This window comes from Leeuwenhoekiella aestuarii, assembly GCF_004104055.1.
In the GTDB taxonomy this organism is placed as follows: Bacteria; Bacteroidota; Bacteroidia; order Flavobacteriales; family Flavobacteriaceae; genus Leeuwenhoekiella; species Leeuwenhoekiella aestuarii.
Window position 1 is genome coordinate 1 of the sequence record NZ_QOVJ01000004.1, and the last position, 230,686, is coordinate 230,686.

Below are 230,686 nucleotides of genomic sequence, written 5' to 3' on the forward strand. Positions count from 1 at the left end.
ATTATAGCTAACGCGTTTTAGAAGCAAACTACTTCGGGACAAGCCCGCGAAATATTAAACTGAACGTGACAAGTCTCGAGTATCGAGTAAAATAAATTGAATTGGAAAAGGCATCCCAAGTGGATGCTTTTTTTTTATGATCTAAACTTTTAAGAGAAAATCACGCTACACGCTAAAGTCTTGTTAAACAATAATCGAGGTGTAACTCTTTTTAATTTTCTTTCGTAACTCATTAGTAATACTAACAAACTAAAAAAATCATGAGTATACTAAATAGAATATTAGGAAATGCAAGTGAAGTATCTATTGAGGAGTTAACTTCTAAATACGAGCGGCTTTTAACTGAAAGAGAGCATATAGAATTGGGATTTAAACTCTTTAGAGATGTATTTATTTTTACTTCAAAAAGATTAATACTTATAGACAAGCAAGGAGTCACTGGAAGTAAAACAGAATATAAATCACTTCCTTATAAAAGTATATCTAGATTTTCTTTGGAAAGCGCAGGTACGTTTGATCTGGATTCTGAATTAAAAATCTGGATTTCTAGTGAAAATACACCTAGCGTCAATAAAAAGTTTACAAAGGAGATTGATATATATGCCGTGCAGCGTTACTTAGCAGGTAAAGTGCTTTAACGAATACTTGAGCTTGTATAATACTTAAACGGTTTAGCTCAAAAATTAACACTAAAACCTTGTAAATCAATATTTTTAAAACATTTCTTTAACATTTAAATTGAAATCTAATTGTACTTTTAAAATTCTAAACGATTTAATTCGCCAAAATAAGGACTATGAAAGCCGCTCTAAAAATCTCAGACCATAATTTTAAAGGCACACAAGAAGTTATTTTAATGTGTCTCAATAGGATTATGGAAGTACGCGTTCTTGAAATTAATCTCCAGAAAAATATTATCGCTGTAGATTATACAAAGCCTAGTGTTTATGAGCGAATTAAAAACGAATTGAAATGTTTAGGGCTATTAGTCGGTGAATATATTCCCTTAAAGTAAGAATTTAGAAAATCTTTTAAAAACCTGCGTATGCAGGTTTTTTTATGTTCTATATTGATCAAATTAAAGTTCTTAAGATGTTTATATACCATCATTTATTGATAATATATTACATATTTCTAAAATTAAACTCCTTCAATTTATATATAATACAGTTTTAGAGCCATATATTGATAACTCTTAAAAAAATACTTTCTGTAAATCTTTCAAAAAGTGTTCTAGAAATGTATCTTTCGAGTTCAACAAACCAAACATCATTTTAGACATGCTTAATCTTGTACGTACCGATTCTAAGAATGCCGATTTCTTAAAAATGATAAAAGAATTAGATCAGACCCTTAAAGTAACTGATGGTGAAGATCATGCATTCTATAATCAATTCAATTCCTTAGACCGAATTAAAAATGTGATCGTTGCTTACGATAGCGGTATACCTGTAGCTTGCGGATCTTTTCGAGAATACGGTCCTAAAAGCGTAGAAATAAAAAGGATGTATACTAAACCTTTATATAGAAAACGCGGTTATGCAAGTGCTATTCTTGAAGCTCTAGAAAATTGGGCTTGTGAAATAGGTTATAATAAATGTATACTTGAAACGGGGATATTTCAGCCTCCTGCTATTGCATTATACAAGAAACGTGATTATGATATTATTCCTAATTACGGGCAGTATAGCGGTATAGGTGGTAGTATGTGCTTCTTAAAGTATTTGGGTTCAATCTAACTTCTAAATCACTCGTGCGATATCAACCTCAACCGCAAGTTTGCTTTTTCCGCTACCATACACCACACCTTTTAAAGGAGGTACATCATAATAATCTCTTCCCCACCCCACAACCAAGTGTTGATCTCCGGGGATTTGATTATTAGTTGGGTCAAAATCAACCCAGCCAAAACCCGGTATAAAAATAGAAAACCATGCGTGTGAGGCATCTGCTCCTACAAGTTTTTCTTGTCCCGGAGGCGGTAAGGTTTCAATATATCCGCTTATATATCGTGCGGGTAAACCTATAGATCTTATACAAGCTATAGCAATCTGTGCAAAATCTTGACAAACCCCTTTGCGTTCTTCCATCACCTCATCTATGGGTGTTGAAACACTGGTGAAACCAGAGACAAAATCAAAGTCTGTATAAATACGTTGCATCAATTCTTCTGCTGCTTCAAAAACCGATCGATTGGGTTTAAAACTCTGTCTGGCATACATTTCAACTGCAGCACTGGCCTTTTTTATAAAGATCGATTCGAGTACAAATTGTCTGGCTTCAAGAATATCTAAATCCGTTTTCAATAGAGAATTTTTTGCCTGCTCCAGCGTAATTTTCACGCATTTATCAGACCTGAAATCTGTTTTAAACTGCTCATATTCCCGACGTAATTTGCTCTTTGTAGTAACCTTCAATTGACGGTGTTCTTTCTGAATAGAAAAACGCGTAATATAATTTCCGAAAAAATCTATACGTTCAGAAATTTCATCAGCTTCTGGTGAGATTACCATTTTATACTCGAGCAACTCCTGCCCTAGTGATCTTCTTGGCTTAAGTACTGCTATATTATGGCAATAACTTACCGGAGCATCATAATCGTATTTTGTGGTATGGGTTACAGAATAGAGCATTATAAGGGGAAGTTTTGATCTACTAACTGACTTTGCTTATAAGTATGGTTGAAATAGGTATTAGATATTGATTGAGAAGTTTCAAAAAGCAAATCACTTAGTTTTTCTAATAACATATCAAGATCTTCCCGTATGAGACTGTTTTCACCACCCACTACTGCCAGCTCTTCTGAGTTAGCAAGCCTTAGGCTAGAAAACGCTTCAAATACGTTCTTCTCGTATTGCATAAACGTATCAGATTTTTTAGAATGTGGTAATCTTGCAATGTCTTTTTGCAAACGACCTAATAAAAAGGTAAGCGATCTCGGGTATTTTAGGTCCATTAAAAGTAGACTGATCACAGGCTCTACTCGTATAAAAGAACGGTAACTGTATCTGTAAATATTTAGACTTTCGTGGCTGCTCAACAGGGATTCTAAAATCTCGTATTCGGTTTGACCAGATTGTTTTATAACCAGTAAAGAACGGCATTTTGTAATTGTGAGCATACTTTGTTCCAACTGAAGACCAATAAAGTAAAGTAATAATCCCTGCTCTACCATAATGCTTTCCTCAATAAGACCCATAAATGCGATCAGTCTTGTAATCAATTGATTGAGGGTTTTGATCATCTTATTTACCGTAACATCTTTTTCATTCTCAAGACTGCGCCACAATTTTTGAATATTCTCAAAAACACGCCACATGTCACTGCTCCATAAGTTTCTTATGGAATAATATGAATTGCTAAACATCATCATTGTATTAGCAAGACTTCCCTGTTTATTTTTATCAAGAACAACTGCGATAATTTCCTTCAACGGATTATCAATCGCAAAATTCCCGGCCTTGTCCTTATCCATAAAACCAGGATAAGTACCCGTCATTTGCGTTACCGCTTTATACAGAATATTCATTTTTACAGAACACGCCTGCTGATTAGCTACTGTGTCAGGAGCGTTCATTTGCTTGAGCACCATTCTCAAAAAACGTGCATTGACCAATGTACGGCCCACGTATCTTCCTGCCCAATACAGATTCTCGGCTGTTAAACTCGGAAGGTCATCAAGACCACTCACAGAAACTGCAGTTCTGCGGTTCCAACTATAGTTTTGACGTTCTTCATTTTTAGAATCACCTATGATCCAAAAATCTTTACTCGTACCTCCACGCTGATTAGAAACCCGTAGTTTTCCACGTTCTGGAGCGACACGAACTAAACCTCCCGGCATCACATTATAACCATTTTTACCAGCCATTGTAAATGTGCGGGCAACCATATTGCGGGGTTCAAAAGTGCCTTTGCTGTAGTTAGGAGTTGTAGAAAAACTAATGCGCTCCTGAGCCACAAAGTGATAAGGTTTTTTAATTATTTCTTTCTTAAGATCTTCTAGTTCTTTTTCAGACATCAGAGATCCGAAATGAATGTGCTCTCTATTAGTACGGTCTATGGGTTTTACAACCAAATTAGACAAGTTTTCAAGTACATATTTCTTCTCCTTTTCCTGGCCACACCACCAAGATGCAATCTGTGGAAGCTGTAATTCTTCATTTAAAAAGAATTTACAAATAGCAGGCATAAAAGGAATCAAGCCAGGATTTTCTAAAACTCCACTTCCTATAGGATTTACCACCGCTACATTTTGCCTTCTTACTACATCCAATAATCCGGCTACCCCTAAATGCGAATCTTCACGCAATTCAAGCGGATCTGTAAACACATCATCTACACGACGCAACACCACGTGCACCCGTTTAAGTCCTTTAAGCGATTTCATAAATAAGAAACCATCTCGCACTACCAGATCATTACCTTGAACTAAGGGATATCCTAGAAATGATGCCAAATAAGCGTGTTCAAAATAAGTCTCGTTATGTGAACCTGGTGTAAGAATTACAATGTTGGGATTTTCTATTTTCTCAGGAGATACTTCTAAAAGAAACTCATTAAACTCTTTAAAGAATTCTGAAAGGCGCTTGATATTCATATCGGCAAAAACATCTGCCAGAACACGGTTTGCTGTAGCTCTATTTTCTAAGGCATACCCCATTCCAGAAGGCGCCTGAGAACGATCATTTACCACCCACATTCTGCCATCACTACCCCGCGCAAGATCTGCTGCATAAAGCAATAAATGCTTATCTATTTTATAGTTGATTTTATCACACTGTCTCAAAAAACCTCTGTGACCATATATCACTTCATGCGGTACAATACCTTCTTTGATGAGTCTTCGCTCTCCATAAATATCTTTAAGAACTAAATCTAAGAGATGTGCGCGTTGTTTAAGTCCTTTTTCTATTTGTCGCCATTCTTCAGACTGCAAAATAAAAGGAACAACATTGAGGTTCCAAGGTCTATTTAGACCATTAGGATCGTTGTATACATTATACGTTACTCCGTTTTCCTCCAGCAGCCAGTTGATATCATTCTGCCGCTGGGTTAAACCGTCAATGCCTATGCGCTTAAAGTTCTCTAAAAGTTCTTGCCAATCTTCTTTAACGCTAAGATCTGGAGTAAACATCTCATCGTAGGTATAGTCTGTAAAATACTTAGTAAACCAAGCATTAGTAGCCACCGTCATATTCAGGGTTGTAAGTAATTATTTCTTCCGTAAATCTAATAAATGTGGAAATTCTGGATTTACCGGAATCTCTTTAAAATTAAATGTTTTTTCTGAAGTTGTGGATTTTAAAGTACGTCCTACCAATTTACTATCTGGTTCCTTTTCTGTATAGACCAGATTACCTTGAGTATGCCCCATATCCCAGAAGCGATTAATTCTTCTAGACTCTGCTTCCAGACTATTAATAGGATGCGTCTCGTATGAGCGCCCTCCCGGATGCGATACAAAATAGGTACAACCTCCTATAGAACGTTGATTCCATAAATCTACAATATCAAAAACCAACGGTGTATCTACCGGAATCGTAGGATGCAGCGCAGACCAAGGTTGCCAGGCTTTGTAACGTACTCCTGCAACATACTCTCCTTTTACACCCGTATTACTCAATTGTACTTTGACACCGTTACACGTGAGAACATATCGCTCATCATTAAAGTTAGAAACTTTAATTTGCACCCGCTCTAATGAAGAATCCACGTAGCGGGAAGTTCCGCCACCAGTCATTTCTTCACCCAGCACATTCCACGGTTCAATAGCAGCGCGCAATTCTACATTCATATCTTTGATAGTTACCATTCCATAAAGTGGAAAACGGAACTCAAAGAACGGATCAAACCAATCTACTTTGAATGGATATCCCGCTGCATTGAGTTGACCCACAATATCTTTGATATCTTCCCGCACATAATGCTCCATTAAAAATTTGTCATGCAATTGTGTTCCCCATCGGGTTAACTTATGCTTATACGGCTCATTCCAAAACCAGGAAACCAACGTACGCACCAGTAACATTTGCATCAAACTCATTTGAGCATGTGGCGGCATATCAAAGGCTCTCAGTTCTAAAATACCCAATCTTCCAGAAGAAGAATCGGGACTGTATAATTTATCGATACAAAATTCTGCACGGTGGGTATTTCCGGTTATATCGGTTAATAAATGTCTAAACAAACGATCGGTTAACCAAAACGGCACATCTTCGTCTTCCGGTATTTGATTGAAAGCGATTTCCAGCTCGTATAGATTTTCTTGTCTTCCTTCATCTATACGCGGTGCCTGACTCGTGGAACCTATGAATCCGCCGGAAAATAAATAGGAAAGTCCCGGATGATGCTGCCAGAAGGTTAATAAACTGCGCAATAAATCTGGTCTGCGTAGTAGCGGACTATCAGCCGGACTAATACCTCCTAAAGTCACGTGATTCCCTCCACCGGTGCCGGTATGTTTGCCATCAAGCATAAACTTTTCGGTACCTAAACGACTCTTTTTTGCTTCTTCATAAAGTGTTAATGTATTTTTAGTAAGCTCATCCCAATTTTTAGCAGGGTGCACATTTACCTCAATAACACCTGGATCTGGTGTTACTTTCAATACTTCTAAGCGATTGTCTCTTGGAGGCTCATAGCCTTCTATAAGTACAGGTGTATTCAATTGTTTTGCAGTAGCTTCTATAGATGCAATTAGATCTATAAATGTTTCAGCATCGTCTAAAGGCGGTAAAAACAGGTAGAGCTTTTTATCGCGAACCTCAGCACAAATTGCTGTACGTGCAAACGGGTTTTTCTCTTTTTTATCGGCATTATAATCAACCTTTCCGTTTTTTGTTTTCGCTTTCGCTGAAGCTTTACGTTTTTCCAAAGCTTCCCCATGAGGACCAAAAGGCTTGCGCTTATCAAAAAGATCTGGGTCTGCTATAGGTTGTGTTGCCACTTCAGGATCTTCTATTAACGAATTGAGCGGTAACCGAAGCCCAACTGGTGAATTCCCCGGAATTAAAAACAAATTGTTTTGTCTAAATTTCCACGGATTGGTAACCCATTTCCCTTGAATGTTTGCTAAAGGTAAAACGTGCCCTATCTTTTTATCAAGTCCTTGTTTTAATATTTTATTCAAGCGGTTACGTACCGAAGTAACCGTATCATCTCCTTTCATAGGATCTACATCTACCGGTAATCTACCCTCTTCCCACATAAAATAGAACACATCTTCATAGGCGGGCATAATATACTCCAGACGAATCCCTAGATTAATTGCTAATTCTTGTAAAAACTTCTTAGAAATACCTTCTTTTAAGTCATACTCTTTATTAAAAGAAGCCATAAGGCTTTCCTCCTTCCAAAGTGGCAAACCATCTTTACGCCAATGGATACCTATAGACCAACGCGGAATAGGTTCGCCGGGATACCATTTCCCCTGAGCATGATGAAACATTCCCCCGCTGGCAAATTTGTGCAATAGTCGTATTGACAAATCTTCAGAAAGTTTACGCTTTTCTGGTCCGTCTGCAGCGGTATTCCACTGTTCAGACTCCATATCATCAATAGATACAAATGTGGGCTCCCCTCCCATGGTGAGACGCACATCACCAGCTTGCAATTCTTTTTCTACTTCAAAACCCAGATCATAAATTTCTTTCCACTGCGTTTCTGTATAAGGTTTTGTCACTCGCGGAGATTCAAAAATACGCGTCACCGAATTGTCAAATTCAAACTCCGTTTCTGCAGGATCAGAAAAACCGGTTACGGGTGCTGCACTTTCAAACGAAGGCGTACACGCTAACGGAATATGCCCTTCTCCGGCTAAAAGACCAGAAGTAGAATCTAACCCAATCCATCCTGCTCCGGGAATATAGACTTCTGCCCAAGCATGCAAATCTGTAAAATCTTCTTCTGGACCAGAAGGGCCATCCAGGGATTTTTCATCAGACTTTAATTGCACTAAATAACCCGAAACAAAACGTGCTGCCAAACCCAAATGCCGAAGAGACTGTACCAGTAACCAAGCAAAATCCCGACAAGAACCTAATTTTTTATCTAGGGTTTCTTCACAGGTTTGAACCCCCGGCTCTAACCGAACAGTATAATCTAAATATTCATTTATATGACGATTGATACCTATTAAAAAATAAATAGTAAGCTGCTCAGAAACATCTATGGTTTTTAGAAACTCTTTAAGCAACGGACCGTCATCTGTAATTTCCAGATACGGTAATAATTCCTTTTTTAAAGATTCTTTGTATTTAAATGGAAAATCTTCAACCGCTTCCTCAACAAAAAAATCAAACGGATTTATTGTTTTTAAATCGGCTAATATTTCAACATCTATAGATAGTTCGTCTGTCTTTTCAGGAAAAACCACACGAGCCAGATAGTTACCAAAAGGATCCTGTTGCCAGTTAAAAAAATGATTTTCAGGTGTTATCTTTAAGGAGTAAGCTTCAATAGGAGTTCTACTGTGTGGTGCAGGACGCAATCTGAAAATATGTGGAGAAAGCGAAATACGTTTGTCATATTTATATTTCGTTTTATGGGAGATCGCAACTTTTAAAGCCATAAAGAACTGATTTTGAATAATTTTAGCACAAAAGCACTAATGGGTTAACTATATACTAAGATAGCATACCGTAAAGAAAATCAAGCACTAAGCATCAAAAACTCCTATTAAATCTTAAATTTTTAGAAAATCGATAATTTAAAGGAGTTTGAACCTGATTTCATTAATCAAAACATCATATTTATCCTAAAAGATAGGTTGTTGACTTTTAAAATAGAGACAATTGAAAAACTACAGTTTACTTAAAAAGTCTAAAAAATGAGTATGCATTTCTGCAGTGTAATCATAATGCGTTACAATACGCAGTTTACCTTTTCCTAAAGCACTAATATGAATATCAGCATCTTTTAGCTTGGTTATAAATTGAGACTCATCAACATCTGCACGAAGTTTAAAAATCAAAATATTAGTCTCAACTGGTTCTACGTGCGCGACATCGTTAATTTGATTTAGAGCGACTGAAAGTTCCTGAGCGCGTTTGTGATCTTCTTCCATATGTTGCCAGTGATACTCTAAAGCATAAATTCCTGCAGCTGCAGCAAAACCTACCTGACGCATACCACCACCCAGCACTTTACGTACGCGCATAGCTTTATCCATAAACTCCTTTTTACCCACAAGTACAGAACCCATAGGTGCCCCCAAGCCTTTTGATAAACACACCGAAATGGTATCAAAAGCAGCACCATAATCTTTAGGAGACTCATCGGTAACAACAAGCGCGTTCCATAAACGCGCACCATCTAAATGAAGTCCTAAGCCGTGGTCATCACACACTTTTCTAATTTTAAGAATTTCTCTAAAATCGTAACAAGCTCCACCGCCTTTGTTTGTAGTATTCTCCAGACAAACTAAAGAAGTTAAGGGGCTGTGATAAAAATCTGGCGGATTGATCTGTTCTTCAACCTGATCTGCCGTAATCATACCCCGGTGCCCATCAATTAATTTACAAGAAACACCACTGTTAAACGAGACACCACCGCCTTCATAATTGTAAACATGTGCAAATTTATCTGCGATTAATTGTTCACCAGGTTGTGTGTGAATCTTAATTGCAGCTTGATTGGTCATACTTCCTGTAGGAAAATACAAGGCCGAATCCATCCCAAAAAGGTCTGCTATATGTTTTTCCAGTTTATTGACACTGGGATCTTCTTTATATACATCATCACCCACTTCTGCGGTCATCATTGCATCTAACATTCCCGGGGTTGGTTTTGTAACAGTGTCGCTACGTAAATCAATCTTCATTATTGTATTCTATTAATTGGTTGTCAATTATCTCAAATGTTCTCCGCCATCTACCGGAATTACAGCTCCATTTATCCAGCTCGCTTCAGGCTTGCTCAATAAATAAACCACGTTAGCCACATCTTGTGGAGTCGTTAGTCGCCCTTGGGGGTTGCGTGCTAAAGCTTGTTCTATTAAAACGGCACTACCCGGTATGAGTTGTAAACTCTCGGTATCTGTTACTCCTGCTTGTATACAATTTGCAGTTATCTTTAAGGGAGCTAGCTCAAATGCCAGACTTCTTACAATGGCTTCAAGCGCGGCTTTTGCTGCAGAAACTGCTGCATAATTGGGTAAAGGTTTTGTACTCCCCTCACTGGTAAATGTGAGAATTCTCCCGTTTTCCTTAAATAGTTTTGCTTTCGCGAAAGCGCTTGCCCAGTCGTACAAACTTACCGCCATAGCTTCGGCAGTTAGTAAAAAGTCTTTACCGGTCAAAGTTGCTTCTTCTGCTTTTTCTGAATAAATAGGTTTTAGATTTCCCTTTGCAATACTGTGTAAAAGCACTAAAATTTCAGCATTATTATCTTTAAAAAACTGAATCATTTCTGCAACCGTATTTGCACTCATCGCATCTTTATTAAATGCTGCTACCTCAACACCACCGCTTCTTAGTGATTCGCAAATTGATTCAAATTCTTTGAGTTTGCTTCGGCGCGTGCGGTGAATGATGCAGATATTCAAGCCTTTTTTCGCTAACTTTTGAGCAGATGCAAAGCCTAAACCACTGCTTCCGCCCAGTATAAGTGCCCAGGAATTAGAACCGGATTTTGTATTGAATTCAAAGTTATTTACCATTTTAACAATATACGTTGTGCCGAAAAACCAGGACCAAAACTAAGCATCAATCCGTAATCTTCTGCAGGGATTTTTCGATTTAAAAATCGTTCCAAAACATACAACACCGTAACGCTGCTCATATTGCCATAAAGTCTCAAAACTTCTTTAGTATCATCGATGTTTTTTCCGCGTTTGCCAAAAAGCTCTTCAACGGTCTGAACGATTTTTTTTCCACCGGGATGAAATACCAGATTATTAACATCTGCTATTGTTATACCATTTCGTTCTAAAAATGGGTCAATAATGTCTGGAAAGTTTGAAGCGATCGTCTCTGGAACACTGGGATCCAAAATCATTTTTAGCCCGGTATTCGTCAACCTAAAGCCCATCATGTCTTCAGCATCAAAAAAGTGGTACATCCCGGTATCAACTATTTGCGGACCTTGATCTTCTTCCTTAGAAGAGAGCAAAACACAAGCCCCACCATCACCAAAAATCGCTGCGCTCACCACATTTGCCATAGAGTAATCATTAAGCTGAAATGTCGCTGTAGGACTTTCAACCGCTATGACCGCTGCCCGCTTGCCAGGATTGGCTTTTAAAAAATCATTAGCATATAAAATACCACTGATGCCCGCTGCACAACCCATTTCAGTAACGGGAAGTCGTGTAATATCTTGTCTTAAATGTAATTTATTAATGAGATAAGCATCAAGAGAAGGAATCATAATCCCGGTACAACTCACCGTGATTATATAATCTAAACTTTGCGCATCCCAACCGGTTTTCTTTAAAGCATCGCTAAGAGCTTGCTCCCCCAGTTTGATAACTTCGCGACTGTAAATATCATTTTTATCCTCAAAAGAAGTTGCTGTAAAAACCTCTTCAGGAGCCATAATACTATAGCGCTTATCTACTGCTGCATTGGTAAATATCTTTTTAACCTTACGCACAAATCGGTCTTCTTGATCTGCAAGCCAAACGTCTAATAGTGGTAAAATATCTGGGGTTTCCCGGTGATATTGTGGTATTGCTTTAGCTACTCCTGCTATCTTTACTGCTGTTTTTCTAGAATCCATAAATATCGGAAAGCCCAGCGCCATTTTAGTTTATAAGACTCTAGCGGAAGCTTTTGGGTAAAAGTTAATAATTCGTTTTTTGTAAATGCTCTTTTGATAGAAATTAAACCATCATGCCGTGCAATATGCGTTTTCATAAACACCACACTAAAGGCTTTAAATAAAACGTAAGCGACACGACTGCGTTGTAAATCATTGATAACGACACCCAGTTTTGAAATAGATAAAAACTGCATTAAAAAAGTTTGAATCTCTACATCTGTAAAATGGTGCATGGTAAGCGTAGAAGTAATAATATCACAACTAAAGGTGTCTTTATTCAATTGTAAAATATTTTTTTGAAAATATTCTATTTCAGAATAATTTGCTGATTTAGATTTTGCTAAAGCGATACTTTTTGCGTTTAGATCCAATCCTAAAAGCTGAAAATCAAATTTATTTTTCCGGGCAAAATCTGCTATTTTACGCAGCATCGCGCCATCACCACACCCCAGATCAACTATGCTGTATCTTTTCTGCGGAAACTTATTTGTAAAATGTTTGATACCATCTATGGTAATTTGCTGACCTCCCAAAAAACGATTTACCAAGGTTACGTCTTTTAGTGCTGCCTGCAAGCGATCTTCACTTAACTTAGGATCGTCCATCAACTCAGGAATAAGACTTCTTGTTCTCAAAAGCTAACTGATTTTCCATGAGTTGAAGCTATTAATTTATCCATCATAATTGGGAACGTTTGTAACGCTTTTAAGGAATAATTTGTTGCTGTTTTATTTTGTAAGATACGTTGCAAAACACGCCCGGTTCTGAGTCTGGCGGTAAATTCTGCATTCCATTTTTTAGAGTAGTTAGTTTCTAGTTGACTTCGCTTTAGATTGCTTTGCTGGTATTCTATAATACATTCTGAAAGTATTTTAGCTCCCACAACCGCCATCGCCATCCCGTTACCACAAAGCGGATGTATGAGCCCGGCGCTATCTCCGCACATTAAAACGTGATTTTCTACAAGCTGTTTTTGCTGAAAAGAAACCTGACTAATGCTTAAGGGTTTTTTAAAAAGTGGTGTAGCTTCTGAAAAAAATGCATCTAAATATGGATTTTGCCTCAACACCTGATTCTGAAAATTATTGAGATTTCCCCATTTTTTAAAGGCATCCAGATGCGTGAGGTAACAAACATTCACTCTATTATCTTCAACCTGGGAGATCCCACAGTAACCACCTTCAAAATTATGAAGCTGTACAGTTTGAGAATCTACTTTAGCCTTGTAATGCATCTTCACACCTAACCACGGACTTTTCTGTTTTATGAATTTCCGGGAAATCGAAATATCAAGGTTAGAGCGTTTACCAAAAGAACCTATGACCAGATCTGCTTTATACTGAGAGTTATCCTGTGTTTTTATGATAAAATTTTCATCAAAAACAACAGATTCTACAGTTTTAAAAATGAATTTACAACCAGCTTCCTGAGCTACTTCAGCCATTTTTGAATCTAAGCTATATCTACTGATCCCAAAACCTCCAAGCGGCAAGGCTGTTTTAATATCTTTCCCTTCAGATGTCGTAAAATGTAGCTCCGAAATTTCAACCGCTCCCCAATCAAACGGATCTACGCCCAGTTTTTGCCAGTAGGGAATTATCTCATTAGAGAGATATTCCCCACAAACCTTATGTTTAGGATACGCTTCTTTCTCAAAAACCTGAACATTATATTCGGCTTTTTTGAGGTGTACGGCCGCAGTGAGCCCTGCTAGACCACCACCTAGTATTGCAATATTTAAGTTCTTTTTCAAAGCTGTTTGAAGATACTAAATAAAGACCACAAAAAAACTCCTTACAATTGATATTGTAAGGAGTTTTCCATCTCAATTAATCTTCCTAAAAAAGGAAAAAAATTTATTGACCTTCGCCAGCCTCTTGCTTAGCTTCGTTCACCATCTCTTGATTAGGAACAATTGCTAAAGTTACACGACGATTTTTAGAACGTCCTTCTGCAGTTTCATTAGTATATTTTGGTTGTTCTTCACCGTACCACTGTGTGGTGAATCTACCAGCTGAAACACCATGACTAGATAAATAATTTGTCACAGCCTGAGCTCTATTTTTAGAAAGCGTCATGTTATATTCTGCAGAACCAGTACTGTCTGTATGGCCTACAACCAATACATTAGTCTTAGGGTATTCTGCCATTACTTTTGCTAGACCATCCAACGTTTGTTGAGATGCTGCATTTATATCATATTTATTTGTAGCAAAATAAACACCACTATTCTCATCAAAGTTTACGACGATACCATCATCAACACGTTCTACTTCAGCACCCGGAATTTCTTCTTCAATACGTTGTGCCTGCTTATCCATTTTCTTACCGATAACATTACCGGCTGCACCACCTACGACACCACCTATAACAGCTCCTAATTCACCACCATCACCTTTTTTACCTACATTATTACCAATCACGGCTCCTAAGATTGCACCACCTGCAGCACCTATTACAGTACCTTTTTGTTGATTATTAGCATTTTTAGTCGCTTCGCAACCGGTAAGCATTGTAATAGCCACAGCTAATACAGAAACATTTTTAAGTATAGTTTTCATAATTGTTTTTTTATTTGATTTAAAATTAAAATATGCTTTCAAATTAAGCCCTTAGACTCAAATAGAAAGCATATTCTAGTTTAATTTATTCTGAAATTTTAGAGAAATTCATCACAATTGTAAAGGGTTTTCCGTCAACCTGAACAGTTTGAGTAAATGTCAACTCATTATCAGATAAATAATTGATATTTAAACGGAAACCTGCATTGTTCATAGTAGATTTCATCTTCTCATCTGTTGGTTTCAAAAGAATATCGTAAGATGTTGCACCCTCTTGATCAGGAATACTCCACACAAAATAACGCTTTCCTAATGTACAGCTACCATCGGTGATCTCATAATTACCAAAGTTGTTATTTGGTATAAATCTCCAGGTACTACCCACAAGACATTCTGAAGATGCATCTCCAAAAAGAGTTACATCATAAACACCAGGAGCATTATTATAATTGATATTGTCTAAATTCCAGTATCCCTTAAGAGTTTTTCTAGATTCTTTAACCACTTTACTGGTACCGCAAGAAACTAAAAACACACTTAATAAAAGTACGCTTAGTATACGCTTCATAATTGATTTTGATTAAGTTATTATCTAAATAATCTTGAAAGAAGGCTGATTAAAAATAATACTATAAAGATGAAGAAAAGAATTTTTGCAATACTCTCTGCACCTGATGCAATTCCACCAAATCCAAAGATTGCTGCGATAATTGCAATAACGATAAATATAACAGTCCACTTTAACATAATTCTAAATTTTATTGGTTAGTAATGCTTCAAAACTACTCAGAATGTAGAATTGATTTTTTAGAATTAATAGTGTTTAACTCGTCGCTGTTAAATACAGTTAACGAAAAACCTTACCAAAGCCGTTTTCAATAAAATTTTAACATTAATAAGCCATCAGCTTAGCTAGTATCTCTTCTAATTTATTCTTAGCTAAATAATTTATTTCAAGGTTCTGAGCAAAGGGAATGGGTGTATCTAAACTAGAGAGTCTTTTTACTGGAGCATCTAAATATTCAAAGCATTCCTCTGCGATATATGCTGAAATATCTGCCATAACATTACCAAAATTTGAATCTTCAGTTAGCAACAAAACCTTTCCTGTTTTGATTACGGAAGCTTTTATACACTCGTAGTCTAAAGGACATAAGGTGCGTAAATCTAAAAGGTCAATATCCCAATCTGGATTATATTTTAAAAGATCTAGACACCAATGTACCGGTGCGCCATAAGTAATAACTGAAGCTTTACTTCCACTCTTTAATAGTGCAGCTTTACCTAATGGCATTGTATAATAGGAATCTGGAACTTCTTCATAAATGGTTCTATACAACGCTTTATGTTCAAAGAACAAAACAGGATTAGGATCCTCAATGGATGCAGCTAATAATCCTTTTGCATCTGAAGGAAAAGCAGGATAAACTACTTTTAATCCAGAAGTATGCGTAAACCAAGCTTCATTTGTCTGACTGTGAAAGGGTCCTGCTCCTACTCCGGCTCCACACGGCATTCTGATCACAACATCAGCTTTTTGCCCCCAGCGGTAATGCGATTTAGCAAGGTAGTTTACAATAGGATTAAAACCGCTACTTACGAAATCTGCAAATTGCATTTCTACAATAGCTTTATATCCATTAATTGAAAGTCCCATCGCAGCCTCAATTATTGCAGACTCACAAATGGGTGTATTGCGAATGCGATCTTTACCATATTTATCTATAAAACCCTGAGTAATTTTAAACACCCCGCCATATTCAGCAACGTCTTGTCCCATCAAAATTAGATTTTGATGACGTTCAAAACTCAAATCCAGCGCGCTTGAAATAGCATCTATAAAGCGAATACTTGTTTTTGAAGTATTTTCAATATGTGTAGATTCTAAATCAAAAGGAGCAAAAACATCATCAAGTTCGCATTTTAAATTTCCAACTATTTCAGGCTCTTCAGAAGTGATTTTATAAGCCTGATCAATTTCAGCATTTATATTTTGAATCATTGTATTTTGAGTCTCTTCATTCAAAACTCCTTCCTCAAATAAATAAGTTTTATAATTCTCTACAGGATCTAATGCGGACCAGTGGTTCATTAAATCTTCAGGCACATATTTAGTTCCGCTGGCTTCTTCGTGCCCTCTCATTCTGAAAGTTTTAAACTCAACCAAAACCGGACGAGGGTTCTCGCGCATAGAAGCTGCCAAGCTTTTTATTTCTGAAAAAACCTCTAGAATATTATTACCGTTAATCATGTGACTTACTATACCATAACCAACTCCGCGATCTGCTAAATTCTGACAGCGATATTGTTCTGAAGTAGGTGTCGAAAGTCCGTAGCCATTATTCTCAATGCAAAACAAAACAGGCAAATCCCAAACCGAAGCTACGTTTAAAGCTTCGTGAAAATCTCCTTCGCTCGTACCACCTTCCCCTGTAAAAACAGCAGTTACCTTCTTTTCTGAGCGCAACTTATGAGCCAGTGCAATTCCATCTGCAACACCTAATTGAGGCCCCAGATGTGAAATCATACCTACAATCTTATAATCTTGTGTTCCAAAATGAAAACTGCGATCTCTACCCTTAGTAAAGCCATTAGCTTTACCTTGCCACTGACTAAACAATCTAGCTAGCGGAACTTCCCTTGAAGTAAAAACCCCAAGATTACGATGCATTGGCAAAATATATTCATCCTTCTTTAAAGCCTCAGTTACTCCAACCGCTATGGCTTCTTGACCTATACCGCTAAACCATTTCGAGATTTTTCCTTGACGCAGCAAAATGAGCATTTTCTCTTCAATTAACCTTGGCTTTAAAAGCGACTCGTAAAGGCTTAAAAGCTGCTTGCTATCTAAATCTCTACGGTTAAAATTGAGTCTTGAAATGATATAAGAATGGTTTGACATAACTTAAATTAGATAGACTAAATTTAATTAAATTGATCTACCTGATTATGAAGTATTCCATTTTCCGTATTATTTTAAGTACTCTTTAAAATAAGAAGCGGGTTAAATTTGATATATTTGATTACTTGTATAAAATTGAACCCTTAATTGTTATGAATACAATTCCCTGTGTAAATCTTTCAGATTTTTTAAGTGAAGACCCGGCACAAAAGCAAAAGTTTGTTGATGAAATAGGCAAAGCCTACGAAGAAATAGGTTTTGTATCGCTAAAAAATCATTTTCTGGATGATGCTCTAGTTGACAATTTATATACAGAAGTAAAAGCTTTTTTTGACCTTACTGAAGATGTTAAACAAGGTTATGAGATAGAAGGCCTGGGCGGTCAGCGCGGTTATATTTCATTTGGAAAAGAACACGCAAAAGGAAAAAAAGAAGGGGACTTAAAAGAGTTTTGGCATTTTGGCCAAGAACCTGATGCTAATGCAAACTTAATTGAAGAGTATCCTGAAAATGTTCAGGTTAAAGAGCTGAAGGATTTCAACTCAACAGGTATGGAAGCTTATAAAATGCTCGAAAAGACCGGTATTTATGTTTTAAGAGCCTTGTCTTTATATTTAGGCCTTGACGAATTTTACTTTGACAAATGGGCCAGAAACGGGAATAGTATTCTACGTCCTATTCATTACCCGCCAATTACTGAAGAGCCTAAAGGCGCAGTGCGTGCGGGTGCTCACGGCGACATCAATCTGATTACGCTTCTTATGGGTGCTTCAGCCGGAGGCTTACAAGTTTTACGTAACGACGGTGAGTGGATTGATGCTATACCCAATGAAGACGAACTCGTAATAAACGTTGGCGATATGTTAGAGCGCCACACCAATAATAAACTAAGATCAACCATTCATCGTGTTGTGAATCCTCCTAAAGAACAGTGGGATACTCCTCGATATTCTATTCCTTTCTTTATGCATCCGCGCAGCGAGATGCCTCTCAATTGTCTGGAAGAATGTGTTGATGCTGATCATCCAAAAGCCTATCCTGATATTACTGCAGGAGATTTTTTACACCAACGACTTGTTGAAATAGGCTTGATCAAAAAATAATATAATGGACTTACAAGACCAGTTAAAGAACCTTTTTCCAGACCATGAACCTGAGCCTTCAGACAATACAGAAGATCCTAACGATCTTGGTATTTGGATGCAAGAAGATCCTCTTATCTGTAAGTATGAAAAACGCAAAGGAAAACCAATCACAATTATTGAAGGGTATACTGGCGCAGATTCAGACTTTAAAATTCTGTCTAAAGAACTCAAAAAAATGTTGGGCGTAGGAGGAAGTTTTAAAAAAGAAAAAATAATTATTCAAGGAGATTACCGAGATAAAATAATGTCTTTTTTAAAAGATAAAGGCTTTAAAGTAAAGCGGGTAGGAGGATAACTAAAACTCAAAATTATGGGGAGTAATATGTTGCACATTACAAATGGTGATAGCCTTACCAAGCGATTAGATTCTTTAGAACTAGATGGTGACCTTGTCATTTGGCGCGAAATGCTTTGTGAGGGTCCCACGCTAAAAGAGGTGGGTTCTCAAGCATTTATAGATGCACGTAAAACGTTCTTGAAAGACACTTATAATATTCCCGCAGCTGATTATGAAAACAAATTTGTTTCTGAGCTTAAGAAGCTTTCAGAGATAAATATGTATGACGAAGTTATACTTTGGTTTGAATTTGACTTATTTTGTCATATCAATATGCTTGCTGCAATAAGCTACCTGATACAGCACAAAAACACAATGCCTATTTATATTGTTTGCAGCGGCTGGGTAAAAGGTGAAGCGCAGTTAAAAGGCCTTTCTGAACTTACAGATGAGCAACTTTTAACGCATTATGAGAAGAAAATTCAGCTTGCACCAGAAGATCTCAAAATTGCGCATCACATCTGGCAATTGTATTGTGATGAAAAACCGATTGAACTTAAAGCCGAAATCAAAAACAGTTCAAATTTTAAATATCTTTCGAGCTGTATCCGTGCACATATTGAGCGTTTTCCCAATAAAGACACCGGCCTTAACAGCCTGGAAACAAATATTTTAAAGCTTATTGATTTATATGACATAAACTCTGTTAAACAATTGTGTGGTTATGCTTTGAACTATCAGGGTTATTATGGGTACGGTGATTTACAATTTAACCGTATGATCAAAGCGCTTAAACCATTTTTTAGGATGAAAGATGGCCAACTTATTCTCAATACAAAAGGCAAAAATGTGCTTGATGGTTCTGAAAACTACTATGACACGTTAAAAGATAATTCTTCTTACGGCGGCACGCATAAATATTCTTTTTTATACAACCCTGCGAGTCATGAACTTATTAAACACAGCTAAATGACGCTGGCACCCTCTGAACTTATTCTTAATGAAGATGGAAGCATTTACCACCTCCATCTATTGCCAGAACATATTGCTGAAACTATCATTACAGTAGGTGATCCTGACCGGGTTGAGACCGTGACAAAACATTTTGACACTATTGAATTTTCAACTCAAAAAAGAGAATTTAAAACACAAACCGGTTCCTATAAAGGGAAACGTCTTAGCGTAATTTCTACCGGAATCGGCACCGATAATATCGACATCGTTCTCAACGAATTAGATGCTTTGGTTAACATTGATTTTGAAACCCGAAGCATAAAAAAAGATTTGAAAACGCTCAATATAATCAGGTTGGGCACAAGCGGTTCTATTCAGCAAGATATTCCTGTTGACTCTGTCTTAATCAGTAAAAAAGCACTGGGCTTTGACGCATTGCTCCATTTCTACGAAAATGAATCACATAGAGATCGTGCTTTTGAAAACGCGTTTGTAAAGCATGCAAACTGGAGTTTAGAAAAGAGTAAACCCTACTGTATTTTAGCTAATCAGGACTTGTTTAATCATTTTAAGGAAGACAATATTTATTCTGGAATAACTGCTACTAATATAGGTTTTTACGGTCCGCAGGGTAGAAAATTACGCCTCAATACTCAAGATCCGCAAATGAATAAAAGACTGGAAAGCTTTTCATATTCGGGTGAATCTATAACAAATCTCGAGATGGAAACTTCAGGGATTTATGGTTTGAGCCTACTCTTAGGGCATCGTGCACTTTCTATTAATGCTATTCTTGCAAATCGTACAAAAGAAACCTTCAGTAGCCAACCTTCAAAAATTGTTGAAGACATGATTGTGTGGGCGCTAGATCGCATTGCCTTACTCTAATCTTCTTTTAACAAAAGCTTAATTCAGACCGTTAAAGCCTTTCGTATTTTTGGAAAAACCTAAACTATCTATGGAAACAGACTCGGCTGAGAATTTAAAACACAGGGATTTAAACTGGCTTAGCTTTAACGCCCGTGTTTTACAAGAAGCGCAAGATAAAGAGCACAATCCTCTTTATGAGCGTATGAAGTTTTTAGCCATATATTCTTCTAATTTAGATGAGTATTTTCGTGTTCGCGTAAGTCAGCTCAGACAGATGAAACGGGTAGAAAAAAGCATCCGTAAAAAGTTAGCACTTAGACCTAATAAAACTGTCAAAGAGATTCTTGCTATTGTAAAAGAACAGCAAGAAGAGTTCGGTAGAATTTACAATGAAGAGATTATACCAGAACTGGCTGAAAATAATATTGTTTTAGTTCCCTCTGAAAAATATACCAACATTCAGGCGCAATTGGCTAATATTTGGTTTATCGCTCATATTAAAAATGATCTTGAAACAATAATTATTGATCCTTCCAAAGACAAAGAAATTTTCCTTGAAAATCAGGTGCTGTATTTCTGTGTCACATTCACAAATTCTAAGAAATTAGGTTTTGTAAAAATACCTACAGATACTAACGAACGCTTTGTGGATCTTGGTAAAGTAAAGGAAACGCATAATATCACTTTTCTAGACGATATTATTCGGTATGAAATCAATAATATTTTCAATTCTGAAACCATAGAAGGAGTTTATGAGATCAAACTATCTCGTGATGCTGAGTTATATATTGATGATGAGCTAGATGGAATTCTCGCAGAACGTATATACAAATCTTTAGAACAACGCCAGGAAGGGCAACCTACCCGTCTGCTTTACGATGCTTCTATGCCAAAACCTGCTGCAAAGCGTTTGCGAAAATTACTGAATCTGGGAAAAATAGATATGATGCCCGGAGGAAGATATCATAATTTTAATGACTTTTTTAAATTTCCTGATCCTACTGAAAATGCAGCATTGCATTATGATAAAAAGCCTTTTATCAAACATCGGGAACTTGAAAAATCAACAAACTTTTTTAAAACTATTCAGAAGAAAGATCAGTTGGTGCACTTTCCTTTTATGTCTTTCAATTATGTTGAGCAATTTGTTGAGCAAGCAGCAGATGACGCTGCAGTAACTCACATAAAAATTTCTTTATACCGCGTCGCAGATGAGTCTGTTTTGACTACATCACTTTTAAAAGCGATAGAAAATGGAAAGCAAGTCACCATTTTCATTGAAGCTAAAGCTCGTTTTGACGAAGAAAATAATATCAGCTGGGGTCGAAAATTTGAAAAGAAAGGTGCGTGTGTTATTTACAGTTATCCTCGTATAAAAGTGCACTCAAAAATTTTGATGGTCATACGTGAAGAAGAAGAAAAATCACGACGCTACGCTTATATAGGCACAGGAAATTTTAATGGCGAAACCTCTAAAATATATTGCGATCACGGATTATTTACCGCTCATAAAAAGATCACAAAAGAACTTGAACGTGTATTTAAAGTTTTAGAAGGTGAACTCATTATACCGCGAAATAAACATTTATTGATCTCCCCATTCACAACCAGAAGAACTTTTGAGAAACTCATTCATAATGAAATCGAAGCTGCTCAAGCTGGTAAAAAAGCGCAGATCATTGCCAAAATGAACAGTCTTGAAGATCCAGACATGATTCAGTTGTTGTACAAAGCCAGTCAGGCAGGTGTTAAAATTCGTATGATTGTTCGTGGTTTTACAAGTTTAATTCCCGGTGTAAAAGGTCTCAGTGAGAATATTTATATGACTTCAATAGTAGATAGGTATCTCGAGCATGGTCGTATCTATTTATTTTATAATAATGGTGATGAGCAAATGTATATGGGCTCTGCAGACTGGATGACTCGTAATTTAGATCGGCGTATTGAGGTACTTACACCTATTTATGATCAAGATCTATTTTCTGAATTAGAGGATATTTTAGAAATACAATTATCAGACAATACCAAAGCACGCATACTAGATGAGGCTGAAACCAATGCATATATCTCAAGAGAACAAAATGAAAAAGCTATTCGCTCACAGTATGCTATTTATGACTATTTAAAATCTAAAAATTAACGTATGACCACATTAAGAATAGGCGGAGTGCCAGAACATTTTAATCTACCTATACATTTGTGTATGGAAGAAGGTCTTTTTGCTGAAGCTGATATTCACGTAGAATGGGTAGACTTTCCCGGTGGTACAGGTGCTATGAATGCTGCCTTACGTAACGATGAAATTGATCTTGCAGTAATCTTAACGGAGGGGATCATTAAAGATATCGACAACGGTAACCCCTCTAGTATAGTACAAAACTACGTTTCAAGTCCGTTAATTTGGGGAGTTCACGTTGCTCAAAAAAGTGATTTTAAAACTATTGAAGATTTAGAAAACACAAGACCTGCTATTAGCCGCTATGGCTCAGGAAGTCACACAATGGCTTATATACAAGCTGAACAATTAGGTTGGGATACTTCTACTATAGAATGTATCGTAGTAAATAATATAAATACCGCAGTTGAAGCACTCACGGCTGGAGAAGCAGATTATTTTATGTGGGAACATTTTACAACCAAGCCGTTAGTCGATAAAAAAATCTTTAAACGTGTAAGTGATTTCCCCACACCGTGGTCAAGTTTTGTTATCGCAGCAACCGACAAATACAAGGCGAATAACGCTACAACTATTAATAAATTTCTCGAAGTATTAAATAGAAAAACAAAAGACTTTAAGCTTCTTAAAGGCATTGAACACTTACTTTCTGAGAGATATGACCAAAAGTTAGAAGACATTAAAAAGTGGTTATCATTAACTACCTGGTCACAAGAACAATTACCTCAGGAAGAAATTAATCTGGTCAAAAAATACCTTTCTAAACTCAAATCTATCGATAAAGAGTAATATGCTAATTTTTCTTTAACTCACATTTAATGAAAGTTTTACAATTAATTTAGCACTAATTGCAAAAAAAAAGTTCAATTTTACACCCGAATTAATTAAGCAATCAAATTTATTGAACAATGGTTACATTTTTTAGTATTTTGGGCGTCTTGTTACTCATTAATTTTTTGTTATTTAAATTTAGTGTTGCAGGTGGACCCGTGATTGAGAAATCACAAAAGCATGTAACCCCTAAACAATCAACCTTGACTCGACAAATGGCTTTTAATAAAGCTTCTTAAGTCGACCTCAAATCAAACCTAACAAAAAGCGATTCTACCCCTAAAGTAGAATCGCTTTTTATTACCATTCAATTTTTACATTGCCTGAGTTTTCTAAATAGCTATTTGCTGTACTAAAATGCCTATTTCCAAACCAGTACCCTCTATTTGCACTTAAAGGAGAAGGATGCCCACTGGTTAAAATGAGATGCTTAGAAGCATCTATTTTTTTTATTTTCTTCTTAGCATAACCACCCCAAAGCATAAAGACAACTCCTTCTCGCTTTTCAGAAATCAACTCTATAACACGATCTGTAAAAGTCTCCCAACCTTTGCCTTGATGTGAACCCGCTTGATGTGCTCTTACAGTCAAAGTTGCATTAAGCAATAAAACACCTTGCTTTGACCAATGCTCTAAGTTACCAGAATCTGGATCAGGCTTCTTTAGGTCTGCTTCTATTTCTTTAAAAATATTAATCAAAGAAGGTGGCACAGCCATTCCTTCAGGTACCGAAAAGCATAAACCGTGAGCCTGCCCTGAGCCGTGATATGGGTCCTGTCCTAAGATCACCACTTTTACATCATTAAAAGAGCAAAGATCAAAGGCTTTGAAAATATCTTTTCCTTTGGGGTAACAGGTAAAAGTAGCATACTCTTTCTTTACAAATTCTATTAGTGATTTGAAGTAAGGTTTCTCAAATTCTTCGGCTAATACAGCTTTCCAGCTGGGGTCTATGTCAACGTTCATGAATGTCTTAAATTTGCTTTCCTGTTCAAAAATGGAAAACTATTATAGAGATCAAAATAGTATTTTGTATACTATTATTTTAATTTCTCATCTAAAATTTTACAAATCAATTTTAAACTAAAGAACCTTAGTTTCAGCCTTAAAATAGGCAACCTAATATGATAAAAATTCATCCAAAAACATTATCAGATCTAGAATTTCATACCGTTTGTGCACAGCTTAGTGAATTGTGCATTACAGATATGGGAAAGGTAAAAGCTTTAAAATTGGCTCCTAAGCGCAGTTATAAAAAAACGCTTTTTGCTCTCGACCAAACTCAGGAATATATCAATTCTGATACCCACGAGACACCTATACCTAATCACGGCTTCGATGCACTTGATCATGAACTCAAAATGTTAGGGATTGAAGACACGGTTCTTGAAGTGGGAAGTTTTAGAAAAATAGGTAGTCTGTCTGAAACGGTTAATAGCCATTTACGCTATTTCAGAAAATTTCAGGAAGTGTATCCGGTACTTTATCAAACAGTAAGAGAAACTGAGTATACTACTATTCTTACTGATGAGATTAATACTATTGTTGATAAATACGGTGAGATAAAAGATGATGCTTCTCCCCTTTTACTACAAACGCGAAGAGCTATCAATCAGGTTAAGGGAAAGATCAACAGCAGTTTTGCATCTGCCTTATCAAACTATTCTTCTTATGGCTATTTAGACGAAATCAGAGAGTCTATTGTAGATAATGTGCGTGTTCTTGCTGTTTCGGCCATGCACCGCCGCAAGGTAAAAGGTTCAATTTTAGGAAATTCAAAAACCGGAAGTATTGTTTACATTCAGCCGGAAGCTACACAGTCTCATCAACGCGAGCTCAATAATCTTCAATACGATGAACAGGAAGAAATAAAGCGTATTTTAAAAGCTTTGACTGATTTTGTGCGTCCTTTTACTCCTCTGCTTAAAGATTATCAAAAACTTTTGAGCACCATAGATGTTATTTCGGCGAAAGCCAAATATGCAAAAAAATTAAATGCTGTCTTACCAAAAATAACTCAGGATCGAGAGTTAGAAATCAAGGAAGCCTATCACCCGCTGCTGTTGCTCAACAACAGAAAACGCGGTGAAAAAACTTTTCCGCAAGACATCACGCTAGATGAACAAAATAGAATCATCGTGATTAGTGGCCCCAATGCAGGAGGTAAGAGTATTACCCTAAAAACGGTAGGTTTATTACAGGTAATGCTTCAAAGTGGTCTTCTTATTCCCGTTCATGAATATTCGAGATTTTGTTTTTTCGAAAAAATACTCACGGACATCGGAGACAATCAAAGCATTGAAAATCATCTAAGCACCTACAGCTACCGCCTGAAGAATATGAATTATTTTCTGCGGAAATGCGACGATAAAACACTGTTCTTGATTGATGAATTTGGCACAGGTAGTGATCCTGAATTGGGAGGAGCTCTTGCCGAAACTTTTCTTGAAGTCTTTTACGAGCGTAACAGTTATGGTATCATCACTACACATTACGCCAATCTAAAAATGATGGCCAATGAGACCGAAGCAATAACCAATGCCAATATGCTTTTTGACTCCCGAACACTTGAGCCGCTATATAAACTTTATGTAGGTGAAGCTGGAAGCTCGTTTACCTTTGAGGTTGCTCAGAAAAATGGTATTCCTTATTCGCTTATCAACCGTTCTAAGAAAAAAGTAGAACGCGGTAAAATTCGATTTGACAAGAGTATTGCTGATCTTCAAAAAGAACGTAGTAAATTAGCTAAAACAACTACTTCGCTAAAATCTAAAGAGCAAGAAGCACTTAAGCAAAAACAAGAGCTTAATAAAACCAATGCACGCATTCAAGAAAAGTTAGAAAGCTACCAGGAACTCTACGACAGCAATCAGCGTTTAATTTATCTGGGGCAAAAACTAGATGATCTGAGTGATAAGTTTTTTACGAATAAGAATAAAAAACTACTACTTGACGAATTATACAAAGTGGTACAAATTGAAAATTCTAAACGTGCAAAACTCAATGCCAAACAGAAACGTGCACAAAAAGCTAAAGAAAGAAAAGTAAAGCAAGAGGCCGAAAAGAAAGTTGAAGTCATTAGAGAAAAGAAGAAAGTAGAAAAGCAGAAAGAAATTCAAATTGAAAAAGAAAAACCTAAAGTAACTCTAAAAATTGGTGACCGCGTGCGCTTACCAGATGGCAGAGCGGTGGGAACCATCGATAAAATTGAAAAAGGAAAAGCTACTGTTGATTATGGAATGTTTACCACTAATGTGGATGTAGATACTTTAGAACTCGTACAGCGCAAAAAATAATGGAAACCAAAATCATTCTTTTTGACGGAGTCTGTAACTTATGTAATGGTGCTATAAATTTTATCATCAAACACGATCCATCAGCGCAATTTAAATTTGCCTCGTTGCAAGGAGAAACTGGTCAGCGTTTGCTTAAAAATCACCAAATCAATTCCGCAGAAACAGACTCTATTGTTCTTATTGACGGTGATAGGGTTTCGGTTAAATCTTCAGCAGCCCTGCGCATTGCGAAGTATTTAAACAAGGGCTATCCGTTGCTTTTTGGGTTTATGATTGTCCCGAAATTCATTAGAAATGCAGTTTATGATTACATAGCTCGTAACCGATACCAATGGTTTGGCAAAAAAGAAAGCTGTATGATTCCCACTCCAGAGCTTAAGTCCAGATTTTTAGATTAATAACCTACCTCGGAGTATTGACCTCATTGGCGGCGTCAATAAATTACTATCATTCGCAAAAAAGCAGCTTTAAACTAATCTTTTCGTTTATTTTTAAGGAAAATAACTACTTATGCGAATTCTAGTTCTTCTTCTATTCTGCCTGTTTCTAAGCAATCCAAATTCGATAGCTTCAGAAAAACCTCTTCCTCAAAATTCAAAGATTGAAAAGGTAACGATCTATCTTCAAGGGGCTACCATCGAGCGTTCTTCATCTGTAACTGTCAAATCAGGAGTTAACGAATTGATTTTTGACAATCTTTCGCCTGATATTTTAGAGAATAGTATTCAGCTACGAGGGCTTGATGATGCCAGTATTCTTTCCCTAGCATTTGACCTGAATTACTTAGATAAAAAGACGGTTTCTGCGGAATATGAAAAACTCAAATCAGATTTAGACCAACTGCTCTACGAAAAAAATTCAATACAAAATACCATTGAAGGCTATGAGCGTGAGCTCAAACTACTTACTGAAAATCAACGCATAAACAGTGATAATACAGACCTTTCTTTAGAAAAAGTAAAGCAAATAAGTGCCTATTACCGTCAGCGCAGTACCGAAATTCAAAACATCATTTACAAACAAAAGCGGGAGATTCAAGAATTAGATCGCAAAATCAACGATTACCGGCAGCAAATGAATAATCTTGATGATTCCCGAAAAGAAATGCGCGGCGAAATCACTGTAAAACTTCAGAGCGACCGTGCTACAAGCCTCAACCTGGAGCTCTCTTATATCATTCAAAATGCAGGATGGTTTCCGCTTTACGATATTCGTGCAGAAAATACTTCTAGTCCTATTGAACTCAACTACAAAGCAAATGTGTATCAACAAAGCGGTATAGACTGGGACAATGTGAAGTTGGTTCTCTCTACCGGAGACCCCAACACCAATAATTTTAAGCCAGACTTACAACCTAAATATCTCAATTTTGTAACTGGTTATTACAGAAAAACCAGTGCTGTAAACCGAACAAATTACAAATACAATCCTACTATTAGAAGTGTTTCCGGTATTGTAACAGATGACTCTGGCGCACCATTACCCGGTGCGAATATTACACAAGCCGGCTCCTCAAATGGCACAACGACAGATTTTGATGGTAAATACCGACTTTCGATAAATAGCAATAGTGGTAGTGCGTTACACTATTCTTATGTAGGTTTTAATACAGAATCTATACCGATCCACGGTTCTATGATGAATGTTCAACTAGAGCAAAACAACGAATCACTAGACGAAGTTGTAGTGGTAGGTTATGGGACACAAGATAAAAGATCTGTAGTGGGTGCTTTAGCAGGAAAAGTTGCTGGAATTACTATTAATTCAGAATCTTACAACGAGAATGTTGAAGCCAAAGAAGAAAGTCTTACCAATACCCGTTTTGAGATTAAAAAACGCTATACGATTGTTTCAAATGCAGACATCACTACCATTGAGATAGACAAGTTTGACTTACCCGCAAGCTACCAGCATTATGCTGCACCGGAGCTTAACGAAAATGTATTTCTCACCGCTACGGTTACAGACTGGGAGCGTTATGATTTACTACAAGGCGAAGCCAATATTTATTTTGAAGGAAGTTATGCTGGTAAGACGGCTATTAGTCCGTTGGCAACTACAGACAGCTTAGAAATTTCTTTAGGCATAGACCCTAACATTATTGTAAAACGCGAAAAGAAGGACAATTTTAAAAGCAAATCGTTCTTAGGTGGAACTCGTGTAGTGGCTAAAGCTTATGAAATTTCAATTCGAAATACTAAAAGCTCAGCGGTTAATTTGGTTTTAGAAGATCGTATTCCGGTTTCACAGAATAAGGATATTAAGGTTTCTGATCAGGAAACAGCAGATGCTGCCTATGATGAAAAAACCGGTATCCTAAAATGGAAACTAGAACTGGCTCCAAAAGCTTCGGTTACTAAAAATTTCTCGTACGAAGTGCGTTATCCTAAAGGTCAAAATATTAATCTATAATTCATTTTTTGAAACCAAAACTTATTCTTTTTGATGTCAACGAAACCCTGCTCAACTTAAAACCATTAGCAAGGCGTATAAATATTTTATTGAGTAATGAACAAGCCTTTGAGATTTGGTTCAGCAAGTTGCTTCATTATTCTTTAGTTGAAACCGTAAGTGGCAATCACGAAGATTTTAGCAACATTGCTAAAGCTACTTTTGAAATGACAGCTGCTAAATTCAAAAAAGTAATTCCTGAAGATGAAATCATTGCTGTTCTGGCTCTCATCAGCAAACTACCTCAACATCCAGATAGCACAGGAGCATTAAAAAGATTGAAAAACAAAGGTTTTCAATTAGTTGCCTTAACTAATGGAAATCTTGATGTTGCTAAAGAGCAATTGGCTTTTGCTGAATTGGATCATTTTTTTGATCGAATTTTTAGCGTAAATGAAGCGAGTGCTTTTAAACCAAGTTCAAAACCTTACGAATTTGTTTTAAATGAAATGAAAACTCAGGCTGCAGAAAGTTTACTCGTCGCGGCTCACGGCTGGGACATTACCGGCGCACAACGAGCCGGACTACAAACCGCATTCATCGCCCGTGAAGGAAAATTCAAATATCCACTTGCAGAAAAACCCACTTACGATTGTAGAGATTTAAATGTGTTAGTTGAACGTTTGACCTGAGTTGATTTCATCAATGGTTTCATTTTCAATTGACCATGTAAAATCTGTATATTTATTTCCAGCTCCGGTTAACTGCATTGATTTACCTAAAGCTGTTGAAGGATCTTGATCAATTGGTAATAGTGTAGCAGTCATACCTGAGGCAGGTCCTTCAGTAGCAGTGACACTACCCTCATAACTCAAGAATTGAATTACATTACCGGTGGGGTCTACTAATGCAATTGCTTCATTGCTATTTTGTAAGCCGGGGAAATCTATGTTCTTAACTCCTAAACCCGCATTTATCTCTACGATTACTCCCGAAATTGATTCGCTAGAAATAATAGTTCCACCAGAACCGTTGTAATGAACAAGGCTATATGCGCTTAAATCAACACCCGCCGAACCAGCGATCTCAACACGTTCATCTACGTCACCAGCTACATTATCATAGTGAATTTCATTGATCCAAATATCAATATCGTTGTCTACCACAGTTAAATTGAAAACAGAATTCACCCCAATTGTAGGTGCGCCAGAGCCTCCGTTGGTATTAGTAATTGTGAACTGTATTTGTTCGTTGCCTTCAGTGATTGCGTCATCCGTAAGGTTAAATACACGTGTAGCATTATAAATAAATGTATTTGCCGGTATCATAATAATCTGAGCAGTACTTTCGTCTAAATCATCATAAGATGATGCTGCAACGGTTACCGTCAATCCATTAGTAGCTGATGGATTCGTGATATTAAACTCCAAATCAATACTTCCAATACTTTCGCTTTGCGAATTTTCAGTAAGGGTGTAGGCTACTTCTGTAGGTTGTATTGAATTTTGTAGCAGATATATATTTTCCCAAAAAACACCATTCCAGACCTGAAGTCCAAAGATGGTTGCGTCAGGATCATTAACAAAAACCATCAGGCCCGTGTCATCTACCGTGGCTCCAATTAAATCTCGCTGAGCTACCGTCACACGAGGAGGCATTAGTCCTTTAAAGTTTCCGTCTGATGACTCGCTGCTAATCTCTAGCATAGAAGCAGCACTTGGATTTGTAGTTCCTATACCCACCTGAGCAGATACGTGAAAAATTCCGATAAAAAAGAAAAGTAAAAATTGCTTCATACTTACACATTTAAGTTTATAAATGGTAAGTCAAGTAATTGTGTAGGGCCAACTATAATAGATTGGGTCTTTCGAAATTAATAATTATTTCGAAAAAACAAAACACTAAACCCTAATAATCAACTATTTGAATTATTTTTCATCGATATCGAATGCAGCATCGGGCTCTTTATTGGGATTGTAATTGAATAATCCTTCCCCTTTTGCAATAACTGAAGACACCGTTGCATCACCTGTTACATTTACAACTGTGCGACACATATCTAAAATACGATCTACCGGAAAAATAATACCTATCCAGGCGGGGTTCAAACCTACCGATTCTAAAACAATAATCAACATTACGAGACCAGCGCTAGGTACAGCAGCAGAGCCAATGGATGCTAAAGTAGCAGTTAAGACAATAGTCAATTGCTGCCCTATAGTAAGATCTATCATATGCAATTGAGCCAAGAAAACCACGGCTACGGCTTGATACAGACACGTACCATCCATATTAACAGTAGCACCTATGGGCAGCACAAAACTGGTTACCTTTTTATCAACGCCCAGGTTATCCTCTACACATTCCATTGTAACTGGAAGTGTAGCCGCACTACTTGAAGTAGAAAACGCTAAAGTTTGTGCAGGCCCCATCGCCTTAAAGAACCCGAAATAAGATACTTTACGTACAAAAATTTTAAAAATAAGTGGATAAATACCGAATATCATTAGCCCCAAACCACCAACAACTGTAAGAGAATACCAACTTAAGCCTTTAAATATTTCTACAACTTTACCAATATCATTACCCGCCATTTGACTCACAACACCAGCTAAAAGTGCAAAAACAAAAAATGGTGCAGCCTGCATGGTGAGGTCAACCATCTTTAGAAAAACTTCCATTATTCCATCTACAGCACGCGTAACAGGAGCTGACTTTTTAGGGTCTATAAATAACATACTTATCCCGAAAAATAACCCAAAGAATATCACTTGCAGCATTAAGCCGTTATCTGCTAAAGAACTGAAAAAATTATCCGGTACAATATCTACTAAAGGTTGAAGCGGACCTGCCTCTTTAGCTGCATCAGCAGTTTCCATTTTATCATTTACGGAAGCATCTTTGAGTTCGCTTCTCGATAAATCTGAAATCTCTCGGGCACGATCCATAAACTTAGGATCCTGAAGGTAGTTCACTCCATCTTTAATCACATAACCTTCATCTGCCGCCCAAATCTCATAACTGATACGATTATCTATTCGACTTTGCTCATCTACAAGCTTACCGGGACCTATTAAGTTTACTAGAAGTAAACCTACCCCGACCGCTAAAACTGTAGTAACCAGATAAGCTAAAAGCGTTTTACCACCCATTCTCCCCAGACTTGCAGGGTCTCCTAAATTTGCCACGCCACTTATAATAGAAAACAACACTAGCGGAACTGCAATAAGTTTTAAGAGATTGATGAAAATCTTACCAAATGGAGCAATCCAGTCTATCGTAAACTGACTCCATCCTAACTGACTGGAAATTAAAGCCCAAATTATACCTAAAACCAGACCTATAATTATTTTCCAGTGCAATGCTATTTTCTTCATAAAAAGGGTTTTCTTTTTGATTATCGAGATTTTGATGTTTAATAATTGCTAAGTAAGCAAAAATGTACATTTTAATACCATTACGGTTTACTCGAAGATTTTCTATGACGTGAAAGATAAACAAATTCCTTATTTAGATTAAGCTTAAGACGGCTTTTGATACAGAATTGTTAGTAAAACGTAAAATTTGTAGAAAAATAACTAAGTTCTAAAGTAAGCCAACTCGAGGTATAAACCCTTTGTCGGTGCCAATAAAAAAAGCTTCCGGATTTCTCCGGAAGCTTTTAAAATCAATCTAATATCTTAATTATATTTTAGAACCTTTGTTTATTAAAAGAAAATCTGCAAGAACTAAAGCAGCCATTGCTTCAACAATAGGAACCGCTCTGGGAACCACACAAGGATCGTGACGCCCTTTACCTTGCATTTCAGTTTCATTACCGTCTCTATCTATTGTAGGTTGATTTTGCATTATGGTAGCAACCGGTTTAAAAGCTACACGGAAATAAATATCCATTCCATTACTGATACCTCCTTGTATACCACCGCTCAAATTAGTCTTCGTGCTACCGTCTTTATTGAAAAGATCGTTATGCTCACTTCCTAACATAGAAGCTCCGTGGAAACCGCTTCCGTATTCAAAACCTTTTACAGCGTTAATAGATAGCATTGCTTTTCCTAACTCTGCATGTAGTTTATCAAAAACGGGTTCACCTAAACCTACCGGTACATTTTGTATGACACACATCACGGTACCACCAATAGTATCTCCTGCTTTACGAATCTCTTTAATCTTATCGATCATTTTTTCGGCGAAAGCTTCATCCGGGCAGCGCACGATGTTCGATTCAATTTTATCAAAATCAAGTTCCTGATAGGGTGTGGTCATACGTATATCCCCTACTTGATCTACAAACGCATTGATTTTCACATCTCTTAAAACCTGCTTTGCTATTGCTCCTGCGGCCACACGGCTCGCTGTTTCTCTAGCAGAAGAACGACCACCGCCACGGTAATCACGCATACCATATTTTTGATCATAAGTATAATCTGCGTGCGATGGGCGATAGGTATCTTTGATATGACTGTAATCGTGAGACTTCTGATTGGTATTCACAATATTGAAGCCAATAGGAGTTCCTGTAGTTTTCCCTTCAAAAATCCCGGAAAAGAAATTTACAGAATCTGGTTCTTTACGTTGGGTAACAATTTTAGACTGGCCGGGTTTGCGACGTTCCATATCGCGGTAAACCAAATCCAAATCGATAGCAACACCCGCAGGGCATCCATCTATAATTCCACCTATAGCTTCACCGTGAGATTCGCCAAAAGTGGTTAGCGTAAATAATTTTCCAAAAGTATTACCTGCCATAACAAAAGTTTGAGCGGCGAAATTAAAATGTTTTAGGCTAAAAGCCTTGTCATTACGCAGCTAATTCATTGTAAAAAAAGCCGAAATACCTAAATAATTTAATAATGAGGTAAAACTAGGATAACAGACATGGTTGTAATTTGTTAAAAATCATATTCTTTGAAACGAAAAGTAGAACTTGTTATCCTTTCTGATGTGCATTTAGGTACATACGGCGCTCACGCAAAAGAACTGGTTAATTACCTGCAAAGCATCAAACCTAAAACTCTGGTGCTCAACGGTGATATTATAGACATCTGGCAGTTTAGAAAACGGTATTTCCCAAAATCACATCTTCAGGTTATTAAAAAACTCATCTCACTCGCCGCTAAAGGGACTAAGGTGTATTACATCACCGGTAATCATGACGAAAAACTGCGTAAGTTCAGTCCGGTTGAACTGGGGAATATTTCTGTGATTGATAAACTGGTATTAAATCTAGACGGAAAAAAAGCATGGATTTTTCACGGAGATGTTTTTGATGCTTCTATCCAACATACTAAATGGATTGCCAAGTTAGGCGGCTGGGGTTACGACTTTCTCATTGTACTTAACAGTCTTATAAACTGGTGTTTGGTAAGCTTAGGAAGACCAAAATATTCACTCTCTAAAAAGATCAAAAACAGCGTAAAAAAAGCAGTGAGGTTTGTCTCCAATTTTGAAGAAACTGCTGCTGAACTCGCAATCGAAAACAAGTTTGACTATGTGATTTGTGGCCACATTCATCAACCGCAAATGCGAAAAGTAGAAAATGGAAACGGGAGTTGCTTATACCTCAACAGCGGAGACTGGATTGAAAACTTAACCGCTCTTGAATACCACAACAAAATCTGGTCTCTAATGGAATATGAAAAGCAAAATCTACCTATTTCAAAAGATGACGAATCTGTAAACACAGAAATAGATCCAGTAGCCCTAATGGCTTCGATTAAGATGTTTAACTAAAAAATCCCAAATCTAAAGGACTTGGGATTCAGGAGTATGATTTAAAAATTAAATTATTCTTTAAATAAAATTGTTTCAGTAACGCAGTTTTCTAGAGGCCCACAAGGCTTATATTTTAAAGTAAGTTTAGACCTGTTCTCTGTGAGACTATAGCCCATAGTATTAGAATAAAAAACATCTAACTCTTCAAGCTCAGAACTATCTTCAACATAGTAATCAGAATCGCTTGGTAGTACAAATTCCTTTTCTGTAATAATAATTATACTATCCTGTTTAAAAGAATAACTCCCTTCCCTTTTATAACCATAACCTATAAGGGCATTTGATTCTTGATTTTTATAAGTTGTTACAGCTTCAAAACCCCCACTCAAACTAAAGGTATATGTTACTTTCCAGGTTTCATTTTCCACCTCAGTTTCAGAGGTCATAGACCAGTCGCCTTGTAAATCAGAATTTTCTAACTGTATAACGGTATCATCATCATTAGCACAAGAACTAACAAATAAAAGAATCGCTGCAATAAATAATAGTTTTTTCATTTTTTCGGATTAAGTGTCCTTTTAGAAGATACAATTGCCTAAAAATGGTTGCGTACAAATAAGCAAAATCTAATCTAATATCTTCAGCTTCGCAAAACGCAACAATAACTTCTTGATTCCACCGGTTTGAAAGTGTATTTCTGCTTTTTGATCCTGCCCTACTCCTTCTATACCCAACACTTCGCCATGACCAAAACGACTGTGCTCAACGCGCATACCTTTAGAAAGATTTCCGTTGAGATCATCTGTTTGTGGCTGTGAATTACTTTGAGGACGTAGCTTACGCAGTTTCCGTAATTGGTCTTCGGTAGGTTTCCCCACAGTTGGAGCGCTTCCGCTTACTGGTTTTTTGAGACGTAGTTTACTTTTATCCGGTTCTCCAAAAATATCGGTATCAATCATCGGCTTGTAGCGATAATTATCCATTGGTGTCTGGATGTCCAGATATTGCTCATCTATTTCTTCAATAAAACGACTGGGCTCTGCATCAATGAGTTTTCCCCAGCGGTAACGCGATTCGGTATAGGTAAGATATGCTTGTTTTTCGGCACGGGTAAGAGCTACATAAAACAGGCGGCGCTCTTCTTCCAGTTCGCTACGGGTATTCATACTCATTCCACTCGGGAACAAATCCTCTTCAAGTCCCACGATATAAACATACGGGAACTCCAACCCTTTAGCCAAGTGAATCGTCATGAGTGAAACCCGATCAACATCATCAATGTCTTTATCCATATCAGTCGCTAACGCAACATCTTCTAAAAATTCTGATAAGCTACCGGTAGCGTCTGCTATTTCCTTTTGACCTTCAACAAAGTCACGCATACCGTTGAGTAATTCTTCAATATTTTCAATACGTGCAATTCCTTCCGGCGTACCATCTTTTTTCAATTCCTGAAGTAATCCTGTTTTGCGTGCTACCGTTTCAGCAACGGTAAAGGCATCGGCGTTTTCGCTTAAAATTTTAAAACTGTGAATCATATTCACAAAATTGTAAAGCTTATTTTTTGTGCTCGAATTGATTTTAATATCTAAATGCTGAATATTTTCCATCACTTCAAAAATGGAGCGATCGTATTGCTTTGCAGCGATGACGAGACGGTCTAAAGTTGTAGCCCCAATACCTCTTGCAGGATAATTAATCACACGCTTTAAAGCTTCCTCATCATTGGGATTAACCAAAATACGCAGATAAGCCAAAACATCTTTAATCTCTTTCCGCTGATAGAATGAAAGTCCACCAAAGATCCTATACGGGATTTCCCGTTTTCTAAGTGCATCTTCCATGGCACGGGATTGCGCATTTGTTCGATATAAAATAGCAAAATCACTGTGTTGTAACTGGTTATTCATCTTTGTTTCAAAGATGTTACTCGCAACATAGCGCCCTTCTTCCCCATCGGTAAGCGAGCGATGCACAATGATTTTAGGTCCGTCGTCATTAGCCGTCCAGACCACTTTATCCAGTTTGGTTTTATTGTGCTCAATAACCGAGTTTGCGGCCTCTACGATGTTTTTGGTTGAGCGGTAATTTTGCTCCAGACGATACACTTTTACATCATCATAATCCCGCTGATAATTCAAAATATTATTAATATTCGCCCCGCGGAATGCATAAATACTCTGGGAGTCATCCCCTACCACACAAATGTTTTGATACCGATCTGCAAGTGCTTTTACAATCAGGTATTGCGAATGGTTGGTATCCTGATACTCATCAACAAGAATGTATTGAAAACGTTTTTGGTATTTAGCGAGCACTTCAGGAAAACGCGCCAGCAATTCATTAGTACGCAACAATAAATCATCAAAATCCATTGCTCCCGCTTTAAAACAGCGGTCTACATATTCCTTATAAATCTCACCAATACGAGGCTTTTTTGCCATAGCATCAGCTTCCATCAATTCCGGATTTTGAAAATAAGCTTTGACGGTGATCAAACTGTTCTTAAAGGAAGAGATACGGCTATGAACCTGCTTATACTTATAAATATCTTTATCAAGCCCCATCTCTTTGATTATTGCGGAAATAAGTCGCTGAGAATCCTGAGAATCATAAATCGTGAAATTGGGTGGAAAGCCCAGGTGGTGTCCTTCAATACGTAAGATCTTAGCAAAAACCGAGTGAAAAGTTCCCATCCACAGGTTTTTTGCTTCACTATTACCCACAATGCTACCAATACGCGTTTTCATCTCGCGTGCTGCTTTGTTAGTAAATGTGAGTGATAAAATATTAAACGCGTCTACTCCCTGTTGCATCAGGTAAGCAATACGCATGGTTAGTACTCTGGTTTTCCCAGAGCCTGCACCGGCAATCACCATCATTGCTCCGTCCTTTTGCAAAACCGGCGCACGCTGTGCTTCATTTAATCCTTCTAAAAGTGCCTCCAAAACAATTGATTTTTTTACTGAAACTAAACTTGATGAGCTAAAATAGCACCTCTATTTAGTAAGAGGGCGAAAATTAAGGAAACTTAATTTTTTATTAGAACACTATGGTATTTAGTTATCAAGAAATTTATACTATAGTAAACTACCTCGGCAAGTCTGCGAAGTACTTATTACAAACAAATTTTCAATTTCACGGCAAGCCTTGGGGTATTAAACCCTTTGGGGGTGCTTATGCATTTCAATTAAAAAATTAAGACACTCACACGCAACCTTTTATACAAAAAGCATCTACATTATAAATCAATCAAAAAACGAACAGCCTTATGAAAAAATTCTACACTTTTCTCATTCCCTTATTTTTTGCGCTCTTTTTATCCTGTAGCGAAGACGGCTCGCTAACCGAAGGAGAAGGATTAATAGATGGTGCTTTTTCATCTGAATCTGATGGTTCTGGTGATACAGGAGGGTCAGGTAATGGAGGTTCTGACAATGCCGGAATCATCACCGCAGGAGAATGGAATGATTTATCAAACTGGAATTTCTGGCAAAATTTACTCAATCAGGAAGTTGCAGATAAACTTACTACAAACTGGGAGTTCAATACTGCAAACCGCTATTCTTTTGAATTAAAAGATGAAAATAGCTTACCTGTGGTAGATGCTATTTTGACGATAAAAAAAGGCGCACAAGTAATATGGTCTGCAAAAACAGATAATTTAGGGACTGCAGAACTTTGGATTGATCTCAAGAGCAAAAACCAGAAAACTATAGATATCTCTGACTATAGTTTTTATCTGGGTAATCAAAAATTAAGCGGTGTAAAACCTTTTTCTGAAGGAATAAACACAATTAAACTAAACAGTTCTGCACCAGTATACAGCAATGTTGACCTCGCTTTTATCGTTGATGCGACAGGCTCTATGGGTGATGAGATGAATTTTCTAAAGGATGATCTTAAACAAGTTATTCAGAAGGTTAAAGTCGCAAATACTAATCTTCAGATTTCTACAGGAACTGTTTTCTATAGAGATATTGATGACGAATATCTGGTTAAAAAATCTGATTTTACCTTAAATCTAGAGAACACCCTTACTTATATTAATGCACAGTCCGCAGATGGCGGCGGAGATTTCCCCGAGGCTGTACATACTGCTCTTAAGACCGGTATAGATGAATTACAATGGGCTACAACTGCAAAAACACGCATTGCATTTTTGTTGTTAGATGCTCCACCCCACGAAGAAGCGCAAATAATTGACGACCTGCATACATCAATTAAAAAAGCGGCTCAAAATGGAATTAAGATCATTCCCATAGTTGCCAGCGGAATTAATAAAGAAACTGAATTTTTAATGCGAAACTTCAGCATAGCAACAAACGGAACTTATGTTTTCATAACTAATGATAGCGGTGTAGGTAATGATCACCTCGAGCCTACCGTAGGTGACTATGACGTTGAAATCCTTCAAGAATTAATGATACGTCTCATCACAAAATATACGAGCTGATATCTCTCATAATACTTTTTTGAAAAAGAAGAATAAAAAAGCGTGTCTCAAGATAACTAGAGGCACGCTTTTGTTTTGTCTAATTTTCACTAAAATTGATTCTGAATATCAATTTTACAGCGTTACAAATCAAAATGCAGATACTCATAAATCTCCACCTTCCGGTTTTAGCTTCTCTAGCTTTTCTATATCTTTAGTTTTCTGATATTATTTTTATGAACTTAAAACGTTTGGGTATTAGCTTGTTTTTCATTTTCGCATTCGCGGAAATAGGTATTGCACAAGAACAAATAACTGGCCCCCTAATTGAAGGTTTCGGAAATACTTACACAGTTCCTGCGCCTGATCTTCCTGTAAATACAACTGAAGATTATAAAGTAGTTTTTGACATCGCTAAAGCCCCGGAAGATCCTGCTTCTTTAAATCTATATTTTAATACTATAGCTCGTTTTCTCAATATGCACGTTGCTACAGGAGTTGATAAAAATCGATTAAAGCCTGTACTAGTCGTACACGGCAGTGCAGCTTTTGGTTTACTGAAAAATAAATATTATAAGGAGAAATTTGGTGTTGACAATCCTAATCTAGCCTTACTAAACAAACTTCATTCTTTAGATATCCCCGTGATTCTTTGTGGGCAAACCGCCGGTTCTCGTGATATTTCAAAAGATAAGCGTTGGGAACATACAACACTTGCTTTATCTGCAATGACCGCATTAATACATTATCAGAATCTAGATTACGCATTAATTTCCTTTTAAATAAACATATGAAAAAACTACACACACTAGCATTTTTAACCCTTGGTACTGCTGCTTTTGCGCAAACTCCAGATCCAGAAATCACTGCTGCTGCAGAAGCTTTAGAAGATCAGGTGATCGAATGGCGTCATGAAATTCATGAACATCCGGAATTGAGTAACCGCGAATTTGAAACGGCTGCTAAAATCGCAAAACATCTTAAGTCATTAGGTATAGAAGTAGAAACTGAAGTTGCGAAGACTGGCGTTGTAGGTATTCTTAAAGGAAATCATCCCGGTAAAGTTGTAGCCCTACGTGCAGATATAGACGCACTCCCGGTGACTGAGCGTAATAATTTACCGTTTAAAAGTGAAGTTACCGCAACCTTTATGGGCGAAGAGACCGGGGTAATGCATGCTTGCGGTCACGACACACATGTTGCTATTCTTATGGGTACAGCTCAGATTCTAGCGGAAAATAAAGACAAAATTCACGGTACCGTAAAATTTGTTTTTCAGCCAGCTGAAGAAGGACCCCCACCGGGTGAAGAAGGTGGTGCGGCTTTGATGATTAAAGAAGGGGTCCTAAAAAATCCGGATGTAGATGCTATTTTTGGACTGCACATAAACAGTGCAACTCCGGTAGGAACCATCGCTTATAAACCGGGCGGCACAATGGCTGCCGTAGAACGATTTGTTGTAAATATTAAAGGAAAACAAACCCACGGATCTCAACCTTGGGGTGGTGTTGACCCCATATACATCGCCTCTAAAATTATTGACGGATTTCAATCTATTATCAGTAGAGAATCTAACTTATTAGTAGAGCCTGCCGTAATTACCGTTGGTAAAATTTCTGGTGGAGTTCGATTCAATATCATTCCTGAAACTGCAGAATTAATAGGTACTGTGCGTACCTTAGATCCTGATATGCGTGAATTGATCATACGTCGTATGACTGAAATGAGTGAAGGTCTCGCTAAAGCCTATGGCGGAAGCGCTACAATAGAATTTCAGAGTAACACAGCTATTACTTATAACGACCTTGCACTTACTGAGCAAATGCTACCTACTCTTAAAAGTGTCGCAGGCGAAGATCATGTAAAACTGGTTAAAGCAACTACCGGCGGGGAAGATTTTAGTTATTTTCAGGAAGAAGTTCCCGGTTTTTATTTCTTTTTAGGAGGAATGACTCCAGGAAATACGCAAGCTTATCCACACCATACACCTGATTTTCAAATTGACGATGACGGATTATTATTGGGTGTAAAAACAATGAGTCAATTAACACTTGATTACTTAAACGCTAAGTAGATCATATTCATGCTCAAGAGCATTTAAATCTCGATCATTGAGAAATCTATTCTTTTCTAGAAAAGCGAATGTAATTACACATTCGCTTTTTTATGTGTCAAATTTTTCCTCTTAAGTATTTAGAAAGGGTTAATAATTCTTAAATTCTCAACTTAGAGCCTTTCAAAAACATAGGAAACACTAAGTTTGAAGATTGAATTTTTTAAATCCCGTTATGAACGAATTTCTAACATTTTTAGGCAACATACCCTGGTGGTGCTGGCTTTTAACTGTGCTTGTAATCATTGGTATTCGCGATGTATTTTTCAATAAAAAACACATCATCACGCATAACTTTCCTGTGGTGGGACATATTCGCTATATGTTAGAAAGTATTGGCCCAGAATTACGTCAATATATCGTTGCAAATAACCGTGAAGAACTTCCGTTTAATCGAATTGAGCGTGGCTGGATTTATGCTTCCGCTAAAAATCAGAATAACTATGAAGGTTTTGGTACCGATCAAAATATCTATGAAGCCAATTACATCTTTATAAATAATGCGATGATGGGATTTAAAGTTCCTGCAGAACATCCCAATGCTAAAAACCCCTATTTTCTCCCGTGTGCAAAAGTGATGGGAGCCTACAATAAACGCCGTAAACCGTATAGACCGGCTTCTGCAATTAACGTATCTGCTATGAGTTTTGGTTCGCTTTCTGCACGTGCTATCGAATCGCTCAATAAAGGTTGCAAATTGGCCCACGCGTACCATAACTGTGGCGAGGGTGGTTTGTCCCCTTATCATAAACAAGGTGCAGATGTGATCTTTCAAGTAGGTACCGGATATTTTGGGGTACGAGATGAGAACGGAAATTTTTCGATGAAAAAAATGATTGCTTTAGTCGAAGCAAACCCGGAAATCAAAGCGATCGAAGTTAAGTTATCACAAGGAGCAAAACCGGGTAAAGGTGGCGTGCTTCCTGCTTCAAAAATAACAAAGGAAATTTCTGAAATACGTCACGTACCTATGGGTAAAGATGTGATTTCTCCTGCGACCCACACGGCTTTTGATGGCGTAGAAGGACTATTGGAATTTGTAGAACAAATTGCTGAAGCTACCGGACTTCCCGTAGGTATTAAAGCCGCAATAGGAAAACTACAAGATTGGGAAAAACTAGCCCAATTGATGGTTAAAACCAATAAAGGACCAGATTTTATTCAGGTTGACGGTGGTGAAGGTGGTACTGGAGCGGCTCCTCCTAGCTTTGCTGATCACGTATCTTTACCTTGGGTTTATGCGTTTAGTGATTTATATAAAATCTTTAAAAAACACCACCTCACAGAACGTATTGTTTTTATAGGCAGTGGTAAGTTAGGCTTACCGGCAAAAGGCGCGATGGCTTTTGCGATGGGAGCTGACGTAATCAACGTAGCTCGTGAAGCGATGCTTTCTATAGGTTGTATTCAGGCCAAAGCATGTCACAATAACACCTGCCCAAGTGGCGTTGCTACTCAGAACAAATGGTTGCAAGCCGGTATTGATGTTGAAGATAAAGCGGTGCGTACCAATTTTTACTTTAAAAACTTTAGAAAAGAATTACTCGAGATCACACACGCCTGTGGTTATGAGCATCCGTGCCAGTTAACTACAGAAGATGTTGATCTAACTCTAGGCGATAAAAACTTAAGTCAGACTTTAGCGGCTTGTTTCAGTTACCATAAAGTAGATGTCCCTTTTGAAGGCATGTCATCTTTACTGAACTGTGAACATTTGGGTGGAGAATACGATAAAGAAACCGTTAAGCGTGAAAACAGTAAAATAAAACAATTTGAAGACGCTGTAAGATACTAATTTATGAATATGGATGATATTTTAGATATTTTGATTTCTGTAGGACCAGCAATAGTTGTTGCCCTACTCGCCTATTATTTCTTTGATTCCTTTATGAAGAGTGAAGAAAACAGAAGACGTTTCTTACTTCATAAACAAAATCAAAAAGACACGTTGCCTTTACGATTACAAGCTTATGAACGTCTTACACTTTTTTTAGAGCGTATAAGTCCCAACCAACTTCTAATTCGAGTAAAGCCATCATCTGATGATAAAAAATCTTATGCAGATTTATTAATTGCAACCATAGAGCAAGAGTTTGAACACAACCTCACCCAACAGATTTATATTTCTAATGAGTGCTGGAGTGTGATCAAGTCATCAAAAAACACCCTAATTCAGCAACTAAGAAAAGGAGTTGCAAACACAGAGTTGAATTCGGCTCATGGCCTTAGAGCGTATATTTTAACAAATTTTGATGAGTCTCATAATCCTACTTTACTTGGTTTAGATTATCTTAAGACTGAGGTTCAGGAATTATTTGATTAAAACCAAGCGTATGCGTAATATTTTACTTTTTATAGTCGGTATATTTCTAATCATATCTTGTGATGAAGAAAAGCCTATGAGCTCTATTGATCCTATAAACTGGGAAAAAAGACGCGCAGAAATACCTGTAAATGACTCGCTGCAACTAGCTAAAACCTACTTGGGTATTTATTCTGAAATCTATAGTACTTCTGAGCATCTTACTCACGACCTGACCGTTACTGTAAGTCTTAGAAATACCAGCGAAACCGATCCTATTTTACTTACTAAAGGAGCGTATTATGATACCAGCGGAAAACCAATACGCACCTATTTTGATTTCCCAATAACGCTAAAACCCCTTGAGACTGTAGAAATAATTATTGAAGAAGGAGACAAAACCGGTGGTACAGGAGGAAATTTCATTTTTGACTGGTTAGATGATTCTGAAGTTACAGACCCTATTTTTGAAGGGATTATGATTTCTACGCGTGGCACACAAGGTTTGTCATTCACTTCTATAGGTAAGCGCATTAAATAAGCTATTATAAATCTCGTTTAACCCCTAAGGTATGAATCTCACTATTGAGAACATCGTCCTCGTTGGCTCTGTTTTACTTTTAATAAGTATTGTAGTAGGTAAAACCTCTTACAAATTTGGTGTTCCTACCCTATTGTTATTCTTAGGTATTGGGATGCTTGCCGGATCTGATGGTATTGGCGGAATTAAATTTGACGATCCACAAATCGCCCAATTTATTGGAATTGTTTCGCTTAACTTTATTCTATTTTCGGGAGGTTTAGATACCAACTGGTCATCGGTAAAACCTATTCTTAGAGAAGGGCTTGCACTTTCTACTATGGGCGTTTTGCTTACGGCCGTCACCCTAGGGGGCTTCGTTTATTATGTGACTGATTTTACGATTTATGAAAGTCTTTTACTGGGCTCTATCGTTTCTTCAACAGATGCGGCTGCGGTTTTTTCTATTCTTCGTTCTAAAAGTCTCGCTTTAAAAACCAACCTAAGACCCACGCTAGAGCTAGAAAGCGGTAGTAATGACCCGATGGCTTATGTACTTACTATTGCCTTTCTAACACTTGTGATCAATCAGGATAAAGGTTTAGCTTCTGTAATCCCGATGTTACTAACTCAAATGATTGTAGGCGGTGTTGCAGGTTTCGTTTTTGGAAAATTGAGTAAACTCACCATTAATAAAATTCAACTAGGCTTTGAAGGACTCTACCCGGTTCTCGTTATTGCGTTGATGTTTATCACCTTTTCAGCCACAGAATTTATAGGAGGAAATGGGTTTTTAGCCATTTACATTTGTGCCGTTTATCTGGGGAATCAAGACTTAATTCACAAACAGACTATCCTCAAAATGTTTGACGGTCTTGCCTGGTTGATGCAGATTGTTTTGTTCTTAACCCTTGGTTTACTGGTCTTCCCGACTCAGGTTGTTCCGTTTATAGGCATTGGTCTTTTGATCTCTTTATTTCTGATTTTTATAGCCAGACCCGTTGGGGTTTTTATAAGTCTAGCCTTTTTTAAGATGAAAATGCGACGTCGCTTTTATATCTCGTGGGTGGGTTTAAGAGGTGCTGTGCCTATTGTATTTGCTACTTATCCATTACTCGCTGGTATTGAAAAAGCACATATAATTTTTAATATTGTGTTCTTTATTTCGCTTACTTCAGTTTTAATTCAAGGTACAACACTTTCTGTAGTTGCAAAATGGCTAAAAGTAGGCTTACCGGAAGCAGCTAAACCCAAAGATATGGCCGGTATGATTTCTGAAATACCCAAAACAGCTATGAAAGAAATTGTGATCACACCGCATTGCAACGCTATTGATAAGAAAATCGTTGAATTGGGTTTTCCTAAAAATGCCATCATTGCAATGATCAAGAGAAACGAAAAGTTTCTTACACCAAAAGGTTCTACTGTAATTCATGACGGCGATACACTAGTTGTACTTTCTGAAGATGAAGAAGGACTGGATGATGTTGTGCGCTGTCTCAATACCTAAATGGAATTCACAAAATCTCTTTATTTAAGTTGAAGTGACGCAACCAAATCAAACATATAGCATCTTTTGAAAAAATCTATTATGAAAATTAAAACCCTATTTTTAATATTTTCGGCTTTTATTGCATTCAGCTGTGATTCTATTTCAAAAACTACTACAGAGGAATCTGAAGAATGCATTAAAATTGAGACTGCATATGTTTCTGAAGTTACGGGAGAGCTAGAAATTGAAGCTGGCAGTACGCTTGACTTGACGGTTTCTTTTCCAGTTATGAGCGGCTGTGGTCGATTCAACGAATTTAAAGAAAGTGTGTCAGGCAAGACCATTACCATCGAAGTTGAAGCTATTTACGAAGGATGTATCTGCACAATGGATATTCCAATCCGCACTACCACGTATGCTTTTAAACCTTCAGAAAAAGGAGATTACACCTTGAAGTTTAAAAGTTCTGACAGCGATTATATCGAAAAAACAATCACGGTTAATTAAACCTGAATTATTCAGTCTCTGAAATTTCACGGAGTTTATTATCCTGTGCGTGTTTTGCTTTAGCTGCGGCGTAATCCCAACCTTGCTGCCACCAGTTTGACATTAATTTTTTATTGAATATCAGACTGTTCTCAGTAAGTTTAGAGGGTGTATAGTAAAGGTTTAATGGCACGTCTTTATTTATTGCTGCAAGTTTTCCCACAATCACATCATGATATTCTACCTGATCCATCAGAAAGCCAAATAGGTTTACCATCAAAGAAAACGGGTTTTTACCCAGGACTTTGTTGTACTCCATATTTTCTGACTCCAAAATAATAGCGTCAACTTCTGTTGCACCGCGGCGTATTGCTTCCCGAATAGGAACAATACACCCAAAACCGCCGTCTGCATACTCAAAACCATTCTTTTTTACCAGACTCATAAACGGCACATAATTACAACTGATCCATACCCACTCACAAAAATCATCGTAGTCCCAATTCTTGATCGATTTATACTCTACGGTATTTTTGGTGAGGTTAGATACTGTCACAACCACATCTGCAGTCTGATGCTTTATAGTTTCAAACTCTGATTTAGATAGGTTTTTCCTGATATTCTTGAGCAGATTTTTACTTTCACCAAACGTACGTTTACGTCTGATGAATTGCCAAACCGTGTTCCAATAATTGATAGATACATACTCCCGGTTTCCTTTCTTTTTTATATTGAAAGGATTCACGTTAAAAATGGTATTCTGGTTTACTTGCGTATAAACTTCGTATGCCCGTTGTATATTATTATTTGCTAATTGAGATATCAAAAGACTTCCGGTAGAAGTACCTAAAAAAAGGTCATATTTATGTCCTTGTTCTTGCATAAGGTGTTGCGCTACACCACCGGCATAAGCTCCTTTACTTCCTCCTCCCGAAATTACTAATGCCCGCATCAGCTCAATTTTTCTGCTAAAAAGATTTTCTGTTTTTCGTCTTTGATATTGAGTTTTTCCAGCTCCTTACGATAATTTTCATTCTTGAGCACTTCATCTAAAATCTGCTTACATGTTTGTGCAAATCGCCAATTGTGATGAAAACACGCTTCTACTAAATTCTCTAAACTCTTGGGCTCAAAAAGTTGAAGCTGGTACAATTTTGTAAACGCCTGCTCGCGGGTCTCAAAAGAATATCTATTACCTGTAAAACGTGTCAAACGAAAAAACTGATCGCGTATATAAGCTTCTTCATAATCAAGTGTAGAAATAGCAAGGGCCAGCCAAGCAATCTCTACATTATGATTAGCAAAGCCCTGAACACCTTTCATCTTATCTAAATAGTTATGACGATCTCCCGGAAAAGAAGACCATAAATTCATTAATGCCAGTTCGCGAGTGATGTAAGAATCATCATTAAGCATACGCTCATAATTGGTTTTCATTGAAGCCGGCACTTTGCGCACTGTTTGTGCAATCGCCTGTCTTACCCAAGGATTATTAGTATAAAAAGCACGCTCATAAATACGCCCGGCAGCTTCCGGAGAAACATCTGCCAACTGGTAGATCGCCTCAGGGCCCGAGTATTTATCTGGTAATGCTAAAAGCTCAAATAATTTTTGTGACTTCTGCCCAAAAGTAAGCTTACGCAAACCAACCGTTCTTTTGTATCGCTGAATCACCGGGTATTCTTCAAGCGTTGCTATAGCTTCTTCATATCTAAATTCTGGACTGTTCAACCAGTTTTCTTCAAAATCTAATAAATCCTGACCGCTGGCTGCACGAGCCTCAATTAAAAAATCTTCAGTCTCTACATTGCTGAATTTATGTTTTTCTAAATAGTTTTTAACTGCTGTTCTAAACGCATCATCACCTATTTCTAATCGTAACATATGCAAAGCCCAGGCTCCTTTTTGATAAAAAGTAAGCGAGCTCGCTTTAGGATCGAGCAATGCCTCACCATTACCTTTATCTGTAAGTTCTTTAAGCTGCATAGCAGATTGAAAAAGCTTCCACGCATAGATTTCTTTACCCATTACATCAGCCTCGGCTAATAACGCATAATACGTTGCAAAACCTTCTTGCAGCCAGTGATGCGTTCCTGAAGTTTCGGTAACATAATCACCAAACCACTGATGTGCTAGTTCGTGGGCATTTACATTAACATAATTACGATCTGTAAAACCACTACGGTCAACCATATATTGATCGCTAAAAACAGTTGCCGTTGTATTTTCCATACCGGCATATAAGAAGTCTTTTACCGGAACCTGCTTATAATTAGGCCAAGGATAAGCAACTCCTATCTCTTCCTCTAAAAAGTCAAACATATCATCACTATAGCGATAGGTTGTCATCACTTTAAGCGAATCTTCTGGATAATAATACAAATCAATAGGCACTCCAGATTCTGATCTGCGCTTTTGTTTGCGATAATCGCCCAAAATAACCGCTACCAGATAACTAGACATTGGTTCTGACATCTCAAAATGCCAGATGAATTTCTCGTCGCTTTCTTCTTTTTCTTTTAAAACTCCGTTTGCGATAACTTCCTGACCTGGATAAGCAATTACCGAAAGATCAAACTCGATCTTATCATTCATATCATCTATACTAGGCAACCAATTTGAAGTGTATTTACCCTGTCCTTGTGTCCATATTTGCTGAAAACCACCATTATTTACAAAGTAAAGTGCTTTGTTAGGCTTTGCGGTATACTTCAGTTTGAGGTTATAAGTATTACCTGCCTCAAAACTCTGAGTAAAAATAATTCTACCTTCATCAGTATGTGTGCTTATCAATTTACCGTCAAGTAGCGATTCATATTTAGTAATATTTTTTGCGTCGAGATACACAAAATCAGCATCGCTTTTCATCGTGAATTTAACCTCCATATTTCCGGTGACAGTGCCCTCGACAAAATTAAAATCAAGTAATGCATATATGCGTTCAAAGTCTACCGTTTCGGTCTGTTGGGCGTATGTTGTGCTTATCAAAAATGCAGCGATAAGCGAAAAAATCAATCTCATAAAATCAAACTAATGAATAGGCTGCCAAATTAAGGATTTGATTTTAAAACCGCTTGTTTTAAACGTAGAGAAAACAAGAATAAAATAATCGGGTTTTATATCTTCGTTTTTTGATGCTATAATTCTTACTAAATAATGCTAAAACGAGAACCCTTTTTTCTTATTTTTCTTGTGATCGTTACGGCTATCATACAATTTTTAGTATTCGGGATAGCTGGTTTTCAAATCGATAATGATATAGATATTAATATACATGACACCTACTTTATACTATCTGGTTTATATATGTTGCTAGGTATTTTCACGCTACTTCTTTTCTTGGGTTATGGAATTAAATTACTGATCTTTAAAAATTCAGGAGTAATCCCAGGCATACTTTTTATACTATCGTGTATTCTAATCCTTCTATTTTTGTCAGAATTGAATCCTGTTTTTAATTCGCAAAATTTAAATATTCAACCCCTCGGAAGCAATTCTGCCTTATTTGGAAACGATACTTTTATTAAAGTATTAAACAGTATGAGGTTGTTTATCCTGATCCTTTTACTGGTTGTTAGCCTTACCACTGGTAAAAAAATAGTAAAGATTATAAAACAATGAGCGGCAGTAAACTTCAAACTCCAATAGATTACTTGAAAGGCGTAGGACCTAACCGGGCAAATCTGCTGCGTTCAGAATTGGGTATCCATACCTATCAAGACTTACTAAATTTATTTCCCAACCGCTATATTGATAAAACTCAATATTACCAGGTAAGTCAGTTACAACCTACCAGTGCAGATGTGCAAATCATTGGTAAAGTCACACATCTTAAAACTGTTGGGGAAGGTCGCTCAAAAAGATTAGTCGCTACTTTTATAGATCAAACCGGTTCTATGGAACTGGTGTGGTTTAGAGGCTTAAAATGGATTCGAGAAGGGTTAAAAATCAATGTGCCTTATGTTGTTTTTGGAAAAGTGCAACGCTTTGGCAGCACCTACTCTATCGCGCATCCCGATATGGAATTGCTTGAGGAACATGAGAAAAGTATACGTGTTGCTATGCAACCGGTTTATCCTTCTACAGAAAAACTCAGTAACAAAGGCATCACAAACCGGGTGATGAATGCATTGATGCAGACACTGTTTCAAGAGGTTCATAAGAGTATTGAAGAGTCACTTTCGCAAGACATACTAACCGCTTTAAAATTAATACCGAAACGAGAAGCCTACCTCAACATTCATTTTCCGCAAAAACAACAAAAGTTAGGACTGGCGCAGTTTCGGTTAAAATTTGAAGAACTCTTTTACATTCAGTTGCAGTTACTTGTTAAAAACAAACTGCATAAGCAAAAAATCAAGGGGTATCCATTTGAAAATATAGGCGATAACTTCACTACTTTTTACAGTAAACACCTGCCTTTTAAATTAACCGGAGCTCAAAAACGCGTACTCAAAGAGATACGTAATGATCTTGGAAAACCGGCTCAGATGAACCGACTATTACAAGGGGATGTAGGCAGTGGCAAAACGATTGTCGCACTGATGACGATGCTTATTGCTCTGGATAATGGGTTTCAGGCTTGTTTGATGGCTCCTACTGAGATTCTAGCTATTCAGCATTTTCAAGGAATTAGTGATTTGTGCGAGCAGTTGGATATCAAGATCGCATTACTTACCGGATCTTCTAAAACCAAAGAACGCCGTATCATTCACGAAAGTCTTGAAGACGGTTCATTGCATATTTTAATAGGCACGCATGCCCTGCTTGAGGATAAAGTTAGATTTAAAAATCTGGGCTTGGCAGTGATTGACGAGCAACACCGCTTTGGAGTTGCACAGCGCAGCAAACTCTGGCATAAAAACGAGCTGCCGCCTCATATCTTGATCATGACCGCGACACCTATTCCACGTACTTTGGCGATGAGTGTTTATGGAGATCTGGATGTTTCGGTGATAGATGAGCTGCCACCGGGTAGAAAAGCAATCAAGACCGTGCATCGTTTTGACAATAACAGACTGAAAGTTTTTGGTTTTATCAGAGATGAAATCAAAAAAGGGAGACAGATCTATGTGGTTTATCCATTGATTCAGGAAAGTGAAGCTCTGGACTATAAAGACCTGATGGATGGTTATGAAAGCATCGCCAGAGAATTCCCAATGCCAGACTATCAAATTTCTATTGTTCACGGGCAAATGAAACCTGCTGATAAAGATTTTGAAATGAATCGCTTTGTTAACGGAGAAACCCAGATTATGGTTGCGACTACGGTAATTGAAGTTGGTGTTAATGTACCCAATGCTTCGGTGATGATTATTGAAAGTGCAGAACGTTTTGGGCTTTCTCAATTGCATCAGTTACGCGGTCGTGTAGGTCGCGGTGCAGATCAGAGTTATTGTATTTTGATGACGGGACATAAATTATCTGAAGATTCAAAAACGCGTTTACAAACTATGACCAGCACAAATGACGGTTTTGAGATTGCGGAAGTAGACCTTAAATTGCGTGGTCCCGGTGATTTGATGGGAACTCAACAAAGTGGTGTACTCAATCTTAAAATTGCTGATATCGTTAAGGATAATGAGATTATGAAAATCGCCAGAAACTATGCTTCTGCCCTCCTCAAAGAGGATCCACAACTTGCAAAGCCAGATAATCTTCCTATTAGAAAAACGTATGCAGCGGTGATGAAGTTTAAAAATATATGGAATTACATCAGTTAATAAACCTTATAATTTCAGGATTATAACCTGATTATTAAAGCTTCTCTTTTTGTTCTAAAAAAGTATTCTTTCTGCAATTGATTAAACCCGACTTATTGAGTAAAAAAGCACGGTAAATGTTATATTTGCCCTTTCAAAAATAAAGGAATGCAAATAAGCTACAACTGGTTAAAGCAGTTTATAAATATTGATTGGGATGCCGAAAAAACCGGCAATTTATTGACAGATCTAGGTCTTGAAGTTGAAGGTATAGAAAACTTTCAAAGCGTAAAAGGCGGTCTTAAAGGTATTTTGGTAGGTCACGTGCTTACTTGTGTAAAACATCCTAACGCAGACCGTCTTAAACTCACTACAGTTGATCTTGGTGATGGCGAACCTGTACAGATTGTTTGTGGTGCACCTAACGTAGATGCTGGTCAAAAAGTTCCTGTTGCAACTGTAGGCACAACACTTTACGATGATAAAGGAGAAGCCTGGAAAATAAAAAAAGGCAAGATACGTGGCGAGGTGAGTAACGGTATGATTTGCGCTGAAGATGAGTTAGGTCTTGGCGAAAGTCATGACGGAATTATGATTCTGAAAGATGACCTCAAGCCCGGAACTCCGCTAGCTGAAGTTTTTGAAGTTGAAGATGATATCATTTTTGAAATAGGTTTAACACCTAATCGCGCCGATGCGATGAGTCATATGGGAACAGCTCGTGATCTACGCGCCGGTCTTATACAATCTGGTGTTACTCCAGAGTTTATAACCCCTTCTACAAGTTCGTTTAGAATAGATAACCGCACTCAAAAAATTAGCGTAGAAGTACTCAACAATGAGCGTGCTCCAAGATACTGCGGTATAACACTTAGTGGTCTTACTATCAAAGAATCTCCGGCTTGGATCCAAAATAGATTAAAAGCTATTGGGATTACACCAAAGAATAATGTTGTCGATATCACAAATTATGTTCTACATGAACTGGGGCAGCCTCTACACGCATTTGATCTGGCTAAAATTGCCGGAAAACAAGTGAATGTCAAAACTGTTGCTGCAGGTACCAAGTTCACAACTCTAGATGGTATTGAACGAGAATTGCACGAAGAAGACCTTATGATTTGTGATGCTGAAAAACCAATGTGTATCGCAGGGGTTTTTGGTGGGGAAAATAGCGGCGTGACCGAAGGTACAACCTCTATATTTTTAGAAAGCGCATTTTTTGACCCCGTTAGTGTTAGAAAAACAGCCAAGCGTCACGGTTTAAACACAGATGCTTCTTTTAGATTTGAGCGTGGTATAGATCCTAATTTAACAGAATACGCACTTATTAGAGCGGTTCTGCTCATACAGGAATGTGCAGGTGGTGAGGTCACGAGTGATGTAGTTGATATTTATCCTAAAAAGATTGAAGACCATCAAGTATTTTTAAGCTTTGATCGTGCCGAAAAACTTATTGGTGAAGCTATTCCTAAAGAAACTATTAAGTCTATACTTTCTTCTTTAGACATTAAAATAAATAACATTACCGAGTCTGGAATTGGAATGACCATACCGGCTTACCGTAATGACGTAACTCGCGAAGTAGATGTTGTAGAAGAAATTTTACGCGTTTATGGGTACAATAAAATTCAATTTAAATCAAAGCTGAATGCTTCAGTATCAGAAAGCAGTCGCTTTGCTGATCATAAAGTACAGCAAATCACCGGAAGCCTTTTAGCTTCTTTGGGGTTCAATGAAATATTGAATAACTCACTGACTAATCCGACCTATGCATCCCTCAATGATGCGTTCAAAGAAGATTATAACGTTAAAATACTTAATCCGTTGAGTACAGATCTTTCGGTAATGCGACAGTCTTTACTTTTTTCAGGATTAGAAGTAGTTGCTTTTAACAGCAACCGTCGTCAGCCTGATCTTAAACTTTTTGAATTCGGAAAAAGCTACCACAACTTTCCAGGGGGTCGTGAAGAACACAAGCATTTAACGCTTTTAATGAGCGGTAAGCAAAATTCAGAAAACTGGTTTCAAGCACAGCAGAATACTAGTTTTTTCAATTTAAAAGGAAGTGTTGAAGCTGTTTTAAGCCGTTTAGGCATTAACAATTGGACCGTAAAACCAGTAAAAGATGCTCAATTTTCTGAAGGATTGACCTATACCACTCAGAAAAAACCTTTAGTAAATTTTGGACTCGTACCTAAGACGATTCGCAGTCATTTTGATCTAGACCAAGAAGTTTTATTTGCAGACTTTAACTGGGATGCAATTTTAGATCTTGTAAAGCAAAATAAAATAAGCTTTACTCCTATTCCTAAAAATCCTGCGGTTCGTCGTGATTTTGCTTTACTTCTGGATAAAGAAATAAGTTTTGATCAGATCTATCAGGAAGCGTATAACGTAGAGAAAAAACTTCTTAAAGATGTTGCTCTTTTTGATGTTTACGAAGGTAAAAACCTGCCGGAAGACAAAAAAAGTTACGCGGTGAGTTTCACGCTTCAGGACGAAAACAAGACGCTTACAGACAAAGAAATAGACAAAATAATGAATAAGCTGCAAAAACAATTTGAGCAGCAACTTAACGCGGTTTTGCGCTAATACTTTAGCATTTACAGTATTGTGCGTTCGTGATCAATTGGTTAACTTTAAGAATCTAAAAAAGAAAGATGCTTTTAAAAAGAACCAATATTCACGATAAATTACTTCGTGAGCAACATCGTGCAACTAGTGAGGCCGGTGTTTTAAACTGGGTAAATCAATTCATTAAAAAAACACCATCTAGCAATCAACGTATTTTAGAAAATCTCTCTAAAAACACTGAAGCAGATGTTACTGATTTTAATTTTGATCTGTTAGATAGTGAGCGTATTTTTCACGAACGCAGTATCAAAAAAATCTGCGTGAATTATAGATTACGATTTTTAGATACCCGCTTCTTTAAAGGAACATTTCCTCAGGAAGCTTTGAATGAAATTAAAAATCTTGAGAAAGAGCATCAAACTCCTTTAAATGGATTTAAAATAATGGCACCCTCTAAAATGTTTGTTTTGAATAAGACTGATGATCCGCTATTATTTGCTCCTATGGGTAATGATTATTATTATTTAATTCACAAATGGGGAAACGATTTACACCCTTTACGTAAATTAACGATGTGGCCTTTTAAAAGCTTTGAAAACATCCTTGTAGCTATATTACTCTCCAGCCTAATTGCTACAGTACTAATTCCTGATGGTTTGTTTGCCCCAGAGCAATCATTTAGTCAGGATGTAATGGTTTTCTTTTTTATGTTTAAATCTATTGCAGCAATCGTACTATTCTATGGTTTTGCACTAGGTAAAAATTTTAACACCGCTATCTGGAAGTGTCAATATGATAAAGCACAATGATTAAAGATTCTAGTTATGAGCGCGTTTATACAGGCTCTGAAATAAACGTAAATTACCTTAAAAATAAATTAGATGAAGCCGGAATAGGCAGCGTCATTCGTAACGATCAAGACAGCGCATTAAGAGCTGGCTTTGGTCCTGCAAGTGATTACGGAAGTCAGGCTTTACTTTCCGTTAAAAAAGAAGATTTAGTACGTGCTAAATACATTACTGAAAAAACATTCTCAGAATCCAATCTTACTGAAGCCGAACTCGAACAGCAAGCTAAAGATAGTCGTTTAGAAGAACAGGCTACTGAATTAAAAGGTTCTCGACCGCTTATCTCAAAAAAAGAAAAGCCAAAACGTTCCTTTTTTAATATTGCTCTAAATGCGGGTTTGTTGATTTATTCTTTATGGAGACTCTACCCCTTGCTTGAAGGACAAGAACTTCCCACCTATCGAATTCTTTTGAGTAGTTTTATCGCCGTGTTTTGTACCGTAACGCTAGTGAGACATTTCACAAAAACCAGGTAGCCAGACGCAACTAATTACAAGAGGCTTCATCTACGTTGTAGTTATAAACTAATATAAATTACAACTGATGAAATTTTCACATTTTTTACTTTTAAGCTTATCCGGGTTAATCATCTCCTGTTCAGACACTGATGACTACAAAGAACCTATTTACTATGATTTTGAGGTTTCAGATTTAATAACTTTTCCTGAAGCGCAAGAGACGTATTCACTCAATGACACGCTGTACATTGACTTAACAGTACCTACAACTCTTGTAAGTGATCAGGAAGAAGACATAAGTCTGACTGCATTAGTGCCTAGTGCTCAATTTGCAGAAACCTATTTTTTCAGATATAAGGGAGCTGATACCGAGCAAAAAGCACCTTTAGCATTTACTTTAGAAGATATATTTATTGTTGAGAAAAATGGTACTGGCCGTCTTGTATCTGATTCTAAAGGCTTAGCTGTTACTGCGCTTAAAGATGGAAATGCATATACTGCTCGCTTAGGAATTAAATTGACCGAAGCTGGAAGTTTTTACTTAGCTCCTCACAGTCAATCTGTAGATAATGCATTCTACGTTGTATTACAAGACAGACAAACAACAGATTTCGTAGAGTTAAAAACCACTATTGAGGGGCAAGATCCTGCAAACCGTTTTTCCTATACTGTTGAAGCTGAATAATCACTATTTGTACGCAAAAAAGGTCCGCGATTTACTAATCGCGGACCTTTTTTATTTAAGATAATTAAGACGTAAATGTTAAGCTTCTACAGCATACATTTGCTCGCGTTGTTCTTTTATTTTAGGATCATTCATATAATCGTCAAAAGTTAGGTAACGATCAATTGATCCACCTGGAGTTAATTCTACAATGCGGTTACCCACTGTTTGTGCAAACTCATGATCACTTGTTGTAAGGAGAATGGTTCCCTTAAAGTTCTTTAGACTATTATTTATAGCGGTAATAGACTCCAAATCCAAGTGGTTAGTAGGTTCATCAAACATCAAAACATTTGCACGCTGCATCATCATTCTACTCAACATACAACGCACTTTTTCACCCCCGGATAATACATTAGACGTTTTTAAAGCTTCCTCTCCAGAAAAGATCATCTTTCCTAAGAAACCACGTAAATATACTTCTTCACGTTCTTGTTCAGTTTTTGCGTATTGTCGCAACCAGTCAACTAAAGTTAATTCGTTTTCAAAATATTCCTGATTATCAACGGGTAAATACGATTGATTTGTAGTCACACCCCACTCATATTTTCCTTCTAAAGCTTTTTGCTTTCCATTTATGATCTCATAAAAAGCACTGGTTGCTCTACTGTCTTTAGAATAAATAACAACCTTATCTCCTTTAGCCAGATTCAAATTGACATTTTTAAACAGGATCTCCCCATCTATGGAAGAAGCTAATTTTTCGATATTTAAAATCTGATCCCCTGCTTCACGCTCCCGCTCAAAAATAATTGCGGGATATCTTCTACTTGAAGGTTTTATCTCATTAACATTAAGTTTATCAATCATCTTTTTACGAGAAGTAGCTTGTTTACTCTTAGCTACGTTAGCACTAAAACGACGAATGAACTCTTCTAATTCTTTTTTCTTGTCTTCTGCTTTTTTATTCTGCTGAGCACGTTGACGTGCAGCTAATTGAGAAGACTCATACCAGAAAGTATAGTTACCACTAAAGTGAGAAATCTTACCAAAATCTATATCTGAAATATGCGTACAAACCGCATCTAAGAAGTGACGGTCGTGAGATACTACAATAACACAATTATCGTAATTCGCTAAAAAATTCTCAAGCCAGTTTATCGTCTCATAATCCAGGTCGTTAGTTGGCTCATCCATTATCAAAACATCTGGATTACCAAAAAGTGCCTGAGCTAATAAAACACGAACTTTTTGTTTGCTATCAAGATCTTTTACCAAACTGTAATGTAAATCTTCCGGTATACCTAAACTAGACAATAAAGCTGCTGCATCGCTGTCTGCGTTCCAACCATTCATCTCTTCAAATTCTACCTGCAACTCACCAATACGATCTGCATTCTCATCAGAATAATCTGCGTATAATGCATCTATTTCGGTTTTAATTTTAAACAGAGGTTTGTTTCCTATCAAAACTGTTTCTAGAACCGTATGATCATCATAAGCATAGTGATCTTGTTCTAGAACAGACATACGCTTACCAGGTTCAAGATGAACGTGACCACTTGTAGGATCTTCTTTTCCTGATATTATTTTTAAAAATGTAGATTTTCCTGCACCATTTGCTCCAATAATTCCATAGCAGTTTCCTTGAGTAAAGGAAACATTTACTTCATCAAATAAGACGCGTTTTCCAAACTGTACAGATAAATTTGATACTGATAACATAAGCTTAAGCCCTGATTTTATAATGATTTGCAAAAGTACAGCTAATAAGCTAAAAGAAGAAATATTAACTTTTATATTCTATGTTTTAACTCACAATTAACAGCAGAATTAGCATCTCACAATTACATTTGATGATTTAACCAATATTCGTTTTATTGCAATATTTCTATCTCTACATTTTATGAGCTCTAAGCTAATTTTAGCCACCTGTATTTCCCTACTCGTTCTAATAGGTTGCTCAAAAGAAACGCAAAAAACAGAATCAGGGACTTACATAGGTGGTCAAATAATCAATCCTACTTCTAACTTTTTACTTCTTAAAAAGGATGATAAGCTTATTGACAGCATCAAATTAGACCAAAATAACAGCTTTCTATATAAATTTTCAGATCCCAAACAGGGGCTTTATCAGGTTTTTCATAACGAAGGTCAAGTTATATATGTAGAGCCTAATGACAGTTTACTTTTTAGAGTAAACACATTTGAGTTTGATGAAACGCTGACTTTTTCAGGTTATGGAGCGGTAAACAACAATCTGATAATAGATCTCTACCTTCAGAATGAAGAGGAAAATGATTTAATGCTTCAGCAGGAGATTTACCAACAAGATCCGGAAACATTTACCAGAAGTATTTCAAAAATGAAAGAAGATCGGGAAGCGATTGTTTCTCGCTTTCTTCAAAAATATACTGTAAGTGCTTACTTTGAAAAAATAATTCACGCTATTGTTGATTATGATTTTTATGCGCGACAAGAAGTCTACCCAATGTCTCATTTTGGCGTAGATCGCATTGAATTCTTAGAGAGTTTTCCTAAATCTTTTTATAGCTATAGAGACCATGCAGATTTTAATGATGCAAGCTTATTAGACCTTTACAGTTATCAACGCTTCTTGATCAATTATTTTAATCAGGCAGCTTTTAAAGATTACTACAAGGAAGAACCCTACGACCCATTATCGTTTACGCACAACCTCCACAAACTAAGAATCATAGACTCTAAGATCTCTAATGACTCTGTAGAAAGCTTCTTACTCACCCGAACTATAAAAGATTATTTAGCAAACAGTAACGATAAAAAAGGAGGCCAAACACTATACGATATGTATATGGACCGTATCGCTTCTAAAAAAGACAAGAGACTTATTCAAAAGCTATACGACGCTAATAAAAAGATTGAAACCGGAAAGCATATTCCTAATGAGAGAATCATAAGCTCTGATAGTGACACGCTGAGTATTGAAGAAATCATAAAAAAACCCACTTTTGTATTCTTTTGGTCTTCTGCCCGTAAATCTCATGCGCTTCGAGCTCAAGAGCTAGCCAAAACGCTCATTCAGAAATATCCTGAGTATACCTATATAGCTATTAATGTAAATGATGATTTCGATAAATGGCAGCGAACAATTAATCGCTATCAATTTGATCTATCTAAGCAATATTTCTTTGAAGATAGTTTTGATGAACTTTCTCACGATCTGGCTTTAAACTCACTTCTTAAGACCTTTATTTTAGATCGCAATGGTATTATCATTAATGCCCACGCAAATATCTTTAGTAGTAATTTTGAAAACGAATTACTTCAGGGATTGAATAAATAAACCACCTAGGGCTATTAAAACCTTTGGCAGTGCCAATAAATCTTAGTCTGATAAATTCAAAATAAACATATACAGCAGCATTTTTCTAACAAGATTAACCACATATAATCTTATTAAAATGTCAAATAATTATAGCTTCAACCCCAAGTTACAAAGCATAAAAAAACCCGCTCTAAAGCGGGTTTTTATTTATATAAGTAGCTATTAGCTATTTCCCTTATTGTAATCTGCTAAGAATTTTTCTAAACCGATATCTGTTAGTGGGTGTTTTAATAAACCTTCAATAGAGCTTAATGGTCCTGTCATAACATCAGAACCTAACTTAGCACAGTCAATTACGTGCATTGTGTGACGTATAGAAGCAGCTAAAATTTCAGTTTCAAAAGCGTAGTTATCATATACTAAACGAATGTCAGCTATAAGCTGTAAACCATCTGTAGAGATATCATCAAGACGACCTAAGAATGGAGAAACATAACTAGCACCTGCCTTAGCAGCTAATAATGCCTGGCCTACAGAAAATACCAAAGTACAGTTTGTACGGATACCTTTATCGCTAAAATATTTTAACGCTTTAACACCGTCTTTAATCATAGGTATTTTAACAACAATTTGGTCGTGAAGTGCAGCAAGCTCTTCACCCTCTTTAACCATCCCGTCAAAGTCTGTAGAAATAACCTCTGCACTTACATCACCATCTACAAGATTGCAGATGTCAACATAATGTTTAAGTATATTTTCTCTTCCGCTGATGCCTTCTTTAGCCATCAAAGATGGGTTTGTAGTTACACCGTCAAGAACTCCTAGTTCCTGAGCTTCTTTAATCTGGTCTAGATTTGCTGTATCAATAAAAAATTTCATGTGAAGAATTTAGATTATCAAAATATTGAATCTCAAAATTAAGCAATATAATCGTTAATATTTAAGAAGATAGCATTTAAAACAACTTAAGTGTTGTATTTACACTAAAATCACTCAAATACTATAATTTATAATGATTTAGTAACAAACGTTCATACATTTTGCCTGGAAGAACGCCTTTTAAAAAAACGGAGATTTTCTGCATAAAAGCACCTACTTTATAATGCACTTCAGGCTCTTTAGTATTGATGATTGCATAAACAGCTTCTCCCATTTTTTGAGGATCTTCACCGTGATCTACATGCTCATCCATCAAAGACAGAGACTTTCCATAATTTTTAGCATACGGTGAGTCTTCTAATAAAGGAGCGTGATAGCGACCCGAAGCAATATTTGTTGCAAAATCACCGGGCGCTACATTAGTCAGTTTTATATTGAACTCTTTCAATTCCATTCGCAAAGCTTCGGTAGTCAAACTTAGCGCTCCTTTTGTGGCAGAATAGGCACTGCGATACGGCAAGCCCATATAACCGGCAATAGAAGTTACATTAATGACGAGTCCGTTCTTTTGCTTTCGCATCATAGGAAGAACAGCTTTGATCACCCGTAACGGTCCAAAATAATTAGTCTCAAAAATTGATTTGAGTTCTTCTTCGGGAATCTCTTCTAAAGGGCCGGTAATTCCTTTACCGGCATTATTAATAAGAATATCGATGCGACCTTCAGCTTTAAGAATCTGATCAACTGCAGCAGAAACGGTTTCCTCTTTAGTAACATCAAGGGCTAAAAATTGAACGCCATTATCTGAACTAACTTTAGGGCTTCGGCTGGTTCCATAAACCGTAAATCCTTTTGTAACTAAAAACTCTGCTATTGATTTTCCTATTCCTGAAGAGGCTCCTGTGATCAAGACTACTTGAGACATACATTAAATTTAGAGCGGGGAAAATACGTAAATATAAGGCATAAAAAAAGGCAAGCTACCTACATCACACCGCTACGACCATCTACCCTTGCTGCGTTCCCGCCCTGGGGGAATTCGACAGGAGCTGGTTGTGTAGGACTTGCCGGGTGCAAATATACAGCAATCAAACAGCAAACCAAACGTTTTTTAAACTGAATTTATTGATTTAACTTGACAACAAAATTATTATACATATGCGCAGTTATAACCTTCTCGCTATCTTAACCTTAAGTCTTGCGATTCTCTCCTGTGGCAACGGAAAAGATTTGAGTAAAAGTTTTACTTTAACACTAAACAAGCCAGAATCAACTCTAAAAAACGGAGATCAAGTGGTTATAAACCTCAAACCAAAGGGTGATGTTACCATAGATTCGGTTGTTTATTCTTTTGATGATAACGTTTTAGATCGCAAAAAAGATTTGAGCAGCATTGATGCGATTCTCAATGTTACTCAGTTAGGTGAAAAAATGCTGGAAGCTGAAGTTTATGCAGATGGTAAACAAGCTACTCTCTCCTCTAAGCTTACGTTTGTGGCTTCAGAAGCACCGGTTTTATACACTTATGAAATTGTAAATACTTACCCACACAGCAAAACTTCTTACACCCAAGGTCTGGAATTTCACGGTGACACCTTATATGAAAGTGTAGGTGAATACGGGAAATCTGGCTTGCTGAAAACTGACTTAAAAACTGGAAAAATCCTAAAGCGCATTGATCTTGCCAAGAATTTTTTCGCCGAAGGCTTAACAATAATAGATTCCAGATTGATTCAATTGACATGGAGAGAGAATCAAGGTTTTGTTTACGACTTAGACACTTTTGAAAAAACCGATACCTTCAATTATGGAAAAAGTAAAGAAGGCTGGGGTCTTTGCAACGATGGCAATACCATTTACAAATCTGATGGTACTGAGAAAATATGGCTTCTAGATGCTGAAACCTATGCTGAAAAAGCATTCATTCAAGTGGTAGATTCTAAAAAATTACGATCTAAATACAACGAGTTAGAATGGGTCAATGGTAAAATTTATGCTAACAGCTATCAGTTTGACAGCATTTCGATCATAAATCCAGAAACGGGTGCAATTGAAGGTGTTGTTGATTTGAGATCGCTCAAGAAAAAAATTAATTCTATAGAAGATGCCGGTAATGAAGTTCTTAATGGGATCGCTTACAACCCCAAAACAGACCAGCTTTACGTCACAGGCAAACATTGGGACAAATTGTTTGAGATTCGTCTGATCAAGAAATAATCTGTTGAAAAATCTACTAAAAACCGGACTTCTATTCCTTGCTATCATTACTGCTACGCTTTTTATGAGTGCGTGCCGTGAAGATTTTGAACCTACGCGCAGTAAAGGGAACCTGAGTTTTTCTAAAGACACGGTTTTTTTAGATACGGTATTTTCAAATATTGGCAGCAGCACTTATCATTTAAAGGTTTACAACAATTCAACTAATCTTATCTCGATACCTTATGTCGGTTTATCGAAAGGCGAAAACTCTCAATATAGGCTTAATGTTGACGGCATGGCCGGAACGATTTTTGAAAACATAGAAATTTTACCCAAAGACAGTATTTATATTTTTATTGAAACTACTGTAGATGCAGCTATTCAAACCCAAAACAGCTTTGTATACACCGATCAAATTCAGTTTGATTCTGGTACCAATCTACAAACCGTAGAACTGGTTACGCTTATTCAGGATGCGATTTTTTTATATCCCGAGAAAAATGCCGCAGGTATTAAAGAAACCTTAGAAATTGGTCTTAACGAAACAGGAGTTCCCATAACAGTTGAAGGTTTTTTACTAGAGGATGATCAATTGAATTTCACCAACCAAAAGCCCTATGTTATTTACGGCTACGCCGGAATACCTTCTGGTAAAACGTTGCAAATAGATGCCGGTACGCGTATTCATTTTCATGAAAACAGCGGACTCATTTTTGCAAATGGATCACGTTTAGAAGCAAACGGTGCTTTGAGTGAGGATCAAGAAGTTTTAGAAAACGAGATCATTCTTGAAGGTGACCGCTTAGAGCCAGCATACACCGAAGTTCCCGGTCAGTGGGGAACAATTTGGTTTACCCCCGGTAGCACAGCCTCTATGAATTATGTTACTATAAAGAACAACAACATAGGTATTCTCGCTGATGGAAATACCGGTGATGTGAATCCAGATTTTTACATAAAAAATACACAGATCTACAATACATCAAGTATGGGATTATATGCCTTAACCGCATCAATTCTTGGAGAGAATTTAGTTATTGGCAATTCAGGAATCTCCAATTTATGGCTGCGTTTAGGAGGTAATTATGAGTTTACTCACAGTACATTTGCTAATTATTGGTCTCAAAGTTTCAGAAATACGCCGGCTGTACGGCTAGATAATTTTCTAGAAACCGACTCAGAATTGTTTACTTCGGCATTAGAGCAAGCAACATTTACTAACTGTATCATTTACGGCAATCAATCGCAGGAGATCAGCTTAGAAGCTTTGGCTACCACTGATTTTAATTTCAGTTTTTCACATTCCTTAATCAAATTTGATGATCCTTTTGATGAGTTTGCCGATGATGCCAATTACGACTTCAATAATGAAAATATTTATTTAAATATGCTATTCAGCGAGAATCCTGATTTTAGAAATTCAGCTATAAATTACTACAGAATTGGTGATGATTCTGCAGCAAAAAATCTAGGAGATCCCAGCACAGCACTTAAAATTCCTTTAGATATTTTAGGAGAATCCAGATTAAATCGGGCAGACTCAGGTGCCTATCAAGCAACACTTTTTGAAGATTAGACTATGAACATAAAATTATCTAAGACACTTTTTCTACTTCTACTCTTCTTACTTAATATAGATACTACACGTGGTCAAGCTCCAATATTAGAAGCTGATGCAGATCAAATTTATTGTCCGTTATCAAGTATTACTATAGCTCCTGATTTTGATCTTCAAAATCCTGGCGGCTCTCCAATTGATGCCCTTTATATTCAGATTTCTTCAGGTTACGAAAGAGGAAGCGACTTTTTAGAGATTCCTAACCTACCTAATATTTCACAATCATTTAACCCGGGCAATGCAAAGCTCACTCTTACATTTTCTACTACAATAACCACTGCAGAAATAATTGCTGCGGTCAGAGCAGTTACTTTTAGAAGCTCACGAGCAAACATAAGCGGCAAGAGAGCGTTCTCTATAACTATAGGTCAGGCTAATTATTTACCCTCAACAGACCACTATTATGAGTATGTCCCTGATAATTTAATAACCTGGGAAGCTGCTAAAACTGCAGCTGAGAATAGGGTTTATTATGGTTTACAAGGATATTTAGCAACATTAACATCTTTTGAAGAGGCTGTTTTATGCGGAGAACAAACTCAAGGTGCCGGATGGATCGGTGGTACAGATGAAGCTCAGGAAGGAGTTTGGGAATGGGTTACCGGCCCCGAAGGTCTTGCAGGAGGTGTTGAGTTTTGGCGTGGTGGTCCTAACGGAAGCACCACAACGTTTGCCTATTGGAATAGCGGTGAACCTAATAATGTAAATGGCGGCGAAGACTATGCTCATATTACCGCTCCGGGTATTGGTATTCCCGGCTCCTGGAATGATCTCAGAACAACCGGAGAGACTAACCTAGACTTTCAGCCTAAAGGTTATCTTGTAGAATACGGTGGGATGCCCGGTGATCCATCACTAAAAATTGCTACCTCAACTAGTATCAGCATACCCACTACTACTGTGACAGGAGATACGCGCTGTGGCGCGGGAACTGTAAACTTAAGTGCTAGCACAACAGATGGGATCTTGAATTGGTATGATGCTTCATCTGGTGGAAATCTGGTTCATACAGGAACTAATTACAATCCAATAATTAATACAACTCAAAATTTTTATGTAGCTGGCGAAGCTTTAGGTTGTAATACCGGTAGTCGTAAAACTGTTACTGCAACAATACTTGATGTTGTAGATGCAGCCGATACAATCACCATTAAAAATTGTGATGAAGACGGAACTCCAGACGGTTTTACAGACTTCAATCTTAATAACAGCATACCATTTATTACTAGTGATACCGATATTAATGTTACGTTTTATCAAACCCGATTTGACGCAGATACAAATTCTGGGAATACTATAATAACTCCAGAATCCTATAACAATCAAAACGGCAGCACAATCTATTCATATACCGAAAATGCAAATGGTTGCTTTAAAGTTTCAATTCTAAATCTTGAAGTTTCAACGACTTCGTTTCCATCTGGATATAGTTATAATTTAACTGAATGTGATACAGATGGCACTGTTGATGGTTTTCAAAATTTTGACCTTTCTGAAGCTACCTCCGATATGTTGAGTCAATTCCCGTCAGGAAATAATTTAGAAGTTTCTTATTTTAGAAATGAACAAGATGCACTGCTTGCTACTAACGAGATTCTTCCTCAAAACTCTTATACAAACGAAACTGTAAATGCTCAGACATTATATGTTCGTGTTGACGATGCAACATCGGGTTCATGCTTTGGAGTAGGGCCACATTTGCAACTACTAGTTGAACCCATCCCAGTATTTGATATTCTAAACGAAGGAAAATTCTGCAGTAATGCGAGTTCTTTTACGTTAGAGACCACTAACGCGAGAGACGCTTATACTTATAACTGGACCGATGCTTCGGGTACGAGCATAGGAAATACAGCTTCTGTAGTGGTGAATTCTCCCGGGGTCTATACGGTTACTGCAACTACGGCTTACGGTTGTAAGTCAGCGCCTAAAATGATTGAAGTTATAGCCTCTGAAGCTGCTACAGTAGACATGAATACTATTGAAGTAATGACTGAAAATGAGAGCAATACAATTCGCGTTATTGATTTGAGTAAATTGGGCATAGGTGATTATGAGTTTGCTTTAGATGATGCACTTGGTCCCTATCAAGATGAGGCTGTCTTTAGAAATGTAGCAATTGGTTTTAGAACGCTCTATGTAAGGGACAAAAACGGGTGTGGCCTGAGCAGTATTGAGATTCCGGTATTAGGGTTTCCAAAGTATTTTACACCTAACAATGATGGCTATCATGATGAATGGGGAGCTGCAGGCTTGAGTAATACTAATTTTACCGCAATCACTGTATATATCTACAACCGCTACGGAAAATTATTAAAATCATTAATAGATTTTGACCAAAATTGGGATGGTACTGTACGAGACAAAACCTTGCCTTCTGACGAATATTGGTATACCGTTTTACTAACCGATACGTCGGGAGAGCAGAAAGAATACAAAGGCCATTTTAGTCTAAAACGATAATAATATATGGCCTTTTTATTTACCTACGGATCGCTTCAGAATATCAAAATTCAAAAAGAATTATTTGGCCGAAAACTTGAGGGTAAAAAAGACATTCTAAAAAAGTACAGATTAGGAACTATCAAAATACCTGAAAATCATCCGCAAGCAAAAACATATTTTATAGCTATATATACCGGTGATAAATACGATCAAATAGCGGGAAGTGTTTACGAACTACAAGACTTCGAATTAGCTCTTGCAGACGAATATGAAGGAAGCTCCTATGAGCGAAAAATTATCACTTTAGCCTCAAACACAAAGGCGAATATTTATTGTGAAATCCAAAAAAACAACATTGATTAAAATGTTAATAATTTCTTAAAATATTTTCAATTTATACAAGTGATATTTTAATATCTATAATTAAATCTCGTTTAATTTCATTCAAAACACTGCATATTCAGATCTTTAAGGAATTCCTCATCAATTTCATCTGAGAAAACTCGCAATACGTCTAACATAAAATAGTTTTATAGATAAAGTTCTCTTTTTTCAGGATAAAGAACACGCTAAAAAGACTAGTAAAAACGAGTTCAATATTTTAGCTGAAAATCTGAATTATTGATGAGAATAACTTTAATACTTATTTTGGTTTTAATCACCCAGTTTACCAGTGCTCAAAAATTGAGCCATTTAAACGGTGATATTACTATTTCGCTTGAAGATGAAACTATAGACGCTACTTATAAAATCACAAATCTTCCTATAGACACACAAACGCTATCTTTCAGGCTTAATGAATACATAAAGGTTGATGCTATCTATCTTAACGGAGATCGAATTGCCTCAAGTAAAGTTCCACAAAATTGTGACGATTGTTTGATATATACCGTGCTTGTAGGGTGTGAAATAGAAATCAATCCGCAATCGGAACTTAAAATTGTAACAAGAGGTAAATTCAAAAAATTTGAAGATCCTAAAGATGCTAAACGATATAAAGGTCAGCTTGTATATTCAAACGGTGTTTTAAGAGCGGGAAATACAGATAAATGGTACCCTGAAATTGTAAATAAGTCTAGTAATATTTCAGATTATATGAACCCATTTATTTATACTTATTCGATTACTGCTAATTGTGATACGTGTGATAAAATTTATATAGGAAAAGGCAAACCCCAACCCAGTGGATCTGTTTTTACAAATAATGAAGTAGCGGGAGATCTGGTTCTTTTGGCAGGTGATTTAAATTATCAGACAGGTAAATATGCTAATTATATAAATGTACCCGAAAAAGATATCCCGCAACTGGAAGCTAAATTTGCTAAAACTCGCGGATTTTTAGAAGAATTGACACAGGTTTCTGATGATGATAAAGTCGTATATGCTCAAATAAGTTCTCCAGTTTATGGTAATGAGAGCACCTATAATACTATCATCAATACAGCTCAAAATGTTGATTCTGATAAAATTGACTATGCTATTAAAGAGAGTGACGCATACTATTACTTAGCAAGTAACTTTAAGCCTGAAAATCAATTAGATAAAATGCTTTTACAATCACTAGCTAAATATGTAAAACTTAAATATCTTAAAAAATACAACCCTAATCAGTACAATTCACTCAACAGCTATCTTACTAAAAATGCTGTTACAACCACGCCTACCACAGATCAAACTCGTCTACAAGCACTTCTCATAACACCTCAGCAATTTGTGGATCTCGAAAATGCAATTGGTGAAGTTGAAATGTCTCGCTTCATCAGTAATATGTTTCAAAATCTAAAAGTAGGTAAACGCAGTCTACAAGCTTTTACCGATAGTATGAACCAAATAACAGAGAGAACAGATTATATCAACCAATTTGAAAAAGAGCTCGTTAATCAGTTTGAAATGAGATCTATCATACCTGTTAGTGAAGAAGTTATTACAGAATATTAATATTTAGAATATCTTCAATAATATCTAAATTGTGGCGCTATTTATAACATAATAGCGCCTTTTTGTATTTTTGATTCCGCTGCACTCTTGTAAATCACTTCTATCCTATTATATTCGTTCTTTAATCTCAAAATTCTTCATATTGATTTCTCAAAAGACTAAAATACCGGTAAAAGCACTCATCTTTGATATGGATGGGACGATGATTGATAATATGATGATTCACCACCGTGCTTGGCAAAAAAAGCTGAAAGAATTAGGTCTTGATATGACGCTTGAAGAAGTGAAACGGGACATACACGGAGTGAACAACGAAATCATTCGCCGCTTATTTGGTGATCGTTATACCGATGAGGAAGTGGCTCAGATCGCTTGGGATAAAGAAGCTGCCTATCGCGAGATCTATGCTGACCAAATAAAATTGCTTCCGGGTTTGCAGGAGTTTCTTGATAATGCTAAAAAACTAGGTATCCCAATGGGTATTGGTACTGCCGCGCCTAAGGAGAATGCAGAGTTCGCTATAGAAGCCTTGAAGCTTCAGCCATTTTTTAAAACAGTTGTACATTCAGATATGGTAGCGCGTGGTAAACCTGACCCGCAAGTATTTGAAATGGTAGCAGACGATCTAGCTATCAAACTTGAAGAATGTTTGGTTTTTGAAGACAGTCCTACCGGAGCACAGGCTGCTGCTAACGGAAAATCAAAATCAATTGTGCTTACCACTACACACACTCAGAACGAATTTTCAGCAATAAACGGAATTCAAAACTTCATGGCAGATTACAACAATATCAATTTGTACAAAGCAGAAGATGAGAGCTTTTATCTTCGGTTTTAAAATTTCAGCAAAAAGGTTTTTCAAATTATTATAATGTCTTTATCTGAGTCATAATCAAATTGGTGGATGATGATACTTCTTAAATTTTCAGCAAGCATTTATGCGTTTTAATTTCGATTATCAAGTAAAAGTGTATTTTTAGGGCAATAAAATAATAACCCTCTATGAAAAAAATAATGTGGATGACCGGAGTACTTGCAAGTATTCTTCTTGTAAAGTGCGGTCCTAAAATGAATGAATCTTCTAACCGTTCTGGTAAAAGTGTAGATCTAACAAATGTTGATCCAATGCCTTTTGCTGAAAGTATTACAGCAGACGAGTTAAAAGAAATGCTTTATGTGTATGCTTCTGACGAATTTGAAGGTCGTAATACTGGTGAACCAGGACAGAAAAAAGCTGCAGAATATCTTAAAGATTTTTACGTAAGTCAAGAAATACCATCTGCAATAGACAGCACCTATTTTCAGACAGTACCAGAAAGCTTTTTTAGAGCAGGAAGCGGTATAAAAGCATCTGAAAATGTTGTTGCTTATATTAAGGGTAGTACTAAGCCTGAAGAATACATTGTTATTTCAGCACATTTAGATCACGTAGGTGTTCGTGATGATGGTGAAGTATTTAATGGTGCAGATGATGATGGTTCTGGTACGGTAGGTGTATTAGAGATCGCTGAAGCATTTAACAAAGCTGTAGAAGCTGGTTACAGACCCCAACGTTCTATCGTTTTCTTACATGTAACAGGTGAAGAGAAAGGCTTATACGGCTCTAGCTATTATGCTGAGAATCCTATTTTCCCTATCGCAAATACAGTAGCCGACTTAAATATTGACATGATTGGTCGTGTTGATGATGCACACGCAGATAATGAAAATTACATCTATTTAATAGGTTCTGACAAATTGAGTACGGAGTTAGACAGCATTTCTACTGCTGTTAATAACAAGTATATGAACATTGATCTGGATTATACTTATAATGATGAGAACGATCCTAATCGTTTTTATTACCGTTCTGACCATTACAACTTTGCTAAGCAAGGTGTGCCTATCATCTTTTACTTTAATGGTACTCACGCAGATTACCATAAAGTTTCTGATACTCCAGATAAAATCAACTATCCTATGCTTGCAAAACGTGCACAACTTGTGTTTTTAACTGCCTGGGAATTAGCGAACCGCGAAGACCGAATTGTAGTTGATAAAACTCCGTAATACTTGGTAAAATGATTATCTCGATTATTGAGTAAAAATTTTAAAAGAGCCTCTTCTATTTGGAGGCTCTTTTTTTATTTAAAACCTAATTTTATCACAACAACCATTTCCTATTAACGAATTATGAAATACTGGATTGATAAAATCTTACATTTTAAAAGCGAAAGCGTTACGCTTATTCCTTTAAAAGCAGAGCATAAAGACGGACTTCTAAAAGCAGCTTCAGACGGTAAACTCTGGGAATTGTGGTATACTTCTGTTCCTGATGCAAATTAAATAGATACTTATATTGCTACTGCTTTAGACCAAAAAGAAAAGGGGCTAGAATATCCGTTCACCATAATAGATACACAAACTGAAGCGATTATAGGTTGTACCCGTTTCTACAATTTACAACCGCAGCACAGACGGCTGGAAATAGGATATACCTGGTATGCTAAAAGTTATCAACGCTCTGCTGCAAATACACAATGTAAGTATTTGCTATTACAATACGCATTTGAAGAATTGAACTGCATCGCTGTACAAATCGTCACCAACTGGTTTAATATAAAATCTCGAGAAGCCATTGCGCGTCTTGGTGCAAAACAGGATGGTATTCTGCGCAATCATCGTCTTAATGCAGACGGAAGCTATCGCGATACTGTTGTTTTTTCTATTACAGACCATGAGTGGATTGGTGTAAAGAAAACTTTAGATTATAAATTAAATCTCTATAAAAACTTGTGATATGCAACAGTATATTGCGCTCTTGCGCGGAATAAATGTAGGTGGACACCGAAAAGTACCAATGGCAGCACTACGTCAAGTAATGAGTGATCTAAACTTTGAAGAGGTGAAAACCTACATACAAAGCGGGAACATCATTTTTCTATCTGATGAGAAACATACCAAAATGCAAATAGCTAAAATTATTAGTAAAGCCATTGTAGAAGAATTTGGATTTGAGGTTCCTGTAGTTGTTAAAACTGCTGATGCTATAAAAAAGGCTGTTGAAGCAAATCCGTTTAGTGCTGAACCTATTGAAACCTTACATCTTACTTTTTTAAGTGAAATACCAAAACATGAAGACGTTGCAGCTTTAAACCAAAACAGCTTTGCCCCTGATCAGTTTATAATCCAAGAGGCTTACGCATACCTGCATATCCCGGGAAAATATCATAAAACTAAAATCTCCAATGCTTTCTTTGAGAAAAAACTAAACCTTAGCGCCACCACCCGCAACTGGAAGACCGTTTTGAAGTTGATTGAATTAATAACGTAATTTTTTATTCTTAGAGTCCAACTTTTAAATACGTAAAATATGAAGTATGAATTTGGAAATGCCGGATATCCGTATTTATTTAGATCTAGTACGCATCCGCCATTATGGGATCTTAAGCGCTTCCCATAAACGGGAAAGCCTTGCCCATCTGCTTTAGACCCTGGGTCAGGTACAGCTCCAAGAAAAAACACCCCTGCAACACCGAATATGCCCAAGGTGTAAAAAAGGAACACTCATCACCCTTGAAACCTTTACCGCACGGGGGCCACCGGCATACTGGATTACTAAACTTAAAACACAGCAGAAGGCTAACTAATTTAAAAATGTCCCTTGAAGGGGAAGTGAAACCCTATGTCTTAAACCAAGCAAAAGCGGACAGAGTACCCCCAAAAACAGGATGTTCAACAAAATAGAAGAAATAATAAGTATACTTTCAAGAAAAACAAGACCTCAAAAGCAACCAACGGTTCCAATGCTCATCTAAAATAACCCATCCCAAGACAGACAAATCCCTATAGAAGGATGACCGAATCCCGATACCTATCGGGACGTTCAGTCAACACGTCGTTCATGCTGGGTTCCCGTTCTGCAACGGGACAGGCTGTACCGACCACACGAACGCTAGTTATTGGGCATAGTTTTTTATTTCCAATTTGGATAATCAATTATATGAATCAATTCCTCAATTACGATTCGTAAATCATCTTTGGTTTTATCCAAATCAGGTTTTCGAGCGATATATCTTCTATTATGAGCAGATAAATCTCCGTTCTTTTTTATTTTAGGTAATGCCTGTTTTGTGTTTCTGCCCAAATTCCATTTAGGTTCTTTAATTAATTCAGTTATTAAATCACTTAAATAAAAGAAACTGCCATCTGGTTTCTTAATTAAGTTTTCTATACTGTGTCTTTCAAAACACTCAATTATCAAAACTTCCAATAGTTTTCTTGTAAGTACAGAGCATCCATCATAAAGTTCCAAATCATACGATTGGATGGTTTGTTCAGCTAATTTTGTAATGTAACCTCGTGTCCCATTAAAAATCTCAAAAGGAAGATATTTTGAATCTCTTACTTTTGGTTTTGGGATTTTTCCAAACCCTGAATCAAGAGTTATTTTAAAAACTCGTTCTAAAAAATACCCATTAGATTTCTTAATATATTTTTTTGATTTCCCTTTAGAGTTATTAGCTAAATAAGATGATACATTAGAATATGGTTGTAAATGTAAAATGTCAAAACATTCTATAATATCATTTTTAGAGAAGCCATCAAGTTTTTTTTCTATTAGAAGGAAGTAAGCAAAAAAGTCAATTTTTTTACTTGCAGGTAAATTGTCAAAATCTTTTATGGTTAGTACATAATTCTCTAAACCTTTCATCAAATTATTTCTGTTTATTAATGTCTAATCTTAACCTATTTTGTCCTTGAGTTGAAAGTTTAATGTCATTAAGGTTATCAAAGTCAATTAAATTATTTCTGCTTTTGGTATTAACTACAACCTGATAAAAACTTGCTGGTATTCTGTATTTTAATACAAAGAATGCCGTGTAAATATGATTTATAGTTACTTTTTCTATTTTTAAAATTTCGAGTAAATAATTGATGATTACTATAATTTTATCTGAATTCGATTTCACTTCGTAGTTTTGGACGTAATCGGTAAGAGATATTGCATTTGTAGGTCTTAAATTCAAATCTTTTAAAACTTCAAATTTACTTGTAGTCGATTTACTTTTTTTGCTTTTAGTTTCACTCGAAGAGTTTGATTTTCCTTTAGGTTTAGTTTGTTTTAATGGTGTTGAATGACTACGATTTATTATTTCATTTGCTTGATGCTTTCCGTCATCTGTTAATATATAATCGTCATCATTTAGTGCACTAAAGTAGCCCTTGCCAAAAAGAGATTTTACATTGTTAGAAATATTTGCCTTTCTGCTTGGTGTATTTCTTTTAGTGCTTTCATACATTGACAAAATATCTTTAGTAGTAAAAGTTTTACTTCCGTGATTTGTCGCATAAAATGCATAAACCATTATCCATTCAGATTCAGATGAAGGAAGTTGTTTCATTATCACATCCTTTAATGAAGGAATATCTTGGTTTGCATCCTCAAAATCAATTGTCTCTGTAGGTTGTAATTGTTTAAAATTATTTGTTTGTTGGCTTTCATCTGAATTCATCAATATGTTCTGCTCTGACAAGTCTACTCCCATAACAATATTACCAAGTCCATTTTCTTTAATGTCCTTGAATTCAGATTGTACAGTATCCTTATCGCCCTCAAGTTCGATTTCGAAACTTTTATATTTTAACTTGATTCTTAAGTTTCCCATATGATTATCTATTTTTTTTCAAATTATGCCCAACTTGTTATATCAACACTAAATATATACATATCCCTTTAAATTTTACGGGACATCAACACTTTAAAGTTGCATTTCTAAAAATAGAACTTTGTCTTAGAAGTTATTTACATAATCCTGTAATCCCCTGATTTAAAATAAAAAAAAGGGATAAATCCCCGTAAAACACTCCTTTTATTCGATTCTATTTCCAGTTTCCTTCGGGGTTTGTTCGAGAAACACCCTCTTTTACCGAAGCCCTCTCGAAGGATACCCGAACAAGACTCGAAGCAAACCCCTCTAAAAATCGATTTGCTATGCGAGAGTAGGCTATAGTATGTAAAAGTATGCTGGAGTATGCGAGACCGTGCAATTGCCTGCAAGTACATGCCATTTAAAACGGCTTATCCTATTGGGAGCTTTAGGAATTGTGTTTCTTGAAAAGGCAGCCTTGCATCCGTAACTAGTTGATGAGCCTCAACCTTATACCTCCCATAGCGTTAGCATACCGTTACCCTGCCTTTGCTATGCAGTATCCCCGGGTGAAACGTGGGTGAACCTCGGGTGAACTACGGGTGAACCTTGGGTGAATGGAGCTTTGGGAAGTTTAAAATGGAATAATGGCAGCACGGAGTACTCGCTGCAGGTAGTATCGCAAGCTGCTCTTTAGAGAGCTAACTTAGAAAAAAAGAACCTTCCCCTATCCTAGACTGTGCGTTTAAGATAAACGCGTCTTAGCCTAGCGTTGCTAATATAAGGCATTTTTAAGGCCTTGTCAAGAGGTATAGCCTATACGAATCATTAGACTTTGCTGAGCAGCGTTTACTAAATTAGTGTGTTCATATTTTTCACAAAACACTATAAACGAAAAAATCCTTGCATTTCTGCAAGGATTTTTACTTTCGGGTGGAAGATCGGTCTCGAACCGACGACCTCCTGAACCACAATCAGGCGCTCTAACCAACTGAGCTACAACCACCATTTTAAAACATATTTCGCTAGCGAATTATGCGGGTGCAAATGTAATGCAAATCCATATTATGAGCAATACATTCTTTCAAAAAATTTATATCAAATCAAAAATAGAATCTACAGCCGGATAGCGCTCTACGGTAAAGCCTTCTGCATAATCGGTTCCTATTAATCTACCCAGATCCTGAGCGCGATATTTTACACTATCCTGAAAGTTTTTGCTAGATATTGGCGTATTACTATCAGGGTTATTAGGATCGTAAAACTGAGAACCGTAAGCCAGTACAGCTTGCATCTTCACATCCATAAAACCACTTATATCAACCACTACATCGGGTTGCAGGTTTTTCCATTGAATGTAATGATACACATGTTTTGGTCTCCAGGCTTCCTGCACTTCTCCATCAAGGCTTGTCTCTATCTTTTTTAAACCGCTTAGAAAACAAGCATCACTTGCTAATTTACTTCCTTTACCGTGATCTATATGTCTATCATCTATAGCGTTACACAAAACTATTTCTGGTCTGTATTTGCGAATGATCTCAATAATTCTCAGTTGAGATTCTTTATCGTTTACAAAAAAACCATCTGCTAAAGCAATATTCTCTCGTACGCTTAAACCAAGTATTTTAGCAGCTGCAGCAGCCTCTTGATCCCGTATTTCTGCAGAACCACGGGTTCCTAATTCACCACGGGTTAGATCTAAAATTCCGATTTTTTTTCCATTACTAGCTTCTTTTGCTAGTACTCCGCTACAAGAAAGTTCTACGTCGTCCGGATGTGCACCTATCGCAAGTATATCTAATTTCAAAAGTTTATTTTTAATTCAATTGTATAAGTCGGTCTTTAAACTGATTACTAACCTTTCTTAAGCCGTAATTTAATCATAGGCTAAAATTCAAACTATCTTTAACCACTTTTTCCAGCGCTTGTTCCAAATCTGCAATAAGATCTGCCTTATCTTCTATACCTACAGAAAACCGCAATAAACCATCTGAAATTCCTTGATGCGCTCGCTCTTCAGCACTTAACAAAGCATGTGAAGTTTGGGTAGGTGATAATATAGTAGACTCTACTCCTGCTAAACTCATAGAAGGTTTGATCAGTTTTAGTTCTTTTAAAAAGGCCGCAGCATCCAATTCGTCAGCGAGTTCAAAAGAAAGCATTCCTCCAAAACCACTCATTTGTGACTTGGCCAAGGCATAATCAGGGTGGGTTTTCAATCCGGGATAATAAACCGCTTTAATATGCCCATTTTGCTCCAGCCACTTGGCTAGTTTTTTAGCATTTTTATTTTGTTGCTTTACCCGTAGAACTAAAGTCTTTAAACTGCGCTCCAACATCCAAACGGTAAAGTCACTTAAGCTTCCTCCCAAATTTTTAGCTTTATGCCAAATCTGTTCCATATGTGCAGCTGATGCGGCAACAGCTCCGGCAAGAATATCACTATGGCCTCCCATATATTTGGTCGCGCTGTGAATGATTATATCTATACCAAATTCAGCTGGATTCTGATTCACTGGAGAAGCAAACGTATTGTCTATCATACTCACAATTCCTTTTGATTGAGCCAGCTCAGCTACCATTCTCATATCGGTAACAGTCATTAGCGGATTAGAGGGTGTTTCTATATAAACCACTTTAGTGTTGGTTTGTATTGCCTTTTCAAAATCAGCTTTCTGCAATCCATCGGTAAATGTATATTCGATTCCCATTTTAGAAAATTCTTCTTCAACGAGATTAAATGTTCCGCCGTACAAAGTCTTCTGTAAAACAATATGATCCCCAGCGTTTAAAAAAGCAAGCAATGCAGTACTTACAGCTGCCATTCCACTTCCAAAAACCATCCCGGCTTCTGTACCTTCTAACGCTGCTATTTTTTTGCCTAACATTTCTTGATTAGGAGTATTAAAATATCGCGGATAACGCTTTACATCAACATCTTCGTAAGCATAAGACGTTGACATATAAATAGGTGAAATCGCTCCTTTAAACTGCTTGTCTTCTACTTCTCCTACGTGAGTACAAATAGTATTCAAACCTGGTTTTTGCTTGGTCATAATTTTATTTTATCAAATCGCCTCATAGTAAGCCCACAAGGAAATTATTTGAATTGAATTTAAAAATCGGTTCCTCAAAATATCAATTATCGAGTAAAACCCGAATTTACAAAAACACCATTTAAAATGACGTTAAGACTCTTCTAATTGAAAAGGATATTTAGGCTTACATCTCTGTTTTCTGTTATAACTTTACTCGCTCTAAATTTTTATATGAATCTTACTTTTGATACCTACAAGCCTCAATACGCAGCGGCTTTTAAACTACTCAATCTGCACTGGCTGCAGCGTTTTTTTACCGTAGAACCTCATGATAATGATGTTTTAAGTGATCCTGAAACTCATATTATAAAACCCGGAGGAGAAATCTTAATAGCGCTTCTTGATAATAAAGTCGTGGGTGTAGTGGCGCTGATGCCTGATGAGAATGAGGAATACGAACTCACAAAAATGGCCGTTGACGTCGAGTTGAGAGGTCAAAAAATAGGACAACAACTTTTAGCACATTCGCTGGATTTTGCGCGTAACAAAGGGCTAAAAACCCTCATTTTATACTCAAGTCGTAAATTAGAAAATGCCATTCACCTCTATCGTAAATATGGCTTTATAGAAGAACCGCTGCAACAACCCAATCCTTACCGGCGAGCCGATATAAAAATGCGGATTCAACTTTAATGTTTTACAATTTCTTTAATAGCCTAACCAGCTTATTATTAGTTTATTTGCTGTTAAAACTACTGCGAAATGAAAAAAATTATACTTACTGCGTTTACGGCCTTGGCAATTTTTAGCTGTAAAAATGAAAATAAATCTACAGATGAGTCTGCTTCAGAAACTGAAGAAATGGCAATGACCGAAGATTCAAAAGCTGTAGAAACTGAGTTTAATATCACTCCTATTGAGCACGCCACTGCTGTGTTCGATTTTGGCGATAGCGTTTTTTATATAGACCCTGTGGGTGGCGCTGAAGCATTTGAAGGGCAACCAAAACCAGATGTGATTTTGGTTACAGATATACATGGAGATCACCTTAATCCCGCTACGTTAGAAGCAGTAGCTACTCCAGAATCTGCAATTTTTGCACCTCAAGCGGTTTATGATCAGTTAGAAGGCGCTATTCGTTCTCAGGTAACTGTCATTAATAATGACGAAACAAAGAGTTGGGATGGTTATTCTTTAACCGCAATCCCTATGTACAACTTGCGTGAAGAAGCTAAACAGTTTCATACAAAAGGTCGGGGCAACGGTTACGTTATAGAAAAAGACGGAATGCGCGTTTATTTCTCAGGTGATACAGAAGATATCCCAGAGATGCGCAATCTTAAAGATATTGATAAAGCATTTGTTTGTATGAATCTACCCTATACCATGACTGTAGAAAGTGCAGCAGACGGCGTTATTGCTTTTAAACCTAAAGAAGTTTATCCATATCATTTTAGAGGTCAGGACGGGCTAAGTGATGTAGAGGAATTTAAAGGAATTATAGACTCTGCAAACGTAGGCACAGAGGTGATGATTTTAGACTGGTATCCTAACGGCGCTGAATAAAAATACAAAAAACAAATCTAGTCCCGATACAATGTGTCGGGATTTTTCTTTTAGAAATAAAAGCTTCAATACTGCAGAATACGTTAATTTTAATCTTCGCTGACGCGGAAGAATAACCTTATAAAATTCAATTATGAAATCTGTTTTTTTTGGCCTGATTTTGATGCTTTTATGCGCTTGTAAAAATTCTGAAACAAAAACCGAAAACACAATGGAAACTCAGGAAGAACTCAAAAGCGAAGTGCCGTTTTATATCGGTACATATACTGATGGTGATAGTAAAGGAATTTACAAATTGAGTCTATTAGAAGATGGAAGTTTTACAAAACCGGCACTTGTCGCAGAAGCTTCTAATCCTTCTTTTCTAAGTTTCAATTCTAAGAAAGATATTCTTCTCGCTGTAAATGAAAATGACCCGGGGACTATTGAATCTTTTAGAGTTGAAGGTGATACCTTACTGCAAGTTAGTAAATCGCAAACCGGTGGTGCACACCCCTGCTTTGTTACTATAAACGATAAGGGTTATGTTTTGGTTGCTAATTATTCTGGTGGGAATTTAGGGCTTCTTAAATTGGATACTAAAGACGGTGGCCTATCTGAACTTCTCGATGTAGAACAGCACGAAGGTAAAGGAACTACAGATCGTCAGGAAGGTCCTCACGCGCATTCTGCTTGGTTTATTCCAGATGGTAGCGGCGTTATTTCAGCTGATCTGGGTACCAATCAATTGTGGTTTTCACAGATAAATACAAAAACCGATAAATTAGAACCGTCTGAAACACAAAAACTAGATTTCCCTGAAGGCGCAGGTCCGCGTCATTTGGTTTTTCATCCTAATAATGGTTTCATTTATGTTTTAAATGAACTTGACAATACCATTGCACAAATAGCAAAAAGCGGTGAAAACTATTCGGTTACAAGTATCACTTCTATTTTACCAGAAGGTTTTGAGGACTATAGCAAAGCGGCAGATATACACATTTCTAAAGACGGCAAATTTATATATGCATCAAACAGAGGCCACAATAGTATTGCTATTCTTGAAGTTGCAAAAGATGGAAGTTTAAGTCTGCTAGCTAACGAACCGACAAAAGGAAAAGATCCTCGTAATTTTCAGTTAACGCCAGATGAGAACTTTGTGATTGTTGCTAATCAAAATAGTGATAATCTGGTATCGTATAAGCGTAATTCAGAAACCGGCTTAATGACTTATGTTTCTGAAATAAGTGCTTCAGCACCGGTTTGTATTTTGTTTGAATAGTAGAATTTATTATATTTTGAATGCATCAAAATATAATATTATGAAACGCTTTGCAGTCATTTTTTTAAGCACGCTCGCATTTATAATCTGTTATATCGCTATTTGGTATCTAATGTTATGGGGCTTCCCAAACTTTGAAGGAAGTCTAAAAGCTGCTGTTTGTGCCGGAGTAACTGTCATTTTAACTCCTAAAGTATCACATATTTCATCACAGTCAGGTAAACAAACAGTCATATCCTGGATGCTATTCGGTAAAAGCTGGGTGGTTTAGAGATTTTGTAAGCATACAATCTTATAGTTAGCAACTGCTTTTTTAATACTTAGCTACAAAAGCTTAATAATAACTAAATACATTCTAATATCAATCACGCAACCATTCATCTTGTTTAGCATCTAAACATTACCAGTAGGAAGGTTCTTCGAAAAGTCTTTCTAACAGTCAATTGTTTATATGGAAAAACTATTCAGCCTTTTTATTGTTCTAACTCTTCTTACAAGTTGTAGTAAAGAAGACAGTATTCAAATAGACTTGTCAAAATTTGATGCTATCACTGAACCTTTCCCTTATAAAAATATTCATACAGAGATTGCATACGATTATTATGAACTTTTATATGCGACTGAAGGAAGTGTAGAAGAACGTATTGTTTCAGAAGGTAATCTTTGTGCTGGCTCTACAAAACCTGATATGTGTATTGAAACATATAATTCTCTTGAAACGATGTTTGGTTTTGCAGGAGGTTGTTTGCCTTCTTATTGCTTTCTATACATCAAACTTCAAGAAGGTGATACAAATTCTATTTTGAACACTCCAGAACAACTCCTATCATTTTTAGAAACTATAGACACTCATTCTGAAGCGATACTCTGGGCCAATGCAAACGGCTATAAACATAGCTCCACGACTAAAGAGATCGGCGCTATCAAGGAAGTAGGCGATCATTTTGAACTTTTAGTTTCTGAACTTGTAAGTGGCTGCTTGCCTGTTCAAACAGACCAAGTTCATTTACGTATTGATTCAGATGGTAAAATTACTGAACTAGAAAGAGCTGTATATACTTATGATAAAAAAAGTTGCATTTAGCAATTACTTAACCTGCTTCCCTCCTAACCAGGTTTGATTCACTTTTAGATTAGGAATTGAATCCTCATCAACGGTCATAATATCCTGATCCACAATAATAAAGTCGGCGAATTTACCAACTTCTATGCTTCCTTTTTCAGCTTCTTCAAAGTTAGAATATGCTGCCCATATAGTCATTCCGCGCAGTGTTTCTTCACGAGAAAGTGCATCTTTCATTTGAAAACCCTTTTCGGGATATTGCATCAAATCCTTTCGGGCTACGGAAGCATAGAACGTATAAAAGGGACTCACTTGTTCCACCGGAAAGTCGGTACCTAAAGCGATGATTCCTGCTTCATCTAATAATTTTTTATAAGCATAGGCGCCTTTCATACGGCGCTCTCCCAGACGTTCTTTTGCCCAATACATATCACTGGTAGCGTGCGTAGGCTGTACCGATGGTAAAATATTATCATCAAAATAATCAAAGTCTTCCGGAGAAATCACTTGTGCATGCTCAACTTTCCAGCGGCGATCTGATTGACCTTTTAAAGCTTTTTCATAAGCTTTAAGCACAACAGTATTAGCAGAATCTCCAATTGCGTGAGTATTCATCTGCAAATCGGTTTTGGCAAGTTTTTGGGCTAAACTATAGATGCTATCTACAGGTGTAACCATCGCTCCAAAATGCTTGTGACGATCTGTATAGGGTGCGCGTAAAGCCGCACCACGAGAGCCCAATGCTCCGTCACCGTAAACCTTAACCGAACGTACGTTAAGCTTATCGGTTTTTAAAATTCCATTTTTTATAAAATAAGCTACATCTGCTGTGTTATTGCTAATCATTGCATAAACGCGCATCTCAAGCGCATCTGCATTTTGTAAACTGTCGATAAGCATAATTGTGCTTCGGTCTAACCCGGCATCGTTAACCGTTGTTAAACCATATTCAAAGCAATATTCTTGAGCATCTTGTAAGGCTTGCACCGCCTGTTTACGGGTCATTTGAGGTATGATCTCATTTACCAGATCCATTGCGTTATCAATAAGAACACCCGTAATCTGATTGTTTTCTTTTATAACCTCACCGCCTTCAGTAATTGTAGTGTTGTCTATTTTAGCCAGATCCAAGGCTTTTTGATTTACTAGAAGCGCGTGCCCATCAATGCGTTGTAAAACCACCGGAATATCTGGGAATAAGGAATCTAGTTTTTGCTTGTTAGGAAATTCTTTAACCACCCAATCGTTTTGGTCCCAACCACGACCATAAATAAATTCAGAAGGGTTATCAGTTTGAAAATCTATTACCCGTTGTATTACCTCATCGTAACTTTGAGCACCCACTAAATTAACATTTTGAAGCGATTGCCCGAATCTAAAAAAGTGACAATGCGCGTCAATCAAACCCGGTAAAACTGTCTTTCCTTTAAGATCGTGAATTTGCCCAGATTTATAATTTGCCTGAATAGAATCGGCGAGACCCACTCCTATAAACTTTCCATCTTTAATCGCAAAAGCTTCAGCTCTAGCAAATTCTTCATCTACAGTGTAAACCTTTCCATTTATAAAAATGGCATCAACGGAAATTTTATCTGATGTCTTATTTTGGCAGCTACCTAATATTAAAAAGCTTAAAATGAGAAAAAGTGCATTACGCATAAGAAAATAGTTTTAGCGAATGTACAAATTAAGTCACAACAGCATTAAACAAAAAAACTCCCGAAAGTCGGGAGTTTTTCTATTTATAATTTCAGAAAAAATTACCAGTCAAAACGATAAGTCGCTCCTGCCATTCCCTGAATGCCTTGTACCGGATAATTAACCCACCGCTGATAATTATTATCTAATGCATTGTTCACACGTGCAAAAAAGCTCAGTTGATCATTTAAGCGATAACCGGCGTGTGCATTTGCATCAAAATAACTTTCTACAGTAACAGGTTGTGGATTGCTGGGTATTGAAGTGGTAAATACATCAACCTGATCATTGCGCTCCCCAACATAAAATAGGGTCACACCGGCAAACCAATGCTCGTCAATCTGATAATCTGCAAAAAATGAAGCTTTAAAATCGGGTAAATTCCACGCCTGATCTTCTATACTGGTATCATAAGAAAACACTTCTCCATTTACGCGCATTTTCAGATTGCTATTCACATCAAAATTCAATTCACCAAAAACCGAAAGCGTTTTTACATTATCATTAATTACCGCAAAAGAATTTCCGTATTGATAATTCTCTGCTCCGGTAATAGTGGTTTCACTTGCAGAACGGTAGTTATTTCGGTACAACAAGCGATTATCCTGAGCCAAATAACTTGCTCGTAAGTTGTAACTCATCGCACTACTCAGCTTCCCTTTTATACCCGCATATAAATCATATTTCTGATCAGTTGGAGAAAGGGAATCTATAGTCGGAGATATAAACGGATTCTCTGTAGCTAGCTCTTGGTAGCTGTTTTGCATTAGACCACCTTCTAGCCCACCATAAGCAATAAAATACTCATCGACTACATTGTAAGAAGCGCGTACACTTGGGTAGATATTAATATCTGTTCTGTCTGCATCAGGATTTAAATCTGTCGCAACAGTTACCCCTAAATCTAAAGTCAAATCATCTTTTAAAACTTGTAAACTAGGGTTTGCACTCACTATTAAATGCGTGTATTCTATTGCTTCAGAGTTTCTGTAATTGCGATCAAAGCTTCCGTTTAGATAATCTAATTTTAAGTCTAAGCTTATTTTCTGGTCTGTAATAGGAATCATAAATTCTGGAGCAACAACAGCCCTTATTTCACTAGATTCATACGAGTCTCCAAAATAGCCTACACGAGCTGTAGCACTTTCAAAAAAACCTTCATTAAACTCGATTCCACCACTCAAACCGGCCTGAAAATAACTATGAACAGGGTCAATAGCTTCTGTCAAGGTAGGTGATGCTGCAACAGCATCATTTATGCCATACCAGTTGAATAATCGGTGTCCCAGATCAAGATCGGTGTGCCAGTTGTAATCGCGGTTGCGAGAAGAGTAATTTAAATTAAGATCCGTATCATAAAATTGATTGTCTAAAACTACATCTTCAATCTCTCCTTGTGATGAATTGTGATTTAAATAAACTCCAAAATTTGAATCACGATCTATCTCAAAATTGCTGTAAAATTCAGCTAAAGCTGTAGTATATGTACCAAAGCCTAAGCGCACATAATTATCATATAACTTCACTCGCTTTGCCTTTTCTACCTGAGCAGCCTTTCCTTTAGCAGGTGTAAACGTTGAAGCTACAGGAACCGAAAATATCCCATAGGTTACTTTTTTCTTAGCGGTATTCACCGAATCATTAAGACTAGGCGTCGCTTTTACTTTAAATGCATCCCCTATTTCTGGCGTGTAGGGTTTTACAACATTTACGACTTCGGTACCCAGGTTATCTTTATCCTGAGCCTGCGCAACTCCTATCGCACTCAAGATCAAAGTTGTTGTGAAAATTGATTTTATATTCTTAATCATAATTGATTTTCTAATTAGGTGTTTCAAAAACTGAAAGCGGTCTGGTGAATTTTAGTTTTCTTCTAACGATGAATTCGTTTTAGATTCAGCTGCTTTAATTCGTTCTAATTCTTTTTGAGCCTCTGCTACAACTTCAGGATAATCACTAAAGTTCGAAATCACGTTATCTAAAATATAAGTTGCCTGATACGCATCTTTCAGTTCATAAAAGTTCTTTGCCATTAACACAAGACCTTTTGCGCCATATTCTTTATAACCACTATAGTCTTTAGCTAGTTTTTGTACCGAAACATTAGAGTCTTTATAGTCCGCATTTTTGTTCTTAAAATAAGCATCGTAATACAAGGCTTCAGCTGCCAATGCGCCGGTTGCTATTTTTGAAACTTCAGCATAAGCACTTGCGGCTCTGCTCTCATTACCGGTTTGCATTGCACTACGCGCAATGATAACCTGAGCATCGCTCTTTACTTTATTATCTATTTTAGAATTGCTCAAAACCTGCTCTGCGTAACTAACCGCATTGTCATACTGCTTGAGTTCGTAATACGATTTCATCAGGTTACTTTGCGCAAAAATGAGGTTCTGCGCACTATCTGCTTCATTTTCCAGACGTTTCAATACAGGCACTGCGTCAGCATAATTACGCTCACTAAGGTACACCTGACCTAAACGAGCTAAAGCTTGTTCTGTAAATTCACTGCGTTGCTTTTCAATCACATATTTATAATGTGGTATGGTCTTCGGAAATTCATTTTTACCAAAGTATAGTTGACCTAAATAGAAGTGTGCTTCCATTGCGCGTTGCCCATTAGGATACTCGCGCAGGTATTTCTCAAAATTCTGAATCGCTTCAGGATTATTGCTACCTACCAATTGTTTTTCTGCTGAAGAGAATGCAGCATCATCAAGTTCTGCGTCTTCTACCGAAATATAATCGAGACTGTTTGCCCAGCGACCGTATTCTTCAACCTGACCCTTATCTATATAAATCAGTTTTGCTGAAGCTACTGCTTGAACACCTTCTGGAGTCCCCGGATAGTCCTGAGCAACACGTTTAAAAAGGTTTAAGGCCTGATCGCTTCGATTTGTATTGTCATAAATAAGTGCTTTTTTCAGCTGTGCTTTAGCGGCAAATTTACTTTTAGGAATTTCCCTAACTAAACGATCGTAAGCTTGAATTCCGCGTTCGTTGTCACCTGTTGCAACATACGTATTTCCCAACTCGTATAAAGCGTCATCCCGATAACTAGACTGCGGAAACTGATTGGCAAAATTGCTCAAGCCTTCTATCTTTTGAGCGTTGCGATCTACAAAACCATAGCTTATAGATTTCTGAAAAGTTGCATAATCCTTATTTCCGCCGGGCATAGCGATGGCTTCGTTATATGCTTCCATCGCCGGCCAATATTCACTATCAATAAAGTGACTATCACCCAGACGCATATACGCATCCATTTTTCTAACATCATCTGCAGCAGATGATTTTGTATACTGGCTGAAATATTTTGCAGCCTGATTGTAGTTTTTCTTCTTAAAATAAGCATAACCTAAGTTATATGCTAGATTATCATATTCTGCTAACGAACGCGCCGCACTGTTCTGCTCAAACTGCTTAAACGTAAGTAGCGCATCGTCAATACGATTTATGGTATACTCACTTTCAGCTTTCCAGTAAAGTGCACGAGCGGTAAATTCGGGTGTAAGGGGTTCACTCAATGATTTTTCAAAATTGATTATTGCCTCCTGAAAATCCCCGTCGTTGTATAATTCGATCCCGCGGTAAAAAGCTACTTTTTGATAAGCTACTTTATCATCAAAATTTCGGTTATTTTCAATAAGATCCATCGCCCCTTCATAATTCTTAGAAGTTATATAAGAGTCTATGAGTAAATTTTGAAGTTGTTGACGCTCTGGCGCATCAGGATATTGGTCTAAATAGTTGCTTATAGCCACCGGTGCAGGCTCGTATGCATTACCGATCTCGTAGCTCAGCTTTGCATAATTGAGCCCACTGTCTTCTTTAATTTTCGGCTCAAAATCCATTTGATAGGCATTACGAAAAGCATTTAGAGCCTCTTGCTTTTTATCTGTTTTGAGATAGGCATCGGCTAAGTGATAATATGCATTTTGCGCAACGCTGTTTTTTCCGTCTATAATTTTATTGAATTCACCTATAGCATTGGCATAGTCGCCCTGCTTGTAGTACGCATAACCCAATTGATAATAATCGGTATTCGTCCATTTTCCACGTTTTCCACGGTATTCTTTTAAATACGGAAGTGCTTCATCAAACTGACCAAGGTTAAAATAACTTTCACCTATTATCTTGTTTAATTCAGATTGATCCAGTCTGTTTGCGGTGGGTAACTGCTCTTTAGCAAGCCTTATAGCTTCTTGAAAATCACCTTTCTTAAAATTGAGATCTGCCTTAAAATAACTCAGATCTTCACGAGTTCCTTCTTCGGCTTCTACTTCTTCAAAAAGCTGACTCGCTTCTTCATAATCATCATTTTCATAGGCCATAAAGCCTTCGTAATACTTAGCCTGAGCCCCATACTTCTCTGAATTACGCACCCGGCTAAAATATACTTTTGCCTCTTGCGGACTGTTAGTCTTTAAGTGAACATACCCCATATTGAAGTTGTAACGCTCGAGTTCGCTCCAGTTTAAGCGAGATAAATCTACTTGCTCGTACCAACGTTTAGCTACAGAATACTTTCCGTTCTCGTAATAATAATCTGCAACATCCTTGTAAGCAGAGTTGCGCTTAGTACTCGTAGGATATTCTTCTACAAATTTTTGCATCGCGGCATCTGCGCCACTCTGATTGAGACGTACCGCAGCGTTAGCGATATAGTACGCACAATCACCTTCAATTGTGGGGTCTGTAGTTTTTTCTTTTATTTCTGAAAAAACAGTCTGGGCAGCCAGATACTGCTTGCTGTTATACAGCGTAAGTGCCTTGTTATACTGGGCAAGTTCGTTTGTAAAAGCTGCAGATTGCTGTGCGGTAACAACCGGCAATGTGAGCAGCATAAGTAGTGCCAAAGCGGCATATTTCTTAATCATAAATATCGTGTTAAGTTGCAAAAGCAGTACTTTTTAAAACCTCAAATTCTAAAAGCAACTACTGTTAATAACGTTACAAAACTAGGATAATTATATCTAGATAGACCTTCTTATAAATAAGTTCTTGATGCTTATTTTAAACGAGTTTTCAACAGCTTAGAGAAGTACTTCAAATGAAATACTTATTGTATTTTTGACGTTAGATAAACCTATCAACTCTTAGTCGTTTTCTATGTCTACACCGGTATTGCAACTTCAAAATGCTTCTATTTTTCAACGCGAAAGCCTTATTCTTTCTGATGTAAGCCTCAGCATCAACAAAGGTGAGTTTGTTTACCTCATCGGTAAAACCGGAAGTGGGAAAAGTAGTTTTATGAAAACGCTATACGGGGATTTACCGCTACAACAAGGACAAGGAACCATTGTAGATTTTGATCTCACAACACTTAAAGAGAAACAAATTCCTTTTTTAAGACGGAAACTGGGCGTGGTTTTTCAGGATTTTAAATTATTGAATGACCGTACGGTAAAAGAGAACCTCAAGTTTGTTCTTAAAGCTACCGGCTGGAAGAACCAAAGCGAAATGGATTCTAAAATTGACGAAGTGCTCGATAAAGTAGGAATGAAAACCAAAGGGTTTAAATACCCTTACCAACTCTCAGGTGGTGAGCAGCAACGTGTTGCAATTGCCCGAGCTCTGTTGAATGACCCGGAATTGATTCTTGCCGATGAACCAACCGGAAACCTTGATCCGCAGACTTCGGTTGAAGTTATGGGCGTCTTGCAAGAAATCAACAAGAACGGAAACACCATACTTATGGCTACGCACGATTATGCGTTGTTACTTAAATACCCTTCAAAAACTCTTAAATGCGACGGAAATAAGATTTTTGAAGTCGTACAAAAGACGATTTAAGTATCTTCGGGGATATGCTTTCTATCCTCATACCTGTTTATAACACTTCGGTAATCGAACTGGTTTCTCGAATTCTCGAGATGATCAAACGTTTAGATATTGATTATGAAATCAGAATAGCTGATGATGCTTCGACTGACAAAAATTTAAAAGCCGAAAATCAAAAACTGACTAAACATAAAAATTGCTTTTACCATACATTCACTAAAAATAAAGGCCGTACAGCTACTCGACAGTTTTTAGCAGAACAAGCGCACTATAAGCATTTATTGTTTTTTGACGCTGATGTGATGCCATTACGCGAAAACTTTCTGCAAATTATACTTGAATATTTGGGTAAGGCTTCAGTTGTTTTTGGAGGAGTGACTTATCCCGAAAAACCGAGTGATAACACCAAACTTCTACGCTATTACTACGGAAAAAGCAGAGAATCAAAACCTGCTACAAAACGCAATAAAAAACCCTACTTATCCTTGATCAGTCAGCATTTATTGATTGAAAAATCGGTTTTTCTAGCTTGCAATCCTGCTGAAGAAAAAGCCTATGGACTAGACATTTACTTTTCCTACTTACTCCAAAAACAAAAAGTTTCGGTTTTACACATTGATAATCCTACGCTTCATTTGGGCCTGGAAACTAATGCGCAATACCTGGTAAAAACACACGAAGGATTGCAAACTATGGTCAATCTTGAAAAAGCCAAAAAACTTCCTGAGGATTACCGGCCGCTGCAGCGTGTTGGTTCAGCCTTAAAAAAAACAGGCATTCATAAACAGCTTTTAAAGCTTATTAAAAAACGGGAATCACAACTAATTAAAAATCTTTGTGGTACTAAACCCAATTTGAGATTATTTGACCTATACCGTCTTGATTACTACTTAAAACTCAAGCAAAATGCCCAAGATTAGTGTCGTAATCCCGATATATAATAAAGCTGTCTATTTGCAACAAACTATTCAATCTGTATTGGCGCAGCGTTTTACAGATTTTGAATTGATCCTCATCAATGACGGTTCTACAGATCACAGCCTGGCTATTTTAAAACGCTTTTCAGATGCTCGTATTCGCATCATCGATCAGGAGAATCAAGGTTTATCTCAAACAAGAAATACCGGTGTTTTGGCTTCTCAAGCTGATCTTATCGCCTTGCTAGATGCAGATGATCTCTGGCTCCCTGATCATTTAGACGTTTTAATAAAACTTAGAAACTCTTTCCCTGAAGCTGATTTATTTGGCACTGGTTATGAAGAGTTTTATAGTACTGCTAAGCTTTTAAAACCCAGACTCAATCTCAAAATAAAAGAAGCTCATCTTGTCACTGATTATTTTGATGCCAGTTTGTATCAACCCTTAATAATCCCTAGCGGTATGGCTTTTACTAAATTAAGTTTCTTAGCTATAGAAGGCTTCAATAATATCATTACGTATTCTGAAGATGTTGATTTTTTGATACAGGCTAATCTCAATTTCCGCTTGGCTTATGATCCTAAGATCACTTGCCGTTATCGCTCAGATGTACCTAATCAAATAAGCAGTCAAAAAAAGAGTGAACTTCAGGCTCCTGCATTTGGTGCAATTCTTAGGGCTAATTCCGAAAATCAATCTTTACAGAAGTATATTCAGTTTAAACGGTATTTCTTGTGCATTTTTTACAAAACTGAAGGGCGGTTGGATTTGTATTATAAACTTAAAAAGAAACTAGATTCTTCGGTGCTCAATAAAAAACAGCGTTTTCTATTGAATGCTCCAAGACCAGTATTGATTGTAATTAGAAAAGCAAAGTTATTTTTATTACGAAGAGGCTTTCGGTTTACAGCATTTTAGAAGCTAAAAAATCATCTAGATTTCTTATGTAGTCTGGTTCCTTAAAGACGTCGCTTGCCAAAACCAGGCAAATCCCACCACTGGAAAAATTATCGAGTTCGCGCCAATATCCATTGGGAATCAACAAGCCTTCATCAGGTCTATTAAGCGTGTAAATTTGAGTTTCAAAACCCGTATTGATCAGCACATCAAAACTACCGGAAAGCGCAATTAAAAATTCGCTTTGTTCTTTATGTGCGTGCCCACCTCGAGACGCACCACTGGGTACGTCGTATAAATAATAAACTCGCTTAAATGTAAAGGGTAGAATATCATTTTCTAATACCGAAAGATTACCTCTGCGGTCTTCAATTTTAGGAAGTTTTATACGCCTAATACGATTCATAAACTTGGTTTAAATAGTGCTGCCAGCAGATTGAGATCTTAGCAGCTTCAAATTTACAAATACTTGAGCGGCATGAAGCCTTAAATTGCTTTCTTAAACCTTCGTTAAAAGCCAATCTATTCATCGCCTGGGTCAGGGCTTTAAAGTCATTATCAGGGACTAAGATTCCATTTGTGCCGTCTAAAACTTCTGCTGGTCCAGTGGGACAATCTGTTGCTACTACTGGTGTCTGGCAGGCTAAACTTTCTAAAATAACCCGAGGAAACCCTTCAAACTTGCTGCACAGTACGGTATAAAGTGCATTAGCAACATACGGCTCGGGATCTTGTAAAAAACCTTCAAAAATAACGTGCTTTTCTAGTTTGAGTTCTTTAGCCAAAACCTTAAGTGCATTTTTAGTTGCTCCGGTTCCCAGAATACGCAAGTCAATATTTGCTTGTGGTAATTCGCTTTTTGCATAAGCCTGAATCAATTTATCAAACTGTTTAACTCCCTGAATTAAACGTCCGGAAGCCAAAATATACCTACGTTCAATATGAGGTGGTATCGCATAATTCTCCTTATATTTCTTAAGATCAATAGCATTTGGAATTACTGTAACATTTTTGAATTTAAAACGATCTTCAATACTCGTTTTAATGCCTTCCGTCAAAACACAAATCGGTTTTGTTTCAAATAGTTTCTTGGTAAACCTTGACGATTTAGGGAAATAATAATCCAGATTGGAGCTGCGCACCATATAAACTGGTTTCACTTTTTGGTATAAAAATTTTTGGACTATCAATTCTTTTATAACACTCCTTCGCATTCTAAAATCCAGTACAACATCAATCTCTTGAACCTTTAAATACGTTTTAAAAATCTGCAAGCGTCTCATTTTATTGAGTAAATCGTTACGTTTGTTTTTATACAAACCCAGGTTTAGCAAATGAGCATTAAAGAAGTATCCTATTGTATTCGTTATTGTGACTAGATGTACGTTGAACCCTTTATCTGAAAGCATTTCTGTGAGTAAGGCAGCCGATCGCTCTGCTCCACCACCAGCTAGTGACTCAACTAGAATACAGATATTTTGAGGTTTTGATTTCAGAGATTATGTATCTTATCACGCTAAATGTAACGCAATTTATGAGAATTCTACTAGTAGGAGAATACAGCAATTTGCACAACAGCTTAAAATCTGGCTTACTAGAGGTCGGTCATCAGGTAACGCTTATAAGTACTGGCGATGCGTTTAAAAAGTTACCTGCTGATATTCTATTTAGTGCAAAACGTATTGAAAACAATAGTATAATGCGCTTTTTGCAAAAAGCTATATTTAAAGTTTTTCGATTTGATATTGCGTTTTTAGAAATTGGGTATCGTTGTTTAGACTGGCTTGTAGACCAGAAAAAATATGATGTGATTCAACTGATCAATGAATATCCTTTTAAAACCCCCTATTTTTTAGAGAAAAAAATCATAAAGCGTCTGAGAAACCTGACCCACAGATTGGTTGTATTGGCTTGTGGTGACGATTATATTTATCTCAAAAATATTGATAAACTACCATACCATCCTATTCTTCAACATCCAGATATTGACTTTCCGTTTAGTAAAAAATACCTGACTATAAGGCACAAAAAATATCATGATTTTGTGTTTCAACAAAAAGATTTGATCATCAGTTCTGATCTGGATTATCATCCAATTTATAAAGGAGTTAAAGACTATTACGGACTTATACCCAATCCCGTTAACCTCAGTAATTTTCAGTTAAAACCACAAAAAGAGAGTTCAAAAATTATAATATTTCACGGCGTAAACCGTACCAATTATCACAAAAAAGGAAATGATTTTTTTGACGCTGCGCTAGCTATCATTCAACAGAAATATCAGGATCAAATTGAGGTCATTTCTGTTACAACTATTCCGTATGCTGAATATATACAAACATATAAAAAGGCTGATATCATTCTTGATCAGACCTATGCATTGGATCAAGGCTATAATGCATTAGAAGCTATGGCGCAGGGAAAAGTGGTTTTAACTGGTGCCGGAAAATTATTTTGTAAAACCTATAATTTAGAACCAAATAGTATTGCTATTCATACCATTCCTGATGCTGAAAGAATCGCAGCAGATCTTGAAGAACTTATCTTAAACCCAAACCGTATTCGGGAAATTGGTCTGGCTGCACGGCTTTTTATCAAAAAGCATCACAATTATAAAATAATATCTAAGAAGTATGTGGAAGCCTGGAATTCGATCACAGCCAAAGCTGACGAATCTTCCGCTTCAGTGGACGCTCAAAATAGTGATACGAAACCACACAAACCAATAGAATCAATATAAAACTCAAACTATTGAATTGCCAATCTGACAAAGCAATATCAAAGTGATTTATAAAGCGTCTTGCATATCGTAAAATAAGCTGGTGCCAGAGATAAAAACCAAAACTGAGTTCGCCTAAAAATAAAGCTACTCTATTAGACAAGAGTCTGGAAACAGCGCCTTTTTGTTGTGCTAAAACTCCAATAAAGAGCGTTATCGGTAACCAGTAATAAACAGAATACCGAACCACTTTCGGAAAGAATTCTGCAGCGCTGTAAAAAAAGATAAGTAAAGCGATTGTTGCAAATTCATAATAGGTGAAAATCGGTTTATATACCTGAAAAGAGTCTTTTCGCAGCAATTTATAAAGCAGTATTCCTAAGCCAAAATCAAAAATTCTTAAAAACGGATTGATGTAAAAAAACCAATGTTGTAAAGCCTCCGGAATGACAACCATTAGGAGTAAAACCACTATACCTGAAGCAATAAAAAACTGAATTAAAAATGCTTTAGAAAATTTCAAAGCGTATCGCAACAAAAATGGAAATAATAAGTAAAAGAAAAACAAGTCTGAGATACTCCACGCCACGCTGTTAAACGAGAAATAGTAAAAGGTATCAGGAATAAAACTTTGCAGCATTAAAACAGTTGCAAAAAAGCCTGAACACCATTGCAATGTGTTTTCAACAACTAGTTCTAAAGTTAAAGGTATTGCTGCCAGCAAAGTCAAGAAATATAAAGGATACAACCTGCTCAACCGCAACTTTAAAAACTGACCTAAACTGATTTTATTAGCGCTTATTCTTTCAGCATAAACATAGGAGAGAATAAAACCACTGAGCGCATAAAAAAAGGCGTGACCAAGGGCATCTTCCAAAAACTTTATATGGTGCAAAAACACCAAAAAAGCAAAAACAAAACGTAAGGAAGCCAGTGATTTTATCACGTTTTTACAAGTAAACTACCTCGGGACAAGCCAACTAGGTATTTGTTAGAAAAAAAATAAATTTCGAAGTAAACCTCAGGATACTATACCCTTTGGAGATGCCAATAAAGACTTTCGGAATATAACTAATAGCATTAGAAAATAAACAACATAACTTACCAAATGCCCCATAGAAGCTCCTACGAAACCAAATTCTGAAACCAAATATGTGCTGCTAAAATAGATAATACTTAAGGAAATGATTTGTGTAATTATAAATGCCCAGAACATGTTTTTAGCAATAAACTGATATGCAATTACCAAACTGGCTACTCTAAAAAAATCACCTGCCAATTGCCAGGAAAATAAGGTATTCATTTGTAAAAAATCAATGTTATAAACCAGTTTGATGATCCAAATTTTAAGAACATAAACAAGGATTAACCCAAGCCCAAAAAGTGGTAAAATGGTTTTATAAAAATTAAAAACCTCTGTTTTAAACTCTTTTTTAGTCTGCATAGTTGAGAGTTTAGGCAATACATAAAGTGTCAATAAAGTTGTGGTAAACATCAAATAGTAGTCAGAAAGACGAAGCATCGCATCCCAATATCCCGCTTTTTCGAGTCCATCGACCGCGATGATGTGTTGCCTGATACTGATGTAAACCCACGGAGAAACGATTGCTGAAAATAAGGTCATCCCCCCATACGAAGCTAGTTTCTTTAAAATAGAATATTTGATAGGTAATGCTAGGACTGTGATTAAATACCCACGATTTTTATACAAGGCAACAGCTATTGCCAGGAATGCGATCGCAGCGCTCAATACCAAACTCAGCAACGCGCCAAAAACTTGCATTTTAATAATTAAAAATGCAGCTGACAGAACTCCTAAAACGTTTGTCGCAATATTGATAAAGATAACTTTCTTATAATCCCCTAAACCACTTAAAACATTAATAATTAATGCATTTAAAGTAAAAACGGGTAAAGCTAGTGCCACAAAACGAAGTATTCCGGTAAAATTAAATGCACTACTAAAAACCAAATTATTAAGCTCTGGAGCCGCAATAAAAAGTATTAAGCTTAGCACTACAGAAGCTAAAAAACCAATTTTTAAAGAAGTCGCAACAAGGCTATTTAGCTTTATTTTTTGTTGCTTATATTCGGCGGAATATTTTACTACACCATTGTTTATTCCCAATTGGCCAACACTTTGAACAGAGTTCAAAAAATTACGCAAATCTCCCAGAATTGCCATTCCGGAGGCGCCTAAATAAATTGCGATCAACTTAGAGGTTATTAAACCACAGGCAATGCGAACTGAAATACGAAGCGTATTTACAGCGCTCACTTTTAATAAGATATTCTGCTGTATGAGCTTTCGCAGAAACTTAAACATGATACTGGTTTAAAACTCTGATAATGCGAACTATTTCTGATTCAGAGAGCGCAGGATTAAGCGGAATACTCACACAGGTATTGGCAATCTGCTCGGTAACCGGGAAGCTTAAATGTGCATAGGAATTTAAAGCTTGTTGTTGATACGGCGGAACTGGATAATGTATTGAATACCCAATTGCATTTGAATTCAAATGGGTTAAGAAAGAAGCTCGATCTTCTACAAGAATAACAAAAAGATAAAATACGTGATTGGCTGCATCATCCCAATAAGGAAGCTTGACCAACGGATTTTTGATTTGACTTAAAAAGCGTTTTGCAATATCTTGTCGTATTTGATTTTCGTTGGTGAGATTCTTCAGCTTTTCGTTTAAAAACAGAGCCTGCAAAGAATCTAATCGTGAATTAAATCCTGCATAATCATTAGTATGAGCGGTTCTTCTTCCGTAGTTTCGCAGGCTCTTTACTATTGCCGCCAAGTTAGAATCTGAAGTTATAACCGCTCCCCCATCACCTAATGCCCCAAGATTTTTAGTGGGATAAAAACTGAATGCTGCCGCATCACCAAAACTCCCGGATTTTTTGCTTTTTAATGCTGCACCATGTGCCTGACTCGCATCTTCTATGAATAATAAATTGTGTTCTTTAGCATAAGCTGAAACTTCATCTACCGGTCCCAGCAGCCCATATAAATGGGTGATTACAATTGCTTTTATAGAAGTTTCTGATTTTTGCAATTGGTATAAATCTATATTGAAAGTAGCGTCTTCAATATCTATAAAAACAGGCTTTAATCCAGCGTTTAGAACAGCCAATACCGTCGCGATATAAGAATTTGCAGCCAACAAAACCGAATCTCCATTTTTCAGTTTTCCATTTATTTTATAAGCTTCAAAGATGAGACGTAATGCATCAAACCCGTTACCCGTTCCAACGCAATAACTTGTACCACAAAATCTTGCAAACTGACTCTCAAACGATTCAACTGCATCGCCAAGAATATAATTTCCATTATCTAGAAAATCTAAAAATTTAGCTTTTAAAGATTTTTCATAAGGTGCGTTGAGCTTTTTGATATCTAAAAACGGAATCATAAAAAAACATCTTTTAGATAATGTGCATTGTTCGTTTTTATACTAAAAGTTCGCTGAACACGTGTACGTGCTCCAAAGGTCTCTTTCCAGAATTGAAGGCCGTTATTGAGTTTTAAGCCGGCTTGCTTATTAGAAGTTCCGAAATCAAAATACCACTTGTCTGTATATTTTTCTTCAATCAAATATTGAAATAGGAGATCTAATGCTCCTAGTTTGCGTCCTTGCGGACTGGCAGAAATATACTGCACATGTGCAACTGTTTGAGTTTCAAAAATAGTCGCTCCCGCTAATAAATTTTCTAATTCGTCAAGCACATTGAACTGCTTAATGTTGTATTTAAATCGCTTTGCTAAAAGTGTAATTTCTTCTAAAGAATGGGTAGGTTTTGCTTTATGTCGTTCGTGTAGATTAGGTTCTAAAACCTGTTTCCAGAATGGTTCAAAATCTATTGTTTGTTCTATTTGCAACCCTGCTTTTTGAGCTTGATTAGCTGCGCTTTTTCTGGATGAATTGAACGGAATTCTATTGCGATACTCAATTACCGCAGCGGTTTCAACTTTAATAAGTTTAGCTTTAGTTAAAAATAAAAGATAATCGAGTTCGTCTCCCGGTAACTCCTGATAAAACTGAGGTAAGACTTTAATTTCTAGGTTTTTTATTTCGTTTTGTGAAAGAAAACTCAAAACGGCTTCAAAAATTTCTAGAACTTTCTTTAATCGTATTTCAGCTTCTAAAATCAAGCCCCCATAGGTTAATCCCTGATGTGAATATACTGTGTCTCCTACCCTATTTGCAGGTAAAACAGCAACTACTCTTTCACCTTTAAAAACAAACAGGCTATAATCTTTAAAACGAGCTTTATGGTACTCCATAAAATCCCTTTTAAAGAGAAAAGAAGTATTCTTAGAACCTTTATAGCTTCCATTAAGTGATGCTACAAAACGATCCCATTTGGATTTATAATCAGGTGTATAGGTTTTTACTGTTAATTTAGACAAAGAATATATTTTAATGTGAAAGTAATAAAATAAGCATTTAAAAAATGCCTATTGTAAAATCACATTTTGCAATCCTTTAAAAGGAAAAGCATCATATAAAGTTTAACCTCTAAGTTTTTACGTAAAGTCTTAAATGCTTTACTTATCTGAGCTTCTACTGTTTTTACAGATATATTAAGATATTGCGCTATTTCTTTATTAGTAAGACCGTCTTTTCTGCTCAATAAAAATACTTCCTTGCACTTGGGCGAAAGCTTTTCTATCTCATTAAATATCTCTGACATAATTTTTTCTAAAGCTTCATCATCGCTGTCTTTTGCAATTCTCTCTAAGCTTTCGTGATACTTTTTTTCAAGCTTTATAATAGCGCTCTCTTTCTTATAGTGATTTATAAATTCGTTATAAGCACTTTTAAATAAATAACTTTTTAACGAGGTGTTTATAGCTAAACGTTCTCGTTTTTCCCATATTTTCATAAATACATTTTGCAGAATGTCTTTTGCTGAAGCTTTGTCATTGGTCAAGGAAAAAACATAGCCCATAAGTGAAGGACTGTATTTTTCAATTAAAAATGCGTGTGCATTTTTATCACCTTGTTTTAAGGCAAGCACCCAAGAATTGTTCATTTGTTCAGACATTATAAATAAAACGTTTTACCAAGCTGGAATTAAGCTTATCTATTTTGATAAAAACTAAATATATGAAAAAAATATTATGAAAATATTAGGGTTTTCTAAATGAGGATTGTCTTAGCTATATAACTCAACAAAAAATGAGCAGAAATAGCATTGAAAATTCATTAATCAGATACTTAACTGGGCAAGCTTCCGAAAACGATGTAGAATCATTATCTGAATGGATAAAAGATGATGAAAACCAAAAGATGTTTCATGATTATGTAAAGATTCATTTTGAAATTTCAACAGTACTTCAGAATGAAGAAATTGCTCCTTTAAAAGACAGATTGATGTCTAAGATTTCTGAAAACAAGAAAAAGAATTCAAAAAAAATCACTACAAAACGTATTCTAAGCTATGCTGCCTTAGTCATTGTTTTCATAACAGGGGGATATTTTTCTGCTACACAACTTTTACTCCCCTTAATAAATAATACAGAGCAAAATATTCAAGAAAAATTTGTCATTCTTGAAACAGAAGAGGGTGATCTGATAAAACTACAACCTACAAAGGAAAAGGTAATTACTAATGCTCAAGGCAATTCTATAGGTAATCAAAAAGGAGAAAAACTGATTTATCTCAACGACGCTCACGTAGCAGACCCCTCATATGTAACCATACGTATTCCTTATGGGAAAAAATTTAATATCGTTTTGGCAGATGGCACAAGTATTTATCTCAATTCAGGCAGTACATTAAGATATCCAACATTTTTTAAAAAGGATATTCCCAGATCTGTAACGCTAACAGGTGAAGCCTTTTTTGAAGTTGCTGAAGACAAGACTCACCCCTTTATCGTTGAGTCTGACGCTATCAAAATTAAAGTTTTAGGGACCAAATTTAATGTCAATAACTACGCTGAAAACCAAAATATACATACCGTTCTGGTAGAAGGTTCGGTTAGTCTTCTCAATCCTAAAAATTCTGATGAAATATTATTAAAACCCAACCAAAAAGCTGATTGGAATAGAAAAGATAATACAATCAATGTTGAAGACGTAGATTCTTACAGATACACCGCTTGGATGGACGGGAAATTAATCTTTAGAAATGCAAAATTTAATAAAATAAGCCGTGCGCTTGAAAGAAAATATAATGTCAAAATAGAAATAGAAAACAAAGAGCTTGAAAAAGAAATCTTTGATGCCTCTTTTGATATTGAAAGCATTAGAGAAGTTTTAGAATCTTTTAAAAGAAGTTATTCTTTTGAATATAAAATCGATAAAAATCACATTACAATCTATTAAATCAACTTTAAACTAATTAAAAATGAAACAACAACTAAGAGGCCCAACTTACCTGAATCAAAAAAACCAGAAAATGCTCTAACATTTCCCGGTTTTAAACTCTGATTTAAAACAAATTTTAAACCATTATTAACTACACGCAAATTATGAAAAAACACTCACAAAGATGGAGTGCGAATCATTCTATTTATCTATTAAACTTAAAAATGAGCATTACTGCTGTACTTATAACCTTAATTTCAGTTTTTCAGGTTCAGGCTAATTCTTATTCACAAAATAAATTATCATTAGATCTGGAGCAGGTCTCTGTGATTGAAATTATTAGTGCTATTGAAGCGAAATCAAACTATAAGTTTCTCTTTAATAGAAAAGATGTAAACCTTGAGCAAAAAGTCACTGTTATTGTAAATGATCAACCTATTGATGAGGTTCTTAAAAAGGTATTTAAGAATTCTAGTATTGATTACGAAATTCTGAATAATCAAATTATACTAAAAAAGGCTGTATCTAAGAATTCGCAATCGAAAAAACAAAATCAGTATGAAATTTCCGGAGTAATACTTGATCCTTCCGGCCAACCATTACCTGGGGCAAACATAGTAGAAAAAGGCACCAAGAATGGTGCTACATCTGATTTTGACGGAAGTTTTACGCTTACTGTAGGTAATCCAAATGCTACTCTGGTAATAACCTATATTGGATTTACAACTCAAGAAATTCCACTTGAAGGCCAAACAAGTGTTTCTGTAAAACTCGAAGAAAATGCTGCCAGTCTTGATGAATTGGTTGTTGTTGGCTACGGAAAGCAAAAGAAATATTCAGTGATCAGCTCGGTTGCAACTATTGAGCCCGAAGAATTGCAAACCAGTTCTTCACGTTCTCTTAGTAATAATCTTGCAGGAAGATTGGCTGGTGTGATCGCAGTACAGCGTTCTGGAGAAACAGGATATGATAACTCCCAGTTCTGGATTAGAGGAATTTCTTCTTTCGCCGGTAATTCTACACCTCTTGTATTAGTAGATGGTATAGAACGCTCTCTTAATAATATAGACCCTGCAGAAATAGCTACATTTTCTATACTCAAAGATGCAGCCGCAAGTGCTGTATATGGAGTGCGCGGTGCAAATGGTGTAATATTAATAACCACAAAACGAGGAAAAATCGCTAAGCCGAGTTTCAATGCGCGTTACGAGCATAGTCTTACACAGCCTACACAATTACCAGAGTTTATAGGTGCTGCAGAGTATCTTGAAGTATTTAATGCTATCGCAAGAGAAGAAGGCAATACAGAGCCCTTTTCACAAGATCGAATTGATAATATACGCTCTGGTATTGATCCTGATTTATTTCCTGATGTCAACTGGCTTGATGAGATCACGAAAGACTACGGATCAAGCGATAGGCTTAATCTAACCGTCACAGGGGGAACAGATCTTTTAAGATACGCTTTTGTAGCTTCTTATTATGGTGAAGATGGTATTATTGAAAATGATCCAAGACAAGAATGGGATTCTTCTCCACATTTAGATCGTTATAACATGCGTTCAAATCTTGATTTGAATATGACTCCAACTACCTTGTTTCGGGTGAGTATAGGTGGTTTTCTTCAGGATCTGAGAAGAGCTCCTCAAAACGTAAATGAGTTATTAAACCTTGCATTTGAAACGCCACCTTATCAGCATCCCACGCAATACTCTTCTGGAGAAATACCTGTTCAGCCAGAGAGAGCAAATCCTTGGGCTCTGGCTACTCAAACCGGTTATGAGCGTCAAAGTGCTAGTAAATTAGAATCGTTATTTTCTGTAGAGCAAGATCTAGACTTTGTAATTCAGGGATTATCTACAACATTTAAGTTTTCTTTTGACCGGTATAATGCAAATAGTGTTAGACGTGCAAAACAACTTGAATATTATAATCCGGCAACCGGGAGAAACGAAGACGGTTCCTTAGATTTAATTGTTTACAGGTTTGGCCAGGATTTCTTAGGGTACGAAACAGGTTCAGAATGGGGTAATAAAGCAGTTTATCTTGAGGGTAGAGTTGAGTACTCTAACAATTTTAAGGGAGACCATCAGGTAGATGGTTTGTTTTTGTATAATCAGCGTAATTATGATGACGGATCAAGACTGCCTTATCGAAATCAAGGTTTTGCAGGACGGGCTGCGTATTCCTACAAACGTAGGTATATAGCCGAATTTAACTTTGGCTATAACGGTTCAGAGAATTTCGCTAAAGGTAAGCGTTATGGATTCTTCCCTTCTGCAGCAGTGGGTTGGGTTATTTCTGAAGAAGATTTCTTAAAAGATAATAAAGCAATATCTAATCTCAAACTTAGAGCATCTTATGGTCTTGCAGGTAACGATCAAATAGACGGGCGTAGGTTTGCATATATAACAACTATAGGTGATACAAATGGCTATAGATGGGGAGTTAATAATGATTACCAAAGAGCAGGTCGCTGGGAAGGAGATTATGGGGTACCTAATTTAACTTGGGAAACGGTAGCAAAGGCTAATCTTGGTGTCAACCTAGGTTTGTGGAATAGTATTAATATTACAGCGGATGTGTTTAATGAAGTGCGTAGCGATATTTTTATGCAAAGGCGCACGGTGCCTGGATCCTCTGGCTTTGTAAACAATCCGTGGTCAAACTATGGTAAAGTAAAAAATCAGGGTTTTGAAGTTTCTTTAGATGTGAATAAGAGATTTAACGATGATTTTTCAATAAGAGGATGGGGTAATTTCAGTTATGCACATAATGAAATACTGGAACAGGATGAACCAGCAGCTATCATAGGCACCAACCGCTCCTCTACAGGGGAATCTGTGGGGCAGATATTTGGACTTTTAGATGATGGGCTGTTTACTAACGAGGACTTTGCAGATATTGATAACGGTATATTGAATGATGAGGTACCCGAGCATACTTTTGGAAATGTAAGACCTGGTGATATTAAGTATAAGGATCTTGATGGAGATGGAAGAATTACAGAATTAGATAGAACCGCTATAGGAGGTAGTTATACTCCAGAGATTGTTTACGGTTTTGGTTTTAACATGCAGTATAAAAGTTTTGATCTAGGTGCTTTCTTTCAAGGAAATGCGAATACGTATCGAATTATAGGAGGAAATTACTTCAGCCCTGGTTCAGGTCAAGGAGGACTAGGTAACATCTATACGAATTATACAGATCGCTGGACGGTAGATAACCCACAACAAGATGTATTTTGGCCACGTCTATCTAGTTCACCAAATGCCAATAATGATAAAGCGTCTACCTGGTGGCTTAGAGATATGAGTATGCTTCGCCTTAAAAATGTAGAATTTGGATATACTTTCCCAAAGAGATTAACAGAAAAAATAAGCAGTAATAATGCTCGTCTTTATGTTAGAGGTAACAATGTACTTACACTTTCTTCTTTTAAACTTTGGGATCCTGAAATTGATACTGGTACAGGGTTTACTTACCCTCCTATGCAATCTATTGCCTTAGGCCTAGATATTATCTTTTAATAAAAAAATATAGATTATGAAAATTGTAAAATACATAACTGTCACACTCTTAGCTCTGACATTTACGTCTTGCTCTGATTATCTGGACCAAAAACCAGAAGATATACTTACACTTGAAAAAGTCTTTAACGATAAAACCAGAACTGAAGATTGGTTAGCTGGTATTTATTCGAACATTCCAGATCCCTATTGGGGCATGATAAGAAATATCGGCTACGATGCGTTTGGAGACGATATGGCTCCTTCTACTGGTTGGGAGCAATTTGGTTGGGATGTAATTGCTAAACAAAGAGGAGACTGGAACCCCACCTCAAACTGGAACAGTGATTATTGGGATGTATTGCCCAAAAGAATCAGATCTGCTTATATATTTATAGAAAATATTAAGGCATTACCAGCTCAGAAAGTTTCAGAAGAAGAAGTGCAGATTATGAAAAATGAAGCACGCTTTCTTATAGCCTATTATTATTTTCTATTAATTCAAGCTTATGGGCCTGTTCCCTTTAATGAGGGTATACGTACAGCTGATGAAGACTTACTAAATGAAAGAAGACCGTATGATGAATTGGTTTCTTGGATTGATAATGAGTTAAAAGAAGTATCTCAAGAACTGCCTGCAACATATAGTGATGCGTCTAAGTTTGGTCGTGCCACATCAATAATGGCTTTAGCAGTAAGAGCACGTATGCTATTATTTGCCGCGAGCCCTCTTGTAAATGGCAACTCTGAATATTCTGGTTTTACAAACAGCCTGGGAGAACCACTTTTTAATACTTCTTATAGTCCAGAAAAATGGGTTAGAGCAAGTAGTGCGTGTAAAGAACTAATTGATGCAGCACATCAGGCAGGTCACGATCTGTATTATGAATACAATGATGACGGCTCTATAGATCCTTTTCTTTCCTATCAAAATATGATGTTTAGAAAAACTACAGATGGCAATACTGAAATACTTTTTGCGCGTCCTGATGTAAATCACTGGGAGTATGATAAACATGCACAGCCCAGAGGTACTGCTGGTAACGGAGGTCTAGGAGTAACACAATCTTTGGTAGATGCATTTTTTATGGAGAATGGATTACCTATTGACGACCCTAATTCGGGGTATGTTGAAAAAGGTTTTTCTGATGAAGCAGAATTTAGAAACACCAAATGGATTGAAGTTCAGGGAAATCAAGATGGAAAAGCGGGACAGGTTACGCTGCCAGATACTTATAATATGTATACCCATCGTGAACCTCGATTCTATATTTCTGTTTTATATAACAGAGCGTGGTATCGAAGAGAGAATCGCACTACGCGTTTTATGAAAGATGAATGGGATGGAGGGCCCACGCACGATGCACCACAAAATGGATATCTTGTACGTAAAAAAGTACATCCAGATCACGATCCAAGAAACGGAACAAATCCATATAGACCGGGTATTCTTTACAGACTAGGAGAAGCTTATTTAAATTATGCCGAAGCACTTAACGAAAGTGACCCAGGCAATCCTGATATTTTAAAATATGTTAACCTTATAAGAGAACGAGCTGGTATTCCTGACTTGCAAAGTGGTATGAACCAAAGTGAAATGCGCGAAGCCATACACAGAGAAAGACGTGTGGAGCTCAACTGTGAAATGGGATTAAGGTACCACGATATCAGACGTTGGAAAATAGGAGAAGAAACACTGGATAGAAAATTTTATGGGATGAATTTCTTTGCTTCTCAATATTGTGATGATGAAAGCAACCCCGATTGCTTTTTTATAAGAAAATCATATCAGGAACGTCAATTCTCTAAAAAAAATTATTGGATTCCTATTCACCAGACAGAAATAGATATCAATCCAGATTTGGTACAAAATCCGTTCTGGTAAAACTTTGTGAGGTTTTATGCCCCCTAACTAATTGTAAGGTGTGGGGGGTATAATTCTCATAAGAGAAAATAATAAACACAAAGAATTTAAATCAATAACGCTCAATTCTATTCTACTAAAATTTTATAAACCCCGGTCTGACTATCTAATTCAAAATCAGTATTACGGATTTCTATCTCATTATATTTTGTAAATGAGCAGCAATCATCGGTTGTTCTTTCTGCATTTAAATATAAATTAAATACTGTATCCTCACCTATTTTGATCTCAAGGTTTACAATTTCGGTTTCCCAGCCTACTTCCTGAATTTGGATTACATTTAATTGATTTTCAGAAATAAATTGAAATGCTCTTTCTGTATTATCAATGGTATTTATGACCGAAATATCTTCGGGATTATACATATCTGTTGTAAAAAGATTTCCTCCAGTTTCTGCATCAACAAGTTCAAATACAAAACTTTGAGGTGGTGTAAAACATTCGCCACAGTCGTCGCTATTACAAGATTGAAGAAGTGAAACAAATAGAATTAAGACTGTGTAGATTTTTTTCATTTTGATGTTTAACTAATAGATGCGTTTATAATAGAATAGTTGCGCGATTTTGGTAAAAAAAAAAGCACTTCCTTTCGGAAGTGCTTTTAAATATGTCAATAAACGCTAAATCTAGCTAGATAGACTTGTTACGCTTACGTTCGTTTTCAGTAAGCAACACTTTACGTAAACGTAAAAAGTTAGGCGTTACCTCAACGTACTCATCTTTTTGAATATATTCTAATGCTTCTTCTAAAGAGAATTTGATAGCTGGTACAATTTTAGCTTTATCATCTGCTCCGGAAGAACGTACGTTAGAAAGTTTCTTTGTTTTGGTGATGTTCACGGTCATATCATCCTGACGGCTGTTTTCACCAATAACCTGACCTTCATAAATATCTTCACCCGGATCAACAAAGAACTTACCACGGTCCTGAAGTTTATCAATAGAATAAGGAATTGCAGATCCTTTTTCCATAGAAACCAATGAACCGTTATTACGACCAGGTATTTCACCTTTAAGTGGTTGATATTCTAAGAAACGGTGTGCCATAATCGCTTCACCAGCAGTAGCGGTAAGCAACTGATTACGTAAACCGATGATTCCGCGCGATGGAATCAAGAACTGGCAAACCATACGCTCACCTTTAGCTTCCATACTCAACATCTCTCCTTTTCTAATCGATACCATCTCAACTGCTTTACCAGATACATTCTCTGGTAAATCAATAGTTAATTCTTCAATTGGTTCACATTTTACACCATCAACTTCTTTGATGATTACCTGTGGCTGACCAATCTGAAGTTCATACCCTTCACGACGCATCGTCTCGATCAATACCGAAAGGTGCAATACCCCACGACCAAAAACCATAAATTTATCTGCACTATCTGTCTCTTCAACACGCAATGCAAGGTTTTTCTCTAATTCTTTAAATAAACGGTCTTTAATATGACGTGAAGTCACAAACTTACCGTCTTTACCAAAGAAAGGAGAGTCGTTAATTGTGAAAAGCATACTCATCGTAGGCTCATCTATAGCTATCGTTTTTAAAGCCTCAGGGTTTTCAAAATCTGCAACAGTATCACCTATTTCAAAACCTTCAAGACCTACTAGCGCACAGATGTCACCAGCAAGTACTTCTTCTACTTTTATACGACCAAGACCTTCAAAAGTGTGAAGCTCTTTAATTTTTGTTTTCTTTACAGTACCATCACGCTTTACCAAAGAAACATTCATTCCTTCTTTTAAAGTACCGCGTTGTAAACGACCTATCGCAATACGACCGGTAAATGAAGAGAAATCTAAAGAAGTAATCAACATCTGCACTGTACCTTCTTCGATTTTAGGAGCAGGAATATGTTCCATAACCATATCAAGAAGTGGCTCTATATTTTCAGTAGGTTTTTGCCAATCTTCACTCATCCAGTTGTTCTTAGCAGAACCATAAACTGTTGGGAAGTCAAGCTGCCATTCTTCAGCACCTAGTTCAAACATCAAGTCAAAAACTTTCTCGTGAACTTCTTCTGGAGTACAGTTTTCTTTATCTACTTTGTTTACAACGACACAGGGCTTAAGACCTAAGTCAATTGCTTTTTGAAGTACAAAACGCGTTTGTGGCATAGGTCCTTCAAAGGCATCTACCAGAAGTAACACACCATCTGCCATGTTTAAAACACGCTCTACTTCCCCACCAAAATCGGCGTGACCAGGAGTATCTATAATATTGATCTTTGTACCCTTGTACATAACCGAAACGTTCTTAGACGTAATGGTAATACCACGTTCACGTTCTAAGTCGTTGTTATCAAGAATTAGATCGCCGGTGTTTTCGTTTTCACGAAATAACTGACAGTGGTACATAATTTTGTCAACTAGGGTTGTTTTACCGTGGTCAACGTGCGCGATAATCGCAATGTTTTTAATTTCCATAAGATGCCCTTATTTTAAGGGCGCAAATATAGTGGTAATTAATGACTTATTGATAGCTTATGTTGTATTAAGTTTTTAGCGTTTTTTCACGAGTATCGTTGTAGTTAACAAATTGATAATCAACTATCAAATATATCATCAAAATCTTATCTTCAGTTCATTTAAAATACAAACAATTTATAGGCTCAGAGCATAGCATCAAAAATTACAGGTTTAAACATCACATTTCAGATACTTTAAAATTTTAGTTCGCTATACACTAACATCATTCAATTCGGAATCTACACATTCAATTTTGAATTTTCTATTTCATATTTCCAAAGCCTTATCTTTACACTCTAAATTTTTCAAAAAATGAAATTGAATTCCATTCCAAAAATAAAACATACAGATACTAATAATTTCTTTCTTCTTGCAGGGCCTTGCGCGATTGAAGGTGAAGAAATGGCGTTACGCATAGCGGAAAAAATTGTTGAAATTACTAATAAACTTCAGATTCCTTATGTCTTTAAGGGAAGCTTTAAAAAGGCAAACCGAAGCCGTATCGATAGTTTTACAGGAATTGGAGATGAAAAAGCACTAAAAATCTTACGTAAAGTTTCTGAAACTTTTGATGTACCAACCGTTACAGATATTCATGTAAATGAAGATGCAGCAATGGCTGCAGAATATGTAGATGTTTTACAAATACCTGCATTTCTCATACGTCAGACCGATCTGGTTGTCGCTGCAGCCGAAACCGGTAAAGTCGTAAACCTGAAAAAAGGCCAGTTTATGAGTCCTGAAGCAATGAAACACGCGGTTACCAAAGTCACCGATACAGGTAATGAAAATGTATGGATCACAGATCGCGGGACTATGTTTGGCTATCAGGATCTCATCGTAGATTTTAGAGGGATTCCAACAATGAGAAGCTATGCTCCTACTGTACTTGATGTTACCCACAGTTTGCAACAACCCAACCAAAGCAGCGGGGTAACCGGAGGGCGCCCTGAGCTTATAGGCACTATGGCCAAAGCCGGCATCGCAGCTGGTGTTGACGGTCTTTTTATTGAGACTCACTTTGATCCTAAAAATGCCAAGAGTGATGGTGCGAATATGCTAGATCTTAGTTTGCTGGAAGGATTATTAACTAAACTGATAGCTATCAGAAAAGTAATTGCCGAAGACTAAAGCATATTTAACAAAATAAGAATCTCATAATTTTAAGGATTGCTAAAGTTCACGCTTTAGCAATCCTTTATTTTTTTGAAAGCAATTTTATCAAATTAATTAAAAAGATCAGTTTTCATTCTTCTACAGAATCTTAAAAGACTGCGCATCAATATGCTATAAACTAAATTCTTAGTACATTTAAGTGCAATCAAAAACACGTTTATATGAAAAACTTGCGAATTCCGGCAGTATTGGCGTTTACTGCATTATCTATTTTTTCGTGCTCAGACGAGCCTAAAGAAACGCCTTTGACTATAGGAAATCTTGAAATTTCAGAAACCAAACCTTCTCCCGGAGATAGTTTAAAATTGACCTATTCAGCAATAGACACAATAACTGAAGCCTTTTACGTCTATACCGTAAAGTCAAGTGCTTATCCTGTTGACCTTGACCTAATAAAAGATGGTGAGCGCTTCACAGGAGGCCTAAAAATTCCTGATTCTGCAGATGGATTAATTTTCAATTTTAAAGTAGGAGAAGATTATGACGCTAATGATGAAAAGGGATATTCGGTAAATCTCTATGATACAGATGGCGAGATACTACCTGAAAGCGAATCTAGTGTTACGTATTATAAAGCAACTAGAGGTACCGATTATGGAATCAAATATAACCAGGAAGATGCTGCTAAGCTATTAAAAGAAAATTGGAGTAAGCATCCTGACAACCTAGCTATTCTGTATGTAATAAATTCATCAGATAAAGCTTTTGCTGATTCAATTTATGATGCTAAGCTCGCGTCTCTATCTGCTAAAGAACAATTGGTTGAAGAGGATTACAGCAATTTAATCACCATTTACAATGTAAAAAAAGATAAAGCTGCTCTAGACTCTATTACTCCTATAATCACGGCAAAGTATCCTAAAGGAAATCAGGCGCAGCGCGCCTTTTACCAAAAAATTTATGAAGCCAAAAATCTGGAAGATAAAGAGGCGATCGCTGCAGAATTCGAAGCAGCAGGCGGAGTACCTTCTAGCTACGGAAACTATATGTATTCTGATTTGGCTCAAGCAGAATTAGCTGAAGGAAATATTGAAAAGTTTAAAGAAGCTGCAGAAAAAATCAGTGCAGCTACCAATAAAGCTAGTCTTTATAATAACGTTGCCTGGAACATGGCTGAAAAAGGAGAAAATCTTGAGTTAGCCGAAGAATTATCCAAAACATCTTTAGATCTTGTAGATGCTCAAAAATCTGACAAACCTGATTATTATACCCAAAGTCAGTTTGAAAAGAATCTAGCTTCTACCCAAGCAATGTATTCAGACACCTACGGGTTAATCCTATTTAAACAAGGTAAAATCAAAGAAGCCATCGCAGCTCAGGAAGATGCTGTTGCAGACAGGACTTCTCCAGACGTATATGAACGTTACGTGCAGTTTCTAACCGCAGATGAGCAATATGACAAGGTTTTTGAAAAAGCTTCAGAATTCGTTAAAAAAGGTAAGGCTACAACGAAAACTAAAGAATATCTGGCTACTGCCTATGCAAACACCGATCACGATGGTGATTTTGACAGCTATTTGAGTGGTTTGGAAAAAATAGCCCACGATAACGCGTTGGCCATTTTAAAAAAGGAAATGCTTGATGAGGAGGCGCCCACATTCAATCTTAAAAATTTAAATGGTGAGGAGATTGCTCTGGCCGATTTAAAAGGAAAAACCGTGGTACTTGATTTCTGGGCAACCTGGTGTGGCCCCTGTAAAGTTTCCTTCCCTGGAATGCAAAAAGCTGTTTCTAAATATGCCGATAACGAAAACGTAGAATTCCTGTTTATAGACACCTGGGAAAGCACCAGCGGGGAAGCTCGTCAAAAAGGAGTTAGCGATTTCATCAAACAAAACAACTACACGTTTAACGTATTGATGGATACCCCCAAAGAAGAAGGAAGCCGGGAATACGATGTGGTTTCAGCCTATGAAGTAGAGGGAATTCCCACCAAATTTGTGGTGGGGCCTGATGGTAAAATCAAATTCAAAGCGGTAGGCTTTGATGGCAATACAGACGGCCTGGTAGAAGAACTTGATATGATGATTGGTCTCGCCAGCGGACAGTAAATACAGGCGTTAGAAAACTAAAAAAATCCGTGTTGGTTTGAAACTAACACGGATTTTTTATACTTCATTATTTGCTTTTTAATCAAGCATCCACTCCAATAAATTATCCTGGTCAACAATAGACCAGCTGTGTGGATTTCTACTTCCATCTGCGCGATATCCCTTGCCTTCTGTAGTGATTAACTCGACGTTATCATATCCCTTTGAAATCAGAAATTCTGATAACCGCTGCAAATGAAAGGCATTCATTTGTTCATAATCAATACCCATATTCTCTTTCCACCAGGTTTTGTCTGGCTCGGTGTAGAAACGGATTTTTGTATGCTCTAAAGCTTTCAGATTTTCAGATTTTTCAGTTTCATAAACAAAAACACTGTACTTTTCATAGGGCTTTATTTCTTCATCGGGATCGCCCAATTGAGCGTTAAAATACTGCAGCATAAATGAACTTTCTCCAGCCGCTGTCGGTGAAAAATTACGTGCTACATTACTTTCTGCGATACGATATAGTGCTGCAAGATCTACCGGAGAATCCACAGCAAAAACACCTGCGGGCTTAATCCCATACTCCGGATTTTCAGTTAAGTAATTGCTTATCAATAAAGCCAATGCTCCCCCACTGGACAATCCACCAATGTAACTCGTACTCATAGGTAAATCATTTGAAGCCATCAACTCTTGCAGCATTGCTGCTAATTGCGCCTTTTCTTTATCCTGTAGGAAGATTTTGCGGTTGAAATTTAAATAAGCAACAGCAATATTCTTTGAAATGGACAACTCGCTTATCGGGAATTCTGTTTCAATACCTGCGGCATTTTCACCAAACCCGCCAAAGAGTACCAATACGGCATCGGTTTTTGATGGCTTGTACAGTGTATAATTTTCAGTATTAATCGTTTCTGTTTCCTGTGCTGTAACTATACATGTGCTGAAAATTAGACATAACAGCAATAGCGTTTTCGAAATTCTTTCCATTTGATTTTTTTATTATGTTTTATCAATTAATCAATTTGATCTTGAGATTTTAAACTCAATTTATAGGCTTCTAAATCCCATTTCATATCAAAATTAGAAAGGTAAGACTCCATCGAGTCAAGCCCTATTGAAGCTCTTCGCTCATCTACGTGATCGGGGTCAATCATTGGCGCTACAAAAGATTCTCCAGTTTCTGTGCGCCCTACCTGACTGCCGTAAGTTTGAGGTCTGTCATTACGTATTTCAATACGATCCTGTAAAAGTGCTAAAAAATGAGGTGGTGTGTTTCCTTCTGAAACTGCCTTTTTTAGCAAGGGCAAGTAGTTTTCCTGTACTTCAAGATTAGAATGCTGAATTACTAAAAACAAGGTCATGTTGCCTTGATCGCCTAGAATGTCAGATCCCAGCCAACCACGCTCATCCAATATTTGTTTTACTTTAATCAAATTAAGGGAGTCTACCCGGTCTACGGTTTTCCAATGGGTTTTAACTTCTTTTGACTGCCAGCCATATTTATCACCTAGTGAGCCAAGTTTTTTCCTAACCTTTTGATCACTCTCGTGAATACTATCTAATAACGCAACAAGAGGTTTATCATAGTTTGCCGCTGCTGCCTCTTTATTTGCTTTTACCAAAGTGAGTACCTTATTCCATCGCTGGTCTTCATATAAACTAGAAAAATCTGTATCCTCCAAAAGCCGCTCATAATCTTTGTAACCGTAATTGCTGGCAAGATTTAATAATTGTGTAAATGAAGAATCTGGTTTCTTAGCAAGAGCCCAAGAGCAAGCAGCATTATAGCGATCTCTGTACTTTACCTCTTTATTCGTTTTGAAAGCTTCAGCATATTTTTTACCAGATTCCAGATAATTTTCAGAATTATAAAGTCTGTTTGCTTCTATAAGTAAATCATCATAATCTTTTGCACCCTGACCATAAGATCCAAAAAAGCATAAAAACACAACTGTAAGTTTTAGCATAGTAATTTTTAAATCGAGTAAATAAACCTGATTAAGGTAAATAATGGATAAGTTAGAGCATTGAGGAATTAAAATCTTACGGATTTCCTCATTTCTCAAAAAAAAACCTCAGTTATTCAAAATAGCTTCCAACTGCTTTAAAAATCCAATAGCGATTTCAGCATCTATATCTTCCAGATTGTGATATCGAAGTGAGCGTAAATTTTTTCGGCCTTCTCCTGCAGTCAGGTAATTATTGGAGTCCTCAATATGCACGCCCTTTGGAAAACTAAGTTCTACAAAACGCTTCCTGAAATTGAGGAAACAAAACATCTTTCCATCCAGATAATAAAAAGGCAAATGCCATTTATAAAGCAATTGCGCTTCGGGCACGCTGTGCTCAATAACTACCTGCAATTCCAGCAACATATCGCGGTAGGGTTGCGGAGTTTTTAGAATGTAATTTTCGGCAGGATTCATTTGTGAGAGTTGTTATAATTCTTAGAGCTTCTTTGCTTTTCAAAAAATCAGTAAATTATAAAAAAGTATTAATAGCGGGAAATTATTAGCTGTTCCAAGAAAATCCCCCTAATTTGCCCGCCAACTTTTTAGAGTATGTTTTCACACTTCCAACTTTCACGCGTCAAAGAACTGTTAGTTCTTTTACTAATTTCTGCTGCCGCACTAGGTCAGGAAAAAGAAAAGCCGGTACTCAAATTGGGTGGAGCCCTGCGTTTTAATTATGTGTATTCTTCCTGGAAAGAAGAGCAGAAAACTAAAGGTGGTGAGTTTGGCTACGATATGTTTAGGATTAATGCTAAAGCCTCTTATAAAAATGTTTTTTTAAATGCTGAATACAGACTTTATTCTGAAGCTTTTGGTGGCGGCTTTTTAAAACAAGGGTGGATAGGCTATAAATTTAATGAGAAAGACGAGCTGCATGTAGGCTTAGTTTATGTTCCTTTTGGAATCAAACAATACAATTCTCATAATTGGTTTTTTAATATCACGTATTATGTGGGACTTGAAGATGATCATGATATGGGATTAAAGTATGTGCATACAGGAGACAAATGGGATTATGCTTTAGCTTTTCTAAAGAATGCTGAAGAATTAAATTTTGGAGGTGGCGTAGAAAATAGCTCTAACAGATATTCATATGATATAGTAGGTAGAAATAAAGAAACTAACCAATTTAACGGAAAAGTCGTTCGTAAATGGGGTGAAGATCTTAAGCATAGAATAGGTTTCTCTTGGCAATTTGGTAGTCTGTATAATATTGATACCAACAAAAATGGAAGTCATTATGCTCTTACTCTTCACTATGAGATGAACTGGAAAAGCTGGAACTTAAAGACCGAAGCGATTACTGTTTCTCATGCTCCAGAAAATGCACCGGGGGAATCAAATGAAATTATAAAAATGGGAGCATACGGTACGCCGTATGAAGTGGCGGCGCGATTTGATATGTACACTGCAGCAGTTTCCAAGAAAATTTCAGTAAACTGGGGACCTATCTCACAAATCGAAGTCTACAACGACTTTGGTTATATGCAGAAAAAAGAAAAAGAATTTACAGATTCTTTTCAAAATGTAACCGGTTTGTTGGTTACAGCCGGTCAAGTATATACCTACATAGATTATGCCGCTGGTTATAACCACTCCTGGCTAGGCGGCAATTTTGTAGATGATTTTTCAACAGGTAATCCTGATGCAAAATGGGAAGCTCGTTTTAATATAAATATTGGATACTACTTTTAAAAGAAATAAAATTTTATGGCAAAGAAAATTACGCGAAGTGATGAAAAGAAATCAATTTTTGGTCTAGAAGTCAACGGACCAGTATTTTTTACCTCTACTATATTTATAATAATAAGTATTGCACTTACGATCATTTTTGAAAAAAAGGCACAAAAAATATTTAGCGACATTCAACATGCTGTGGCAGAAAAAGCAGACTGGTTCTTTGTGCTTTGTATTAATCTGTTCTTGATATTTCTTACCTATCTGGCGTTAGGTAAATACGGAAAACTTAGAATTGGGGGGCAAAAAGCAAAACCAGAGTACAAAACAGGTTCTTGGTTTGCGATGCTTTTTAGTGCAGGTATGGGTATTGGCTTGCTCTTTTTTGGAGTTGCAGAACCTGTAGACCACCTTTTAAATCCGCCCACAACAGAACCCAAGTCTGTGGCAGCAGCTATAGAAGCAATGAATTTTACATTTTTACACTGGGGCTTTCATGCTTGGGGTGTGTACGCTTTAGTAGGTTTGGCACTCTCATACTTCACATATTCAAGAGGATTACCGTTAACGATACGATCTATATTTTACCCGTTCTTAGGGGATAAAATCTACGGGAGAATAGGTGACATTATAGATATTTTTGCAGTGCTTGCTACACTTTTTGGACTTGCGACGTCATTAGGTTTTGGTGTTCAACAAATTGCTAGTGGCCTCAATCACGTATTTGGTATACCTGATGGGACACTAACACAAATTCTTCTCATTGCCGGAATTACATTAATTGCTACAATGTCTGTAGTATTAGGAGTAGATAAAGGAGTGCGTATTTTAAGCGAATGGAATATGCGCATAGCTATAACTTTATTACTTCTTGCTGTAATTCTGGGCCCTACGCTATTTATTTTTCGCTCCTTTGTTGAAAATACGGGAAGCTATATTTTCAACTTCTTAAAAATCTCTACTTGGGTAGAAACCTATGAAGGAAGCTCTTGGCAAAATAATCAAACTGTTTTTTACTGGGGTTGGTGGATAGGTTGGTCTCCATTTGTAGGAATGTTTATTGCGCGTATTTCTAAAGGACGCACAATTAGAGAATTTATTCTAGGTGTTTTATTAATACCATCATTGGTTACGTTTTTCTGGATGTCTGCATTTGGTAGTGTCGCTATTCAGCAAGTCTTGAATGGTGATATGACTATAGTTACAGCTGTAAAAGATGATGTCGCTACTGCGCTATTTATATTTTTTCAAGATTACCCATTATCGATGGTGATTAATATAGTTGCTGTTATTCTTATTGCAGGTTTCTTCATTACTTCATCAGATTCAGGATCACTTGTAGTAGATAGTTTAACTTCTGGTGGGAAAATTGAAGCTCCTGTAGGTCAACGTATATTCTGGGCCGTGACAGAAGGCACAGTTGCCGGTGTTCTTTTAATAGGTGGAGGGCTCGAAGCGCTACAGACCGCAACCATTGTAACCGGACTTCCTTTTGCTATAATCTTACTTATTATGTGTTATTCACTCTACATAGGCCTGCGGGAAGATTATCAAAAATTAGAAAAGAAAAAATCTGAAAAGAAAATGGACGACTATGAAGATGTCGTTAAAGAAATCGTAGCTCGAAGAAATAAAAAAGACTAAAATGGAAAAAGTAAAAAACATACTGGTTGCTTTAGACCTCTCATCTTTAGACACCCACCTCATTGAATACACCTCTTTTCTTGCTGAAAAGTTTAAAGCTGATAACGTATATTTTGTGCACAATATAAAGAAATATGAGATTTCAGACCTTTTTGAAGAAGAGCTGAATCAGTTGAACCTTGACCAACTTATAGGTGACGAGCTTAACGAGAAAGTCGCTCAGCATTTTACAGCAAATGTAGATTGGGAAGTATTTATTTCTGAAGATTCTAATACAGAATCACTCATTCACTATATCGCTAATAAATATCAGATCAATCTTGCTATTGTAGGAAATAAAGCTGCTAAAGATGGCACTGGCGTGGTCACTTCAAAGTTGTTAACATTGCTCAAGTGTAGTATACTTACAGTACCTAAAACAACTCAGCTAAGCTTAGAAACGGTATGGGTAGGTACAGATTTTTCTAGTCATTCAAGAAAGTCTTTTTTCTTTGCTGAAGAGCTTAGAGGTAAGCAACCCATTACCATAAATGCATTACATATCGCACAAGTTCCTATTCAATTTTCTCCATATGTAGCCCGAGAAGATGCGCAAGAAAAAATAGAGAAACATATGCGTCAGAAATCTGCTAAATTCTTTAAAAAACTTGCTATAACAGATCCTGATAATCACGAATTTCTTTTTGCAAAAGATAAAAGCATAAGTCAGAAATTTCTAGTTGAAATTGAAAAACGCAAACCTAGTTTGGTTATCCTATCGGACAAAGGAGGTAGTAATATTTCAACTTTATTGATAGGTAGTCTTACAGAAGAACTCTTTAATGAAACCCTAAGTAGTCCGCTACTAGTAGTACGATAGCTTATAACTATAATCAAAACATAAAGCTTCGCGTTCTCGTGAAGCTTTTTTTATTCTTGGTTGGTAAATTATTTTACCTTTACTTTGTAATTCAAAGTACTTTTGTATGGATAATAAAAACTATCTCAAAGACATCAGCGACATCAAAACCATGATGAGCAGATCTTCTCGCTTTATGTCACTTAGTGGCCTTTCAGGGGTTCTAGCAGGTGTTTACGCTTTGATAGGCGCAATCCTGGCTTATTTTGAATTGAAAAGATATGATAGTGCTATATATACGGATACCGAAATCGTATCAGATAACTTAGATACTACCGTTTTTCTAAATCTTGTTAGCATTGCTTTATTTGTGCTAATATCTGCAATTGTTACAGGAGCTATACTTACTATGCGTAAAGCTAAAAAGCAAAATGAAAAAATCTGGAATCCGGTCTCAAAACGACTACTCGTAAATTTTGGACTCCCCCTAGTAACTGGCGGACTTTTTTGTATCGTTTTAATACAACATGGTATTTTAGGTCTGGTCGCTCCTGCAACACTAATTTTCTACGGTCTTTCTCTCGTAAACGCCAGCAAATTCACAATAGGTGATATAAAATATCTGGGAATAGCTTATGTTATAATAGGTCTTATCGCTACACAGTTTGTGGGTTATGGTTTGTATTTTTGGGCTCTAGGATTTGGGGTTTTCCACATTATTTACGGAACTATTTTATATAATAAATACGACCGATAAAAACTTACCCAATCTCAGAAAGAAAGGCGAATTAATACTAAAGAAGTATAAGTATACATTGAAAAACATCATTCAACATATAAGCAAAGCTTTTGATCACCGGGTACGCCTGGGAATCATGAGTATTTTGATGGTGAATGATTTTGCTGATTTTAATATGCTTAAAGAACTACTGGGCGCTACAGATGGAAATATTGCCAGTCATACCAAAGCGCTAGAGAAAGAAGCTTATATCAGCATTGAAAAATCATTTATTAACCGAAAGCCCAATACCAGATATATTGCTACCAAATCTGGCCGGGAAGCCTTTACTAAACACATTGAAGCTTTAGAAAAACTCATCAATCCTAATGAATAAATCTATTTTTTTATCAATTAACTTTGAATTTCAAAGTACTTTAATATTAGCAAGAGAACTCTTTGTAGGAGCTTCTTTTGATTTAAACAGTCGTATTTATGTGAAGTTTAAACGTACAGAAGTTTGGGGCATTTCCAGAAAAGAATTATTACAATACCCAGAAAAAACGTTAGGCTTTCATTTAGGATGTTTTTTACTAAAACACAATTATGAACCTCAACCCCGTTGTGAAAATCACGATGTTTTTCATGTTCTGACCGGTTATCAAACCGATACTGCTCAAGAAATCGCACTCCAATTCTTTCTTTATGGAAATGGGAAGAGAAGTGCATTTTTACTACTCGCTATGTTTGCCGGTTACCTCCTCTACCCCGATCACTATAAGACTTTTAAAAAGGCTCAAAAAAAAGGGCAAAACACCTGTACGCTACACGACTTTAAATACAAAGAGGCTCTCAATACTTCGATCACTACGCTAAAAATAATATTTAAAATCAATCAATTATAATTATGGACTCCCAAAAAACACAATACCCCAATCGCTTTATACAGTGGCTAAAAACCTCTATCACCGCTCGCATGTTTATGGTGGGTTTTCTCACCTTAATCCTGCTTATTCCGTTATTTTTTGTTCAAGATCTCATTCAGGAACGGGCTCAGCGTCAAGAAGAGGTGGTAGCTGAAATTAATGAAAAATGGGGAGAAGAAGTTCTGATCTATGGTCCTGTTTTAAAAATACCATATACTATTTCTGTAAAACAGGTAATTCAAAATAAAGAGACTAAAGCAGTTGAACCGCAATTTATAGAAGAGGAAAAACTGGCCTATTTTTTCCCGGAAGAATTAAACCTTAAAACTCATGTAAATGCCGAAATAAAGAACAGAAGTATCTACAAAACCAGTGTTTATAATTCTGAAACACACTTTGAAGGTTCTTTTGCTGTTCCTGATTTTTCTGATGCTCCTGCAGAACCCAATCAGATTTTATGGGAAAAAGCACGCGTAATCTTTCAAACTTCTAATCTCAAAGGAGTCAATGAGCAAGTGGTCATAAAATTAAATGGCAATTCTTATCCGTTCTCTTCAAAGTACGAAAAACGAAACCCTACCGATCTTTCTCATCTAAAACTTTTTACAATGGAAACGACTTCTGTAAAACCGGAAAATCTTCCACAAGAAAACACCATTAATTTTGAGATGGATTTACACATAAACGGAAGCGAACAATTACGTTTTATTCCTACGGGAAAAAAAACGGAAGCACAGGTCACTTCAGACTGGGAAACCAATAATTTCACCGGTAATTATCTACCGTATAATGAAGATAAACTTGATGGTAAAGGCTTTGATGCAAAATGGAAAGTATTGGATATTAACAGACCTTTTCCGCAAGAGTTTTTTCAAGGTTTACCTAATCTTACGGAGTTTGCTTTTGGTGTAAATTTTAAAATTCCGGTAGATGAATATCAAAAAAGCGAGCGAACAGCTAAGTATGGTTTTTTGGTTATTGGTCTTACGTTTTTGATCTTTTTTCTAATTCAATCACTCAGTAAAATCCATATCCATCCCTTTCAATATTTGATGATCGGGCTTGCGCTAATTATGTTTTATACACTCTTGATTTCAATATCTGAACACAGCAGCTATTTAAATGCTTATCTCGTTGCAAGTGTTGTCGTAATCCTATTGATATCATTATACGCCCGCAGTATACTCAAGAACATTAAATTCCCGGCTTTTATAGCTTTTTCACTCACACTGCTGTATAGTTTTATCTATGTGATCATTCAACTTGAAAATTACGCGTTGCTTGTGGGCAGTATTGGCCTTTTTATCATTCTGGCTTTGGTGATGTATGTATCTCAAAAGATCGATTGGAATCCCTAAATTCATAATTAAAAACCATGCTTTAGTGAAAACTATGAACAAGTCATTTCTTTCTTTTTATACCAAAGTGCATCGCAATTTCTGGCACGCTGGCTTCTATCTATTTTGCAGGTGTACGCTCGCTTTGGGTTTTATAGTTGCCGGTTGGGTCAAAATCATAGACGAGCGTTTTGCCAGCGGACTTGCTATAAAACATCCTATGGGAGCTTATCTTGAAGCTTTATATCATACGGGATTTTACTATCCGTTTATTGGTGTTGCTCAGATTACAGCTGCTATATTGTTACTCATTCCACGTACAGCGCTGCTGGGTGCATTGATATATTTCCCCATCATTTTAAACATTTTTGTGCTGTCGTGGGCCGTGCGTTTTGAAGGTTCACTAGTTACTTCAACACTAATGGTTTTAGCCAACTTATATATTCTACTGTACAATTACGACCGTCTCAAATTTATTTTGCCTTTCAGTGATAAATCACTCAAATATGATCCTCCACTTACGCTTAGAGAGATAGAAAATGATTTTCCATTTAAGAAAGACGTACCCTTGCGTTTAAATTTCAATTTAGCCAGTATAAAATCACCACTGGTTTCGAAAAAGTTTCCTTGGGTATTTTTGGGAATGATAATCCTCATTTTTGTGATTACAATGTTTGCATCTAACAGACTTTTTGAACTAATGCCCCGCAACAATTATGGCGATTGTGAAAGCCGAACTCCTGAAAAAGCGGGTTTTGATTTTTGCAATTGCATACACAATCAAGGGAAAACGCTTGACGAATGTCTGAAAGATTATGAAGAAATTAATTAAAAATAATAGATATGAAAAAGTTTATTCTTACTAAATATACTACACTCAAGCATCTGTTCATAGCACTTTTAGTCTGCTTCTTATTGCTGGTGTTCAGAGTTAAAACTACACATGATTATTTTGGCTTATTTCTGGTATGGAATCTCTTTTTGGCATTTATTCCCTTAGGAATTGTATGGTTTATGAAATTCAATAAAGAATTATTTCTCAATCCCATAAAGAAGTTTTTTATGCTATTACTGTGGCTGCTCTTTTTACCCAACGCGCCTTATGTTCTAACCGATTTGATTCATCTATCATACAGCCCGTCTCAGTGGTTTGTTTACGATGCAGTTGTTATTCTTACGTTTGCAGGAGTCAGCTTGTACTTTGGTTATCAATCCATTTTAGAATTAAGAAGATTGCTCAAAAATACGATCAATAAAAAACTCCTGAATATAGCCACGATTTCCGTTTTTATACTTTGCGGTTTTGGTATTTATTTGGGCAGAGTAGTCCGATTCAACTCCTGGGATTTAGTTACCAATCCATTTGAGTTATTCACTACTATTCTTCAAGTTCTTACCAACCCTGTAGAGTATAAATTTGTATGGCTCTTTACTCTGGCTTTTGGAACACTTTTAAATGCCGGTTTTTATATTTTTCAACTTGGGCACAAATCAATAAGCAATTATGATTCCACGCAGTAAGCGTTCAAATTATAGCATCGGTTTTGTTATACTTCTCAGTATTGAAATAGCTATCGCAACCTATTTAAAAACCGGGTTTATACGAGCTAATTTGGGAGATTTTCTCGTAGTTATTTTATTGTATTGCTTGTTGATGGGTTGTAGCTCTATTTCCGTGAAAACCGGATTATTAGTGACGCTTGTGATTTCTTTTATAATAGAATTTTTACAGCTGGTAAACCTTCCGCAATACCAACACGCGGCTACGTTAGTTTTTGGCAGTCATTTTTCCTGGCTTGATCTCCTGATGTATGTTTTTGGTATTGGATTTATTTTGTGGGTAGAAATAGTCTCACCCCCTCTCCACCCTAAGAAAGGGGTGTAAGGTAATCGCACATTTAGGTTGTATTTCTAATAAAGCCTATTCCTTTCCATCTACATAATCCTGCAAATAACTAAAACGTGGTGTCAGTTTTCCATCTTTTGTCATACGGGCACGCTGTAAGATTCCATCTTTATCTTCGTTAAAAAAAGCCGGCAATACATTGTCTATAAACATTTCACCAAAACCTTCACTGGCGTCTTTGGGCAACTCACACGGCAAGTTATCTACCGCCATAACGGTGATCGCTCCGGGAGCATCAAAAGCGACTTCCTCTTCAGTTTGAGCATCATAACCATAAAAAGGTTCAGCTATCGTAGAAGCCCGCAAGGTAGAAGCCACAGGTCCATCAATATCACAAGAGATATCTGCAATAACTTCAATTTTAAAATCAGGACTTTTGGCCTGCTCCCTAGTAAATAAATACGGTGCGCCATCACCATAAAAATGTCCGGCTATAAACAGCTGTGTCACTTTCGCAAAACGTAAAAAATCAGTTTCATACGCAGAAGGATCTTTTATAAATTGTGACAAACTTCCTTTTTCTCCATCTGTTCGTTTTGCATAATCCAGCACACCTATTTTACAGTATACCCGCATATCAAAAGACTTATTGAGGTAGTCTGAAATACTCACTTTCTTAATACCTATTGCTTCTAGAATTTCCTGAGCACCACCAGCAACCTTCCCGCTTCCGGAGAGGCAGATCTTAATAGCCGGTAATTCGATCTTTTTCAATTGAGTGATAAGAGCACTCACATCGGTCAATGTATGAGCGGGTGGCAAATCAAAAGAGTTGTGTTTTTTTCCGTAAGCTCTAAACCCGTTATAAGCTCCTACCAAACCGGCATAACGCCCAAAACCTATAAGTCTCAACCCACTTTTACGTGTGATCACCTCATGGTCATAGAGTTCGATATTTTTATCTAAAACCGCACGCAATAAATCCCGATTGTACGGCTGCTTTTTAATCGTATGGCTAAAAAAGAAATATTTCTTATTTGGGATTAATGCATCTATAGGCACTTCTTTAACACCCAGCAAAACATCTGCATCAGAAACATCATCTTTTACTTCAAACTCTGCTTTCTCATAGGCTACATCAGGAAATACGCGTATAGTTGAACGCTCCACTAAAAATGTAGCTCTAGGAAATAATTCTTGCGCACGAGACATCGCTATGGGTGATAATACCGAGCGGCGATCTGGTGGTGATTTACGTTCTTTTAAGAGTGCAAAGTTTAATACTGCCATAAAAATGCTTTTTGAGAAAATTACAAATTTATAGAGATACGGGCACAGTCTTTTTAAGCCAACTTTAATAACGTATTGGCAAATGTTTAATAATCCATTGGGTAGCCTTGCTACTATTATCTACTATATTATTTGAAACAAAAAATTATATGAAAAATATATTTGGACTGGGTATAACCCTAGCACTATTAACTACATCTTGCGGAGCACAACAATCTAAAATTAAAGGAGATCGCGACGTGATTTCGGTAAATGGAACTTTACAAACCGGTATTAATACCATTGAAGTTGATAATGATATTGAAGTTGAACTTGTTCAAGCTAAAAGCAATGACTATATATTAACTACAGACCGTAATCTTATAAGTGTTGTAGATTTTAAAGTCAAGGATAGTGTTTTGCATATCAATACCAATATGAAAATCACCCGTTCTAAAAAATTGGAGGTTTATCTGAAATTGCAAAATCCCCAACATATAGTTCTTAAAGGTGATAGCGACCTCAAGACTCCTGGGCAAATTGAAGTGCCTTATTTTACAGCTACTGCCATGAGTGATTCTCAAATTGATTTGAATATCACCAGTAAAAAAACGAGAATAAATCTTTCAGAAAAGGCAGGAGGCGAAGTCAACACTAAGACTCGAGAACTTGAAATCAAAATGAGCGGGCGTACTGATCTGGACGGAAAGTTCACCGCAACCGAAACCTTCTTAACAATGTCTGATAATTCAGAATTCAACCCAAGAGGAAAATCTGAAACCTTAAATCTAACACTTACCGGGAAGGCTGATTATAAAGGTGATGATTTTGATATCAAAGAAGCGATGCTAACTTTAAGCGATCGTAGTAGCTCAGGTATAAGTGCATCAGATAAATTGATGGTTTCTGCACAAGATAATGCTATCGTTAATGTTTATGGCAAACCCGAAATCAATGTAAAAGCCTTAAACGATGATGCACAGATTAATAAGAGATAAGCTTTATAAAATCTTTAAAGTGTGAAGATACTTAGGTTTTTATCCTGTTAAAAATTAGTATCTTTGCACACCTTTTTCGGTTCTATTTTTAGAATTGAAAAAATGGACTTGGGGTCGATTTGGTTTTGACAGCGGGTCTAATTGAATAGTAAGCACGTCGAGCGCTGGGACACAAGCTCGTAAATCTCATGTTTCACACTTTTTAAACGGCGAGAATAACTACGCCATGGCTGCATAACCCGAATTATAGTAAGGTTATCTTAATCTCATACAAGGTATGAGACCATGATACCTCTGAAAAGCCTTGGTTTGCGGCGTTTCGCTTAGAGGTACCGAAAAAGTAAACATAGCTATTACAGGGTCTTGATGTGATAGTGAAATCTAATCGAGAATAAGGTACCAGTTGGTAGTTGCCGACCGGCTGTTGCACGAAAACCAATTGGCAAATAAACGTGTAGAAAGCTATTGAGTTGCCTGTTTGCACGGCGGTTCGAACCCGCCCGACTCCACTTTTTGAGTCTCAAACTCATTTAAAAACCCTGTAAATTAATGATTTACAGGGTTTTTCATTTTATTTGACATCATTTAATATCGATTAAATGCATAAAAATCGGGACCCATTAGGCAGGTACCGCCATTATTGAGCTTAGGGGGTCTCGCCAAGCTTATAACATCCTCTTTTTTAGTTTTTTACAAAAGTTAAAATTTTTTGACCCTAAAAAATCATTTACTAATTTGACTTCAAGGTTCATATCCTACCTGCCACGAAGGTTCGGGAGTTACATAAATAGAAGTCATGAAAAATAACTATTACGCACTATTTCATCTTATAAAAAGGAAAATTAATAAAAGAGGTTTAGCACCTATTTACCTTAGATTGACTGTTGATGGAAAACGAAAAGAACACAGTATTTCTAGAAGAGTCGATCCTAGGAAATGGAATTCACGTCAGGAAAAAGCTTTAGGTAATAGCCGTGAAGCAGTGGAAATAAATACGCACATTAGTAACTTGAGGCATAAGCTCAATCAAATTCATCAAAATTACATTGAAAATGATAAATACATTAGCGCCAATTCATTGATCAAAGAATTAAGAGGTGAAAATGATATTGTCAAAATGACTCTTGAAATTTTTAAAGAACATAACGAAAACCTAGATCAATTAATCGGTAAAGATATTTCGGCTGCATCAGCCCAAAGATATTGGACGTGTCACAATCACATTAAGCAATTCATTAAAGAGTATTATAAAGAAGATGACTATCGACTAAAGGATATCGATTATACCTTTATTACCAAGTTTGAACATTTTCTCAAAACTAAACGTAACTGCAACCACAATTCTGCATTGAAATACGTCAATAACTTCAAAAAAATCATCCGTATTGCATTAGCAAATAAATGGATGGATCATGACCCTCTTATTAATTATAAAGTAAAATTTGAACCTGTCGAACGAGAGTTTCTGAGCCAAGAGGAAGTTGACGCACTCTGGAGCAAAGACCTTCATTTTGATAGGTTGAAATTAGTACGGGATATGTTTGTGTTTTCTTGCTATACCGGTTTAGCTTATTCTGATGTTGAGAAGCTTTCTAAGTCTGATATCACTTTGGGAATAGACGGTGACAGATGGATTCGAATTAATCGAACTAAAACAGGTGCAAAAAGCAGTATTCCACTCCTTCCCGTAGCTGAACAGATTCTTGAGCGTTACGAAAATCATCCTGAAGTAGAAAATTCTGAGCGTGTGATTCCTGTTTTTAGTAATCAAAAGTCTAATGCTTTTTTGAAAGAAATAGCAATTATGTGTGGTATAACTAAACCACTAACAACACACTTAGCCCGACATACCTTTGCCACTACAATCACTTTAACAAATGGAGTGCCAATCGAAACTGTAAGTAAAATGCTAGGACATCAGTCCTTACGCACAACACAGCACTATGCAAAAATAGTTGATCGGAAAATTAGTGATGACATGAAAATTTTAAAAGCTAAACTCGCTGCTCAGAAGTCAAAGAAGGAGTCCAAAATGGAATAGAGCTTAACCGTATCTAAGCCTTTTCATTATCGAATAGGAGTTTAAATTCTTCATAGAAATGTTCATAACTCCGGAAAACTGTTTGGCGATACATCGTATTGGATAATATTTAATAACAAATGAATTCAATCTTTATCAGATAAATGCAAACAATATGAGGGGCTAATTACAAGCTATTTGTAAATAACTCTTCTCTCAAAAAAGGGTGTTTAAACTTTCACTTTTTTACTTTTAATTCAAGAATTCTACTTAATCAAACAAAGCGCTTTGTTCACTATTCACATTAAAAAAGGATACGATGAACATACTTAAATTAGACGAAAGACTTGAGCGAATCGAATCGCTTTTACTTGCCAATAAGAAAGTACTTACCCTAGAGGAAGCTTGCGACTATGCAGGAATATCTAGAAGCTATCTTTATAAATTAACCTCTACCGGTACTATACCCCATAGTAAACCTAATGGTAAACTAATTTATTTTGAGCGGGAAGAACTTGAGCAGTGGTTGCTACAAAACAAAATATTTTCTGAGGTCGATTCAGGAGAATCAACAAAATACCATTCAAAAGGATCAAAAATTTCATAGACCTATAAAACTAAAGCTATGGAAAATAATAAACTCTATCATGTAGCAGATCCTAAAAAGAAAACTGTTTACGATTACACCATTGAATACTTATTTGAGAAGTATGATATTCTCTATAATGAAATATCACACGACTTTCAGATATCTCTAAAAGGAAAGCGTCTATGGTACTACCTGAACCTGAACTCGTTGATTATTGAACTGACCAAAGCCGGGATTGATATCAGTACTTCTAAATTAGAGATTCTAATCAAGTCAGAACTGATCCATAAATACAATCCAATTCGAGAATACTTCGACTCTCTGAAGCCTTGGGATGGTAAAGATTATATCGAAAAACTAGCTTCTTTTGTTCCGCTTTATGAATATGAAGTATTTGTATATCATTTTAAGAAATGGCTGGTTAGAGCTATCAAATGCGCTCTGGAGCCTGCTTATTTCAACAAGCAGGCGCTAATTATCAGCCATAGCGGTCAGAGTTCGGGCAAGTCCACCTGGTGCCGCTATCTCTGCCCACCCGAATTAGCAGAATATATGGCGGAAGATATCAATAGCGATAAAGATGCCCGAATTCAACTATGCCGAAACTTCCTGTATAATCTCGACGAACTGGCTGTACTTTCAAAAAATGATGTCAATGCCCTCAAAGCTTTTTTCTCAAAAACCTTTATCAACGAGCGTTTGCCTTATGACCGCAAGAATACGATACTTCCAAGAATTTGCTCCTTTATGGGTTCGACCAATATGTCTTCCTTTTTAAATGATGAAACCGGTTCTGTTCGCTGGCTGTGCTTTGAGCTGATGGGTCCTATAGACTTCAATTATAAAAACGAAGTAGACATTCGAGACGTTTGGAGCCAGGCTTATCATTTGGCTTATAAAGATCCTGATTTTAATCCTGAGCTCACAGTCAAGGATGTCAATGAAAATGAGGAGCGCAATCAAAGGTATACTAAAATGACCACCGAGCAGGAACTTATTGCGAAGTACTATGAAAAGTCTACCCACGAAAAAGATTTTGTAACGGCCACAGACATCATGGTGAGTCTAAATTGTTTGAACATCCGCATCAGCCAGGTCAATCTGGGGCGTGCCCTTTCAGGCTTTAGTTTTCAAAAGATCAAACACCCCAAACGGAGGATTTACGGCTATTTAGCAAAGCGAAAGTTCACAGAATCACCTTATGAACTAAGCTGATGAAAGAAAAAAGAGTAAAACCTCTTACCATTCTACCACAAATCTTCTGAGACCTTATAAACAGTAGTCTCGTTTGTAGTAGGATCATAATAAATCATCTTACCACAATCCTACCCATCTTACCACAAATCTTTGGTAGGATGGGTAAGATAAAAAACAACCTACCCAGGCCACCAAGCCTCGTGTTTACTGGGATGGGTAAGATGGTAGGATGTTTTGGGATTTTTAAACTATTTATAGATGAAAAAAGAAAAATTATCGTGTGAAATTGCCCGAAAAATTTCCATCGTGAAGGCACTGGAATTTTTAGGACACCTTCCCACTCGCAATTCGGAAAAGGAAGTTTGGTTTCTGAGTCCCCTACGGTCAGAAACCCAAGCATCCTTTAAAGTTTCTAAAACATTAAACTGCTGGTACGATCACGGACTAGGTAAAGGCGGCAACTGTATCGATCTTATCTGTGTGCTTTCAAAAGTATCGGTGAGTGATGCATTAGCAATTTTAGCACAATTCAATATCGGGAACTATGAACCTCCAAAACCACAACAAGCTAAGGCCAAGGAATCTGGAATTGTAATCAGACAAGTAAAACCCATTCAACATCTTGCATTATTAGCATATCTGAATAGCCGAAAGATTAATCCAGTTGTAGCACAGAAATTTTGCAGAGAGGTTCACTATACTATTAAGGATAAATATGGTTTTTCCATTGGTCTGAAAAATAATTGCGGTGGATGGGAACTTAGAAACAAATATTTTAAATCCTCTAGCTCACCAAAGGATTTGAAATGGATCACTAATGGGTCTCAAAACTTGATCGTCTTAGAGGGTATGTTTGATCTGCTATCACTGATTACCGTATATCCAAATTTAAAACGAGAGGCTGATTTTCTGGTTTTAAATTCTGTCGCATTTGCGGATAGAGCACTCCCCTACTTTGATAATTACGAATTTATTGAATTGTATCTGGATCGGGATGAAGCCGGAAGAAAAACAACAGCGCTATTCTTAAATGAAAATTCAAAATGTATTGATAAATCGGAATTCTATGCTGATGAAAAAGATCTTAATGCCTGGCTAATGAAAACGAATTGAAACTGATTTCTGGAAAGCAGGGCAAGATGTGTGGCTGTGGCCACAATCTTGCTTTGCGCCCGATGGTTGCAAAGAAAAAAACAAATACGATGAAACGAGTACTTATCAAATTCAGATGCAGTGTTTATGAAAAAAAACTATTACAAGTAAAAGCAAAAGCTGCAGGCTTAAGCCTGAGCGCCTTTTGCAGAAAATGCCTAATGGATCAACAGATTACTGAGCGAATGAGTGAAGAACATATTACTACGTATAAAATGCTGGTAAAGTATCACAACAATTTTAAACGCATTGGCAATATGTATAAAAAAGGAAATCCAAAGCTTAGTGAAGAAGTCAATCTGGTTGCTGAAGAAATCAAAAAACACCTAAAAAGCATTATACCATGATCGGAAAAGGAAGTTCTATATCCAGTACTCTGGGAGCGATTCGCTACGGGAATAACCCGGAGAAGGAAGCTGAGCTGGTATATAGCGATCTGTTGGTAGGCGATACTGCAGAAGAAATCATCCAAGAATTTAAAGCCGTGCAAGCGCTCAATCAAAATTGTGAGCGCAATACGTTGAGTTTTGTTCTAAGTCCAACGGTAACCGATGGAGCTCAAATGAATACCGAGGATTTAGGGAAACTCACTAAAACCTTTATTCAACATATGAAATTACAAGAGCGCCAGGCAGTCGCGTATGTACATAGGGATAAAGCACATACCCACGTGCATCTCTATATCAATCGTATCGATCTAAATGGTAAGGCTTATACTGATAGTTTTATCGGAAAGCAAAGTCAGTGGGCTGCTGAGCGGACTGCAAAGCAAATGGGCATCCAAACCGTACAAGACGTTCAGCTTGAAAAAAATAAAGCCTTAGCACAGACGCGTGGTGAAATCCATAAAGCTCATCAGCAGGCTATTCAAGGATCTACTAAAGATCTTCAGACATACATCAATCGCATGCAAAAGCAGCATATCACGGTGGTTCCCGTAATCAATAAATCCAAACAACTTCAAGGTTTTCGCTTTGAATACAAAGGTCAAAACATAAAAGGGAGTGAAGTGCATCGGTCGATGTCGGCTAATAATTTGCTTAAATCCATTAACAACGCAAAACGTGTGGTGTTATCTGGAGGAAGCATTCCTATTGCACCGAGCCTGGCTAAAGCTGTTGCTCAAAAATTATTAAAAATCGTAATCGATAAAGGAATAGGGATATGACCAAATTAGAACTACTATCAGAGTTGCTCGTAGAAGAACTGCACAGTTTTAAGCAGGAAGTTACACGCCTGGAACAGATCGAAAAAAATCTTAAAAATACAACCATCAAAGCGGATAGCACCAACATCGAAAAGCTAATCGAAGAGCACCTTAGAAAACTAAATGCTCATCAGTCTGCTCAACAAAAAAATCAGGAAGAAATAGTAAAGCGGATTAAGCACTCTCGAACGATTCCGAATTGGCTCATCATACTTGCCCTTTTTCTTTTTCTTTCACAAGCATTCGCCATTATTTATCTCCTGCTGCGCTAATTGAAAAAGTATAGTTAATTTTTTCTTTCAAAAAAACCTGTCTTTTGTGAAGGCCTTTTCGAAAGAAAAAATTATTGGGAAGGGTTTGTAAGTATAAAATTATTAATCTTGCTCTAATTGATGATTATTTGTTTTGTTTCGACTATATCTTCTGAAATTAATCTGAGCATATTGGCACCGGGGTAAATTTACTTACCAGGTAGCTTGTTTTTTTTTGTTTGGTTAAGTTTTTAGCTCATCGCTATAAAACCGGTGATCCTAACCGTATAAAAACAAGTTTACACTTGACTAAAGTTGTCCTAAAAATCCAGCTATTCTTAAAAGTTTTTAGTTTATGCTTACCCGCTAGTAGTCAGAATCCTTAGCCCCATAGCATCTCACCTATTATTTTTTATAAACTACATCGATGAGATTAACCGATTTTTTAGCTTGAAGCCAGCTACGCTTTTCGGCATAAATGGAACACGAAAAAAATCATAGCCCAGATAAAGTGGCTTTTTTACACTTACAATTTTTTAAAATAAACGCGCTTTTCTTTCCGTTTGATAAATACCACTATCATAAATGCAAAATGACCTGTTCAATATTTCGGGTATTGCGTAATAGATTTTTAAATTGATTCTATTTTATCCTATTTATGTGCAAATTTAAATTTTAAATCATTTCCCATCATTATTTCAGCAATAAACTGTTAAATATCAGGCAATAGGTAGAAATCATCGTTAATATGTACGACATTTGAACATTTAAAAATTTATCCTCTTGAATGAGATAATAACATCCTTATGAAACGTTAGACCAAAGTCTATGAATCTATATCTATAGAAACACATTTGCGTTTTTAAATTGAAATGTCTGTTTCTTAAACTTCAACCAGTTTCAAAGAATAATTTAAAATTCAAGATCAAAAAGTTTTATAAATGGCCTCTACAAATTCAAATTCAGGGTTTTATTACCACAAAACAATGATCGATCAAGCACCGCTAGCCATGGCCATGCTGGATAAAAGTTTATGCTACCTCGCAGTTTCAAAAAAATGGATCAATGATTATAATTTACACGGGCAGGACCTAATAGGTCGGTCACATTACGCTATTTTTCCAGAGATACCTAATGAATGGAAAAAGAAGCATCAAGATTGCCTTAAAGGAAACATTGATATCTGTAATGAATGGCCTTTTAACAGATTAGACGGCAGTGTTCAGTGGATTCTTTGGGATGTACGCCCATGGTATGAAGCTTCTGGAGCGATTGGGGGCCTTATCATGTATACCGATGATATCACAGATAAAAAGAATAATGAGTTAGCTAAATTGAGAACAGAAAATATCTTAGAAAAAGCCAGTGATATGGCTCGAATGGGTACCTGGGAATTAAACATCAAAAACGACAGCTATATCCTGAGCGATATGGCACGAGAAATTTTTGAACTTTGTAGTGCTGATAAAATAAATTATGAGAGATTCAATAGCTTTTATGAAGAAGGTGCTAATAGAAATCTTAAAATTGAAGTTATAAAAGACTGTTTGGAAAAAGGTATTTCATTTGATCTTGAGTTCCAAATAAAAACAAACAAAGGGAACACCAGATGGATTAGGGAAATCGCTTATTCAAAATTTGAAGAAGGTAATTGCAGTGGTGCTTTTGGTATAGTTCAGGATATCACAGACCGCAAAAACAATGAGCAAAATATATCAAAAATTAACCAACAGCTTCTTGTAGTAAATAAAGAATTAAAATCTCTTTTAAATGCTGGTCCCGTTATAGTATCTACCGACAAAAAGGGCTATATAAAACACTTTAATAAAGGGGCTGAACGGTTATTGGGATATTCCAAGGAGGAAATGATCGGTATTGAAACCCATAATATATATACCTTAAAAGAAGAGCGTGATGCTTTTCAAGACGACCTTATTCAAAAGTTTAATCTTGACGCTGATGCGATAGATGTAGAGTCCTTATTAGCTGAAAAGAATTATACCGATTCAAGAATCTGGAGTTACGTAAAGAAAGATGGCTCTACTGTACCTGTGTATGTAACCTTAGAGGCGATTAGAGATGATCAAAACCAAAGTATTGGTTTAGTAGCCGTAGCTATTGATATCTCTGAGCGTATTGAGATTGAAAATGAGCTCTTGAGAAAAAACAATTTGCTTCTACGCGCAGAAGAAATAAACAAGATGGGACATTGGCATTGGGATCCTAAAACTGACTCCGGGCAATGGTCAAAAACCATGTACGCCCTTTTTGAAATGGACGATGCTAGCTTGAAAATCTCTAAAGAAGTTTATTTTCATATGGTTCATCCTGATGATCGAGAACGAGCAGTAGAGTCTTTGAGTAAAGCACTCAAACAAAAAAGGTTTTATTCCGATTATTATAGAATACTAACTGGATCTGAAAAGGTGAAATTTATTTGTGTATTAGGAGATATAATATTAGACTCTGAAGGCGAGATAGACTATCTAATGGGTACTTGTCAAGATGTGACCGAACAAAAATTGTTAGAAAATAAATTTAGAGGACTGCTAGAGTCGGCTCCAGATGCGATGGTTATCATTGATAATGATAAAAACATACAACTTATAAATACTGAGGCAAAAAAATTGTTTGGTTATACAAGCAACGAATTGGTCAACTCAAGTATAAACAAACTTATTCCGCATCAATGGAACGCAAATTATCAACCCTATTTGAGTCACGAAGAATTAAATAAAAAAGATCATTCAAATTCAAAAAAAGTATTTGAAATTTATGGAAGACATAAAGACGAACAAAAAATTCCCATTCAGCTCAGTTTAAGTCCTTTAATAACACAAGAAGAATATCTGATTTCTCTTGCAATGCGGGATATCACTAAACAAAACGAGGCTAGAAATAAAATAATTGAAGCAAATACTAATCTTGAAGTACTGACTCAAAAACTGACTTCGCAAAATATACAGCTGGCTGATTTTGCTCAAATCACCTCTCATAACTTACGGTCTCCCATATGTAATTTGAATTCTCTTTTAGAGATTTATAAACAGGCTGATAATGATGAGGACAAAACCATGTTATTCGAAAAATTTGAACAGGTAATCGGGCACCTTAACTCTAATCTAGATATTTTAGTAGATGCTCTAAAAATAAAGAGAGCAGCTAAATTAATAACCAAAAATATTCGATTTGAGGATGTTCTTAGCAAAACCAACGTCTTACTAGCTGGTAAAATACTAGAAAGTAAGGCACAGATTAAAGCCGATTTTAGTGAAGTACAATCAATAGATTACAATCTACAATATTTGGAAAGTATTTTTCTTAATCTAATTGACAATTCCATTACTTACAGATCCCCAAAAAGATCGCCACAAATTTATATTAAATCGATAATAACAACCGATAATACTATCAAGTTGACATTTACAGATAATGGTCTGGGCATAAATATGGATCGTCACAGTTCAAAATTATTTGGTTTTGGTAAAACGTTTCATCGAAACCCTAATGCTAAGGGAATAGGCTTATTTATGACCAAGACCCAAATTGAATCAATGGGTGGTAGCATCACGGCAACGAGCATTGTTGATGAAGGCACAACACTTAGTATAAACTTTTAGGGCGCACTATGAATAATTTAAAAAATATTTTCATTATCGATGATAGTTCAATCTATCATTTTATGATGCTGCACAAATTAAAATTATTAGGCTTTGATGAAGAAGTGAAAGCTTTTTTAGATGGAGAAGAAGCTCTTGATTTCTTGAATCAAAATTTAGATGATACCCATCTCCTACCTGATCTAATATTTTTAGACATTAATATGCCGGTAATGAGCGGGTTTGATTTTTTAGAAGAATTTGCTGAAATTAAACCTAAAATAGATAAAGAGATTACAATTTACGTGGTTTCCTCATCAGTGGATGATGTTGATATTGAAAGAGCTAAAAATAACGAGCACGTACATAGTTATATCATCAAGCCCTTTCAGATGGAGGATTTAAAGTCAATACTTAAAGAGTTTCAACAAGAAAATCAAGCATCTACATAAGCTCGTTGATTTATCGTAAACTTACTCCTGATTCAGCTCTTGGTACAGTCAAAGAATCACCTCACAACCTAAAAAAATCCAAAACATTAGCCTTAATAACGTTGTGTTTTACTGATGTAAGCTAGAGATCAATAAAAAATTATTTATATATCTGTAAACATTCCTAATTAACGGAAAATATCCTGTATTTGAGTGGATGAGCTGGTCAAAGTGAACCACGTGCGCTGGATGAAAGTGAGCATAGCAAACAAAGTACTGGAAGTCGATTCCTTTGTTGATAAATTTACTCTTTATTTTTCAGTTCTTTTCTCATAGGTTCTCCTTTGATATCGATCCTATGGGCGGTGTGTAACTAGCGGTCTAATACGGCATCAGCAATGGTTTGCTCTCCTATAATATCGTGCCACGCCCCGACGGGTAGCTGAAAGGCTATATTGTTATTTTTTTCCGTGTCTTTCTTCGACAATATCTATTAAGGAGTGCCCATTTATACTGGCCAGCCCACTAAGACCAAAGTCGTCAAGCTTTATAAAGGGTTTTCAAATAAAAAATTTGGGGTTCTCTTTATATTCGTATTTAATTACCTTTAGGTGCCTTATACAAAATCTCTAAACTGTTAAAATTTGTTAACGTATCACCAACTCGGTGTCCCCTTTGACCAAACCCCTTGTGAAGCCCTATAAACATTGAAACAGTCAAAATTCGGTCGTTCCGCCCGACTCCACGATCAAATGCTAAATTCCGCAAGGGATTAAAACGTAAAACTCCTGCCAGGTTTACCTGAGCAGGAGTTTTTGCTTTTAAGACCGCTGAGCACTAGCGAAGGGAATTTTGCATTTGGAGGACTGAAGTTACTGCGGTGAAGCGAAGCTAGCCCGCCTTTTATGAGTTAAAAGTAAAAATTGATTAATGCGCATTACTCTTTCTAAAGTAAAAGAACATCCACCCCCGGCCCTTCCTTCGAAGGAAGGGAATTTTGCACTTACAGGACTGGAGTAACTGCAGCCATGCGCAATTGATTCTGAAAAAGTGATTACTGCTCAAATTGTCCTATCACCGTAAGCGTCTCTCCTTTATTAACCGGTGGAGTTCCCAAAATCAGTAACAGGAGTCCGTTTGCTTCAGCATATACAGTTTCTTTGATGTTACCAAAAAAATCGGTAATGTACCCTACTTCCATTCCTTTAACAACATAGTCCCCGGCCTTTTTAAGTGGATAAAAAATACCGGAAGCAGAACTCTCGGCATAGGTTCGTTCTGTAATGATATTCGCAGGATTTTGAGCAGCTTCTTTTGAATTTGATGTAAAATCAAGTTCCTGAAGCAAAGCCAGAACAGCTTGTTCTACCTGCTCAGCAGCTTGCATATCTGCTATACCCAACCTTCCACATTCGATGTCTATAGACGGAATTCCTCTTTTAAAAGCTTCAGCAGAAGTATATAAACTGGGCTTTTCCGCTTTCATATAGTCCTTTCCATCAGTATTAAACGTTACTATATGATCAAAACCAAGTGCCAATGCCATCCGCTTCCCGGTTGCTGAAATTTCCGGCATATTCGCATTGCGGTAATAGGCTCCATAGCTCATCAGATCTTCAGCAGCATCACCGGCGTGCATATCCAGAAAATAATCTACCCGATTAATAATGCTATTGGATATATAATAAGCAATTTGCTCACTCAAATTGCCATCCTTTTTTCCGGGAAACACGCGGTTCAGATTTTTATCATCTTCCGGCTTCATAAACGATTTTCGGTTTAAGAAGCTGTTCAAATTGGCTACCTGTACCAAAATAACCGTTCCTTTTAAGTTTTTGGGATCAATTGATTTTATAAGCCGTTGTGCCCCTAAAATAGGCGGATATTCGTACCCATGAACACCAGCCGTGATACCCAGCGTTTCTCCTGTTGTTGCCCCATTAAAAATAGTGATGGGTATAAAAGTGGATTCACCTGAATCTTCTACAGGTATTTTAAAATGAGCTTTGGTCCCTGCCGGGATTTCTGTTCCTTCAAATGTAAAAGAGCGCTGTCCAAAGCTGAATTGCGCAGAAATAAAAAGGATTAGGATTGTTATATATTTCATGATTTTTAATGTTTCAATTGTTTATTTAATAAGTGTCAAATTCCGGAAAATCGTCCCAGTCCTTTTCGTCTATGGAGTTTCCTTTAAAGAGATGGGGATAAAAGAATTCAGAAATTGCTTTGTGGTAGTTCTTTACTGCTTCGAGATAGTTGAGATGATCTTCCAGATCAGTTTCCGCTATGCGGTTAAAGGTATTTTGTAGCAGTAAACTGGGAATAAAATAACCGAGTTTTCTACTCACCTCCTGACGGTTTTCAAGCTTCTCAAAAAGCAGTTTTGAATCTTTACCGGCTTCCTGATCGGCGACATATTGCATCGCGTAATACCAGCCGTTACTGTACGCATCCTCAGGTATAGAATACGATCGGTATTGCGGATAAGCTCCGTAGAACGGTTCCATAGCCTCCCTTCTGGGCATATCCCATTTTTCGTGATAGGCTTCCCGCTGGGTTACGGTGGTTGAAAAGGCTTCAGGAATAGGTATGAAACGGTTAACCAGCACATTCCCTAATGCCGGAAGAAGCACTACCAGAAATAACCAGATCCCTAAAAGCGTGACGGCATTGTAGTTTGAATTTTTCTTAAGTAGCGTTAGCACATAAACCAACGCAAACCAAAAGAGTTCGTAACCTACAATCAATAAAAACACCAAACCAAAATCGCTATCAAAAGGCAGCCCGAGTAACCACAAAGCTGCAGTCAATAGAAGTACAGAAAGTCCCAAAACAGCCAGAAATCGCACTGAAAACTTCAAGAATATAATCCTGGAAAGCGAATACGGCTGTGAGGCCACTACTGCCCACACACCCGATTCCCGCTCTGAAGAAATCAGGTTAAAACACAGCGCAATGATGAGCAGCGGAATCAAAACCACAAACAAAAAGCTCAGGTCTAAATTCCCCGATAATAAGGTCATCGGGTTGGTGAGTTCTGTATCGTACAATTGCCCTTCAAGCGCGAGTATACGCAGCTTAAGACTGTAATTGTTTACATCACGTTGTCCTAAAGAAAAAGCAGCCCATGTGCCGGGATCGTTTTGCGTGTAATAAAACTGGTAATAGGTAAAATAGCTCAGATTATCAGAAAACAATCGCTTATTCTTAGACAACTCTAATTTCTGTATTTCCGCAATTTTCTCGATGGTTTCTTCCTGCTGGGATACGGTATTTTTTCCGTGGAAAATAGCATAGATCCCTATGATAAAAATCACTGCAAAGCCCAATATACTTATGGGATTGCGGGCAAAGTTTTTATACTCGGTTGCAAAGAGTTTAAAAAATGCTGTGTTCATTAGTATAATTTTATTTTTTTGAAACCAAAAGAAAACGACAACACGATAAGCATGAGCCAAAACACCAATGCCAGCAACGTGATCACATTATTAGACAAGGCCCAGAACAGCCCTCTGTTTTCATATTCAAAAGGGTCTCTTTCATTAAAACGCGCACTATTCAGGCGTTGGGTGCCACTTCGTTCGGCATCAACTTCATTCTTATGAAGTTCGTTGAAATACTGGGTTTGCCGGTATCTGTAATCTTCGGTTTGTTTCTGAAAATCGATGTAATGCGCCATATCGGTTCCCGTCGCAGCCATAGATAAATTGCGCACCATCAAATACGGATTGATAAACGATAAATAAGCTGCTATACTGTTTTGATTGGTGTAGGTAGCTATCAACTCATCAAAATGGCTTCGGTACAGTTCTGTAGTAACCCGCTCGCCTTCTGCCATTAAATGTCCGGCATAATTAAAGGGAAGGTCTTTAACGTCATCCACTCCATATTCCGCCAAAGTTTTTTCCCTAAAACTGGTATAATACGCATCATCCGGATCATGAGAATCGCCTACTTGCTCCAGGTCTTCGGTAATACGGGTCTCAAACTCCAATTTGGAGGGTGCGGGAAACAAAGCATAACCTACATTTTGCGCCATTTTGGGTAGAATAATTCCGCAAAGCATCCACAACAGAATCAATGATATAAGTGCTGCACCTCCACGCGAACTTTTAGCAGAAATAAGCACGGTTATCCACGAACAAATAAAGAAATACACCGTGTAAAGGGCCATTGCAAAAAGACTGCGCAACAACACGGCCGGAGTAATTGCTTCAGGATACGCCACAAACGCAATGCTAAAAATCAAAAGCATAGCTCCTATAAAAACTGTCGTGGTAAAACTGAAAATCCCCAGGGTTTTACCCCAAATAAGCCGCTTTGCACTTACGCCCTGGGCAAGCATGATCTTGAGCACGCCGTTGGCTTTTAAATCGGCAAGGGTTCCATAACCGATAAAAAAGATAAAGAGCGGCACCAGCAATTGTAAAATCAACGCCATGCTGAGTTCTCCAAAACGCAACATTCCGTTTGAAAATCCGGCCTCACTCAGGTTGACGGTGTTTTGCCGGTGTGCTTCCAGAAAAATGGAGTTTCCTGCAAAAGATTCAATCCCGAATTCAAAAAAACTCAGCGCAGGACGCTCTCTAAAAACCAGATATCCGTAGTGGGACACCCGGTGGGGATTGCGATCGGGCTGATTGACATAATCATCGTGCACCTGTTCCTGATAGGTCTCGCGTATGCTGTTCTGTTCTGCTGTGTTTTCCACCCCTATAAAGGCTGAAAACAACATCAGGACTGCAAAGACACCAATTAGCACCATGGCTGTTTTGGTCCTGATGATATTCTTCCATTCTACTGTTATAATATTCCTGATACTATTCATCTTCAAAATCTATATGTTGCTGTTGCTAAAAAGTTACGCGGCGCTCCCGGAAACAACCTGAGGTAATTTTGAGCCCCGACCCAGTAGGTTTTATCGGTCAGATTCTTAACCGCCAGATTGAGCTGGATGTTGCTGTTTTTGGGTGTAAAATAGACCGCCAGATCCAGTAAGGTATAGGCCGGCGTTTTAAAACTGCGGTCATAAGTAGGTACTTTGTCCCCGGAATGTTGTGCGCCAACACCTATTCCCAGTCCGTGTAGTTTTGAAGTACTCAAAAAGTTATAACGCGTCCACAAAGTAGCGGTTGTAATCGGCGTATTTTGCTTACGGGCGCCGATAAGCGCCGGATCATTGTCTTCAATAATCTTTGCATCATTGTAGCTAAAGGAGGCATACACCTGCCAGTTGGGCAATAAATAACCGGTAACATCCATCTCAAATCCCCTACTGCGCTCTGCTCCACGCGTGACTAAAGAATCTGGAGCGGATGGGACATTCGCATTAAGCAACAGGTTTTTCTGATTTATTTCAAAGAGTGCCGTATTGATGTGGAGCTTATTTTTCAGCAGGGTGATTTTGGCACCTACCTCTTTTAAATCACTTTCTAAAGGCTTAAATCTACTGGCCGAATCGTCGGTACTGCCGTAAAAATTTGCAGTATTTGACATAATAGTTACTGTATTCGATTGCGGTTGAAAGCCTTCCAGATAGGTTCCATACACATTGATCTGGTCATTAACGGTATAGGTTAGCCCTATACGCGGCAGCAGCGCCCTGTTGGTAAACGAAATTTCATCAACCTCACCCCGGTTGGTCACATCGCGGAACCATTCTTGTCTCAAACTGAATAAAAGATGGAAGCGCTTATACGTAAGCTGTTCCTGCAGATACGCCGCGTGGGTCTCGGTCAGTGCGGTAGGAAAAGCTGACCTTCCGTTAAAATTATAGTCGGTAAGGTTATTCAGGGTATTGTTAGGGTCTTCCAGATTGTAATGCGGCACATTAGGTCTGGGCAAGATCATCCCTTCGTAGGAATAGGTTTGATAGGCTGCGGCATTTGCAGGATCAAAAGCATTAGTTACCGAACCGTCATTCAACAGATAGCCCCGTGCCTGATTTTGTCCGCCGCCTTCTAATTTTGCCCAGCTGTGCAGATCATACCCCACCAGCAATTTGTGTTTGAATGCACCGGTATTGAAGTCAAAATTAAAATAGCTATTGACATTGTCTACACTCCACGACTGCTGACGGTGTATAAAACGCATCGCGGCCAGGGTGGATACAGGATTGTTATCGATATCAACTCCAAACCCATTTGTGGTGCGTCTTTCTTGTAAATCTTCTTTCCAGGTTTGCTTCATATAGGTCGTGGTAAAGCCTATCTGATCGGTAAATTGATGCGTGAGATTTCCGGTGATGATAAATTGTTTGGAGTTGAAAAAGTCATTGGGCGCACCCAGATTCAAACTTATGGGGGTACTGTTCAGATCGGTCACGCCGGCTTCGGCACCAAAAATAGGTTGACCGCGATCTAATTTCCCCTTCATATCGCTGTAGATCAGCTCGACGTTTATAGCGGTTTTTTCACTGGCTAAATAGGTAAACGAAGGCGATAATAACAACGAGGTATTATTGACGTTGTCGCGGTAGCTATTGGCTTCCACATAGGCACCGTTAAAACGGTAAAGCAAGGTTTTATCCTCATTCAACGGACCCGTAAAGTCTACAGCGGCCATAATCGTGCTAAAACTTCCGGTGGTGAATTTAACCTCGTTACGCTCCACATCCAGTGGCTTTTTGGTTACCAGATTGATACTTCCGCCGGGATCTACGCTTGAAAAAGTAGCACTTGCCGGACCTTTTATAACTTCAACCCGCTCCACATTGGCCAGCAACGGCTGCAAAAAATAAAACTGGCGGGTACGCATTCCGTTAATCAGTTGCCCCTCTTCATTCTGACTGATCCCACGGATGGAATATTGGTTGTAAAAACTGCTGGGCGAAACCCCACTCACGTTCTTCACAGCATCAGCGAGCTGTATGCCCTGCTGCTCGTCTATCAATTCTTTGGTCACCGTACTTATCGCCTGCGGAATATCTTTATTCAAGGTTGAAGTACGCGTTGCGGAGAATGAATAATCACTGGTATAAGTTTGCGCTTTTCGGCCTACAAGTTCAACCGCGTCGAGGGCAAAATTTTCAGCTTTAAGATAAATAGTAACAAAAGTAGAATCGGGATTGACCGTTGCTGTTTTATAGCCTAAATACGAAATTTCTAAGCTGCCGCTTCCATTTAAACGGAAGTTGCCCTCAAAATCGGTTACGGTACCTTGCTGGGTATTTTTGATTTGTACTGTGGCTCCCGGAATGGGAATATTTGTATCGGCATCTTTCACCTGCCCTTTAATTTGCTGCGCACTTGCTTCAGCAAAGACTAAAAAGCAAAAAGAAAATAGCAGTTGTTTTATGAAAATCATTGTATTGGAGTGTAGAAATTATTAAACGGTTTGTAGGTAAAGTTCTTCGAGCTCGTTTGCAGAAATGTCAGCGGCTTTGATTTGCGAGACAAAGTCGCCCGAGCGCAATATGCCTATACTATGAGCCACCTGCTTTGCCCTGAAAATATCGTGTGTCGCCATCAGAATTGCCGTACCAGAGTCTGAGAGTTGCCTGATGATCTTCGTAAATTCATTAGAAGCTTTAGGATCCAGACCACTGGTAGGTTCGTCCAGAAACAAGGCTTTTGCATGTTTACTTATCGCTATTGCGATCCCAACCTTTTGACGCATCCCTTTAGAATAGCCCCCCAGACGCTTATTATGCGCCTCTTCCTGTAAACCGGTTTTGAGTAAAAACGCGATGAGTTCAGTCTTGCTGTACTTAAAACCAGCCAGACTGGAGAAATACTCCAGATTTTCAATACCCGTAAGATTGGGATACAACATCACCGTTTCGGGGATATAGGCCAGGTAATTTTTAGATTCCTGAGGATGATCCTGAACGTTAACTCCGTTAATTAGGGTATTCCCTGAAGTAGGTTCTATAAAGCCCAGAAAAAGATTAATGGTAGTACTCTTCCCGGCTCCGTTTTGCCCCAGCAAACAGCAGATTTCCCCAGGATTGATTTGCAGATTGAGGTTGTTTAATGCCAAATGCGAGCCGTACCTCTTAGTAAGGTTAAGTGCTTGAATCATAAGTTTTATGTTTTATAGGTTGTAAGATTACAGACAGCAGCCGCTTCTGAGCAAAAGGCCTGAAGCAGCATAAACCCAAAGATTGAGCTCCTTGCAGTCTGATCAAATATTTTAAGTAAAAGGAAAAAGGAAGGATTTTAAACAGCACCTAAACCATAGGTGACATCACTCATTTTGTGATATCAAAACTCTTAGGTTGTATACAGGCTGCACTGTAAATTCAATAGTGTACGGACCAAAGCCTGTTCTATCAAAGGGCCGCTAGTAAATAATCAGGTGCAAAATTGCTTAAATCCTTAAACGAAAATGTACTGTACACTCCCAGACCTCAACCAAAGATTGAATGGTTTTCAGCAAAGCCGGAAATCAAAAAAAGACGTAACAGTACTTAGGAAACCACCGGAGGCGGCTTATTGAATAAATAGGAAAACTTTAAAAGCCTGAGGGCAGGTTCATTATAAACGTTATCAACTTCAACAGCCTGCAAGGCTTCAAAATGAATGTAATTATGCGTTAAAGCTTCTGGTGTCGTGGTCAGTGGAGTTCCCTGATCGCTGGCAACTACCATATGGCAGTACTTACAATCAACTACTTCCTGCTGATCTTCAAAAACGTGAACAAAGGTATGCACATTTAAAATCCGCAGGAGGGCAAATGCCGCCAAAAAGAAAATCGGGATAATATGTGCGTTACGCTTTTTGAACATTGCGGCAAATATACCCTTAGTTTAGTACAGACAAAAGACTTTTTAAACCGAAAGTGCTGGTTTAGGTTTAAAAAAATATAAACTACTTGAAAGGTGCAGTTTACATAGTTGTTTATGGGTGTCTAAAATTTTAAGTATAGAAATATAACACATATACTTAGAATATCTTAAGAGGTTCTGTTGCTTTTAATTTCTAATTGAATAGCAATAATCAGTTTTAAATGTTAAAGTTTGCTTTTCTTACATTTCTCATCTTTAAGCAAACGGAGTTATACCTGAAGAATTGGAGCCACTGAGTTAAAACCAAACTAGCCCCTATGCGTAGTTAAAAGTCAGGGACCTAAGTAGTAATATCCATCCCCAGCCCTTCCTTCGAAGGAAGGAGTTTTATTAAAAATGACACCTTTTCTTACGAAGGAAATTTTGTATTTGCAAGACTTGAATCATTCTGCGAAGTGAAGCTAGTGAGCTTCTTCAATTAAAAGTTTAAAGATTTAGCAATACAAATAAACTAGGTATAATCATCAAATTAAAAGGTAAATTTTAAAGTGGCTAACACCTGCGATGGCCGTAATCGATAACTACTTTGAACATAATAATATTGATTATTGTAGGCTTTGGTGAATGCATCAGTATTCAAGATATTTTGCCAATTGATGTTTAAATCCATTTTTGGCTTTGAGAATGTAAACTGATAGCCCAGGTTCACAAAATAATTATCCCCGTTTTCAGATAACGAATTTTCATAATATTCACCACTCACACTTAAATACTGATTTTCCTTTGGATAAAAATAAAGATCTATCATGTGTTGTTGTGTTTCTATTTGCTGAAAATCACGTTCTCCAAACCCAGAAGTATAAGTTGAACTCGTACCTGAATAATTAGCAATTAGCCAACTCGAAATCTCAGCATCCACGCTTCCTCGAAGCGTAAAACTTCGAGTTTTAACCTCAGCCATCGTATTATTTAAAAGCTGTTGCCGCTTTAATAAATTATAGGAAGTATTCAGTTTGAATGTGGTCTTTAGTTTTCTAAAATACTTACTTCCACCTGCACTAAAGCTATGATTATCAAAACTATTATCGCGAGCCACCGCTTCTAAAATTGTTCTTCCATTTTCACCTATATTAGAACTGTATAGCAAGTTATTTTCAGTAAAATTATAGGAATACGATGCATCTAAAAATAATTGCTTTAACGGATTTCGGTAATTCAGTCCTCCACTATAATTTTGTTGCGTTTCTTCGGAAATTGGTGCGTTGTAACGGTTTAAATTTCGATAGCCATTCAGTAAAAAACCATAATATAGTTGCTGAAGTTTGCCAAAATCATAACTCAATCCTGCTGAAGCATTTGCATCCCAAAAAGCTGAAAGCTTTTTTTTTACATAAAAATAGGGTTCAAAAACCAGTCGATCTAAACCTCTTTGCTCTTCAAAATTCTCGTCCTCTAGCCGAAAACTCTTAAATTCAAGCGGCGTACTTAAACTTAAATTCCATGTTTCATCCTTACTTTCAAAACTAACAGCGTTTTTAAAATAAACCGAAGATTCTACAAATTGGTTTCTGTTTTTAAAATCTGAATCTAAAACCTCCTCGCCATTTTCCAAAAAAATATCGGTGTCTAGTTGCTGATTTTGGATTGAAAATCCAAATTTTGGAGATAGGGTAAATTTGCCAAGCGCCTTGGTAAAACCTGCTGAATTATCAGTATATATTTTCTTTGATGAAACCAGTTGCCGAATTTCCCCATAAGGATCACCATCATTAAAAATAGCTTCAAATTGGCCTGGCTGCACTAAAAGATCCTGATTGGTTGCAGTAAAACCGGTATTGGAATCAAAAGTGATTAATTGTTTCCCTAAAGTTCTAAGCAGGCGTAGATCGTTTTTAATTCCAAAGAAAGGATTATCAAGCTGTTGTTTTATTTGTGCATCGGGACGATCGATAAAGCCGCGATTCGCATTCCAAAATCCATTAAATTCTAATTGATTTTTCAGGTAATTTTTATCAGCATTGTTTTCAAAAGTGAGCTGTCCCTCCAGTTTGCTTACAAAAATAGCATTATTGGTATTTTCGATCACATCGATCGTATCTGTAGGTGTAAAGTATCGAGTTTGCGTACTCCCATCCTGCTGCTGATAATCATTTAGATAAGAAATATTCAGTTTTAGATCCAAATCCTCCTTAATATGCTGTAAAATATTTAGTGAACCTAAATGTATATTGTTATCCAACCAGCGTTCCGCTCGAAATGGAGGCTCTGATACATTCTGGATCGAAAGCCAATCCGTTTTATCGATATCAAATTCGGACCCAGAATGTTTGATCGAAAAATTGCGAATCTCCCCCGAAACGTCGTTTCCGGTATTATTGCTTTGGTAGGTAACGATCGCCTGTCGCTTTTTGGTAAAAATCATAGGCGTCACATTTGTTTTCCAAAGCAAAGGCGCAGCACCCATACCAGCGGTAGCCGTTCCGCTTAGTGTTACATCCTTTTTCAGCTTGATATTTATAGAAGAACGCTCTGAAAACTCTAAACTATCCAAAACTTTTACGGGCTGATGGTTTTCCAGGATCTCGACTTTAGAAACCGCCTCTACAGAAAGGTTATTATTTGCCAAACTGTATCTTCCCTCCAATAAGTTTAAACCTTCGATATAATAGTTCTGGATGGGCTCATTTTTATAATAAATCTGCCCGTTTGGCCGAATATCTATTCCTGGTAATTTCTTTAAAACATCAGCGATCACCCGGTCGTTTTTACCTTTAAAGGCTGCTACTGAAAAACTAAGCGTATCACCACGTTGCTGAATAATTTCAGATTTAACAAGCACTTCTTTTAAAGATTGTGAAGAAGGCGAAAGCTTAACATTTAGTGCCTGTGCTTCATTCCCGATTGTTTTCTTAAACGTTTCAAAACCCAGGTATGACACTTTCAAAAACAGAGAATCACGATCTGTTTCAACTGCTATTTTAAATTTTCCATCTACATCTGAAATAGCATAAGCTAATATCGAAGAAACAGAATCTTTACTGATCAATACTGTTGCTCCACTAAGTTTTTCATTTTGATGGTCAAAAACCTGTCCTGTAATTTCTTTTTGAGAATAACCCGTAAAAACGACGAATATCAATATTAGGAAAAGAAAAAACTGTTTAGAATTATTCAATATTTTTTGATTGATGAGGATTTGTTATTGCTGAAGTTCAATAGGATTATTTCGCTCCTTATACTTTTTAGTGAGTTCTTTCTTTTGTTTAGCTTCATCCTCTTCGCTCCAACCAAATTTGACACCTGCCTTTTGCATGGTACCAATGGGATCTCGATTATAATCGTCCCGAACCTGATCAAGTTCTTCCTGAGAAACAGTTTTGTAGTTATCTAGATTCAATAGTTTCTTTATCGGTGTTTTTAACTCCTGAAATCCTGTTAAACTAAAATGATACTGATTTTTCAGGTCTGAAATCTCTACAATGAGACCAGGTAAACCACTAAATTTATAAGGTCCGTCTAAAAATGGTAATTCCGGAGCAAACCAGGCTACATAATTTCTACCGGCAAAGGAGCCTAGACCCTTTTGAACGTTAAAACCTAATATCTCTTTATTTTCTGGCTGAATTTTCCAATCGATTGTTTTTAGATCTTGTATATATTTCAATTCATATTGGAATACCTTTTCAGCTAAAATAAGTTCATTCTCCTGATAATCTTTGAAGATCGTGTATTTAAAACTGGTCATTTGATTGTACTCATCCATCCTCATCATTACAGGATTTGTCATATTCTCTAAAGAATCTTTAACCGCTTTACCCAAACTGGAATATCGCGAGTGGCCTTTGCCTAAATAAAGGACACCTGTTTCAGATTTTATGGAATTTGTATCGGTAGAATCTTCCTGATATTCTAAACGATAAGTAGCTTTATACGTATAGGATTTTTGTGCCTGTAAATTCCCTAAACTAAGGAAAAGCAAAGCGATTATAAGTTTTCTCATATTTAAAGTTCTATAGAATTATTCTTTTTTGCCAATTCTGCTTGATGTTTTCTTGAATTATTTTTTTCTCATTGTCTTACCGCCCTCACCAACAAGCTTATTGATTTGAATAATAGTTAGCAAGTTCTTCAAAACTATCAAGAAGGTACAGTTCAACAGTTACTCTAATATCTTAAGATCAAATCCAATTCACTAATCCATTTGAACATAATTCAATTCAAAAGCCTGGTTATTCCTAATCGTAAATTTTCCACACCAGCCCAATCGTGTTTTTCTAAACAGAATACAGCACGGAATAAAAAAAGTAGCTAGAACCAAGAAAAACATAAGTAGCGGAATTAATAAAACAATGGTATTTCTTGTAATATTCAAATATGCTCCTGTTCGCTCTTCTTCACCTATCTTCTCCTCTTGTTCCCTCTCAACTTCAGCATTAAAGCTTCCCTTTTTTTCAGAAATAAACTCTTTATAATCTTTAAATGCTAAATACTTCAAAAGTCCCTTTACTACTTCGACCTGAGCTATATTGATATCTCCTGCCGTATTTTTTAGAGCCAGATTGTAATAGTTCCGCAAACTCTTTTCTCCTATTTGTATTCCAGATTGCTCATACAATGCTACCGAAATCTCTAAAGCACGAGCGCTCTTAGAAGGTTTCTTATTTCCTTTAAGCTCTTCTTCTTTTTCTGCACGTTCAAAAGCGTTTACAATAAGTTTTCTATGACTCATTTTTCAGTTTGAATTCCCTATTAAAATCACTAGAAACTTTCAGGATTTTCCTTTTCCAAAATATTTCCAGAAGCTTTCCTGTCCTCTTCCAACACCTGTATCAAAATCCCGGTTTATTTGCTGCATAAATCAATCAAACTCCTTGTGCATAGGGTATTAAAAGCTGCTTGATTTAAAAAAAGCTGTGTTAGTAGCTGTAGATCTTACGATTGAGAAGTAGTTAAACTGCTTCTACTACACAGTACTTCTCACCCAAAGAGAGACGTCTCTTTCTTTTTAATGACGGAAAACTTCCGTCTGCAATCCTCTTTAAAAACAACAGACAGCCACAGGTATGTCTGACCCTAAAAACATACAAAATGAAAAAAATACCTCTTATTAGCCTTACGGTTTTCCTTACTCTGAGTATTTATGCGTGTAATCCAGATAAGTTAGAAGAAGAATTATCCTCACCACAAGCCTGTTGTGGCGAAATACCCCCTATGGTTCCGCCAATTCCAATTAAGGATAGCATACCGCCAAATAATTAATTTAATAGTATTTTTGAGGAATGAAAAACACCCATCTTTCATTCCTCTTTTTAGTGTTTTCATTTATTCAGTTTCCGGCTATAGGACAACAGGCTATCAATAAAGACACTACAGTCGCCAACTATTACAAGGTTTTACTCAACCCCTCTAATCCATCGACCTATAACGAAGCGATACGCTATTATACAAACGCCTACCAGAAGAACCTCAAACAAAAAAAATATACTCAAGCAATTTATAACTTAGAACTTCTGGCAATCGGTAAATTTAATATTGGTGCTTATAATGATTCTGAAACTTTACTGGTAGCGGCCTTAAAACTTACCAAAAAGGATACTGCACGATCAACAACTGCAACCCGTAAACGCATTTATTACCAGTTAAGCCTACTCTATAAAAACCTGAAAGCCTACGATAAAAGTTTGGCGTTACAACGAAGCAGTCTGGCTCACGCAGAAACCGGAACGGACAGCGCACAGATCATGATCACTATTTCAAATGTACTTAGAGAACAACAGGCGTATGCTCCTGCATCAGATACTTTAAAATATGCATTTAAAATGCTTAAAAATATTGAGTCAAATTATCTAAAAGCTTACATTCTAGACAATCTGGGATACACGGAATTACTAGCCAAAAACGATTTTAGCCTCGTGCATCTTCACGAATCCCTTGCATTACGAAAAAAACTAAACGACCCTCACGGACTTTTTTCTAACTACCGGCATTTATCCTTATATCATAAGCAAGCTGATAATTTAGATAGTGCCAATACTTACGCCATGCAGGCATTAGAACTGTCTTACCAAATAGAAGATCCTGAATATGAGCACGAAGCTTTAGGAATTCTTGTAAATCTAAAAAGCGATACGCTTGCACAGCGTTTTAAGTTTTTAAGCGATAGCATCAACACGGTTAAACAAGCCAACCGGAATACGTATGCAGCGATGGAGTATGATGTGGAGCAAGAACAGCAAAAAACACAGCAGGCAATGCTGGAAAATGAACGTCAAAAACGGATAAACACTTTATATCTTTCCGGAATTGTTTTGCTACTCGTGATGGGTACAGGTGGGCTTGTATGGATGCAGCAACGTAAAAAAACACGCTTGCTCAAAACGATCAGGCAGACCGAAGCTTCCATTTCAAAAAAAGTACACGACGGTCTTGCTAATGATACCTTTCAGGTACTTTCTGAATTGCAGAACCTCAATAGCGTACCCGAGCATATTTTAGAACGGTTAGATAAAATTTATATTGAAACCCGAAACATCTCTAAAGACCACAGTCCGCTGATCGAAGGTGCTAATTTTAAAGATCAACTAACGAGCCGTTTAAATTCGTATAAGACAGAAGAGCTGTCTATCATTACCCGAAATTTAGATCAGATAGATTGGACGGTGTTTAGTCAGCTAAAAAAAGATACCATCTATATGGTGCTTGGCGAACTGCTTACAAACGCAAAAAAACACAGCGAAGCCAGCTTGATCTTGCTTTCTTTTGAAACTAAAAACAAACATTTACATATAAATTACAGTGATAACGGCATTGGAGGACCAGTAATCAAAGGAAATGGTATGCAGAATATGGAATTCCGTATTCGGGCAATAAAAGGAACTATTAATTTTGAATCAGAATCTAACAAAGGGTTTAAAGTTCAAATAGTATTATGATGTTTAGAAAAGTTTTAATCGCTGAAGATTTGGGTTGGAATACCCGCAATATTGAAGAAGAAGTTAAACGATTAGGGGCTCAGGAAGTTGTGGTCACAGAGTATTGTGATGATGCCTATATCAAGTTTTTAAGAGCTTTGAATGATGAAGACCCTTTTGATCTTTTGATCTCAGATCTTTCGTTTAAAGAAGACCACCGCACCCAAAAATTAAAAAGTGGGGATGAACTCATCTCTGCTGTGCGCAAATACCAGAAAAATCTCAACATCATCGTTTTTTCTATGGAAGAGCGCCTGCAGCGCATCCGTTTTTTATTTGAAGAACTCAAGATCAATGCATACGTTTTTAAAAGCCGGCAAAGCATTAACCATTTATCTGCTGCACTAGATGCTATAACTAACAACAAACCTTACATCTCACATCAGGTCGCTAAAGCTCTAGAAAAACGACACAGCCTTGACATTGAGGATTATGATTTTATTCTTCTTAAGAAACTGTCTTCTGGCTTGTCAAACAAAGAAGTAAGCGATTATTTTAAGGAACATGATATTTCCCCAAACGGAATCAGCTCTATAGAAAAGCGCATCAACCGCTTACGCATTCAGTTTAAAGCAAATAATGCCGTTCACCTCATCTCCAATGCTAAAGACCTGGGACTTATATAGTTTTCAGTTAAAAAAAATCTGAATTGAAAAAGGGAAACGCTTATCAGTTCAAGATGTTATTCTGAGCTTTTATTAGGGCTTTCAGTTATAGCTCGCTTAAAGGTTAGAAAAACACCTCTCGCGATCGCCTTCATCCAAGTCCTTCTCCCCGATTGCAATGCCTGAACATTCTAGGTTGATCCTTGAGTACATCCCTTTAAATCATCTTTTTAAGGGATGTTTTTATTTAGAACTCATAATAGCTCAAGCACTCCTGATAACTTTCGGGAAGAGCGATCACCTATAATGTATTCAACGCTTACCTGTTTTAGCTAAACTTAATTTAAACGTTACCTATTTAATCTCAAGGTTATATTTCTTAGTAAAAGCTTTTACTTCTTAAGTTTTAGATAATCTTACCATAAACTAGTTCTATACAAGAAACAGTTCATTTGCACCACAATTCTGTTTAACCTCTAAAACTAAGCCTATACGACTGATTTTTTTGAATTAGCCCAAAACTTAAAGCCCGTTTCTGTTGCAGCAGAAACGGGGTCTTTAAATAAAACTACAGTACAAATCCATAGTTTAATTCTGATGATTAACAAAATACTCAATTATTTTACATTACAAGTGCGTGTGCCTAAAATTCTGGTTGCATTCGCCATTTTAGTATTCTCTTACAGCTTACAGGCTACTACATTACGAGCCGATGATGTTACACAACAAACACTAACCGGAACCATTTTAGACCATACCGGAATGCCCCTACCCGGAGCTTCTGTTATGCAGGTAAATACCACTAACGGTGCCTCTACAGATTTTGACGGGAACTTTGAATTAACCGTTTCTGAACTTCCGGTTGAACTTAAAATCTCTTATGTAGGTTTTAAACCTCAAACACTAACTATTGAATCTTTGGATGCCATCACTATACAACTTCAACAAGACGATAATGCGCTTGATGAAGTGGTTATTACCGGATATGGTGAGCAATCTAGACGAAATGTAACAGGCTCTATTGCTTCTATAAATCCTGAAGAAATTACTGCCATACCTACTGCTGACGTAACAGAAATGCTTGAAGGACGACTTCCGGGTGTACAAATTATGAGCGATAACAGTCCGGGTGGAGGGACCTCTATCCGCGTGCGCGGTTTTGGTACGATCAACAACAATGATCCTCTAGTTGTTATTGACGGAGTACCGGTTTCAAACGGCCTGAACGGAATAAACCCTTCAGATATTGAAACCATTCAGGTGCTTAAAGACGCTGCATCTTCTTCTATATACGGTTCGCGTGCTGCAAATGGTGTGGTTGTAGTGACTACTAAAAAAGGAAGCAAAAACGGAAGTTACGCTATCAGCCTGGATGCCTATTACGGGGTGCAGTCTTCTTTCAACCTTCCTAGAATGCTAAATGCTCAACAATATGGTGATGCGTTATGGCAGGCTTTTAAAAATGACGGCCAAACACCAGCAAGTGATGTGTATGGCAACGATCCTGACAATCCGGTAATTCCACAATGGCTTGATGCAGATCAGACCATACCAAGCGGTAACGTAGATTGGATAGATGCGATTATGCAAGCGGCACCGGTACAGTCTTACAACATCTCAATGTCTAAAGGTGATGAAAAAGCACAACACGCTTTTTCTATAGGGTATTTTAACCAGGAAGGTATCATTAAAGATACTGGTTTTGAACGGGTCTCAGCGCGATTCAACTCAAGCTACAAGATTATGGACATTGTAACTGTGGGTGAAAACTTTACCGCTTCCTATAAAGAACGTGTTTCAGTAGGTACTAACAGCTCCTTAGGTTCTATTGTTTACAATGCGTTACAATTTCCTTCTATCGTTCCTATCAAAGATATCAATGGTAATTATGGTGGTAATCCTATCAATGATATTTCTAATCCCTTAGGAAGCCTTAACCGCTCTAAAGACAATAAGCAAAAAAGCATTCAGGCTTTAGGTAATGTTTTTGCTGAAGTCGCTATCAGTGATTTTACAGCGCGTACTTCTTTAGGTATAGATTATCAAGCGAATAACAGACGTAGCTTCTCTCCGCTGTATAACGAGATTTTATCTCAAAATCTTGTGAATTCTTTGAGCACCAGCAACAGTTTCAATTACCAGATGACCTGGACTAACACGCTTAACTATTCAAAGAAAATAGATTTAAACAATCTGGAAGTTTTAGTAGGTCAGGAGGCTATTAAATATTATTACGAGGGCTTTGATGCCTCACGTCAAAACTTCTTATATGAAGATCCTAACTTCCGTTATTTGAGTTTTGGAACAGAAAATCAGCTAAATTCAGGGTCTGCTAATGAGTGGGCGCTTAACTCCTATTTTGGTCAGGTTAAATACGACTATGATCAGAAGTATTTATTTACTGCTACGGTACGTCGTGATGGGACTTCTAAGCTTGCTAACAACAATTGGGGTACCTTTCCTGCATTTTCTGCAGGATGGCGTTTAGACCGTGAAGATTTCTTTGACCTGGGAGATGCATTCTCGTCCTTCTTAATTCGTGGAAGCTGGGGGCAAACCGGTAACCAGCAAGTACCTTCTTACTCTACAGTAGATAGCTACAGAAACAACAATGCAAATTCTGATTATGGAATTGGTGGAGGTCAGAACAATGTGAATACCGGTCTTACTCAGACTCGTGTTCCTAATGCTGATCTGGAATGGGAAACTTCAACACAAACCACATTTGGGGTTGACCTTGGGTTTTTCAATAATAAGCTGCAATTAACTGCTGAGTATTTCAATAAAAAAACCGAAGACATTCTAGTTTACAACATCATTCCGTTGACTTATGGCGGTACTAATGACGGTCAATGGATTAATGATGGGGAGATGAAAAACCACGGTTTTGAATTAGATCTTTCATACGCTGATAAACACGGAGACTTTGGGTACAATGTTGCGTTAAACGCAACAGCTTATAAAAACGAGCTTACCCAATTGAACAGCGTTCCTTATCTGGGAATACCAAGCTCTACTTTACACAGTGTAAACTTTGATCAGGAAGTATCCAGAAGTGCCGTAGGTCAGGCTATCGGTTCATTTTACGGGCACGTTGCTTCTGGAATTTTTCAAAGCGAACAGGAAGTTTTAGATTACGGTCTTCAGCCTAATGCACAACCGGGAGATCTACGCTTTGAAGATGTTAATGGCGATGGGGTTATTGACAGTGACGACCGTACATTTATAGGTTCTCCGCATCCAGATGTACTGCTAGGACTCAATTTAAACTTCACGTATAAGAACTTTGACCTGGGGATGTTCTTTAATGGAAGCTTTGGTAACGATCTATACAATCTCACCAAATACAAAACACAGTTCTTCAATCAGGCGGCTTACAACAAAGACAGCGCTGTTTTAAATGCATGGACCCCGGAAAATACGGGATCTTCTATTCCCAGATTATCGCTTGATGATCCTAATAACAACATCAGACCTTCATCGTATTATGTAGAGGACGGGTCTTACTTCAAATTGCAAAATATGCAGATCGGCTACACCTTTGAACCAGAAGAGTTATTGGGTGTTAAACTAAGAGTATTTGGGCAAGCTACCAATTTGTTTACCCTTACTAATTATAGCGGTATGAATCCACAAATAGGTTTGCAGAACTATTCGTCTAGCAACCGGAATTTAGACATTGGTGTAGATCGTGGAATTTACCCTCCATCTCGCACATTCACTCTGGGAATCAACGCAACATTTTAAAAATGATCTTTATGAAACGTACTAAAACTATTCAATATATATTTATTCTGGCTTTTGCAGCTAACAGCTTGTCGTGTTCTAATGACTATCTGGATGAGACGACCTATGGGGAAGTAGCTCCGTCAGAAATGACAAAACCTGAAAATGTAGAGCGTGCCATCATCGCTGCCTACAGTGTACTTAACGGTCAGTTTGACGGTGCGAGTAATGCCTATAACTCCCCGGCTTCTAACTGGAGTTTTGGAGATGTGGTATCTGACGATGCCTATAAAGGTGGCGGCGGTACTGGTGACAATAACAACATTCACCAGATGGAAATTTTCAATACCAATTCTAGTGTACTTGATGTGGAGCGCAAATGGATGGCACTCTACGAAGGAGTAAAACGCAGTAACGAAGCGATAAAATTACTCAATGCATCAGAAGATTTTGATTCAGAACTTAAGGTACAACGCCACGCAGAGCTGAACTTCTTACGCGGGCATTATTACTTTGAACTTAAAAAGATCTACAACCATATCCCCTATATTGATGAATCTGCACTGACTGTTGCTGATTATGCTAAATCCAATACAGAATTTACATCTGAAGAGCTATGGACTAAAATTGAAGAGAATTTTCAGACAGCTTATGAAGGCTTACCCGATACACAAACCGAATTGGGAAGACCTACCAAAGTTGCTGCTAAAGCGTATTTGACTAAGTGCTATTTATTTCAGCAAGAATGGCAAAAAGTTTATGATAACAGCACAGAAGTGCTCAATAGTCAATACGGACTTTTAGAGGACTTTCAGGAGGTGTTTTTGCCGGAAAATGATAACAGTAAAGAAGTGATCTTTGCCGTACAACATACAGTGAATGATGGCCAACCTGATAACTATAACGGAAGTATCGGAGATCGTTTAACGGCACCGGGCGGACCGTTCTACTCGCAATATGGTTTTCACCGTCCTTCACAAAATTTGATCAATACCTTTAAAACAGATGCCAGCGGTTTACCGGTTGACAACAACATCAACCTGACCGATGCAGATAATGTAGATCCTCGTTTAGATATTACAGTAGGACGTCCCGGTATTCCTTATAAGGATTTAGATATTCTTTATGACGCAAGCTGGGCACGTGATCTGGCTACATATGGTCCTCTGGCTCCTAAGAAGCGAATAGTTTCTGCCAACTCTCCAGCCTTTGTAAATACCTGGCCGTACGTGAACGCTTTAAATTATTACATCATACGCTATGCTGAAGTGCTCTTGTGGAGAGCTGAAGCTGCTGTTGAGTTAGATAAACTTGAAGAAGCAAGAGCTTTAGTGAATCAGATCAGAACACGTGCTGCCAATACCGAAACGGTAAAAACGCTAGACGGTTCGCAAGATGCTGCAAACTATAGTGTAGCCACCTATGATACTAACTGGACCGACAAAGATGCAGCCCGTGAAGCGGTTCATCTGGAAACCCGTTTAGAATTGGCTATGGAAGGGCATCGGTTCTTCAATCTGGTACGCTGGGGACAAGCTGAAAAAGTAATCAATGCGTATCTGGAAGTTGAAAAAACACGCCGTACACATTTAACAAATGCTAATTTTATAGAAGGCACCCACGAGTATTGGCCTATCCCACAACGCTACATAGACAGTAGCCCGGAAGGTCTCATCACTCAGAATGCAGGCTACTAAGTTTTTTTGATCAAGAGGTTAAAGAAAAAGGAATCGATTTATGGATGGGTAACTACACTCCGGATCTCGATAGCTGATTTCTTTAACCTCTTTTTAATACGATAACTATGAGAACGTTTGTTGTTACACTGGTGATCATCTGTTTTACTACTGTACAGATGAAGGCTCAAAAAGGATACGATCCGAGTTTTAAAGCCGCTCGATCAGAAAATCTACTTCAGGATAAAAACTTTTACCTCTTTACCGCAATTCAGAATGAGGAAGCAGTAAAGCAACTCTTAATGACTAATTCGGTTCTCAAAGCATTCAAGGAATCCCAGGATAAATTGCTGGCAGGATCTTTACAACAGCATAAAGAAAATCCCGCGTTGCTGGTAAAAACATACCTCTTTTCTCAAAAAGAAATTTCTCAAATTGGTGACGAACTGAAAAACTTGGTGCAGCGATCAGCCGTACTACAACACTTTATAAGAACCAACCTGAGACCTTCAGGGGCATATGAAGCTTATAAAGAGCTTTCTGATGCCGATTATCTGGAAGCATGCTGGAACTTATGCGCGGCAGGCATCAATCATAACTTAACAGTATATGGGCTGGGTGAAGCACCACAATATGCTACCATAGACTCTATCTCTTATGATGTTTCTTCTTCCTATTACAAAGGAGCCTTATGGATGTGGAGCGACCGGTTTGTAAAACAGGAGAATGATAAACCGGCATTGTTTTTTGAGAATAGTCTCAACTATGCGCTGGCCTTACTCTATATGAATCACCGGGACGAAGCAAGCCGTTATGAACCGCTCATCTTAAAAGAAAATGCAAAGGCTGCTGCTCACGTAAAGCATACCGACTTTGATGCATATCTGTATGCCAGTATTTTGGTATTGGGCAACGGACCCGAAAACTACAGAGACAGACTTTCTGCAGTGGGAAAACTAAATTTACAACTGGGTGTTTTAAAATACCGTCAAAAGCAAGCTCCGTTCATTATAGTGTCTGGAGGACACGCACACCCGTTTCGTGCCGACTATGCAGAAGCTATTGAAATGAAAAAAGAACTCATAAATTACTATCGAATTCCCGAAGAGCATATCATAATTGAACCCCACGCCCGGCATACAACCACAAACCTGAGAAATGCAGCCCGGCTTATGATCGCCTATGCGATGCCTTTGAAGCAAAGATCTCTTGTAATTACGAATAATTTGCACAGTGCTTACACCGGAGACCAGCGGTTCATAGAGCGTTGTCAAGAAGAGCTGGGATATGCTCCTGCTCGAATTTTAAATCGTATAGATGCCACGACTCTGGAGTTCTTACCACAACTGGAAGCATTACAACAAAATCCGATGGAGCCCTTAGATCCTTAAATAAGGTGTGGTTTAGTATTCAACAATCCTCAAAACCCTTTTACTCCTTTTAAAATATCAGGGTCGAGTTCAATTCCTTCGTTGCCGTGTAAAACAGACATGTCTCCTGTAGATTCTAAGATCACAGCCTTTACCTCAGAAAATCGCAGGGCATTTGCCTCCCTGAGTTTGGCAATCAGATCAGTCTCTCCCACATTGGTTTGTTCTAGGTTTTCGTAAAGAATTTTACCGTTATACATCAACATAATGGGATCATTGGTAAGTAAACTGTCTGCCTTTTTAGATTTACGAACTACAAATGCAAAAAAGGATTGAAATGCTACAATGGCTGCAAGAGCCAAACCACCTTTTAATAAAGACTGGTTCGTATTCATAACAACCGAAGCCAATATAGATCCTATTGCAATGGTTGAAGCAAAATCAAAACTCGACATCTTGGCGAACGTGCGCAAGCCCGAGATCCTTGTGATCGCTACAATTATGGTAAAAATAACCACTACCGAAATCAATACTTTTAAAAGTGTAGGGAGTGAGGCATAAATCCAGTTTTCCATAGGTCTTTTCTCTTTAAGAAGTTAAGCTTACAAATTAGGCTAAACATCCCCGCTGCCTCTTCAGAAATCCTTCAATTTTAAAATTTTTAACGCACTACTGTTAAATATTGTTATTATAAATAAAATACAACTTAAGGCAATATATTTTTATAGAATATAGAGTTCATAAATTTTCAACTAGCAACGCGCCCAATGAACACGGTATTAGCTTCTCCCAGATTCACGGTAAGTGAGCAAAATTCCATTTTAAATACGATAGGCAATACGCCTTTGATTCATTTAAAACAACTAACTGCGCGTTCGGGTATTGATGTATTCGGAAAGCTTGAAATGGCAAACCCCGGAGGAAGCATTAAAGATCGCACTTCATTAAGTATTGTTGAAGAAGGAATCAAGAAAGGAGAAATTACTCCAAAGACTACGCTTGTCGAAAGCAGTAGTGGTAATATGGCTATAGGGCTGGCGCAAGTTTGTGGCTATTACAACATTCCTCTTGTGATTGTCGTTGATCCTAAAGCTAACAACCATACTTTAAAAATTTTAAAAGCCTATGGAGTTCAAATAAATACGGTCAACAAACCCGATAAAAAAGGAGGCTATCTAGGAGCTCGTTTAAACCGAGTCAAGCAGTTGCTTTCAGAAATCCCTCAGTCTCTTTGGACGAACCAGTATGGTAACCGTGCAAATCCTCACGCACATTATAAAACGATGAGCGAGATTACTAGTCAGTTGCCGGATGTAGATTATGTATTTTCTGCTACCAGTACCTGTGGAACTTTAATGGGCTGTGCCACTTACATCAAAGAAAATAATTTAAGAACAAAGCTCATCGCTGTAGATGCTTGTGGAAGTGTCATTTTTGGAGACGCGCCCAAAGAACGTTTCATCCCCGGTCATGGCGCGGGCCTTCCTTCTCAATTTTTAAATAAAGAGCTCGTAAATGGCGTAATGCATATTTCTGATAAAGAATGTGTTGAAGGCTGTCAAAAACTTTTAAAAACCGAAAGTATCTTAGCTGGTGGCTCCTCGGGAGCTGTAGTTTCCGCCTTTTTAAAGAGAGCTCCTAGTCTGCATAAAGAGGGTAAGTGTGTATTGATTCTTTGCGACAGAGGGGAGCGCTATCTGGATACAATATATAATGAAGCTTGGGTAACTAAACATTTAAAATAATGGACACCTCCGTTTTTAATGTGGGGATTATTGGTTTAGGTCCTAAAGGTTTTTACGGGTTTGAAAGGCTTTTGGCTGAGATTGATCAATTGGACGATCATACAGACATGTGCATCCATCTTTTTAATGAATCAGATGCTTTTGCTACCGGCTGGGTTTATGATATCAACCAACCGGAATACCTCCTGATGAATTACCCTAATAAATATATTTCATCTGTTCCCCGTACCGAATGCGATGCTATGATTCCCATGAGCTCATACAGTGAATGGGTTAGTAAGTTTACCGGTAATAGTATTTCATATGAAGAAAAGCAAATAGCACCACGGGCAGCTGTAGGTCGCTATCTGAAATATTATTTCAATCTACTGCTCAAAGCTGGAAGCTCAAGAGTAAAAATTAAAAAACACATCACTACGGTAACCGCAATTAAAAAAGGCGATAGCGGTTTTTATATTGATACTACAACTGGTGCTGGTGCGGGACTCACTTTTAAAACACTGTTACTCACAACAGGTCATAGTCCGGCTATTTCAAGTGCTTACCAAACCGCTTCTAATTGTGATTACACGATTCCGTTTGTTTATCCTTTTGATAAAAAACTAACGCCTGTAAAATCGGGAACAACAGTGTTGTGCAAAGGCATAGGCCTTACAGCTATTGATACGATTCTGGGTTTGACCGAAGGACGAGACGGAGCGTTCAAAAAATCAGAATCAGGAAGCTATTCGTATACTAAAAGTGGAACTGAGCCCTTTAAAATAATGCCCTTTTCAAGATCTGGAATTCCTATCATCCCTCGAGGATTAGCTGCTATAAATCTAAAACAAACCAGTTTTTTTCTTAAGCATCTTGTTGAAGATACTTTAAAAAACAAACGGATATTAGATTTTGAAAAACAAGTTCTTCCAATACTCAAAGTGGATATTGAAGCGGAATATTATCATAGACTATTTAAGCACTACCACTACGAATATACTCCTTCAGTAAGTATCGAACATTTTCGTAACGTGCAAAAAGACTTTCATAAGCGCTTTCCAAAAGTTAACCAATTTAAAGCTCAAAGCATTTTATACCCTAAATTAAATCCTGAAAGTAATTTGCAACAAGCAGTCAAAAACTTTTGGGAATTCTGGATCATTGAGTCTGAAAAAAAGGAGAGCCCATATGCGGCAGCCGTTGCAGCTTGGCGTTTTGCAGCTGAGGATTTTAACCGCTTGTACAGCGCTAATGTATTAACTCCTGCTTCTAGATCAATCTTTCAAAATAAGTATTTCGGACTTTTTAACCGGGTTGCTTATGGCCCTCCGGTTCAAAATATTCAAAAAATGCTAGCGTTAATGCAAGCAGGAATTCTTGACTTTTCCTATGCAAAAAGTCCACAGTTAATTGAAAAACGGGATGCCTGTTACCTGCAAACTAAAACTCAAAAAATAGAAATGGACTATATACTAGATGCCCGGCTTCCCCGTGGTTTTTCTAAGGAAGCCGCAGTACTTTTTAACCCGATTGCTAAGCCTGCTCTTTTTTCACATACGGCAAATCTGAATGCTGTTGAAGTAAAATGTACCCGGCAAGGACATCCGGTAGATGCATCAGGGGCTATCGAAAAAAACATGGTTTTATACGGTACTCCTACAGAAGGTGCCTTATTTGATAATGACACCCTTTCCCGTACGCATAATGATACCGCCAGTATGTGGGCTAAAAATACGGTCATTCAATACATTCAATCTAAAACTGCTCTTACAACCTAATTATGAATACTTATTTACCTCCTTTAAAGCCCATTACTTCTCCCTGGATGCATAGCATTATGGAGGATTTTAAACTGCAGGAAGCAGTATTGGAAACCTATAACTCGCCTGTTAACCTGCATCATTTAGGTGCTTTTCAAGATAATATTGCCGAATATAAAAGCATATTAGACACCTACGGTTTTAAATACCAACTCTTTTTTGCGCGGAAAGCCAATAAGTTTAAAAACTTGATTCCTGCAGCTGTTGAAGTCGGAATTGGAATAGACACTGCAAGTTTACCGGAACTTCAACAATGTCTGGATCTTGATGTAAATCCTAAACAACTCATCTCTACCGCTGCGATCAAAAATAAAGCACTTTTGGAGCTGGCTGTGAAGAATAAAGTGCTGTTGATAATTGACAACAAAGATGAACTGGATCAGGTTAGAGCTATTGCAAAATCTTTAAACCAAACTGCCAAAATAGGTATACGTATTTCAGGATTTAAACATCAGGAAGCTAAACTTTTCAGCCGATTTGGTTTTGACGTAGATGCTGTAATACCATTTCTAGAAGCCTATTTCAAAAATCCCGATACTCATGAACAACTTAGCGTGGAAGGTTTTCATTTTCATCTGGACGGATACAGTACAGCCCAGCGTGGAGAAGCCTTACACCAGACTCTGGATATTATAGCTAAATTACAGCATGTAAACTTCCCCATATCTTTTATAGATATGGGAGGCGGAATTCTGATGAATTACCTGCAATCGCAACAGGAATGGAATAGGTTTAAAGACACGCTCAAGCAGGCGGTGTTAGAAAAACACGATCCCATAACGTATAACAACGACGGTTTGGGATATCGCAATAGAGATGGTCACCTGGAAGGCGATCTGGCTGCCTACCCTTATTTTAATGAAAATTCTAAAGCAAGTTTCCTCAAAGAGATTTTAGAAACGACCAATACCGAAAATAAAACAGTGGCGCAACGTCTTAAACAAAAAGGTATCGAATTACGTCTGGAGCCGGGTCGTAGCTTGCTCAACCAGGTAGGAATCACTCTGGCACGCGTGGCACACCGTAAAGTAGATGCCAGAGGCAACCACCTTATAGGTCTTGAAATGAATATGTCGCAACTCAAAAGTTCAAGCGCCGACTTTCTCCTTGACCCTTTTATAAGTTATAAAAACCCAAATGCTGATTCAGAAGCCGTAGCGGTATATTTTACGGGAGCGTATTGCCTGGAGCGAGATGTACTTTTAAAACGTAAAATCAGCTTACCTCAACTCCCCGAGATAGGTGATACCGTACTGTTTGTAAATACAGCAGGCTATATGATGCACTTCTTTGAAACGGAAGCGCATTTGTTTGAACGAGCAAAAAATTTAAGCCTGACCAATAACCCAAAAACCTTCTCTATAGATGCTATAGAAGAAGAATTATAATCTTAAATATCATGGAAACAGCAATAGGAGTTATCGCGAGTATATTTACAACGCTGGCTGTACTACCCCAGGTGTTTAAGGTTATACAAACAAGATCGGCTGAAGACATCTCACTGTGGATGTTCATCTGCCTGTTGATCGGCGTGGGTTCCTGGACGATTTATGGGATATTCAAAGAAGACTGGCCCATCATCATCACAAACGGACTCTCTTTTCTTTTTAACAGCATCATGGTGTATACCAAACTGGCATACAGTAAGCCCCCTCCAAAATAAGTTTTAGCAACCCAATCTGTTTCTACCTCTTGAGCAAACTGTCAAGGCAAGCCCGCAGGGAATTAAAAGGAAACTGCTTAACGCTTGATCATCCAATAAAATACCAATCCATTAAAAACACCTATGAACGATTTTTTTACAACAAATAAACGATCCATATTTGGCGGACTCCTAACCTTTCTTTTTTTACTGATCGGTATCTTCCTGTTGGGTAATGTGAGTGGCTATAAAGCGAAAGAACTCATTGAAGCTTCCTTATCCGGAGTGAATATGTTATGCAATACCATTGTATTAGGCTCTGCTACCATTCTAACTTTATTACTAACCCTTCTGGGAATCAGTACCAGTTCAAAGTCTACCCTTAAAAAAGCGCATTATATTCAGGTTTCTAACATTGCCAAAATAGACACGGTACTTTTCATCACCGCCTTGGTTTTATTTCAGATGTTCAACATTCCCATTACAGAATCTGAAGAAGTCCCTACCTCTTGGTTTAAGTATTTATACTGGATCACGCTCTTTTTCTCTTCTTTAATTAGTGGAATGATGGTTACGGTAGTACTGTTGCTATACAGTACAGTAACAAATATCATTTCAATCGTTGGCCTGGGTAAAGACCATTACTTGATCTCGGAAGAAGAGATTGAAGAAAAAGAAGAAGAAGAAAAAGAAAAGAACTAAACAAATTGCTAGTAAATGGATGTCCTTTTAATATTGGGTATTGCGCTTTTGAGCACCGTGTTGATGACCGCATTTAGTTGTATCCTCAGCAAAATACTCGCGCAGAATTTGATTGAACCGTATTGGTTGAATGTGTTGCTCTTTAAAAAGAGAGGATGGCGCAACCCACTGGGGTGGGTGACTCATTATTTAACGGGAATTGGTTTTATGTATTTACTCATTTTCCTTAATGATCTTTACCCATTATCGTTGATCGCTACAATTTTAGTATATGGATTCTTAGAAGGTGTTCTGGGTATTGTAATGTGGGGGATCCTTTTTAAAATGACCCACTACCCTCATAAACTCAATGTCTCGTGGTACTATGTAAACCTAATAGCAGCGCATATCGTTTTTGCCACAGCAGCACTATGTACCTACTAAAACGCATTCCTCATGGTTTGATCCATTTATACCCCTACAGCGCACTTAGCTATTATTTAAGATAATTTTAATTTATCTATAGATATACTTTAACCTTTATTTTGACCATTTGGTGTGTTTTCAACCTAATTTTAGAAAATATACTAACCAAAGTCTTCGCATAATGGCTAAAGAAAATAAAAGTAAATCAACTTCTAAAAAGATCGATCAGCTTGCTGACAGTACCAAAGATTTTACAGATAAAAACCTTACAACCAATCAGGGTCTTAAAGTAAACGACACCAACAACTCCTTAAAAGCCGGTGAACGCGGCGCCACGTTGCTTGAAGATTTTTTGCTACGCGAAAAGATCACCAGCTTTGACCATGAGCGCATTCCAGAACGCATCGTTCACGCTCGAGGAAGTGGAGCGCACGGATATTTTGAATTGTATGAGAGTATTGAAAAGTATACGAAAGCCGGACTCTTTACAGACACACAACGCAAGACCCCGGTATTTGTACGTTTTTCTACCGTTGCGGGTTCTAAAGGCTCTCCAGATTTAGCTCGGGACGTACGCGGTTTTGCCGTAAAGTTTTATACTGAAGAAGGTACCTGGGATCTGGTAGGAAACAATATGCCTGTCTTTTTTATTCAGGATGCGATGAAATTTCCAGACCTCATTCACTCGGTTAAACCCGAACCGAATAACGAGATCCCGCAGGCGGCTTCTGCCCACGATACCTTTTACGATTTTGTTTCTCGTGCTACCGAAACCCTGCACAACCACATCTGGGTGATGAGCGACCGGGGTATTCCGCGTAGCTTCCGTATGATGGAAGGTTTTGGGATTCATACCTTTCGTTTTATAAATGAGGAAGGAAAATCACACTTCGTAAAATTCCATTGGAAACCGGTATTGGGTGTGCATTCGGTTACCTGGGATGAAGCAGTAAAGATCAATGGTGCCGATTCTGACTTTCACCGCAGAGATCTGTGGGACGCTATTGAAGCCGGTCAATATCCCGAGTGGGAATTTGGTATTCAGGTGGTCGCAGAAGAAGACGAACATAAATACGATTTTGACCTGCTTGATCCTACGAAGTTAATTCCAGAAGAACTGGTGCCTGTAGAGATCATCGGTAAGATGACCTTGAATAAAAACCCTGAAAATTTCTTTGCAGAAACCGAACAGGTTGCTTTCTTACCGGGACATATCGTACCGGGAATTGATTTTACGAACGACCCACTTTTACAAGGAAGGTTATTCTCCTACCGCGATACGCAATTGTCGCGTTTGGGCAGCCCTAATTTTCACCAGATCCCCATCAACAGACCGGTAGTACCCAGTCATAACAACCAGCGAGACGGACATATGCAGACGGAAATCCCTAAAGGACAAACGGCTTATTTCCCCAACTCCCTGAGTATGGGTTGTCCGCATTTGGCTAAAATGGCCGAGGGCGGTTTTACGCATCACGAAGAACGTATAGACGCGCATAAAATACGCTCACGCAGCGAGAGCTTTAGCGATCACTTTTCCCAACCCGCATTATTTTACCGCAGTCTGGCCCCTTGGGAACAAGAGCACGTAGCAGATGCGTATACGTTTGAATTGGGTAAATGCAACCATCAGGACATTCAAGAGCGCATGCTTTGGATCATCAATCAGATAGATGAAAACCTGGCCACTAAAGTTGCAGACGGCCTCGGTTTAAAAATCCCTAAAAAGATTGAGCAGCCTGTAAACCAGGCCATAGGTGCTGATGCTGACGTTGAAAAGTTTCAGCCTCAACCTAAAAAAGACTATCTGAAAAAAGACAATGCCTTGAGTCAGGCAAAGACAAAATTTGACAGCATTGCTACCCGCCAGATCGCGGTACTGGCTGCAGATGGTTTTGAGATGGAAAGTTTTAAACCGTATAAAGCTGCCTTAGAAAAAGCAGGTGCTGTTGTTAAAATTGTGGCACCTCACGGAGGTAGTATTACCTGCGATCAGGATATGGAACATAAAGTTGCTGCTGCGATCATGACCACCGAAAGTGTATTGTTTGATGCCATTTTGGTTCCGGGAGGTGAGCAATCGGTTAAAAGCCTTTTAAAGAAAGGCAAATATGCTAAGTTTATCAGTGAAGCTTTTAAACATTGCAAAGCCATAGCTGTATTAGGAGCTGGAGAAGAACTACTCAAAGAAAGTTATATCAAAAATTACACGAAAGATAAAGCTGTATTTGTAGATGCAAAAGCCCAGGATTTTATTGATGCCATTAAACAGCATCGAAACTGGGACCGTATGGAGACTGCTTCCTCAATACCTGTATAGAATTAAATACTTATGTAAGCAATAACCCAAAGCAGTATCCGCTTTGGGTTATTTTTTAAAGAAAAAGGGTTTCAGTTTCAGGTTAGTTGTGTTTTTATCTTACCCGATTTAATGATATTCTTTAAGAGGCTTATTTGAAATTCAGTACCCAGTTCTTCATTGCTCAAAACTTTTACAGTTCCGCCATGAGCTTCTGTTACAGTTTTAACCAGGCTAAGACCTAGGCCCCAACTTTTAATCCCTTCTTTTTTTACACGCTTATTCGACTTTAGGTAATCAAAAATCTCATCTTGTTTGTGCTCTGGTATAGGTTCTCCAAAATTATGAACACTTATACGCGTTTGATCTCCTAAATCACTAACAGCTATCGTTATGGGTTCTTTACTAGTTCCATATTTTACAGCATTGGTGATTAAGTTTTCTAAAATTCTTCGTATGGCCATACCATCAAAGACCCCAATAATTTGTGAAGCATGAAAATTTTCAATAATCGTATTCGGAAATATCAATCGGGTCTCCTCAACTACCCACCGTATATCTTTCAGTAAATCACATTCTTTAAAATTGAGCGTTATACCTTCTCCAGCTTCTATAGTGATTGCATCTAGCAGGCCTTCAATTAGTTTTAAAGAAAAATCCAGACTGGTTGCTGTCATTTTAGAAACTTCATGAATTTCATGGATATCGGTTTCTGTTTTAAGCATTTCTAGTGCTACTTTTGCTGCTGAAAGGGGGTTCCTAATATCATGTGCAAGCATGCTTATCAACTTTTCTTTCATGTCATTAATAGAATCACTAAAAGATCGAGCAGATTGAACCATTGCAGTTTGAATTACATAATGCAGAACTAAACCTACATTTACATCATATGAATTTCGCTCTCTCAAAAATGCTGTGATCACCTCATTAAAAACTACATATTCTTCTAATATACTAGCTATGGTGTAATTAAGTGTAGTTGCTCTATGCCTTCCATGGTCTTCACTATTCGTTAAGATGCCTTGATAACTTTCCTCATTTTTTATATTGATAAGATCATCCTGTCCCTCTAATATAACTGCAATATCATTCAGCAGATGCGGAAGTTGATTCCTCAAGACTAAGCTTTTGGTATTTTTAGAAACCTCAATTTCTTTGATAACCTTTTCTTCCCACATGTTAATAATGGTATCGTTATTATTCTCAATTAACTTAGCAATATCGTTCATATCGATTCTCTTAAACTTTTTAGTTGGTTGATTAAAATAGTATTGCAAAAATTCAAGATTGAATACGTGTATAAAGACTTCTAACTCAAATAAACGACTTGGGGTAAAACTTAAAAACTACAGTGTAAAATACTTAAAAACAATTGATTGAATATTTAAATAAATGCAAATTTTTAAAATAAATTGGTTTTAAAGAATCTTTTTTCAACGATTTGTTGAGGTATAAAAAGAAGTATCCCGTTTGCTGTTGTATGCAAACGGGATACTTAAAACATAATTTAAAATAATAAATGGGATTTGATGTTAAGCTCCTACCACTTCTCCCCCATTCACATGAATAACCTGTCCGGTTATATAGCTGCTGTCTTCTGATGCCAGAAATACATAAGCGGGCGCAACTTCACTGGGTTGCCCGGCTCTGCCCAAAGGCACGTCCTGACCAAAATCTGATACCTCATCAAAGGTTGCCGGGATTAACGGCGTCCAGATCGGCCCCGGAGCCACGCCATTGACCCGAATATTCTTGGGTGCCCACATTTTACTCAGGGAACGGGTAAAGGTTGTGATAGCTCCCTTGGTACTGCTATAATCCAGCATGTGCGATGAACCTCTGTATGCGGTTACCGAAGTGGAATTGATCACACAGTCTCCACTTTCAAACTGACTTTCTAATGCCTTGGTAAAGAAAAAATACGGATAAATATTGGTCTCAAAAGTTGTAGCCAATTGGTCTTCGTCGATCTCAGAAACCGTATCTTTTGGAAATTGCACTGCTGCATTGTTAACCAAAATATGAATGTGTCCCAGCTCTGAGCGGGTTTGTGCAACAGCCTCTTTACAAAATTCAGCATCCCGCACATCCCCTTCGATCAAGAGGCACTTCTGTCCGTGTTCTTCTACCAGCTTCTGAGTATCTAATGCGTCTTCGGTCTCTGATTTGTAAATAATCGCTACAGAAGCACCTTCTATGGCAAAATGAACGGCCACACTGCGACCGATGCCGCTGTCTCCGCCGGTGATCAAGGCTACTTTATTTTTTAATTTACCCGAACCGGTATAGCCCTTCCGTACAATTTCGGGCTGCGGGTTCATGTCTTTTTCACTACCGGGTAACTCTTGTTCCTGTTCCGGAAATTTTGATGGTTTTGTCATGATATAGATTGTTTGAGCTTATGATCTATTATGCGCCTCTTTTCTTAGGCTTATCATCGGTATTACCGTATTGATTGGTATGTTTATCTTTTAAAGGTCCTTTGTCGATGGAGTCCTTATTTTCTTTTTTATCATTTTTCGACTTTTCATTTTTAGCACTCATAATTATAGATTTAGATTCGTAATATGTATTTATAGTTAATTGCTTCACGCGCAAAACAGGTTGCTGCTTCTGATCTTGTGAATCGCAGCGCATTTATTCCACGTAGTTTTTAGATACCTGATAGGTTTCGATCCCTTTTACAAACTGGTTGATTCCACTCAATTGAGCGTACAAGGTCTTTTGTAAGGCCCGGTCCTCCAATTGACTCACATAATGTGATAGCACCTGTAGTTTCTGATTCTCATATTTTTTAATACAAAGCCCCTGATACGTAGTGCAGGCAGCCTGCTCCCGTATTGCAGACGCTTGCCCATTAGCATTCAGGTTTTTAAACCTATTATCTTTTAAAATGCCTGCTATTACCATATGGGAAGCTCTTTTAAGCTTAAAAAGCTTTTCAAAAAGGTAAGATTCATACAGATAAAGGCTGCGCTTGTGTCTATCGAAGTAATCAGATTGATCTCTTGCAAGCTGATCGGCTATCGTTTCAAGCAGTAGTGCATCCCGGGTATTGATCGAAAAGGATTCCATAATATTACCCTTAAATACTTGTGTCAAAATACTCCTCAGTATTGGGAACGAGGTACAGGGATTTGAATGCCTGTGTGTGTTGATCTATATAGTCGATCTTAATTTTAAATGTGCTGTTCATTGCCTCACTCAAAAACGCTCCGGTCTGTTTCTCAAAACCACCATATTCGGTGTGAGAGATCTTAGAGATAGTTGTCATAGCTACAGCACGCAGGCGCGTACGCTCGTTCTGGGTGCAATCGTAACGCTTTAGCAGTTTATTTAGCGCACGTTCAAAATGGGAGTTCGGAGAAGTCTTCATATTGAATATTGTTTTTAATCGTACATTAAATGTATTGATAACTTAAAATAATACAACTGTAAAGAATGCCAATTGAGAAAACTTTAATAGCCTATCAAAAAGTCTTGTTAAGGAGTGTGTACGTAGTATTCAAACCTTTTAAATTCAGAATCGATATAGACTTCAAGCAGCTTTAGGTTTGTATACCTGATTTGTATAGCATTATACTCCCAAACCCGCATGGTTAAATGAATCAAAATCCTTAGGTTCAGATTAACCATAGGATACACAACAAATAATCAACAGCGGGCTTAAAATTGAACATAAAACTTCCATTCATCTCCCTGTTCATTTTTTCCATCGATACGGCAAAGCATGTCTTTGAGCGAGTTGATGCAGCTGGAAACCAAAAAAATAAAAGCTTATTTTCTTGCCCGCCATTTCAATTTCGAATTCAAGAAGCTTAGCGTAAAACGATGTTGAATCCAGTTCAGCACGACGCGTTTCATTTAAATCTATTTTTTCCACCTGCTTCATATCGCGTTTGTGCTGAGGTTTAAACACAATAATTCGTCTGGTGTCCAATCATAACTCCCTTACTTTGAAGGAAGGCTTGGGTGAATGTTTTAAAAAAGAATGCTCATCTTGGCTCTTCAGGCATTCGTTAAGTATTCCCTAATTCAAATAGTATTAACAAAATGCTCAATTTAAATCTTCATTAAAAGACTTACCTTGAGTAATCTGATTTTAAATAAAAGACTATGCGCTCAATTTGGAATGGTTCAATAAGTTTTGGTTTGGTTTCCATACCTATAAAAATGTATTCCGGCTCGGAGGACCGCAAGTTGGATCTCGATATGCTTGACCGCCACGACAATGCGCGTATACGCTACAAACGCATTAACGAAGAAACCGGAAAAGAAGTAGAATGGAAGGATATCGTTAAAGGTTTTAAGCAGGATGACGGATACGTAGTCCTTGAAAAGGAAGACTTTGAACAGGCCAACCTCAAAAAAAGCAAAACCATCGATATCGAGGAATTTATAGACGAGGTTGAAGTTGCCGATGTTCTTTTTAAAAAGCCATATTTTCTCGAACCGCAGAAAGAAGGAGGCAAATCGTATAACCTGCTACGAAACGCATTGAAAAAGACCAAAAAACTAGGCGTGGCCACCTTTGTGATGCGTCAAAAAGAGCATCTTAGTCTGGTAGGAGTTTACGACAATGCTTTGGTTTTGCATGTGATCAGGTTTGAAGACGAGATACGCGATCCTGGGGAACTCAAATTATCCAAGACTAAGGTGACTAAGAAAGAAGTGGATATGGCCATCTCGCTCATAGAAAACTACACCGAGACCTTTGACTTTGCTAAATACAAAGACGTATACAACGACCAGTTGATGAAAATTATCAAGTCGAAGTCCACCGGAAAAGTAAAGGAGCCTGAAAAATTTGAAAGCAAACCCACTCCCGCAAAAGACCTGATGGCACAGCTAAAAGCCAGTCTTGAGAAAAAGAAAAAAAATAAAGCTTCCTGATTATGGGGCTGGAGGAGTACAAACGTAAAAGGGACTTCAACAAAACCCCAGAACCCGCCGCAGACATCCATTCCAAATCAGCGGGTAGGTTTGTCATACAACGCCATCGGGCTTCACGTTTGCATTACGATCTACGGCTGGAGTTGGATGGGGTGCTTAAAAGTTGGGCGGTTCCCAAAGGCCCTTCGCTCAATCCTGCAGACAAGCGCCTTGCGGTACAGACTGAAGATCATCCTATACGCTATCTAACTTTTCACGGCACCATCCCTAAAGGAAATTATGGCGCCGGGGAAATGACCATATGGGATGAAGGCACCTTTACCATAGCAGCCGGATATCCCACGGATGCCCTGTTGCAACACTATGAAAAAGGCGACTTAAAGATTCAGTTTTTTGGCACCAAAATAAAAGGAACCTTTGCCCTTGTACATACCAAAAGAGAAAATGCAGATAACCACTGGTTGCTCATCAAGAAGAAAGATTCCTACGCTACCGATTTACACTACGATGCAGAGGTATTTGTAAACCGCAACCAATCTCCTGCTTCCTCTTCAACCCCCATCAAAAAACTCGACCCCTCCCAATTCATCCGACCTATGTTAGCCACGGCGACTAAAAACATATTTAACGATCCCGAGTGGGTGTATGAACTCAAATGGGACGGTTACCGGGTTCTGGCACATATTCAGGATGGGAAGGTTAATCTGCATTCGAGAAACGGTATCAACTACACGGAAAAGTTTGAAAAACTAAAACAGGATTTAGAAGCAATTGAGCATGATGCAATTCTGGATGGTGAAGTGGTCGTGGTAGATGCTGACGGCTTACCGCAGTTCCAGGCGTTGCAGAATTATACCCATACTACGCCGGGTACGTTGCGCTATTATGTATTTGATATGCTCCACCTCAACGGGCATGACATGCTAGACCTGCCCCTTTTAGACCGTAAAAGCCTGATTCCGGAAGTCATCGCAGGTTGTGAAGCTACGCTGTATTGCGACCATATTGAAGGTATGGGATCTGCACTCTACAATAAAGCGGTTGATGCCGGTATGGAAGGCGTCATCGCCAAACACAAAGAATCGACCTATGCGCCGGGATACCGCTCTGAAAAATGGCTAAAGATCAAAGCCGTGCTCACCGAAGAGACGCTGATCTGCGGGTATACCAATTCAAATAGTGGCGGTACCCCGTTTGGGAGTTTAATTCTAGGGATGTATACCGAAGATAAACTGAAATATGTGGGCAATTGCGGTTCCGGGTTTAGCAATGAAGAACAACATGGGTTGCTGAAGCAGCTGAAAAAACTTTCGGTTGCTGAAAATCCCTTTGGTAAAAAGATAAACCTGAAGGGCCGAAAGCCAAATTGGATCATTCCGCAATTGATTTGTGAAGTTAAATTTTCCGAATGGACAACAAACCATGTTATGCGCCATCCAGTTTATAAAGGCCTGCGCAGCGATAAGATTCCACAAGAGATTCATATTCAGAAGCCACATTCAGTATCTAAGAAAACCCAGCCCACTTCTGAAGCAGGTATTGAAGTAGCCGGACACTACGTTAATTTCACCAATCTGGAAAAAATATACTGGCCCGCTTCCGGCTACACCAAGTATGATCTTATTGATTATTATATTCAGGTATCAGAATATATGTTGCCCTATCTCAAAGACCGGCCGCAAAGCTTGCACCGGCATCCAGACGGAATTAATAAGAAAGGTTTTTACCATAAAGACCAAGAGCATCTTCCGGCGTGGATGGAGACGGTTTCCGTATTCTCCAAATCGTCAGACCGCAAGATCAACTACCTACTGTGTCAAAACGAAGCCGCATTGCTCTATATGGCCAATCTGGGATGTATTGAAATCAATCCCTGGAATTCGCGGGTGGGTACTCTGGAGAAACCCGATTATGCCATTATTGATCTTGATCCTTCAGACACCAATACCTTTGAAGAAGTAATAACCGTAGCACAGGCCGTAAAAGAAATCCTGGATCGAGCAGGTATTAAAGGCTTTTGCAAAACCTCGGGTTCGAGTGGTTTACATATCTACCTTCCGTTGGCGTCTCAATACAGTTATGCCGAAGCGCGTAATTTCACCAAACTGCTGTGTATGTATGTGGAGGAACAAGTTCCTAATCTTACCAGTATGACCCGCGCCGTCAAAGACCGAAAGGGTAAAATTTATTTGGATTACCTGCAGAACCGGAAAGGGCAAACGCTTGCCTCCCCCTATTGCGTCAGACCCAAACCCGGAGCAACGGTCTCCGCTCCCCTAGAGTGGAAGGAAATCAAGAAAGGTCTACAAATCAATCAGTTTACCCTAAAAACAATGGTCGACCGACTGCAGGAGCAGGGCGATCTGTTTGCAGGGATTTTAGGAGCGGGTATTGATATGGCTGCGGCCCTCGAAAAACTAGAAAACGAGTAACCTATAGTTTTTAGAAATACATTACATCTCTTAATAATTTGTTATTTAAGAGTTCTTAAACAGTTGAGCCCGGGATATCCCGCTAAATTGAAAACGCAAAACCCTTCTCAAATAAGGTATTGCGTTACCGACAAACTAACTGCTTTTTTATGAATACAAACCTTGTGCATTTTACGTTAAATGGAGAACCGGTGGAAGTTGCTATCGAACCGTGGACCACACTACTTGACTACCTGCGCTATCATCAAAAACTTGTTGGCACAAAAAAAGGTTGTGACCATGGCCAGTGCGGTGCCTGCACAGTTCTTATTGACGGTAACAGCGTGAATTCCTGCCTTTGCCTTTTAGTGAGTCTGGATGGAGCAGAAATCACCACCATTGAAGGTGTTGCAACCGCTGATAACTTAAGCCTTGAACAACAGATTTTTATAGAAGAAGATGCGTACCAATGTGGATTCTGTACCCCGGGGCAAATTTGCTCCACCATCGCGATGCGTAACCGCGCGGAAATCAATTCTGAAGAAGAACTCAAAGATTGGATGAGCGGTAACCTTTGCCGTTGCGCCGCCTATAAAAATATAACGAAAGCCGCCCGTCGCATTTACGAAGAATCCTAATCACTATGAAACCATTTCAATACACCCGGCTTTCGACCGAAGATCTCTCGTCAGGCACTACATTACGTGATTCCACTATTCTTGCCGGCGGAACCAACTTAGTAGACCTCATGAAATATGGAGTTGAAGAACCCGATAGCCTTGCAGATATCGGTAAGTTGCCTTACACTCAGATCGAAGAATCTGATAAGGGTTTATTACTGGGAGCATTGGTAACCAATGCAGATACCGCCTACCACGCGGCGGTAAAAAGCACGTATCCCGTTCTCAATAAAGCCATACTTGCCGCAGCATCCTCACAGCTGCGTAACCGCGCTACAAACGGGGGAAATCTACTACAACGCACCCGCTGCTATTACTTTTACGATACGACAATGCCCTGTAACAAGCGTGAACCGGGAACCGGATGTGCCGCGATTAAGGGGTTTAACCGTATTCATGCTATTTTAGGCACTTCAGCCTCCTGTATTGCCACGCACCCTTCAGATATGTGTGTAGCCCTGGCCGCCTTAGAAGCCAAAGTACTTGTGTTGCGCAAGGGAGAAACCATAGTGATCCCTTTTGATCAACTTCACAGACTTCCGGGAGATCAGCCTGAAAAGGACCATAATCTGGAACCCGGAGATCTCATAACCCATATTCAATTACCCGCTGAAGGTTTCTCAGAGCATTTTGAATACCTAAAAATCCGTGACCGGGAGTCCTATGCTTTTGCTCTCGTCTCTGTTGCGGCATGCTTAAAAGTTTCTGAGGGTAAAATTGCAGACATACGTGTCGCTTTGGGCGGTGTCGCTCACAAACCCTGGAAACTAAAAGAAGTAGAAAAAGATTTTTTTGGGAAAGAGGCTTCCACAGAAAATTTTCAATCCTTAGCTGAACAATTAATCCAGGGTGCCCAAGGTTTTGGGACCAATGACTTTAAAATTTCGCTGGTAAAAGGCGCTATCGTACGTGCCTTAAACAACGCTCTAAATCCATCATAATGCTCAATATAGGAAACAAACAAAAACGGGTCGACGGTCCGCAAAAAGTAACCGGCAAGGCGACCTATGCTGCAGATATCACATCTCAATTTTACCACGCTTATGTTTTGCAAAGCACTATTGCCTGTGGAAGCATCACAGCTATAGACACCTCGGCAGCAGAAGCATTTGAAGGGGTAAAAGGTATTTTCACACACAAGAATCTTCCCGAGCGTTTAAAAAATAAGGTTGATTATACCGATCCACTTTCCCCTCCCGGCAAGCCATTCCGCCCTTTTTATAACGATAAAATACTTTATAACGGTCAACCCATTGCCTTGGTAGTTGCCCAAACTTTTGAACAGGCCCGCTATGCTTCTAAGCTGATCAAAGTGACCTACGAAGAAAAGAAGTTTAAAGGCAGCTTATCGGAGAACCTCAAAAATGCCAGCGCCGATCGCGCTCCAGAACCCGCATCGAACAGAGGGGATTTTAAAAAAGCTTTTAAAAATTCCGACTATACAATAATTCGGGAATACCGCCAGTCGCGCAATTACCACAATCCGATGGAGCCCCACGCCACAAGCGTCGAATATAAAAGCGACGGAAGCCTCGTGGTCTATGATAAAATACAAGGTGTTGCGAGTTCATTAAAATATCTTAACGGTGTATTTGGTCTTGGTGCAGATACAGTGCAAGTGAAAAGCGATTTTGTAGGCGGTGCGTTCGGCTCCGGGCTTCGCCCGCAGTATCAGTTATTTATGGCAACGCTTGCTGCTTTAGAGCTAAATCACAATGTACAAATGGTTATGACCCGTGCGCAGATGTTCAGCTTTGGATACCGGCCGGAAGTCATTCACACCATGAAGTTGGGTTGTTCAAATGACGGTATACTACAAGCTCTTTCACATAAAACTGTTGGAGAGACCTCTACGTTTGAAGATTTTAATGAGACTATTGTAGACTGGTCTGGTCTCTTATACAAATGTGAAAATGTAAATTTAGAATATGAATTAACACCGGTACAGAGTTATACCCCACTTGATATGCGTGCTCCCGGCGGCGTTTCTGGGGTTTATGCCTTAGAATGTGCTATAGATGAACTTGCCCATGAAGCGGGCATTGATCCACTGGAATTCCGGCGTAAAAATTATGTAGATTACGATCAGAATGAAGACAAACCCTTCACCAGCAAAGAGCTGATGGCATGTTATGCGCGCTGTGAGGAAGTATTTGGCTGGAAAAACAGAAAGGATTTATCTAAGACTGAGCCACACCTGCTTACGGGTTATGGGATGGCAACCGGTTCTTGGGAAGCGCTGCAACAACCAGCTTCCGTTTCTCTGAGTATGAATGAAGAGGGTACATTTACCATTAAATGCGCCACAGCAGATATCGGAACAGGAACCTATACCGTGATGTCTCAGATCGCTGCAGACAAGTTGGGGGTTTCTATAGAAAAGATAAAATTTATGCTGGGAGATACCGCGTTCCCAGACTCCCCAATTGAAGGAGGCTCCTGGACGGTTTCGTCAGTAGGATCGGCGGTAGCCTCGGTTTGTGAAAAATTCAAATACCGAATAGCCGATGTATGGAAACGAAACAATCCGGATTATCAAGCTGTAGCTTTTGGAGATATTTCGTTTCAAAAAGGTAAGCTGGAATACCGTTCTAAAGCATTTTCTTTCACGGAAATTATGCAGCAGGCTTCCAAAGAAGAATTAAGCATCGCTCACAGCGAATCACCAGCTGAAGGTCAAAACACCCATTCGGGTTATGCCCATTGTTGTGTGATGGTTGAGGTTACAGTTGATAAGGACTTAGGAATTATTAAGGTGCCCCGCCTTGTCAATGTTTCTGCAGCCGGTAAGATCATCAATCCTAAAACTGCTGAAAATCAGTTGCTGGGATCTATGGTCTGGGGTCTGGGGATGGCCCTTCGTGAAGAGGGAATGGTAGATACCCGTTATGGGCGGGTTATGAATGCCAACTTCGCCGAATATCACATTGCAGTAAATGCCGATATACACGATATACACACAGAGTTTGTTGAAGAGAAAGATGATAAAGTCAATCCGCTGGGTGCTAAAGGTGTGGGAGAATTGGGTATTGTAGGCCTGGCAGCAGCAATAAGTAATGCCATCTTTGACGCAACCGGAAAAAGACTGAGAAAGCTACCTATGCTGCTGGATGATGTTTTAGAAGCCTAACAGCGTCCTCCGTGAGGATGGGTAAACCCACAAAGCCTTAAACTGAACCATACATTTTTAGATCGAGACACGTTTCATAGCATTTAAATCGCTATTATTCCGTAATCTGAATATCATTACGAGGGTTCACCCTGAGCATGTAGAAAGGCCAGTAGAGAAATCATACGTTAAGTTCACAGTACAAGTTGCAGTGGGCAGTATATTTAATTCAATATTAAAAGCACAAAACCATCTTTCTCAATCGCCCGTGTCCCCAACCCTTCTCCCCTGACTCCTTCTCTTAAGTTGGAGAAAAGCGTTGAATTTTTACTCTATTGAATACACTGCCATATTCAAACCCGAAGGGCTAAATCAATCAAAAACCCTCGGTTCAGTATAACCGCACCTTTTTGGTTAATGAGCCAGATGGCGCATAGGCTTTGAGATCCTATCGCTTTATCTGGTATATACTATGTAGCGCTCACCATTAAAAGAGTAACGAGACTGAGGGTACAGAAGGTTCCTCTTGTCCTTAAAATTTCTTAAAATAATTTCAGCTCGCTCTAAATAGTGTACTTTAGATTCAAAATTGATGTTATGACTAAGATTGTAAAAGATTCTGATGACGAGAAGGAACGGGACTATATCCTTCAGGATAATAAAAAAACACGCTTTGGCGCCGGCTTTATCGTTGTCGTGCTGATTATATTGGTTTTGGCCGTGATCGGTTCGTTTATTTATTTTGAGGTCGTTTAGTTGGATTTAGGCTAATTCCACCGGAGTAGCCCCCTTCCCCTCCCCAAACCTTCTCACTCCTGAAAGCTTTCGGGAGAAAAGGGACTTGATGCTAACTCAACTTGAGGCTTTACTACAAATTATCCAAACCCGAAAGGTTATACGAATTACGATCCCTCGGTTCAGAATAGGCGCAGGCAGCTCCGAAGGACAGGAGCGGTAGCGACGCGGAGCTGACAAGACGGTTTTTGGCCGTAAAACGGCTTTTAAAAGGAATACCTTACGCGTTATAGGAATCAATTAGGGATCAAGACCAGCTCATTAATATTTAATCTCGATTATCGAGCAAAAAATTTCGAAGCGAGGGTGTCTTTTCTTTTGTTACTTTTCTTTGGACAAGCAAAGAAAAGTAAGGAACATAAAAACTTCTATTCTTATTTCTGTTCATTTTTTCCATTGATGAAAAAACGAACCAAAAAAATCTAGGCTTATTTTTACATCTTTGAAAACTACGCAAATTCCTTATCGTGCGGATAGCAAACCGCTACGCCTGTGCATTCCTCTCGTTCCACTCGTCGGATGCAAGCTCCACTGCCCACCGCTGCGGCATTTGCTTGTTTTACGACAGATCTAAAAAGTAGGCCATCTCTAAATTGAAACTAAGAATAGTATTCTTTAGCCCTTCCCTCGGTTCAGAATAGGCGTGGGCAGCTCCGAAGGACAGGAGCGGTAGCGACGCGGAGCTGATAAGACGTTTTTTGCCTGATAAGGCAAAAAATTCCTAAGCGAGGGGCTCTTTTCTTTTGATTCGTTTTCTTTGGAGAAGCAAAGAAAATGAATGAAACATAATTAGAAGTAAGTACTACTCAAATCTCCGTTAGGAGATCAATCAACACTTCATCAGAAGATCTAACATCTATTCATCTCCCTGTTCTTTTGCCTTTATACAAAAGAACCAAAAGATAACAACAGGTAACCTTTAATTAAATAATATACCCAACACCCCTGATAAAAGCGCATCTTTTATTGTGGAAGCTCCATACGGATTGAACGAATCCCGTACGGGATTTATCGTATTAAAACCAGGATCAAAAAAATTGAATTGAGTCCTTACTAATGCCTGACTCAAATCACTTCCTGAAAAACCGTCCGTTAAAACATGAGCTTGTGGCACGTATGACATCAAAGTCGTATTGGGTGTATATCCGTCTTCCGTTACAGAATACGTGTCGTACCAATTATGAGTGGGATTATATAAAGAAAGTGCCTCAGTAAATTCAGGTAGCGTTAAAGTGAGCGCAAGCTTTGTCTGAACTGGTATCTGGAAACTACTAACTGGTTTATTTATACTATTTGATGTAAAACCTATACCATTATTTTGGGCAAAAATAGAACTGCTTATCACTAAACAACCTATTACTAAAAGTGATTTAAAAAAATTCATAAGCTACTGATTTGATTGGTACGAGTTAATAATACATTTTACATCAAAAATTAAACCATTAATTTTCTTAACGATCATTCAAAATAGTGCAACTAGTTCGTTGATTAAAAGGAAACACCAAGTAATCTGCTTCGGTAGGTCATTTCTAGAGTTCACCCTGAGCGTGTCGAAAAGACAGTAGAGAAATCACACATTAAGTTCGCTGTTTAAAGTTGCAGTGGATGGTATTACAAAACCATCCTTCATAATCGCCCTCATCCCCAACCCTTTTCCCTCCTGAAAGCTTTCGGGAGAAAAAAGGGACTTGATGCTAACTCAACTTGAGGCTTTACTACAGAATATTCAAATCCGAAGGATCAAAAGAATAAAATCCCTCGGTTCAAAATAGTCCTTAAGTTATGCTAATCCATATAGATAGGGCGATTTGTGGGTTCAGAACTATAAAAGCGAAATTTTAACTTCTATTCTTCTTCTCTTTCTTTTTTACTCAGGAGTTTGCTATTTTTTTAGGACTTCGTGAATCTACGATTTGCATCGCCCAAAAAAGAAATCGACTGTAGGGAGATTCACGAACTCCTATACAATCTAAATAAGTGAGCTAAACAAAAAAGTCTAGGCTTATTTTTACATCTTTGAAAACTACGCAAATTCCTTATCGTGCGGATAGCAAACCGCTACGCCTGTGCATTCCTCTCGTTCCACTCGTCGGATGCAAGCTCCACTGCCCACCGCTGCGGCATTTGCTTGTTTTACGACAGATCTAAAAAGTAGGCCATCTCTAAATTGAAACTAAGAATAGTATTCTTTAGCCCTTCCCTCGGTTCAGAATAGGCGTGGGCAGCTCCGAAGGACAGGAGCGGTAGCGACGCGGAGCTGATAAGACGTTTTTTGCCAGATAAGGCAAAAAATTCCTAAGCGAGGGTGTCTTTTCTTTTGTTACTTTTCTTTGGACAAGCAAAGAAAAGTAAGGAACATAAAAACTTCTATTCTTATTTCTGTTCATTTTTTCCATTGATGAAAAAACGAACCAAAAAAATCTAGGCTTACATGAGCTTCTCTAAATTTTTTGTTCCCTCCGCTGCATGCGCTTAACTCGGCCACGGGCCTCAAACAGAACCGCCTGCTAAGCTACGCTCACTTCAAATTTAACGAGAACCTCATGATAGGCCGATACTGGCATTCTATCAGAATTTAGATAGTACATAATAACTACACGAATAAAACTATATGTATTCATACCCGAAGGGTTTGGTTTCCTTTTGGTCAGTATAGCAGCCGTTGTCCGTTAAAAATTCATGAAGCCTTGGAAGGAATTTAGGACAACTGTTGCGGTTTTCGCCCCAAGGCGAAAAATACCTATCCAAAAGGCGTCGTTTCTTTTGGTTCGTTTTCTTTAGACGAGTAAAGAAAATGAACAAACATGATTAGAAATAAGCATTACTAAAATCTCCGTTAGGAGATCAATCAACACTTCATCAGAAGATCTAACATCTATTCATCTCCCAGTTCTTCCACATTGATGCAAAAGAACCAACCCGTCTGGTAAGCCAGGCAGGAAAACCATTATTTATAAAGCTTTAACAGGCTGTTACTATATCTTCATTAAATGATTTTGAAAAGGTCAGTATATTTCAACAACAACCTTAAAACACCGTATACAAGGTTGTTACCAACCTTCCTTTAACTCCCGGCGCCGGTAGGGATAACAGCTGTTTGGCGGCTTTCACTTTAAAATTAAAAGGAGGCGCCAGCAGATCAACCCCGCTGTGTTTTTTAAGACGAATACCTTGTCCGGATATAATATCTATGTTGGGTGTGAATTCCGCTTCCGGCACGTGCTCGGTAAGGATCACGTATGGATAGGCATATAACTGGTTGACGATACGCTGGATTTCTGCATTAGAAAGGTGTTGCAATACCTGCCGCACTAATGCTACATCACCTTCAGGCAAAGCATCGTTGGCAAGATCAATGGTGTCAAAAGTGAGCTGTTTACTTTTAAACGTGTTGTTGTTGTGGGCAATCAACTCGGGTACGATATCGACGGCTTTATAGGCCTGGGTATAGGAGACCAACTCCTTCCCTACATTAAAATCCCCACACCCCAGATCACAGATTACGGGTGGGTTTTCCAGGCTTTTAAAAAAAGCAATCACCTCCTCGATATACGGCTGTACTGTTTCTGCATCGTGCGAACCCGCTCCGGAATAAAATGAGGTGTCACGCCCACCCCACAGGTTCTGTTCATACACCTGCTGCATGGCATCTTTGGTGGGCCAGGGTTTTTTGGAGGTTTTTTTCATTGGAAGCAAGTTAAAGCAGGTTTTAAAATATACCAACTGAGCCCTAATAACCAAATACAAATTTTGATAAAGATACTCTTCAATACTTCAATCAGTGTGAATCTGGAGCGTGCTTAATACCCAGTTATCCGTAAAAGGTAATTGCAGAGGAATGACAAAACTTTAGCTAAAAAGAACATGTTTTGGCAGTGAAGCTTCTAACGGGCAAAATGACCATAAACTTCTTTTATTCAAACATTTATACGTAATCGAAAACGTTATAGTTACGAAATAATAATGTATATTTATGCTCAGTATGAGGTGTTCCTCCAAGTGAAATGAATCACAGACGTGTAAAAAATCTAAGTTATGGCTTCCTATCTTGTGCTAAAAAAAAACCAGTAATAACCTTATATCAAGATAAAAAGGTATTGTTATATCCTAAAACACGAGTATAAGTCTTCCAATTTTTATCCAATGTAAAAAATCCAATTGGCTAATCTAAGATTTAAAAAAATGCAGATTCATTTAGATAACCATAACTATTTAGCAGTTCTTAGGTATGGTATAACTAGCTACACCTTGAGTTTGTGTTTTTTAAACTTTATAAAAAGCCACTATTCAAAGAGTAGTATAACTGCCAGTAACGCGTTAACTGGTAGTTTACTAGCGTATTGAACTTTAAACTTTAAGCCCTAATGAAGTTATTACCTACAGTATTTACCTTAGTTGTAGCCTGGTCTATTACCTATTCTCAAAACATTAAGGAGACGACCACCATCTCACCTGATTCCACCAAAGAGGAAATAGTTGCTTACCTAAAAAGCAATATCAAAAAATCAGCTATTGAATTTGAGAAAGAAAACTATCCGGCTTCAATTCTCTACAACTATAAGAATTTAAGACTGGCAGAGAAGATTGGAGATTCCTTATTACTGGCGATTTCCAGAAGTCATATTGCCAATGACTACTTGAGATTAGACAACCCGGAGCAGGCCCGCGATTATATTGATAAAAATATAATTATGGCCGAAAGCATGAACGATACTGCACTGATTAATGCCGCAAAAATTGATCTTGCTAATATTTATCTGGAAGAAAAAAATTACGAAGATTTTATACGCTTAAACAAAGAAGTGATTGTTCTGGCAAAACATGTCAAAGATAATCGGCGGTTAATCATCAGCTCCCTGAATATTGCAGATGCCTATTTATTTAAACTGGAGCGGGCAGATCTGGCCAGACCGTATTTAGACTCGTTGCGTATCTATAATGCAAACGAGACCCGGGAAGCTGTTAAAATACCAGAAGAAGATTTCTATTATCTTGAAGGTAAATATGATTTTCTAAAAGAGAATTTTAGCGGAGCAAAAGAAAACTTTTCATTTGTTTTGAATCATTACCGGGACTACCAAAAGCTGGATTACCTGTTAGAATCGTATTCCGGGTACATTCACAGTCTGGGTAAATTGGGAGCGTATGAAGAAGCTTACGATAGCTTTGGGGTATTAGATACGCTGTTTGAACGTAAACTCAACAGCATTCAGGAAGAGTCTAACAAGATTTTGAAGCATCGCCTCAAAATTGAAAGTATAGAACAGCAAATTAAGCATACCGAACTGCAAAGCAAAATCATTGCTGCACGAGCACAGAATAATAGAACCTTACTGGGTGCTTCTGTAATTATAGTAATTGCACTGGTCACCGTATTGATCTTTTTTATCTATGAGCGTAAAAAAAGATCGGCACTTGTACTTCAACTCCAATGTAAAAACGAGGAGTATCTCGAGGCTAAAGATAAGTCTGAAGAGATGACCCGCATCAAAACCAAATTCCTTTCAACCATCAGTCACGAACTCAGAACCCCCTTATACGGCATCATTGGCTTATCTGACTATTTATTTCAGAAATCAAAATTATCTGAATACGCAAAAGAACTTCAGTCTTTAAAATTCTCAGCCCATTACTTGCTCAATCTGGTGAATGACGTGCTTACGCTCAATAAAATTGAATCAGGCACGAGTGTTGAAACAGAGCACAAACCCTTTAATTTACAAGAACTCATTGATGGTATATGTCTTTCTTTAAAATTTATGAAAAAACAGAATAGCAATACCTTAACAATTGAAATCGCCGAAGAAATCCCCAAAATAGTGATAGGCGATAAAATAAAACTATCACAAATCATAATAAACCTGGTAGGTAATGCCTTAAAGTTTACTAAGAATGGTGAAATAAAAATCCTGATAAACCTTGTACAAAAAGTGGATAACGCAGTTACGCTTAAATTTGAGATTCAGGATAACGGCATTGGCATCTCTGAAGCTGAACACCATGAAATATTCAGAGAATTTACCAACCTCAACAAAACAAGCTTGTTTGCGGGTACCGGCCTCGGTCTCAGCATTGTTACCAAATTACTAAAAGAAATGGATTCCCAAATTCAATTAACCAGTGAACTTGGAGTGGGTTCTACGTTCTATTTTATAGTGAAACTGGATACCCCAGACCCCTTAGAACAAAATGTGGTATCGGGCTTGGCGAGCGCTAATGAGAAACAGCTTTGTGGGAAAAAAATCCTGATTATAGATGATAATCACATCAACCAGATGGTCACTCAAAAGTACGTAGAACGTTTTGGAGCTACAGCAAAAGCTGTAGACACGGCCATTGAGGGGATAAAACTGCTTAAAGCCGAACGTTTTGATCTCATATTAATGGATCTTAACATGCCTAAGATTAACGGTCTGAAGGCAACTTCAATAATCAGAACATTTAATAAAGACATTAAAATCATCATTTTATCTGCAACAGAAGTTCAGGAACTGCGAACTAAAATAAAAGGCTACGACATCAATGACTTCCTATCAAAACCTCATAAAACCGAAGATTTACAAGAGTTGCTTACAAAGCATCTTATTGAGTAAGAATCGGGATTTTGCAGAGAACCAGATCAAAAACGTAAACCGCATGTTGTAGCTCCTTCTCGCTTCTCACCCCTCCCTTTAAATCATTTACCGATGCCCTTTAACCCAAACCACCAGCAACCAAATCTCCCCCATTATACCGCCCGCTGATACGTCATGCGCTTTAAAACCAGCAAACGCTGCTCCGCCAACTTTTCCGCCTGCTCCAGAAACCGCTCACACACGTGAAAACTGTCCGTACCGTCTGCTTCGGTTACTGTATACAAGCTGCCGTACTGCACATGCTGCTGCGCATGGGTAAGTAAATACAAGCGCCGCCGCGCTTCAAAAGAAGGGGTTTCGAGCAACTCCTGCGGAAAGTTGGTAAAACTCCGACACAGGTCTAACAGGTATGGTAATGCGGTATAGGACGGACTGTACTCCCAAAACAAGCGGATCAACCCCAGACAGGTTTGTATCAGCGCCTGCTCATACATGTACAGGTGTACCAACGCATCTTCGCGGGTATCCAGAATGCGGGTAAGGCCTACCAGATATTTAGCCCGGTTGCTACGGATATCCCAGTATTTTTTAAGTTTATGATACCCCTGCGGATGGTACGAACCCCCAAACGTTACAAAGGAGCGCAGTTGCGCATCTTCCTCATAAAGCAACTTCCCCTCCCCGACTACCCGTTGCAGAAAATTACTACCAGAGTCCAGCGCTTTGTACGCACGTTTAAACGTTTCCAAAATAAAAGTCACCCGCACACGCCTCCCGCTGGCGTTAAACACCCGGTCAGTAAGTTGCGACGGACGCATCCCCACCGTTTTGTGTGTAATCAGTACGACCACCGCATGGCTCTGGTGCTCCTGCCCTTCCTGCGGAATAAACAAATTGGCCTGCCGCAACAAGCTGTGCTGTTCCCTATAGATCTGGTAAGCCGAATGCACCCGGTAGTGTTCCTTCAAATAGGAAAGCACTTCCTGCAAACCGGTTTCCAATGGGGCATACGGGGCTGCTCCCTGAGGTGTGTCTTCGGTTTGTGCTCGTGCAGGGGAATGCTGCGCTACACAGGCATCCAGTAATTCGCGAGCGGCAGTATCAACCAGATAAAACACCCGCTCCATGGCCATATGTACCTGATAGCAACTGCGCCGGTCCAGCTCCTCGCTGGGATCAAAACCTTCACAGGCCCACACATCCAGCAATTCCAATAGCGTAGGATCGGCATCGGGCGTGGCCGGAGCGGGAAAAATCACCCCCAACTGTGGTAAATAGCTGCGCAACATACGCACCTCAGCTTCCAGCGAGGCAGCGGACTGTCCCTGCCCGGTGTACAACCGGCTTGCCCAGGCGAGTACCGACTTTAAAACCTCGACAAGCACGAGGCAGGTCGCCGGATACGTGTCCTGCTCAAACAATCCCCAGGCCGTATCAAAAAAGACGCCGATACTTGCGGCTTCTAAGTTGATCTGGTCTTCAGCTTTGTGCAGCAGCTTCTGCAGTTGCCCCTCCTGCGGGTCCCACAGGCGGTAGCCGGACTCGTGTGTATATACGGGAGTACTCAACCCGGCACCATTTAAAAAATACAGCTCCCCGTTTTGTAAGCCTGTACGTACCTGCTTTTCGGTATAGGCCTGCAGCGCAAAAGCCGGAAACTGTACCTGCAGTTCCGGTAAAGTTTGCTCCAAAGCCTGTAAGGCTTCAGAGTCCTGCACTACACCAAGCAGACTGTAGCATGGCTGGGGCTCTTGGGTGATTTCAGTAAGATACAGCGCCTGTACAGCGGTATGCGTAAATAAGGCTTCGGTGAGCCGATCAAGCGCTGCACCTAGCGCAAATTGGGGAGGAAGTTGGAGTTGGATTTTCATATTAGACAAATATTAATTCTTATTTAAATGCAATTTGTTCTGATTTTCGGAATAAATATACTGTAAATAAGACAAAAAACAAACGAGATGTTTCGAAAAAAGGAATTATCTATCCTAAAAACTAACTTTATGTACTTAAAAAAAGAAATATTTAATGACAGCTCTAGGTTTATACTTTTCAAGAAAATCCATAAACAGGTCAGAGGTTGCACGAAAAACAGGCATCAATAAGACCCGCCTGAGTGAACTTTCAAATCAGGAAAAGACGCATCTAAGAGCTGAAGAACTCTACCTGATTGCATTAGCTATAGATGTAGACCCGGGCGAGATGTTTATAGAATTGCACCAGGATCTTAAATTACCGGAGGAAAAATAAACGCATCGATATGCTTTTTATTTGAATTCAGTAAAGCGCTTAAAATAGAGTTGTATCAGCTGTTGAAGTTTTAATACTAATACGCTTTTCTTCTATGAAGCTTTTATCGGCATCCTCAAGCCAGCCCCGGACTCCTTAAAATCTGAGCGGGAACTTGGATTTTAACTTCTTTAGAAACTAAGTTACTATATTATACATCTCTGAAGGTTTAAATGGATGCCCCTCCCTGGGTTCAGCATAAACGCAGGAAAATCAACAACTAAACAACAGCGGGCTCACAATTAAACATATAACTTCTATTCATCTTCTCCTTCTTTTTTACTCAGGAGTTTGCTATTTTTTTAGGACTTCGTGAATCTACGATTTGCATCGCCCAAAAAAGAAACAAAAAAGTCTAGGCTTATTTTTAAATCCTTGAAAACTACGCAAATCCCTTATCGTGCGGATAGCAAACCGCTACGCCTGTGCATTCCTCTCGTTCCACTCGTCGGATGCAAGCTCCACTGCCCACCGCTGCGGCATTTGCTTGTTTTACTACAGATCTAAAAAGTAGGCCATCTCCAAATTGAAACTAAGAATAGTATTCTTTAGCCCTTCCCTCGGTTCAGAATAGGCGAGAGGGCAGAGCGTTAAGAAAAGGTCTGGTAGACCTTTTTAGCGAATGAGCCAGATGGCGCGTAGGCTTTAAAAAGGACTACTTTACTTCAAGTAAGAATTACTCTTAGTAAAACCTGATTAGCGACGCGGAGCTGACACGACGGTTTTTGGCCGTAAAACGGCTTTTAAAAGGAATACCTTACGCGTTATAGGAATCAATTAGAGATCAAGACCAGCTCATTAATATTTAATCTCGATTATCGAGCAAAAAATTTCGAAGCGAGGGGCTCTTTTCTTTTGTTACTTTTCTTTGGACAAGACAAATCGACGACAGGAGATTCACGAGCTCCCGTAAAATAATAATCACGCGAGTAAAGAAAAGTAAGAAACAAGCTATAGAAACTAGAACAAAAAAACCTGCACACACGTGCAGGTTCCTGTAAAGAAAAGTAGCCTTTAGATTAAGGTTACTGCACCCAAATACACACTCGTAGCAGCTTTTTTCTGATCTGCGGTGATAAAGGTCGCATACAACTGGATCTCCATTCCCGCCATATAGGCGGGAAACTGCAGGGTATCGGTTGTGGCATCGCGTTGCACCCCATCATTAAAGATCACCGCCTGGTTGAGCCCTTCCACACAGCCAATAGCGAGCAGGGTGTCTGTTGCCTCCGCTTTACCTTGTCCGCTGTTGTCATCCCACGCCAGAGTAATCTGTTCGCCCGCCACCGCCGTAGCGGTAGGATTCGCCAGACTTTGCAAGTCCCCCTTACTGATGAGTACCTTAGCATAGTCAATCTCAAAACCGCCCGTTCCATCAGGCTCGACTACTTCTTTGATGTAGTACGAGGTTGCCAGATTCGCCGGTGATTTGTCGCCCTGAGACTCCCCAAAATAAACGCTTACCACAGACTTAATCGGATTGAGAAATCGGATTGCCGCTTTAAAACGCAGCCGTTGCTCTAACTGTGCTTCGGTTGGAGGCCTGTTACTGGTGACCGGTAAGCTGCGCAATACATTACGACCGCGCCAGCGTGATCCGATTACCGTTCCTACTTTTCCACTGAATCCACCAAGGATTCCCTTTTCAAAAGTTCCCATAATTTTTAGGTTTTTGAGTTAAACATTGATTTGAGGGACTAAAGTAGCAGCGGGATTTGGGGAAACCACGACTTCCGTGGGTATGGCAGGCTAGTGCCTAGGATAGCATTTTACTACTTCAAAAGGCAACAATCGGCATACTTTGGCACTACTTCGCAACCTATTGCACTCATATTTGAAAAAAACAGGGGTTTGCTTCGGGTCTCGTTCGAGTCTCCTTCGGGTCAGCTTCGGGTTGGGTTCGGTGGAGTATAATGCAGCGCTGCACCCCTGTTGGTTACTGTTTTTGAAAAATGGTATCGGTTTCGAACGAGATACGAACGAAACTGGGAGGAGTATCGAAGAAAGATATATTAAACTTGTAAAATACTGACGTACAGCACATTTAAAGTTAATTTAAAAAAGTATTTGATTAATATGGTCCAGTTGTCGCGTTGAAATACTCCCTACCTTAGCCCTTATACTTAACCTGTAGGCTCCCTGATGCTTCGGTAGCCACTGCAACAGGTACCTGAGTAACTCGTGACGCAACGTGCGTCGCTTCATTCTATTAACGCCTCGTGGCATAAACTCTTTACGTATGAAACGTACCAAAAACCACAAAGCCCCTAAAACCCTGGAACTCCTAACTACTGCCGATATGGTGCAGTTATTTCAAGTAACGCCCTCGTGTCTTTACCGCTGGAGGCGCAGGCAAATTCTGCCCTCTGTTAAAGTCGGCTATTCGGTTTATTTTATTAAAGAGGATATTGAGACCATCTTAAAGCATAAAAGTAAGCTGAGTATGCAGCGCAAAGAGGATCTGGATGCCCCTACGTATCCTAAACCGTAACTCATTAAAGCACCTCGGGGAGTTGGGTGATTGCCCGGGGTGTTGTTTGAAAAATATGTTTGGCTATTCAAAGATCTTATTATCCTCTAATTTTTTCTTGAAGTCTCCACCCAATTGCTTATTTAAGGTATTATCACTATTCAGTACAGTCACTGTAGCTATACCGCATTGATGATTAGCTTTGTGACCAATTTGTTCAAAGCCTTTTATACTGATTTCATTAGACGCATTGCTCGGGTATAACAGCAAGGCCTTTGCCGAACTCCAATACTCATTATATACATACATCTGCCTGAGGTCTTGAGTTGAAGGTTTATTGCGGTCAATCATTTTCCATTTGGTATCAATAACTAATTCCGTTTTCTCTCCATTGAAAATAACAATATCAGGTTTTATACTGTTAGTATTCCAGAATTTCTTTTGACTCTGTCCTAAAACTCGATAGTTACTGCCTATATAAGCCTGTTTAAGCTGAACCAACACATACTCTTCCCAAAGGTTATTCATATCAAAAAGCAACGCAATCATTTTTTCTGAACCACTCTTGACATTAGGTGCAAAATTGAGAATAATGAGGCGGGCAATTTCTAAAGCGGTATTATAAGGCTGTTCTTTACGACCTAAAACCAGCTTATCAAAGGTAGCTGCAGTAGCATTGATAGCCTTTACCTCCGGGAAATCTAATTGTACTGATTTACACTTCCCATACAAATATCTTCCACGCGTAAATTGCTCAATGATACCCAATGCCTGTTGTAAAATCTGATGAATTAAATGGTCTTTATCATACACCTGATGCTCGGTATAAAAACGCTCTTTATGAATAAGGTTTTGAGATATCTGTTTCGCAAAAACCAACTTCCCTTTTAAAGTATTTAAATTACCCTGTTTAAGGTAGTATTTTTTAATAAGCCCTTGATGCATGAGCTTTTTCACTTCATTTAAATACCACTCAAAATAAATATCAAGCAGGTGTTTGCTTTGCTTTGTTACATGTGCGTGATCTACTTGATTTAGTTTAAGCTTGCGGGTAGCTCTAAGCATATCGATCAGCACATCGCGCCAAAGACCGGTATCAGTAGCACTACGATCTGCTTTAGGCATGATTTCGATACAAAGATCATCCACCTGCAACACACCTACATAGTGTTTAAAAGTAATTTTATCAAGACCTACCGTAAAGTATTTATTCCCGTGCAGTTCGTTTAGTTTGACGAGTGCTCGAAAATGCTTTTGCTGAAATATTGCTTTGCCTTTTCCACGGCCTAGGTGCAAGGATTCATACTCAAATACCTGAATAGGTTGTATGTTATTCATTGCCCATTAGCTCTTGGATTGCAGCATCAAAATCAATGCTATTAAAAGGCTTAAGTCTATATCGCGTTGCTACATCTGCGATCGTAAATCTTGTAGATTTTGAGAAAATGTCTTGGGAGTCATTTGTCTCCGTCTCTATAAATTCATCTCCTAAAACCAGGCCTATCTTAGCATAATCGTTATAAAAATATTCTTGAAGTAATGGAATGATTTTGTATTGAAACACTTCTCGAAGTTTAAGCTGCATATCTTCTGAGTGATATACTTCAAAAAAATAAGAATGTCCTATGGTATGGTCCTGGTCTAATAAATAATCAATACGCTTGTTAATAGTTGTAAGTATACTATCTAGACGTATGCCTGTAAAATCAAATTCTTCGAAATAAGACACTTGATTTTCATGCATACCCTCTTTGAACATACGTGCCCATATAGCCTTTCGCTGTTCGTAAAGCATTTCTGAGGCCCCCACAAAGCTTAAAAACTGCCTTTCTTTAGTTTTATAAACAGTACTATTCCACGCGTTTTCCTCATGCTCCCACAATAATTGCCAGAACATACGCTGAGGCTTTAATAAATTTGGATTAGGTATTATTTCATCAAAAGCAAAACGTCTACGTAAAGCAGTGTCTAAAGCTTCGACACTACGATCTGCTGTATTCATTGTGCCTATCACATATAAGTTTTGGGGCACTCCAAAACTTGATTTAGAGTATGCTAATTGCACCTGTAGCTCTTCGGTTTCACCTATACGTTTATCCATTTCTAATAAGGTTATCAATTCACCAAAAATAGCAGAAACATTACCTCGGTTTATTTCATCTATTATCAAGACAACAGGTTTAGCTTTTTTACCATACTCCTTCATTGCCTTATCATAAACACCTCCATCAAACTTTTTTAGTATCTCATCTTCATCTTCAGTATTCAAATCCGCTTCATTTAATTGCTCCTTTTCAATAGGTCGAAAACGCTTTGCCTCAAATTCCTTTAACCCTCTAAAGATGGCATAAAACTCTGTTATTCTAGGACTAACACCTACCGTATCTTTTACTTCTTGCAGATTGCTTATATCGTTAATTGATTTAAAAGTATCATAGAGTTTCTGAATATTCTCTTTAGTTAAAGGAGCAACATGAATTGAGGTAGATCCATTGGCTCTTGCTCGAATACTATCGTTCTTATTGATTTCAAATATTTCAACACTTCTACCGGTCATAGTTTTGAAGAGAGGTTTCTCCTCTACATTCCTATATTGAGAAATAAAAGCTTCATAGAGTTCATCAAAATCATAATCACTTTCAACAGACTTCTTTTTATCTTGCTTTAATAATCTATAGCAATTATATGCGGCGTAAGCGCAGCAACGTTTAAATATACCTGCTTCCAGATTATAGCTTAACTCTTGAGCACTATCCCCTGAGTTAATGAGTTTGGGTTTTATTCCTTCTATAAAATCCTCATAGCCCAAAGATTGATGGAAGGTTGTAAAATGAATGCTCTTGTCTTTGTAGAGCTTATCGTATTCTGCAACTATAAGCTTGCGGTAGTCTTTTTCGCTCGAAAAGTCTTTCGGCTTAAAATCTGGGCTAGCAATAGCTACTGCCCTTTCCTTAGTAGCGTAGGTCTTTCCGGTACCCGGAGGACCGTATAAGATTTGATTTAAAGGAAACCCTATTTTAGTATTTTCTGGTTCATTATAATCTTCTGTAGGTTCTTCTGCAGTTAAACTTAAGAGTTGATTTTCTGAGCTAATATTCTTATACTTAGCAAAACGCTTTTCCAATTTGTTTTGCATTGTATGAAATTCATCTTCTGTTATGCGATGTGCAACAAAATCAGGTTTGTCTTTTTTAATTGCTGCAATGGTACTATCTACAACAGGAATAATTACTTCTAGGTCTTTCTCTATATCACTAAGCATAGCTTCTAATGAAACATAACTTTCTTGTCTATGCTTTGTCTTTAAATTAAACATTTTATTCGTTGGCTTACCGATGTGGGAAAATCCAAGTTTAGCAATTGGTGAATCCCTAATTGCTTCTACTAAATTTAAAGCAGATTGATTTTGAGAATCGTGTGGAGCCTTGGTTTGATTAAACTCAAAAAAATAACCGTAATATTTGTCTTTAGATCCAAATACCAAACTTATGAGCTCTCCTGAAGAGCCCGGAAAACCGACTGGTATTGTCCAAAAAGTAGTTGCAAAATAGTTAGACTTTTTTGTCCCTATAAAACAATCTGTTTCTGCTCCCTTAGAACCTTTAACACGCACCGAAAAATTAAAAGTATTATCTTTTTCTCGCTTTGTCTTTAGCCATTTATAGACTTTCCTTTCGTATTCTTCGTATGTAATCATAATTTTATTTAAGAAAACCTATTCCTTTTAACCTAGCGTAATAAAGTTTCGACAGGATGCTGATTGAGAAAGTATTTTTGTGTAGGCATTATCCTATTATTTTATAGAAAGTAATTCTGTAATGATATCTTTTTTAAACTTACTCATTGGCCTTTTATGATAATCTTTTTCATCGATTTCAATACCAAAAATCAAACGATACCTTTCCTCATCTGACATATTTAGATCGCCAAAAGTTTTTTCAAGCAGTGACTGAAGATAGTTCTCATTGTATTTCAAACGAAGATCTATCAGGTCCTTTAGTTCTGTTTGACTATGTTTACTATAAACCAATTTAGTTCCTAAATCCTCTAAAGTCTTTTTAGCTTTTTTAGATATATGATTCTCATTAGCGAAATCTATTTCGTATTCTGATTGAGCATTTAGTTTATAAGAGAATGAAAATGAATTAGAAATATGCTTGTCTACATATGGGTGTAAATGTGTATTCGTATTAAACTTTTCTGTAGACTTAATTGAACTGTTACAAACGGAACAACAAGGTATCAAATTGTAGAAAGACAATGAGAATAAAGGATGCTTTGACTTACTAAGCCAATGATCAAACTGACAGGTTATCCCTTTTGCACCAGCATTTTTTCTTGCGGTAAAAATATACTGTCGATTACAAAATGAGCAAGTATGCTGATCTAGCCATTCTGCTAATTCATAATTAATAGAATAATTTATAAACCATGTATTGTAACCTTTTAAAAAAATAGCTTTACAATTATTTTGAAATTCTACACAACTACCATAACCTTGTTGAATCCAATTCAAGATCAACTTTCCTTCCAAAGCTAGCATATCCTTGGGTTGAACATTGAGTATTTCAAATAAATAAGGCTTAATAAAGTTTTTAAATACACCAAGGCTTAGCTGATGAAAACCTTTAGAACAAATATCACAAACATCTAATTTACATTTATAACCTTCTTTATTATCTTTAGAATACGAACCAAAAAGTTTCTTATTTAAATAACAATAGGCCTTTTGACTATACATTATCCGAGTTTCATTTTGTTCTCCTAGGTAAATCATAGCTAATCAAATTTTACGTTTAGCCCTGATTTTTTCGCAATAAGCTGAATTTGCTCCATTGCATTCTCCCTATCCATTTCTTCGGAATAGATGGTATAATACATTTCTTTCATTTTATATTTTAGTAGTGGCTCGTCAACAATTTCAATTAAATTATAAACATAGGTTTTATCAAGTTTAGGTATAGTTTCAAACCTTTCAAGACTTCTCTTTTTACCTAAAATAATTTTTTCATCAATATCTTTTTCTAGAGCTGAAATCTCTTTTTCTAATATTTTCTTATTTAGCCACTTAATGACTATATCAATTTTTTTCTGAGCAAAAGCTCCCATAAAACCATCCTCCAGAAAAAAACTATCCTTCAGTAAATCATATACATTTGCTCCGAAAGATTTTTCATCGGAATCTGCTTTTTTACCATCCTTTAATCTTAAAATATTTTCGCTTGGTATATCTGACAAAATGAATGGTGAGTGTGTCGCAAAAAGAATATTTATACCCTCAATATTATCAATATTATCGCTATTAATTTTTCCTATATAATTAGTTAAATCTGCAATAAAAGTACGCTGCATTTCAGGATGATAATATTGTTCTATTTCGTCTAGAAGAATATTTACATACTTATACTTTATCAATTCATTCTTCTCTTGGTTGTTGTTAAAAACAGAGTTGAGGTTTATTAAATGATATACTATGCTACTAAGATTATATATCTTTTGCTTTTCACCAGAACTCATTTTTTCAAAAAGAGTTTGATCTTCTAACGCAATTTTCACATCAAATATTGATGGAGGGAGAAACTCTATAGTTGATTTTATTCTTCCTCTCTTCCTTTCTTCTTCAACAAGTTTTTTTATTCTTTTCGAGAGATCATTAATATCTTCTTCAAATTCGGTGATTCCAAATTCCCTATCAGGATACCATTTTATATGGTCAAATTTTAAAAAATTTAAAGCCTGTTTTAACTTAAATGTAATATGGCTATTATCTTTTATGAGCTCTTTTATAAGTTTATCCTCATTATGAAATTTATCTCTTTGTAAAAAAGGTTGGTATCTTTTATAAAGTCCACAAATCCTTACTATTTTATTTTGCGCATAATAATATGTCGCTGAATGGACATTGTTTTGAGGTTTGATGAAATCACTACCAGTATATTGCTCATATAGTAATTTTGCTATAGAAGCTATATTTTTAATAGGACTTAGTCTGTGATTTATTTCATATTCCTCAAATTTATTATGATTAAATTTTAAAATTAGCTTATTAGCTTTCTTATTAGGTGTAAAATGTCTTAATGTTGCTGATTTTCCTACATCAACTGGTTCTAATATATTAGATAGCAACCTCTGTATTACAAGCTTTTTTTCTCTATTTATGTCTATTGTCCCATTTGTTCGCATAGGATTAATAACGATTGGAGTTTGGTAACTATCATTTTTATGAAAAATGTCATTTAGCCATTCTCCTTCTTCTAAAGCATTTAAACCATAATGCGAATATGAAACAGCAATGGTATAAAAGAAATGATCTGATAAATCAATTTCTTTTATAATTCCATTTTTTTTTATTTTTTCTTCACCAAGACCAGCAATAGTTTCTATCGAAAAATATTCATTTGAATTTTCTTGATTTCCTATTTTCAATACATAAAAACAATCTTTTAACTGATAATAAATTTTTAAGTCAATTGACTCAATCATTAAACTTATATTTTCAGACCATTCTAAATATTCCAATCTTTTTTTTGTAAAATAATCCACTTCATTTTTATCATAAAGTCTTTTATATTCTGTAAGCTGCTTTTTTAAAAAAACAAGATTTGGAAGGTATTTCAAATACTCCTCACCAATTTTATCTAACCTTTCTTCAATATTTGAAATTAATTCATCAGTATCTGTATAATTCTCATCTTTAGTTAAAACCTCATTTATTTTTTTTCCAAATCGTTGCTCTTGTTTGTTCAATTCTTCTTCTTTTTTATTGATTGAAGAAAAATTAAGCTCTAACAACTCTTTGCCTACCGATAGTAGATAAATAGAAATATAAAATACTTCAAAAAGCGTACTTTTTCCACTCCCATTTTTTCCAACAACTGCAGATAAATTAATATTAATATCTGCTTGATTGTATAAACCATTTGGAACAGTAGATTCATTTTGAATGAATTCAACTTTTTCTATTCCATCACTTATTTCCTGTTTATTTTTATCTAAAAATTTAAATCCTGAGTAGAACTTATAAAGTTGATTACTTTCTAATACTTTAAAAAAGTTTTTGTAATTCTCTGAATTAGATAATTCTTCACTAAAGTTTTTTCCAGTTCCTATCCCTAACAACTTAAACCCACTCATACCTCCCCATATTTACCACCATCCTCCGCAGCACCTCTAATTGCTAAATCCTTAACCTCATCAAAAGCCTCTTTAACATTCATTTTTTGTAGTACTACCATACCTATTGTTTTTCAATATCTTCCTTAAATTCTTCTAGAAACCATTCAATTGTCTTATTGTGCTTTCCAAGTTCCCTTTTTAAAAAATTCATACGCTTTTCGGTATCTTCGGTTTTCGCGTTGAGCATCGGGGTAAAGGCTGAGAACTCTTTGTGCTTCCAATATAGTTCTAGTTCCTCGGGGCAATTCTTCACCTCTTTGATTAAGTTCTGATCTACATTCTTGAAAAACGCGTTCCTCAATTTCGTCTTGTTCTTTTCCAACTTCTTCAATTCGTTCTCTAATTCCTCTTGATTTTCTTTCAGTTGATTCTCTAAGTTGTTCAACATTGTCAGCTCGTTCTTGCTCTTCTTCAAGTTTTCGTTTCGTTGATTGATATCCTTTTTCCAACCTTCCTCTTTTTTCTCTAAGCTCTTCTCTTCTAACGTCAATTGTTCTTCCTTCGCTTTCAAGTTTTTTTCGTCGCTCTGCAAACTCATCTCGTACTTCTCCCTCAAGTCGTTCTTCCATACTTTCCAGTCCCGCTCTCTCTGCTTCTGTAGCGCTCTCAACTCTTGATATTTCTCGTTCAAAGATTCGTTCAGCTTGCTTGTATGATTCTGACTCCAAAGCTGTTCTAACTGATCGTATAAGATTTGCAATTTGATTTTTTCGGCATTTGTAAGATTCTTCAAAAAGCTTTCTTTGGTCGTCATCAATTTCCCATACTCCTCTACCAGATGTGTCGGAAACGTATACATATTCTGTGTTGGCTTCGATTTCATTATATACCCATTTTATGCTTCTACTTGATTTAAATACCTGTTCAATCAGTTCTTCTGACTTCTTAGGGATGATAATTTGAACCGTATTAATTCCGAAACGATAAAGTTTATTCTTTTTCTTTTCGTCAATTTTATGTGTAACTACAAACTCTAGAAAGAGAATAGGTTTACCTCCGGCATCAAAAAAAGTAATATCTGGCCGTATTGACATATAGCGCTCATCAATATCAGGATCACTTCCATAATGGATCTCACAGTTCTCATCTTCATAAAAAGTCAGTTCAGACACGACCTTTGCTGCTTCAATCCATTCGGCCTCTGCTAATTTATTAGGCATGCCATCACTTCCTCTTGGAGGGTATTTGTACACAGCAGGTACCTTAAGGCGTTTTAATCGCTGTAAAATATCTCTTGCTATCCGCTCCCGGTATTCCCTATTAGCTCTAACGCATTCCGTATAATCATTCTTAACATTTTTAGCGTGATGACGGAAATAGTGTTCTCGAATTTTACCTTTTACCGCTTGCATTTCTTTCTTACACCCCAAACAGAAATATCCCTGTTTGCCGCTTTCAGCTTGAGAAATATGAATAGGGTCAATAAAGGATTTGGTGTATGCCCAGTCGGTTATATATTCTTCAACGATCTTTCCCATAAGCCAATCAACTATTCTCCACAATTTGTATCTCCTCCTCTGTCAAACCATATAGCTCATAGACCATTTGGTCGATCTTGTGCTCGGTTTGGTTGATCTGGGTTTGCAGGTCTTGGGCTTTCTTTTTGTTTTCTTCAAAAAGGGACATCCACTCAAACTCGTCTTTTTTGGTTAGGGCAGGCACCTCAACATAGTTCTCGACTGCGCTCGAACTGGCAGTAGCGGCAGCGGCTTTTTGACGGAGTTTGTTGTTGGCTTTGATGCTTTTATTGAGCTCTTTGATAAACGCACCGAACTCCAACTCGTGCCAGTTTTCTAGTTTTGAAGAAAGTTTAATAAGCTCATAAGTTGAAGATATATATATATTGAAGTCTTTAACAAATAACACAGATTTTCGATAAAGTTGTTCTAATTCTTTCGAGTTAGTCAAAATATCGCCGTTATAGGATTTTGAAATAGGAATTTGCTCTAAAAAACTATTTAGGTAAGAATAATAACCACCTTGCTTTTTCGTGCTTATAGAGTGTAAGAAAAATTGAACTACTTTACTATTTAGTATAGCTGTCAAATAATTAATATCGAATTTTTCCTGTACTAATCCAAAAACTCCAGCCCCACCACATAAATATGTATAACCTTCGTGATCAATAGCAAATCTATTTTCTTTACTGATTCCAGGTGTTAGTATTTTTTTTGATTGAAATAATTCTAATCTTCCTTTTCTAATTAATTTATACCAATCCCCAGTTTCTGATAATAATTTTCTTGAGTCTTTTCTTCTCCCCAATTCTTTCCGGTGCTTTTCGAGGTAGGAATATGTTTTAGGATATTTTAGTGATAAGCTGTTTTCATCTAGCATTTGCGTTTGCCCATCTATTAATTCATAAGGATAAATAACATAATCTGTATCATTTTGTATATAGAATCTAGAAATATTTCTTCCTCTAATTACAGGTAGTAATATTTGCTTTTCTAAATCAAGTTCTTCTACTTGCTCCTTTGTTAAAATTAAGATATTGTCCTTACCAGTTGTTAATCCTGTACAAGGATTGACAAATGATTTTAATTTTACAGAATTACTTTCTAGCTTATCTAGTACACTTTGGTAATCTTGTGATTCAAAAACCCAAACATTATCACTCAAAGTTTGATATTTAATTTCATTACTTTTTGAAAGTGAAGATGTTGTTGACTCTTTTTGAAATAGACTTTCAGCTCCTAATTTTAATATTTTTAAATACTCAAAATTAGAAGGTTTTAGCTTTTGCAACATTATAATGCCAGGATATGTAGTGGCACCTTCAAACACTCCTAATCCATTAAAATCAATAAACTTATTAATTCTATATTGTAAAAGTAGTTGCCTTATTTTTCTACCATATTCCGCATTGACAAACTGTATTGAAGTGATAAATGAAAGCAAACCTTTTTCTTTAATTATTTTTAGGCCCAACTCAAAAAACAGAAGAGAAATGTCTATTCTTTTATGAGCTACTTCATATTTTTCTTTGTAAAAATCAATTTCAGTATATTTTAGATTCTGTACTCTAACATAAGGCGGATTCCCGATCACTACATCAAAACCTCCTTTTTCAAAAATCTGAGGAAACTGTGTTTCCCATTTAAAGGCTTTATCACCGGCAACGGCTTTGCTGTCTATGAGACTGTTTCCGCATTTGATGTTGCTGCTTAGATTGCTGAGCTTTCGGCGGGGTTGGGCGGTACGTAACCATAGGGAGAGTTTGGCAATCTCGACAGACTCCTCATTAAGGTCTACGCCGTAGATGTTGTTCTCTAAAATGGTATTCTCAATATCTGCAAAGACGAGACCACCGCCCAGTACTTTGGCTTTGAGTTCGTCAATATAGCGGTGTTCTTTGATCAAAAAGTCAAGTGCCTGGTTTAAAAAGGCACCAGAACCACAAGCAGGATCGCAAATGGTGATTTGCAGTAGCCAATCCCGGTAGTCGTCAAGTATGGCAACTAACTTTTTAAGTGTGTCTTTATTACGGCCTTTTCGGCTTTTAAAATACTCGGCTTCTTCAAAACCCAGTTCGGCTTTTTTCTCTTCACAAAGTTTGCCTACTGTGTTTTGTACAATGTATTTGGTAATGTATTTCGGCGTATAAAAAACCCCGTCTTTCTTCCGTTTACTGGTTTGCTTATCAAAAGTATCGCCTTCTATTTCGGCATTTACGCTTTCAATCTCATTAAGCGAGTTTTCAAAAATATGCCCAAGGATGTTGACATCTACCTGACTTTCAAAATCGTAGTTGGCCAGTTTTCGCGTATGCTTTAATAAGAGTTCGTCGTCTATTACCAACTGGTCTAAAATAGCATCCGGTTTAAAAAGACCGCCGTTATAAGCATAAATCTCGTCCTGTCCTGTACCTTTTCGCCCCTGATCCAGGTAATTAAAATGTAACTTAAAACGGTCATACACCGGTATATCAACTGCCAGTGTTTTTAACTGGGCATACTCATCAAGAATGGTAAGCGTCCAGTTGGGCGGTAAGAGTCCGCGGTCTTCTGCAAAAAAGATAAACAGAAAGCGGTCTATAAGCTTCTGAGACTTTTTAAACAGGGTAAGCTTGATGTTCTTTTGCAAACGCATGCGCTCTGCACGTTCCTCTTCAGTAAGCTCGGTTGTAGCAGCATCTTCCAGTTCGCTCTGGCGATTGCTGCGTATGCGCTTCACATTACGTTTAACCAGATCTCTAAAAAGTTCACGTTTAAAAACGGAGTAATCTTTATAAAATTCTTTCGTGATTTTTTCCTCTTCTGCGATAGACGCCTCTTTCAAGGTAAGAGGCAGGTCACTCATCAGATTGTCGTGCTGCAGGCATAAATACAGCAGTGCAAAACGCTCTAAGGTTAATTCAAAAAGATTAAACTCTTCAAATTCGGTCGCATCATTGATGTAAAAGCGTAGTTTCTCAAAATTTGAGGTAACCACGTATACGCAGCCTTTTTGATTGGCTTTATAGTCAAAAGCCTGCCGGCGTATACTCTCCAGGTCTTTGGTATTGGTTCCCTTCAGTTCTATGACTCCGGTTGCACTATCATTTTTGAGAATCGCACCATCGGCCTTGCGGTTGTTCTTTTCATTTTTAAACTCAGTTGTAAGATCATAACCGGGCTTGGGATTAAGCGTATAACCCAGGATGTTCACAAAAAGCTCGTTTAAAAAAGTAGCCTGAAACTGCTCTTCCTTAGACTTGCGGATGTTCTCCTGTATTTCCCCATTCAAGAAATAAGCGGAAAAAAGTTTATAGGCTTTAGCGACTGCTTTATCGTCCTGTGCTTTGAGGTATTTATTAAGTACCGAATTTTGAAATAATGCCATTAATGGATTTTGGTAGTTGAAGTACTAAAAATAGAAAATCTTAAGAGTTATTTAGCTTTTAAAGCTACGTGTAATACACCAGTTATTCATGAGGATTTCCGTATTCCCTTCAAAAAGGGGAAAAATACCCGATACTGGGGATTGTTAAAGAAAGTTAAAATTACGTTCTTTATAAGAACCAAACTACTAACAATCAAATACATGTATTATGAAAAGGATTATTTTTATTTTGATCAGCCTAGGTATAGTCTCTTTTAAATTACAAGGACAGTCTTTTAACGTTGATAAAGATACGCTGCAACGGACGGGTAAAACGGGCATCTATACCTTCTCTATCCTAAAGGCAAAATTACCTACTCAAGATGCTAAAAATTATATCCTTGAACTTAATCCTGATAGGAAAAGTTCCTTAAATACCTCTGACTATATCCTATCATATAAACCTATCAACCTAACTACACTGGAGGATAAAGAAAAAATTAGCTTCTATTTGGAACTTAAAGAAGATTCTATACAAGATAGACCCCGTAACTTACTCCTAAATCTTACTTTAAACGATACGGTCAAAAAAGAAAAAACAAATACAGATCAATTAGATTTACATATTTTACCGTTCTCTAAAGTAAATACTCAATATGCCTATTTAGCTTATATAGGTACCAATTTTGATCTAGTAGATGGTATTAAAACTAATAATCTATTTTTTGCGGCCAATGTCTACTTAGATCCTATGCCTAAGAAAACAGGCTGGTATCTTAGTCTTTATGGCAACAGAACATTTACCGCTACAGATTCCACACAAGTATCAGGAAGAGAACAGCGTATAGAACGTATCAATGCAGACAGTGTCTTGGTTTACAGGGAAAATGCGACGCTCGTACGCACTAGTGTTTCTGATAATTTAGGTGCTCATACAAGTTTCCTATGGAACCTAACCAACTTCAATAGCAATACCAAATTAATGGTTTCAGCATCTACTGAATTTATATGGCGCAGGACTCAAGTCAATTCTCTTTATAAGGATGGTGTTCCTACAGATACCGTTGGTATAGCACGACCTATTCGCACGAGTATTATACAACCGCCTAACAACTTCACCACATACTCTAATGAGTTCTCGTTTAATATTGGCCCCGGTCTGTTTCTATCACATCAAACAAAAAACATGAGTGTACGTTTACAAGTATCTTCAGGCTATATCAGTGAATACATTCCACGATATAAAACACTAAACAGTGTTTTAGAACGGAATTATCATAATCAATCTGACGTCTATTTTTTAGGTAGGGCTTGGATTACGGAAGCTACTTCAGGAATCACCTTGCAGGCAGAAGTTACAAATACGCTGATACATCCTCGTCCATTTTTCTCTGTAACCTTATCTAAAGCCATAAACTTTAAAAATCTAGGAACCATATTTAGTCCTATAACGACGAGATAACAACTTTCATTAAAAGTGTTCCTCTATAAATACATTTCTCCTTTCCTTAATTAATTGATCCATGCCAAGAGACTGTCAGAGTCTTTATTTGAACTACTAAAAAACCCGCTAGGTCCATAGCGGGTTTTTTATGCAGTTATTTTTAAATTATTAATCCAAGTTGGTAAATTCAGCTATATAAAAATCAACCGCTCCACGGAACATCGCATCAAAAAATGTCACTTCGAGCGCAGTCGAGAAGCGAGTGTTTACTTAAGGCCTTGAGCCAAAGTAAATGTATTCAGAACTGTACGTTCGAGTGATTCCGATATTCTATCGAAATTGAAGAACCTGAGTTCTAAAAAATTGTTCCCGAAAGCTTTCGGGAGAGAACTCCTCTTAGCTTGAAACATACTAACCAGGAAGACTTCTCGATACCACGAGGCTACGCTTCCTCTAATCGAAGTGACATAAGATTGCTCAGTCGCTCTAGCTTCGGTAAAAATTTACCAGGCTACGCCGCGTAAAATTCACGCAGCCGCCGCTTTGATCCTTTAAATGCTACATTCAGTGTAAGGGGTTATTACGAATTTTAATTAGGAAATCCTGAATTAAAACACCTGTAAACTGCAACTGCTTACTGAGACTGCAAACTGATTACATGTGTATTGCTCAGATTCTCCCTAAAAACTAGCGAAACTCATTTGGTTTAAACATCTTTGCACCTCAAAACGCGTAAACCATCGTGCAAACCCCAAAAACAAGCTATATCCCGTGTCCCGATTGTAAAGGCCAGGACTCTGTAAACCGGGGGCTTTCCAAGCGTGCCAAACAGCGGTATCAGAAAGCCCTGGATGTGCACCGCCGGTTTCCTTCAAATCCCAAACCGGTAAAGCCCCAAGCACATCTACAACCGTGCACCACCTGTTCGGCTTCGGGATTGATCCCTGCGGCACAGCCACCTGTACCCGATCCCACCACCTACCCGCACGTCGCCATCATAGGCGCGGGAATAGGCGGTATGGCTCTGGCAGTAGCCTGTTTACACCGGGGGATCCCTTTTACCGTCTACGAGCGGGATCTGCATGTGGATGCGCGTTCACAGGGATACGGCCTCACCCTGCAACAGGCGCACACCGCTTTAAAGGGGTTTGGCATTCACGAACTGGAAGATGGCGTAGTCTCTACCCGCCACCTTGCACACAAACCCGACGGTACCGTCATTGGCGAATGGGGGATGCGCAAGTGGGATGCCGGTACCCACACCACCGCTAAAAAAACCAACATACACATTGCCCGACAGGCGTTGCGTAAGACCTTGTTTGACCAATTGGGGGAGGCTCATCAAATACAGTGGGGGCACCAACTGCTAAACATTCAGCCCACCGATGCCGGAGCGCTTCAACTCCATCTGGAAGTGGATGGCATTCCAAAAACCGCTCAGGCTGATCTGGTCGTGGGAGCAGACGGCATACGCAGTACCGTGCGCACGATGCTGCTAAAGCCGCAACTCCTTCCCTTGCAGTATTTAGGCTGTATCGTCATCTTAGGGATCTGTAAACTGAAAGCACTCTCAGAAGTTGAAAGTCCGTTACTCGATTCAGCAACCGTGTTTCAAACCGCAGACGGCACCGCTCGTATGTATATGATGCCCTACGATCGGGAGTCCGTTATGTGGCAATTCAGTTTCCCCATCCCGGAAGATCAGGCTCAAGCCCTCAGTGCCTTAGGACCCGAAGCTTTAAAACAAGCCGTACAACGCAGAACGCCCTGGCACGCTCCCATTCCTCAGGTTGTAGCAGCTACAGAACCGGGCCTCATTTCAGGATATCCCGTGTATGACCGCGAACTGCTGACTCCAGACCTCACGAAAAACTGGGGGAATTGCACCCTTCTAGGCGATGCCGCACACCCGATGAGTCCGTTTAAAGGCCAGGGTGCCAATCAGGCCTTACTAGACGCTCTGGCACTGGCCAAGCGCATCACTAAAGGTTACGACCCGACAAAAACCCTTAAAGCGAGCAACCTTAGAAAACACGTACTCAACAAATTTGAAACCGAAATGCTCAAACGCAGTGCATTAAAAGTCACCGCTTCCGCAAAAGCCGCTGCCGTACTGCATTCTGAAAAAGTACTTCAGGAACGCGATGGACCCAGAGGGGGTGGGGTGAACTAATAGGGGGTGTTTTAAGACTTGAGAAGTTAGAAAAGAGAGAAAAGATCAGAGACAAAAGACCGTAATGTACAGGTTGCTTGCCGATAACCCTAAGGAACTAGTAAAACATCCTATGCCATCTAAATGTCACTTCGAGTGATTCTTGAGCGCCCTAGCGTGAAAGGTTTGTATCGAGAAGCTCATACCCGCGTCACCACACCATTTTCATTTGACTCCTTTAGAAACTATAACTGCTATTCGTATTCCTGTTCATTTTTTCCATCGATACGGCAAAGATTGACTTTAGTAAAAAAGCGCTCTGTCATTTCGAGATGTCACCCTGAGCTTGTCGAAGGGGCAGTCGAGAGTCGAGAAGCCTTATTGGATGAGATGCTGAAACAATCCCGATTGTTATCAGGACAGCATAACCACTCACCCCTACCTAAAGGGTTAAACGAACTACGATCCCTCGGTTCAGAATAGACGCAGGCAGCTCAACAACTAAACAACAGCGAGCTCACCATTGAACATACAACTTCTAGTCATCTCCCTGTTCTTATACCTGCTGTGAGCTTTTAGAATGACTAAGCGAGAAAGGATTGTGAGGAGTCTGTGGATAACAACATGCTATCAAGAATGCTTTGAAGCGTTCAATTCAAACGTTTAAAGAAGCAGATAAGCAACTTATTACAAGTAATTTAATCTTTTATGTGAAGAAAATCCAGTATACAGAATCAATCCTTTTGACCCCATCGAAAATTAAGTTAATTTAAGTTTAAGATCCAAAATATTAAAAAATGAGAACAAAATTACTCCTATGCCTATTCATAGCCCTCGTGGGTTTAAATACCAACTTAAGTGCTCAAGATGCGGCAGATGTGGTCTATATGCTTAATGGGGAAACTAAGAAAGGTAAAGTGACTGCTGTACATGAAGACAACATAGAATTTATTTATTCTGGCGAAGATTTAAATTACGACATCAAAAAATCTGAAATTGCAAAAATCACATTCTCAAGTGGTCGCACTCAGGTATTTAATGAGCAACCTGCTGCTCCTACTGCGATGGCTGCACCGGTAAGTGCTACTAGTGCAGCGAGCAGAAAAAATAAACTGGCGGTGTTACCTTTTGTAATGGTTTCTAACGACCAGGGCTTGATGAGCGAAGCCATGTCGGGGCAGGTGCAACAAACAGCCATCAATTCGTTTAAAAAGAATACCAATCAGGTTATAGTTCAGGAAGCGATGACCACAAATGCCATACTTCTTCAAAATGGACTAGATCCTACCAGCATTAAGACGATGCTTCCCAAAGATGTAGCCAGTCTGTTGGGTGTAGAATTTGTTGTTTATGGAACTGCTAATATTGAGTTTGAAGGTACCCGCACTTCCGGACTTTCAAGCACTACCTATAAAAACGATAAAGACAAGGATAAAAGAAAAGGGAGAGAGCTTACCTCGAACTCATCAACTACTACTACCAATTACGATACGACTATTGGCTTAACCATTGTTTCAGATACGGGTTCAAGCCTCTATTCGGTGAATAGAAATGGTTTTGGTTCGTCTCTTGATACGTATGAGGGTACGTTAAGCTATTTGATCAAGCGTTGCCCTTGGGGTACTAAGCGTAAATAAGCTTTTATGACCCAGTGTAAAAATTGCCACCATGAATTTAAAGGTAATTTTTGTCCGGTTTGCGGGCAACACAGCCAAATACAACGTATAAAATTACAGTATATATTTAAAGATTTAAGCCTGGGACTCTTTAATGTAGACTCCGGGTTATGGTACACCATACGCGCTTTATATTGGCGACCCGGTTATGTGGTTAAAGATTATTTAGCAGGTAAACGCGTCAAGTACTTTATGCCGGTATCTATGCTCATCGTACTAGCTACTATTTATAGTTTCTTATACCATAGCCTTGATATTGATGTGTTTCAGTTGCCTGAAAAAGAACCGGAATTTAGTGAATCACTGTATGAATTTTCCACCCGTTTAGATGGGAATTATGTTTATTTTACGTTGGCAATTTTACCCATAATGAGTTTTAGCAGTTGGCTTTTCTTTAAAAAACAAAGGCTCAATTTTGCAGAGCATTTTATTTTAAACACGTTTGCTGCTTGTCAAAGACTGGTGATGCATATCGTTTTTCTGGCTTTTTTGGTACGGATTAAAAACACTACTCAATTCAATCTGTTCAAGAATTTCGAGACGTTATTGGGTTGCGCACTAACGCTCTGGTGTTTTATACAATTTTTTGACCATTCTAAATTTAAGGTAGTACTCCTTTGCTTTTTTACGTTCTTTTTAACCTATGTCCTCTTATTAACGTTACTAATACTTTACACCTATGCGTTTTAAATCACTTCAAACACTCAAAATACTGCTGTTCTTAGCGGTACCTGCTAGCTTTTATGCTCAAGATTTAGAAACCCTTCCCAAGATCATCTCTTACACGGATCAGGTGCAGGTAAAAGTGCACGTAGATTCCTATCTGGAAAACTATTTTATCTCAGGAGAAGGAATGGATGAGGAATTAAAACTCGCTACAAATAATGATCTAAGGCTTACAGGGCTATTTGATTATAAAATTTTTAGCTTCTCCTATTCGTTTACACCGGGTTTCTTACCCGGTAATGATGATAACGCCGAAAGAGGCGATAGTCAATATCAAGATTTTACCGTTAGACTATTTCCAGGGCAATTTGTACAAGAATTCAAATACCAGCGCTTAAAAGGGTTTTACGTAGAGAATACTGACGTTCTTTTTCCTGATTTTTTTGACAATGAGGGGTACTTATTTTTTCCTGATCTTAAACGCACCTTTTATGGCGGATCGACTTCTTACGTTTTAAATCCAGATTTTTCTTTAGAAGGTCTACTTTACCAACGTAAATGGCAGCGGGTGAGTGCAGGTAGTTTTGTGCCTAGTTTTAACTATAGCTATGCTCGATTAAAGAATGATTTTGAAACCTACACCGGAGTAGAGAATAATTTTGATTTTAGTTTAGATGTTAGTTATTATTACAATGCCGTTATTGAAGAACAATTCAATATTGCTCCCTATGCCTTTGGGGGTATAGGTACCCGCATGTCTACTTATGAACGTTCTGGAGAAGAATATAACGACAAAGAATCAAACACCTATTTCACAACGGAATACGGTGCGGGAATACAAGTAGGTTATAACACCTCTAAATTCTTAATGGGAGCGCGTCTCAATTACAAATCTTTAAGTTATACTAACGAAAATGACACTTCTTTAAAGGATGACTCCTGGTATGGATTGTTTTTTATAGGATACCGCTTTGACCCTCCAGAAAAGTTAAGACAAACTACTGAACGTCTGGGATTATGAAAAAGGTCTACTTAGTAATGTATAGCACCCTCCTTTTGGCACTTGCTTGTAAAGAACCTAAAGAAAAAACACCGCCTTCTGCTGAGCAATCAAAAGAAGAAAGCGAGGTCTCTTTCCAAAACGTAATAGGAGCTTATGTAGATGCTGCTTATTTTAAAAAGGATGAAGGCTACGATTGGGTTGCAATCAAAGTAGACACCACCTCTTATAAAAACTATGCGCTACAGGTAAGCATTCGTTCTAGAAATGCTATTAAAAAGCCTACCTGTACCTTAGATGGTTTTGCTACTGCACTAAACGACAGCACCTTTGAAATCAAAAAGGATGTTGGAACGCTTAGGCTACAATTCAACGAGGATAAACTATCCATTTTAAAAGATAGTGATGAAGCTGCATTATTTTACTACTGTTCAGGCGGAGCGAGTTTAGCAGGGTTATACACCAAACTTCAGCAATCCTTAGATACCACTCAAATAGATCAACGCAGCTTTGTGCAAAACCTGAGATATGACACGCTGTTTTTTGAGGTTTCCGGCTCTGAAAGTGATCGCAAAAAAACCGTATGCATTAAACCCGCAGGACTAGAATTGAAAAATCAAGAAGTACAAATGGCTTATGAAGGAAACATTGTAGATGCTCAGATAACCGATTTAAATCAAGACGATTCTCCAGAAATCCTGTTGTTCATAAAATCTGCTAAAGATCATAGCATAAACGTTCAGGGCGTATCGGTTAACAACAGAAAATCTATGAGCTTATTTGCTTTTCCTGATGGTTTTTCTGATAGTCTTTTAACTCAGTCCTATAAGGGTTATGATCAGTATGAGATTAAAAATGACACCGTACTAAGAACATTTCCTGAGTATCAAAATGGAACCCCTTCCGGAGCAACGTATACCTTAAAATATACTTTAATTGATGGAGAGGCTATGCGATCTTTTAAAATGGTGGATTTTGCCAAAGATTAAAAAACAACAGCATTCATTATTTTAAAGCCCTAAAATGCTCAGTAACCGTATCTAGGAGCGGAGTTTACCCTTCGTCATATGAAATTCCGTCAATTTACGTTTGACGGAAGGTTTTAAACCAAAGCCTTTTGAAATACAAGATTAAAAATCAGAACTACCAAATAAGCACCCCCTATCACTTGTCACCCTGAGCCTGTCGAAGGGGCTATCGAGAAGCCTTACTGGATGAGATGCTGAAACAATCCCGATTGTTATCAGGACAGCATGACCACTCACCCCTACCTAAAGGGTTACACGAACTACGATCCCTCGTTTCAGCATAAACGCAGGAAAATCAACAAATAAACAACAGCGGACTAAAAATTGAACATACAACTTCTAGTCACCTTCCTGTTCATTTTTTCCATAGATACGGCAAAGATTGACTTTAGATATAAAAAAGCGTTCTGTCATTTCGAGATGTCACCCTGAGCTTGTCGAAGGGGTAGTCGAGAGTCGAGAAGCATTGCTGGATGAAATGCTGAAACAAGTTCAACGTGGCCACTCCTCTATACCCACGGGTTAAACGAAATACGATCCCTCGATTCAGCATAAACGGACGAAAATCAACAGATAAACAACTGCGGGCTAAAAATTGAACATACAACTTCTATTCATCCTTCTGTTCATTTTTTCCATTGATGAAAAAACGAACCAAAAAAATCTAGGCTTATTTTTAGATCCTTGAAAACTACACAAATCCCTTATCGTGCGGATAGCAAACCGCTACGCTAAGCTATCCTCCACTACCCACCGCTGCGGCATTTGCTTGTTTTACTACAGATCTAAAAAGTAGGCCGTCTCCAAATTGAAACTAAAAATAGTATTCTTTAGCTCTTCCCTCAGTTCAGAATAGGCGTGAGGGCAAAGCGTTAAGGAAAGGTCTGGCAGACCTTTTTAGCGAATGAGCCAGGTGGCGCGTTGGCTTTAAAATGGACTACTTTACTTAAACTAAGAATTACTCTTAGTAAAACCTGATTAGCGACGCGGAGCTGATAAGCCGGTTTTTGGCCGTAAAACGGCTTTTAAAAGGAATACCTTACGCGTTATAGGAATCAATTAGGGATCAAGACCAGCTCATTAATATTTAATCTCGATTATCGAGCGAAAAATTTCGAAGCGAGGGTGTCTTTTCTTTTGTTAAGCCTGCCCTGAGCGATAGTCGAAGGGTTTCTTTGGACAAGACAAATCGACGATAGGAGATTCACGAGCACCCGTGAAATAAGAATCACGCGAGCTAAACCGAGGATACGAGGTTCACGAGCTCCCGTAAAAATAGAAATCACGCGAGCTAAATCGACGACAGGAGATTCACGAGTTCCCGAGAAAATTAAAATGTACGAGTAAAGAAAATGAACAAACATGATTAGAAATAAGCATTACTAAAATCTCCGTTAGGAGATCAATCAACACTTCATCAGAAGATGTAACTTCTATTCATCTTCCTGTTCATTTTTTACATCGATACGGCAAAGCATGTCCTGGAGCGAGTTGATGCGGCTGGAAACCAAAAGATCAAGGCTCCGTTTGAGTATTCTCATCGTATTCGATTTAAAAAAGCCCATGCCTGTTAGGGGCAGACACAGGCTTATGATTAAAATTTAAGGAGTTACGTCTAGATGCGTGTCAATGACTTCTGTAATCCCGTTTTCATCCTCTATGGTTATAACCATATGGTATGCTCCTACAGGTGCGGTTGCCGGCACATCGATATGCTCATGAAATTCTACAGCAATCTCCTCGTGATAGCCCGCTTCAAAATCCCGATCAAAAGCCCATTCCACATCACCTTCGTTCACAGGCAAACCGTGTGCGTGAATGTTCACATTCTATCCCGCGCTAAGCGGGGATCAAACAAACTGGATTCCTACCAAATGCTAACAGTACTTGGCTGAGGTACGTAATTAATAAGCTCTGGAATTAGGTGCAGCAACGCGTTGCAGCGCGTATACTAATCTAAACTAAATGTATTAGGGAAAAACTACTAACCCAATACCTACCGCAAGGCAGATGCATACACCTAAAACAAGAGACTTTATACGGTTGTGTGTCGTGGGGGCGGCCTGCAATACAGATGGCGTGTTAAAAGCCGATCTTGAAAGGAGCAGGAAGTAAAAGGTGTAGCCTCCTGCTGGAGCATAGTGGGAAAAAAGGGAGTTTCAACTGCAGGTTGCTCACCTTCTGGAAGAACTGGAATAGCAGCCTGGTTGATGACTACCTGACAGATTGGGCAATCGTCTTGTTGCTGTAGATCATCATCGTGCACGAGAAGGTGCAGGCTGCCTAACTTCATCACTAGAAAAAGTGTGAGCAACAGGAATGAAATACGATGTTTTTGCCGTTTTATCATATAGAATATAACCCGATATGGTGTTGCGTATAAGCATCAGATCTCCTAAAAAACAGATTGTCCATACTTAATAAGGCTACTAATTTTAGGTTACTTAACTTTGTATAGGTATTAAAAACACCCTATTGCAACATTGTTGCAAACATAACTTTTATTTTTGCAACTGCAACCCTATTGCATTAAAAAATTCAAATGAGAAATACTGTAGCCCGAGATGCCATTCTAGAAATCATCAACACGACTGATGAGGCTTTATCTCAAAGTGATGTTCAGGCAAAGTTACCCGAAGGACTCTGCAACAGGGTGACCATTTACCGCGTTTTAGACCGGCTGGTAGATGAACACCTCGCACATAAAATCACCAATATTGATGGCGTTATCAAGTATGCGAATTGCCAGAGTTGCACTACTAAACACAAACACAATCATTTACACTTCAATTGTGAGCGTTGCAACACAGTGACCTGTATAGAGGCTGTAGAACCCAGCTTCAAATTACCGGCTAATTACGAAGTAAAAAACGTAAATTTTTTAGTCTCGGGCATTTGCCCGGAATGTAAAGGGAACTAGTTTTCGCGCTGCAACGTATTTGCGGTATATGAAAAGCTTATGAGATAAACTACTTTGTAGCATGAGAGTACCAGGCAACAGCTCTAATAGGCCTTACAAGACTAAATTAAGGTTATAAATAGGCGCACAAGTCCATCAGTTATCCCGCTGTACGTATATTTGAACTTTAAACTCATCTACTTATGGTCTCTATAGGATGGCTCGGTGCCGTTATATTTATCGCAGCCTATTTACTTTTAAGTCTCGAATTTATTTCTGCTAAAAATAAATTGTACCATGTACTCAATGGTCTTGGAGCGGTATGCTTAGTTATCAATGCATTTTATCTGGATGATTATCCCAATATAGTTGTGAATGGCGTCTGGGGAATTCTTGCACTGGTAGCGGTTTACAAACGCAAGAATTCAGTTAAGGAAACAGCATCAACTTCTAAAGTCAAGCAACCTTAAACTGTATTTTACATAGATGGCTATTTGCTGCTTGTATGCTAAATCATGCTCGTTATACATTCCCAGATAATAATAAGCCCCATCAATTAAGGCAAAAATAACTTCGGTTAATTCCTTTAAATCAGTTGCTACAATCACATCAAAAGCAACCGCTTCTTCTAACTTCTTATACAACACCTCGTGCAGCTGAATGAGGTAGGCCTTAAAACTTTCTTTAAACTCCGGAACGCGGTAAACCAAAGCATAGCAACTGTAGAAAACCCCATCATCAAAATACGTGTTCCAGGCTCGGGTAAAAAGGTTTTCAATAAAATGAATAACGTGTTCTTTACAATCCATCTTACCGATATCTTCAGAAACCATCACGCGTAAGTGCTGTTCCAAGATATATTCATTAAGCCCCAGTAAAAGTTCTTCCCGGTTTTTAAAATAATGCAACACCAGCCCCTTACTAATCCCCATATGCTGCGCAAGCTTAGCAATAGAGGCGTTTTCAAGACCTAAACTCCTGGAAACTTCATAAAATGAAATAATGATTTCACCACGTCTTTGGTCACTGATATTCTTTCTGCCCATTCTTAAAATTTGTCAAAAATAGCCTTTCTAGAAAACTACAAAAGCTCCTTTTAACAAATAACATAAAGGCAACATTTATGTAATCATTATTTAATTGAACGATTGGTCAATCTATTTTTAATCCAACTACTTTTGGATCAACACAAAAAAGAAGACTATGCGATTTACTAAATCCTTTTTCTACATTTTGATTTGTAGCTGCTCCTTACAGCTTACGGCACAAACGCAAACTACGGAAGCTGCTCCTGAGCAAAAAGTTGTTTTCATCATCGTTGATGGTATTGCAACTGATATGCTTAAAAATACTGAAACCCCGCACTTAGATGCACTGGCCCGAGACGGTGGGTATACAGATGCGTATGTAGGCGGTGATAAAGATGGATACTCTAAAACTCCTACCATTTCTGCTGTAGGCTATAACAGTTTACTCACAGGAGTATGGGCCAATAAACACAATGTATGGGGCAACAGTATTAAAGATCCTAATTACAACTACCCTACTATCTTTAGACTCTTTAAAGACGTCTATCCTAAAAAGAATACAGCTATTTTCTCTACCTGGTTAGACAACCGCACCAAACTCATTGGAGCCGGATTACCGCAAACGCAACATGTGGAGGTAGACTATGCTTTTGACGGGTTTGAGTTAGACACCATACGGTTTCCTCACGATCCTATGCGGGATTATATAAAAAAAATCGATGCGCTAGTCGCCACAGAAGCCAGTATGTATATCAAAACCAATGCACCCTACCTCTCTTGGGTATATCTGGAATACTCTGATGATATGGGACATGGATACGGCGACAGTCCGCAACTTACTCAAGCCATTAAATATGAAGACAGCCTCATTGGTAAAATCTACGATGCCGTAAAATACCGGGAACAAAACCATAATGAAGACTGGTTAATGGTGGTCACTACAGACCACGGGAGAAGTGCTCACGACGGCAAGGGACACGGGGGGCAATCTGATCGGGAACGAGCTACATGGATTGTTACTAACAGTAAAGAAACCAATAACTACTTTAAAAATGAAACTCCGGCTATTGTAGATATTCTACCTACCCTAACAAGTTTTCTAAACTTACCGGTTGCTGATGCCACACGTGCAGAGTGGGACGGTGTATCGCTAATTGACCCTGTTGACCTAACCAATCTTACAGCCACTCTAAAAGGGAATCAGTTGGTCATTACCTGGAAGCATCTTACAGATCCAAATACGAAAGTAACGCTTTTAAGCAGCAAAACGAATGCGTTTAAAACAGGGGGTACAGATGCCTATTCAAAACTAGGTACCACAACGAGTGGAGCGGAATCTTATAAAATGACGCTTGAAAAAGCTGATCAGGCTCCGGTTAAAATTCTGCTCAAAACCCAGAACACCACCCGCAATGTATGGGTAACCCAATAACATTAACACAATCAAAAAGCAATCAAAACTTACAGAAATATGAATAAACTACTAAACCTTTTTGTTCTTTTACTTGCGTTTGCAGGCTTTGCTCAGCAAGAAGTTAGCGGAACTGTAAAAGACCCCAACAACGTGCCTCTGGGCGGTGTTACAGTTATGATTCCCAATACCTCCAGAGGAACAGTAACTGATTTTGACGGTAACTTTACTATTGAAGCTGCTGCGGGTGAAGCCTTGCAATTTTCTTATGTAGGTTTTACTAAACAAACTATCACCCTTAGCGATCAGACGGATCTCGAAGTCATCATGGCGGAAGATGCTCAGGCGCTCGATGCTGTTGTAGTAACTGCGTTAGGCATCAAAAAAGAAGTAAAAGCTTTAGGCTATGCAGTACAGGAAGTAGGCGGTGAAAATCTTGAAAAAGCAAAAGAGCCCAACTTTATAAACCAACTTTCAGGACGTGTAGCCGGATTGAATATTAAGAATTCTACAGACCTGTTTCAAAATCCCGCCATTCAATTGAGAGGAGCTACCCCCCTTCTGGTGATAGACGGTATCCCAGATCGTACCCTGGATATCTGGAAGGTAAATTCAGACGATATTGAAAGCGTTAGTGTGCTCAAAGGGGCTACAGCTTCTGCACTTTATGGTTCTGTGGGCCGCAACGGGGCTATAATGATTACCACAAAACGCGGAAAGCAGGGGAAGCTTAGTGTAACGTTTAACAACTCGACACAGTTTCAAACCGACTTCATTCGGGTACCTGATGTACAAACAACTTATGGTAACGGTAATCGCGGGGTGTATGCTTATGTAGACGGCAGCGGTTCGGGTACAGAAGGTGGCGGATGGATCTGGGGACCCCGCTTAGATCAAGTTGATCCTACTACACCCAGCGGATTTTTTGAAACCCCTCAATACAACAGTCCGGTTGATCCCACCACCGGCGCATTAATTCCTATAGCCTATACCTCTCGTGGAAAAGACAACATCAAAAACTTTTTTGATACCGGAATCATTCAGTCCAATAACGTGAGTGTTGGTTGGGGAAATGATAAAGCAGATGTGCGTATGTCACTTTCTAATAACTATCAAAAAGGAATTGTGCCCAATACCGATTTAAAAAACACATCGTTTAATGTAGCCGGATCGATAAGACCATCAGACAAGCTCACGATAAATGGGACCCTCACCTACAACAAACAGTTCACCAGTAATTTTCCCGAAGTAGGTTACGGTCCTACAAATTACCTGTACAACCTTATTTTATGGACGGGTACTGATGTTGACGTGCGGGATCTTAAAAACTATTGGAGAGAAGGGCAAGAAGGCATACAGCAACGCCACTTTAATATTTCGTATTACAACAATCCGTATTTTCAGGCCTACGAATATAAACGAGGCTACAACAAAACAAATGTGTACGGGAATGCTTCTTTTAACTACGATATCACCGATGAATTAAGCCTGAGAGGCCGTACCGGGATTAATGAATACAGCTTATACCGCGATTACAAAGAACCCAAGAGTTATATAGGGTACGGTGCAAAATCCCGGGGAAACTTCTCTATTGCCCAGACCAACTATTTTGATATTACCTCAGACCTTGCGCTGCATTTCGAAAAGAAAATCACTGATAATTTTGGGATTACTGCAGAAGGGGCTTACGTAAACTACTACCGCAATTCTAAAAATACGACGCAGGCTACAGACGGATTAAATCTACCGGGCTTTTACAATTTGGCAAATAATGCCGGGGCTACTCTTTTTGGAACAAACCGCGAAGAAAAAGAAACCATCAATAGTTTTTACGGGTTTGTAGACCTAGAGTTCTACAATGCCTTTTACCTCTCGCTCACCGGGCGTAATGATAAAGTTTCTACCCTGCCTGATGGCAACAACGCGTTCTTCTACCCTTCTGCTTCGGCATCTGTGGTACTGAGCAGTTTGTTTGATATGCCAGACTGGGTAAGCTTTGCAAAATTGCGGGGTTCCTGGTCTCGAGTCTCTGAAGGAAAAATAGGTAACGATCCTTATGATTATATACTGGCCTACGAAAAAGGAACAACCTGGGACGGAACTCCGGCTACTTACTTTGGAAGCAACCTGTTAGCTCCTAATCTCGAACCCGAAACTTCAGACACGTGGGAAGTTGGGGCTAACTTTAGAGTACTCAACAATCGCTTAGGATTTGATCTGGCTTATTATCAGGCAAGGGATTACAACAATCTCATCTACAGCCCTATTTCTGATGCTTCCGGGTATAGCAGTATTCTTTTAAATGGAAATGAGTTTGAACGAAAGGGCGTTGAGCTTACGTTAGATGCCACACCGATAAAAACCGATAACTTCAGCTGGAATACTCAACTAAATCTAAGTCATTACCGCAGGTATCAAAAAGCTATTTATGGAGATCGCGAGCAAACCGAAGGCTTTCTTCGGGTAGGTGACCGCACCGATAAAATCTATACCAGCATATACCAAACAAACGCTGACGGAGCGGTCATTTTTGAAAACGGGCTCCCGGTAAATGATCCTTACGCTCGGTTTATAGGGTATGACGAACCTGATTTAACCTACGGAATTTCAAGTCAGTTAACGTACAAGAACTTTACCCTGTCGTTTTTATTTGATGGTCGCTTAGGTGGATTGATGTATTCTACAACCAACCAGAAAATGTGGTGGGGCGGTACTTCTAAGGGAACGGTGAATCAGTTTAGAGACGATGCAAATAATGGTGAAAACACCTATATCGGTAATGGGGTTGTGGTTACCGGTGGTACGGTGAGTTATGATGTAAATGGTGCTATTGTTGAAGATACACGCACCTACGCGCCTAATGAAGTTCCGGTAAACTACATCAGTTTTATGCAAACTACCAGTAATAATCAAAACAGCAATTATCACTATTACAAGGAAACATTCATCAAGTTACGGGAACTTACGTTGACCTATCAGTTTACAGACAACGTATTAAAACAGACTCCGTTTAAAGCATTAGACGTATCTCTGGTTGGACGTAATTTATGGTTGGCTTCTAAGATTCCTAATGTAGATCCAGACTCTGGAGTAGATAATCTTCACGCACCTTCTACCCGTAATATTGGTTTCAACATCAATGCTAAATTCTAATTTTAAAAAGTTTACCAAGATGAAAAAATATATACGCATTCTTTCTTTGATGCTATTAGCCGGTTGTGCTCAGGTAGAAGATCTACAAAATGATCCCAACCGTGCAACGCAGGTAAGTCCAGACTTGCTGCTTACCACTATAGAACAAGCTGCCTTTAACAAGGTAAGTACCAGCGCTGCTCTGGCCAGCAGACAACTCACGTTTACTGACGGAACCAATGAATATCAATATTACAATTGGCAACGTGCCGATTTTGACCAGTTTGATGACCTTAAACAGGTTCAAAAAATGGTAGAAGAAGCGCGTAATGCAGATAGCCAGGTGTATCAAATTCTAGCCAAATTCTTTAATGCCTACTTTACGGTTGAATTAACTCGTGTTTTTGGAGACATTCCCTTTACAGAAGCGGTTCAGGCAGAAACTGGTGTTTATATGCCTACTTATGATACGCAGGAATTGATCTATAAATCGGTTTTAGACTCGTTAAGAACAGCTTCTTTAGAACTGGCTCAAAACGAAGAATCCATTCGGGGAGACATCATTTACAATGGGGATACCGGTAAGTGGCAAAAACTCATCAACAGCTATAGTCTTCGTGTTTTAATGAGTTTATCTAATAAAACGGGTTCTGGTTCTATAGCCATTATAGATCGGTTCAGGGAGATTGTAAATAACCCGAATCAATTTCCAATATTTGAGTCTAATGAGGATAGCGGTAAATTGACTTATGTAGATATTCAAAACAACCGCTACCCGTTGTTCAACAACAACAACTTACAAACGGCGTATTATCTGGAGCAGACTTTTATAGAGCGCTTGCAAAATTTAGAAGATCCCAGACTGTTTAGCTTCGCTGATAAAAAACCCAATGCCTCTACTGCTGCTCAAAACGATTTTAGTGCGTATGGTGGTTTGTATGGAAGCGCCTCGTTAAGTGATAACGCTGCTAAAGCAGTGTCTGGAGAAGCATCTCGTATAAAACCGCGCTACTATAACGACCCCGTAAATGAACCTTCCTTACTGATGGGATATCCCGAATTGCAATTCACCTTAGCAGAAGCAGCTGCACGCGGATGGATTGATACAGACACAGACTCACATTATAAGCTGGGTATTGAAGCTTCGATGAACTTTTATGGCATCAGTGATACTGAGAGCTACTTAACGAGCGAATCCGTTCAGTTAGAAGACGCATCTGATATTGCTTCAATTCTGACTCAAAAACACATTGCTTTGTTTTTAAATACCGGGTGGCAAAGTTTCTACGACCAGCGCCGAACCGGTATCCCCGAGTTTAATGTAGACGGTGGCGGCATTCTAAACAATGGGAAAATTCCTAAGCGTTTTATGTATCCACAAAACGAAAGTATAAACAACACCGAAAATCTCAATACTGCGATTACCCGTCAATTTCCGGAAGGAGATACTATAAATGCGCTAATGTGGCTTATTGATTAATAGTTGTGTGCTTAATTGGTTAAAAGCTGTACCTATTCTGGTACAGCTTTTTTTATTGCTATAAATCTTGGCTTACACACCTACTAAAAAGGCTAGTTGGTATAAATTTCATTTAGAAGATACAGACTTACGCTCTTAAGCTGATAAAATTTGCTATGGCTAATTCTAAAATACACGCAAAATATCTAAGTTTAGCCCCCTACTTAAAGATTGTTTCTCCTGAGCCAGAAAGCTTGGCAAAGAGCATATCCTTAAAAAAATCAATACATTTAAACCACAAACTGATATAACCCATGAAACTTTTCAACTATTTGGGGCTTGTGCTGCTGCTTGTATGGGTTTCGTGCACTTCTAAAAAAACAGAAGACAGCGAATGGATCACGCTTTTTAACGGGGTTGACCTCAAAGGCTGGACGCCCAAATTCTACCACCACGAGACCGGTGAGAATTATGCGGATACCTTTCGCGTGCAAGACAGCAGCATTGTGGTAGCCTATGAGGATTATGACACCTTTGACGAACGATACGGACATTTATTTTACGACCAGCCTTTTGAGTCGTTTCATCTTAAATTCAGGTATCGCTTTACAGAGTAATGGATGGAAGATGCTCCTAGTTATACGTATAGAAACAGCGGAGTTATGTTTCATGCACAAGCGCCGGAAACTATTTTAAAAGAACAAGACTGGCCCCTTTCAGTAGAATACCAGATGCTGGCAGAAGCCGAACCGGGAAAAGCCAGACCTACCGGAAATATGTGCTCCCCCGGAACTGATGTGTTCTATCAAGGTAAAAAATCAAATGACCACTGCATCAATTCGTCTTCAGACACCTATACGTGGGATACCTGGGTAGAAGCAGATTTGATCGTGTATCAAGACTCGCTGATCATTCATAAAGTCAATGGCAAAGAAGTGCTGCGCTATACTAACACGCAAATAGGAGGCGAAGTAGCCAAGGGGTATAATCCGGATCTAAAGGTAGATGGCAAAACTTTAAAAAGCGGCTACATCGGTTTACAAGCAGAAGGACAAGGTGTTATTTTTAAAGACATCAAGCTCAAAAAGCTATAGTTTATACCATGAGAAAAGCCCCTGAAGCAAGCTTCAGAGGCTTTAACAAATCAGATTCGTATTCAACCAATCGTTTAATTTAAAGCTTCTTTTAGTGCTTTAGCTGCTGCTGCAGGGTCTTTTGCCCCATAGATTGCGCCACCGGCTACTGCTACTACCGCACCAGATTCTTTTACCGCTTGAATACTATCCAGGTTAACACCCCCTGCAATAGAGACCGGTACTCCTGCACGAGTGGCCTCGTCGATCAATACCTGAATAGAATACCCCGCTTCAGCTTGCTCATCTAAACCGGCGTGGAGTTCTACAAACGCAGCACCTAGTTTAATCACTTCTTGTGCTCTTTTTACACGATCCTGAACACCAATAGTATCTACCACCACCGCTTTTCCATGGGCTTTTGCAGCTTTTACAGCTCCGGCAATGGTGCTGTCTCCGGTTGATCCCAGAATAGTAACATAATCCGCTCCGGCTTTAAAAGCCATATCTGCTTCCAGTTCGCCTGCATCTGCTGTTTTAAAATCTGCAAAAACCAGTTTATCGGGAAATGCATCTTTCATCGCAGTGATCACTGATAAACCTTCACTTTTGATCAACGGAGTTCCCAATTCTATGATATCTACATAGGGTGCTACTTTAGTCGCTAAAGCGATTGCATCTTCTGTTGTTAATAAATCTATTGCTACTTGTAATTGAGTCATGGTATGTAATTTAGTTGTTATAATTTTTATTTTTCTAGCTCTTACTCCAGATTGGAGTGGCGTTTCCAGAGTTCGTCTGCAGATTTCCCACCGGCCTGCCACAATACCTGTATCAAAGCATCAGTAACCAGCAACAAACTTTGTTCAAAAAGACTACCTGCATATTGTTTAGAAATAGCCGCTTCCTGTTTGTTTTTTTGTGCTGCAGGAATGAGAAGCACCTGATCGGCCAGATCGGCTAAAAGAGAATCTGGGTTTGTCGTGATCGCTACTACACCAGCTCCTTCTTGCTTTGCCGTTTTTGCGGCATTTACAATACTTGTAGTACTTCCGCTTCCCGAACCGGCAAGTAACAGGTCTCCTTTACCTATTGCAGGGGTAGTGATCTCTCCCACTACATACGTTTCATATCCTAAGTGCATCAAGCGCATCGCCGCCGCTTGCATCATCAGTCCGCTGCGGCCCATTCCCATCAAAAAAATACGTTTACTCGCATCCAGATGTGGAATCACCGCTGCCAGCTGGTCGTAATCGAGTCCGTCACGCATTTTTAAATGTTCTTCATAAACCAGATTCACTGCTTCATCTAAGGCTTCATTTAGGGGTATCGTTGGAGTATTTATCATAAGTTTCAGGCATTGTTATTCTGATCGGTACAAAAGTACCCAACAGGTCAACCTACTTGTTACACGATTTGACAGATGTGTGGTACTATTTGCTCACCCTCTAAAAATTAGTGGTGTTATTCGCTATTTTTGTGGTACATTTTAGAAACAACACTTCAAACAGACTTGTAAATTTTAATACAAGTCTTATCCAAAACAACGCTTATATGCTTAGTGATAAGGTTTTATACATACGCGATCTTGCAGACTGCCCTCCTTCTTATCTGGATGACCCGGGGCGTAAGGAGTTTTATGAGATCGTCTGGTTGATCAATGAGGAGGCATTACACACCCCACAACACGATTTTCAAACGCTGATAGGAAATTGGATTTACCTGATTCCGCCCTATCGCGTACATCAATTGAATAAAGCCGGTAAAAAAGGAGTTTTGATTTCTTTTAAGCACGAGTTGCTGGAGGACGACCTTAAAGAGTTTTTACTGGATGTCTTTAGAATTTTTAATGTACAAGGTGAGTTCTCGTGTTTGCAACTCAACGAAGAGAGTGCACACAGCCTGCAAGCAGTTTACAATTTGATGCATGAGGAATATGCTAAAGAGGAAATCAACCTGATTATAGTAAAGGCTTTGCTTAAAGTGTTTTTACTGAAACTCATTCAGTTGAAAGAGCAGCATTTTACCCTTCAGGACATCAATGAAAAACGGGTATATGAGTTTATGATGCTGCTGGAGTTGAATTACCACGAGGAACGCACAGCAGCATTTTATGCAGATAAGATGAACATCAGTGCTAAGCGGTTGAATCAGATCTTAAAGGAAAAACTCTCCAAAACCGGAATGCAACTCATTCACGATCGTCTGGTCCTGGAAGCCAAACGCCAGATGATTCACAGTGAAAACACCATCAAAGAAATTGGTTTCAATCTGGGGTTTAAAGACCGGTCCTATTTTAGTAGATTTTTTAAAGGGCATACCAATCAGACACCGCAGGAGTTTCAGAACCAGGCAAAAAACTATGTGCAACAGCACGACAACACCTTGTATCCTGAATGAACGTCATTAAAACGAAATATCCCACTGCACTCTAAAACGCAACTCGTTTTTAAGTTGTTCGGTTGGAGTTTCATAATCAAAGCTAGAAATCTCAGCAGTTAACTTGTTGCGATGTCCTTTAAAAAACCAATTGAAAGCGAGTGAAGATTCATCCAACTCCGTATCTTGACTCCTATCCGGTTTAAAACTGGCATAGCGTACAGCTACTTCTAAAGGTTTGGGCCACCATGAAATCGCCTGATTGGCAAAATAACCTGCCTGCAGATAATACCCACTCAAGGTAGTTGTGGCATTTGCATTCAGTTTATCAATGATTTCTTTGCGGTGTATTTCTGATTGCCAACTGAAGCCTTGATACTTAAAAGCAGTCTCTACATTCGTCTGATTGATGCGGTACTGGCCGGGTTCTTGTTGTTCAAAACCTGCTAAAAAGCCACCACCTGAAGAAGAAAACCGCGTAAACGGACTTCGGTTTGTAACAGCTGATACGGCTAGAATTGCCTCTGGAGTTTGATGTAATTGTAAATCACTACCTCCTGAAAAACCAAGATCATCTCCCAAAACATTCCATTGCAGACGACCAAAATACATCAGGTTCTTATCATCATTCTCCGTAGCAGACCTACCGCTTCCGGTGACTACTGCCGCCCAATAACTAAAATCTGCAGATCCCCTGCCTGCTAATCTGCCGTATAACTCTATACCTTGCTGGCGATCTACGGTAAAACTTCGGTTTAAAATAGAGCGGTCAACCAGTTGTTGTGCTCCACTACTGATGCGGCGCTCCCGGGTAAACTCCAGCTTCCACTGCCCTATTTTAATGTTTAGCCACTTCCACCGCTCTATCATAATTCTAAAATCAAGCAGATTTCCTTGCCCCAGTTCATATTCCCAATAGTATTTCAGCCAGGGTTTATAGGCATGACCACCAACTTTAAGTCGGGAACGATTTATTTTAAAAACACTATTCTCTTCTTCACTGAAATCGTCATAGGTTAACGGATCATTATCTCCGGGTGTCGCATAGCGGAATTGAAATCGACTCTGTATCTGTAGTGAAAAGTCATTATGAGGTGCTGTAAATTGAATGCCCTTAGCTCCATAATCAATTTGCCATTTTGAGATAGAATCATGTTTTGCGAGCTCTTGAGCAAATGCAGCTTGTGGAAGCAACATACAAAAGCATGAAAGCGCAAAAAAAGTATAAATGATACGAAGCGTATCCATAGCTATAAGAACCTAAAGTTTAGGCCTGCAAAAGTAAGTATAAGCTCACAGTTAACAATAACTAAAGGTTAAAGAAACACAAGCCTAACACAATGGATAGATCTGAGACTAAAGCGTACACAGTTTGGTTATTTAGTTACCCTTTAGAGAATGGTAAACTTTTTTACTACCACTAACCACAAGCAACACCAGAAAACCAACTACCAGGCCTAATAAAAACTCAACCAACATACTGGGCCAGGTTTCAAATAGATCGTGAATAAAATGCAGGTTATGCGTAAAAATCCCACCAGAAACCAGAAGCAAGGCAATAGTACCAATTACCGAAAGACTTTTGATCACTACCGGTAGGGCACTGACTAGAAACTTGCCTACTTTGTCAGAAAAACTATCGTCTTCTTCATTAAGGTCAATAAGTTTAGCACCAAACTCATCCATACGTACGATAAGTGCAACTATGCCATAAACCCCTACAGTTGCAACAAGTGCGATAATAGTTACCACAATAATCTGATTGATCAGTTCCTCGCCGGTTACCGTACCCAAAGCAATGATGATGATCTCTACAGAGAGGATAAAATCGGTTAAAATAGCCGACTTCACTTTTTCTTTTTCATACTTAAGAATCGCTTCTTCACTCATATCCTGTAAAGCCGGTTTTTCTTCGGCATGTGCATGCGGAAAGAAAAACTCATAGATCTTTTCTGCTCCTTCATAAGCCAAATAGAGTCCGCCAATGATGAGAATCACCGTGATGGCGACGGGTATAAAGGCACTCAGTAAAAAGGCTATGGGTAAAATAATGATCTTATTGAGCAATGAACCTTTTGTTATGGCCCACAATACCGGAATCTCACGCGACGACATAAAGCCTGAAGCTTTTTCGGCGTTAACGGCAAGGTCATCTCCTAGAATTCCTGCGGTTTTCTTCCCGGCAACTTTGGCCATTACCGAAACGTCGTCCATTAAGGTTGCAATGTCATCTAAAAGCGCAAAAAATCCTGAAGCCATAAAAGCAGTTTTGATTGTGAGCAGCAATATAAGTTTACCTTTTAAAGTAAAGAATTAAAATATTGATAATTTATAGAGAAACCTTTCGTTATAAACTATGAAATATACTTGTTAATTCTTCAATCTACGCAGTTTACAGCGCAAGCGTAAAAAGGTTGAAATACAGATATATGCGATTAAAGTATGTATTAAATATGTTAAATCTAAAATTGATGTAGTCCAAAAACTACTATCTAGATTCATTTTAATTAATTTCGCAGGCTTAATTCTCCATGTTCCAAAAATTATGAATACCATTAATCTCGGCGAGTTTCGTCTAGACTTTCAAGCCCATTTTATAAAACTAAAAATCAATAACGGCGGACATTTTGATTCCGATTCTTTTCAAAATTGCCTGGATCTTAAATCTGAAATATACGGAAGCAGAAAGCTGGGCTTATTAATCACAAATGAAGATAAGAATGACTATTCAATAGATCCTTTATTTTTGATCAAAGATAAATTGGTTTTAGAAGATAATTTTAAATGGATCATTGTCGTCTCTAATAAAAATCCGGACTATACGAATTTTGAATACTTTAAAAGGTTGACTTCGATTCCGTGTAAATTTGTAACTGATTTTAAAGAAGTAGCAGACCATGATACCTACTGCGTGCACACGATGTAGCCCTTTATCTTACATATAATCTACCCACCTATTGTGTAATTTCATCCCCCTTATAATTAAAAACCAATTGATTCTTTTTTGCTATAGCAGATTCTAGAATTAAGCTATACGTGCTGTTACCATATTTTTTAGTGTGTAGCAACGTATTGAATTTAATATTGGGGTAAGAAGCTGTCAACGTCTCTTTAACTGCTTGCGGAAGCTCGTGGTATGCGATAGGAGTTTGTTGCTTAATAAGGCATCCGTCTTTAGCATACCATACGCTTTGGTTAAGGTCTTTTGATTGAAAGTCTACTTTATAGAAACTCCCGGCTTGTTCCCAGCTGGCATGAGTTGCTTTTTTAAAGTCTAATTCAAAATTGGTTCTGATATTTGCGGGCACTTGGTTAGCAGGTAAGTCTTGTGCACCTACTGTAGTGCTTAAAAAAATACTGATCATTAAGATTGTTAGCGTTTTCATAGGGTATTGTTTATAAATTAATGTTGTACAAACTAAAGGCTCAAATCTGGAAGCAATTGGTACATATCCCTTTTGAAAAGGTTAAAAAATGTGAAATTTCATCGCTTCTTAAGTTTACCGATTTTCATATAGTAAACGACTTCGTGACCAGCCCCTCCAAGCATTAAACTGAGCGAGACTTGTTTCGCAGCATTTAAATCTCGAGTATCGATTAAACATTAAAAAAAGGATCGAACACGTATTCAATCCCTTTACTAGGTATAGCTCAAAAGAAGCATTAATCTTCTAGATCGCTTAAAATCTTACCGGTTGCATCTACAACCACTTCCCGCTCCTGAAACCATCCTTTTTCAAGTTCTACTGTATAGGTGATTTTGCCTTTTATATCCAGTTTCTCAACTTCCTCAATGGTAAAATCTTTATGAGCTTTAAGCAATGCATCGTGTACCCCCTGAGGCAGTTCATCTACAGTTAGTTCCTGCTCAGACTTTAATATAGCGCCAGACTTATCATACCAGATCTCATGATCCATACGATCTACTTCAAACGCGACACTATAACCTGGGTATTCTTGCTCCCACTCCACATCCGTTGCCTGAGCATAGTTTTGCTGAAAACTTGCTCTTATCGCTTGTGGCACACGATCAGGGGTTAGATCTTGAGCATGTACAGCGGTTATTCCGGTTAGCCCCAGAAGCATCAATTTTACATTTTTCATAATTTTTTCAGTTTAAATTCTGCACAAACAAATGAATCAAAACTGTAAACAATTGGTAGCTTCAGCCGGTGTAAACGTTAAAAACTGTGAAACTACCATAGAGATTGAGAAAGCTTCCTTTATTTAGAAGGTATAAAGAATAGAGCTCTCATCCTGACTTTACCACTTCTTTACAGAATTGGCTCTTAATGTTGCATGACTTATACAGACCGTAGCGATGAAAATATTGATTATAGAAGATGAACCTCAGATGCTAGATAATATGCGAGATACGCTAGAGCAAGAACGTTATCTCGTAGAAACTGCAAGTACATTTGCTGAAGCAAGTTTTAAAATAGGCAGTTATGATTATGACTGTATTTTACTTGATATTATGTTGCCTGATGGTAATGGGCTCAACCTACTTAAACAACTTAAAGATTTGGGTAAAGAAGAAGGGGTTATCATCGTTTCTGCAAATGATTCTTTAGATGATCGCATTCAGGGTTTAAATATGGGTGCAGATGATTACCTGCCCAAGCCTTTTCACACTGCAGAATTGAATGCTCGCGTACAGGCCGTTTTAAGACGCAGAAATTTTGAAGGAAATAAATACATAGAAATAGGGAATGTGGTCATTGATCCCGAAAGCCGAAGCCTCACCATAGCAGATAAAGAAGTGATTTTAAACCGAAAAGAATATGATATTCTGACCTATCTGATTTCTAATAAAACCCGACTGGTTACCAAAGCTGCCCTCGCAGAACACGTGTGGGGAGATCATATAGATCAGGCAGATAGTTTTGATTTTATATACTCTCAAATTAAAAACCTGCGTAAAAAACTGGAAAATGCTACTATTAAAGTCGGAGCCGTTTACGGCATAGGATATAAATTAGAGCTCGATTGATGAAACTGCTCAATTATACTTCAAAATACCTTGCATTTCTGCTGCTTGCAGTCATCACCCTCTGGGCATTAGCCTTTTATTACGCGATGCTTGATGAGATATACGACAGTCTTGATGACGGACTCGAAAATCAAAAAATACTCTTGCTTAAACGTGCTAAAGAAGACCCCGGTATCCTGGACAACAACGACTTTAACAAACACGTATATAGCTTTACTCCTATTCAACAACAACAGTATGAGAATCATCAAGAGCGGTATCAGGATACCTTGATGTATATGATTAACGAAGAAGATTTTGAGCCCGTGCGCATTTACGAAAGTACGCTGAAAGCAGAAGGCCGCTATTACAAGCTTAAAATCATCACTTCGATGGTAGAGGAAGATGACCTGATTGAAGATCTGGTGAGTTATCTCATCGGACTTTATTTTATTTTGGTCCTCAGCATCCTTGTTTTAAACAACTTATTACTCAAGCGCATCTGGAAACCGTTTTACGACCTTATCGCTCAGTTAAAAAGCTTCAATATTGAACAAAAACCGCAAATCACGCTCACCCCTACTGCTGTAGAAGAATTTAACCTGCTCAACACCACGGTAAGCGAACTCATAAACTCTGCGCATAAATCCTATAATGAGCAAAAACAGTTTATTGAAAATGCATCCCATGAGCTGCAAACCCCGCTGGCTATAAGCATTAATAAACTCGAATTGTTTCTTGAAAAAAACAGCCTTACTGATGACCAACTGATGCATATGGCTTCCGTACTGGATAATCTGGGTAGGCTTACCCGGTTGAACAAATCGTTATTGCTCCTCTCTAAGATTGAAAACAAACAGTTTCAAGAAGCAGAACCTATTGATTTTAATGTACTCGCTCAGGAGTGCATAACAGATTTTAAAGAGATCGCCATACACAAAGGTATAGACTTAAAGCTGCATGCTACTGATGGTATTCAATTTAAAATGAATAAAGACCTGGCGCGTATTTTATTGACCAACCTCATCAAAAACGCTTTGGTACACGGCAAGCCGCAAAACCCGGTTACCCTGAGTATTGCAAACAAGCAACTGAAGGTGAGGAATACCGGTACAGCTTCTCCACTGGATGCTGAACTTATTTTTGCACGTTTTAAAAAAATAGGAGCTACCGAAAAATCAACAGGGCTGGGCTTACCCATTGCACGCGCAATTGCCGAAAAATATAATCTCACGCTCAGGTATACGTTTGACGGAGAACACACGTTTACGGTTCAATTTCCTAAATAAGAGTTATAGATCAGGTGGTATTCCCAATTCTTTCTAGTTTTAGTATTCAAATTTGTTTTCTGAAAAATGTAGATTTAAAATGAAGTATTTATCACATTATATAATTTCTGGTGTTCTGATCTTATCAGGGATACTATCCTATGCTTTTTATAAAAAATCTATTGCTGAAGAACGAGAGATTTTAGAAAATGCTTCCTATACTATTGTAAACAGTTGGGAGTTGCCCACACTTCTTGATGAAGTTAGCGGCATTGCGTGGGTAAATGATTCTACCATAGCCTGTATTCAGGATGAAAATGGTGTTATTTACAATTTCAACTTAAATACCGGTGAGATTAGTAACGACATTACTTTTGGAGAAGACGGCGATTATGAAGCCATTGCGCTCCATGAAAATGATGCCTATGTAATGCGTAGTGACGGTCGTATTTTTGAGGTTAAATCATTCACTTCAGACACTGTTGCTCCGCGTTATTTTGATACTTCATTTAAGTCTAAAAACAATATGGAGTCGCTAACCTATAACCCGAAAACTAAAAGTCTGGTCACAATTGCTAAAGATAAAGGCTTAGATAAAGATCGCTACAAAGGGCTCTATTCAATCCCATTAGCAACTAAAATTCTGGATGAAAAACCCCTGTTTAAAATAGATATGCAAGCCAAAGAGTTTGAGGCTTTCCAAACTAAAAAAGAAGAAAAAACCTTCAATCCTTCAGATATAGCGATACACCCTAAAACCGGGGAGTATTACCTAGTAGACGGAAAAAAACCAAAGCTTTTGATATTGAGCGCTACAGGAACGATTAAAAGGGTTCATGAGTTAAATAAGTATCATTTTGCGCAACCAGAGAGCATAACCTTTAGTCCTAATGGTACACTTTATATCGCTAACGAAGCTGCTGATGGAGTAGCAACGCTTCTGGAGGTTACGTTAAAAAAGTAAACTATTTCGGGGCAAGCCTGTCTGTCGACTAAGCATTAAACGGAACAATACATTTTTAGAACGAGACAAATCTCAGAGCATTTAAATCTCGATTATTGAGTAAAGATTAAATTTTAGTGTCTGTCTCTTGATCAAATACCAAAAACCGGTGTGAGGTCTGGTTTTTAAAATTTTGTTTGAAGAGCTAATTATTGGCAACTACTTAGAAGTATATAAATTTTTAAGTATTTGAATCTTGATTATCCAATTAAGGTATAATGTGATTATTACGCTAAATTAAATGGAGAAGCCGCAACTGATTATACAGTTGCGGCTTCAAGGGTTAAAACTAAAAAACCTACAATTACTTTTAAAATGCTGTATTAAGAATTCCTGCGATATCAAATTCAATAGCAATAACCTCTTTTATTTTAAGCAACCCGAATAACTTTTTGGGAAGCTCCAAATCATAGTCACTAAGCGTTAACTTAAGAATTCCTTTTAAATGTTTGAGATCTCCCTGTACGATTTCTACAGGTATGGTATAGGTATGCTGTTGACCGGCGAGTGCTATATTTACTAAAGCTTCATACCCGCGTTCTACTCGATTGAACTGTTTAAAGTTGAGGATAATTTCAGGATAGTCTTCTGCCTCAAGCATCGCTCTAAAATCTTTGTTTATCGCTTTTCCGCCACAA

188 protein-coding genes, 1 tRNA gene, 2 other RNA genes and 2 pseudogenes (1 of these 193 cut by a window edge) are annotated in these 230,686 nt (G+C 37.9%); 113 read left to right on the forward strand and 80 right to left on the reverse strand.

All coding sequences use genetic code 11. The annotated features are described in order from the left end of the window. The first annotated feature begins 260 nt into the window (after positions 1–260). From DSM03_RS11695 to DSM03_RS11705, 3 genes are all read left to right on the forward strand, one after another. On the forward strand, positions 261–638 hold the full coding sequence (locus DSM03_RS11695; RefSeq protein ID WP_128762180.1) for a PH domain-containing protein: 378 nt from the start codon (positions 261–263) through the stop codon (positions 636–638). A gap of 158 nt (positions 639–796) precedes the next feature. Beyond that, positions 797–1,015 carry a hypothetical protein gene (locus DSM03_RS11700; protein WP_128762179.1) on the forward strand — a complete coding sequence of 73 codons (219 nt, stop codon included), beginning with the start codon at positions 797–799 and terminating at the stop codon, positions 1,013–1,015. Between the two features lie 265 nt (positions 1,016–1,280). Further along, complete coding sequence (locus tag DSM03_RS11705) at positions 1,281–1,739, forward strand: GNAT family N-acetyltransferase (RefSeq protein ID WP_128762178.1); 459 nt, start codon at positions 1,281–1,283, stop codon at positions 1,737–1,739. A gap of 3 nt (positions 1,740–1,742) precedes the next feature. Here DSM03_RS11705 and DSM03_RS11710 read toward each other — a convergent pair whose 3' ends face one another. The 12 genes from DSM03_RS11710 to DSM03_RS11765 form a co-directional block, all read right to left on the reverse strand. After that, positions 1,743–2,633 (reverse strand): transglutaminase family protein, encoded by an 891-nt coding sequence (locus tag DSM03_RS11710; RefSeq protein WP_128762177.1) that lies wholly within the window; start codon positions 2,631–2,633, stop codon positions 1,743–1,745. Continuing rightward, the gene (locus DSM03_RS11715; protein ID WP_128762176.1) at positions 2,633–5,197 is read right to left on the reverse strand and encodes a circularly permuted type 2 ATP-grasp protein; all 2,565 of its coding nucleotides are present in this window, start codon (positions 5,195–5,197) and stop codon (positions 2,633–2,635) included. Before DSM03_RS11715 ends, DSM03_RS11710 begins: the two co-directional genes overlap by 1 nt. An 18-nt stretch (positions 5,198–5,215) precedes the next feature. Next, complete coding sequence (locus DSM03_RS11720; protein ID WP_128762175.1) at positions 5,216–8,572, reverse strand: transglutaminase family protein; 3,357 nt, start codon at positions 8,570–8,572, stop codon at positions 5,216–5,218. Positions 8,573–8,803: 231 nt separating this feature from the next. Next, on the reverse strand, positions 8,804–9,823 hold the full coding sequence (locus tag DSM03_RS11725; RefSeq protein ID WP_128762174.1) for a threonine aldolase family protein: 1,020 nt from the start codon (positions 9,821–9,823) through the stop codon (positions 8,804–8,806). A 27-nt stretch (positions 9,824–9,850) separates the two neighbouring features. Beyond that, the gene (locus DSM03_RS11730) at positions 9,851–10,660 is read right to left on the reverse strand and encodes an SDR family oxidoreductase (protein ID WP_128762173.1); all 810 of its coding nucleotides are present in this window, start codon (positions 10,658–10,660) and stop codon (positions 9,851–9,853) included. Next, a complete protein-coding gene (locus DSM03_RS11735) occupies positions 10,654–11,721 on the reverse strand; it encodes a type III polyketide synthase (RefSeq protein ID WP_128762172.1) in 1,068 nt (355 codons plus the stop codon). Before DSM03_RS11735 ends, DSM03_RS11730 begins: the two co-directional genes overlap by 7 nt. Continuing rightward, positions 11,697–12,398: a methyltransferase domain-containing protein gene (locus tag DSM03_RS11740; RefSeq protein WP_128762171.1), complete on the reverse strand. Its 702-nt coding sequence runs from the start codon at positions 12,396–12,398 to the stop codon at positions 11,697–11,699. Before DSM03_RS11740 ends, DSM03_RS11735 begins: the two co-directional genes overlap by 25 nt. Beyond that, a complete protein-coding gene (locus tag DSM03_RS11745) occupies positions 12,395–13,516 on the reverse strand; it encodes an NAD(P)/FAD-dependent oxidoreductase (RefSeq protein ID WP_128762170.1) in 1,122 nt (373 codons plus the stop codon). The genes DSM03_RS11740 and DSM03_RS11745 overlap by 4 nt, the downstream gene beginning before the upstream one ends. Positions 13,517–13,619: 103 nt before the next feature. Next, complete coding sequence (locus tag DSM03_RS11750) at positions 13,620–14,324, reverse strand: YiaD family glycine zipper/OmpA-like lipoprotein (RefSeq protein ID WP_128762169.1); 705 nt, start codon at positions 14,322–14,324, stop codon at positions 13,620–13,622. 85 nt (positions 14,325–14,409) lie between these two features. Next, positions 14,410–14,892 carry a lipocalin family protein gene (locus tag DSM03_RS11755; RefSeq protein WP_128762168.1) on the reverse strand — a complete coding sequence of 161 codons (483 nt, stop codon included), beginning with the start codon at positions 14,890–14,892 and terminating at the stop codon, positions 14,410–14,412. A gap of 20 nt (positions 14,893–14,912) precedes the next feature. Further along, complete coding sequence (locus DSM03_RS11760; RefSeq protein WP_073099802.1) at positions 14,913–15,071, reverse strand: DUF1328 family protein; 159 nt, start codon at positions 15,069–15,071, stop codon at positions 14,913–14,915. Positions 15,072–15,216: 145 nt separating this feature from the next. Continuing rightward, the gene (locus DSM03_RS11765) at positions 15,217–17,226 is read right to left on the reverse strand and encodes an alpha-ketoacid dehydrogenase subunit alpha/beta (RefSeq protein WP_201740434.1); all 2,010 of its coding nucleotides are present in this window, start codon (positions 17,224–17,226) and stop codon (positions 15,217–15,219) included. 152 nt (positions 17,227–17,378) lie between these two features. On the opposite strand from DSM03_RS11765, the gene DSM03_RS11770 reads away from it, so the two are divergent. From DSM03_RS11770 to DSM03_RS11795, 6 genes are all read left to right on the forward strand, one after another. Beyond that, positions 17,379–18,329: an isopenicillin N synthase family dioxygenase gene (locus DSM03_RS11770; RefSeq protein ID WP_128762167.1), complete on the forward strand. Its 951-nt coding sequence runs from the start codon at positions 17,379–17,381 to the stop codon at positions 18,327–18,329. A 4-nt stretch (positions 18,330–18,333) separates the two neighbouring features. After that, positions 18,334–18,666, forward strand: a complete 333-nt coding sequence (locus DSM03_RS11775) for a translation initiation factor (RefSeq protein WP_128762166.1) — start codon at positions 18,334–18,336, stop codon at positions 18,664–18,666. 15 nt (positions 18,667–18,681) lie between these two features. Continuing rightward, the gene (locus tag DSM03_RS11780) at positions 18,682–19,617 is read left to right on the forward strand and encodes a DUF1835 domain-containing protein (protein WP_128762165.1); all 936 of its coding nucleotides are present in this window, start codon (positions 18,682–18,684) and stop codon (positions 19,615–19,617) included. Further along, positions 19,618–20,490 carry a nucleoside phosphorylase gene (locus DSM03_RS11785; protein ID WP_128762164.1) on the forward strand — a complete coding sequence of 291 codons (873 nt, stop codon included), beginning with the start codon at positions 19,618–19,620 and terminating at the stop codon, positions 20,488–20,490. 70 nt (positions 20,491–20,560) lie between these two features. Next, complete coding sequence (ppk1, locus tag DSM03_RS11790) at positions 20,561–22,612, forward strand: polyphosphate kinase 1 (protein ID WP_128762163.1); 2,052 nt, start codon at positions 20,561–20,563, stop codon at positions 22,610–22,612. 3 nt (positions 22,613–22,615) lie between these two features. After that, on the forward strand, positions 22,616–23,437 hold the full coding sequence (locus DSM03_RS11795; protein ID WP_128762162.1) for a substrate-binding domain-containing protein: 822 nt from the start codon (positions 22,616–22,618) through the stop codon (positions 23,435–23,437). A gap of 342 nt (positions 23,438–23,779) precedes the next feature. Here the strand turns inward: DSM03_RS11795 and ung are convergent, their stop codons facing one another. Then, complete coding sequence (gene ung / locus DSM03_RS11800; RefSeq protein ID WP_128762161.1) at positions 23,780–24,445, reverse strand: uracil-DNA glycosylase; 666 nt, start codon at positions 24,443–24,445, stop codon at positions 23,780–23,782. Between the two features lie 158 nt (positions 24,446–24,603). Between ung and DSM03_RS11805 the strand changes: the two genes are divergently transcribed. The 4 genes from DSM03_RS11805 (at position 24,604) to DSM03_RS11820 (ending at position 29,858) form a co-directional block, all read left to right on the forward strand. Then, complete coding sequence (locus DSM03_RS11805) at positions 24,604–26,775, forward strand: endonuclease MutS2 (protein WP_128762160.1); 2,172 nt, start codon at positions 24,604–24,606, stop codon at positions 26,773–26,775. Next, the gene (locus tag DSM03_RS11810) at positions 26,775–27,173 is read left to right on the forward strand and encodes a thiol-disulfide oxidoreductase DCC family protein (RefSeq protein ID WP_128762159.1); all 399 of its coding nucleotides are present in this window, start codon (positions 26,775–26,777) and stop codon (positions 27,171–27,173) included. The genes DSM03_RS11805 and DSM03_RS11810 overlap by 1 nt, the downstream gene beginning before the upstream one ends. 112 nt (positions 27,174–27,285) lie before the next feature. Beyond that, positions 27,286–29,187, forward strand: coding sequence for a mucoidy inhibitor MuiA family protein (locus tag DSM03_RS11815; protein WP_128762158.1), 1,902 nt, complete (start codon positions 27,286–27,288; stop codon positions 29,185–29,187). Between the two features lie 8 nt (positions 29,188–29,195). Next, positions 29,196–29,858 carry a haloacid dehalogenase type II gene (locus tag DSM03_RS11820; RefSeq protein WP_128762157.1) on the forward strand — a complete coding sequence of 221 codons (663 nt, stop codon included), beginning with the start codon at positions 29,196–29,198 and terminating at the stop codon, positions 29,856–29,858. Here DSM03_RS11820 and DSM03_RS11825 read toward each other — a convergent pair. The 3 genes from DSM03_RS11825 to aroC all read right to left on the reverse strand — a co-directional run bounded on the left by DSM03_RS11825 (position 29,838) and on the right by aroC (position 33,915). After that, positions 29,838–30,962 carry a lamin tail domain-containing protein gene (locus tag DSM03_RS11825; protein WP_128762156.1) on the reverse strand — a complete coding sequence of 375 codons (1,125 nt, stop codon included), beginning with the start codon at positions 30,960–30,962 and terminating at the stop codon, positions 29,838–29,840. The two genes, DSM03_RS11820 and DSM03_RS11825, sit on opposite strands and share 21 nt — an antisense overlap. A gap of 132 nt (positions 30,963–31,094) precedes the next feature. Next, positions 31,095–32,543, reverse strand: coding sequence for a dicarboxylate/amino acid:cation symporter (locus tag DSM03_RS11830; protein WP_128762155.1), 1,449 nt, complete (start codon positions 32,541–32,543; stop codon positions 31,095–31,097). 307 nt (positions 32,544–32,850) lie between these two features. Next, positions 32,851–33,915 carry a chorismate synthase gene (aroC, locus tag DSM03_RS11835; RefSeq protein ID WP_128762154.1) on the reverse strand — a complete coding sequence of 355 codons (1,065 nt, stop codon included), beginning with the start codon at positions 33,913–33,915 and terminating at the stop codon, positions 32,851–32,853. A 159-nt stretch (positions 33,916–34,074) separates the two neighbouring features. Here aroC and DSM03_RS11840 point away from each other — a divergent pair, with 159 nt between their 5' ends. After that, the gene (locus DSM03_RS11840; RefSeq protein ID WP_128762153.1) at positions 34,075–34,899 is read left to right on the forward strand and encodes a UDP-2,3-diacylglucosamine diphosphatase; all 825 of its coding nucleotides are present in this window, start codon (positions 34,075–34,077) and stop codon (positions 34,897–34,899) included. 53 nt (positions 34,900–34,952) lie between these two features. Here DSM03_RS11840 and DSM03_RS11845 read toward each other — a convergent pair whose 3' ends face one another. Beyond that, positions 34,953–35,438, reverse strand: coding sequence for a hypothetical protein (locus DSM03_RS11845; RefSeq protein ID WP_128762152.1), 486 nt, complete (start codon positions 35,436–35,438; stop codon positions 34,953–34,955). A 69-nt stretch (positions 35,439–35,507) separates the two neighbouring features. Continuing rightward, entirely contained in the window at positions 35,508–37,829 is a 2,322-nt protein-coding gene (locus DSM03_RS11850; RefSeq protein WP_128762151.1) for an ATP-dependent helicase, read from the reverse strand. A gap of 323 nt (positions 37,830–38,152) precedes the next feature. Between DSM03_RS11850 and DSM03_RS11855 the strand changes: the two genes are divergently transcribed. The 8 genes from DSM03_RS11855 (at position 38,153) to DSM03_RS11890 (ending at position 46,250) form a co-directional block, all read left to right on the forward strand. Then, on the forward strand, positions 38,153–39,337 hold the full coding sequence (locus tag DSM03_RS11855) for a vWA domain-containing protein (RefSeq protein ID WP_128762150.1): 1,185 nt from the start codon (positions 38,153–38,155) through the stop codon (positions 39,335–39,337). A 215-nt stretch (positions 39,338–39,552) separates the two neighbouring features. Further along, a complete protein-coding gene (locus DSM03_RS11860; protein ID WP_128762149.1) occupies positions 39,553–40,098 on the forward strand; it encodes a DsrE family protein in 546 nt (181 codons plus the stop codon). An 8-nt stretch (positions 40,099–40,106) separates the two neighbouring features. After that, positions 40,107–41,390: an amidohydrolase gene (locus DSM03_RS11865; protein WP_128762148.1), complete on the forward strand. Its 1,284-nt coding sequence runs from the start codon at positions 40,107–40,109 to the stop codon at positions 41,388–41,390. A gap of 214 nt (positions 41,391–41,604) precedes the next feature. Continuing rightward, positions 41,605–43,224, forward strand: coding sequence for an FMN-binding glutamate synthase family protein (locus DSM03_RS11870; protein WP_128762147.1), 1,620 nt, complete (start codon positions 41,605–41,607; stop codon positions 43,222–43,224). Positions 43,225–43,233: 9 nt separating this feature from the next. Continuing rightward, positions 43,234–43,752, forward strand: coding sequence for a DUF7935 family protein (locus DSM03_RS11875; protein ID WP_128763170.1), 519 nt, complete (start codon positions 43,234–43,236; stop codon positions 43,750–43,752). A 10-nt stretch (positions 43,753–43,762) separates the two neighbouring features. Beyond that, positions 43,763–44,272 carry a DUF3124 domain-containing protein gene (locus DSM03_RS11880; RefSeq protein ID WP_128762145.1) on the forward strand — a complete coding sequence of 170 codons (510 nt, stop codon included), beginning with the start codon at positions 43,763–43,765 and terminating at the stop codon, positions 44,270–44,272. 31 nt (positions 44,273–44,303) lie between these two features. Next, complete coding sequence (locus DSM03_RS11885; protein WP_128762144.1) at positions 44,304–45,761, forward strand: potassium/proton antiporter; 1,458 nt, start codon at positions 44,304–44,306, stop codon at positions 45,759–45,761. A gap of 81 nt (positions 45,762–45,842) precedes the next feature. Continuing rightward, entirely contained in the window at positions 45,843–46,250 is a 408-nt protein-coding gene (locus tag DSM03_RS11890; RefSeq protein ID WP_128762143.1) for a hypothetical protein, read from the forward strand. Positions 46,251–46,257: 7 nt separating this feature from the next. Here the strand turns inward: DSM03_RS11890 and DSM03_RS11895 are convergent, their stop codons facing one another. Together DSM03_RS11895 and DSM03_RS11900 are read right to left on the reverse strand one after the other, a co-directional pair. Then, positions 46,258–47,181, reverse strand: coding sequence for a patatin-like phospholipase family protein (locus DSM03_RS11895; protein ID WP_128762142.1), 924 nt, complete (start codon positions 47,179–47,181; stop codon positions 46,258–46,260). Further along, entirely contained in the window at positions 47,181–49,250 is a 2,070-nt protein-coding gene (locus tag DSM03_RS11900) for a M1 family metallopeptidase (RefSeq protein WP_128762141.1), read from the reverse strand. Before DSM03_RS11900 ends, DSM03_RS11895 begins: the two co-directional genes overlap by 1 nt. Positions 49,251–49,846: 596 nt before the next feature. On the opposite strand from DSM03_RS11900, the gene recG reads away from it, so the two are divergent. The 5 genes from recG (at position 49,847) to DSM03_RS11925 (ending at position 56,499) form a co-directional block, all read left to right on the forward strand. Next, a complete protein-coding gene (recG, locus tag DSM03_RS11905; RefSeq protein ID WP_128762140.1) occupies positions 49,847–51,952 on the forward strand; it encodes an ATP-dependent DNA helicase RecG in 2,106 nt (701 codons plus the stop codon). 147 nt (positions 51,953–52,099) lie between these two features. After that, the gene (gene pheT / locus DSM03_RS11910) at positions 52,100–54,526 is read left to right on the forward strand and encodes a phenylalanine--tRNA ligase subunit beta (protein ID WP_128762139.1); all 2,427 of its coding nucleotides are present in this window, start codon (positions 52,100–52,102) and stop codon (positions 54,524–54,526) included. Positions 54,527–54,594: 68 nt separating this feature from the next. Continuing rightward, positions 54,595–55,317 (forward strand): hypothetical protein, encoded by a 723-nt coding sequence (locus tag DSM03_RS11915; protein WP_128762138.1) that lies wholly within the window; start codon positions 54,595–54,597, stop codon positions 55,315–55,317. Then, entirely contained in the window at positions 55,314–55,832 is a 519-nt protein-coding gene (locus DSM03_RS11920) for a putative signal transducing protein (RefSeq protein WP_128762137.1), read from the forward strand. Before DSM03_RS11915 ends, DSM03_RS11920 begins: the two co-directional genes overlap by 4 nt. A 67-nt stretch (positions 55,833–55,899) precedes the next feature. After that, the gene (locus DSM03_RS11925) at positions 55,900–56,499 is read left to right on the forward strand and encodes a hypothetical protein (RefSeq protein WP_128762136.1); all 600 of its coding nucleotides are present in this window, start codon (positions 55,900–55,902) and stop codon (positions 56,497–56,499) included. 78 nt (positions 56,500–56,577) lie between these two features. On the opposite strand, the gene DSM03_RS11930 is transcribed toward DSM03_RS11925, so the two are convergent. Then, entirely contained in the window at positions 56,578–58,203 is a 1,626-nt protein-coding gene (locus tag DSM03_RS11930; protein WP_128762135.1) for an ABC-F family ATP-binding cassette domain-containing protein, read from the reverse strand. 181 nt (positions 58,204–58,384) lie between these two features. Here DSM03_RS11930 and DSM03_RS11935 point away from each other — a divergent pair, with 181 nt between their 5' ends. After that, positions 58,385–59,803: a TlpA family protein disulfide reductase gene (locus DSM03_RS11935; RefSeq protein ID WP_128762134.1), complete on the forward strand. Its 1,419-nt coding sequence runs from the start codon at positions 58,385–58,387 to the stop codon at positions 59,801–59,803. A 204-nt stretch (positions 59,804–60,007) separates the two neighbouring features. On the opposite strand, the gene fsa is transcribed toward DSM03_RS11935, so the two are convergent. The 3 genes from fsa to ffs form a co-directional block, all read right to left on the reverse strand. Then, on the reverse strand, positions 60,008–60,664 hold the full coding sequence (gene fsa / locus DSM03_RS11940; protein WP_128762133.1) for a fructose-6-phosphate aldolase: 657 nt from the start codon (positions 60,662–60,664) through the stop codon (positions 60,008–60,010). A gap of 121 nt (positions 60,665–60,785) precedes the next feature. Further along, positions 60,786–61,589, reverse strand: a complete 804-nt coding sequence (locus tag DSM03_RS11945) for an SDR family oxidoreductase (protein WP_128762132.1) — start codon at positions 61,587–61,589, stop codon at positions 60,786–60,788. 45 nt (positions 61,590–61,634) lie between these two features. Beyond that, positions 61,635–61,734, reverse strand: an RNA gene (gene ffs, locus DSM03_RS11950) — signal recognition particle sRNA small type. 88 nt (positions 61,735–61,822) lie between these two features. Between ffs and DSM03_RS11955 the strand changes: the two genes are divergently transcribed. The 11 genes and pseudogenes from DSM03_RS11955 to DSM03_RS19305 all read left to right on the forward strand — a co-directional run. Continuing rightward, positions 61,823–62,881: a glutaminyl-peptide cyclotransferase gene (locus tag DSM03_RS11955; RefSeq protein WP_128762131.1), complete on the forward strand. Its 1,059-nt coding sequence runs from the start codon at positions 61,823–61,825 to the stop codon at positions 62,879–62,881. A 4-nt stretch (positions 62,882–62,885) separates the two neighbouring features. Beyond that, complete coding sequence (locus tag DSM03_RS11960; RefSeq protein ID WP_338068247.1) at positions 62,886–64,439, forward strand: hypothetical protein; 1,554 nt, start codon at positions 62,886–62,888, stop codon at positions 64,437–64,439. Between the two features lie 3 nt (positions 64,440–64,442). Beyond that, on the forward strand, positions 64,443–66,944 hold the full coding sequence (locus DSM03_RS11965) for a T9SS type B sorting domain-containing protein (RefSeq protein WP_128762130.1): 2,502 nt from the start codon (positions 64,443–64,445) through the stop codon (positions 66,942–66,944). Positions 66,945–66,950: 6 nt separating this feature from the next. Then, a complete protein-coding gene (locus tag DSM03_RS11970; protein WP_128762129.1) occupies positions 66,951–67,289 on the forward strand; it encodes a gamma-glutamylcyclotransferase family protein in 339 nt (112 codons plus the stop codon). Between the two features lie 261 nt (positions 67,290–67,550). Then, positions 67,551–68,864 (forward strand): hypothetical protein, encoded by a 1,314-nt coding sequence (locus tag DSM03_RS11975; RefSeq protein WP_128762128.1) that lies wholly within the window; start codon positions 67,551–67,553, stop codon positions 68,862–68,864. A 142-nt stretch (positions 68,865–69,006) separates the two neighbouring features. Then, positions 69,007–69,702, forward strand: a complete 696-nt coding sequence (locus tag DSM03_RS11980) for an HAD family hydrolase (RefSeq protein ID WP_236638896.1) — start codon at positions 69,007–69,009, stop codon at positions 69,700–69,702. A gap of 164 nt (positions 69,703–69,866) precedes the next feature. Then, positions 69,867–70,913 (forward strand): M28 family metallopeptidase, encoded by a 1,047-nt coding sequence (locus DSM03_RS11985; protein WP_128762127.1) that lies wholly within the window; start codon positions 69,867–69,869, stop codon positions 70,911–70,913. 123 nt (positions 70,914–71,036) lie between these two features. Next, positions 71,037–71,189 (forward strand): hypothetical protein, encoded by a 153-nt coding sequence (locus tag DSM03_RS19125; RefSeq protein WP_236638894.1) that lies wholly within the window; start codon positions 71,037–71,039, stop codon positions 71,187–71,189. A 12-nt stretch (positions 71,190–71,201) separates the two neighbouring features. Further along, on the forward strand, positions 71,202–71,642 hold the full coding sequence (locus tag DSM03_RS19130; protein WP_262707737.1) for a GNAT family N-acetyltransferase: 441 nt from the start codon (positions 71,202–71,204) through the stop codon (positions 71,640–71,642). Position 71,643: 1 nt separating this feature from the next. Continuing rightward, positions 71,644–72,177: a DUF1697 domain-containing protein gene (locus DSM03_RS11995; RefSeq protein WP_128762126.1), complete on the forward strand. Its 534-nt coding sequence runs from the start codon at positions 71,644–71,646 to the stop codon at positions 72,175–72,177. Between the two features lie 88 nt (positions 72,178–72,265). Beyond that, a pseudogene (locus DSM03_RS19305) lies at positions 72,266–72,493 on the forward strand (IS91 family transposase); the annotation flags it as partial. Positions 72,494–72,819: 326 nt separating this feature from the next. Here the strand turns inward: DSM03_RS19305 and DSM03_RS12000 are convergent. From DSM03_RS12000 to DSM03_RS12020, 5 genes are all read right to left on the reverse strand, one after another. Continuing rightward, a complete protein-coding gene (locus DSM03_RS12000) occupies positions 72,820–73,557 on the reverse strand; it encodes a hypothetical protein (RefSeq protein ID WP_128762125.1) in 738 nt (245 codons plus the stop codon). 4 nt (positions 73,558–73,561) lie between these two features. After that, positions 73,562–74,512 (reverse strand): hypothetical protein, encoded by a 951-nt coding sequence (locus DSM03_RS12005; RefSeq protein WP_128762124.1) that lies wholly within the window; start codon positions 74,510–74,512, stop codon positions 73,562–73,564. A gap of 913 nt (positions 74,513–75,425) precedes the next feature. After that, a tRNA-His gene (locus tag DSM03_RS12010) sits at positions 75,426–75,501 on the reverse strand. A gap of 86 nt (positions 75,502–75,587) precedes the next feature. Then, positions 75,588–76,304 carry a bacillithiol biosynthesis deacetylase BshB1 gene (bshB1, locus tag DSM03_RS12015; protein WP_128762123.1) on the reverse strand — a complete coding sequence of 239 codons (717 nt, stop codon included), beginning with the start codon at positions 76,302–76,304 and terminating at the stop codon, positions 75,588–75,590. A 73-nt stretch (positions 76,305–76,377) separates the two neighbouring features. Continuing rightward, positions 76,378–77,553 (reverse strand): trans-sulfuration enzyme family protein, encoded by a 1,176-nt coding sequence (locus DSM03_RS12020; protein WP_128762122.1) that lies wholly within the window; start codon positions 77,551–77,553, stop codon positions 76,378–76,380. 213 nt (positions 77,554–77,766) lie between these two features. On the opposite strand from DSM03_RS12020, the gene DSM03_RS12025 reads away from it, so the two are divergent. The 5 genes from DSM03_RS12025 to DSM03_RS12045 all read left to right on the forward strand — a co-directional run bounded on the left by DSM03_RS12025 (position 77,767) and on the right by DSM03_RS12045 (position 81,446). Continuing rightward, complete coding sequence (locus tag DSM03_RS12025) at positions 77,767–78,228, forward strand: GNAT family N-acetyltransferase (RefSeq protein ID WP_128762121.1); 462 nt, start codon at positions 77,767–77,769, stop codon at positions 78,226–78,228. A gap of 69 nt (positions 78,229–78,297) precedes the next feature. Continuing rightward, a complete protein-coding gene (locus DSM03_RS12030; protein WP_128762120.1) occupies positions 78,298–79,101 on the forward strand; it encodes an MBL fold metallo-hydrolase in 804 nt (267 codons plus the stop codon). A gap of 133 nt (positions 79,102–79,234) precedes the next feature. Beyond that, positions 79,235–80,362: a lactonase family protein gene (locus DSM03_RS12035; RefSeq protein ID WP_128762119.1), complete on the forward strand. Its 1,128-nt coding sequence runs from the start codon at positions 79,235–79,237 to the stop codon at positions 80,360–80,362. A 40-nt stretch (positions 80,363–80,402) separates the two neighbouring features. Beyond that, the gene (locus tag DSM03_RS12040) at positions 80,403–80,633 is read left to right on the forward strand and encodes a hypothetical protein (RefSeq protein ID WP_128762118.1); all 231 of its coding nucleotides are present in this window, start codon (positions 80,403–80,405) and stop codon (positions 80,631–80,633) included. Positions 80,634–80,813: 180 nt separating this feature from the next. After that, on the forward strand, positions 80,814–81,446 hold the full coding sequence (locus tag DSM03_RS12045; RefSeq protein ID WP_128762117.1) for a hypothetical protein: 633 nt from the start codon (positions 80,814–80,816) through the stop codon (positions 81,444–81,446). A gap of 3 nt (positions 81,447–81,449) precedes the next feature. Here the strand turns inward: DSM03_RS12045 and DSM03_RS12050 are convergent, their stop codons facing one another. The 3 genes from DSM03_RS12050 to DSM03_RS12060 form a co-directional block, all read right to left on the reverse strand. Beyond that, complete coding sequence (locus tag DSM03_RS12050; protein WP_128762116.1) at positions 81,450–83,084, reverse strand: amidohydrolase; 1,635 nt, start codon at positions 83,082–83,084, stop codon at positions 81,450–81,452. Positions 83,085–83,185: 101 nt separating this feature from the next. Next, positions 83,186–84,934: a TonB-dependent receptor gene (locus DSM03_RS12055; RefSeq protein ID WP_236638892.1), complete on the reverse strand. Its 1,749-nt coding sequence runs from the start codon at positions 84,932–84,934 to the stop codon at positions 83,186–83,188. A gap of 51 nt (positions 84,935–84,985) precedes the next feature. Further along, complete coding sequence (locus tag DSM03_RS12060) at positions 84,986–88,003, reverse strand: tetratricopeptide repeat protein (RefSeq protein ID WP_128762115.1); 3,018 nt, start codon at positions 88,001–88,003, stop codon at positions 84,986–84,988. Positions 88,004–88,235: 232 nt separating this feature from the next. On the opposite strand from DSM03_RS12060, the gene DSM03_RS12065 reads away from it, so the two are divergent. The 3 genes from DSM03_RS12065 to DSM03_RS12075 are packed head-to-tail and all read left to right on the forward strand — an operon-like array spanning position 88,236 to position 90,743. After that, positions 88,236–88,919 (forward strand): cell division ATP-binding protein FtsE, encoded by a 684-nt coding sequence (locus DSM03_RS12065; protein WP_128762114.1) that lies wholly within the window; start codon positions 88,236–88,238, stop codon positions 88,917–88,919. Between the two features lie 14 nt (positions 88,920–88,933). Continuing rightward, complete coding sequence (locus DSM03_RS12070) at positions 88,934–89,827, forward strand: glycosyltransferase family 2 protein (RefSeq protein ID WP_128762113.1); 894 nt, start codon at positions 88,934–88,936, stop codon at positions 89,825–89,827. After that, the gene (locus tag DSM03_RS12075) at positions 89,814–90,743 is read left to right on the forward strand and encodes a glycosyltransferase family 2 protein (RefSeq protein WP_128762112.1); all 930 of its coding nucleotides are present in this window, start codon (positions 89,814–89,816) and stop codon (positions 90,741–90,743) included. The genes DSM03_RS12070 and DSM03_RS12075 overlap by 14 nt, the downstream gene beginning before the upstream one ends. Here DSM03_RS12075 and DSM03_RS12080 read toward each other — a convergent pair. Both DSM03_RS12080 and DSM03_RS12085 read right to left on the reverse strand, forming a co-directional pair. After that, positions 90,730–91,128, reverse strand: coding sequence for a sugar 3,4-ketoisomerase (locus DSM03_RS12080; RefSeq protein ID WP_128762111.1), 399 nt, complete (start codon positions 91,126–91,128; stop codon positions 90,730–90,732). The two genes, DSM03_RS12075 and DSM03_RS12080, sit on opposite strands and share 14 nt — an antisense overlap. Beyond that, positions 91,115–92,041, reverse strand: a complete 927-nt coding sequence (locus tag DSM03_RS12085; RefSeq protein WP_161568062.1) for a glycosyltransferase — start codon at positions 92,039–92,041, stop codon at positions 91,115–91,117. The genes DSM03_RS12080 and DSM03_RS12085 overlap by 14 nt, the downstream gene beginning before the upstream one ends. A 215-nt stretch (positions 92,042–92,256) precedes the next feature. Here DSM03_RS12085 and DSM03_RS12090 point away from each other — a divergent pair, with 215 nt between their 5' ends. Further along, positions 92,257–93,462, forward strand: coding sequence for a glycosyltransferase (locus DSM03_RS12090; RefSeq protein ID WP_128762109.1), 1,206 nt, complete (start codon positions 92,257–92,259; stop codon positions 93,460–93,462). On the opposite strand, the gene DSM03_RS12095 is transcribed toward DSM03_RS12090, so the two are convergent. From DSM03_RS12095 to DSM03_RS12115, 5 genes are all read right to left on the reverse strand, one after another. Next, a complete protein-coding gene (locus tag DSM03_RS12095) occupies positions 93,377–94,387 on the reverse strand; it encodes an acyltransferase family protein (RefSeq protein WP_128762108.1) in 1,011 nt (336 codons plus the stop codon). The two genes, DSM03_RS12090 and DSM03_RS12095, sit on opposite strands and share 86 nt — an antisense overlap. Positions 94,388–94,462: 75 nt before the next feature. After that, positions 94,463–95,767 (reverse strand): O-antigen translocase, encoded by a 1,305-nt coding sequence (locus DSM03_RS12100; protein ID WP_128762107.1) that lies wholly within the window; start codon positions 95,765–95,767, stop codon positions 94,463–94,465. After that, complete coding sequence (locus DSM03_RS12105; RefSeq protein ID WP_128762106.1) at positions 95,760–96,860, reverse strand: DegT/DnrJ/EryC1/StrS family aminotransferase; 1,101 nt, start codon at positions 96,858–96,860, stop codon at positions 95,760–95,762. Before DSM03_RS12105 ends, DSM03_RS12100 begins: the two co-directional genes overlap by 8 nt. Then, positions 96,857–97,858, reverse strand: coding sequence for a GNAT family N-acetyltransferase (locus DSM03_RS12110; RefSeq protein ID WP_128762105.1), 1,002 nt, complete (start codon positions 97,856–97,858; stop codon positions 96,857–96,859). The genes DSM03_RS12105 and DSM03_RS12110 overlap by 4 nt, the downstream gene beginning before the upstream one ends. 59 nt (positions 97,859–97,917) lie before the next feature. Then, positions 97,918–98,469 (reverse strand): RNA polymerase sigma factor, encoded by a 552-nt coding sequence (locus DSM03_RS12115; protein WP_161568063.1) that lies wholly within the window; start codon positions 98,467–98,469, stop codon positions 97,918–97,920. Between the two features lie 161 nt (positions 98,470–98,630). Here DSM03_RS12115 and DSM03_RS12120 point away from each other — a divergent pair, with 161 nt between their 5' ends. From DSM03_RS12120 to DSM03_RS12130, 3 genes are all read left to right on the forward strand, one after another. Then, a complete protein-coding gene (locus tag DSM03_RS12120; protein WP_128762103.1) occupies positions 98,631–99,782 on the forward strand; it encodes a FecR family protein in 1,152 nt (383 codons plus the stop codon). A gap of 206 nt (positions 99,783–99,988) precedes the next feature. Then, positions 99,989–103,294: a TonB-dependent receptor gene (locus tag DSM03_RS12125; RefSeq protein WP_128762102.1), complete on the forward strand. Its 3,306-nt coding sequence runs from the start codon at positions 99,989–99,991 to the stop codon at positions 103,292–103,294. Between the two features lie 16 nt (positions 103,295–103,310). Beyond that, positions 103,311–105,158, forward strand: a complete 1,848-nt coding sequence (locus DSM03_RS12130; protein ID WP_128762101.1) for a RagB/SusD family nutrient uptake outer membrane protein — start codon at positions 103,311–103,313, stop codon at positions 105,156–105,158. Positions 105,159–105,265: 107 nt separating this feature from the next. Here the strand turns inward: DSM03_RS12130 and DSM03_RS12135 are convergent, their stop codons facing one another. Together DSM03_RS12135 and typA are read right to left on the reverse strand one after the other, a co-directional pair. Continuing rightward, on the reverse strand, positions 105,266–105,712 hold the full coding sequence (locus tag DSM03_RS12135) for a hypothetical protein (RefSeq protein WP_128762100.1): 447 nt from the start codon (positions 105,710–105,712) through the stop codon (positions 105,266–105,268). Positions 105,713–105,827: 115 nt separating this feature from the next. Next, complete coding sequence (gene typA / locus DSM03_RS12140) at positions 105,828–107,624, reverse strand: translational GTPase TypA (RefSeq protein ID WP_128762099.1); 1,797 nt, start codon at positions 107,622–107,624, stop codon at positions 105,828–105,830. Between the two features lie 354 nt (positions 107,625–107,978). Between typA and kdsA the strand changes: the two genes are divergently transcribed. Both kdsA and DSM03_RS12150 read left to right on the forward strand, forming a co-directional pair. Next, the gene (kdsA, locus tag DSM03_RS12145; RefSeq protein WP_128762098.1) at positions 107,979–108,797 is read left to right on the forward strand and encodes a 3-deoxy-8-phosphooctulonate synthase; all 819 of its coding nucleotides are present in this window, start codon (positions 107,979–107,981) and stop codon (positions 108,795–108,797) included. 206 nt (positions 108,798–109,003) lie between these two features. Continuing rightward, positions 109,004–110,893: a TlpA family protein disulfide reductase gene (locus DSM03_RS12150; RefSeq protein WP_128762097.1), complete on the forward strand. Its 1,890-nt coding sequence runs from the start codon at positions 109,004–109,006 to the stop codon at positions 110,891–110,893. A 78-nt stretch (positions 110,894–110,971) separates the two neighbouring features. On the opposite strand, the gene DSM03_RS12155 is transcribed toward DSM03_RS12150, so the two are convergent. The 3 genes from DSM03_RS12155 to DSM03_RS12165 all read right to left on the reverse strand — a co-directional run bounded on the left by DSM03_RS12155 (position 110,972) and on the right by DSM03_RS12165 (position 113,307). Beyond that, positions 110,972–111,868 carry an alpha/beta hydrolase family protein gene (locus DSM03_RS12155; protein ID WP_128762096.1) on the reverse strand — a complete coding sequence of 299 codons (897 nt, stop codon included), beginning with the start codon at positions 111,866–111,868 and terminating at the stop codon, positions 110,972–110,974. Between the two features lie 26 nt (positions 111,869–111,894). After that, complete coding sequence (locus DSM03_RS12160; protein WP_128762095.1) at positions 111,895–112,848, reverse strand: DUF6624 domain-containing protein; 954 nt, start codon at positions 112,846–112,848, stop codon at positions 111,895–111,897. 108 nt (positions 112,849–112,956) lie between these two features. Then, entirely contained in the window at positions 112,957–113,307 is a 351-nt protein-coding gene (locus DSM03_RS12165) for a DUF1801 domain-containing protein (protein ID WP_128762094.1), read from the reverse strand. A 135-nt stretch (positions 113,308–113,442) separates the two neighbouring features. Between DSM03_RS12165 and DSM03_RS12170 the strand changes: the two genes are divergently transcribed. The 10 genes from DSM03_RS12170 to DSM03_RS12215 all read left to right on the forward strand — a co-directional run bounded on the left by DSM03_RS12170 (position 113,443) and on the right by DSM03_RS12215 (position 121,918). Continuing rightward, a complete protein-coding gene (locus DSM03_RS12170; RefSeq protein ID WP_236638890.1) occupies positions 113,443–114,588 on the forward strand; it encodes a hypothetical protein in 1,146 nt (381 codons plus the stop codon). Between the two features lie 15 nt (positions 114,589–114,603). Next, complete coding sequence (locus tag DSM03_RS12175) at positions 114,604–116,214, forward strand: BCCT family transporter (RefSeq protein ID WP_128762093.1); 1,611 nt, start codon at positions 114,604–114,606, stop codon at positions 116,212–116,214. Position 116,215: 1 nt separating this feature from the next. Beyond that, positions 116,216–117,073, forward strand: a complete 858-nt coding sequence (locus tag DSM03_RS12180) for a universal stress protein (RefSeq protein ID WP_128762092.1) — start codon at positions 116,216–116,218, stop codon at positions 117,071–117,073. A 106-nt stretch (positions 117,074–117,179) separates the two neighbouring features. Continuing rightward, a complete protein-coding gene (locus DSM03_RS12185) occupies positions 117,180–117,809 on the forward strand; it encodes a hypothetical protein (protein WP_128762091.1) in 630 nt (209 codons plus the stop codon). A gap of 58 nt (positions 117,810–117,867) precedes the next feature. Then, the gene (locus DSM03_RS12190; protein ID WP_128762090.1) at positions 117,868–118,167 is read left to right on the forward strand and encodes a winged helix-turn-helix domain-containing protein; all 300 of its coding nucleotides are present in this window, start codon (positions 117,868–117,870) and stop codon (positions 118,165–118,167) included. Beyond that, on the forward strand, positions 118,160–118,675 hold the full coding sequence (locus DSM03_RS12195; protein WP_128762089.1) for a Coq4 family protein: 516 nt from the start codon (positions 118,160–118,162) through the stop codon (positions 118,673–118,675). The genes DSM03_RS12190 and DSM03_RS12195 overlap by 8 nt, the downstream gene beginning before the upstream one ends. 2 nt (positions 118,676–118,677) lie before the next feature. After that, positions 118,678–120,054: a cell envelope integrity protein CreD gene (gene creD, locus DSM03_RS12200; RefSeq protein ID WP_128762088.1), complete on the forward strand. Its 1,377-nt coding sequence runs from the start codon at positions 118,678–118,680 to the stop codon at positions 120,052–120,054. Between the two features lie 34 nt (positions 120,055–120,088). Next, positions 120,089–120,865, forward strand: coding sequence for a DoxX family protein (locus DSM03_RS12205; protein ID WP_128762087.1), 777 nt, complete (start codon positions 120,089–120,091; stop codon positions 120,863–120,865). A gap of 11 nt (positions 120,866–120,876) precedes the next feature. After that, on the forward strand, positions 120,877–121,554 hold the full coding sequence (locus tag DSM03_RS12210) for a DUF1361 domain-containing protein (protein WP_128762086.1): 678 nt from the start codon (positions 120,877–120,879) through the stop codon (positions 121,552–121,554). Continuing rightward, positions 121,538–121,918 (forward strand): ribosomal maturation YjgA family protein, encoded by a 381-nt coding sequence (locus DSM03_RS12215; protein ID WP_128762085.1) that lies wholly within the window; start codon positions 121,538–121,540, stop codon positions 121,916–121,918. Before DSM03_RS12210 ends, DSM03_RS12215 begins: the two co-directional genes overlap by 17 nt. A 36-nt stretch (positions 121,919–121,954) precedes the next feature. Here the strand turns inward: DSM03_RS12215 and DSM03_RS12220 are convergent, their stop codons facing one another. Continuing rightward, complete coding sequence (locus tag DSM03_RS12220) at positions 121,955–123,169, reverse strand: NAD(P)-dependent oxidoreductase (RefSeq protein ID WP_128762084.1); 1,215 nt, start codon at positions 123,167–123,169, stop codon at positions 121,955–121,957. Positions 123,170–123,318: 149 nt separating this feature from the next. On the opposite strand from DSM03_RS12220, the gene DSM03_RS12225 reads away from it, so the two are divergent. The 11 genes from DSM03_RS12225 to DSM03_RS12275 all read left to right on the forward strand — a co-directional run bounded on the left by DSM03_RS12225 (position 123,319) and on the right by DSM03_RS12275 (position 134,613). Continuing rightward, positions 123,319–124,146: a GIN domain-containing protein gene (locus DSM03_RS12225; protein WP_128762083.1), complete on the forward strand. Its 828-nt coding sequence runs from the start codon at positions 123,319–123,321 to the stop codon at positions 124,144–124,146. A gap of 110 nt (positions 124,147–124,256) precedes the next feature. Then, positions 124,257–124,658, forward strand: a transfer-messenger RNA (tmRNA) gene (gene ssrA / locus DSM03_RS12230). A gap of 284 nt (positions 124,659–124,942) precedes the next feature. Beyond that, positions 124,943–126,187, forward strand: coding sequence for a site-specific integrase (locus DSM03_RS12235; protein ID WP_128762082.1), 1,245 nt, complete (start codon positions 124,943–124,945; stop codon positions 126,185–126,187). 298 nt (positions 126,188–126,485) lie between these two features. After that, positions 126,486–126,773 carry a helix-turn-helix domain-containing protein gene (locus DSM03_RS12240; RefSeq protein ID WP_128762081.1) on the forward strand — a complete coding sequence of 96 codons (288 nt, stop codon included), beginning with the start codon at positions 126,486–126,488 and terminating at the stop codon, positions 126,771–126,773. A gap of 18 nt (positions 126,774–126,791) precedes the next feature. Beyond that, positions 126,792–127,970, forward strand: coding sequence for a virulence-associated E family protein (locus DSM03_RS12245; protein ID WP_128762080.1), 1,179 nt, complete (start codon positions 126,792–126,794; stop codon positions 127,968–127,970). A gap of 240 nt (positions 127,971–128,210) precedes the next feature. Beyond that, a complete protein-coding gene (locus DSM03_RS12250; protein WP_128762079.1) occupies positions 128,211–129,065 on the forward strand; it encodes a toprim domain-containing protein in 855 nt (284 codons plus the stop codon). A gap of 89 nt (positions 129,066–129,154) precedes the next feature. Next, the gene (gene mbpA, locus DSM03_RS12255) at positions 129,155–129,451 is read left to right on the forward strand and encodes a mobilization protein MbpA (protein WP_128762078.1); all 297 of its coding nucleotides are present in this window, start codon (positions 129,155–129,157) and stop codon (positions 129,449–129,451) included. After that, positions 129,448–130,272: a relaxase/mobilization nuclease domain-containing protein gene (locus DSM03_RS12260; RefSeq protein ID WP_128762077.1), complete on the forward strand. Its 825-nt coding sequence runs from the start codon at positions 129,448–129,450 to the stop codon at positions 130,270–130,272. Before mbpA ends, DSM03_RS12260 begins: the two co-directional genes overlap by 4 nt. Next, positions 130,269–130,583, forward strand: coding sequence for a DUF6730 family protein (locus DSM03_RS12265; protein WP_128762076.1), 315 nt, complete (start codon positions 130,269–130,271; stop codon positions 130,581–130,583). Before DSM03_RS12260 ends, DSM03_RS12265 begins: the two co-directional genes overlap by 4 nt. A 965-nt stretch (positions 130,584–131,548) precedes the next feature. After that, positions 131,549–134,182, forward strand: a complete 2,634-nt coding sequence (locus tag DSM03_RS12270) for a PAS domain S-box protein (RefSeq protein WP_161567099.1) — start codon at positions 131,549–131,551, stop codon at positions 134,180–134,182. Between the two features lie 8 nt (positions 134,183–134,190). Next, complete coding sequence (locus DSM03_RS12275) at positions 134,191–134,613, forward strand: response regulator (RefSeq protein ID WP_128762074.1); 423 nt, start codon at positions 134,191–134,193, stop codon at positions 134,611–134,613. Positions 134,614–135,646: 1,033 nt separating this feature from the next. Here the strand turns inward: DSM03_RS12275 and DSM03_RS12280 are convergent. From DSM03_RS12280 to DSM03_RS12320, 9 genes are all read right to left on the reverse strand, one after another. Further along, positions 135,647–136,699 (reverse strand): succinylglutamate desuccinylase/aspartoacylase family protein, encoded by a 1,053-nt coding sequence (locus DSM03_RS12280; protein WP_128762073.1) that lies wholly within the window; start codon positions 136,697–136,699, stop codon positions 135,647–135,649. Positions 136,700–136,724: 25 nt separating this feature from the next. Further along, entirely contained in the window at positions 136,725–137,990 is a 1,266-nt protein-coding gene (locus DSM03_RS12285; RefSeq protein ID WP_128762072.1) for an ABC transporter permease, read from the reverse strand. Then, positions 137,990–139,420 (reverse strand): ABC transporter permease, encoded by a 1,431-nt coding sequence (locus DSM03_RS12290; protein WP_128762071.1) that lies wholly within the window; start codon positions 139,418–139,420, stop codon positions 137,990–137,992. Before DSM03_RS12290 ends, DSM03_RS12285 begins: the two co-directional genes overlap by 1 nt. 2 nt (positions 139,421–139,422) lie before the next feature. Continuing rightward, positions 139,423–141,897 carry a TonB-dependent siderophore receptor gene (locus DSM03_RS12295; RefSeq protein ID WP_128762070.1) on the reverse strand — a complete coding sequence of 825 codons (2,475 nt, stop codon included), beginning with the start codon at positions 141,895–141,897 and terminating at the stop codon, positions 139,423–139,425. 21 nt (positions 141,898–141,918) lie between these two features. Next, on the reverse strand, positions 141,919–142,614 hold the full coding sequence (locus DSM03_RS12300; protein WP_128762069.1) for an ABC transporter ATP-binding protein: 696 nt from the start codon (positions 142,612–142,614) through the stop codon (positions 141,919–141,921). A 388-nt stretch (positions 142,615–143,002) separates the two neighbouring features. Next, on the reverse strand, positions 143,003–143,320 hold the full coding sequence (locus tag DSM03_RS12305; protein ID WP_128762068.1) for a hypothetical protein: 318 nt from the start codon (positions 143,318–143,320) through the stop codon (positions 143,003–143,005). A 529-nt stretch (positions 143,321–143,849) separates the two neighbouring features. Beyond that, positions 143,850–146,495 (reverse strand): carboxypeptidase-like regulatory domain-containing protein, encoded by a 2,646-nt coding sequence (locus tag DSM03_RS12310; protein ID WP_128762067.1) that lies wholly within the window; start codon positions 146,493–146,495, stop codon positions 143,850–143,852. Between the two features lie 24 nt (positions 146,496–146,519). Next, the gene (locus tag DSM03_RS12315) at positions 146,520–147,320 is read right to left on the reverse strand and encodes a GLPGLI family protein (protein WP_128762066.1); all 801 of its coding nucleotides are present in this window, start codon (positions 147,318–147,320) and stop codon (positions 146,520–146,522) included. Positions 147,321–147,512: 192 nt separating this feature from the next. Continuing rightward, positions 147,513–148,049, reverse strand: coding sequence for a hypothetical protein (locus tag DSM03_RS12320; RefSeq protein ID WP_128762065.1), 537 nt, complete (start codon positions 148,047–148,049; stop codon positions 147,513–147,515). Between the two features lie 359 nt (positions 148,050–148,408). Between DSM03_RS12320 and DSM03_RS19045 the strand changes: the two genes are divergently transcribed. The 6 genes from DSM03_RS19045 (at position 148,409) to DSM03_RS12345 (ending at position 157,689) form a co-directional block, all read left to right on the forward strand. Further along, complete coding sequence (locus DSM03_RS19045) at positions 148,409–148,579, forward strand: hypothetical protein (protein WP_201740435.1); 171 nt, start codon at positions 148,409–148,411, stop codon at positions 148,577–148,579. A gap of 20 nt (positions 148,580–148,599) precedes the next feature. Beyond that, positions 148,600–150,252: a tetratricopeptide repeat-containing sensor histidine kinase gene (locus DSM03_RS12325; protein WP_128763171.1), complete on the forward strand. Its 1,653-nt coding sequence runs from the start codon at positions 148,600–148,602 to the stop codon at positions 150,250–150,252. Further along, positions 150,249–150,917, forward strand: a complete 669-nt coding sequence (locus DSM03_RS12330) for a helix-turn-helix domain-containing protein (protein ID WP_236638889.1) — start codon at positions 150,249–150,251, stop codon at positions 150,915–150,917. The genes DSM03_RS12325 and DSM03_RS12330 overlap by 4 nt, the downstream gene beginning before the upstream one ends. A gap of 576 nt (positions 150,918–151,493) precedes the next feature. Continuing rightward, positions 151,494–154,643 (forward strand): SusC/RagA family TonB-linked outer membrane protein, encoded by a 3,150-nt coding sequence (locus tag DSM03_RS12335; RefSeq protein ID WP_128763172.1) that lies wholly within the window; start codon positions 151,494–151,496, stop codon positions 154,641–154,643. A gap of 11 nt (positions 154,644–154,654) precedes the next feature. Further along, the gene (locus DSM03_RS12340; RefSeq protein WP_128763173.1) at positions 154,655–156,319 is read left to right on the forward strand and encodes a RagB/SusD family nutrient uptake outer membrane protein; all 1,665 of its coding nucleotides are present in this window, start codon (positions 154,655–154,657) and stop codon (positions 156,317–156,319) included. A gap of 107 nt (positions 156,320–156,426) precedes the next feature. Then, positions 156,427–157,689: a YdcF family protein gene (locus DSM03_RS12345; protein ID WP_236643948.1), complete on the forward strand. Its 1,263-nt coding sequence runs from the start codon at positions 156,427–156,429 to the stop codon at positions 157,687–157,689. 29 nt (positions 157,690–157,718) lie between these two features. Here DSM03_RS12345 and DSM03_RS12350 read toward each other — a convergent pair whose 3' ends face one another. Beyond that, positions 157,719–158,243 (reverse strand): DUF421 domain-containing protein, encoded by a 525-nt coding sequence (locus DSM03_RS12350; RefSeq protein WP_128762061.1) that lies wholly within the window; start codon positions 158,241–158,243, stop codon positions 157,719–157,721. A gap of 192 nt (positions 158,244–158,435) precedes the next feature. On the opposite strand from DSM03_RS12350, the gene sbnA reads away from it, so the two are divergent. The 7 genes from sbnA (at position 158,436) to DSM03_RS12385 (ending at position 166,281) form a co-directional block, all read left to right on the forward strand. Then, entirely contained in the window at positions 158,436–159,413 is a 978-nt protein-coding gene (gene sbnA, locus DSM03_RS12355; RefSeq protein WP_128762060.1) for a 2,3-diaminopropionate biosynthesis protein SbnA, read from the forward strand. Then, positions 159,413–161,170 (forward strand): FAD/NAD(P)-binding protein, encoded by a 1,758-nt coding sequence (locus DSM03_RS12360; RefSeq protein WP_128763174.1) that lies wholly within the window; start codon positions 159,413–159,415, stop codon positions 161,168–161,170. The genes sbnA and DSM03_RS12360 overlap by 1 nt, the downstream gene beginning before the upstream one ends. A gap of 2 nt (positions 161,171–161,172) precedes the next feature. After that, entirely contained in the window at positions 161,173–162,600 is a 1,428-nt protein-coding gene (locus DSM03_RS12365; protein ID WP_128762058.1) for a Y4yA family PLP-dependent enzyme, read from the forward strand. A gap of 11 nt (positions 162,601–162,611) precedes the next feature. After that, positions 162,612–162,875 carry a SemiSWEET family sugar transporter gene (locus tag DSM03_RS12370; protein WP_128762057.1) on the forward strand — a complete coding sequence of 88 codons (264 nt, stop codon included), beginning with the start codon at positions 162,612–162,614 and terminating at the stop codon, positions 162,873–162,875. 123 nt (positions 162,876–162,998) lie between these two features. Beyond that, positions 162,999–163,556 (forward strand): hypothetical protein, encoded by a 558-nt coding sequence (locus DSM03_RS12375; RefSeq protein WP_128763175.1) that lies wholly within the window; start codon positions 162,999–163,001, stop codon positions 163,554–163,556. Positions 163,557–163,571: 15 nt separating this feature from the next. Then, the gene (locus DSM03_RS12380) at positions 163,572–163,979 is read left to right on the forward strand and encodes a hypothetical protein (RefSeq protein WP_128763176.1); all 408 of its coding nucleotides are present in this window, start codon (positions 163,572–163,574) and stop codon (positions 163,977–163,979) included. Between the two features lie 163 nt (positions 163,980–164,142). Next, entirely contained in the window at positions 164,143–166,281 is a 2,139-nt protein-coding gene (locus DSM03_RS12385; protein ID WP_128763177.1) for a catalase, read from the forward strand. A gap of 77 nt (positions 166,282–166,358) precedes the next feature. Here the strand turns inward: DSM03_RS12385 and DSM03_RS12390 are convergent, their stop codons facing one another. The 6 genes from DSM03_RS12390 to DSM03_RS12415 form a co-directional block, all read right to left on the reverse strand. Continuing rightward, positions 166,359–167,489, reverse strand: coding sequence for a sensor histidine kinase (locus DSM03_RS12390; protein WP_128763178.1), 1,131 nt, complete (start codon positions 167,487–167,489; stop codon positions 166,359–166,361). Positions 167,490–167,792: 303 nt separating this feature from the next. Next, positions 167,793–168,641, reverse strand: a complete 849-nt coding sequence (locus DSM03_RS12395; RefSeq protein ID WP_128763179.1) for an SDR family oxidoreductase — start codon at positions 168,639–168,641, stop codon at positions 167,793–167,795. Between the two features lie 28 nt (positions 168,642–168,669). Next, positions 168,670–168,897 (reverse strand): hypothetical protein, encoded by a 228-nt coding sequence (locus tag DSM03_RS12400; RefSeq protein ID WP_128763180.1) that lies wholly within the window; start codon positions 168,895–168,897, stop codon positions 168,670–168,672. After that, complete coding sequence (locus tag DSM03_RS12405; protein ID WP_128763181.1) at positions 168,898–169,335, reverse strand: hypothetical protein; 438 nt, start codon at positions 169,333–169,335, stop codon at positions 168,898–168,900. It lies immediately after the preceding gene. Between the two features lie 10 nt (positions 169,336–169,345). Then, entirely contained in the window at positions 169,346–169,636 is a 291-nt protein-coding gene (locus DSM03_RS12410) for a hypothetical protein (RefSeq protein WP_128763182.1), read from the reverse strand. 327 nt (positions 169,637–169,963) lie between these two features. Then, positions 169,964–170,152: a hypothetical protein gene (locus DSM03_RS12415; protein ID WP_128763183.1), complete on the reverse strand. Its 189-nt coding sequence runs from the start codon at positions 170,150–170,152 to the stop codon at positions 169,964–169,966. A gap of 224 nt (positions 170,153–170,376) precedes the next feature. On the opposite strand from DSM03_RS12415, the gene ku reads away from it, so the two are divergent. The 6 genes from ku to DSM03_RS19050 all read left to right on the forward strand — a co-directional run bounded on the left by ku (position 170,377) and on the right by DSM03_RS19050 (position 178,109). Next, positions 170,377–171,153, forward strand: a complete 777-nt coding sequence (gene ku, locus DSM03_RS12420) for a non-homologous end joining protein Ku (protein WP_128762049.1) — start codon at positions 170,377–170,379, stop codon at positions 171,151–171,153. 2 nt (positions 171,154–171,155) lie between these two features. Beyond that, entirely contained in the window at positions 171,156–173,585 is a 2,430-nt protein-coding gene (gene ligD, locus DSM03_RS12425; RefSeq protein WP_128763184.1) for a DNA ligase D, read from the forward strand. 149 nt (positions 173,586–173,734) lie between these two features. Further along, positions 173,735–174,202: a (2Fe-2S)-binding protein gene (locus tag DSM03_RS12430; RefSeq protein ID WP_128763185.1), complete on the forward strand. Its 468-nt coding sequence runs from the start codon at positions 173,735–173,737 to the stop codon at positions 174,200–174,202. 5 nt (positions 174,203–174,207) lie between these two features. Continuing rightward, positions 174,208–175,185 carry an FAD binding domain-containing protein gene (locus DSM03_RS12435; protein ID WP_128763186.1) on the forward strand — a complete coding sequence of 326 codons (978 nt, stop codon included), beginning with the start codon at positions 174,208–174,210 and terminating at the stop codon, positions 175,183–175,185. Then, on the forward strand, positions 175,185–177,374 hold the full coding sequence (locus tag DSM03_RS12440) for a xanthine dehydrogenase family protein molybdopterin-binding subunit (protein WP_128763187.1): 2,190 nt from the start codon (positions 175,185–175,187) through the stop codon (positions 177,372–177,374). The genes DSM03_RS12435 and DSM03_RS12440 overlap by 1 nt, the downstream gene beginning before the upstream one ends. 576 nt (positions 177,375–177,950) lie before the next feature. Further along, positions 177,951–178,109, forward strand: a complete 159-nt coding sequence (locus DSM03_RS19050) for a hypothetical protein (protein ID WP_201740436.1) — start codon at positions 177,951–177,953, stop codon at positions 178,107–178,109. Positions 178,110–179,067: 958 nt separating this feature from the next. Here the strand turns inward: DSM03_RS19050 and DSM03_RS12450 are convergent. Together DSM03_RS12450 and DSM03_RS12455 are read right to left on the reverse strand one after the other, a co-directional pair. Continuing rightward, positions 179,068–179,532, reverse strand: coding sequence for a hypothetical protein (locus tag DSM03_RS12450; RefSeq protein WP_128763189.1), 465 nt, complete (start codon positions 179,530–179,532; stop codon positions 179,068–179,070). A 1,643-nt stretch (positions 179,533–181,175) separates the two neighbouring features. Continuing rightward, complete coding sequence (locus DSM03_RS12455) at positions 181,176–181,835, reverse strand: methyltransferase (RefSeq protein ID WP_128763190.1); 660 nt, start codon at positions 181,833–181,835, stop codon at positions 181,176–181,178. A gap of 677 nt (positions 181,836–182,512) precedes the next feature. Here DSM03_RS12455 and DSM03_RS12460 point away from each other — a divergent pair. Next, positions 182,513–184,741, forward strand: coding sequence for a hybrid sensor histidine kinase/response regulator (locus DSM03_RS12460; RefSeq protein WP_128763191.1), 2,229 nt, complete (start codon positions 182,513–182,515; stop codon positions 184,739–184,741). Positions 184,742–184,875: 134 nt separating this feature from the next. Here DSM03_RS12460 and DSM03_RS12465 read toward each other — a convergent pair whose 3' ends face one another. Beyond that, a complete protein-coding gene (locus tag DSM03_RS12465) occupies positions 184,876–186,594 on the reverse strand; it encodes a hypothetical protein (RefSeq protein ID WP_128763192.1) in 1,719 nt (572 codons plus the stop codon). Positions 186,595–186,748: 154 nt separating this feature from the next. Between DSM03_RS12465 and DSM03_RS12470 the strand changes: the two genes are divergently transcribed. Next, positions 186,749–186,970: a helix-turn-helix domain-containing protein gene (locus DSM03_RS12470; protein ID WP_128762040.1), complete on the forward strand. Its 222-nt coding sequence runs from the start codon at positions 186,749–186,751 to the stop codon at positions 186,968–186,970. 1,053 nt (positions 186,971–188,023) lie between these two features. On the opposite strand, the gene DSM03_RS12480 is transcribed toward DSM03_RS12470, so the two are convergent. Further along, a complete protein-coding gene (locus DSM03_RS12480) occupies positions 188,024–188,668 on the reverse strand; it encodes a DUF6266 family protein (protein ID WP_128762039.1) in 645 nt (214 codons plus the stop codon). A 580-nt stretch (positions 188,669–189,248) separates the two neighbouring features. Between DSM03_RS12480 and DSM03_RS12485 the strand changes: the two genes are divergently transcribed. Then, complete coding sequence (locus DSM03_RS12485; RefSeq protein WP_128763193.1) at positions 189,249–189,500, forward strand: helix-turn-helix domain-containing protein; 252 nt, start codon at positions 189,249–189,251, stop codon at positions 189,498–189,500. A 63-nt stretch (positions 189,501–189,563) separates the two neighbouring features. Here the strand turns inward: DSM03_RS12485 and DSM03_RS12490 are convergent, their stop codons facing one another. The 6 genes from DSM03_RS12490 to DSM03_RS12515 all read right to left on the reverse strand — a co-directional run bounded on the left by DSM03_RS12490 (position 189,564) and on the right by DSM03_RS12515 (position 201,479). Then, a complete protein-coding gene (locus DSM03_RS12490) occupies positions 189,564–190,817 on the reverse strand; it encodes an McrC family protein (RefSeq protein ID WP_128763194.1) in 1,254 nt (417 codons plus the stop codon). Continuing rightward, complete coding sequence (locus DSM03_RS19055; protein WP_201740437.1) at positions 190,810–193,176, reverse strand: AAA family ATPase; 2,367 nt, start codon at positions 193,174–193,176, stop codon at positions 190,810–190,812. The genes DSM03_RS12490 and DSM03_RS19055 overlap by 8 nt, the downstream gene beginning before the upstream one ends. 96 nt (positions 193,177–193,272) lie before the next feature. Beyond that, positions 193,273–194,256 carry a hypothetical protein gene (locus DSM03_RS12500; RefSeq protein ID WP_128763195.1) on the reverse strand — a complete coding sequence of 328 codons (984 nt, stop codon included), beginning with the start codon at positions 194,254–194,256 and terminating at the stop codon, positions 193,273–193,275. Between the two features lie 2 nt (positions 194,257–194,258). After that, positions 194,259–196,613 carry an AAA family ATPase gene (locus tag DSM03_RS12505; protein WP_128763196.1) on the reverse strand — a complete coding sequence of 785 codons (2,355 nt, stop codon included), beginning with the start codon at positions 196,611–196,613 and terminating at the stop codon, positions 194,259–194,261. A 155-nt stretch (positions 196,614–196,768) separates the two neighbouring features. After that, the gene (locus DSM03_RS12510; protein ID WP_128763197.1) at positions 196,769–198,133 is read right to left on the reverse strand and encodes a competence protein CoiA family protein; all 1,365 of its coding nucleotides are present in this window, start codon (positions 198,131–198,133) and stop codon (positions 196,769–196,771) included. A gap of 7 nt (positions 198,134–198,140) precedes the next feature. After that, complete coding sequence (locus tag DSM03_RS12515) at positions 198,141–201,479, reverse strand: Eco57I restriction-modification methylase domain-containing protein (protein ID WP_128763198.1); 3,339 nt, start codon at positions 201,477–201,479, stop codon at positions 198,141–198,143. A gap of 208 nt (positions 201,480–201,687) precedes the next feature. On the opposite strand from DSM03_RS12515, the gene DSM03_RS12520 reads away from it, so the two are divergent. The 6 genes from DSM03_RS12520 (at position 201,688) to DSM03_RS12545 (ending at position 209,385) form a co-directional block, all read left to right on the forward strand. Then, positions 201,688–202,920, forward strand: a complete 1,233-nt coding sequence (locus DSM03_RS12520; protein ID WP_128763199.1) for a hypothetical protein — start codon at positions 201,688–201,690, stop codon at positions 202,918–202,920. 835 nt (positions 202,921–203,755) lie between these two features. Continuing rightward, positions 203,756–205,075, forward strand: a complete 1,320-nt coding sequence (locus tag DSM03_RS12525; protein ID WP_338068249.1) for an FAD-dependent oxidoreductase — start codon at positions 203,756–203,758, stop codon at positions 205,073–205,075. Between the two features lie 776 nt (positions 205,076–205,851). Beyond that, positions 205,852–206,691: a hypothetical protein gene (locus DSM03_RS12530; protein ID WP_128763201.1), complete on the forward strand. Its 840-nt coding sequence runs from the start codon at positions 205,852–205,854 to the stop codon at positions 206,689–206,691. 6 nt (positions 206,692–206,697) lie between these two features. Next, a complete protein-coding gene (locus tag DSM03_RS12535) occupies positions 206,698–207,420 on the forward strand; it encodes a DUF3667 domain-containing protein (protein ID WP_128763202.1) in 723 nt (240 codons plus the stop codon). Beyond that, positions 207,410–208,417 carry a DUF4421 family protein gene (locus DSM03_RS12540; protein ID WP_128763203.1) on the forward strand — a complete coding sequence of 336 codons (1,008 nt, stop codon included), beginning with the start codon at positions 207,410–207,412 and terminating at the stop codon, positions 208,415–208,417. The genes DSM03_RS12535 and DSM03_RS12540 overlap by 11 nt, the downstream gene beginning before the upstream one ends. Continuing rightward, the gene (locus DSM03_RS12545; RefSeq protein ID WP_128763204.1) at positions 208,414–209,385 is read left to right on the forward strand and encodes a hypothetical protein; all 972 of its coding nucleotides are present in this window, start codon (positions 208,414–208,416) and stop codon (positions 209,383–209,385) included. Before DSM03_RS12540 ends, DSM03_RS12545 begins: the two co-directional genes overlap by 4 nt. 1,640 nt (positions 209,386–211,025) lie before the next feature. Here DSM03_RS12545 and DSM03_RS12550 read toward each other — a convergent pair. Then, on the reverse strand, positions 211,026–211,250 hold the full coding sequence (locus tag DSM03_RS12550; protein ID WP_128763205.1) for a DUF4625 domain-containing protein: 225 nt from the start codon (positions 211,248–211,250) through the stop codon (positions 211,026–211,028). 716 nt (positions 211,251–211,966) lie between these two features. Between DSM03_RS12550 and DSM03_RS12555 the strand changes: the two genes are divergently transcribed. Together DSM03_RS12555 and DSM03_RS12560 are read left to right on the forward strand one after the other, a co-directional pair. Beyond that, entirely contained in the window at positions 211,967–212,344 is a 378-nt protein-coding gene (locus DSM03_RS12555; protein WP_128763206.1) for a Fur family transcriptional regulator, read from the forward strand. Between the two features lie 182 nt (positions 212,345–212,526). Then, positions 212,527–212,793 carry a CBU_0592 family membrane protein gene (locus DSM03_RS12560; protein ID WP_128762016.1) on the forward strand — a complete coding sequence of 89 codons (267 nt, stop codon included), beginning with the start codon at positions 212,527–212,529 and terminating at the stop codon, positions 212,791–212,793. Here the strand turns inward: DSM03_RS12560 and DSM03_RS12565 are convergent. After that, entirely contained in the window at positions 212,767–213,369 is a 603-nt protein-coding gene (locus tag DSM03_RS12565) for a TetR family transcriptional regulator (RefSeq protein WP_128762015.1), read from the reverse strand. The two genes, DSM03_RS12560 and DSM03_RS12565, sit on opposite strands and share 27 nt — an antisense overlap. A gap of 157 nt (positions 213,370–213,526) precedes the next feature. On the opposite strand from DSM03_RS12565, the gene DSM03_RS12570 reads away from it, so the two are divergent. The 4 genes and pseudogenes from DSM03_RS12570 to DSM03_RS12585 all read left to right on the forward strand — a co-directional run bounded on the left by DSM03_RS12570 (position 213,527) and on the right by DSM03_RS12585 (position 220,447). Continuing rightward, positions 213,527–214,783, forward strand: coding sequence for an alkaline phosphatase family protein (locus DSM03_RS12570; protein WP_128763207.1), 1,257 nt, complete (start codon positions 213,527–213,529; stop codon positions 214,781–214,783). 39 nt (positions 214,784–214,822) lie between these two features. After that, on the forward strand, positions 214,823–217,915 hold the full coding sequence (locus tag DSM03_RS12575) for a SusC/RagA family TonB-linked outer membrane protein (RefSeq protein WP_128763208.1): 3,093 nt from the start codon (positions 214,823–214,825) through the stop codon (positions 217,913–217,915). A 19-nt stretch (positions 217,916–217,934) separates the two neighbouring features. Continuing rightward, the gene (locus tag DSM03_RS12580) at positions 217,935–219,374 is read left to right on the forward strand and encodes a SusD/RagB family nutrient-binding outer membrane lipoprotein (RefSeq protein WP_128763209.1); all 1,440 of its coding nucleotides are present in this window, start codon (positions 217,935–217,937) and stop codon (positions 219,372–219,374) included. A gap of 293 nt (positions 219,375–219,667) precedes the next feature. Then, positions 219,668–220,447 (forward strand): annotated as a pseudogene (locus tag DSM03_RS12585) (3-keto-disaccharide hydrolase). A gap of 74 nt (positions 220,448–220,521) precedes the next feature. Here the strand turns inward: DSM03_RS12585 and hxlA are convergent. Together hxlA and hxlB are read right to left on the reverse strand one after the other, a co-directional pair. Beyond that, complete coding sequence (gene hxlA / locus DSM03_RS12590) at positions 220,522–221,148, reverse strand: 3-hexulose-6-phosphate synthase (RefSeq protein ID WP_128763210.1); 627 nt, start codon at positions 221,146–221,148, stop codon at positions 220,522–220,524. A 41-nt stretch (positions 221,149–221,189) separates the two neighbouring features. Next, positions 221,190–221,774 (reverse strand): 6-phospho-3-hexuloisomerase, encoded by a 585-nt coding sequence (hxlB, locus tag DSM03_RS12595; RefSeq protein ID WP_128763211.1) that lies wholly within the window; start codon positions 221,772–221,774, stop codon positions 221,190–221,192. Positions 221,775–221,980: 206 nt separating this feature from the next. On the opposite strand from hxlB, the gene DSM03_RS12600 reads away from it, so the two are divergent. Further along, a complete protein-coding gene (locus DSM03_RS12600; RefSeq protein ID WP_128762008.1) occupies positions 221,981–222,826 on the forward strand; it encodes a helix-turn-helix domain-containing protein in 846 nt (281 codons plus the stop codon). 6 nt (positions 222,827–222,832) lie between these two features. On the opposite strand, the gene DSM03_RS12605 is transcribed toward DSM03_RS12600, so the two are convergent. Together DSM03_RS12605 and DSM03_RS12610 are read right to left on the reverse strand one after the other, a co-directional pair. After that, positions 222,833–224,053: a porin gene (locus DSM03_RS12605; protein ID WP_128763212.1), complete on the reverse strand. Its 1,221-nt coding sequence runs from the start codon at positions 224,051–224,053 to the stop codon at positions 222,833–222,835. 132 nt (positions 224,054–224,185) lie between these two features. Next, the gene (locus DSM03_RS12610; protein WP_128763213.1) at positions 224,186–225,064 is read right to left on the reverse strand and encodes a DUF808 domain-containing protein; all 879 of its coding nucleotides are present in this window, start codon (positions 225,062–225,064) and stop codon (positions 224,186–224,188) included. A 286-nt stretch (positions 225,065–225,350) separates the two neighbouring features. On the opposite strand from DSM03_RS12610, the gene DSM03_RS12615 reads away from it, so the two are divergent. After that, positions 225,351–225,731: a hypothetical protein gene (locus DSM03_RS12615; protein WP_128763214.1), complete on the forward strand. Its 381-nt coding sequence runs from the start codon at positions 225,351–225,353 to the stop codon at positions 225,729–225,731. Between the two features lie 28 nt (positions 225,732–225,759). Here DSM03_RS12615 and DSM03_RS12620 read toward each other — a convergent pair whose 3' ends face one another. Both DSM03_RS12620 and DSM03_RS12625 read right to left on the reverse strand, forming a co-directional pair. Continuing rightward, on the reverse strand, positions 225,760–226,191 hold the full coding sequence (locus DSM03_RS12620) for a PepSY-like domain-containing protein (RefSeq protein ID WP_128763215.1): 432 nt from the start codon (positions 226,189–226,191) through the stop codon (positions 225,760–225,762). Positions 226,192–226,468: 277 nt separating this feature from the next. Further along, a complete protein-coding gene (locus DSM03_RS12625) occupies positions 226,469–226,909 on the reverse strand; it encodes a PepSY-like domain-containing protein (RefSeq protein ID WP_128762003.1) in 441 nt (146 codons plus the stop codon). 217 nt (positions 226,910–227,126) lie between these two features. On the opposite strand from DSM03_RS12625, the gene DSM03_RS12630 reads away from it, so the two are divergent. From DSM03_RS12630 to DSM03_RS12640, 3 genes are all read left to right on the forward strand, one after another. Next, positions 227,127–227,798 (forward strand): response regulator transcription factor, encoded by a 672-nt coding sequence (locus tag DSM03_RS12630; RefSeq protein ID WP_128762002.1) that lies wholly within the window; start codon positions 227,127–227,129, stop codon positions 227,796–227,798. Continuing rightward, positions 227,798–229,066, forward strand: coding sequence for a sensor histidine kinase (locus DSM03_RS12635; RefSeq protein ID WP_128763216.1), 1,269 nt, complete (start codon positions 227,798–227,800; stop codon positions 229,064–229,066). The genes DSM03_RS12630 and DSM03_RS12635 overlap by 1 nt, the downstream gene beginning before the upstream one ends. Positions 229,067–229,145: 79 nt before the next feature. Then, positions 229,146–230,009: an SdiA-regulated domain-containing protein gene (locus tag DSM03_RS12640; RefSeq protein ID WP_128763217.1), complete on the forward strand. Its 864-nt coding sequence runs from the start codon at positions 229,146–229,148 to the stop codon at positions 230,007–230,009. Positions 230,010–230,358: 349 nt separating this feature from the next. Here DSM03_RS12640 and DSM03_RS12645 read toward each other — a convergent pair whose 3' ends face one another. Further along, positions 230,359–230,686, reverse strand: partial view of a YceI family protein gene (locus DSM03_RS12645; RefSeq protein ID WP_128763218.1) — the 3' portion only. Its footprint extends 254 nt past the window's final position; 328 of the gene's 582 nt are visible here — the last part of the coding sequence; its start codon lies beyond the right edge, outside the window; it ends in the stop codon at positions 230,359–230,361.

Excerpts from the sequence above, each read along its gene's own strand:
- DSM03_RS12150 (WP_128762097.1), top strand. The coding sequence starts at position 109,004 with ATGAAAAACTTGCGAATTCCGGCAGTATTGGCGTTTACTGCATTATCT.
- kdsA (WP_128762098.1), top strand. The coding sequence starts at position 107,979 with ATGAAATTGAATTCCATTCCAAAAATAAAACATACAGATACTAATAAT.
- DSM03_RS12130 (WP_128762101.1), top strand. The coding sequence starts at position 103,311 with ATGAAAATTGTAAAATACATAACTGTCACACTCTTAGCTCTGACATTT.
- DSM03_RS11735 (WP_128762172.1), bottom strand. The coding sequence starts at position 11,721 with ATGGATTCTAGAAAAACAGCAGTAAAGATAGCAGGAGTAGCTAAAGCA.
- DSM03_RS12465 (WP_128763192.1), bottom strand. The coding sequence starts at position 186,594 with ATGAAAATCCAACTCCAACTTCCTCCCCAATTTGCGCTAGGTGCAGCG.
- DSM03_RS12545 (WP_128763204.1), top strand. The coding sequence starts at position 208,414 with ATGAAAAAGGTCTACTTAGTAATGTATAGCACCCTCCTTTTGGCACTT.
- DSM03_RS11975 (WP_128762128.1), top strand. The coding sequence starts at position 67,551 with ATGAGAATAACTTTAATACTTATTTTGGTTTTAATCACCCAGTTTACC.
- DSM03_RS11775 (WP_128762166.1), top strand. The coding sequence starts at position 18,334 with ATGGACTTACAAGACCAGTTAAAGAACCTTTTTCCAGACCATGAACCT.
- DSM03_RS12510 (WP_128763197.1), bottom strand. The coding sequence starts at position 198,133 with ATGGGAAAGATCGTTGAAGAATATATAACCGACTGGGCATACACCAAA.
- DSM03_RS12435 (WP_128763186.1), top strand. The coding sequence starts at position 174,208 with ATGAAACCATTTCAATACACCCGGCTTTCGACCGAAGATCTCTCGTCA.
- DSM03_RS12175 (WP_128762093.1), top strand. The coding sequence starts at position 114,604 with ATGGCAAAGAAAATTACGCGAAGTGATGAAAAGAAATCAATTTTTGGT.
- DSM03_RS19055 (WP_201740437.1), bottom strand. The coding sequence starts at position 193,176 with ATGATTACATACGAAGAATACGAAAGGAAAGTCTATAAATGGCTAAAG.
- DSM03_RS12430 (WP_128763185.1), top strand. The coding sequence starts at position 173,735 with ATGAATACAAACCTTGTGCATTTTACGTTAAATGGAGAACCGGTGGAA.
- pheT (WP_128762139.1), top strand. The coding sequence starts at position 52,100 with ATGCAAATAAGCTACAACTGGTTAAAGCAGTTTATAAATATTGATTGG.
- DSM03_RS12055 (WP_236638892.1), bottom strand. The coding sequence starts at position 84,934 with ATGATTAAGAATATAAAATCAATTTTCACAACAACTTTGATCTTGAGT.
- DSM03_RS12300 (WP_128762069.1), bottom strand. The coding sequence starts at position 142,614 with ATGATTCAAGCACTTAACCTTACTAAGAGGTACGGCTCGCATTTGGCA.
- DSM03_RS12315 (WP_128762066.1), bottom strand. The coding sequence starts at position 147,320 with ATGAGAAAACTTATAATCGCTTTGCTTTTCCTTAGTTTAGGGAATTTA.
- DSM03_RS12320 (WP_128762065.1), bottom strand. The coding sequence starts at position 148,049 with ATGAGTCATAGAAAACTTATTGTAAACGCTTTTGAACGTGCAGAAAAA.
- DSM03_RS12185 (WP_128762091.1), top strand. The coding sequence starts at position 117,180 with ATGGATAATAAAAACTATCTCAAAGACATCAGCGACATCAAAACCATG.
- mbpA (WP_128762078.1), top strand. The coding sequence starts at position 129,155 with ATGAAACGAGTACTTATCAAATTCAGATGCAGTGTTTATGAAAAAAAA.
- DSM03_RS12360 (WP_128763174.1), top strand. The coding sequence starts at position 159,413 with ATGGACACCTCCGTTTTTAATGTGGGGATTATTGGTTTAGGTCCTAAA.
- DSM03_RS11955 (WP_128762131.1), top strand. The coding sequence starts at position 61,823 with ATGCGCAGTTATAACCTTCTCGCTATCTTAACCTTAAGTCTTGCGATT.
- DSM03_RS12455 (WP_128763190.1), bottom strand. The coding sequence starts at position 181,835 with ATGAAAAAAACCTCCAAAAAACCCTGGCCCACCAAAGATGCCATGCAG.
- DSM03_RS12500 (WP_128763195.1), bottom strand. The coding sequence starts at position 194,256 with ATGATTTACCTAGGAGAACAAAATGAAACTCGGATAATGTATAGTCAA.
- DSM03_RS12520 (WP_128763199.1), top strand. The coding sequence starts at position 201,688 with ATGAAAAGGATTATTTTTATTTTGATCAGCCTAGGTATAGTCTCTTTT.
- DSM03_RS11895 (WP_128762142.1), bottom strand. The coding sequence starts at position 47,181 with ATGCGGGCATTAGTAATTTCGGGAGGAGGAAGTAAAGGAGCTTATGCC.
- DSM03_RS12240 (WP_128762081.1), top strand. The coding sequence starts at position 126,486 with ATGAACATACTTAAATTAGACGAAAGACTTGAGCGAATCGAATCGCTT.
- DSM03_RS12385 (WP_128763177.1), top strand. The coding sequence starts at position 164,143 with ATGGCTAAAGAAAATAAAAGTAAATCAACTTCTAAAAAGATCGATCAG.
- DSM03_RS11925 (WP_128762136.1), top strand. The coding sequence starts at position 55,900 with ATGAAATTTTCACATTTTTTACTTTTAAGCTTATCCGGGTTAATCATC.
- DSM03_RS11875 (WP_128763170.1), top strand. The coding sequence starts at position 43,234 with ATGGATGATATTTTAGATATTTTGATTTCTGTAGGACCAGCAATAGTT.
- DSM03_RS12390 (WP_128763178.1), bottom strand. The coding sequence starts at position 167,489 with ATGAACGATATTGCTAAGTTAATTGAGAATAATAACGATACCATTATT.
- DSM03_RS12600 (WP_128762008.1), top strand. The coding sequence starts at position 221,981 with ATGCTTAGTGATAAGGTTTTATACATACGCGATCTTGCAGACTGCCCT.
- DSM03_RS12035 (WP_128762119.1), top strand. The coding sequence starts at position 79,235 with ATGAAATCTGTTTTTTTTGGCCTGATTTTGATGCTTTTATGCGCTTGT.
- DSM03_RS12060 (WP_128762115.1), bottom strand. The coding sequence starts at position 88,003 with ATGATTAAGAAATATGCCGCTTTGGCACTACTTATGCTGCTCACATTG.
- DSM03_RS12555 (WP_128763206.1), top strand. The coding sequence starts at position 211,967 with ATGAGAAATACTGTAGCCCGAGATGCCATTCTAGAAATCATCAACACG.
- DSM03_RS12045 (WP_128762117.1), top strand. The coding sequence starts at position 80,814 with ATGGAAAAACTATTCAGCCTTTTTATTGTTCTAACTCTTCTTACAAGT.
- DSM03_RS11930 (WP_128762135.1), bottom strand. The coding sequence starts at position 58,203 with ATGTTATCAGTATCAAATTTATCTGTACAGTTTGGAAAACGCGTCTTA.
- DSM03_RS12630 (WP_128762002.1), top strand. The coding sequence starts at position 227,127 with ATGAAAATATTGATTATAGAAGATGAACCTCAGATGCTAGATAATATG.
- DSM03_RS11725 (WP_128762174.1), bottom strand. The coding sequence starts at position 9,823 with ATGAAGATTGATTTACGTAGCGACACTGTTACAAAACCAACCCCGGGA.
- DSM03_RS12090 (WP_128762109.1), top strand. The coding sequence starts at position 92,257 with ATGAGAATTCTACTAGTAGGAGAATACAGCAATTTGCACAACAGCTTA.
- DSM03_RS12020 (WP_128762122.1), bottom strand. The coding sequence starts at position 77,553 with ATGACCAAGCAAAAACCAGGTTTGAATACTATTTGTACTCACGTAGGA.
- DSM03_RS12070 (WP_128762113.1), top strand. The coding sequence starts at position 88,934 with ATGCTTTCTATCCTCATACCTGTTTATAACACTTCGGTAATCGAACTG.
- DSM03_RS12120 (WP_128762103.1), top strand. The coding sequence starts at position 98,631 with ATGAGCAGAAATAGCATTGAAAATTCATTAATCAGATACTTAACTGGG.
- DSM03_RS11845 (WP_128762152.1), bottom strand. The coding sequence starts at position 35,438 with ATGAAAAAACTATTATTTATTGCAGCGATTCTTTTATTTGTTAGTTCT.
- DSM03_RS11760 (WP_073099802.1), bottom strand. The coding sequence starts at position 15,071 with ATGTTAAAGTGGACTGTTATATTTATCGTTATTGCAATTATCGCAGCA.
- DSM03_RS11855 (WP_128762150.1), top strand. The coding sequence starts at position 38,153 with ATGAAAAAATTCTACACTTTTCTCATTCCCTTATTTTTTGCGCTCTTT.
- DSM03_RS12345 (WP_236643948.1), top strand. The coding sequence starts at position 156,427 with ATGAGAACGTTTGTTGTTACACTGGTGATCATCTGTTTTACTACTGTA.
- DSM03_RS11830 (WP_128762155.1), bottom strand. The coding sequence starts at position 32,543 with ATGAAGAAAATAGCATTGCACTGGAAAATAATTATAGGTCTGGTTTTA.
- DSM03_RS11965 (WP_128762130.1), top strand. The coding sequence starts at position 64,443 with ATGAACATAAAATTATCTAAGACACTTTTTCTACTTCTACTCTTCTTA.
- DSM03_RS12625 (WP_128762003.1), bottom strand. The coding sequence starts at position 226,909 with ATGAAAAATGTAAAATTGATGCTTCTGGGGCTAACCGGAATAACCGCT.
- DSM03_RS11900 (WP_128762141.1), bottom strand. The coding sequence starts at position 49,250 with ATGAGATTGATTTTTTCGCTTATCGCTGCATTTTTGATAAGCACAACA.
- DSM03_RS12375 (WP_128763175.1), top strand. The coding sequence starts at position 162,999 with ATGAACGATTTTTTTACAACAAATAAACGATCCATATTTGGCGGACTC.
- DSM03_RS12280 (WP_128762073.1), bottom strand. The coding sequence starts at position 136,699 with ATGAAATATATAACAATCCTAATCCTTTTTATTTCTGCGCAATTCAGC.
- DSM03_RS12100 (WP_128762107.1), bottom strand. The coding sequence starts at position 95,767 with ATGTTTAAGTTTCTGCGAAAGCTCATACAGCAGAATATCTTATTAAAA.
- DSM03_RS12450 (WP_128763189.1), bottom strand. The coding sequence starts at position 179,532 with ATGAATTTTTTTAAATCACTTTTAGTAATAGGTTGTTTAGTGATAAGC.
- DSM03_RS12485 (WP_128763193.1), top strand. The coding sequence starts at position 189,249 with ATGAAACGTACCAAAAACCACAAAGCCCCTAAAACCCTGGAACTCCTA.
- DSM03_RS12235 (WP_128762082.1), top strand. The coding sequence starts at position 124,943 with ATGAAAAATAACTATTACGCACTATTTCATCTTATAAAAAGGAAAATT.
- DSM03_RS12395 (WP_128763179.1), bottom strand. The coding sequence starts at position 168,641 with ATGACAAAACCATCAAAATTTCCGGAACAGGAACAAGAGTTACCCGGT.
- DSM03_RS12180 (WP_128762092.1), top strand. The coding sequence starts at position 116,216 with ATGGAAAAAGTAAAAAACATACTGGTTGCTTTAGACCTCTCATCTTTA.
- DSM03_RS11935 (WP_128762134.1), top strand. The coding sequence starts at position 58,385 with ATGAGCTCTAAGCTAATTTTAGCCACCTGTATTTCCCTACTCGTTCTA.
- DSM03_RS11970 (WP_128762129.1), top strand. The coding sequence starts at position 66,951 with ATGGCCTTTTTATTTACCTACGGATCGCTTCAGAATATCAAAATTCAA.
- DSM03_RS12350 (WP_128762061.1), bottom strand. The coding sequence starts at position 158,243 with ATGGAAAACTGGATTTATGCCTCACTCCCTACACTTTTAAAAGTATTG.
- DSM03_RS12195 (WP_128762089.1), top strand. The coding sequence starts at position 118,160 with ATGAATAAATCTATTTTTTTATCAATTAACTTTGAATTTCAAAGTACT.
- DSM03_RS11795 (WP_128762162.1), top strand. The coding sequence starts at position 22,616 with ATGACCACATTAAGAATAGGCGGAGTGCCAGAACATTTTAATCTACCT.
- DSM03_RS12290 (WP_128762071.1), bottom strand. The coding sequence starts at position 139,420 with ATGAATAGTATCAGGAATATTATAACAGTAGAATGGAAGAATATCATC.
- DSM03_RS12330 (WP_236638889.1), top strand. The coding sequence starts at position 150,249 with ATGATGTTTAGAAAAGTTTTAATCGCTGAAGATTTGGGTTGGAATACC.
- fsa (WP_128762133.1), bottom strand. The coding sequence starts at position 60,664 with ATGAAATTTTTTATTGATACAGCAAATCTAGACCAGATTAAAGAAGCT.
- DSM03_RS12250 (WP_128762079.1), top strand. The coding sequence starts at position 128,211 with ATGAAAAAAGAAAAATTATCGTGTGAAATTGCCCGAAAAATTTCCATC.
- DSM03_RS11945 (WP_128762132.1), bottom strand. The coding sequence starts at position 61,589 with ATGTCTCAAGTAGTCTTGATCACAGGAGCCTCTTCAGGAATAGGAAAA.
- DSM03_RS11770 (WP_128762167.1), top strand. The coding sequence starts at position 17,379 with ATGAATACAATTCCCTGTGTAAATCTTTCAGATTTTTTAAGTGAAGAC.
- DSM03_RS12515 (WP_128763198.1), bottom strand. The coding sequence starts at position 201,479 with ATGGCATTATTTCAAAATTCGGTACTTAATAAATACCTCAAAGCACAG.
- DSM03_RS11750 (WP_128762169.1), bottom strand. The coding sequence starts at position 14,324 with ATGAAAACTATACTTAAAAATGTTTCTGTATTAGCTGTGGCTATTACA.
- DSM03_RS12225 (WP_128762083.1), top strand. The coding sequence starts at position 123,319 with ATGAAAAATATATTTGGACTGGGTATAACCCTAGCACTATTAACTACA.
- DSM03_RS11825 (WP_128762156.1), bottom strand. The coding sequence starts at position 30,962 with ATGAAGCAATTTTTACTTTTCTTTTTTATCGGAATTTTTCACGTATCT.
- DSM03_RS19125 (WP_236638894.1), top strand. The coding sequence starts at position 71,037 with ATGAAATACTGGATTGATAAAATCTTACATTTTAAAAGCGAAAGCGTT.
- DSM03_RS12165 (WP_128762094.1), bottom strand. The coding sequence starts at position 113,307 with ATGAATCCTGCCGAAAATTACATTCTAAAAACTCCGCAACCCTACCGC.
- DSM03_RS12245 (WP_128762080.1), top strand. The coding sequence starts at position 126,792 with ATGGAAAATAATAAACTCTATCATGTAGCAGATCCTAAAAAGAAAACT.
- DSM03_RS12075 (WP_128762112.1), top strand. The coding sequence starts at position 89,814 with ATGCCCAAGATTAGTGTCGTAATCCCGATATATAATAAAGCTGTCTAT.
- DSM03_RS12030 (WP_128762120.1), top strand. The coding sequence starts at position 78,298 with ATGAAAAAAATTATACTTACTGCGTTTACGGCCTTGGCAATTTTTAGC.
- DSM03_RS12285 (WP_128762072.1), bottom strand. The coding sequence starts at position 137,990 with ATGAACACAGCATTTTTTAAACTCTTTGCAACCGAGTATAAAAACTTT.
- DSM03_RS12505 (WP_128763196.1), bottom strand. The coding sequence starts at position 196,613 with ATGAGTGGGTTTAAGTTGTTAGGGATAGGAACTGGAAAAAACTTTAGT.
- DSM03_RS12370 (WP_128762057.1), top strand. The coding sequence starts at position 162,612 with ATGGAAACAGCAATAGGAGTTATCGCGAGTATATTTACAACGCTGGCT.
- DSM03_RS12160 (WP_128762095.1), bottom strand. The coding sequence starts at position 112,848 with ATGCTAAAACTTACAGTTGTGTTTTTATGCTTTTTTGGATCTTATGGT.
- DSM03_RS12050 (WP_128762116.1), bottom strand. The coding sequence starts at position 83,084 with ATGCGTAATGCACTTTTTCTCATTTTAAGCTTTTTAATATTAGGTAGC.
- DSM03_RS11780 (WP_128762165.1), top strand. The coding sequence starts at position 18,682 with ATGGGGAGTAATATGTTGCACATTACAAATGGTGATAGCCTTACCAAG.
- DSM03_RS12490 (WP_128763194.1), bottom strand. The coding sequence starts at position 190,817 with ATGAATAACATACAACCTATTCAGGTATTTGAGTATGAATCCTTGCAC.
- recG (WP_128762140.1), top strand. The coding sequence starts at position 49,847 with ATGAGCGGCAGTAAACTTCAAACTCCAATAGATTACTTGAAAGGCGTA.
- DSM03_RS11715 (WP_128762176.1), bottom strand. The coding sequence starts at position 5,197 with ATGACGGTGGCTACTAATGCTTGGTTTACTAAGTATTTTACAGACTAT.
- DSM03_RS12325 (WP_128763171.1), top strand. The coding sequence starts at position 148,600 with ATGAAAAACACCCATCTTTCATTCCTCTTTTTAGTGTTTTCATTTATT.
- DSM03_RS12125 (WP_128762102.1), top strand. The coding sequence starts at position 99,989 with ATGAGCATTACTGCTGTACTTATAACCTTAATTTCAGTTTTTCAGGTT.
- DSM03_RS11985 (WP_128762127.1), top strand. The coding sequence starts at position 69,867 with ATGAAAAAAATAATGTGGATGACCGGAGTACTTGCAAGTATTCTTCTT.
- DSM03_RS11695 (WP_128762180.1), top strand. The coding sequence starts at position 261 with ATGAGTATACTAAATAGAATATTAGGAAATGCAAGTGAAGTATCTATT.
- DSM03_RS12530 (WP_128763201.1), top strand. The coding sequence starts at position 205,852 with ATGAGAACAAAATTACTCCTATGCCTATTCATAGCCCTCGTGGGTTTA.
- DSM03_RS12135 (WP_128762100.1), bottom strand. The coding sequence starts at position 105,712 with ATGAAAAAAATCTACACAGTCTTAATTCTATTTGTTTCACTTCTTCAA.
- DSM03_RS11700 (WP_128762179.1), top strand. The coding sequence starts at position 797 with ATGAAAGCCGCTCTAAAAATCTCAGACCATAATTTTAAAGGCACACAA.
- DSM03_RS12340 (WP_128763173.1), top strand. The coding sequence starts at position 154,655 with ATGAAACGTACTAAAACTATTCAATATATATTTATTCTGGCTTTTGCA.
- DSM03_RS12335 (WP_128763172.1), top strand. The coding sequence starts at position 151,494 with ATGATTAACAAAATACTCAATTATTTTACATTACAAGTGCGTGTGCCT.
- DSM03_RS11915 (WP_128762138.1), top strand. The coding sequence starts at position 54,595 with ATGCTTTTAAAAAGAACCAATATTCACGATAAATTACTTCGTGAGCAA.
- DSM03_RS12565 (WP_128762015.1), bottom strand. The coding sequence starts at position 213,369 with ATGGGCAGAAAGAATATCAGTGACCAAAGACGTGGTGAAATCATTATT.
- DSM03_RS12295 (WP_128762070.1), bottom strand. The coding sequence starts at position 141,897 with ATGATTTTCATAAAACAACTGCTATTTTCTTTTTGCTTTTTAGTCTTT.
- DSM03_RS12400 (WP_128763180.1), bottom strand. The coding sequence starts at position 168,897 with ATGCGCTGCGATTCACAAGATCAGAAGCAGCAACCTGTTTTGCGCGTG.
- DSM03_RS11755 (WP_128762168.1), bottom strand. The coding sequence starts at position 14,892 with ATGAAGCGTATACTAAGCGTACTTTTATTAAGTGTGTTTTTAGTTTCT.
- DSM03_RS12305 (WP_128762068.1), bottom strand. The coding sequence starts at position 143,320 with ATGTTCAAAAAGCGTAACGCACATATTATCCCGATTTTCTTTTTGGCG.
- DSM03_RS12460 (WP_128763191.1), top strand. The coding sequence starts at position 182,513 with ATGAAGTTATTACCTACAGTATTTACCTTAGTTGTAGCCTGGTCTATT.
- aroC (WP_128762154.1), bottom strand. The coding sequence starts at position 33,915 with ATGGCAGGTAATACTTTTGGAAAATTATTTACGCTAACCACTTTTGGC.
- DSM03_RS12260 (WP_128762077.1), top strand. The coding sequence starts at position 129,448 with ATGATCGGAAAAGGAAGTTCTATATCCAGTACTCTGGGAGCGATTCGC.
- sbnA (WP_128762060.1), top strand. The coding sequence starts at position 158,436 with ATGAACACGGTATTAGCTTCTCCCAGATTCACGGTAAGTGAGCAAAAT.
- DSM03_RS12270 (WP_161567099.1), top strand. The coding sequence starts at position 131,549 with ATGATCGATCAAGCACCGCTAGCCATGGCCATGCTGGATAAAAGTTTA.
- DSM03_RS11885 (WP_128762144.1), top strand. The coding sequence starts at position 44,304 with ATGAATCTCACTATTGAGAACATCGTCCTCGTTGGCTCTGTTTTACTT.
- DSM03_RS12440 (WP_128763187.1), top strand. The coding sequence starts at position 175,185 with ATGCTCAATATAGGAAACAAACAAAAACGGGTCGACGGTCCGCAAAAA.
- DSM03_RS11890 (WP_128762143.1), top strand. The coding sequence starts at position 45,843 with ATGAAAATTAAAACCCTATTTTTAATATTTTCGGCTTTTATTGCATTC.
- DSM03_RS12480 (WP_128762039.1), bottom strand. The coding sequence starts at position 188,668 with ATGGGAACTTTTGAAAAGGGAATCCTTGGTGGATTCAGTGGAAAAGTA.
- DSM03_RS11810 (WP_128762159.1), top strand. The coding sequence starts at position 26,775 with ATGGAAACCAAAATCATTCTTTTTGACGGAGTCTGTAACTTATGTAAT.
- hxlA (WP_128763210.1), bottom strand. The coding sequence starts at position 221,148 with ATGACTCAATTACAAGTAGCAATAGATTTATTAACAACAGAAGATGCA.
- DSM03_RS12155 (WP_128762096.1), bottom strand. The coding sequence starts at position 111,868 with ATGGAAAGAATTTCGAAAACGCTATTGCTGTTATGTCTAATTTTCAGC.
- DSM03_RS12170 (WP_236638890.1), top strand. The coding sequence starts at position 113,443 with ATGTTTTCACACTTCCAACTTTCACGCGTCAAAGAACTGTTAGTTCTT.
- DSM03_RS12005 (WP_128762124.1), bottom strand. The coding sequence starts at position 74,512 with ATGGGAAACTTAAGAATCAAGTTAAAATATAAAAGTTTCGAAATCGAA.
- DSM03_RS12615 (WP_128763214.1), top strand. The coding sequence starts at position 225,351 with ATGAATACCATTAATCTCGGCGAGTTTCGTCTAGACTTTCAAGCCCAT.
- DSM03_RS11730 (WP_128762173.1), bottom strand. The coding sequence starts at position 10,660 with ATGGTAAATAACTTTGAATTCAATACAAAATCCGGTTCTAATTCCTGG.
- DSM03_RS11710 (WP_128762177.1), bottom strand. The coding sequence starts at position 2,633 with ATGCTCTATTCTGTAACCCATACCACAAAATACGATTATGATGCTCCG.
- DSM03_RS12000 (WP_128762125.1), bottom strand. The coding sequence starts at position 73,557 with ATGAAAGGTTTAGAGAATTATGTACTAACCATAAAAGATTTTGACAAT.
- DSM03_RS12605 (WP_128763212.1), bottom strand. The coding sequence starts at position 224,053 with ATGGATACGCTTCGTATCATTTATACTTTTTTTGCGCTTTCATGCTTT.
- DSM03_RS12640 (WP_128763217.1), top strand. The coding sequence starts at position 229,146 with ATGAAGTATTTATCACATTATATAATTTCTGGTGTTCTGATCTTATCA.
- DSM03_RS12380 (WP_128763176.1), top strand. The coding sequence starts at position 163,572 with ATGGATGTCCTTTTAATATTGGGTATTGCGCTTTTGAGCACCGTGTTG.
- DSM03_RS11860 (WP_128762149.1), top strand. The coding sequence starts at position 39,553 with ATGAACTTAAAACGTTTGGGTATTAGCTTGTTTTTCATTTTCGCATTC.
- DSM03_RS12575 (WP_128763208.1), top strand. The coding sequence starts at position 214,823 with ATGAATAAACTACTAAACCTTTTTGTTCTTTTACTTGCGTTTGCAGGC.
- DSM03_RS12065 (WP_128762114.1), top strand. The coding sequence starts at position 88,236 with ATGTCTACACCGGTATTGCAACTTCAAAATGCTTCTATTTTTCAACGC.
- DSM03_RS12040 (WP_128762118.1), top strand. The coding sequence starts at position 80,403 with ATGAAACGCTTTGCAGTCATTTTTTTAAGCACGCTCGCATTTATAATC.
- typA (WP_128762099.1), bottom strand. The coding sequence starts at position 107,624 with ATGGAAATTAAAAACATTGCGATTATCGCGCACGTTGACCACGGTAAA.
- DSM03_RS12365 (WP_128762058.1), top strand. The coding sequence starts at position 161,173 with ATGAATACTTATTTACCTCCTTTAAAGCCCATTACTTCTCCCTGGATG.
- DSM03_RS11720 (WP_128762175.1), bottom strand. The coding sequence starts at position 8,572 with ATGGCTTTAAAAGTTGCGATCTCCCATAAAACGAAATATAAATATGAC.
- ku (WP_128762049.1), top strand. The coding sequence starts at position 170,377 with ATGCGCTCAATTTGGAATGGTTCAATAAGTTTTGGTTTGGTTTCCATA.
- DSM03_RS12560 (WP_128762016.1), top strand. The coding sequence starts at position 212,527 with ATGGTCTCTATAGGATGGCTCGGTGCCGTTATATTTATCGCAGCCTAT.
- DSM03_RS12620 (WP_128763215.1), bottom strand. The coding sequence starts at position 226,191 with ATGAAAACGCTAACAATCTTAATGATCAGTATTTTTTTAAGCACTACA.
- DSM03_RS11815 (WP_128762158.1), top strand. The coding sequence starts at position 27,286 with ATGCGAATTCTAGTTCTTCTTCTATTCTGCCTGTTTCTAAGCAATCCA.
- DSM03_RS12220 (WP_128762084.1), bottom strand. The coding sequence starts at position 123,169 with ATGGCAGTATTAAACTTTGCACTCTTAAAAGAACGTAAATCACCACCA.
- creD (WP_128762088.1), top strand. The coding sequence starts at position 118,678 with ATGGACTCCCAAAAAACACAATACCCCAATCGCTTTATACAGTGGCTA.
- DSM03_RS11805 (WP_128762160.1), top strand. The coding sequence starts at position 24,604 with ATGATAAAAATTCATCCAAAAACATTATCAGATCTAGAATTTCATACC.
- DSM03_RS12105 (WP_128762106.1), bottom strand. The coding sequence starts at position 96,860 with ATGATTCCGTTTTTAGATATCAAAAAGCTCAACGCACCTTATGAAAAA.
- ppk1 (WP_128762163.1), top strand. The coding sequence starts at position 20,561 with ATGGAAACAGACTCGGCTGAGAATTTAAAACACAGGGATTTAAACTGG.
- DSM03_RS11995 (WP_128762126.1), top strand. The coding sequence starts at position 71,644 with ATGCAACAGTATATTGCGCTCTTGCGCGGAATAAATGTAGGTGGACAC.
- ung (WP_128762161.1), bottom strand. The coding sequence starts at position 24,445 with ATGAACGTTGACATAGACCCCAGCTGGAAAGCTGTATTAGCCGAAGAA.
- ligD (WP_128763184.1), top strand. The coding sequence starts at position 171,156 with ATGGGGCTGGAGGAGTACAAACGTAAAAGGGACTTCAACAAAACCCCA.
- DSM03_RS11785 (WP_128762164.1), top strand. The coding sequence starts at position 19,618 with ATGACGCTGGCACCCTCTGAACTTATTCTTAATGAAGATGGAAGCATT.
- DSM03_RS12570 (WP_128763207.1), top strand. The coding sequence starts at position 213,527 with ATGCGATTTACTAAATCCTTTTTCTACATTTTGATTTGTAGCTGCTCC.
- DSM03_RS12080 (WP_128762111.1), bottom strand. The coding sequence starts at position 91,128 with ATGAATCGTATTAGGCGTATAAAACTTCCTAAAATTGAAGACCGCAGA.
- DSM03_RS12610 (WP_128763213.1), bottom strand. The coding sequence starts at position 225,064 with ATGGCTTCAGGATTTTTTGCGCTTTTAGATGACATTGCAACCTTAATG.
- DSM03_RS12580 (WP_128763209.1), top strand. The coding sequence starts at position 217,935 with ATGAAAAAATATATACGCATTCTTTCTTTGATGCTATTAGCCGGTTGT.
- DSM03_RS11865 (WP_128762148.1), top strand. The coding sequence starts at position 40,107 with ATGAAAAAACTACACACACTAGCATTTTTAACCCTTGGTACTGCTGCT.
- DSM03_RS12405 (WP_128763181.1), bottom strand. The coding sequence starts at position 169,335 with ATGGAATCCTTTTCGATCAATACCCGGGATGCACTACTGCTTGAAACG.
- DSM03_RS12265 (WP_128762076.1), top strand. The coding sequence starts at position 130,269 with ATGACCAAATTAGAACTACTATCAGAGTTGCTCGTAGAAGAACTGCAC.
- DSM03_RS12410 (WP_128763182.1), bottom strand. The coding sequence starts at position 169,636 with ATGAAGACTTCTCCGAACTCCCATTTTGAACGTGCGCTAAATAAACTG.
- DSM03_RS12415 (WP_128763183.1), bottom strand. The coding sequence starts at position 170,152 with ATGAAGCAGGTGGAAAAAATAGATTTAAATGAAACGCGTCGTGCTGAA.
- DSM03_RS11920 (WP_128762137.1), top strand. The coding sequence starts at position 55,314 with ATGATTAAAGATTCTAGTTATGAGCGCGTTTATACAGGCTCTGAAATA.
- DSM03_RS12205 (WP_128762087.1), top strand. The coding sequence starts at position 120,089 with ATGAACAAGTCATTTCTTTCTTTTTATACCAAAGTGCATCGCAATTTC.
- DSM03_RS11880 (WP_128762145.1), top strand. The coding sequence starts at position 43,763 with ATGCGTAATATTTTACTTTTTATAGTCGGTATATTTCTAATCATATCT.
- DSM03_RS11705 (WP_128762178.1), top strand. The coding sequence starts at position 1,281 with ATGCTTAATCTTGTACGTACCGATTCTAAGAATGCCGATTTCTTAAAA.
- hxlB (WP_128763211.1), bottom strand. The coding sequence starts at position 221,774 with ATGATAAATACTCCAACGATACCCCTAAATGAAGCCTTAGATGAAGCA.
- DSM03_RS12275 (WP_128762074.1), top strand. The coding sequence starts at position 134,191 with ATGAATAATTTAAAAAATATTTTCATTATCGATGATAGTTCAATCTAT.
- DSM03_RS11765 (WP_201740434.1), bottom strand. The coding sequence starts at position 17,226 with ATGTCAAACCATTCTTATATCATTTCAAGACTCAATTTTAACCGTAGA.
- DSM03_RS12635 (WP_128763216.1), top strand. The coding sequence starts at position 227,798 with ATGAAACTGCTCAATTATACTTCAAAATACCTTGCATTTCTGCTGCTT.
- DSM03_RS12210 (WP_128762086.1), top strand. The coding sequence starts at position 120,877 with ATGAAAAAGTTTATTCTTACTAAATATACTACACTCAAGCATCTGTTC.
- DSM03_RS19045 (WP_201740435.1), top strand. The coding sequence starts at position 148,409 with ATGAAAAAAATACCTCTTATTAGCCTTACGGTTTTCCTTACTCTGAGT.
- DSM03_RS12025 (WP_128762121.1), top strand. The coding sequence starts at position 77,767 with ATGAATCTTACTTTTGATACCTACAAGCCTCAATACGCAGCGGCTTTT.
- DSM03_RS12535 (WP_128763202.1), top strand. The coding sequence starts at position 206,698 with ATGACCCAGTGTAAAAATTGCCACCATGAATTTAAAGGTAATTTTTGT.
- DSM03_RS11870 (WP_128762147.1), top strand. The coding sequence starts at position 41,605 with ATGAACGAATTTCTAACATTTTTAGGCAACATACCCTGGTGGTGCTGG.
- DSM03_RS19050 (WP_201740436.1), top strand. The coding sequence starts at position 177,951 with ATGACTAAGATTGTAAAAGATTCTGATGACGAGAAGGAACGGGACTAT.
- DSM03_RS12540 (WP_128763203.1), top strand. The coding sequence starts at position 207,410 with ATGCGTTTTAAATCACTTCAAACACTCAAAATACTGCTGTTCTTAGCG.
- DSM03_RS12215 (WP_128762085.1), top strand. The coding sequence starts at position 121,538 with ATGATTCCACGCAGTAAGCGTTCAAATTATAGCATCGGTTTTGTTATA.
- DSM03_RS12470 (WP_128762040.1), top strand. The coding sequence starts at position 186,749 with ATGACAGCTCTAGGTTTATACTTTTCAAGAAAATCCATAAACAGGTCA.